200 protein-coding genes, 1 rRNA gene, 7 pseudogenes and 1 riboswitch (1 of these 209 cut by a window edge) are annotated in these 230,686 nt (G+C 62.9%); of the genes and pseudogenes, 104 read left to right on the top strand and 104 right to left on the bottom strand.

Annotated elements, in window-relative coordinates; all coding sequences use genetic code 11:
- Window positions 1-853, bottom strand: the 5' portion of a protein-coding gene (locus tag ASG84_RS05425; RefSeq protein WP_057475987.1) for a hypothetical protein. The gene continues 80 nt to the left of window position 1, outside the view; the window shows 853 of its 933 coding nt (coding positions 1-853); the start codon lies at window positions 851-853; its stop codon lies beyond the left edge, outside the window.
- Window positions 854-964: 111 nt separating this feature from the next.
- A complete protein-coding gene (locus ASG84_RS05420) occupies window positions 965-2,716 on the bottom strand; it encodes a pyruvate dehydrogenase (protein ID WP_057475986.1) in 1,752 nt (583 codons plus the stop codon).
- A 284-nt stretch (window positions 2,717-3,000) separates the two neighbouring features.
- On the opposite strand from ASG84_RS05420, the gene ASG84_RS05415 reads away from it, so the two are divergent.
- From ASG84_RS05415 to ASG84_RS05400, 4 genes are read left to right on the top strand one after another with little or no spacing between them, the layout of a single operon-like run.
- A complete protein-coding gene (locus ASG84_RS05415; protein WP_235581546.1) occupies window positions 3,001-3,738 on the top strand; it encodes a GntR family transcriptional regulator in 738 nt (245 codons plus the stop codon).
- Between the two features lie 35 nt (window positions 3,739-3,773).
- Complete coding sequence (locus tag ASG84_RS05410) at window positions 3,774-4,775, top strand: ADP-ribosylglycohydrolase family protein (protein WP_057475985.1); 1,002 nt, start codon at window positions 3,774-3,776, stop codon at window positions 4,773-4,775.
- Between the two features lie 30 nt (window positions 4,776-4,805).
- Entirely contained in the window at window positions 4,806-6,272 is a 1,467-nt protein-coding gene (locus ASG84_RS05405) for a purine-cytosine permease family protein (RefSeq protein WP_057475984.1), read from the top strand.
- Window positions 6,269-7,207, top strand: a complete 939-nt coding sequence (locus tag ASG84_RS05400; RefSeq protein WP_235581545.1) for a PfkB family carbohydrate kinase — start codon at window positions 6,269-6,271, stop codon at window positions 7,205-7,207. The genes ASG84_RS05405 and ASG84_RS05400 overlap by 4 nt, the downstream gene beginning before the upstream one ends.
- Here the strand turns inward: ASG84_RS05400 and ASG84_RS05395 are convergent.
- A complete protein-coding gene (locus ASG84_RS05395) occupies window positions 7,163-8,242 on the bottom strand; it encodes a LacI family DNA-binding transcriptional regulator (RefSeq protein WP_082520805.1) in 1,080 nt (359 codons plus the stop codon). The two genes, ASG84_RS05400 and ASG84_RS05395, sit on opposite strands and share 45 nt — an antisense overlap.
- 112 nt (window positions 8,243-8,354) lie before the next feature.
- Between ASG84_RS05395 and ASG84_RS05390 the strand changes: the two genes are divergently transcribed.
- The 11 genes from ASG84_RS05390 (at window position 8,355) to ASG84_RS05340 (ending at window position 20,312) form a co-directional block, all read left to right on the top strand.
- Complete coding sequence (locus ASG84_RS05390; protein WP_057475983.1) at window positions 8,355-9,389, top strand: formamidase; 1,035 nt, start codon at window positions 8,355-8,357, stop codon at window positions 9,387-9,389.
- Window positions 9,390-9,548: 159 nt separating this feature from the next.
- Window positions 9,549-10,181, top strand: coding sequence for a flavin reductase family protein (locus ASG84_RS05385; protein WP_057475982.1), 633 nt, complete (start codon window positions 9,549-9,551; stop codon window positions 10,179-10,181).
- Entirely contained in the window at window positions 10,178-11,071 is an 894-nt protein-coding gene (locus tag ASG84_RS05380) for a carbon-nitrogen hydrolase family protein (RefSeq protein WP_057475981.1), read from the top strand. The genes ASG84_RS05385 and ASG84_RS05380 overlap by 4 nt, the downstream gene beginning before the upstream one ends.
- Window positions 11,049-12,080, top strand: a complete 1,032-nt coding sequence (locus ASG84_RS05375) for a hypothetical protein (protein ID WP_057475980.1) — start codon at window positions 11,049-11,051, stop codon at window positions 12,078-12,080. Before ASG84_RS05380 ends, ASG84_RS05375 begins: the two co-directional genes overlap by 23 nt.
- A 1-nt stretch (window position 12,081) precedes the next feature.
- Complete coding sequence (locus ASG84_RS05370) at window positions 12,082-13,341, top strand: FAD-dependent monooxygenase (protein WP_057475979.1); 1,260 nt, start codon at window positions 12,082-12,084, stop codon at window positions 13,339-13,341.
- Entirely contained in the window at window positions 13,338-14,768 is a 1,431-nt protein-coding gene (locus ASG84_RS05365; RefSeq protein WP_235581544.1) for an MFS transporter, read from the top strand. The genes ASG84_RS05370 and ASG84_RS05365 overlap by 4 nt, the downstream gene beginning before the upstream one ends.
- Entirely contained in the window at window positions 14,768-15,619 is an 852-nt protein-coding gene (locus ASG84_RS05360) for an FAD binding domain-containing protein (protein ID WP_057475978.1), read from the top strand. The genes ASG84_RS05365 and ASG84_RS05360 overlap by 1 nt, the downstream gene beginning before the upstream one ends.
- Entirely contained in the window at window positions 15,616-17,982 is a 2,367-nt protein-coding gene (locus ASG84_RS05355) for a xanthine dehydrogenase family protein molybdopterin-binding subunit (protein ID WP_057475977.1), read from the top strand. The genes ASG84_RS05360 and ASG84_RS05355 overlap by 4 nt, the downstream gene beginning before the upstream one ends.
- Window positions 17,979-18,482 carry a (2Fe-2S)-binding protein gene (locus tag ASG84_RS05350; RefSeq protein ID WP_057475976.1) on the top strand — a complete coding sequence of 168 codons (504 nt, stop codon included), beginning with the start codon at window positions 17,979-17,981 and terminating at the stop codon, window positions 18,480-18,482. Before ASG84_RS05355 ends, ASG84_RS05350 begins: the two co-directional genes overlap by 4 nt.
- On the top strand, window positions 18,479-19,105 hold the full coding sequence (locus tag ASG84_RS05345) for an SRPBCC family protein (protein ID WP_057475975.1): 627 nt from the start codon (window positions 18,479-18,481) through the stop codon (window positions 19,103-19,105). The genes ASG84_RS05350 and ASG84_RS05345 overlap by 4 nt, the downstream gene beginning before the upstream one ends.
- A 7-nt stretch (window positions 19,106-19,112) precedes the next feature.
- Window positions 19,113-20,312, top strand: coding sequence for an XdhC family protein (locus ASG84_RS05340; RefSeq protein WP_082520803.1), 1,200 nt, complete (start codon window positions 19,113-19,115; stop codon window positions 20,310-20,312).
- Here the strand turns inward: ASG84_RS05340 and ASG84_RS05335 are convergent.
- Window positions 20,222-21,340, bottom strand: coding sequence for a YbfB/YjiJ family MFS transporter (locus ASG84_RS05335; protein WP_057475974.1), 1,119 nt, complete (start codon window positions 21,338-21,340; stop codon window positions 20,222-20,224). The genes ASG84_RS05340 and ASG84_RS05335 overlap by 91 nt on opposite strands.
- Window positions 21,341-21,471: 131 nt before the next feature.
- On the opposite strand from ASG84_RS05335, the gene ASG84_RS05330 reads away from it, so the two are divergent.
- From ASG84_RS05330 to ASG84_RS05310, 5 genes are all read left to right on the top strand, one after another.
- Window positions 21,472-22,335, top strand: coding sequence for a hypothetical protein (locus ASG84_RS05330; protein WP_057475973.1), 864 nt, complete (start codon window positions 21,472-21,474; stop codon window positions 22,333-22,335).
- A gap of 91 nt (window positions 22,336-22,426) precedes the next feature.
- Complete coding sequence (locus ASG84_RS05325) at window positions 22,427-22,726, top strand: type VII secretion target (protein ID WP_057475972.1); 300 nt, start codon at window positions 22,427-22,429, stop codon at window positions 22,724-22,726.
- Window positions 22,723-23,706 carry a hypothetical protein gene (locus ASG84_RS05320; protein WP_057475971.1) on the top strand — a complete coding sequence of 328 codons (984 nt, stop codon included), beginning with the start codon at window positions 22,723-22,725 and terminating at the stop codon, window positions 23,704-23,706. Before ASG84_RS05325 ends, ASG84_RS05320 begins: the two co-directional genes overlap by 4 nt.
- A gap of 164 nt (window positions 23,707-23,870) precedes the next feature.
- A complete protein-coding gene (locus ASG84_RS27725) occupies window positions 23,871-24,647 on the top strand; it encodes a hypothetical protein (RefSeq protein WP_162248316.1) in 777 nt (258 codons plus the stop codon).
- Between the two features lie 17 nt (window positions 24,648-24,664).
- Window positions 24,665-25,174: an LpqN/LpqT family lipoprotein gene (locus ASG84_RS05310; protein ID WP_057475969.1), complete on the top strand. Its 510-nt coding sequence runs from the start codon at window positions 24,665-24,667 to the stop codon at window positions 25,172-25,174.
- Window position 25,175: 1 nt separating this feature from the next.
- On the opposite strand, the gene ASG84_RS05305 is transcribed toward ASG84_RS05310, so the two are convergent.
- Window positions 25,176-26,099: an ABC transporter substrate-binding protein gene (locus ASG84_RS05305; RefSeq protein ID WP_057475968.1), complete on the bottom strand. Its 924-nt coding sequence runs from the start codon at window positions 26,097-26,099 to the stop codon at window positions 25,176-25,178.
- Window positions 26,100-26,172: 73 nt separating this feature from the next.
- Window positions 26,173-28,476: an ATP-binding cassette domain-containing protein gene (locus ASG84_RS05300; RefSeq protein WP_235581543.1), complete on the bottom strand. Its 2,304-nt coding sequence runs from the start codon at window positions 28,474-28,476 to the stop codon at window positions 26,173-26,175.
- 173 nt (window positions 28,477-28,649) lie between these two features.
- Here ASG84_RS05300 and ASG84_RS28100 point away from each other — a divergent pair, with 173 nt between their 5' ends.
- Window positions 28,650-29,111 (top strand): PASTA domain-containing protein, encoded by a 462-nt coding sequence (locus tag ASG84_RS28100; RefSeq protein WP_235581542.1) that lies wholly within the window; start codon window positions 28,650-28,652, stop codon window positions 29,109-29,111.
- A 33-nt stretch (window positions 29,112-29,144) separates the two neighbouring features.
- Here ASG84_RS28100 and ASG84_RS05290 read toward each other — a convergent pair whose 3' ends face one another.
- Window positions 29,145-29,657, bottom strand: coding sequence for a DUF2231 domain-containing protein (locus tag ASG84_RS05290; protein WP_057475966.1), 513 nt, complete (start codon window positions 29,655-29,657; stop codon window positions 29,145-29,147).
- Between the two features lie 89 nt (window positions 29,658-29,746).
- On the opposite strand from ASG84_RS05290, the gene ASG84_RS05285 reads away from it, so the two are divergent.
- Window positions 29,747-31,243: an acyl-CoA synthetase gene (locus tag ASG84_RS05285; RefSeq protein ID WP_057475965.1), complete on the top strand. Its 1,497-nt coding sequence runs from the start codon at window positions 29,747-29,749 to the stop codon at window positions 31,241-31,243.
- 7 nt (window positions 31,244-31,250) lie between these two features.
- Here the strand turns inward: ASG84_RS05285 and ASG84_RS05280 are convergent, their stop codons facing one another.
- The 4 genes and pseudogenes from ASG84_RS05280 to ASG84_RS28085 form a co-directional block, all read right to left on the bottom strand.
- On the bottom strand, window positions 31,251-31,454 hold the full coding sequence (locus ASG84_RS05280) for an HNH endonuclease (protein ID WP_057475964.1): 204 nt from the start codon (window positions 31,452-31,454) through the stop codon (window positions 31,251-31,253).
- Between the two features lie 3 nt (window positions 31,455-31,457).
- Window positions 31,458-32,830, bottom strand: a 1,373-nt coding sequence (locus tag ASG84_RS28095; RefSeq protein WP_442970906.1) for an HNH endonuclease signature motif containing protein, incomplete at its 3' end; no start/stop codon positions are given.
- A 364-nt stretch (window positions 32,831-33,194) separates the two neighbouring features.
- Window positions 33,195-33,446, bottom strand: coding sequence for a DUF3253 domain-containing protein (locus ASG84_RS28090; RefSeq protein ID WP_235581548.1), 252 nt, complete (start codon window positions 33,444-33,446; stop codon window positions 33,195-33,197).
- Window positions 33,447-33,461: 15 nt separating this feature from the next.
- Window positions 33,462-33,590, bottom strand: a pseudogene (locus ASG84_RS28085) (DUF2256 domain-containing protein); the annotation flags it as partial.
- 37 nt (window positions 33,591-33,627) lie between these two features.
- Between ASG84_RS28085 and ASG84_RS05265 the strand changes: the two are divergent.
- A pseudogene (locus ASG84_RS05265) lies at window positions 33,628-34,193 on the top strand (peptide deformylase).
- A gap of 104 nt (window positions 34,194-34,297) precedes the next feature.
- Here ASG84_RS05265 and ASG84_RS05260 read toward each other — a convergent pair.
- The gene (locus ASG84_RS05260) at window positions 34,298-34,648 is read right to left on the bottom strand and encodes a hypothetical protein (RefSeq protein ID WP_235581541.1); all 351 of its coding nucleotides are present in this window, start codon (window positions 34,646-34,648) and stop codon (window positions 34,298-34,300) included.
- 84 nt (window positions 34,649-34,732) lie between these two features.
- Between ASG84_RS05260 and ASG84_RS05255 the strand changes: the two genes are divergently transcribed.
- Together ASG84_RS05255 and ASG84_RS05250 are read left to right on the top strand one after the other, a co-directional pair.
- Window positions 34,733-35,146, top strand: coding sequence for a DUF6992 family protein (locus ASG84_RS05255; RefSeq protein WP_057475961.1), 414 nt, complete (start codon window positions 34,733-34,735; stop codon window positions 35,144-35,146).
- Window positions 35,147-35,288: 142 nt separating this feature from the next.
- Entirely contained in the window at window positions 35,289-36,557 is a 1,269-nt protein-coding gene (locus tag ASG84_RS05250) for a DUF4185 domain-containing protein (protein WP_057476012.1), read from the top strand.
- On the opposite strand, the gene ASG84_RS05245 is transcribed toward ASG84_RS05250, so the two are convergent.
- Together ASG84_RS05245 and ASG84_RS28080 are read right to left on the bottom strand one after the other, a co-directional pair.
- Complete coding sequence (locus tag ASG84_RS05245; RefSeq protein WP_057475960.1) at window positions 36,490-37,152, bottom strand: hypothetical protein; 663 nt, start codon at window positions 37,150-37,152, stop codon at window positions 36,490-36,492. The genes ASG84_RS05250 and ASG84_RS05245 overlap by 68 nt on opposite strands.
- Window positions 37,149-38,105 (bottom strand): hypothetical protein, encoded by a 957-nt coding sequence (locus ASG84_RS28080; RefSeq protein WP_235581540.1) that lies wholly within the window; start codon window positions 38,103-38,105, stop codon window positions 37,149-37,151. Before ASG84_RS28080 ends, ASG84_RS05245 begins: the two co-directional genes overlap by 4 nt.
- A gap of 320 nt (window positions 38,106-38,425) precedes the next feature.
- Between ASG84_RS28080 and ASG84_RS05235 the strand changes: the two genes are divergently transcribed.
- The 6 genes from ASG84_RS05235 (at window position 38,426) to ASG84_RS05210 (ending at window position 46,073) form a co-directional block, all read left to right on the top strand.
- Entirely contained in the window at window positions 38,426-39,406 is a 981-nt protein-coding gene (locus ASG84_RS05235; RefSeq protein WP_057475959.1) for an ABC transporter permease, read from the top strand.
- Window positions 39,407-39,438: 32 nt separating this feature from the next.
- Window positions 39,439-40,359, top strand: coding sequence for an ABC transporter permease (locus ASG84_RS05230; RefSeq protein ID WP_057475958.1), 921 nt, complete (start codon window positions 39,439-39,441; stop codon window positions 40,357-40,359).
- Complete coding sequence (locus ASG84_RS05225) at window positions 40,316-42,253, top strand: ABC transporter ATP-binding protein (RefSeq protein WP_057475957.1); 1,938 nt, start codon at window positions 40,316-40,318, stop codon at window positions 42,251-42,253. Before ASG84_RS05230 ends, ASG84_RS05225 begins: the two co-directional genes overlap by 44 nt.
- Window positions 42,254-42,288: 35 nt before the next feature.
- Entirely contained in the window at window positions 42,289-43,977 is a 1,689-nt protein-coding gene (locus ASG84_RS05220; RefSeq protein WP_162248314.1) for an ABC transporter family substrate-binding protein, read from the top strand.
- Window positions 43,978-44,168: 191 nt separating this feature from the next.
- Window positions 44,169-44,627 (top strand): hypothetical protein, encoded by a 459-nt coding sequence (locus tag ASG84_RS05215; protein ID WP_156399396.1) that lies wholly within the window; start codon window positions 44,169-44,171, stop codon window positions 44,625-44,627.
- An 81-nt stretch (window positions 44,628-44,708) separates the two neighbouring features.
- On the top strand, window positions 44,709-46,073 hold the full coding sequence (locus ASG84_RS05210; protein ID WP_057475954.1) for an acetamidase/formamidase family protein: 1,365 nt from the start codon (window positions 44,709-44,711) through the stop codon (window positions 46,071-46,073).
- 15 nt (window positions 46,074-46,088) lie between these two features.
- Here the strand turns inward: ASG84_RS05210 and ASG84_RS05205 are convergent, their stop codons facing one another.
- On the bottom strand, window positions 46,089-46,682 hold the full coding sequence (locus ASG84_RS05205; protein WP_057475953.1) for a TetR/AcrR family transcriptional regulator: 594 nt from the start codon (window positions 46,680-46,682) through the stop codon (window positions 46,089-46,091).
- A gap of 143 nt (window positions 46,683-46,825) precedes the next feature.
- Here ASG84_RS05205 and ASG84_RS05200 point away from each other — a divergent pair, with 143 nt between their 5' ends.
- Window positions 46,826-47,890, top strand: a complete 1,065-nt coding sequence (locus ASG84_RS05200; RefSeq protein ID WP_057476010.1) for an aldo/keto reductase — start codon at window positions 46,826-46,828, stop codon at window positions 47,888-47,890.
- 8 nt (window positions 47,891-47,898) lie between these two features.
- On the opposite strand, the gene ASG84_RS05195 is transcribed toward ASG84_RS05200, so the two are convergent.
- Window positions 47,899-48,516: a TetR/AcrR family transcriptional regulator gene (locus tag ASG84_RS05195; RefSeq protein WP_200936501.1), complete on the bottom strand. Its 618-nt coding sequence runs from the start codon at window positions 48,514-48,516 to the stop codon at window positions 47,899-47,901.
- Window positions 48,517-48,600: 84 nt separating this feature from the next.
- On the opposite strand from ASG84_RS05195, the gene ASG84_RS05190 reads away from it, so the two are divergent.
- A complete protein-coding gene (locus ASG84_RS05190) occupies window positions 48,601-49,953 on the top strand; it encodes a cytochrome P450 (RefSeq protein ID WP_057475952.1) in 1,353 nt (450 codons plus the stop codon).
- A gap of 2 nt (window positions 49,954-49,955) precedes the next feature.
- Here ASG84_RS05190 and ASG84_RS05185 read toward each other — a convergent pair whose 3' ends face one another.
- From ASG84_RS05185 to ASG84_RS05175, 3 genes are all read right to left on the bottom strand, one after another.
- Window positions 49,956-50,819 (bottom strand): alpha/beta fold hydrolase, encoded by an 864-nt coding sequence (locus ASG84_RS05185; RefSeq protein WP_057475951.1) that lies wholly within the window; start codon window positions 50,817-50,819, stop codon window positions 49,956-49,958.
- 43 nt (window positions 50,820-50,862) lie between these two features.
- Complete coding sequence (locus tag ASG84_RS05180) at window positions 50,863-51,159, bottom strand: antibiotic biosynthesis monooxygenase family protein (RefSeq protein WP_057475950.1); 297 nt, start codon at window positions 51,157-51,159, stop codon at window positions 50,863-50,865.
- Between the two features lie 68 nt (window positions 51,160-51,227).
- Complete coding sequence (locus ASG84_RS05175) at window positions 51,228-52,604, bottom strand: NAD-dependent succinate-semialdehyde dehydrogenase (protein ID WP_057475949.1); 1,377 nt, start codon at window positions 52,602-52,604, stop codon at window positions 51,228-51,230.
- A 240-nt stretch (window positions 52,605-52,844) separates the two neighbouring features.
- On the opposite strand from ASG84_RS05175, the gene ASG84_RS05170 reads away from it, so the two are divergent.
- Window positions 52,845-55,082 (top strand): NADP-dependent isocitrate dehydrogenase, encoded by a 2,238-nt coding sequence (locus ASG84_RS05170; protein WP_057475948.1) that lies wholly within the window; start codon window positions 52,845-52,847, stop codon window positions 55,080-55,082.
- Window positions 55,083-55,256: 174 nt separating this feature from the next.
- On the opposite strand, the gene ASG84_RS05165 is transcribed toward ASG84_RS05170, so the two are convergent.
- Complete coding sequence (locus ASG84_RS05165) at window positions 55,257-56,150, bottom strand: LysR family transcriptional regulator (RefSeq protein WP_057475947.1); 894 nt, start codon at window positions 56,148-56,150, stop codon at window positions 55,257-55,259.
- An 82-nt stretch (window positions 56,151-56,232) separates the two neighbouring features.
- On the opposite strand from ASG84_RS05165, the gene ASG84_RS05160 reads away from it, so the two are divergent.
- From ASG84_RS05160 to ASG84_RS05150, 3 genes are read left to right on the top strand one after another with little or no spacing between them, the layout of a single operon-like run.
- Window positions 56,233-57,645: a CitMHS family transporter gene (locus ASG84_RS05160; RefSeq protein WP_057475946.1), complete on the top strand. Its 1,413-nt coding sequence runs from the start codon at window positions 56,233-56,235 to the stop codon at window positions 57,643-57,645.
- Window positions 57,642-58,994 (top strand): acyclic terpene utilization AtuA family protein, encoded by a 1,353-nt coding sequence (locus ASG84_RS05155; protein ID WP_235581538.1) that lies wholly within the window; start codon window positions 57,642-57,644, stop codon window positions 58,992-58,994. The genes ASG84_RS05160 and ASG84_RS05155 overlap by 4 nt, the downstream gene beginning before the upstream one ends.
- Entirely contained in the window at window positions 58,991-59,305 is a 315-nt protein-coding gene (locus tag ASG84_RS05150) for an AtuA-related protein (protein WP_057475944.1), read from the top strand. Before ASG84_RS05155 ends, ASG84_RS05150 begins: the two co-directional genes overlap by 4 nt.
- Here the strand turns inward: ASG84_RS05150 and ASG84_RS05145 are convergent.
- Window positions 59,302-60,135, bottom strand: a complete 834-nt coding sequence (locus ASG84_RS05145; RefSeq protein WP_057475943.1) for an adenylate/guanylate cyclase domain-containing protein — start codon at window positions 60,133-60,135, stop codon at window positions 59,302-59,304. The two genes, ASG84_RS05150 and ASG84_RS05145, sit on opposite strands and share 4 nt — an antisense overlap.
- Complete coding sequence (locus tag ASG84_RS05140) at window positions 60,132-61,112, bottom strand: GlxA family transcriptional regulator (RefSeq protein WP_057475942.1); 981 nt, start codon at window positions 61,110-61,112, stop codon at window positions 60,132-60,134. Before ASG84_RS05140 ends, ASG84_RS05145 begins: the two co-directional genes overlap by 4 nt.
- A gap of 125 nt (window positions 61,113-61,237) precedes the next feature.
- Here ASG84_RS05140 and ASG84_RS05135 point away from each other — a divergent pair, with 125 nt between their 5' ends.
- Genes ASG84_RS05135 through ASG84_RS05120 form a run of 4 tightly spaced genes read left to right on the top strand, consistent with a single transcriptional unit; the run spans window position 61,238 to window position 63,973 of the window.
- Window positions 61,238-61,870: an isochorismatase family protein gene (locus ASG84_RS05135; protein ID WP_057475941.1), complete on the top strand. Its 633-nt coding sequence runs from the start codon at window positions 61,238-61,240 to the stop codon at window positions 61,868-61,870.
- A gap of 20 nt (window positions 61,871-61,890) precedes the next feature.
- Window positions 61,891-62,310, top strand: a complete 420-nt coding sequence (locus tag ASG84_RS05130; protein ID WP_235581537.1) for an EVE domain-containing protein — start codon at window positions 61,891-61,893, stop codon at window positions 62,308-62,310.
- Between the two features lie 12 nt (window positions 62,311-62,322).
- Window positions 62,323-63,309, top strand: coding sequence for an alpha/beta fold hydrolase (locus ASG84_RS05125; protein WP_057475940.1), 987 nt, complete (start codon window positions 62,323-62,325; stop codon window positions 63,307-63,309).
- Between the two features lie 7 nt (window positions 63,310-63,316).
- Window positions 63,317-63,973: a nitroreductase family protein gene (locus tag ASG84_RS05120; RefSeq protein ID WP_057476007.1), complete on the top strand. Its 657-nt coding sequence runs from the start codon at window positions 63,317-63,319 to the stop codon at window positions 63,971-63,973.
- 22 nt (window positions 63,974-63,995) lie between these two features.
- On the opposite strand, the gene ASG84_RS05115 is transcribed toward ASG84_RS05120, so the two are convergent.
- The 3 genes from ASG84_RS05115 to ASG84_RS05105 all read right to left on the bottom strand — a co-directional run bounded on the left by ASG84_RS05115 (window position 63,996) and on the right by ASG84_RS05105 (window position 66,206).
- Window positions 63,996-64,286 carry a hypothetical protein gene (locus ASG84_RS05115; RefSeq protein WP_057475939.1) on the bottom strand — a complete coding sequence of 97 codons (291 nt, stop codon included), beginning with the start codon at window positions 64,284-64,286 and terminating at the stop codon, window positions 63,996-63,998.
- Window positions 64,287-64,350: 64 nt separating this feature from the next.
- Window positions 64,351-64,995 carry a response regulator gene (locus ASG84_RS05110; protein ID WP_057475938.1) on the bottom strand — a complete coding sequence of 215 codons (645 nt, stop codon included), beginning with the start codon at window positions 64,993-64,995 and terminating at the stop codon, window positions 64,351-64,353.
- A complete protein-coding gene (locus tag ASG84_RS05105; RefSeq protein ID WP_082520799.1) occupies window positions 64,986-66,206 on the bottom strand; it encodes a sensor histidine kinase in 1,221 nt (406 codons plus the stop codon). The genes ASG84_RS05110 and ASG84_RS05105 overlap by 10 nt, the downstream gene beginning before the upstream one ends.
- A 171-nt stretch (window positions 66,207-66,377) precedes the next feature.
- On the opposite strand from ASG84_RS05105, the gene ASG84_RS05100 reads away from it, so the two are divergent.
- Window positions 66,378-67,034, top strand: a complete 657-nt coding sequence (locus ASG84_RS05100; protein WP_057475937.1) for a DedA family protein — start codon at window positions 66,378-66,380, stop codon at window positions 67,032-67,034.
- Window positions 67,035-67,062: 28 nt separating this feature from the next.
- On the opposite strand, the gene ASG84_RS05095 is transcribed toward ASG84_RS05100, so the two are convergent.
- Complete coding sequence (locus ASG84_RS05095) at window positions 67,063-68,130, bottom strand: ParB/Srx family N-terminal domain-containing protein (protein WP_057475936.1); 1,068 nt, start codon at window positions 68,128-68,130, stop codon at window positions 67,063-67,065.
- Window positions 68,131-68,246: 116 nt separating this feature from the next.
- Window positions 68,247-68,777 carry a GNAT family N-acetyltransferase gene (locus ASG84_RS05090; protein ID WP_057475935.1) on the bottom strand — a complete coding sequence of 177 codons (531 nt, stop codon included), beginning with the start codon at window positions 68,775-68,777 and terminating at the stop codon, window positions 68,247-68,249.
- 116 nt (window positions 68,778-68,893) lie between these two features.
- On the opposite strand from ASG84_RS05090, the gene ASG84_RS05085 reads away from it, so the two are divergent.
- From ASG84_RS05085 to ASG84_RS05065, 5 genes are all read left to right on the top strand, one after another.
- Complete coding sequence (locus ASG84_RS05085; protein WP_082520798.1) at window positions 68,894-69,751, top strand: ABC transporter permease; 858 nt, start codon at window positions 68,894-68,896, stop codon at window positions 69,749-69,751.
- Entirely contained in the window at window positions 69,748-70,467 is a 720-nt protein-coding gene (locus ASG84_RS05080) for an ABC transporter ATP-binding protein (RefSeq protein ID WP_057475934.1), read from the top strand. Before ASG84_RS05085 ends, ASG84_RS05080 begins: the two co-directional genes overlap by 4 nt.
- A gap of 28 nt (window positions 70,468-70,495) precedes the next feature.
- On the top strand, window positions 70,496-71,542 hold the full coding sequence (locus ASG84_RS05075; RefSeq protein ID WP_057475933.1) for an ABC transporter substrate-binding protein: 1,047 nt from the start codon (window positions 70,496-70,498) through the stop codon (window positions 71,540-71,542).
- 28 nt (window positions 71,543-71,570) lie between these two features.
- The gene (locus ASG84_RS05070; protein WP_057475932.1) at window positions 71,571-72,674 is read left to right on the top strand and encodes an LLM class flavin-dependent oxidoreductase; all 1,104 of its coding nucleotides are present in this window, start codon (window positions 71,571-71,573) and stop codon (window positions 72,672-72,674) included.
- Window positions 72,675-72,796: 122 nt separating this feature from the next.
- The gene (locus tag ASG84_RS05065) at window positions 72,797-73,828 is read left to right on the top strand and encodes a zinc-binding dehydrogenase (RefSeq protein WP_057475931.1); all 1,032 of its coding nucleotides are present in this window, start codon (window positions 72,797-72,799) and stop codon (window positions 73,826-73,828) included.
- Between the two features lie 66 nt (window positions 73,829-73,894).
- Here ASG84_RS05065 and ASG84_RS05060 read toward each other — a convergent pair whose 3' ends face one another.
- From ASG84_RS05060 to ASG84_RS05045, 4 genes are read right to left on the bottom strand one after another with little or no spacing between them, the layout of a single operon-like run.
- On the bottom strand, window positions 73,895-75,028 hold the full coding sequence (locus tag ASG84_RS05060; RefSeq protein ID WP_057475930.1) for a serine hydrolase domain-containing protein: 1,134 nt from the start codon (window positions 75,026-75,028) through the stop codon (window positions 73,895-73,897).
- Window positions 75,018-75,644: a TetR/AcrR family transcriptional regulator gene (locus ASG84_RS05055; RefSeq protein WP_057475929.1), complete on the bottom strand. Its 627-nt coding sequence runs from the start codon at window positions 75,642-75,644 to the stop codon at window positions 75,018-75,020. Before ASG84_RS05055 ends, ASG84_RS05060 begins: the two co-directional genes overlap by 11 nt.
- A complete protein-coding gene (locus ASG84_RS05050; RefSeq protein ID WP_057475928.1) occupies window positions 75,641-77,203 on the bottom strand; it encodes a class I adenylate-forming enzyme family protein in 1,563 nt (520 codons plus the stop codon). The genes ASG84_RS05055 and ASG84_RS05050 overlap by 4 nt, the downstream gene beginning before the upstream one ends.
- Window positions 77,204-77,228: 25 nt before the next feature.
- Window positions 77,229-77,891: a nitroreductase family protein gene (locus ASG84_RS05045; RefSeq protein WP_057475927.1), complete on the bottom strand. Its 663-nt coding sequence runs from the start codon at window positions 77,889-77,891 to the stop codon at window positions 77,229-77,231.
- A 183-nt stretch (window positions 77,892-78,074) separates the two neighbouring features.
- Between ASG84_RS05045 and ASG84_RS05040 the strand changes: the two genes are divergently transcribed.
- The gene (locus tag ASG84_RS05040; protein ID WP_235581536.1) at window positions 78,075-80,000 is read left to right on the top strand and encodes a flavin-containing monooxygenase; all 1,926 of its coding nucleotides are present in this window, start codon (window positions 78,075-78,077) and stop codon (window positions 79,998-80,000) included.
- Here the strand turns inward: ASG84_RS05040 and ASG84_RS05035 are convergent, their stop codons facing one another.
- From ASG84_RS05035 to ASG84_RS05025, 3 genes are read right to left on the bottom strand one after another with little or no spacing between them, the layout of a single operon-like run.
- Window positions 80,001-80,627, bottom strand: coding sequence for a hypothetical protein (locus ASG84_RS05035; RefSeq protein ID WP_057475925.1), 627 nt, complete (start codon window positions 80,625-80,627; stop codon window positions 80,001-80,003).
- Window positions 80,627-81,262, bottom strand: a complete 636-nt coding sequence (locus ASG84_RS05030; protein WP_156399393.1) for a hypothetical protein — start codon at window positions 81,260-81,262, stop codon at window positions 80,627-80,629. The genes ASG84_RS05035 and ASG84_RS05030 overlap by 1 nt, the downstream gene beginning before the upstream one ends.
- A 14-nt stretch (window positions 81,263-81,276) precedes the next feature.
- Complete coding sequence (locus ASG84_RS05025) at window positions 81,277-81,981, bottom strand: hypothetical protein (protein WP_057475923.1); 705 nt, start codon at window positions 81,979-81,981, stop codon at window positions 81,277-81,279.
- Between the two features lie 229 nt (window positions 81,982-82,210).
- Between ASG84_RS05025 and ASG84_RS05020 the strand changes: the two genes are divergently transcribed.
- Window positions 82,211-82,738, top strand: a complete 528-nt coding sequence (locus ASG84_RS05020; RefSeq protein ID WP_057475922.1) for a hypothetical protein — start codon at window positions 82,211-82,213, stop codon at window positions 82,736-82,738.
- Between the two features lie 12 nt (window positions 82,739-82,750).
- On the opposite strand, the gene ASG84_RS05015 is transcribed toward ASG84_RS05020, so the two are convergent.
- Both ASG84_RS05015 and ASG84_RS05010 read right to left on the bottom strand, forming a co-directional pair.
- The gene (locus tag ASG84_RS05015) at window positions 82,751-83,224 is read right to left on the bottom strand and encodes an ArsR/SmtB family transcription factor (RefSeq protein WP_057475921.1); all 474 of its coding nucleotides are present in this window, start codon (window positions 83,222-83,224) and stop codon (window positions 82,751-82,753) included.
- Entirely contained in the window at window positions 83,221-84,324 is a 1,104-nt protein-coding gene (locus tag ASG84_RS05010) for a serine hydrolase (RefSeq protein ID WP_057475920.1), read from the bottom strand. Before ASG84_RS05010 ends, ASG84_RS05015 begins: the two co-directional genes overlap by 4 nt.
- Before the next feature lie 159 nt (window positions 84,325-84,483).
- Between ASG84_RS05010 and ASG84_RS05005 the strand changes: the two genes are divergently transcribed.
- Together ASG84_RS05005 and ASG84_RS05000 are read left to right on the top strand one after the other, a co-directional pair.
- Window positions 84,484-85,086 carry a TetR/AcrR family transcriptional regulator gene (locus ASG84_RS05005; protein ID WP_057475919.1) on the top strand — a complete coding sequence of 201 codons (603 nt, stop codon included), beginning with the start codon at window positions 84,484-84,486 and terminating at the stop codon, window positions 85,084-85,086.
- Window positions 85,087-85,118: 32 nt separating this feature from the next.
- Window positions 85,119-85,550 carry a GNAT family N-acetyltransferase gene (locus ASG84_RS05000; RefSeq protein ID WP_057475918.1) on the top strand — a complete coding sequence of 144 codons (432 nt, stop codon included), beginning with the start codon at window positions 85,119-85,121 and terminating at the stop codon, window positions 85,548-85,550.
- Between the two features lie 56 nt (window positions 85,551-85,606).
- Here ASG84_RS05000 and ASG84_RS04995 read toward each other — a convergent pair whose 3' ends face one another.
- Both ASG84_RS04995 and ASG84_RS04990 read right to left on the bottom strand, forming a co-directional pair.
- Window positions 85,607-86,380: an 8-oxoguanine DNA glycosylase OGG fold protein gene (locus ASG84_RS04995; RefSeq protein ID WP_057475917.1), complete on the bottom strand. Its 774-nt coding sequence runs from the start codon at window positions 86,378-86,380 to the stop codon at window positions 85,607-85,609.
- A gap of 57 nt (window positions 86,381-86,437) precedes the next feature.
- Window positions 86,438-87,313, bottom strand: a complete 876-nt coding sequence (locus ASG84_RS04990; protein ID WP_057475916.1) for a helix-turn-helix transcriptional regulator — start codon at window positions 87,311-87,313, stop codon at window positions 86,438-86,440.
- A gap of 86 nt (window positions 87,314-87,399) precedes the next feature.
- Here ASG84_RS04990 and ASG84_RS04985 point away from each other — a divergent pair, with 86 nt between their 5' ends.
- Window positions 87,400-88,185 (top strand): SDR family NAD(P)-dependent oxidoreductase, encoded by a 786-nt coding sequence (locus tag ASG84_RS04985; protein ID WP_057475915.1) that lies wholly within the window; start codon window positions 87,400-87,402, stop codon window positions 88,183-88,185.
- Window positions 88,186-88,260: 75 nt separating this feature from the next.
- Here the strand turns inward: ASG84_RS04985 and ASG84_RS04980 are convergent, their stop codons facing one another.
- The gene (locus ASG84_RS04980) at window positions 88,261-88,875 is read right to left on the bottom strand and encodes a uracil-DNA glycosylase (RefSeq protein ID WP_032379749.1); all 615 of its coding nucleotides are present in this window, start codon (window positions 88,873-88,875) and stop codon (window positions 88,261-88,263) included.
- A gap of 194 nt (window positions 88,876-89,069) precedes the next feature.
- On the opposite strand from ASG84_RS04980, the gene ASG84_RS04975 reads away from it, so the two are divergent.
- From ASG84_RS04975 to ASG84_RS27900, 5 genes are all read left to right on the top strand, one after another.
- The gene (locus ASG84_RS04975; protein ID WP_057475914.1) at window positions 89,070-90,371 is read left to right on the top strand and encodes a hypothetical protein; all 1,302 of its coding nucleotides are present in this window, start codon (window positions 89,070-89,072) and stop codon (window positions 90,369-90,371) included.
- Between the two features lie 261 nt (window positions 90,372-90,632).
- Entirely contained in the window at window positions 90,633-91,019 is a 387-nt protein-coding gene (locus ASG84_RS04970; RefSeq protein WP_032369011.1) for a hypothetical protein, read from the top strand.
- Window positions 91,019-91,348 (top strand): hypothetical protein, encoded by a 330-nt coding sequence (locus ASG84_RS04965; RefSeq protein ID WP_057475913.1) that lies wholly within the window; start codon window positions 91,019-91,021, stop codon window positions 91,346-91,348. Before ASG84_RS04970 ends, ASG84_RS04965 begins: the two co-directional genes overlap by 1 nt.
- Window positions 91,345-92,007, top strand: a complete 663-nt coding sequence (locus tag ASG84_RS04960; protein WP_032369009.1) for an ankyrin repeat domain-containing protein — start codon at window positions 91,345-91,347, stop codon at window positions 92,005-92,007. The genes ASG84_RS04965 and ASG84_RS04960 overlap by 4 nt, the downstream gene beginning before the upstream one ends.
- 58 nt (window positions 92,008-92,065) lie before the next feature.
- The gene (locus tag ASG84_RS27900; protein ID WP_196248900.1) at window positions 92,066-92,743 is read left to right on the top strand and encodes a hypothetical protein; all 678 of its coding nucleotides are present in this window, start codon (window positions 92,066-92,068) and stop codon (window positions 92,741-92,743) included.
- Window positions 92,744-92,764: 21 nt separating this feature from the next.
- Here the strand turns inward: ASG84_RS27900 and ASG84_RS04950 are convergent, their stop codons facing one another.
- From ASG84_RS04950 to ASG84_RS04925, 6 genes are all read right to left on the bottom strand, one after another.
- Complete coding sequence (locus ASG84_RS04950; RefSeq protein WP_057475912.1) at window positions 92,765-94,930, bottom strand: DEAD/DEAH box helicase; 2,166 nt, start codon at window positions 94,928-94,930, stop codon at window positions 92,765-92,767.
- On the bottom strand, window positions 94,927-96,219 hold the full coding sequence (gene brxD / locus ASG84_RS04945; RefSeq protein ID WP_057475911.1) for a BREX system ATP-binding protein BrxD: 1,293 nt from the start codon (window positions 96,217-96,219) through the stop codon (window positions 94,927-94,929). The genes ASG84_RS04950 and brxD overlap by 4 nt, the downstream gene beginning before the upstream one ends.
- Window positions 96,216-98,927 carry a BREX-2 system phosphatase PglZ gene (gene pglZ / locus ASG84_RS04940; RefSeq protein WP_235581535.1) on the bottom strand — a complete coding sequence of 904 codons (2,712 nt, stop codon included), beginning with the start codon at window positions 98,925-98,927 and terminating at the stop codon, window positions 96,216-96,218. Before pglZ ends, brxD begins: the two co-directional genes overlap by 4 nt.
- Before the next feature lie 86 nt (window positions 98,928-99,013).
- Entirely contained in the window at window positions 99,014-102,721 is a 3,708-nt protein-coding gene (locus ASG84_RS04935; RefSeq protein WP_156399392.1) for a DUF6079 family protein, read from the bottom strand.
- A gap of 35 nt (window positions 102,722-102,756) precedes the next feature.
- Window positions 102,757-106,365, bottom strand: coding sequence for a BREX-2 system adenine-specific DNA-methyltransferase PglX (pglX, locus tag ASG84_RS04930; protein ID WP_057475908.1), 3,609 nt, complete (start codon window positions 106,363-106,365; stop codon window positions 102,757-102,759).
- On the bottom strand, window positions 106,362-110,426 hold the full coding sequence (locus ASG84_RS04925) for a protein kinase domain-containing protein (RefSeq protein WP_082520810.1): 4,065 nt from the start codon (window positions 110,424-110,426) through the stop codon (window positions 106,362-106,364). Before ASG84_RS04925 ends, pglX begins: the two co-directional genes overlap by 4 nt.
- A 761-nt stretch (window positions 110,427-111,187) precedes the next feature.
- Between ASG84_RS04925 and ASG84_RS04920 the strand changes: the two genes are divergently transcribed.
- The 3 genes from ASG84_RS04920 to ASG84_RS04910 are packed head-to-tail and all read left to right on the top strand — an operon-like array spanning window position 111,188 to window position 116,695.
- On the top strand, window positions 111,188-112,774 hold the full coding sequence (locus ASG84_RS04920) for an ATP-binding protein (RefSeq protein WP_235581534.1): 1,587 nt from the start codon (window positions 111,188-111,190) through the stop codon (window positions 112,772-112,774).
- The gene (locus ASG84_RS04915) at window positions 112,767-113,753 is read left to right on the top strand and encodes a PD-(D/E)XK motif protein (protein ID WP_057475905.1); all 987 of its coding nucleotides are present in this window, start codon (window positions 112,767-112,769) and stop codon (window positions 113,751-113,753) included. Before ASG84_RS04920 ends, ASG84_RS04915 begins: the two co-directional genes overlap by 8 nt.
- Entirely contained in the window at window positions 113,753-116,695 is a 2,943-nt protein-coding gene (locus ASG84_RS04910; RefSeq protein WP_057475904.1) for a Z1 domain-containing protein, read from the top strand. The genes ASG84_RS04915 and ASG84_RS04910 overlap by 1 nt, the downstream gene beginning before the upstream one ends.
- Before the next feature lie 640 nt (window positions 116,696-117,335).
- On the opposite strand, the gene ASG84_RS28510 is transcribed toward ASG84_RS04910, so the two are convergent.
- The 3 genes and pseudogenes from ASG84_RS28510 to ASG84_RS04900 form a co-directional block, all read right to left on the bottom strand.
- Window positions 117,336-117,635: a toll/interleukin-1 receptor domain-containing protein gene (locus ASG84_RS28510; RefSeq protein WP_268793483.1), complete on the bottom strand. Its 300-nt coding sequence runs from the start codon at window positions 117,633-117,635 to the stop codon at window positions 117,336-117,338.
- Between the two features lie 95 nt (window positions 117,636-117,730).
- Window positions 117,731-118,573 (bottom strand): IS21-like element helper ATPase IstB, encoded by an 843-nt coding sequence (istB, locus tag ASG84_RS04905; RefSeq protein WP_032370665.1) that lies wholly within the window; start codon window positions 118,571-118,573, stop codon window positions 117,731-117,733.
- Window positions 118,573-119,903, bottom strand: a pseudogene (locus ASG84_RS04900) (Mu transposase domain-containing protein). The gene istB (ASG84_RS04905) and the pseudogene ASG84_RS04900 overlap by 1 nt, the downstream one beginning before the upstream one ends.
- 474 nt (window positions 119,904-120,377) lie before the next feature.
- Here ASG84_RS04900 and ASG84_RS28070 point away from each other — a divergent pair.
- A pseudogene (locus ASG84_RS28070) lies at window positions 120,378-121,292 on the top strand (DUF3825 domain-containing protein).
- Between the two features lie 463 nt (window positions 121,293-121,755).
- Here ASG84_RS28070 and ASG84_RS04880 read toward each other — a convergent pair.
- A pseudogene (locus ASG84_RS04880) lies at window positions 121,756-121,965 on the bottom strand (ATP-binding protein); the annotation flags it as partial.
- Window positions 121,966-122,103: 138 nt separating this feature from the next.
- Here ASG84_RS04880 and ASG84_RS04875 point away from each other — a divergent pair.
- Both ASG84_RS04875 and istB (ASG84_RS26835) read left to right on the top strand, forming a co-directional pair.
- Window positions 122,104-123,252 (top strand): annotated as a pseudogene (locus ASG84_RS04875) (Mu transposase domain-containing protein); the annotation flags it as partial.
- A pseudogene (gene istB, locus ASG84_RS26835) lies at window positions 123,249-124,042 on the top strand (IS21-like element helper ATPase IstB); the annotation flags it as partial. The pseudogenes ASG84_RS04875 and istB (ASG84_RS26835), both read left to right, overlap by 4 nt.
- A gap of 84 nt (window positions 124,043-124,126) precedes the next feature.
- On the opposite strand, the gene ASG84_RS04860 reads toward istB (ASG84_RS26835), so the two are convergent.
- The 3 genes from ASG84_RS04860 to ASG84_RS04850 all read right to left on the bottom strand — a co-directional run bounded on the left by ASG84_RS04860 (window position 124,127) and on the right by ASG84_RS04850 (window position 126,872).
- Window positions 124,127-124,369: a helix-turn-helix domain-containing protein gene (locus tag ASG84_RS04860; protein WP_057475898.1), complete on the bottom strand. Its 243-nt coding sequence runs from the start codon at window positions 124,367-124,369 to the stop codon at window positions 124,127-124,129.
- A gap of 274 nt (window positions 124,370-124,643) precedes the next feature.
- Window positions 124,644-125,915 carry a DNA sulfur modification protein DndB gene (locus tag ASG84_RS04855; protein ID WP_082520793.1) on the bottom strand — a complete coding sequence of 424 codons (1,272 nt, stop codon included), beginning with the start codon at window positions 125,913-125,915 and terminating at the stop codon, window positions 124,644-124,646.
- Window positions 125,916-126,179: 264 nt separating this feature from the next.
- Complete coding sequence (locus ASG84_RS04850) at window positions 126,180-126,872, bottom strand: SDR family oxidoreductase (protein WP_235581532.1); 693 nt, start codon at window positions 126,870-126,872, stop codon at window positions 126,180-126,182.
- A 90-nt stretch (window positions 126,873-126,962) separates the two neighbouring features.
- Here ASG84_RS04850 and ASG84_RS04845 point away from each other — a divergent pair, with 90 nt between their 5' ends.
- Window positions 126,963-127,796: a LysR family transcriptional regulator gene (locus tag ASG84_RS04845; RefSeq protein WP_057475897.1), complete on the top strand. Its 834-nt coding sequence runs from the start codon at window positions 126,963-126,965 to the stop codon at window positions 127,794-127,796.
- 39 nt (window positions 127,797-127,835) lie between these two features.
- Here the strand turns inward: ASG84_RS04845 and ASG84_RS04840 are convergent, their stop codons facing one another.
- The 7 genes from ASG84_RS04840 to ASG84_RS04810 all read right to left on the bottom strand — a co-directional run bounded on the left by ASG84_RS04840 (window position 127,836) and on the right by ASG84_RS04810 (window position 136,611).
- Window positions 127,836-128,657 (bottom strand): ABC transporter permease, encoded by an 822-nt coding sequence (locus tag ASG84_RS04840; RefSeq protein WP_057475896.1) that lies wholly within the window; start codon window positions 128,655-128,657, stop codon window positions 127,836-127,838.
- Window positions 128,657-129,481, bottom strand: coding sequence for an ABC transporter permease (locus ASG84_RS04835; RefSeq protein WP_057475895.1), 825 nt, complete (start codon window positions 129,479-129,481; stop codon window positions 128,657-128,659). The genes ASG84_RS04840 and ASG84_RS04835 overlap by 1 nt, the downstream gene beginning before the upstream one ends.
- Window positions 129,478-130,242, bottom strand: coding sequence for an ABC transporter ATP-binding protein (locus ASG84_RS04830; RefSeq protein WP_052070879.1), 765 nt, complete (start codon window positions 130,240-130,242; stop codon window positions 129,478-129,480). The genes ASG84_RS04835 and ASG84_RS04830 overlap by 4 nt, the downstream gene beginning before the upstream one ends.
- A gap of 76 nt (window positions 130,243-130,318) precedes the next feature.
- On the bottom strand, window positions 130,319-131,335 hold the full coding sequence (locus ASG84_RS04825; RefSeq protein ID WP_057475894.1) for an ABC transporter substrate-binding protein: 1,017 nt from the start codon (window positions 131,333-131,335) through the stop codon (window positions 130,319-130,321).
- Window positions 131,336-131,510: 175 nt separating this feature from the next.
- On the bottom strand, window positions 131,511-132,770 hold the full coding sequence (locus ASG84_RS04820; protein ID WP_235581531.1) for an amidase: 1,260 nt from the start codon (window positions 132,768-132,770) through the stop codon (window positions 131,511-131,513).
- Entirely contained in the window at window positions 132,716-134,533 is a 1,818-nt protein-coding gene (locus ASG84_RS04815; protein ID WP_082520792.1) for a hydantoinase B/oxoprolinase family protein, read from the bottom strand. Before ASG84_RS04815 ends, ASG84_RS04820 begins: the two co-directional genes overlap by 55 nt.
- On the bottom strand, window positions 134,530-136,611 hold the full coding sequence (locus tag ASG84_RS04810; protein ID WP_057475893.1) for a hydantoinase/oxoprolinase family protein: 2,082 nt from the start codon (window positions 136,609-136,611) through the stop codon (window positions 134,530-134,532). The genes ASG84_RS04815 and ASG84_RS04810 overlap by 4 nt, the downstream gene beginning before the upstream one ends.
- Window positions 136,612-136,916: 305 nt before the next feature.
- Between ASG84_RS04810 and ASG84_RS04805 the strand changes: the two genes are divergently transcribed.
- From ASG84_RS04805 to ASG84_RS04780, 6 genes are all read left to right on the top strand, one after another.
- The gene (locus tag ASG84_RS04805; protein WP_032364336.1) at window positions 136,917-137,651 is read left to right on the top strand and encodes a FadR/GntR family transcriptional regulator; all 735 of its coding nucleotides are present in this window, start codon (window positions 136,917-136,919) and stop codon (window positions 137,649-137,651) included.
- 131 nt (window positions 137,652-137,782) lie between these two features.
- Window positions 137,783-138,331, top strand: coding sequence for a MaoC family dehydratase (locus tag ASG84_RS04800; RefSeq protein WP_057475892.1), 549 nt, complete (start codon window positions 137,783-137,785; stop codon window positions 138,329-138,331).
- A complete protein-coding gene (locus ASG84_RS04795; RefSeq protein ID WP_057475891.1) occupies window positions 138,328-139,545 on the top strand; it encodes a CaiB/BaiF CoA transferase family protein in 1,218 nt (405 codons plus the stop codon). Before ASG84_RS04800 ends, ASG84_RS04795 begins: the two co-directional genes overlap by 4 nt.
- Entirely contained in the window at window positions 139,542-140,912 is a 1,371-nt protein-coding gene (locus ASG84_RS04790; protein WP_057475890.1) for an MmgE/PrpD family protein, read from the top strand. Before ASG84_RS04795 ends, ASG84_RS04790 begins: the two co-directional genes overlap by 4 nt.
- A 24-nt stretch (window positions 140,913-140,936) precedes the next feature.
- Window positions 140,937-142,100 carry an acyl-CoA dehydrogenase family protein gene (locus tag ASG84_RS04785; protein WP_057475889.1) on the top strand — a complete coding sequence of 388 codons (1,164 nt, stop codon included), beginning with the start codon at window positions 140,937-140,939 and terminating at the stop codon, window positions 142,098-142,100.
- Complete coding sequence (locus ASG84_RS04780) at window positions 142,097-142,930, top strand: HpcH/HpaI aldolase/citrate lyase family protein (RefSeq protein ID WP_057475888.1); 834 nt, start codon at window positions 142,097-142,099, stop codon at window positions 142,928-142,930. The genes ASG84_RS04785 and ASG84_RS04780 overlap by 4 nt, the downstream gene beginning before the upstream one ends.
- 107 nt (window positions 142,931-143,037) lie before the next feature.
- On the opposite strand, the gene ASG84_RS04775 is transcribed toward ASG84_RS04780, so the two are convergent.
- Window positions 143,038-144,225, bottom strand: a complete 1,188-nt coding sequence (locus tag ASG84_RS04775; RefSeq protein ID WP_057475887.1) for a Fic family protein — start codon at window positions 144,223-144,225, stop codon at window positions 143,038-143,040.
- 248 nt (window positions 144,226-144,473) lie between these two features.
- A complete protein-coding gene (locus tag ASG84_RS04770; RefSeq protein WP_057475886.1) occupies window positions 144,474-145,127 on the bottom strand; it encodes a hypothetical protein in 654 nt (217 codons plus the stop codon).
- Window positions 145,128-145,331: 204 nt separating this feature from the next.
- Window positions 145,332-145,451, top strand: a riboswitch (SAM riboswitch).
- Window positions 145,452-145,479: 28 nt separating this feature from the next.
- On the opposite strand from ASG84_RS04770, the gene ASG84_RS04765 reads away from it, so the two are divergent.
- Window positions 145,480-145,908 carry a hypothetical protein gene (locus tag ASG84_RS04765; RefSeq protein WP_057475885.1) on the top strand — a complete coding sequence of 143 codons (429 nt, stop codon included), beginning with the start codon at window positions 145,480-145,482 and terminating at the stop codon, window positions 145,906-145,908.
- A 194-nt stretch (window positions 145,909-146,102) separates the two neighbouring features.
- Here ASG84_RS04765 and ASG84_RS04760 read toward each other — a convergent pair whose 3' ends face one another.
- Entirely contained in the window at window positions 146,103-146,480 is a 378-nt protein-coding gene (locus ASG84_RS04760; protein WP_032384867.1) for a DUF6941 family protein, read from the bottom strand.
- The gene (locus ASG84_RS04755) at window positions 146,477-147,295 is read right to left on the bottom strand and encodes a hypothetical protein (protein ID WP_057475884.1); all 819 of its coding nucleotides are present in this window, start codon (window positions 147,293-147,295) and stop codon (window positions 146,477-146,479) included. The genes ASG84_RS04760 and ASG84_RS04755 overlap by 4 nt, the downstream gene beginning before the upstream one ends.
- A gap of 74 nt (window positions 147,296-147,369) precedes the next feature.
- On the opposite strand from ASG84_RS04755, the gene ASG84_RS04750 reads away from it, so the two are divergent.
- Entirely contained in the window at window positions 147,370-149,826 is a 2,457-nt protein-coding gene (locus ASG84_RS04750; protein ID WP_162248312.1) for an SEC-C metal-binding domain-containing protein, read from the top strand.
- Between the two features lie 296 nt (window positions 149,827-150,122).
- Here the strand turns inward: ASG84_RS04750 and ASG84_RS04745 are convergent, their stop codons facing one another.
- The 3 genes from ASG84_RS04745 to aztA form a co-directional block, all read right to left on the bottom strand.
- Window positions 150,123-150,707, bottom strand: coding sequence for an AAA family ATPase (locus tag ASG84_RS04745; RefSeq protein WP_057475882.1), 585 nt, complete (start codon window positions 150,705-150,707; stop codon window positions 150,123-150,125).
- 22 nt (window positions 150,708-150,729) lie between these two features.
- Entirely contained in the window at window positions 150,730-151,083 is a 354-nt protein-coding gene (locus ASG84_RS04740; protein ID WP_057475881.1) for a TA system antitoxin ParD family protein, read from the bottom strand.
- Window positions 151,084-151,155: 72 nt separating this feature from the next.
- Complete coding sequence (gene aztA, locus ASG84_RS04735; protein ID WP_057475880.1) at window positions 151,156-151,803, bottom strand: zinc ABC transporter ATP-binding protein AztA; 648 nt, start codon at window positions 151,801-151,803, stop codon at window positions 151,156-151,158.
- 21 nt (window positions 151,804-151,824) lie between these two features.
- Between aztA and aztB the strand changes: the two genes are divergently transcribed.
- From aztB to aztD, 4 genes are all read left to right on the top strand, one after another.
- Window positions 151,825-152,691, top strand: coding sequence for a zinc ABC transporter permease AztB (aztB, locus tag ASG84_RS04730; protein WP_057475879.1), 867 nt, complete (start codon window positions 151,825-151,827; stop codon window positions 152,689-152,691).
- Window positions 152,692-152,711: 20 nt separating this feature from the next.
- Complete coding sequence (locus ASG84_RS28065) at window positions 152,712-153,935, top strand: hypothetical protein (RefSeq protein ID WP_235581530.1); 1,224 nt, start codon at window positions 152,712-152,714, stop codon at window positions 153,933-153,935.
- Window positions 153,932-154,828, top strand: a complete 897-nt coding sequence (gene aztC / locus ASG84_RS04720) for a zinc ABC transporter substrate-binding protein AztC (RefSeq protein WP_057475878.1) — start codon at window positions 153,932-153,934, stop codon at window positions 154,826-154,828. The genes ASG84_RS28065 and aztC overlap by 4 nt, the downstream gene beginning before the upstream one ends.
- 82 nt (window positions 154,829-154,910) lie before the next feature.
- Window positions 154,911-156,143, top strand: a complete 1,233-nt coding sequence (aztD, locus tag ASG84_RS04715) for a zinc metallochaperone AztD (RefSeq protein WP_057475877.1) — start codon at window positions 154,911-154,913, stop codon at window positions 156,141-156,143.
- Window positions 156,144-156,208: 65 nt separating this feature from the next.
- On the opposite strand, the gene ASG84_RS04710 is transcribed toward aztD, so the two are convergent.
- The 5 genes from ASG84_RS04710 to ASG84_RS04690 all read right to left on the bottom strand — a co-directional run bounded on the left by ASG84_RS04710 (window position 156,209) and on the right by ASG84_RS04690 (window position 162,379).
- Entirely contained in the window at window positions 156,209-157,834 is a 1,626-nt protein-coding gene (locus tag ASG84_RS04710; RefSeq protein WP_057475876.1) for a long-chain fatty acid--CoA ligase, read from the bottom strand.
- A gap of 68 nt (window positions 157,835-157,902) precedes the next feature.
- Window positions 157,903-158,982 carry an alpha/beta hydrolase gene (locus ASG84_RS04705; RefSeq protein ID WP_082520789.1) on the bottom strand — a complete coding sequence of 360 codons (1,080 nt, stop codon included), beginning with the start codon at window positions 158,980-158,982 and terminating at the stop codon, window positions 157,903-157,905.
- A 71-nt stretch (window positions 158,983-159,053) separates the two neighbouring features.
- The gene (locus ASG84_RS04700; RefSeq protein ID WP_057475875.1) at window positions 159,054-159,938 is read right to left on the bottom strand and encodes a tagatose-bisphosphate aldolase; all 885 of its coding nucleotides are present in this window, start codon (window positions 159,936-159,938) and stop codon (window positions 159,054-159,056) included.
- A 70-nt stretch (window positions 159,939-160,008) separates the two neighbouring features.
- Window positions 160,009-161,364 (bottom strand): FGGY-family carbohydrate kinase, encoded by a 1,356-nt coding sequence (locus ASG84_RS04695; protein WP_057475997.1) that lies wholly within the window; start codon window positions 161,362-161,364, stop codon window positions 160,009-160,011.
- Window positions 161,365-161,374: 10 nt separating this feature from the next.
- A complete protein-coding gene (locus ASG84_RS04690; RefSeq protein ID WP_057475874.1) occupies window positions 161,375-162,379 on the bottom strand; it encodes a LacI family DNA-binding transcriptional regulator in 1,005 nt (334 codons plus the stop codon).
- 74 nt (window positions 162,380-162,453) lie between these two features.
- Here ASG84_RS04690 and ASG84_RS04685 point away from each other — a divergent pair, with 74 nt between their 5' ends.
- Window positions 162,454-163,035 (top strand): AAA family ATPase, encoded by a 582-nt coding sequence (locus ASG84_RS04685; RefSeq protein WP_057475873.1) that lies wholly within the window; start codon window positions 162,454-162,456, stop codon window positions 163,033-163,035.
- Here ASG84_RS04685 and ASG84_RS04680 read toward each other — a convergent pair.
- Window positions 163,020-164,027 (bottom strand): LacI family DNA-binding transcriptional regulator, encoded by a 1,008-nt coding sequence (locus ASG84_RS04680; protein ID WP_057475872.1) that lies wholly within the window; start codon window positions 164,025-164,027, stop codon window positions 163,020-163,022. The genes ASG84_RS04685 and ASG84_RS04680 overlap by 16 nt on opposite strands.
- A 31-nt stretch (window positions 164,028-164,058) precedes the next feature.
- Window positions 164,059-164,784, bottom strand: a complete 726-nt coding sequence (locus tag ASG84_RS04675; RefSeq protein ID WP_032379701.1) for an SDR family oxidoreductase — start codon at window positions 164,782-164,784, stop codon at window positions 164,059-164,061.
- Window positions 164,785-165,188: 404 nt separating this feature from the next.
- On the opposite strand from ASG84_RS04675, the gene ASG84_RS04670 reads away from it, so the two are divergent.
- The 4 genes from ASG84_RS04670 (at window position 165,189) to ASG84_RS04655 (ending at window position 169,668) form a co-directional block, all read left to right on the top strand.
- Window positions 165,189-165,968, top strand: a complete 780-nt coding sequence (locus tag ASG84_RS04670; protein ID WP_057475871.1) for an ATP-binding cassette domain-containing protein — start codon at window positions 165,189-165,191, stop codon at window positions 165,966-165,968.
- Window positions 165,965-167,062, top strand: a complete 1,098-nt coding sequence (locus ASG84_RS04665; protein ID WP_082520785.1) for an ABC transporter permease — start codon at window positions 165,965-165,967, stop codon at window positions 167,060-167,062. The genes ASG84_RS04670 and ASG84_RS04665 overlap by 4 nt, the downstream gene beginning before the upstream one ends.
- 53 nt (window positions 167,063-167,115) lie before the next feature.
- On the top strand, window positions 167,116-168,087 hold the full coding sequence (locus ASG84_RS04660; RefSeq protein WP_057475870.1) for an ABC transporter substrate-binding protein: 972 nt from the start codon (window positions 167,116-167,118) through the stop codon (window positions 168,085-168,087).
- A 102-nt stretch (window positions 168,088-168,189) separates the two neighbouring features.
- A complete protein-coding gene (locus ASG84_RS04655; protein WP_057475869.1) occupies window positions 168,190-169,668 on the top strand; it encodes a mannitol dehydrogenase family protein in 1,479 nt (492 codons plus the stop codon).
- Here ASG84_RS04655 and ASG84_RS04650 read toward each other — a convergent pair.
- From ASG84_RS04650 to ASG84_RS04640, 3 genes are all read right to left on the bottom strand, one after another.
- On the bottom strand, window positions 169,656-170,447 hold the full coding sequence (locus tag ASG84_RS04650) for an acyl-CoA thioesterase (protein ID WP_082520784.1): 792 nt from the start codon (window positions 170,445-170,447) through the stop codon (window positions 169,656-169,658). The two genes, ASG84_RS04655 and ASG84_RS04650, sit on opposite strands and share 13 nt — an antisense overlap.
- A 56-nt stretch (window positions 170,448-170,503) precedes the next feature.
- Window positions 170,504-171,793 carry an MFS transporter gene (locus ASG84_RS04645; protein WP_057475995.1) on the bottom strand — a complete coding sequence of 430 codons (1,290 nt, stop codon included), beginning with the start codon at window positions 171,791-171,793 and terminating at the stop codon, window positions 170,504-170,506.
- An 81-nt stretch (window positions 171,794-171,874) separates the two neighbouring features.
- Window positions 171,875-172,921: an SDR family oxidoreductase gene (locus ASG84_RS04640; protein ID WP_057475867.1), complete on the bottom strand. Its 1,047-nt coding sequence runs from the start codon at window positions 172,919-172,921 to the stop codon at window positions 171,875-171,877.
- Between the two features lie 167 nt (window positions 172,922-173,088).
- Between ASG84_RS04640 and ASG84_RS04635 the strand changes: the two genes are divergently transcribed.
- Window positions 173,089-173,331: an ArsR/SmtB family transcription factor gene (locus tag ASG84_RS04635; RefSeq protein WP_370878793.1), complete on the top strand. Its 243-nt coding sequence runs from the start codon at window positions 173,089-173,091 to the stop codon at window positions 173,329-173,331.
- Here ASG84_RS04635 and ASG84_RS04630 read toward each other — a convergent pair.
- Window positions 173,315-174,796 carry a modification methylase NspV gene (locus ASG84_RS04630; protein ID WP_057475865.1) on the bottom strand — a complete coding sequence of 494 codons (1,482 nt, stop codon included), beginning with the start codon at window positions 174,794-174,796 and terminating at the stop codon, window positions 173,315-173,317. The genes ASG84_RS04635 and ASG84_RS04630 overlap by 17 nt on opposite strands.
- Window positions 174,797-174,912: 116 nt before the next feature.
- Here ASG84_RS04630 and ASG84_RS04625 point away from each other — a divergent pair, with 116 nt between their 5' ends.
- Both ASG84_RS04625 and ASG84_RS04620 read left to right on the top strand, forming a co-directional pair.
- Window positions 174,913-175,416, top strand: coding sequence for a hypothetical protein (locus tag ASG84_RS04625; protein WP_057475864.1), 504 nt, complete (start codon window positions 174,913-174,915; stop codon window positions 175,414-175,416).
- A gap of 83 nt (window positions 175,417-175,499) precedes the next feature.
- Window positions 175,500-176,705, top strand: coding sequence for a Fic family protein (locus ASG84_RS04620; RefSeq protein WP_057475863.1), 1,206 nt, complete (start codon window positions 175,500-175,502; stop codon window positions 176,703-176,705).
- 4 nt (window positions 176,706-176,709) lie between these two features.
- On the opposite strand, the gene ASG84_RS04615 is transcribed toward ASG84_RS04620, so the two are convergent.
- The 3 genes from ASG84_RS04615 to ASG84_RS04605 are packed head-to-tail and all read right to left on the bottom strand — an operon-like array spanning window position 176,710 to window position 182,333.
- Entirely contained in the window at window positions 176,710-177,687 is a 978-nt protein-coding gene (locus tag ASG84_RS04615; RefSeq protein WP_057475862.1) for an ERCC4 domain-containing protein, read from the bottom strand.
- Window positions 177,688-177,729: 42 nt separating this feature from the next.
- Complete coding sequence (locus ASG84_RS04610) at window positions 177,730-181,029, bottom strand: DEAD/DEAH box helicase (protein ID WP_156399391.1); 3,300 nt, start codon at window positions 181,027-181,029, stop codon at window positions 177,730-177,732.
- Window positions 181,030-181,085: 56 nt separating this feature from the next.
- Window positions 181,086-182,333, bottom strand: a complete 1,248-nt coding sequence (locus ASG84_RS04605) for a TetR family transcriptional regulator C-terminal domain-containing protein (protein ID WP_057475994.1) — start codon at window positions 182,331-182,333, stop codon at window positions 181,086-181,088.
- 174 nt (window positions 182,334-182,507) lie between these two features.
- On the opposite strand from ASG84_RS04605, the gene ASG84_RS04600 reads away from it, so the two are divergent.
- Window positions 182,508-182,768: a LuxR C-terminal-related transcriptional regulator gene (locus ASG84_RS04600; RefSeq protein ID WP_057475860.1), complete on the top strand. Its 261-nt coding sequence runs from the start codon at window positions 182,508-182,510 to the stop codon at window positions 182,766-182,768.
- A gap of 4 nt (window positions 182,769-182,772) precedes the next feature.
- On the opposite strand, the gene ASG84_RS04595 is transcribed toward ASG84_RS04600, so the two are convergent.
- A complete protein-coding gene (locus tag ASG84_RS04595; RefSeq protein WP_057475859.1) occupies window positions 182,773-183,426 on the bottom strand; it encodes a DedA family protein in 654 nt (217 codons plus the stop codon).
- Window positions 183,427-183,513: 87 nt separating this feature from the next.
- On the opposite strand from ASG84_RS04595, the gene ASG84_RS04590 reads away from it, so the two are divergent.
- A complete protein-coding gene (locus ASG84_RS04590) occupies window positions 183,514-184,554 on the top strand; it encodes an SMP-30/gluconolactonase/LRE family protein (RefSeq protein WP_057475858.1) in 1,041 nt (346 codons plus the stop codon).
- A gap of 36 nt (window positions 184,555-184,590) precedes the next feature.
- Window positions 184,591-185,226: a hypothetical protein gene (locus ASG84_RS04585; RefSeq protein ID WP_057475857.1), complete on the top strand. Its 636-nt coding sequence runs from the start codon at window positions 184,591-184,593 to the stop codon at window positions 185,224-185,226.
- A 60-nt stretch (window positions 185,227-185,286) separates the two neighbouring features.
- On the opposite strand, the gene ASG84_RS04580 is transcribed toward ASG84_RS04585, so the two are convergent.
- Together ASG84_RS04580 and ASG84_RS04575 are read right to left on the bottom strand one after the other, a co-directional pair.
- Window positions 185,287-185,772, bottom strand: a complete 486-nt coding sequence (locus ASG84_RS04580; protein WP_057475856.1) for an SRPBCC family protein — start codon at window positions 185,770-185,772, stop codon at window positions 185,287-185,289.
- Window positions 185,773-185,776: 4 nt separating this feature from the next.
- Window positions 185,777-186,118 (bottom strand): ArsR/SmtB family transcription factor, encoded by a 342-nt coding sequence (locus ASG84_RS04575; RefSeq protein ID WP_057475855.1) that lies wholly within the window; start codon window positions 186,116-186,118, stop codon window positions 185,777-185,779.
- Between the two features lie 108 nt (window positions 186,119-186,226).
- Here ASG84_RS04575 and ASG84_RS04570 point away from each other — a divergent pair, with 108 nt between their 5' ends.
- The 3 genes from ASG84_RS04570 (at window position 186,227) to ASG84_RS04555 (ending at window position 187,961) form a co-directional block, all read left to right on the top strand.
- Window positions 186,227-186,916 (top strand): DUF998 domain-containing protein, encoded by a 690-nt coding sequence (locus ASG84_RS04570; protein WP_082520808.1) that lies wholly within the window; start codon window positions 186,227-186,229, stop codon window positions 186,914-186,916.
- Window positions 186,917-186,980: 64 nt separating this feature from the next.
- Window positions 186,981-187,553, top strand: coding sequence for a DUF3558 domain-containing protein (locus ASG84_RS28710; RefSeq protein WP_082520783.1), 573 nt, complete (start codon window positions 186,981-186,983; stop codon window positions 187,551-187,553).
- Window positions 187,554-187,586: 33 nt separating this feature from the next.
- Window positions 187,587-187,961, top strand: a complete 375-nt coding sequence (locus ASG84_RS04555) for a hypothetical protein (protein ID WP_156399390.1) — start codon at window positions 187,587-187,589, stop codon at window positions 187,959-187,961.
- 60 nt (window positions 187,962-188,021) lie between these two features.
- On the opposite strand, the gene ASG84_RS04550 is transcribed toward ASG84_RS04555, so the two are convergent.
- Window positions 188,022-189,395 carry a dicarboxylate/amino acid:cation symporter gene (locus ASG84_RS04550; protein WP_057475850.1) on the bottom strand — a complete coding sequence of 458 codons (1,374 nt, stop codon included), beginning with the start codon at window positions 189,393-189,395 and terminating at the stop codon, window positions 188,022-188,024.
- A 318-nt stretch (window positions 189,396-189,713) separates the two neighbouring features.
- Between ASG84_RS04550 and ASG84_RS04545 the strand changes: the two genes are divergently transcribed.
- Together ASG84_RS04545 and ASG84_RS04540 are read left to right on the top strand one after the other, a co-directional pair.
- Entirely contained in the window at window positions 189,714-190,391 is a 678-nt protein-coding gene (locus ASG84_RS04545) for a SanA/YdcF family protein (protein WP_057475849.1), read from the top strand.
- 119 nt (window positions 190,392-190,510) lie between these two features.
- Window positions 190,511-192,106 carry an ABC-F family ATP-binding cassette domain-containing protein gene (locus tag ASG84_RS04540; RefSeq protein WP_057475848.1) on the top strand — a complete coding sequence of 532 codons (1,596 nt, stop codon included), beginning with the start codon at window positions 190,511-190,513 and terminating at the stop codon, window positions 192,104-192,106.
- 9 nt (window positions 192,107-192,115) lie between these two features.
- Here the strand turns inward: ASG84_RS04540 and ASG84_RS04535 are convergent, their stop codons facing one another.
- The 8 genes from ASG84_RS04535 to ASG84_RS04500 form a co-directional block, all read right to left on the bottom strand.
- Window positions 192,116-193,732: an AMP-binding protein gene (locus tag ASG84_RS04535; RefSeq protein ID WP_057475993.1), complete on the bottom strand. Its 1,617-nt coding sequence runs from the start codon at window positions 193,730-193,732 to the stop codon at window positions 192,116-192,118.
- Between the two features lie 20 nt (window positions 193,733-193,752).
- Window positions 193,753-195,054 carry a DUF2786 domain-containing protein gene (locus ASG84_RS04530; protein WP_156399389.1) on the bottom strand — a complete coding sequence of 434 codons (1,302 nt, stop codon included), beginning with the start codon at window positions 195,052-195,054 and terminating at the stop codon, window positions 193,753-193,755.
- Window positions 195,055-195,144: 90 nt separating this feature from the next.
- Complete coding sequence (locus ASG84_RS04525; RefSeq protein ID WP_057475846.1) at window positions 195,145-195,954, bottom strand: hypothetical protein; 810 nt, start codon at window positions 195,952-195,954, stop codon at window positions 195,145-195,147.
- Between the two features lie 184 nt (window positions 195,955-196,138).
- A complete protein-coding gene (locus ASG84_RS04520; protein WP_156399388.1) occupies window positions 196,139-197,737 on the bottom strand; it encodes an FAD-dependent oxidoreductase in 1,599 nt (532 codons plus the stop codon).
- Window positions 197,738-197,797: 60 nt separating this feature from the next.
- The gene (locus ASG84_RS04515) at window positions 197,798-198,817 is read right to left on the bottom strand and encodes an AurF N-oxygenase family protein (protein WP_057475844.1); all 1,020 of its coding nucleotides are present in this window, start codon (window positions 198,815-198,817) and stop codon (window positions 197,798-197,800) included.
- Window positions 198,818-198,909: 92 nt separating this feature from the next.
- Window positions 198,910-200,214 carry a T3SS (YopN, CesT) and YbjN peptide-binding chaperone 1 gene (locus ASG84_RS04510; RefSeq protein ID WP_057475843.1) on the bottom strand — a complete coding sequence of 435 codons (1,305 nt, stop codon included), beginning with the start codon at window positions 200,212-200,214 and terminating at the stop codon, window positions 198,910-198,912.
- A 91-nt stretch (window positions 200,215-200,305) separates the two neighbouring features.
- Window positions 200,306-201,475 carry a hypothetical protein gene (locus tag ASG84_RS04505; protein WP_057475842.1) on the bottom strand — a complete coding sequence of 390 codons (1,170 nt, stop codon included), beginning with the start codon at window positions 201,473-201,475 and terminating at the stop codon, window positions 200,306-200,308.
- Window positions 201,476-201,522: 47 nt separating this feature from the next.
- A complete protein-coding gene (locus tag ASG84_RS04500; RefSeq protein ID WP_156399387.1) occupies window positions 201,523-202,197 on the bottom strand; it encodes an NUDIX hydrolase in 675 nt (224 codons plus the stop codon).
- A gap of 62 nt (window positions 202,198-202,259) precedes the next feature.
- Between ASG84_RS04500 and ASG84_RS04495 the strand changes: the two genes are divergently transcribed.
- Together ASG84_RS04495 and ASG84_RS04490 are read left to right on the top strand one after the other, a co-directional pair.
- Window positions 202,260-203,186 (top strand): ADP-ribosylglycohydrolase family protein, encoded by a 927-nt coding sequence (locus ASG84_RS04495; RefSeq protein ID WP_057475840.1) that lies wholly within the window; start codon window positions 202,260-202,262, stop codon window positions 203,184-203,186.
- The gene (locus tag ASG84_RS04490; RefSeq protein WP_057475839.1) at window positions 203,183-203,692 is read left to right on the top strand and encodes an O-acetyl-ADP-ribose deacetylase; all 510 of its coding nucleotides are present in this window, start codon (window positions 203,183-203,185) and stop codon (window positions 203,690-203,692) included. The genes ASG84_RS04495 and ASG84_RS04490 overlap by 4 nt, the downstream gene beginning before the upstream one ends.
- Here the strand turns inward: ASG84_RS04490 and ASG84_RS28060 are convergent.
- Window positions 203,689-204,372, bottom strand: coding sequence for an excalibur calcium-binding domain-containing protein (locus tag ASG84_RS28060; protein ID WP_082520806.1), 684 nt, complete (start codon window positions 204,370-204,372; stop codon window positions 203,689-203,691). The genes ASG84_RS04490 and ASG84_RS28060 overlap by 4 nt on opposite strands.
- Before the next feature lie 169 nt (window positions 204,373-204,541).
- Window positions 204,542-204,892 (bottom strand): VOC family protein, encoded by a 351-nt coding sequence (locus ASG84_RS04480; RefSeq protein WP_057475837.1) that lies wholly within the window; start codon window positions 204,890-204,892, stop codon window positions 204,542-204,544.
- 151 nt (window positions 204,893-205,043) lie between these two features.
- On the opposite strand from ASG84_RS04480, the gene recC reads away from it, so the two are divergent.
- Genes recC through recD form a run of 3 tightly spaced genes read left to right on the top strand, consistent with a single transcriptional unit; the run spans window position 205,044 to window position 213,516 of the window.
- Window positions 205,044-208,325: an exodeoxyribonuclease V subunit gamma gene (gene recC, locus ASG84_RS04475; protein WP_057475836.1), complete on the top strand. Its 3,282-nt coding sequence runs from the start codon at window positions 205,044-205,046 to the stop codon at window positions 208,323-208,325.
- A complete protein-coding gene (locus ASG84_RS04470; RefSeq protein ID WP_057475835.1) occupies window positions 208,322-211,657 on the top strand; it encodes a UvrD-helicase domain-containing protein in 3,336 nt (1,111 codons plus the stop codon). Before recC ends, ASG84_RS04470 begins: the two co-directional genes overlap by 4 nt.
- A complete protein-coding gene (gene recD / locus ASG84_RS04465) occupies window positions 211,654-213,516 on the top strand; it encodes an exodeoxyribonuclease V subunit alpha (protein ID WP_057475834.1) in 1,863 nt (620 codons plus the stop codon). The genes ASG84_RS04470 and recD overlap by 4 nt, the downstream gene beginning before the upstream one ends.
- 6 nt (window positions 213,517-213,522) lie before the next feature.
- On the opposite strand, the gene ASG84_RS04460 is transcribed toward recD, so the two are convergent.
- The 4 genes from ASG84_RS04460 to ASG84_RS04445 form a co-directional block, all read right to left on the bottom strand.
- A complete protein-coding gene (locus ASG84_RS04460) occupies window positions 213,523-214,344 on the bottom strand; it encodes a TY-Chap domain-containing protein (RefSeq protein WP_057475833.1) in 822 nt (273 codons plus the stop codon).
- 80 nt (window positions 214,345-214,424) lie between these two features.
- Entirely contained in the window at window positions 214,425-215,630 is a 1,206-nt protein-coding gene (locus ASG84_RS04455) for a sulfite reductase subunit alpha (protein ID WP_235581529.1), read from the bottom strand.
- Between the two features lie 36 nt (window positions 215,631-215,666).
- Window positions 215,667-217,130 carry a DUF2079 domain-containing protein gene (locus ASG84_RS04450; RefSeq protein WP_057475831.1) on the bottom strand — a complete coding sequence of 488 codons (1,464 nt, stop codon included), beginning with the start codon at window positions 217,128-217,130 and terminating at the stop codon, window positions 215,667-215,669.
- A 50-nt stretch (window positions 217,131-217,180) separates the two neighbouring features.
- Complete coding sequence (locus tag ASG84_RS04445; RefSeq protein WP_057475830.1) at window positions 217,181-218,161, bottom strand: GTP pyrophosphokinase; 981 nt, start codon at window positions 218,159-218,161, stop codon at window positions 217,181-217,183.
- 91 nt (window positions 218,162-218,252) lie between these two features.
- Here ASG84_RS04445 and ASG84_RS04440 point away from each other — a divergent pair, with 91 nt between their 5' ends.
- Window positions 218,253-219,227, top strand: coding sequence for a sigma-70 family RNA polymerase sigma factor (locus tag ASG84_RS04440; RefSeq protein ID WP_057475829.1), 975 nt, complete (start codon window positions 218,253-218,255; stop codon window positions 219,225-219,227).
- Window positions 219,228-219,238: 11 nt separating this feature from the next.
- On the opposite strand, the gene ASG84_RS04435 is transcribed toward ASG84_RS04440, so the two are convergent.
- Together ASG84_RS04435 and ASG84_RS04430 are read right to left on the bottom strand one after the other, a co-directional pair.
- Complete coding sequence (locus ASG84_RS04435; protein WP_057475828.1) at window positions 219,239-219,646, bottom strand: VOC family protein; 408 nt, start codon at window positions 219,644-219,646, stop codon at window positions 219,239-219,241.
- 176 nt (window positions 219,647-219,822) lie between these two features.
- The gene (locus ASG84_RS04430; protein WP_057475827.1) at window positions 219,823-220,092 is read right to left on the bottom strand and encodes a hypothetical protein; all 270 of its coding nucleotides are present in this window, start codon (window positions 220,090-220,092) and stop codon (window positions 219,823-219,825) included.
- Window positions 220,093-220,362: 270 nt separating this feature from the next.
- On the opposite strand from ASG84_RS04430, the gene ASG84_RS04425 reads away from it, so the two are divergent.
- Both ASG84_RS04425 and ASG84_RS04420 read left to right on the top strand, forming a co-directional pair.
- Window positions 220,363-221,544 (top strand): NAD(P)/FAD-dependent oxidoreductase, encoded by a 1,182-nt coding sequence (locus tag ASG84_RS04425; RefSeq protein WP_057475826.1) that lies wholly within the window; start codon window positions 220,363-220,365, stop codon window positions 221,542-221,544.
- 61 nt (window positions 221,545-221,605) lie between these two features.
- Window positions 221,606-222,715, top strand: coding sequence for a hypothetical protein (locus tag ASG84_RS04420; protein ID WP_057475825.1), 1,110 nt, complete (start codon window positions 221,606-221,608; stop codon window positions 222,713-222,715).
- Between the two features lie 34 nt (window positions 222,716-222,749).
- Here the strand turns inward: ASG84_RS04420 and ASG84_RS04415 are convergent, their stop codons facing one another.
- From ASG84_RS04415 to ASG84_RS04400, 4 genes are read right to left on the bottom strand one after another with little or no spacing between them, the layout of a single operon-like run.
- Window positions 222,750-224,189, bottom strand: a complete 1,440-nt coding sequence (locus tag ASG84_RS04415) for a GntP family permease (protein WP_057475824.1) — start codon at window positions 224,187-224,189, stop codon at window positions 222,750-222,752.
- Complete coding sequence (locus tag ASG84_RS04410) at window positions 224,186-224,824, bottom strand: bifunctional 4-hydroxy-2-oxoglutarate aldolase/2-dehydro-3-deoxy-phosphogluconate aldolase (protein WP_057475823.1); 639 nt, start codon at window positions 224,822-224,824, stop codon at window positions 224,186-224,188. The genes ASG84_RS04415 and ASG84_RS04410 overlap by 4 nt, the downstream gene beginning before the upstream one ends.
- Window positions 224,821-226,434, bottom strand: a complete 1,614-nt coding sequence (locus tag ASG84_RS04405; RefSeq protein ID WP_057475822.1) for an N-acyl-D-amino-acid deacylase family protein — start codon at window positions 226,432-226,434, stop codon at window positions 224,821-224,823. The genes ASG84_RS04410 and ASG84_RS04405 overlap by 4 nt, the downstream gene beginning before the upstream one ends.
- Before the next feature lie 14 nt (window positions 226,435-226,448).
- On the bottom strand, window positions 226,449-227,771 hold the full coding sequence (locus ASG84_RS04400) for an alanine racemase (protein ID WP_057475821.1): 1,323 nt from the start codon (window positions 227,769-227,771) through the stop codon (window positions 226,449-226,451).
- Between the two features lie 87 nt (window positions 227,772-227,858).
- On the opposite strand from ASG84_RS04400, the gene ASG84_RS04395 reads away from it, so the two are divergent.
- The 4 genes from ASG84_RS04395 to ASG84_RS27885 form a co-directional block, all read left to right on the top strand.
- Complete coding sequence (locus tag ASG84_RS04395; RefSeq protein ID WP_235581528.1) at window positions 227,859-228,881, top strand: sugar kinase; 1,023 nt, start codon at window positions 227,859-227,861, stop codon at window positions 228,879-228,881.
- Window positions 228,878-229,675 carry an IclR family transcriptional regulator gene (locus ASG84_RS04390; protein ID WP_057475819.1) on the top strand — a complete coding sequence of 266 codons (798 nt, stop codon included), beginning with the start codon at window positions 228,878-228,880 and terminating at the stop codon, window positions 229,673-229,675. Before ASG84_RS04395 ends, ASG84_RS04390 begins: the two co-directional genes overlap by 4 nt.
- Window positions 229,672-230,073, top strand: coding sequence for a RidA family protein (locus tag ASG84_RS04385; protein WP_057475818.1), 402 nt, complete (start codon window positions 229,672-229,674; stop codon window positions 230,071-230,073). Before ASG84_RS04390 ends, ASG84_RS04385 begins: the two co-directional genes overlap by 4 nt.
- Before the next feature lie 486 nt (window positions 230,074-230,559).
- Window positions 230,560-230,686: ribosomal RNA gene (locus ASG84_RS27885) — 16S ribosomal RNA — on the top strand; the annotation flags it as partial.

The raw sequence follows: 230,686 nt of genomic DNA, 5'->3' as shown, positions 1-230,686 counted from the left end.
CGCCGTGTGCGGTGCCCTGATCTTTCACCGACTTCGTGTTCGCGAGCTCGGCCGATCCGCGGCGTGCTCCGGCGAAGTCGTTGTACCAGAGGAACCACGGCAATCCGGCCCGCGTGTAATCCGCGGCCGAGGGCGGCATGGTCGGCGGCACCTCGCCGGTCGAGTGTTGCCACTCATCGCTGTTGGCGATATCGACGGTGAACTCGATTCCGTGGTCCAGATCCCAGTCGTCGTGGTGGCGAAGGGGCGATGCGATGGTCTGCCGGATCGAACCTCCGCCGCCGAGACCCATGTCCGATGCCGGCGCGGCGCAGACGATGAAGTCCGGCAGTGGGGGGCTGGGTGGCCGGGCATCCCACACGGTTGCCTTCAGCGGGTAGGCGGCGACGCGTATGCCGCCGATGGCGGGCTCGGTCGAGAGTTGTTCTTCCACCGTGTACCCGGCACCGAGTGGCATTGCGACGAACTGCCGCACCGTGCCCTCACCGACGTTGAACCCGTCCAGCCACGGCTGCTCGGGGACCTCGAAGTAGTCCTCCTCCTCGAAGTTCGGTCGCGCGGACCACGGGGAGCCGGTGACCACGTTGATCGATCCCGCTGCGACCGTGACCAGGAATGGGTAGTTCCCGGAGAAATCGATCCAACACGCTTCGGACTGCCACATCGGCAGCAGAGCGCCGTCGGCAGAATCGTTCTGCCGCAGGGGAAACGAGCCCAATCCAGGCGGCAAGTTGTACTCCGTGCCGTCGTCGGGCACGCGCAGGGTTCGCTGAAACGTCATACGCATGGTCGCCTCGTGATGGACCTCGGGGCAGGCGATGGACAGGGTGTCGTGTTCGACGAATGCTGGCATGGACGTCTCCTCGGTGCCGGTTGATCGTCGAAGGGTAGATCGAGGTACCGACAAGAATATCGGCGCGACGGGTCGATCCCGCCGCGCCGATGTTCTGGGCTGCAATCCGATCTACGGGCGCGGCACGTTACGCAGATTCGACTTCGCCATCCGAACGGCTTCGCCGACGCCGCCGTTGAGTACGACCTTGCTCATCGCCAGCGCAAAGCCCTTGATCTGCTCCCCGGTGATGGTGGGCGGTACGGACAGCGCCAGCGGATCGGTGATCAGTTGGACCAAGGCCGGACCGTCGACAGCAAAGGCGGCTTCGAGTGCGCCGCGAATGTCCTCGGGCTGGTCGACGCGTTGTGCATGGATACCCGCGGCGGTGGCGATGCCGGTGTAATCGACCGGGGGCACGTCGACGCCGAAGTCGGGCAGGCCGTCGACGAGCATTTCGGCCTTGACCATGCCCAACGTCGAATTGTCGAACAGCACGATCTTGACCGGCAGCTTGTACATCGCGACGGTCAAGAGTTCGGAGAGCAGCATCGAGAAGCCGCCGTCGCCGGAGATCGAGACCACCTGGCGACCCGGGTTGGCGAACTGCGCACCGATGGCGTGCGGCAACGCGTTGGCCATGGAGCCGTGCAGCATCGACGCGACGAAAGCCCTTTTGCCGGTGGGGTTGATGTAGCGCGCGGTCCACACGTTGCACATGCCGGTGTCGGTAGTGAACACGGCATCGTCGTCGGCGAGGTCGTCGAGTACCGACGCGGCGTACTCGGGATGGATTGGGACGAGCTTCTCAGCGTTGCGGGTGTACGCGCCGACGGTCTTGCCCATCAGGTCGTTGTGCTTGTCCACCCACTTCTCCACGTAGCGGCGGTCGGTCTTACGAGTCACCAACGGCTGCAGCGCATTCAGCGTCGCACGAACATCTCCGTGAATCGGGTACTGCACCGACGTCCGGCGCCCGAGCTTGGTCGGATCGATGTCGATCTGCGCGGTCGTGACGTTCTCCGGCAAGAACTGCTGATACGGAAAGTCCGTGCCGAGCAGGATGAGCAGATCGGCGTCGTGGATTCCGGCATGCGCAGCCCCGTAGCCGAGCAGCCCCGTCATGCCGACGTCGTACGGGTTGTCGTACTGGATGAATTCCTTGCCGCGCAACGAATGTCCGACGGGAGCGCCGATGGTGTCGGCGAAGGCCACTACCTCGTCGTGAGCGCCCTTGACGCCGTAGCCCGCGAAGATGGCAACCTTCTCGGCACTGTTGATGGCGTCCGCCAATTTCTGGATGTCCGCCGCGGGCGGTGTGACGACCGGTACCGAGGGAATAGCGATCGGGTCCATCGATCCGGCGGCCGACAGCTCGGCGATGTCGCCGGGAATGGTCAGCACCGACACCCCGCCGCCGGTGACGGCGGCATTGATTGCCGCGCGGAACACCCGAGGTGCCTGCTCGGCGGTGGAGACGAACTCGTTGTAGAGCGAGCATTCGCCGAAGAGCCGATCGGGGTGCGTCTCCTGGAAGTAACCCGAGCCGATCTCACTGCTGGGAATGTGCGACGCGATCGCCAGAACCGGTGCGCCGGAACGGTGTGCGTCGTATAAGCCGTTGATCAGATGCAGATTTCCGGGTCCGCACGAACCCGCACATACGGCCAGCGTGCCGGTGGTCTGCGCGTCGGCCGATGCTGCGAACGCCGCGGCTTCCTCGTGCCGTACGTGAATCCAGTCGATACCGCCCTTGGCCGATCCGCCGGTGCGACGCACAGCGTCGACCACCGGATTGAGACTGTCGCCGACGATGCCGTAGATGCGCTGTACGCCGGCGTCGACGAGTCCTCGAACGAGCTGATCGGCCACGGTGGTGGACATGTGCAATTCTCCTCGGATGTAGTGGCGCGTTCGGATCGATGTGCCTCACGTGCGCCGGTTGGACGCCTTCCCTGTGCCGAGGGCGTATCAAACATAGAAGTGCAGCGCGATCCGTACCGCAAGGGGAAAGCCCAGGTAGAGGCCCGGCGCGATCTCCGTCACGTGGCGATATTCCTGCCAGCACCCATCGAAGACTGGGGCTGTCCCGATATGCGCTCCAGCGGAGAGGTCGGCAAATTGAACAGGCTCTGTACAGGTTCGGTTTCTGGATGTACGGTATCGACATGAACGAGCCCGCTATGACTCAGCGCACATCGGAGCGTGCTCGCCACAAGCGTCATCAGGTGCTCGCGTCGTTGAAGAGCACCATCGAGTCCGGTGACATCCCCTCCGGCTCGTTCTTGCCGGGCGAGAACGAACTCGCCCGCGAGTTCTCGGTCAGCCGCGGAACCATTCGTTCTGCGCTCAGCGAGCTGGAAGAGCAAAAACTGATCCAAAAGCGAAGCGGTATCGGATCGCTCGTCACCTTCGACGGCCACCAGATCGAGACCGCCGAAGGTTGGGCGCGGGCGCTGTCGTCTGCAGGTGTGGAGATGCACACCCGCACTCTGCGCATCGAGCGCATCGTGGATCCGGAACTCGCTGCCGAGGCTGGAACTCCGACCCTGAACTTCGTTGCCGTCGATCGAGTGCGACATGTGGTCGACGGTCGTCCGGTGTCGTTGGAGCGCAGCCGCATTCCGGCGTTCGGGCCGCTCGCAGAACTGCCCGAGACCGGATTGGTCCGGGAGTCGCTCACGGCAACTCTCGAATCGGCCGGGCTGACTGCTGCGTCCGGTGAGCAATGGGTGTCGGTGGTTCCGGTGGACTCGGCCGATGCGGCTGTCCTCGAAGTGCCGGTAGGCACCCCGTACCTGCACAGCATCCGGGTCAGTCGGGACGCATCGGGTCGATTCGTCGAGAAGGTTGTCAGCCTCCTTGCGCCCGAACGCTTTCGGCTCCATCTCACCTTCAATTCCTGATCTGTCTCACCGCTGCACCGGCAAGGATTGTGTATATGTTCACTTCACGTGATCGCGCCCTCGGGGCCTTCTACGGATTGGCGCTGGGTGATGCCTTGGGAATGCCGACGCAATCGATGCGCCGGGAGGACATCGTCGAGGACTACGGACAGTTGCGCGGCTTCGTCGCCGCCGGTCCCCGTCAGCTCATCGCGCACGGTATGTCGGCAGGCTCGATCACCGACGACACCGAGCAGGCGATCATGTTGGCCCAGTTGATCATCGACGGCGACGGCGTGGTCGATCCCTCCGCATTCGCCCGCGCCTTGATCGCGTGGGAGTCGGAGATGTCCGCGCGCGGATCGCTGGATCTGCTAGGACCGTCGACGAAGCGAGCTGTGGAACGGATACTCGACGGCTCGGACCCCAACGAGGCGGGCAAGTTCGGCAGCACCAACGGTGCGGCCATGCGCATCACACCTGCGGCAATCGCGGCATCGTTGGACGGCGGAATCGCGCCGTTCGTCGACGCCATCTACAGTTGCAGCTTCGTCACCCACAACACCTCTCTCGGAATCGCCTCCGCCGCAGCGGTTGCCGGAGCCATCAGCGCCGGGATCGCCGGTGCGGACTTGCACGAGGCGGTCGACATCGGTGTCGCCGCCGCCACCGAGGGGGCCACCCGTGGATATTGGGTCGCCGGCGGAAACATCGCAGCCCGTATTCGTTGGGCGGTCGACCTGGTCGGCACATCCGCCGACAGACAGATTACTGACACAGTGGCAGACGTCATCGGTACTTCCGTCGCGTCACAGGAATCAGTGGTAGCGGCCTTTGCTTTGGCCGTTGCGTACGACGACCCTTGGGACGTCGTACTGGCAGCCGCCACCATCGGCGGCGACACCGACACGATCGCAGCAATAGCCGGCGCAGTCCGAGGTGCCGTCGGCGGCCTGGCAGCGTGGCCCGGCGAAGCGATACGAATGGTCACCGACGTGAACAAACTCGATCTGGAGCCCCTCGTCGATCGACTTCTCGCTCTCCGTAATACGAACTGACACAGTTCGACTCACCTTTGGAGCACAACCATGACCTTTTCCGCTTCCACGTCTGCATCGGACACGGCAGTCGACGCACTGTCGCTGGAAACTCGGGGGATCGAACCCGTCCCGGACGACGAGCGCAACGGTAACCCGTTGCAGTTGTTCTGGGTGTGGTTCGCCGCGAACATCTCCATCCTCGGTCTACCGCTCGGGGCAACCTTGGTGGTCTTCACCGGTCTGAACATCTGGCAAGCGTTGATCGTTGCGTTGGTGGGCGCGGCGGGTTCGTTCGCCATCGTCGGAATCGTGTCGATTGCCGGTAAACGTGGCGGGGCCCCCAGTCTCACGTTGTCGCGGGCCACCTTCGGGGTTCGCGGAAACATCGGCCCCACGCTGGTCTCGCTGATGTCGCGGCTCGGCTGGGAAACTGTCAACACCACTACCGCGGCATTCGTGTTGCTGTCGATCTTCACACTGATCTTCGGTGGATCCGGCGTCGCGAAGGATCACGCCGTCGTCACGATCGTCTCCATCGTCGTCTTCATCGTGCTGACACTGGTGGTCAGCGGCCTGGGGCATGCGGCCATCCTCGTCATCCAACGCTGGTCGACGTGGATCTTCGGCGCGCTGAACATCTTTGTCGCGATCTTTCTGATCGCCACCGTCGACTGGACTGCAGTGACCAGTACCCCGGCCGGTTCCATCAGTGCGATGGTCATCGGTGTCGGAACCATCGCTGCAGGAACAGGTATCGGTTGGGCAAATGCCGGAGCCGACATGTCGCGATATCAGCGGAAGAGTGTGGGAGCCGGCTCGCTGGTGCTCTCCAGCGCTGCCGGCGCCGGAATCCCGCTCGTTCTGCTGATCGGGCTCGGCGCGCTGCTCTCGGCAGGTGACAACAGCCTCGCGTCCGCATCGGATCCGGTTGCGGCAATCCGAGAAATTCTTCCGGCCTGGATGGCTGTTCCTTACCTGATCACCGCATTCGGCGGATTGTTGCTGTCCAACCACCTTTCGGTCTATTCGGCCAGTCTCACCACGTTGACCCTCGGCTTCCGGATCAAGCGGGTCTATGCGGTCGGAGTCGACGTCTTCGTCACGTTCGTCGGTGCCATCTACTTCATGCTGATCTCCGACGGCTTCTATGGGCCGTTCATCACGTTCATCTCGGTTCTCGCGGTACCACTGACGGCGTGGCTCGGTGTGTTCATGTCCGACATGATCAAACGAAAGACGTACGATTCGGCCTCGATCATGAACGTGGGCAACAGCAGTCGCTACTGGTACACCGGCGGAGTCAATTGGTATGCCTTCGTGAGCTGGGCAGCGGGCATCGTCGTGGGGTTCCTGTTCACTGCCATCGCCGTGGATGGCGACGTCATCTACACCGGGCCGCTGTCGGGCAGCTGGATCGGTGACAACGGTCTCGGCTGGGTGGCGTCGTTCGTGGTTGCCGCAGGTCTGTATCTCGCCACCGGGGGAGCCCGCCGGACCGAGACCGCAGCGCGGTGAGTCCGCGACTGATCCACACCGGCCAGGTCATCGTCGACGTTGTGATGGCCGTTCCCGAGGTCCCGCAACCGGGTGGAGACGTCGTGGCAACGTCACTGAACGAGACCGCGGGCGGTGGACTCAATGTGATGGTCGCCGCGATTCGTGACGATCTTCCGGTGATCTTCGCCGGCAGACACGGCTCCGGCCACTACGGTTCGATCGTCCGCGAAGCTCTGTCTTCCAGCGGTGCGCTCATCGTCAATACCGCACCAGCGGAACGGGACTCGGGATTCTGCATCGCCCTCGTCGATGCGAACACCGAGCGTACGTTCGTCACCTACCCGGGGGCCGAGGCGGAACTGAGAATCGGGGACCTCGAGGCGGCAGGGGTGCGGAGTGCAGACTTGGTGTACGTCACCGGATACGGGTTGGCGCACGAGAGCAACGCTGCGGCGCTGACCACGTGGCTACCGACGCTGCCCTCGGATACCACGGTGTTGTTCGATCCGTCCCCTTTGATCGCCACGCTCGAACGCGACGTGGTGGACGTCGTTCTCGCCCGTGCCGACATCGTGAGCGTCAATCTGCGCGAGGGCATGCTCATGACGGGTGAGGTCGACATCGACTCCATCGCAGCCGAATTGGTGAGACGACTGCGGCCCGATGCCTCGGTGGTACTGCGTACCGGTCCGGACGGTTGTCGGATCGCGGGCGGTGAACGAACGCCGCAGTCGGTGCCCGGGTTCGAGGTGCACGCGGTGGACTCGAACGGTGCGGGCGATGCTCACGCCGGGGTGTTGTTGGCGGGACTCTCCCGTGGACTCGGTCTGTACGACGCGGCGCTGCGGGCCAATGCTGCTGCAGCACTTGCGGTGACCGAGCGGGGACCTGCGACGGCTCCGTCTCGGTCACGTACCGATGCGTTGATCCGTGGTCGTCCTCTCGATGGGTGAGGGGCGAGCGTGTGCGGTTCGCCCCGGAACCGTCGAGTCGCGTACGACGAGTGTCGGTGTCAATGCCATCGAGGATGCCGGAAGTCCGTGGGTGACGGCCAGCAGCATTTCTGCTGCACGGGTGCCGATTTCGCGGTGTGGGCTGTGGATCGTGGTCAGGGGAACGGTCAGCTCGCTGCAGATCGAGATGTCGTTGTAGCCGACGACGGCGACGTCGCGTCCTGGCTGCAGCCCCGATTCACGCAGCACGCCGAGTACTCCGATTGCGCTGAAGTCGTTGGTGGCGAAGATGGCCGTCGGGGGAGTCGGCAGTGCCAGCAGGGCGCTCGCCCCGCGCCTTCCGGCGTCGGGATCGAATCCCTCTTCTCGGACGTACTCGTCCGGAACGTCGATGCCTGCATCACGGAGGGCGGCTCGGCAGCCCTCCAATCGGTCGATTCCGGTACTGGCCCACGCCGGGCCGGACACGATCCCCACTCGGGTGTGGCCGAGTCCGGCCAAGTGCTCACCGGCGAGGTAGCCGCCCCGATGGTCGTCGCACGTCACCGAGGTCATCCCCGGGTACCGACGGCTGATGAGCACGAACTTGATGCCTCGGCGTTGGAGGTTGTCGAGGTTGTCGCTGTCGAGGCGAGCGTCCCCGAAGATGAGGCCATCGACGTTGCGGCCGAGCAGGAGGTCGATACGTCGACGCTGCTGAATCGGGTCGTCGTGGGTGTTGGCGACGAAGGTCTCGTAGCCTGCCCGGTTTGCTGTTTCCTCGATGGCGTCGTACATCGCCGAGAGCACCACATCGGTCAATCGCGGGACCAGTACTCCGAACGCGGTGGACTTCTTGGTGGTCAAGCTTGCCGCGTTGGGGTTGGGGACGTAGTCCATCTCGCGGGCCAGCTCGAACAATCGCAGATCTCCGTCGCTGGCGCCGGCCGGGTCGAGTGCAACGCGTCGAAGAGCTCGGGAGACGGTCGAGACATGCACTCCTGCAGCAGTTGCGACCGTTTTGAGCGTGACGCTTCCCGACGTAGTGCTGTCCACTGGCGGTTCCCCTCGATTCTCCGTCGGCGCTGCCCCGACCCCTGATGACCCCTAAGCTAGCACCGTGCGCAATCGTTTGCGCAACAAGTTGCCCTCGAGGAACGGACATTCGATGACAGGTTTGGGTGGTCTCAATCCGTCGCCGACGTCGCTCACGCTCGGCCTGGTTCAGCAGCAGGTTCCGCTGATCACGAGCATGGACGATGTGGACGCGACGACCGATCGCGTATGCAGACAGTTGCGCGAGGCGAAGGCCGGGTTCGGGGCGCTCGACCTCGTGGTGTTTCCGGAGTACTCGCTGCACGGTCTACGCAAGTCGTCGTGGGCGTCGGACGAGGTGATGTGCGACATCGACGGTCCGCAGGTGGAGCGATTGCGGGACGCGTGCCGTGAGTCGACGGTGTGGGGCTGCTTCAGCATCATGGAACGCAATCCCGGTGGAGCGCCGTTCAACTCCGGAATCATCGTCGACGACAAGGGCGACATAGTCCTGTATGTCCGCAAACTTCACCCCTGGACGCCCAAGGAGCCATGGGAACCGGGCGACATCGGTCTGCCGGTCTGCCCGGGGCCCAAGGGCTCGGTGCTGTCACTGTTGATCTGCCACGACGGAATGTTCCCCGAGATGGCGCGTGAGGCGAGCTACCGCGGTGCCAACGTATTGCTGCGGACGGCCGGGTACAAGTTTCCGCTGCAGCAGTCCTGGCGTATCACCAACGAAGCCAATGCCTTTCACAATCTGGCGTACACGGCGTCGGTGTGCCTGGCGGGGGAGGACGGCAACGGCATCCCGTCCATGGGTGAGGCGATGGTGTGCGACTACGAAGGAACGATCATCGAGCGCGGCGATTCCACACCCGATCGGGTGGTGACCGTGTCGATCGAGCCCGCGAGGGCCGATGCGGCACGTCGCGAGTGGGGAGTGGAGAACAACATCTATCAACTGGGTCACCGTGGGTACACCGCGCTCGACGGAGGGGCGCGCGATTGCCCGTACACCTACGTCCGTGATCTCGCCGACGGCACCTACCGGGTGCCGTGGGAGGACGAGGTTCGCATCGTCGACGGGACTTCGGAGGGGTACGGACCCCCGCGTCGGCCCGGCAGTGCCACCGATTCTGCGCGGGCCGGTCTGCGCGGCGAGTAAGGCGGAGGTTACGCGGCCGGTGCCCGTGTAACGGTGCCATTAATTGGTTCCGGATTTGTCGCCCAAAGCTCGACATCGTCCGAGAAACCCCTCTATCGTCAGAGCAACGCAATCGGTTGCACGACCGGTTGCACAGCAAGCGAAAGAAGGCTCGTTTCGATGACTTCCCAGGTAGGCGACTCTCTGGAGCTCACGGATCGCACCCGCCACGACATCGATTCGATGTCGCCGGGGGATGTGTACAAACTGCTGTCCTGCGCGGTGCAGCCTCGTCCGATCGCCTGGATCTCGACCGTCTCCGGCGACGGCGTCCGTAACCTGGCTCCGTTCAGCTTCTTCAATGTTGCGTCGCGGAACCCGGCGACGCTGATGATCTCCATCGGTGAACGCATCGGTTTCCCCGGAGAGTTCAAGGACACACTGGTCAACATCCGCAACACCGGCGAATTCGTCGTCAACATTCCGTCGGCGGACACCGTGGATGCAGTGACCGCGAGCTTCGCCACCGTCGACGCCGATGTCGACGAGTTCGAGCTCTCGCACATGACCGCAGTGCCGTCTGTGTCGGTCGCGGCCCCGTCGGTGCTCGAATCCCTGGTGTCTCTCGAATGCCGCACGATGCAGGAAATTGCACTCGGCACGGACACCCTGGTGTTGGGGACCGTGACGGCGGTGACCAGCAGGCCTGGCCTGCTCACCGCCGACCTGCACGTCGATACTCTCGAACACCGTTTCCTCGGCAGACTGGCGGGCCCGTTCTACACCACCGACATGAATCGGGTGGCGCAGTGACCGCCTCGGCCCGTCTGCGCGATGTCGACACCGAGTCGGTTGTCGATACCTTCGACATCGCTGTGGTGCAGACCGGTTCGCGGGTCGGAGCGTGGCAGCAGAACATCGACGCGGTGCGCTCGGAGGTGCAGGCTCTCGCCGCGGGCGGATCGAAGGTGATCGTTCTACCCGAATTGTTCGCCAGTGGTTACGATCTCGACAGTATCGAGACGATGGCCGAGTCGGTTCCCGGTCGAACGTCGACCGCGCTCGGAGCGCTCGCCGCCGAGACCGATACGGTTCTGGTGACGGCCATCGTGTTTCGTGATGCCGACGGAGTCATCTTCGACAGCTCGCTCGTGGTAGGGCCGGACGGTCTGATCGCGTTGGGCCACAAGCGGTTTCTGTGGGACCGAGAGAAATCGGTGTTCACTCCCGCAGCGGAGAGCGGTCTGCTGGTGAGCACACCGTTCGGAACCATCGGCGTCGTGATCTGCTACGAGGCAGGGTTCCCCGAGACGGTCCGCGATCTCGTCCAGCGAGGAGCCGATGTGATCGCCGTACCGTCGGCCTTCGGACACGTCCGTTTGCACGTGTGGAAGCTGCTCACCCGCTCCCGCGCACTCGAGAACGGCGTCGTCGTCGCGGCCGCCGGACTCACCGGACAGACCGGCGACGGCCCACGGTTCGCGGGCCACAGCGTCATCGTCGGACCGCAGGGGCGCACCATCGTCGAGATGGACGAGAGCGTCGGATCGGTATCGGCAACGGTGACTCGCCGCGAGTTGCTCGATGCACGTGACGAAGTGCCTTATCTGAAAGACCTTGCCCGCCTGGGCGGAATCACCGACAACGATTCAACCGAGAACCCTCACGAGAGGAACCGAGATGTTCGATCTGCGATCAGCTGATCTCCTGCGCGCGTTCACCCGTCAGCTCGAGCTGTGCAAAGTACAGCCAGGAGAGCAGGTGGTGATACTCGCGGAGCCGTCGAGCCGCGGGGATTACGTCTCGGCTGCGTTCGGGGCGGCTCAGAGTCTGGGCGCACAGGTACTCTCGGCCACCGTTCCCGGCGGCAGTCCGGCACCGATGCCGAGCACCCACACCGGTGCGGGGCCCGGTCTGGTGTCGGTCATGAACAGTTCGGTCGCTCAAGACCTGCTCAAGGGAGCCGATCTTGTGGTCGATCTGACCAGCGAGGGCTTCATCCACGCCCCCATCCAGCAGGAGATCCTGGCCGCCGGAACGCGCATCATCTTCGTGTGCGACGCCCCGGACGTGCTCATCAGGAACATGCCGCAGGACGGAGACAAGGAACGGGTCCAGGCAGGCGTCGATCTGATCCGCAACGGTTCGACCATGCGCATCACCAACGAGGCCGGCACCGATCTCACCGTGCAACTGAGCAATTCGCAGCCCGAGTTCCAGGTGGGCTTCGCCGACGACAAGGGACGCTGGGATCACTGGCCGTCCACCATGGTGCTGTGTTGGCCGGAGATCTCGAATGGCAAGATCGTGCTGTCCGAAGGCGATATCTTGTTGCCGTTCAAGGAATACGTCCGGGACGAAACCACGCTGACGGTTACCAACGGCCACATCGACGAGGTGACCGGCGGCGGTGAAGCAGCACTGCTCAACATGTTCTTCGCCGACTCCAACGACAAGTGGGCGCGCTACCTGTCCCACATGGGCTGGGGATTGATGAAGACCGGCGACTGGTTCGCGGCCGCGATGTACGGCAAGGACGACATCATGGGCATGGACGCCCGCGCGTTCGCCGGCAGCTTCCTGTGGTCCACCGGCCCGCACCCCGTCCTCGGCCGAGACTCCTACGCACACCTCGACATCGGAATGCGCGCCTGCACCGTATCCATCGACGGCATCGATGTCGTCACCGAAGGCCGATTGGTGGAGAACTGACATGGCACCGATCGAAGTAGTCATCGCGGGCGGCGGTCTGGGCGGGTTGACCGCGGCGCTCTCGTTGCGGCACAGAGGTATTCAGGTGACGGTGCTCGAAGCCGCAGCCGAACTGGGCGAGGTCGGTGCAGGAATTCAGACTGCTCCCAATGCAAGCCGGATCCTCATCGCCCTCGGGATGCGGGACACGCTCGAAGCGATCAAGACCGAGCCGATGGATCAGGTGCGCAGGCGGTGGGAGAACGGCAAGGTCATCGCGCTCACCGCCCTCGGCGAGTACTGCAAGAAGACGTTCAACGCGCCGTACTGGCACTACCACCGCGCGGATCTGCATTCGGCCATTCATGCGCAGTGCCTCGACCCCGATGGTCCGGGCCCGATGGTGGTGTTCGAGACCGACGCGAAGGTCGTCGAGGTCGACCGCACCGACCCGATGCGGCCTGTCGCGGTCACCGGAACCGGACAACGCTACGAGTCGGATCTGCTCATCGGAGCCGACGGTATTCGGTCGACTGTGCGCGATCTCATCGGCCTACCCGATACGCTGGTGTTCTCCGGTGAAATGGCCTACCGCGCTTTGATTCCGGGCGATCGCATCGTCAAGGACCCGGCTACCCGCTGGCTCGTCGACCGATACCAGAGCACCATCTGGTACGGACCCGACCGACACCTGGTGCATTACATGATCCGTAACGGTGAATACCTCAATGTCGTTGCGCTGGCACCGTGTACCGACGAGGTTCGCGACGGTGGACCACGGCTCGTCGGGCCCGAGGAACTGATGGCGACGTTCCCGGACTGGGACGACCGCGCCCACGCGATGCTGTCCAAGGCCGACGAGAACGTACTGTGCCAGGCGCTCTACTACCGCAGGCCCGACCCGCGGTGGACCGACGGCCGCGTTGCATTGCTGGGCGATGCCTGCCACGCCATGCTGCCGTACCAGGCGCAGGGCGCTTCGCAGGCCATGGAGGACGCAGCCGTGCTCGCGGAGGAACTCGCGAAGGTGACCGCGAGCGGAATCGACGACGCGTTGGCGCGCTACGTATTTCGTCGAGCCCGGCACGCACGGATGGTGCAGGACGCGAGCCTGCAGAACAAAACCTTCTACCACATACCCGATGGACCCGAGCAGCAGAAGCGGGACGCGACACTGGCGTCGTTCGATGGGGAGTCCGACATCTCGTACGACTGGCTGTGGAGCGGTACACCGCTCGACGACAGCGACGACGAGAAATTCCATTACTCGTTCGTCCGATGACGACCTCGGACCACAACACCGCGCCGGAGGCTGCGATGAAGACTGGTGATCAGGTAGTACAGGAACTCCCCTGGAAATGGGGTGTGCAGGGCAAGATCTTCATCATCGGCGGGCTGGGTTACATGTTCGATGCCTGGGACGTGGCGCTGAACGGCTTCTTGACGCCGCTGCTCGGAAGTTACTGGGATCTCTCCCAAGCCGAGCGCGGTCTCGTCGCCACCGGCAACCTGATCGGCATGGCCGTCGGAGCCGTCGTGTGGGGCACGATCGCCGACCGCGTCGGTCGAAAGCGCGCATTCTCGTTGACGCTGTTGATCTTTGCGCTGTTCTCGGTCCTCGGTGCTTTCGCGCCCAGCTTCGAGATCTTCATCGTGCTGCGGTTCCTCGCAGGGTTCGGCCTCGGCGGCTGCATCCCGGTGGACTACGCGTTGGTCAGCGAATTCTCGCCACGTCGCATTCGCGGCAAGATCTTGTCGGCGATGGACGTCTGGTGGCCGATCGGTGCCACCATCTGCGGTGTCGTCGCAACACTGCTCGTCCCGATCGATGGTGACGTTCGCTGGCGCTACATGCTGCTGTTCATGGTTCTGCCTGCGCTGCTGCTGTTCTGGGTCCGGCGCGGCATTCCGGAATCACCCATCTACCTCGCCAAGGTCGGTCGAGAAGACGAGGCCCGCGCCGTCATCGACGACATGGTGACCCGTACCGGATCCGACGCCGTCGACTACGTCATCGTCGCCGATACGGCCCCCAAGGGACCCGGCGGAATGAAAGCGGCTCTGACACAGCTGAAATCGGTGTGGCGCTACAGTCCACGCATCACCGCTGCAGCGTGGATGCTGTTCGTGTCCATCATGCTGCTGTACTACGCAGCACTGAGCTGGATGCCGTCCATCCTCCGCGCCGAGGGCTACGGAGAATTCGCAGCGTTCGCCGGTACGACGCTCATGACCGGCGTCGGTATCGTCGGAGTGCTCACCTCCGCGTTCATCGTCGAGATCTTCGGCCGCAAATGGGTAATCGGACTGTCCGGCCCGATCGCCGGCAGTGCCCTGGTCATGTTCGCCGTCATGCTCGACATCCAGTCTGCGGCGCTGATCTGGCTCGGCATCTTCGGGTTCGTCATCCAGCTGACCATCCCGGTGCTGTACTGCTACGTCTCCGAGCTGTATCCCACCAACATCCGGGCCTCGGGATTCGGCTACGCGTCCTCGGTCAGTCGGGTGGCTACGGGCTTTGCGCCACTGCTCTTCGGCTCCGTCATGTGGCCGATCCTGGGCCTGCCGTTGACCTTCGGCATCGTCACCGCGTTCGTGTTGTTCGCGGTGATCTGGATGGCCTACTTCGCACCCGAGACCAAGGGGCGCGAACTCGACACCCTGGTCGACGAACCCACCGAGGTAGTCGCAGGCGAGGCTCGGGTCTGATGAAGCCCGCACAGTTCGACTACCACCGGGCGCGCGATGTCTCGGGTGCAGTGCGTCTGCTGGCCGAGCTGGGCGAGGACGCGAAGATCATCGCCGGAGGCCAGTCACTGGTCGCCATGATGAACTTCCGTCTCGCTCGGCCCGGGCACCTGGTCGACGTGGGTGGGTTGAATGCTCTGAGCTACATTCGCCGAGAATCCGACGGCCTGCACATCGGAGCGCTCACCACCCACCACGACGTCGAATCCGGCGATGTGGGAACGGACTTCGCGGTTCTGCGTGATGCCATGCGGTGGGTGGGGCACTACCCGATCCGTACCCGCGGCACCGTCGGGGGCAGCATCGCCCACGCGGACGCCACCGCCGAATGGTGCTTGCTCGCCATCCTGCTGGACGCCCGTATCGTTGTCGAGAGCGTGCGGGGGCGGCGAACCGTCGACGCAGATTCGTTCTTCTTCGGGTACTACTCCACCGATCTCGCGTTCGACGAGATGATCGTGGAGATCGTGTTCCCGAACCCGGCCCCGCATGCCGCAGTCACCGAATATGCCGAGCGGCAGGGGGATTTCGCGATCGTGGGCGCAGCAGTGTCTCTCGATCTCGACGGCGTGGCCGTGGTCGGTGGACGCGTCGCCCTCGCCGGGGTCGGCGCGACCCCGATGCGATCGCCGGCAGCAGAGGCCGCGCTGGCCGGGGGTGGAACGTTCGCCGACTGCGCGGACGCCGCAACCGAAACACTGGAACTGGAGGACGAGGGCATGTTCACCGCCGAGTACCGCCGCACCCTGGTGCGCACGTTGGTCGCCGAAGCCTGCAGCGACGCACTGGTATCGCAGGGGGTGCCCACGTGAGCGTCGATCAGGTTCTCACGCCGAAATTCGTCGGCACCTCGGTCGCGCGCCGGGAAGATCCGCGGTTGCTCGCCGGCCGCGGCAGATTCGTCGACGACATCGCGATGCCGGGAATGTTGCACGCTCAGTTCGTCCGCAGCACCGTCGCGGCCGGAGCGATCACCGCACTCGACGTCGGTGGTGTCGCCGCAGTCGAGGGAGTGCGCAGTGTCTTCACCGCGGGGGACCTGAGCCTGCGGCCGATCCGCGCCGAATTGTCCCGTCCGCTGAGCGAATTCGTGCCCACCGACATGCCGGTGCTGGCGCACGACGTCGTGCGCTACGTCGGTGAGCCGCTGGCCATCGTCGTCGCCGCCGATGCCTACAGCGTCGAGGACGGGCTCGAAGCGGCACGAGTGTCGTACCGGACCGTCACGGCCGTCACTTCCGCAGATCAGGCAATGTGCGAAGGCGTTCCTCTGGTTCACGATTCGGTTCCGAACAACACCGTCGTCGACGTGCAGATGTTTGCGACAGACGGCATCGACGAGATATTCGACGACGCGCACACCGTGGTGTCCGTGCAGTCCAGAACCGGACGTCAGAACGCACTGCCCCTCGAGACCCGCGGATGCATCGCGTACTGGGACGACCGCGACGAGCAGTTGATCATCCACATCTGCACGCAGGTCCCGCACCAGGTGCGTACCGTCACCGCGCAGTGCCTCGGTCTGGACGAACGTCAGGTACGAGTCGTCGTGCCTGATATGGGCGGCGGGTTCGGGCAGAAGTGCGTCGTTGGCCGCGAGGAGATCGCGGTTGCTGCGGCTGCCCTGAAACTCGGCCGTCCGGTCAAGTGGATCGAGGACCGCAAGGACGCGCTGACGGCCTCGTTCCTGGCGCGCGAGCAGCAGTACGACGTGCGGGCCGCCTTCGACTCCGAGGGACACATACTGGGCCTCGACGCGGATGTCGTGTGCGACATGGGCGCATACTCCTGCTACCCGTTCACCGCGGGTATAGAGCCCCTGATGGCATCGGCGGAAATGCCGGGGGTGTACCAGGTTCCGGCGTACCGGGTACGTGGACGATCGGTGTTCAGCAATAAGGCTCCGACCGCGCCGTACCGAGGGGTGTCACGCCCGCAGTACGTCATGGTGATGGAAAGATTGTTCGAGCGCGCAGCCCGCGAACTGGCCCTCGATGCAGTGGAGATCCGGCGCCGCAACGTCATCACTGCCTTCCCGTACACCGGCGTCAACAACATCACCTACGACCCCGGCTCGTACCTCGAGGCTCTGAACCTGTGCGAGCAGACGCTGCGGGACGGCGGTTGGTACGACCTTCAGGATCGGGCTACTGCCTCCGGCCGACACATCGGCATCGGGTATTCGTGCTTCAGCGAGCGGACGGGCTACGGCAGCAGCGCCTTTGCGGCCCGCAAGATGAACGTGGTCCCGGGATTCGACATCTCGGAGGTCAGGATGGACACCTCCGGAACCGTCGTCGTGACCACCGGAACGATGAGCCACGGGCAGAGTCACGAGACCACCATGGCGCAGATCGTCGCAGATCGACTCGGCATCGGCGTCGAACAGGTGAAGATCGTGCAGGGCGACACCGACCGGATCACGTACGGATTCGGATCGTTTGCGTCTCGCTCCATCACCATCGGCGGCAGCGCGGTGGCGTTGGCGTCGAACAAGCTGGGAGACAAACTGTGTGAAGTCGCAGCGCACTTGATGGAGACCCGCGACGACAACGTCGAGCTGGCCTCGGGTCGCGTTCGCCAGCGCGACGACCACTCGAAGTACGTCACCTACCGGGACATCGCCGACGTCGCGTATCTGAAGGCACAGTTGCTGCCCAAGGGGGTCGAGCCGGGATTGTCCGCGACGGCGAGTTTCGACGTGTTCAACGACGGCACCTTCTCCAACGCCACCCACGGCGTCGTCGTCGAATTGCACGAGGGCACCGGGCAAGTGGAGATCCTGAAGTACGTGTGTGTCGAGGATTGCGGGGTCGCGATCAATCCGAAGATTGTCGAGGGCCAGTGCCGCGGCGGGATCGCCCAGGGGATCGCGGGCGCGTTGTTCGAGGAGGTGTCGTACGACGACCACGGAAACCCGTTGTGTGCCAGCTTCATCGACTACAAGGTACCCACCGCGTGCGAGATCCCCGATATCGAGATCCATCACCTCGAGACTCCCTGCCTGTTCACCGAATCCGGTGCCAAAGGGGCCGGTGAGGGTGGAACCATCGGTGCACCGGCCGCGGTGCTCAATGCAGTCAACGACGGATTGCGTTCCACCGGAGTGGAACTGAACGACACGCCCATCACTCCCGTCGCAGTACAAGCGGCACTGGCGAAGGGAAAGCCATGAGCAACAAGCAACTGATCGAACTGACCGTCAACGGTACCGAGCACGAAGTGATCAGCGAACCACGCCGCACCCTGGTCGACGTATTACGCCACGACCTGCAATTGACCGGAACCCATGTGGGTTGCGAGCACGGCGTGTGCGGGGCCTGCACTGTCCTGATCGACGGTAAGCCGGCGCGTGCCTGCTTGACGTTTGCCGCGCAGGTGGAGAACTCGGAGATTCGGACCGTCGAATCACTCGGCACCGACGGCGAATTGAACGATCTGCAACGGGCGTTCGCAGACCACCACGGACTGCAGTGCGGATTCTGCACGCCAGGGTTTCTGATGCTGGCCGAGGGATACCTCGCCGACAATCCCGATGCCACCAAGGAGCAGATCCGCGAAGTGGTGGCCTCGAACTATTGCCGCTGCACCGGATACCAGACCATCGTCGAGGCCATCGACTCGTGCGCCGAACAGCGTCGCTGCGTCGGCTGCGCGAAAGGAGTTTCCCAGTGATACTGACCAATACCCTCGACATCGACGCGTCCGCGGACGACGTCTTCAGGCTGATCAACGACGTCGAGAAAGTGGCGACCTGTGTACCCGGGGCCGCTATCACCGGCAAGGACGGTGAGACGTTCCTCGGTGGAGTCAAGGTCAAGGTCGGGCCGATCAGCGCGGCTTACGCCGGCACGATTCGGTTCCTCGAGGTCGACGCCGAGACCCGCACGCTCACCCTCGAAGCCAAGGGCGCGGACTCGCACGGTAACGGCGATGCCGAGGCCCAGGTCGATCTTGCGGTCGAGGCGATAGGCGACCGTTCGCGGTTGACCTTGAACACGGACCTGGTGATCAGCGGCAAGATTGTCTCGTTCGGCAAGGGCGCGATCGTCGCGGTCTCGAACAAGGTGCTGCAGCAGTTCGCTGTCAATCTCGGTGCGCTGCTGAGCGGTTCGACCACGGCCGATCCCACCGCGCCGGCAGCTGCGAGAACAGCTGTTGCGAGCCCGATGGGCGGCGAACTGAACGCGATGTCTCTGCTTCCGGACCCGATGCGCAAGTATGCGCCGGTCGCGGGGATCTTTCTCGCTGGAATGGTCGAGGGCTGGCTGGTGTCCAGAGCCTTCGGGCGTCGGTAGGTCCACGATGCTCGACTTTGCTGCCACACTGCACGATTGGTTCATCGACGGACGACCGTTCGGTGTGGCCACTGTGGTGGCCACCTCTGGCAGCGCGGTCCGCGACGTCGGTGCCGTCATGGCCGTCGACGCCGGTGGTACCGCTCTCGGCGGCGTATCCGGCGGATGCGTCGAAGGTGCAGTGTTCGACGCTGCAATGGCGGCGGCGGAGGGTGGACTCGTCGACCGCCTGAGGTTCGGCGTTGCGGCCGACGACCCGTTCGTCATCGGTCTCACGTGCGGCGGGACGGTCGACGTTGTGGTCGACCGAGTCGATCGGGACACCCGCCCGCACTATGAAAAGCTCTTGGCCCGAATCACATCGCGATCGCCGGTTGCCGAGGTGACCGTCGCCTCCGGTGCCGCGGCTGGGCACCTCGTGGTGAGTGCCGACGACTCGTCCGGCTCCATCGGCAACCCGACGCTCGATGCCGGAGCTGCAGGTGTCGCTCGGGTCATGTTGGCGCACGGCGCAAGTGGACTGCGGGAAATCGAAGTAGACGACGGTGTCATCGAGGTCTTCGTACGATCGTTTCCGGCCCCGCCGCTGCTGATCGTCTTCGGCGCACTGGACTTGGCCGACGCCGTAGCTCACGCAGCAACCATCGTGGGGTACCGCACCGTGGTGTGTGATGCTCGGCCGATATTCGCCACGGCGGAGCGCTTTCCACACGCCGACGAGGTGGTGGTTGCCTGGCCGCACGAGTACCTGACGTCCCAGTGGGACAGGGGTCTGATCGACAGCACCACCGCCCTGTGCGTGCTCACGCACGATGCGAAGTTCGATGTCCCGTTGCTCGACGTCGCAGTGCGCACCCCCGCCGGCTACATCGGCGTGCTGGGCAGCCGTCGAACGCACGAGGACCGACGTGAACGTCTTGTGGACAGAGGGGTCGGAGAGGACTCGCTCGCGCGGTTGTCGTCGCCTGTCGGTCTCGACATCGGCGGACACACCCCCGGGGAGACTGCACTGTCGATCGTCGCCGAAATGGTTGCGGTGTCCAATGGACGATCCGGCGGGCGTTTGCGTGACGGCACCGGTCCGTTGCACGGCAGAACGGACCGCGGCAGCGGGGCTCAGAGTGGCGAGGTCAACTGCGATACGCGCACTGCGCCCGCAGTTCCGAGTATCAGCACGCCGGTCGCGATTGCGAAGGCGATCGAGTAGGAGTCGCCGATCGCGGATGCCACAATCAGTGGACCCACCACCTGTCCGACGCCGTAGACCGCAGTCAACGTCGCCGCGGTACGGCCGACGGGAAGAGTCTGCGCGGTGGTCATCGTCAGCATCGTGATGCCCATGAACGTTCCGCCGAACAGCAGTGCCGAAAATACCGCCGCGATGGTGTTGTCGGTCAGGGCCGGCAGCACTGCGGCGACGGACTGTAAGGCGAACGCGGCCACCAGAGCGCTGCGCAGGCTGGTTCTGCGGGCCACGCCCTGCCACAGCACAGTGGCCGGTACCGCGGCGAATCCGACGACGATCCACACCACCGGACCCACCGACGTGCTGCCGTGGCCACCGACCGCCGCGACGAGAAACGTGCCGACGATGATGTAGCCGAGGCCCTCGAGGAAGTACGCGACGAGCAATGTCTGCCACACTGCCCGGGTCCGGACGTTCACCTCGCCTGCCTCGGACCGCCCTGCAGGTTCGGGGTGCACCCGAAGCGTCCACGCCGGGGCGACGAGCACCGCAGTCAGTATCGCCGAGCACAGCCACAGTGCCTGCCACGACAGATGCGGCCCGACGAGCAACGTGAGTATGCCCGACGCTGCGATACCTGCACCGACGCCGCCGAACGCGATGCCGGGTGACGCACCGTCGACCCTGTGCTCGGTCACGGTGCTCGCGCAGGCGATGAACACCGCGGCACTGGCCAGGCCGGCCAGGAACCTCAGTGCCGAGAATGCTGCGGTGGAATGTACTGCTGCCATGGCCAATTCGCTGGCGATGAGCACGAGCGTCCACAGCCTGAACGACGCCGTCGTGTTGATCGACGGGCGCACCGACAACACGATCGCGCCGACGAGGTAGCCGGCGTAGTTCGCGGTTGCGATGACGGCACCGCTGCTCGGGGTCACCTCCGCGGCATCGACCATGATCGGTAGCAGCGGCGTGAACACGAATCGCCCGACGCCCATCGCGGCCGCGAGTCCGGCCGCGGCAGCGAACGATAGTCGACGGCCGTTCATTGCGGTTACCCTCCTAAGTCATTAGCCGCGCCAACGGTACTCGTCGCATTCGCGTCGCCGGAATCGGACCGGAGGGAACCGATCGCACCACCGGTGCGTCCAACACCTGATACCGACTGTGGGGGGGACGCATGAGTGAGACGAAGTACACCGACGCAGAACGACCTATCTGGGCGCCGTACTGGCCGAACACGTTAAGCCGACTGTGGCAGGCCGTCATCGCGATTGTCGCGGTGGTAGCCATTGCGATCTATCGCGGACGGCTCGAGGTGCACGGAAGCGACAATGGGTACACGATCGGATCGATCGCTCTACTTGCCTTCATGGCCTTTGTCTGGATCGGCATCAACGACAACGTGATTCGATGGGGAATCCCCGTCCGATTCGTTCGGCGCGTCGAGGACCACGTGCTCGGTGGCGGCGTCTCCATTCCGCCCCGGACCGCCAAGCTCTGGTTGATCACGGTCGCGTCCATCTTGGTGTCAGGAATGGGGGTCGCCCTGTCGAAGAGTGACGTGTTCGGCGCGGCCGGTATACCGATTGCTGGAATTGCCATCGTTGTACTGGTGGCGACGCTCGGCTTCCGCAGCAGCGTCGAACTGCGTTTGTTCGCGGATGGATTTGTCAGACGCAGACGGTCGTGCATGTTCTTCTTTCCGCGCACTCACGACATCCTCGTGCGCTGGGACGATGTGGAGCAGTACGAGGCCTCGACGTACCGAACGTCAGAGAAGCGGGGGAGTGGATTCACCGAGCCCGTTCTGTACATCCGGGCCGCTGGGCTCGGCATCGAACGTCCTCGCGACCGGCTCGATCAACCGGACCGGATGGCGATTCGCATCCATTTGCTCGCCGCCGAGCCGAATGCCGTTCTGGCATTGATGAAGTGGTGCACGGACGGCCCGGTCAATCGGATTCGCATGACCGGCTACGACTCACCAGACCTGCTGGTGCCACCACCGCTTCGGGAGCGACTGGAACTGTCGCGGTCCTAGCTTCGGCACGGAACCGATCACGGGCTCGCTGCGTCAAACCCGATGACGTCGATCGACCGGGCGTCGATTCGGTACGACTCGGGGGAGCGTCATGACAGTGAATGTGGATCCAGTGATCCTGCGGCAGTTCTCGACTGTGCTGAGGGGAACGGGGGAGGCTATTGCCGAGTTGGATGCCCTCGACCCGTTCCGCAAATCCGAGAATGCGCTGCAGGGCACAGACTTCGGCGCAGCATGTGCGGCAGCCGCCGCTGCGGCGGCGGGAGCTGTTGCAGCACTGGCCGGCCGGGCCGAATGCGTCGCGGACATCGCTCGTGGTGTCGCACAGAACTACGAGATCGCCGACGACGAACTCGCCCGCCGCCTCGCTGCGATGGACCAGCCGAAGTGACCCCGACCGTGCCGCACGTCGCGGGCTGGGAGCCGGAGTCGATGCGCAAGACGATGATCGAACTGGCCGAGATCGTCGAGCGTGTCAACGGCCAGCGCACCGGAGTGCTGGAGGAGCAGGACGTGCTGGCCGAGACGTGGACCGGCGACGCAGCAGTCGCAGCGGCCGAACGCGTGGTGACCGAATGCTCCCGGATGAGCTCGGTGTGCGGTGAGATCGATTCGCTCGGTGCGGCATTCGAGACCGCAGCAGGAATGGTCGACGCCGCGAAGGCGCATCTGCAGGCGCAGGTGTCGGCAGCGACGGTCAGTGGGTTTGCCGTCGCAAGTGACGGTGTGGTCAACCCCGACGGGATGATTGCGCTGATACCGGACAGCCTGGGCGAGGAAAAGGTGCGACAGGCCGACGAACTACGCTCTGCTGCAGCGCAGTTGACCCGGGACATTCAGGGTGCTCTGAAACAGGCCGAGGAGGCTGCGCTCGACGCTGCCGAGCAGTTGGCCGGACCCACGAAGCTGTTGACCGAGCTGGCGCTCACCAGTCCGACCGGGAAATTCGTCGAGAACCCCGACGGATCGTTCTCATGGATGCCCGACTGGCCGACGACCATAGCGTCGACAGTGATCGGAGGCATGGCCGACGTGACGAGTCGAGCACTCGAGTTGCCGGGTGTCGATTCTGTGGACGACGTTGCCAGGAACATCGGTCGGGGATTGGGAGCGTTCGGTGCCGTGGCCGGAGCGATCCCCGGAATCGCCGGCAATATCGATGACGGGATGGACCCGGCCAAGGCCGTCATCGTCGAGGCAGCACCCATCGCTGCGGGGGCCGCCACGACATGGGTGTTCGGTGCCATCGGCAGCGTGGCGGGTTCGATCGTTCCGGGACCCGGCACGGTGGCCGGCGCGGCGATCGGTATTGCTCTCGGAGGTGCCGTCAATTACGGCGTGTCCAAGCTGTTCGAGGCGAAGTGGAAATGAGCCGAGACGAAGACAACCGCGCCATCTCGAAGCAAGCCGTCTGTTCGCTGCGTAAAAGCACTGCAGGGCAGCAGAAACCATTGTGGGTGCGAACCTGTCGCAGTGTGCATGTTGGGTGGCTCACAGCGTTCGTCGGTCTCGCTGGGGCATCCGTAGCGATTCTTGTGACCCTCGTCCTTCTGTTCGAGCCCCTTACCCCGGATGTGCTCATGGGCGTGTTGTGGCTCGCGTTTCTGGTGATCGTGGCACTCGGACAGTCTGTGGTGATGTCCGGCGTAGGGTCTGCGCGGCTGTCGCGTTTCGTGCGACCGATCGAGGTGGCTGCGGCGGGACGTGGTTTGTCCGTGCCCGGGCGCGGAGACTTCCTGATCCGGAGCTTCATCTTCGCCTTCGCGGTTCTGCTCGGCTTTTCATACTTCTATTGGAGGGACGACGAACCTGGACGTCGTCAGTTCAGGGCGGAGATCTCGACGCTCGTCGGAGCCCCGGTGGGCCTTCTGTGGTTCATTCTGGGATTCGTCATCGTCAACCGGACGAGAATTTCACTGCATCCCGACGGCATAGTGCAGGAGATCTATCGACGTCGGGTATGGAAGGTGACGAGCGATGTCACAGTTGTTCCGTGGGACGGGATTGTCGGCCTGCAGCCGCAGACACATCCGAATCCGGCGGTGCCCCATCCGCATCAGTACCCCACTGTCCGCGTTGTGTATCGCGAAGTCGACAGTGAATTGGATCAGGAACTGACGCTGATGGTGTGCGAGAAGAAGGTCGAGCCCAACGCGTTGCTTGCTCTGTTGCAATGGTGTCGCGACAATCCATGGGCGCGCGAACAGCTCGCTCACGACGACGCACGGGAATTGCTTCGCCCGCCCCGGTTCCTCGATCGCATCGAAGCAGACCGAGCGGCGTCGATGTCGGGTCGACGGGACGTCCAGTGACTACTCGGGAACGGTCGATGCAGAGCTTCTTGCAGCAGCAGGGTGTCGAGCTCGTGGCCGTACACCGCAGTGAATGCAACAGGTTCGGTCTCGAGCTACCCGCGCTGCCGGGGTGGGACGTGGTTCCCGAGCACCTGTTCCCGCATGCCACCGCGGTGCTGTGTTCACCGGTGAACGCCGTCGATGGGTTCGTGCCGAACGCCGTGACGCTGGTAGGAAAGCTATCGCGATCGGTGGATCCGATGGTGTTGCTGGAGTCCGGGTTCGGAGACTCACGGGCGTTGCCGGGCTGGGTCGAGGTCAGCCACGACCGAGACCCGCTGCGCGGACTACCGTCGGTCTCGATCGCCGGTCGGTACGAGTGGGATGGGCATCTGCTCTTCGCCAGGACCCGTTACGTGGTCGTCCACCACATCGTCGATCAGTACCTCGTGCAGCTGACGGTCACCGTGCCTGACGCGAGTAGGGCTCGATCGGGTTGGGTAGCAGACGAATTCGTGGACGAGGTGCGGATCGGGTACGAGTGACTCACGCCGGAATCTGCTGCACTACGGCGGCGACGGCCTCGACCTGGTCTGCGATGCGGGGTCCCCATCGACTCGACAGGTCCTCGTCCATCGGGAAGATTCGGCCGTCTCGCACCGCGGTCATCGAACTCCAACCTGGTCTGGCTGCAACGGATTGGGCTGTCACGCCGCAGCATTGGGCGTCGGCGAGAAACACCACGTCCGGGTCCGTGGTGATCACCGTCTCGGCGGACAGCTGCGGGTAGTCGCCGGCATCGGAGCCGTCGGCGATGCTCTGCAGACCGAACAGGCCGTAGATCTGGCCGACGAAGCTCTGGCTGGACACGGTGTACAGCGTGTCGTCGAGTTCGTGGAAGTACGTCAGCGGCTCTGCGCGCGTCGGCACGCTCGCGACGGCGGCGTCGATCCGGTCCCGCATCTGCGCGACCACCGCGTCGCCTTCGGCGTCGTGACCGGTCGCGTCGGCCACTTGTTCGATCTGCGAATACGCGTCGTCGAGGCTCGTCGCGGCCGGCAGCAACAGCGTCGGGACCCCCGCCTCGGCCAGGGTGGAGGTCACGATGCCGAGGTCGGTGGAGGTGATCACCAGATCGGGGTCGTAGGCGACGATCGCTTCGAGGCTCGGCGTGAATGCCGACAGGCCGGTCTTGGGTGCATCGGCCGGATAGTCCGACTGATCATCGACGGCCGCAACCTGATCACCCGCGCCGACGGCGAACAGGGTCTCCGTCGCCGTCGGGCTGAGCGAGACGATCGTGCGGGGCATCGCGTCGAGGGTGATGGTCCCGCCGTCCGAGCCCGACGCGATCGACTTGGGAAACTCCCCGTTCGACGCCGCGGACGGGGTGGCGGGCGGTGCGTCGGTCGTCGCGCTGCCGCACCCGGCTGCAACGAGCGCGACGACCGCGAACCCTGTTGAGATCATTCGTGCCGATCGACGCTGCACTGCCACTCCTGTGTCCGATGTCCCTGGAGCGCCAACACTATCGGGTCTCAGGTCACCGTCTCAGGCTGCGTGCCAGGTAACGCCCGGTGTGGGTGTCCGAGGTGAGCAGTCCGTTTACTGTTCCGGTGAACGTGATGAGGCCGCCGTTGTGTCCGCCGTCGGGGCCGAGGTCGATGACCCAATCGGCCGCGGCGACGACATCCAGGTTGTGTTCTATGACGATCACCGATCTGCCCTCGTCGACCATCCCGGACAACAACGCGATCAGATTCGACACGTCCGACGGATGCAGGCCGGTCGTCGGCTCGTCGAGTACCAACACCGGTGATGATCCGACCAGCTCGGTGGCGAGCTTGAGGCGTTGGCGCTCGCCACCGGACAACGACGAGAGGTTCTGGCCCAGTGAGAGGTAGCCGAGTCCGACGTCCCGGCAGCGCCGCAGAATGTCGCGGATCTTCTTGACGTCGAAGAAGTCCTGAGCGTCCTCGACGGACATCTCGAAGATGTCGGCGATGCTGATGCCGTCGACGGTGTGCCGGATCGCGCCCGACCGGAATCTCCTGCCCTGGCACGTCTCGCACGTGCTGGTCACGGGGTCGGTGAAACCGAGGTCGGTGAAGATGACCCCACTGCCCTGGCAGTCGGGGCATGCGCCGTCGGAGTTGGGTGAGAACAGCGACGGCGGCTGCCCGGTCTTCTTGGCGAAGTACGCGCGGATCGGGTCGAGTAGTCCGGTGTACGTCGCGGGGGACGAGCGGCGCGAGCCACGGATGGGGGCCTGGTCGATGATGACGGCGTCCGGAGCGGCCTCGCGGAGGTGTCCGTGGATGAGCGAGGACTTGCCGGAACCGGCGACCCCGGTGACGGCCGTCAGCACTCCCAGCGGAACGTCGACGCTGACGTCGCGCAGATTGTGGGTGCGCGCTCCGGTGATGCTGAGCCAACCGGAAGGGTTACGGGGAGTCCGCAATTCGATGTTCTCGCGCCGCAGTGCGGCACCGGTCCGGGTGTCGGCGTTGCGCAGCTCGTCGTAGGTTCCCTCGAACACGACTGTGCCGCCCGACTTTCCGGCACCGGGCCCGATCTCGACGATGCGGTCGGCGATGGCCATGACCTCGGGGTCGTGCTCGACGACGAGGACGGTGTTGCCCTTGTCGCGCAGGGCGAGCAGCATGTCGTCGAGGCGGTGCACATCGCGGGGGTGCAACCCGGTGGTCGGCTCGTCGAAGACGTAGAGCATGTCGTTGAGTGTGGCTCCCAGGTGCCGGACCATCTTGATGCGCTGCGATTCACCGCCGGAGAGCGACGACGTAGCGCGGTTCAAGCTGAGGTATCCCAGCCCGAGATCGACGAGTCTGCGCAGCTGCGTGACGATTTCGTTCGTGAAGGTGCCCAGGCCCGTGATCTGCCAGCCGTCGATGCGATCGGCGAGTTCGGATACCTGCATGGCGAACGCGTCGGGCAGGGAGAGTCCTTCGAGGGTGGCGCCTCTGACGGTCTCGTTGTAGCGGGAGCCGCCGCAGGCCTCGCATGTTCCTCGGGTGACGATGCGCTCGAATGCGATTTTCGCTTTGCCCTTGAGCGCATCGGCGTCCTTCGCCAGGTAGCTGCGTCGGAAACGAGAGACGATGCCCTCGTAGCTCTTCATCACGGCATCGGGGTTCATCACCTCGACCTCGCCGGGCTTGGCGTCGAAGAAGACGTGGCGCTCGCGGGCCGAGTACTGCTCGATCGGTACGTCCAGGTCGAACAGACCCGAGTCTGCGAACACTCGGTACGGCCATTTGCCGACCTCGAAGTCCGGGTGCTTGAACGGCCCCTCTCGCAACGACTTCGACTCGTCCACTAGTTCACCCAGGTCGACGATCTTTGCTTCGCCGAGCCCCTCGCATTCGGGGCACATGCCGACGGGGTCGTTGAACGAGAATGCGTTGGCGTACCCGATCGATGGCGTGACGGCCCGTGACCAGAGCATGCGGAGCCAGTCACCGATGTCGGTGATCGTGCCGACCGTCGAACGCGGGCCGCCGAAGAGTCGCTTCTGATCGACGATGACGACGGCCGACAGGTTGGCGATCAGATCCGCGTCGGGGCGACCGTAGGACGGAAGTAACGTCTGCGCGAAGGCAGTGAACGTGGAATTGATCTGCCGCTGAGCTTCGGCGGCGATGGTGTCGAACACCAGGGAAGACTTACCGGACCCGGAGACGCCCGCGAACACGACGAGCGAACGTTTGGGCAGGTCGAGGCTGACATTACGGAGATTGTTCTCGCGAGCGCCGCGAACGATGATGGTGGACAGATCGTGGGCAGGTGTCGCTGGAGGGGTGGACATCATCGGCTGGGCTGGAGTCATTGCGCGGAGTCGCCTTTCGCCGCCCCCGACGCTGGTTCGTCCGGGGCCGCTGCAGTCTACCGTACGGTGTACGGAAATGCTCGAAGAGCGATCGTCGTAACAGACTTACCGGTCTGACGATCTCACGGGGGTGCCGGTTGCATCAGGCTGTCGGTCGTCCTCGAGAGGTATTCATGACGCGTAGTAGTCGTGTCCGTGTGCGATCGGTCATCGCGCTCGCTCTGCCCGTCATCGTCCTCGCGGGCTGCGGATCGACGGACTCCGCCGAACCCGAAGTTGGAACCGAAGTGCGGACAGTGACCGTGGAGGCGACCACGACCACGACCCCGATCGCGCCGACATCGGTCCCACGGATTGTCCTACCGGACAGCGCCGTCTCCGAGACTCCCGCACCGGAGCCCGTCCTCGTCTCGATGCCTGCGGTCGTGTGTATGAATTTGCAGTCCGCGCAGAACGCGATCCAGGCAGCCGGCGTCTTCTACTCCAGGAGCGCCGATGCGTCGGGCGAGGGTCGGATGCAGGTCAACGACTCGAACTGGATTGTCGTAGCACAGGATCCACCCGCTGGGACGCTCATCGGTGAGGGGGATGCACTGCTGTCCGCGGTGAAGATCGGGGAGCCGAGCAACTGTTGAGGGTGCTCAGGTCGGTAGTCGGTGCCGATCTTTCTACTCCGCGTCGCTGCCGGTCGAGCTGTAGGCGAGGTGACCGCCGATGAGTCCACCCACGCTGGCGGAAGCGAGACCGGCCGCGGCGAGGGCCTTGGCGACACCGTCGGTGTGCTTGCGGCGTCGTAGGTAGGAGCCCAGGAACAGGAAGACGCCGGTCGCGTTCGAGGCCGCGTGGATCATCCCGACACGCCGCTGGCGAGTATTCATCGTCGACCAGTCGGCCCAACCGGTGGCGATAGCTGCGGGTGCGGACGCCAGCCCGACGGAGATGACCAGCTTGCTCGCCCGGGACTGGTGATTCAGCAGGTCCAGAACCACTGCGCTCGTCCAACTGCCGATCGTCACATTGACCAGCGCTGGGTGAATGGGGTGTCCGATCCACCGTCCGCGGAGCGCGGAACCGACGGCGCTGTCATCGAGCGCGGGCTCGAGGACGCCATTGATGGCATTGCTGGGTCCGTCCAGGAACGAGGCCGATTCGAGGTTGTCGAGTGCTTGTTTCCGTGTCATACGTCACCGGATGCCCCGTCTGCGTTCGACGAACCCTCGTTGCGTCAGAACCCGCGACGGAACGCTTGGACGTCCTATAACGTCGGGTGATGAGCAGCGGAACACGAGTGAACACCGTCGACGGCGTCCTGCGACGGTCGGCAGCAAAATTCCCCAACCGTCTCGCCGTGACTTTCGAGGGACGTAGTCACAGCTACAGGGAACTCGATACCGCTGTCACCCGAGCCGCCCGACGACTGATCGCGTTGGGATTGAACAAGGGTGACCGTGTCGCGGCGTACGGCGTGAACTCGGACGCGTACGTCGTTGCGTTCCTTGCCTGTGCGCGAGCCGGATTGGTGCACGTTCCGATCAACTACGCGCTCGTGGGCGAGGAACTGCAGTACCTGCTGGAACAGTCGGGCTCACGCGCGGTGCTGGTCGACCCGGCTTTGGTGGACACCCTCGACTCGGTTCGCGGAAAGCTGACAATCGAGCACGTGCTCGCCCTTCCCGACGTACTGAGCACGGACGGAGACGGATCCGAACTCGAGCCTGCCGCCGATTCGAGCGACCTCGCTCAGTTGCTCTACACCTCGGGAACGACGTCGAAACCCAAGGGCGCGATGATGTCTCACGGCGCGCTGGTTGCCGAGTACGTGTCGTGTGTCATTGCCCTCGGGTTCACTCAGGACGACGATCCGCTGCTCGTGATGCCGATGTACCACTCGGCGGGGATGCACGTGTTCATGCTGCCGTACCTGTCGGTGGGTGCCACTGTGCGACTGATGCGGAGGCCCGACGTCCCGGAAATACTGCGCCGCATCGAAGAAGAGAAGATCAAGTCGTTGTTCCTGGCCCCGACTGTGTGGGTTCCATTGGCCAATCACCCCGACCTCGAGACGCGCGATCTCTCGTCGTTGAAGAAGGCGCAGTACGGGTCGTCGATCATGCCGGTCACCGTGCTCACTCGGCTGCGTGAGCGGTATCCGGACATCGAGTTCTACAACTGTTTCGGGCAGTCCGAAATAGGTCCGCTGGCAACGGTATTGCAGCCCGCCGAGCACGAAGCGAGGCCGGCGTCGTGCGGCCGCGCGGTGTTCTTCGTCGAGACCCGCGTCGTCGACGCCGACGGCAACGATGTGCCGGACGGCGAGCCCGGTGAAATCCTCTACCGTTCCCCTCAGTTGTGCGACGGCTACTGGGACAAGCCGGAGGCGACGGCAGATGCGTTCTTGGACGGGTGGTTTCACTCCGGCGATCTGGTGACCCGCGATGCCGAAGGGTTCATCACCGTGGTCGACCGGATCAAGGACGTGATCAACACCGGCGGCATTCTTGTCGCGTCACGCGAAGTGGAGGATGCGATCTACACGCATTCGTCGGTTGCCGAGGTCGCGGTGATCGGGACCCCGGACGACCGGTGGATCGAGGCGGTGACGGCTGTCGTCGTGCTGAAGGACGGGCAGCGCTTGTCGGCAGAGGAGTTGATCGACCACGTCAAGGGGCGCATCGCGCCGTTCAAGGTGCCCAAGACCGTCACGTTCGTCGACGAGTTGCCGCGCAACCAGAGCGGAAAGCTGCTCAAGCGAGAGTTGCGCGGTTGACCTGTGCTCAGGCTGCGCGCCGTTTTCGTCGGTGGTAGCTGGGGATGGGTTGCCTCGAGGGATCAATGGATTCGGGCGGGATGACGTAGGGGTGTCCGTCGTCGCCCATGATCATCTGCCAGTCGCCGTGGTGGACGAGGCGGTGGCATTCCCCGCAGACCAGCGCGAGGTTGTTCAGATCGGTGTGGCCGCCGTCTTCCCAGAATTTCACGTNGCCCGTCGAGGGGAGACCACCTGCCAGTCGCCGTGGTGGACGAGGCGGTGGCATTCCCCGCAGACCAGCGCGAGGTTGTTCAGATCGGTGTGGCCGCCGTCTTCCCAGAATTTCACGTGGTGGGCTTGGCACCACTGTGCGGGTCGGCCGCACATCACGCAGCAGGTATCGCGGATGGTCAGCGCGATGCGTTGGTCGTCGCTGGCGAGTCTGGTGGTCCGTCCGAGCGCGAGCGGGACACCGTTGTCGTCGACGATGACGGGTGTCAGGTCTGCGTCGCAGGTGAGAAGTTCGGCAAGTGAGCGACTGATCGGGCCGGTCCAGTCGAGGTGGAACGGCCAGTCGACGTCGCCCGGCTCGGGCGCACACTTCGGCCCAGCAACATGATCATTGGCACCATCACCGCCCGCAGCTTTTTCGCCGCGAGCATCTGCGTCGCCCGGCACTGGCACAGTCTTCTGCCCGGCACCATAACCACCACCACCCGGCTCGGGCACAGACTTCGGCCCGACACCACCACCAGCATCTACTGTGCCGCGAGCGTCACTATCGCCTGGGGCAGCGCCAACAGGACGCGCGCCAGTGCCACCGCTGGTGTCGTTGTTTTCGTGACGCTCAGCGTCGCCGCCAGAACCGGCACCGTGACGATCGGTGCCGCGACTCGAAGTACTGTCGGCAGCCGCATCGGTTCCACCCGACGTCTTTGTTGCGCTTGGTTTTTGGCTCCTTCCACCGTTGGCGAGCAAGTCTCGCAGTGGAACGATCAGGTGCACCGATGCGCGAGACCCGCCCGCCGACCCGCGGCTACCCCCTCGCAGGTGTCGGTCGAGAATGTGATCGAGTGCATCGGCGCGGCGCTTCGACGGGCTACGCGGATCGCGCTCACCACCGGGACCGGGCCGAGGCGCCGTCAACGCCGACAAGGCGGTCAGCAGCTTCTCGGCCAGCAACCGGTCGGCGTTGCCACCGAACTGATAACGACCATTGGCCAGAGGATGAAGATCGAACCGGTTCAAGTCCGGGTTCTCCGACACCGGTGGCGGTGGAACAGGCTCGGGCTGAGGAGGTTCCGGTCCGGGGTTACCGCCGGCAGCACCCGACTCTGCACCTTCGCCCTCCGGATCGTCGTCCGAATCCGCACGGTCATTCGTATCGGCACCCGAGGCCTCGGCATCGGCTCGGCTCGCCTGTTCCTGCTCGCGGTGTTCCTGCTCTGCCCTCTCGTGTCGGGCGCGGGCGTCCTCGGCCGCGGAGTACGCCAGTGCCTGTGCGCGTGAGGTGACCTGACCGGCGGTGCGCTGCAGAGCCGTGTCGAGTAGCTCGGCGACCACAGCGTCGCGATGGTTCTCGTCCAAGGTCGGATCGGCCACCATCACGGTGGCGTAGCCGTCGGCGATCGCCGAAGCGTGCGCGGCATGGATGTCACCACCGGCGAGGGCGTCGAGCACGCTCGGCCACTGAGTGAGCCACTGCCCGACTTCCATCTGGTGGCCGGCGGATCCGTCGGTGATCCGGACCGATCTCGCGTACCAGCGGGTGACGGACGAGTGCCCGAGTTTCATCGCCAAGCCGCGTCGGTCGATCTCGGCGAGCAGTGTCAATCTGGTTGCCGCGAGAGCATTTTCGAGGGAGGTCACGTCGGCGAGCTCGGAGACCAATTCCTGGTCGCCGAGCCCGAACACATCCCCCCATGTCTTCACACCACGAAAGCTATACCCACCCACCGACAGGTTTTAGTCAGCGCTTCCAGCGAATGCGGATCGGGCCCTTCGCGGTCGAAGGATCGACGGCCGAACCCTTCTGCGTGATCTCGACTTCTCCCGCGTCGACCATGCGGCGAGCAGCGCGGCGGACCGGCTCCATCAAGTCGCGCCATCCGTCGTCGGACAGTGCTCGTGCGACGTCGGAGGGGCAGATCGTGGCGTCGCGGGATCGGGCGTCGAGCAGGTCGCGGATTTTGTCTTCGAGTTCCTTGTCGGTGGTGCTCACCTTGTGTCTCCGGCATGCGTCGCTGCAGTACTTGATGTCATCCCAGTTCTTCTCCCACTTCTTGCGCCATTCGATTCGCCGCCCGCACGATGCACAGACCTTGTCCGCGGGGTGCGAAGTGAGGGAGCGACGGGAGTGAGCCATGCCTCGACAGTAACCTCGCCGCAAGTAACCTCGCCGCATGGCGATTCGATCCATCCTCATTGCCGGCGACCCGCGTCTGACGACCCGAGCCACTCCCGTCACCGAGTTCGATTCGGAACTGGCTGCGTTCGTGGACGACCTGTTCGAGACGAACACCGCGGCACACGGGGCCGGCCTCGCCGCCAATCAAGTCGGTGATCCACGTTCGGTTTTCGTCTACGACTTACGAGACGGCGGAGTTCGGCACCGCGGCCACTGGTGAACCCCATGCTCGAGACGTCGCCGATCCCCGAGACGATGCCCGGCCCGGAGGACACCGAAGGATGCCTGTCGGTTCCGGGGGAGCGGTATCCCACGGGGCGCGCCGAGTGGGCCCGCGTCACCGGTGTCGATGTTCGGGGCGATCCGGTGGCGGTCGAGGGCGAGGGCTACATGGCTCGGTGTCTGCAGCACGAGTGTGACCATGTGGCCGGTCATCTGTATCTCGACCGTCTGATCGGCCGCAATCAGCGGGCAGCGAAGAAGATGATCAAAGCCCATGGGTGGTTGGTCCAAGGCAACAGCTGGCTGCCCGGGGCGGACTCGAATCCGTTCGGTCGGTGATCGGCAGGCCTCGACTGTGGGGGTGATGCGAGGTTCGGGTTGTGTTGCAGAGCAACCGGTCAGCGCAAGCAGCGTCAGTCCGCAGATTACTCGACCGACGACCATCAGAAGGGGTTGTAGATGTACAGCATGCGGTAGTCCCATTCCGAAGACCCTGCTGGGATTCGTACCTGGGTCAGTACCCGGCCGTTTTGCGTGCACCAGCTCTGGCCATGGAACGACGAGCAGTCGATCTGCTGACCGGTGCCGAACGGGCTGACGATCAACGACTTGTCGCTTCCATACGCCGCAGGATCGAATGCGCTGACGAAGGACGCCGTCGAATCCTTGGGGCCGAACGGGTTGTCGTCCGGGGCGGCCGATGCAGTCGGCGCGAGGAGCAGTGCGCCGCCCATCGTCAGCGCAAGTCCGGTGAGAATTTTCTTCAGCATGGTGGCTCCGTCGGTTTCGAGCACGAAAACTCGGTCTCCACTGGATCGACCGCAACCGACCCGTCGTTACGAAACTGCGCTGCCGTCGAACACGGCACACTGGAAACCATGACCCGAATCGAAGCTCCCATCGTTGCCGAGCGACTCGGCCGTCGCCTGACGTTCTGGGGCGGTGGAAGTGTGCTCGCCGGAACGGTGTTGGCGCTGCGTGGCTCGTCGCCCGCCTGGCGGGCGTTCGGTCAGCAGACGGCCGGGTGGGGCGCGATCGATGTGGCGATCGCCGGGGCTGGGGCGCTGAACTCCTCGGTCCCGACGTCCAAGAGTTTGAGCAAGCTGCTGTGGATCAATGCCGGTCTCGACGTCCTCTACGTCGCGGCCGGTGCACACATCGCTGTCAGGAGGCCTCGATTCGGCCGCCGGATCACCGCCGACCAGGCGTTGGGTCACGGAACGGCAGTGGTAATCCAAGGCGCGGCGTTGCTGGTTCTGGACACGACGCACGCCCGCATGATCGCCGACTAATCACACGAGTGTCATTCCCGCAGTAGGCGGTTTGTCAAGCACCGACACGCCCCATTTGTTGCGCGATCAGTAGATTTGCGTAACACTCGTCCCATCAGTCACATCAGTATCGTGGGTCACACGGGAAACGGTGGGTTCGTCCATGCGTGTACGTAGTCGGCAGATCGCTGTCGGGGCTGTCCTGGCACTGGCAGTGAGCGGGCTCAGCGCTCTGACCGCGCCTACCGTCTCGGCCGAGCCGTGTGGCGGGCTGGGCGGGCCGGGCTCGTCGCCGCTGTTCGGGTCCTCGGGAAGCGCAGGGATGTCGGGGAAGAACCCCCAGGGACCGCAGGGGCCGCTGCCCCGGATCACCGGCAACACCCAGAGCATCGCCTGGGTCACCGGCCCGCAGAGCGCGAACGACACCTACAACGATCTGGCGATGTCGGGAACCGACCTGGGCATCAGTTGGGACAATGGCTCCGGCCAGATTCTGATGGCGTTCGGCGATACGTTCGGTGATTGCTCCTCCGGAAATGCGCAGTGGCGCAGCAACGCGCTGTTCCGTTCGGACAAAGCGTCGACCGACCTCTCCCAAGGCGTCAAGATCGGCCCCGCCGACCCCGCGAACACCACCTCGGGCGCGGTTGTCAGAGCGAACAATCCGCGCTACGCCGCCGAGATCATCTCGAGTGCGAAGCTGCCGAGCATCGAGGACACGACAATCCCCACTGCGGCTATTGCAATCGGCGGCACGCAGTACATCAACTTCATGTCGGTGCAGAGCTGGGGCGCACCCGGTCGCTGGATCACGAACTACTCCGCGACGGCCAAATCGACCGACAACGGCCAGAATTGGACGACGGATCCCAAGACGATCCGGGTCAACAAGGGCGTCACGATCCCGGGCTTCAGCAACGTCCACGAGAGCCAGGGCAAATTCCAGCAGAGCGCCTATACGTTGGGTCGAGACGGTAAGTACCTGTACCAGTTCGGCACTCCCAACGGACGATTCGGCGACGCGTTCGTATCTCGGGTCGCACCCGATCAGATCGAGAATCTCGACGCGTACGAGTACTCGACGCAGGATCCTGATCCGGCCAAGCAGTGGTCCAAGAACATCGGCGATACCGTTGCCATCGTCAAGGGCCCGGTCAGCGAAATGTCGGTGGCGTGGAACGACTACCTCGGCCGCTACGTGATGATGTACGGGGACGAGAACTCACGCACGCTGGTTGCGCGAACCGCGGAGAATCCCGAGGGGCCGTGGAGTGCGCCGAAGACCATCCTCGACGCCAACCAGACGGCCGGCGGCATCTACGCACCGTTCATTCATCCGATGTCCAGCGGAAAAGACATGTACTTCACCGCATCTCGGTGGTCGGACTACAACGTTCTGCTGCTGAAGACGAATCTCGATGCGCTGAAGTGATCTCCACCGATCGTTCGACGGCCGCGTCGAGGTAGGCGTCGACGTCCAGATCGAGGTCGGCGGAGAGCAGCCCGCGGCGAATCGTCGAAAGATACCTGCTCGACGGTTCGCCGAGCTCTCGTACGACCGAACTGGTCAGGGTGAAGGCCGGCCTTCCGTCGATGTCCGGAAGCCTCAGCAGTGCATCGTATTTTCCGCGGAAGCTCTCGCCTTCGCGATCCACTGCCAACCGGGTCCACTGTCCGATGCCGAGCGTCTCCGTCGCTCCGACGTCGATGGCTGCGACGACGTTCTCGACCGCGGCCAGATGAGCGAACTGAACTCGATCGATCAGGTAGCCATGCCCTACAGAACGATTGGCGGAATCGACCGTCGTCGACACGAAGGCGGCTGCTCCCGTCCAGCGCTGGGACACTCCCGCGAAATACAGCGCATGATCGATCCACAGCCAGCGTTGTTCTGCAGGAGAAGCCGTCGAGGGTGCCGGCGGATGCGCGCCGAATTCCGAGTGCTCGTCGGATCCGGTCACGTAGGTAAGGAACCTCTCGCGCAGCAGGTTGGACCCGTACGAGACGTACCACAGCCGATCGCTCATTCGGCCTCGAACAGCTGCCGGTACGCCTCGGCGAGTAGGTCGGCCGCGAGATCGTGGTTGTGTGCCGTTGCGCCCGTTGAGTTTCCGGACCGCATCAGTCGCGCGTTGAGGCCGTAGGCGAGGTCGTCGAACGTGTCGTCGTCGATACCCAGGTCGACGTCCACGTCCTCTTCCAGCAGTGCGCCGAGGTCGATCGACCACGACCACACGCGCTCGTCCCGGTACGGTCCGCGTCCAGCGCTGACGGTCTCGTTTGAGATCTCGAGCTGCTCGTCGGTTCGGTCGCGCGGAACGTTGGTGTTGATGCGCAGGTCCAGTTCGATCGCATCGTCGTCGTGCATGATTTCGTCGACGCGCAGGGTTTCGAAGCCGCCGCACGTCAGCGTCAGCAAACGTCGCGGTCCGGCGTCGTCCTGTGCGTCGGCCAGAGCGCTGATCTGCCACAGATACTTCTCGGTGTTCGCCGGGTCCGGTATCGAGGAGTTGATGTAGTCGGCCACGATGCTGCGGATGGCGGGGTAGGCAATATGGTCGGACAGTTCCCAGAACTGTCGGCGAGGCTGACCGACGGCAGCGTCCAGCAGCGTTGCCCGCTTGGCGCGTTCCTTCGGCAGCGCGGTCTTGGCGCTCGGGGCATCGCCGATCGCGATCGGCTCGGCCGGACGCTCACGCAGGTTTTTCAGTTGCGAGACCGACGCTGCCAACTGCTCGAGCTTGTCCTCGGTCCCGGGGCTGAAGTCGAGCGTCTCGATGTCGGCCCAGATGTGCCGGTCGGCAGCGAATTGGGCTGCCACGGAGTCGGAGTATCCGACGATCGCCTCGTCGTTCGTGAAGTGCAGGATGTACAGCCCGGATCGGTGATCCTTGGCCGCGAATATGGTGGCGATGGATCCGGCGTCGGTGACGTCGAATCGCTCGAAGGCGAACCCGTCGGGTGTGGAGGCTGTCGGCATGATCGTGAATCTACCGAGGTGAGCTGTAAGCACCTATTTTCGGGCTTGTCCGCAATGTCGGGAATTCATTCCACAAACAAACGATTTAGGTGAACCTTCGTAAACGCGACGTTCAGACTTGTTCTGGCACCGACTGTTCCGCATTGTCCGATGTACCGGAAGTGCTTCCGCTACCGTGAACGAAAAGCGAATTCGTGGTGCTATCTTGTGGAATGTCTGTTTCCACCGCTAACGAAACAAGCAGGTAACACGCGGTGTGAACAATGCCGAGAGCAGTGCCATCGGGCACGGCCGTGGTGCTCGATGGAAGGTGGTTGCGCGTGGGCGGTTATCTTGCGCGGAGGTTGCTGAACTACGTCGTCCTACTGCTCATCGCGACGTTTCTGACCTACCTTCTGGCCTCGCTCACGTTCGATCCGCTGTCCAATCTGCTCAGTCGCAATCCGCCGCCGTCGAGCGCGGTTCTCGACGCCAAGCGCGCAGCACTGCATCTCGACGACAACCCCGTGCTGCGCTATCTGAAGTGGCTGTGGGCAGTGCTTCATGGTGACTTCGGTCAGACCATCGCGGCCGGCTCCGTCAACGACGAACTGTGGCGACGCATCCTCGTCTCGCTCCGGTTGGTAGTACTCGGCACAGTCCTCGGCGCGGTACTGGGAACACTCGTCGGTGCCTACGGTGCCGTCCGGCAGTACAAGATCTTCGATCACGTCGCAACGGTCGTGACGTTCATCCTCATCAGCACCCCGATCCTGGTTCTGGCCCCGGTGCTCAAATACCTTGCTGTGCAGGTCAATCAGAGCACCGGCAGTCAGTTCTTCCAGTACACCGGCGAAACGTCGACCACGCTCGCCCCCGGTCTGATGAACGAAATTGTCGACCGCGCACAGCATTTGCTGTTGCCGACCGTCGTCCTGATGTTGTTCACCATCGGTGGCTACAGCCGCTACATGCGCAGTTCCATGCTCGACGAGCTCAACATGGACTACATCCGCACAGCCCGCGGCAAAGGGCTCACTCGTGGGCGCGCGATCTTCAAGCACGGTTTCCGTACTGCTCTGATCCCGATGGCGACGCTGTTCGCGTTCGGGATGGGCGCGGTGATCACCGGCGCGACGTTCACCGAGCGTGTCTTCGGTTGGTACGGCATGGGGGATTGGCTGATCTACGGCATCACCAGTCAGGACATCAATATCACGCTTGCGGTGTCACTGTTCACGGCACTGTCGGTGCTGGTCTCCGGCATGTTGACCGACATCTTCACTGCCGCTCTCGACCCGCGCGTTCGCTACGCGGACTGACCCACCACCTCGGACGAAAGAAAGGACTGGCGATGGCGACACCCGTGGTTCCCGAGATCGCTGCGGTGGACGGCCCGAGCGACTCGACGGCTCCGATCACCCGCAGGCGCTTGGTGCTGCGCCGGTTCCTGCGCAACCGGCCGGCGTTGGTGGGCATCGTGGTACTCGTCGCGATGTTCGTCGGCGCATTCGTGCTCCCGCATTTCATCCCGTTCACGTACGAGGAGCTCGACGCGTACGCGCTCAATTCGCCGCCCACCACGCGGCATTGGTTCGGTACCAACCAGATCGGGCAGGATGTCCTGGCTCAGACGTTGCGCGGTCTGCAGAAGTCGCTGATCATCGGCATGCTCGTCGCGCTGATCTCCACGGTGCTCGCCGGCGTCGTCGGTGCCGTCGCGGGGTATTTCGGTGGCTGGACCGATCGCGCGCTGATGTGGGTCGCCGATGTGCTGCTCGTCGTCCCCAGTTTCCTGGTCATCGCGATCTGCTCTCCGCTGTTTCGCGACAAGAGTTTCTTCATTCTGGTGCTGTTGCTCGCGGCGTTCGCGTGGATGATCACCTCACGCATCATCCGGGCGCTGACCCGATCGCTGCGAGAGCGCGAATTCATCCGCGCCGCAAAGTACATGGGCGCAACACCGGGCAGTGTGATCGGCAAGCACGTGCTGCCGTCGATGGCCTCGATTCTCATCGTCGACGTCACGCTCAACGTGGGTATCGCCATCATCGGTGAGGCGTCGCTGAGCTACTTCGGCTTCGGTGTCCAGCGGCCCGACGTCTCTCTCGGCACTCTGATCGCGGACGGTACGTCGTCCGCGTTGACCTATCCGTGGCTGTTCGCGTTCTGCTGTGGCGCACTGGTATTGATCGTGCTGGCGACGAACTTCGTCGGCGACGGCCTGCGCGATGCATTCGATCCGAACTCGACGAGGGGACAGGCACGTGGCTGAGACTGTGCCGGTGTTGAAGGTCAGCGGACTCGAGGTCAGCTTCCCGAGTGAGGAGGGCCGCGTCACCGCGGTCCGCGGCTTGGACTATCAGGTCGACAAGGGCGAGGTCATGGCCATCGTCGGCGAATCCGGCTCGGGCAAGTCGGTGTCGTCGCTGGCCGTCATGGGATTGCTTCCGCAGACCGCCCGAGTAACCGGGTCCATCGAGCTGAACGGCCGTCAACTACTCGGACTGTCCGACCGCGAAATGTCCCGTGAGCGAGGGCGTTCGGTTGCGATGATTTCGCAGGACCCGCTGACGGCGCTGACTCCTATCTACCGCATCGGGGATCAGATCGCCGAGGCGATCTCGGTGCACAATCCGTCGCTGACCAAGGCGAAGGTCCAGGAACGAACCCTGGAGTTGCTCGATCTGGTCGGCATCGTCGATCCGAAAACACGGGCGAAGTCCTACCCGCACGAGTTCTCCGGCGGAATGCGCCAACGCGTCGTCATCGCGATGGCCATTGCCAACGATCCCGATCTCATCATCGCCGACGAGCCCACGACCGCTCTCGACGTGACGATTCAGGCGCAGATCCTCGATCTCCTGCGTACTGCGCGCGACGTGACCGGCGCAGGCGTCGTGTTCATCACGCACGACCTGGGAGTCGTTGCCGGCGTGGCCGATCGGGCCATGGTCATGTACGCGGGCTGCGCGGTCGAGACAGCTCCGGTCGACGAGCTGTATGCGCACCCGTCGATGCCCTACACCGTCGGCTTGCTCGGATCCGTTCCTCGTCCGGATCGTCCCGCGCAGGAGCGGTTGGTGCCCATCGAGGGCACGCCGCCCGCTCTGGTGAATCTCCCGACGGGTTGTCCGTTCGGACCCCGGTGTCCGTTGCACACGGATGCCTGCGACAAGGGCGAACCGCCGTTGATTCAGGTGGCACCGAATCACAGTGCGGCCTGCATCCGCATCGACGCGGCGACAGCCGAATCGGTGGAAGCGGAGTTCGAGGGTGCACCGCGATCGGAGGCCCCGGCGGAGCTGGCGGTGACGATATCGAAGGATGCTCCCGTGCTGTCGGTGACCGATCTGCACAAGAGCTACCCGGTCTTCAAGGGCTCTGTGCTTCGTCGTCGGGCCGGGGAAGTACCTGCGGTGCAGGGCATCAGCTTCGACGTGCACGCCGGATCCACCCTGGCCATCGTCGGCGAGTCGGGTTGTGGCAAGTCGACGACCCTGCTCGAGATCATGGAATTCGTGAAGCCGCAGCAAGGCTCGATCCAGATCAACGGCGTCGAGCCATACAGTCTGAGTAGGGCAGAGCAACGAAAGCTGCGCGCGCACATCCAGATCGTGTTCCAGGACCCGATGGGCTCCCTCGACCCGCGTATGCCGGTGGGGGAGATCATCGCCGAGCCGTTGAAGATCAACGGAGTCCCGGTCGACGAGCGCACCCGCCGGGTTCGGGAACTGATGGACACCGTCGGAATGCGTCCCGAGCTCGCGGATCGGTATCCCACCCAGTTCTCCGGCGGGCAGCGTCAACGTGTCGGCATTGCACGGGCTTTGGCGCTGAAGCCCTCGATTCTGGTGCTCGACGAGCCGGTGTCCGCACTCGACGTGTCGATCCAAGCGGGCGTGCTGAACCTGCTGCAGGATCTGCAGGAGGAGCTCGGTCTGGCGTACCTGTTCGTCTCCCACGACTTGTCAGTGGTGCGTCACCTCGCCGACGAAGTAGCGGTGATGCGCAATGGAGTGTTCGTGGAGAAGGGCCCGACGGCGCAGATCTTCGACGCACCCCAGGACCCGTACACACGGGCACTTCTGAAAGCCATTCCCATCCCCGATCCCGTGCTCCAACGAGCCCGAATCGCCGAGGCCGCAAAACTGGCCGACGCCATATGACCCGCAAGATACGGCACACTGAGAAAGGTGAACTGATGAGAGCCAAGCTATTTCGGGCACTGGTCCCGATCGCGGTGGCCGTGACCACTGTGGGACTGGTGGCGGGGTGCAGCTCCGGTGATACCGGGCCGAACGCCGATGCGCCCGCGTCCTTCGATAGCGGAGCGCAGATCAATCCGCATCCAATCAGCGATCTGCAGCAGGGCGGGAACATGAACTTCCCGCTGTCGCAGGTGCCGACCAACTACAACTACTACCAAATCGACGGCACCACAGTCGATGCCGCTCGGTACTACCTCGCCTTGATGCCGAGAGCATTCACCGCGGCGGCCGATGCGAGCCTGACCACTGCGTCGGACTACTTCACCGACATCACCGAATCGGAGGTCGACGGTAAACAGGTCATCACCTACAACATCAACCCGAAAGCCAAGTGGAGCACCGGTCGGTCGCTGGATTACACCGACCTCGTCGCGACGTGGACCGCGAACAGCGGCAAGGACCCGGCCTACGAGGCGTCGTCCACCGCAGGTTACGACAAGGTCGAATCGGTGGTTCGGGGTGAGAACGACCAGCAGGTGATCTTGACCTTCAGCGAGAAGTTCGGTGACTGGCGTTCGCTGTTCGTGCCCTTGATGCCTGCAGAGTCGGTGAACACCGTCGAGGCGTTCAACACCGGTTCGGTGAGCACGATGCCCGCTACCGCAGGCCCGTTCCGTGTTCGCAACATCGAGCCCGGCGGAAAGCGCATCGTCGTCGAGAGGAACCCGGATTGGTGGGGTGAGAACCCAGCGGTTCTCGACACCATCACCTACCTGCCGCTCGATTCGACGGCCTCTGTCGGAGCATTGCAGAGCGGCGAGCTCGATTACTACGAATTGGGTAGCAGTGCTGATGCATTCAAGGTGGCGCGGGGTATCCCGAATGTCGACCTTCGGCAGAGCCTGGGTCCGCAATACCGCCACTTCGATTTCAACGGTGCGTCGGGTCGCATCACGTCGGACAAGGCCGTCCGGCTGGCTCTGATGAAAGCGATAGACCGCGACTACCTGGCCACGTCCCAGCTCGGCCAGATCACGTCGAGCCCGACGGTGCTGAACAGCCATATCTACGTCGACGGTCAGAAGGGCTACCAGGCCAACAACGGTGATATCACCTTCGATCCCGAGAAGGCGAAGTCCGAGCTCGACGCGGCCGGTTGGACTATGAACGGTGAGTTCCGCTCGAAGGACGGCCAGCAACTCGATCTGCACGACATCATTCCGGCCGACACTCCGAATGCGACGCAGGAAGCGCAGATCATTCAGCAGAACCTCAAGGCCGTCGGTGCCAACCTCATCATCGATGCGGTGCCGTCGGACGACTTCTTCGAGAAGTACATCTTGGTGGGTGCCTTCGATGTCACCCACTTCACCTGGGAGGGAACGCCGTACACGTCCAGTAGTGACGGCATCTTCCGCCTGACGCCCGGCAGCACGTTGCAGAACTACGGCCAGGTCGGTTCCGAGGAGATCAACGGTCTGCTCGACAAGGCGGCCGGTGAGCTCGACGACGATGCGCGTATCGCCGACTACAACGAGGCGGACAAGGCGATCTGGGCGGAGGGCCACAGCCTCACGATGTTCCAGCGCCCGTCGACGTATGCGACGAAGTCGAATCTCGCGAACTTCGGAGCTCCGGGATTCGGCGACATCGACATGTCGAAGGTCGGGTTCCTGAAATAAAGAACGGGCTCGGATATCCGGTCGGTGTCGCGGCAGTCACTTTGATTGTCGCGGCATCGACCGCTTTCGTCACTCCACTCGGCCTGTTGGTTGTGCTCGTCGTGCTCATCTGGACGGGTTGGTCCGCCGGGTGTGCTCTGCTCGCCGCTCGATTCGCGATGCGCTCCTCTGGTCGAACCACTGTGCGGCGCGTGCGGTTTCAACACCGGATGCGCTCGCGTGGATACCTGGAGGTTCACGAGAACGGAAGGCGGGCCTGGTACCCCGTCTACTTCCACACCGGGCTGCTGGCAATCGTTCCCGACGCCGATGCCCGCATCAGTAGGTCGATTCTCGGACGTCGCGCCTTCGTCGTCGAACCGGGGATCGTTGCCGTGCCGTCGGGGCGGCGTCGCACGTCCTTACCGCCGGGCATCCCGCTCGACGCACCTCGCCTCAACGAATCCGATCTACGCACGCGCAGTGACAGATTCGGCTCGCTACGTCGCCGGATCATGCTCGACGCCCCCGCCGCGGTGGCCGGCCCGTTCATCGGCCTGCTGTGGCTGATCGTCGACGGTGGCGGGTTCGCTCAGTTCGTTGCAGTGAGTCTGCTGGCCGCTGTCACCGCGATCTGGTGGTCGGCGATCGCCGGGAGCGATCCCAGCTGAGCAATTGGGGCGACGCGCGATCGTAACTGCTGAGAAACACCCCTGATCTACGTTCGAGATTCGGACAATTCAGGAGGCATCATGGCGCGGTCGATGGCGGAGCAGGCAGCAGAGACGATCAGCAAGGGGATCGGTCGTCGCGGATTCATCCAGGCAGTGGCCGCTCTGGGAGCGGGCGTCGGAATTGCCGGAACGGCAGCGTGTTCGACGTCTTCCTCGAACACCGCCGCTGCGAGTTCTTCCGCACCGGCACCTACGGCTGGTCAGATCCTGCAGCCCGGAACCGGCGACATCTCCGGCGATCACTACCTGAGCTCAGAGGTCGACAAGGTTCTGTGGGGCTACGTCCCGACGGTCGAGTCCGAATCGGTGCTGCAGATGAAGTCCGGCGAGACGGTGACGATCGACGCGCTGAGCCACGAGGGAATCCTCGAAGATCAGGGCCGCGATCCCGTCGAATTCTTCGGTGGCAAGGGTGTTTCCGAGTCCGACGTTCTTCAGGACGCGATCGACATCGCCGGCGGGTACGACCGGACGGTACGCAACTTCGACGTCGACGGACCGCACGTGGTGACGGGCCCGGTGTTCGTCGAAGGCGCGCAGCGCGGTGATGTACTCAAGATCGAGACGCTCGAGGCGATTCCACGCGTTCCGTACGGCGTGGTGTCGAGCAGGCACGGCAAGGGTGCTCTTGCGGTCACTGCGTCCGGTGAAGCACCTGCGGGTATCGGCCTCGACGAGGTCATGCCGCCGATCGGGGGCGACGGCAGGAAGTCGGGTAATCCGACGCAGTACGGCAACGTCTCCACGTTCTCCGCAGTCGAGGAGGGGCAGGGTGTGATGCGGTACGGCGATGCGGCCGTGCGCTTTCCGCTGCGACCGTTCATGGGAATGATGGGCGTTGCGTTCGCCAGCGATCCGGGTCTGACGTCGCCCAACGCCAATTCGATTCCCCCGACGCTGGGTGGCGGCAACATCGACGTGGGTCTGCTCGGCGTCGGATCGACGTTCTACCTCCCGGTGTTCGCGGAAGGTGCGTTGTTCTACGTCGGTGATCCACACATGGCGATGGGTGACGGCGAGGTGGCGCTCACCGCGATGGAAGGATCGCTGCGCGGCACGTTCCGCCTCACGGTCTGCAAGGCGGGCAGCGGTGATGCTCCGTCCGTTGCGTACTCGTATCCCTTTGCCGAGAACCAGGACTCGTGGATCCCGATCGGGTTGTCCGATCCGGACGGTGCCGTCGGCGGCCAGAGCTCGGACCTGAACGCCGCAATGCGTCGTGCTGTGGTCAATGCTCTGGACTTCCTCGAGACGGATCTCGGCATGGATCGCGCGACGGCGTATGCGTACCTGTCCGCGGCCGCGAACTTCACCGTCTCGCAGGTGGTCGACAAAACGGTCGGAGTGCACGGCCAGATCTCGAAGGCGCACTTCGATCGGTAGGTCACCTGGATCGAACTACGACGGCTGGGCATCGAAACCTACTGCTCTGTCGATCAATTCGCGAGCAATCCCGGCAGCGACCGGTAGCATTTCGATGCCCAGGGCTCTGGTTCTGATGGATGCCCCGTCGAGCAGAAGCGCAAGTTGCTGCCCGAGTACATCCGGGTCGTGAGCCCCAGCCATGCGCGCAAGTTCCGAAAAGTGCTGCGCAACCGACAGCTTGTACGTGCGAACGACCTCTCGTGCGGGGTGTTCCGGGTCCGCAATTTCTACGGCGGCTCGGATGAACGGGCACATCGGTGTCGGGTCACCAGAGCTCGTCGGGTTCGGCTCGAATGCAGCCAGAATATGCTCGCGAGGCGAGAGGTCGGTACGGGCGAACACGCCGGGTTCGGACTGCAGGTCCTGCGTGCGTAGGCACTCGGCGACGACTTCGTCCTTGCTGCCGAAATGTTGATAGATCGTTCGCTTGGACACCTGGGCTTCCGCGCTGAGCATGTCCATGCCGGTGGTGTTGATCCCGCGTTCTTGGAACAGTTCTCGGGCGCTGTTCAGGAGTCGCTCCCGCGCTCCACGGCCACGGCGCGCGCCGGTCGGACCTGTATCCATCTGCTGCCCTCGCTCTTTCCTGCTGGTAACGATCAGTGTACTTAGCTTGCCGGGGCGCGCAATCGTTGTTATGTTGAAAACTGATCGGTGTACTTAAGGTGTGGCAGCACCGTTCGCACGGCACCATCGATGAGGAGAAGACGATGACTTCAGGTCTCGACACCTACCGGACGCTGGGGCGGTCCGGATTGCGTGTCTCGCGGCTCGCCTTGGGCACAGCAACTTTCGGCACCGACTGGGGATGGGGTGCCGAGCACTCCGTGGCCCGACAACTGTTCGACACGTATGTGGAGAGAGGAGGAAACTTCATCGACACTGCCCCGACCTACACCGATGGAACTTCGGAGAAGATGCTCGGCGAGTTCAGTCGCGACAATCGGGACGCGCTCGTGCTGGCGACGAAGTACACCACGCTTCGTCGCCCCGGAGATCCCAACTCCGGTGGCAGTAATCGAAAGAACCTCCTCGCCTCGGTTCACGACAGTCTGCGCCGGTTGGGCACCGACTACATCGATTTGCTGTACCTGCACGTCTGGGACGACACGACCCCCATCGACGAGATCTTGCAGGGACTCGATGATCTCGTCCGACGTGGAACCGTGCTCTACGTCGCGATCTCGACGGCGCCGGCATGGCAGGTTGCCCGGATGCAGACCTTGGCCGACCTCCGTGGCTGGGCACCGTTGGTAGCACTGCAGATCGAGTACAACCTGATCGAGCGGGGTGGCGAGCGCGATCTGATCCCTATGGCGCATCAGCTGGGTCTGGGTGTCGTCCCGTTCTCGCCGTTGGCGGGCGGGGTTCTGTCGGGGAAGTACGCCCGGGCCGACTTGAGTGGCGGCGATTCGGAAAGCAGCCCTGGGACCCGACGAAACTTCAACATCGCCATGGGTTCGCTCACGGAGCGCAACCTCGCCATCGTCGACGTGGTGAGTGAAGTAGCGAGCGAACTGGGCTGCACGCCTTCGCAAATCGGCCTGGCATGGAACCTGCAGAGTCCGCACGTCACCGCCCCGATCATCGGTGCGCGAACGCTGATGCAGTTGGAGGAAAATCTCGGTGCACTGGAGATCGAGTTGAGCGCCCAACATCTAGCGCGGCTCGACCAGGCCAGTGCGATCGACCCCGGCTTCCCGCACGCAATGCTGGCAAGCGATCACATCCGAAGGCAAACGCGTGGCGACATGAACATCGACGCCAGGGTCTGACCCCCACCTCAGCGATGCGCGGTGGCGATGAACTGACGGGTTGCGGCGTCGACGATGTCCGAAGGGTTGATGTCTATTTCGTCGTTCAGCCAGGCGATCACGAGTTCAGCGAGTCCACCGATGAACAGCAGGCCGTTGATCTCCGACTGCGGTTGAGGGAAGGCCTGTTCACCGTAGAGTTCGCGTGATTGTTCGGCGACAAGATGGGCGAAAGCGCGCATGGACTTTCGTCGGTACGTCCGGAGTGAGTCGACGGCCAGCGATTCGATCATCGCGACGCGGCCCTTGCGCGGGTCCTCGGTGAGCACATCGACGAACGCGGCGATGGCGTTGTGTGCCTGTTGCTCGACCGTGGGTGCGGGGGAGTGCAGTGCGTCCAGGGCCTTGGCTCGAATCTCGTCGGATATCGAATCCACTACCTTTTCGAGGAGATCGTCTCTGCTGCTGAAGTTTTCGTAGAAATACCGCTCGGTAAGCTTGGCGTGCGCGCAGATGGCGGTCATGGTTGCGCCCTTGGCTCCAGCTGCTGCGAACACCTCGAGCCCGGCATCGAGCAGACGGGCACGACGGTCGGCAAGGCGATCGTCTGCGCTCATGCCGTTGTAGCGGCGCGTGGTGGATGCCATGGATAGATCTTGACAGAATCACGGGTGTGACGCAGACTACATTTCATCTGACAGGACGCCCTGTCAGATTGATGGAGGTCGACAATGTCTCGTGCTCTTGCTGCTCCGCCTGCTGATTCGACGCTGCAACCGGTGTTCGGCGATGGAGGTCTGCCTGTTGTCGGCCACACCCTCGAATACATTCGGAACCCTCTGAAGCTGCTGGGGAGTCGGTGGGAGAAGTACGGCGAGGTGTCCTGGCTGACCATGGCCGGCCAGAAGTGGATCACCGTTCTCGGTCCGGACGCGTGCCAGCAGGTGCTGCAGAACGCGGACAAAGCATTCGTCAACGGTGACGGATGGTCCCTGCTGATCGGACCGTTCTTCCACGGCGGGCTGATGCTGCTCGACTCGGAGGAGCATCTCCGGCACCGCCGAATCATGCAGCAGGCGTTCACTCGTGATCGGCTCACCAAATCCGTCGACGCATTGAATCCCGTTACAGCAACAGGATTGGACGCGTGGCAGAGCGGACGCGACGTCCAGGTATATCCGGCGCTCAAGGCTCTCACGCTCGAGGTTGCGACGAGCATCTTCATGGGCGGTGCGGAGGGAACGACCGACGCCGACATTGCCGAGATCAACGCGAGTTTCATTGCCTGCGTGCAGGCCGCCACGTCGATCGTGCGCTACCGCGTTCCGGGTACTCGGTGGAAGCGAGGGTTGGACGGCAGGGCTGTGCTCGACGACTTCTTCCGCCGCTACTTACCGGCTCGGCGTGCCACCGAGACCGACGATCTCTTCTCCGTCCTTTGCCATATCGAGGGGGATCATGGCGAACGTTTCTCGGACGACGAAGTGATCGACCACATGATCTTTCTGCTGATGGCGGCCCACGACACGTCGACCATCACGCTGTCCACGATGATGCAGTACCTCGGGCAGCATCCGCAGTGGCAGGACAAGTGTCGCGCCGAGTCGGAGGCCCTCGGCACCGATGCGCCGACGCTCGCTCAACTCGACGAACTCCCCAGCGTCGATCTGGTCATGAAGGAATGTCTGCGATTGGTCTCGCCGACCCCGGTGGTTGCCCGCCGCGCGATCAAAGATACCGAGGTGCAGGGCAAGTTCGTTCCCGCCGGAACGTATGCGTCGGTGGCACCGCACTTCACACACCACATGGAGCAGTATTGGCCCAACCCTGAGCAATTCGATCCCGGCCGATTCGCCGCCGACCGACGCGAGGACAAGGTCCATCGCTATGCGTGGGAGCCGTTCGGCGGCGGCGTGCACAAATGCATCGGCATGTTTTTCGCCGGCGCTGAGATCAAGACGATCATGCACCACCTGCTGCTGCGGTTCGACTGGTCGGTCGACCGCGATTACGTTGCACCACTGAACTTCACGTCGCTGCCCTTCCCGGAGGACGGGCAGCCCGTGCAGCTGCGGCGGCGGTAGACCTAGCCGGCGCGGTCGGTGAGCCAGCCGATGATGTTTGCGGTGACCTCGTCGCGGTTGGTCTCGTTGAGGATTTCGTGGCGGGCACCGGGGTAGAGGGTGACCGTCACGTCGCTCATACCGGCCTCTCGGTAGCGAGAGGCCAGCGTCTCGATCAGCTGGCCACCGCCGGCCAGTGGATCGTCGGTTCCCGAGGTGATGAGCAGCGGAAGGTCGGATCGGATCTGCTCGAGGTTGTGTGGATCGGCGAGCTTCTCGGCTTCACCGAACAGTGCAGGAACCGTCGACTCCGGCAGGTCGAAGCCGCAAAGCGGGTCGGCGACGTACGCGTCCACTTCGGCCTCGTCGCGCGAGAGCCACTCGTATCCGGTGCGGTGCTCGAAGGCGGCGTTGAACACGCTCAGGTCGCCGGCGGGGGCGTCGGCCATTCCGGCGGCGAGGATGTTCAGCGTGGTCGAGCCCGACAGCACCACGCCCTCGTACAGATCGGATCGCTCGATCAGAACATGCTGCGCGGCAAACGAACCCATCGAGTGAGCGAACAAGAACAGCGGCAGATCCGCGTACTCGCTGAGCAACGATTCGCCGAGCTGCTCGATGTCGGCCCACAGGCCGGCGAATGCGGCAGCCCCGAAGTCACCCGGTGTGTCGACGATCGACTCTCCGTGGCCGCGATGATCGGAGGCGACGACATGGAATCCGGCATCGTTCAGCGCGGCGGCGAAGCGGGCGTAGCGGCTGCCGTGCTCGGCAAGTCCGTGCGCGATCTGCACGACGCCCCGAGCCGGGTCGGCCGAGGTAGCCCAGGTATAGGTGCTGATTTCGATGTCGTCCTGCTTGGATACGAACGACGAAGCGTTGGCCACGAAAATCTCCTCGGAGCGGCGATGGGGATTTCGAACTTATCTCCTAGGCCGTCGATATCGATTCGAAATGCTCGACGACGGGGAACGGCTCGTAGAAGTGATGCAGGAGCGTCTTCCATTCCTGATACTTCTCGGATTGTCGGAAGCCCTCGGTGTGGTCCTCGAGGCGTTCCCACGTCACCAGCAGTAGGTAGACATCGGGCTGCTCGAGGCCACGCGAGAGTGTCAGATTTACGAACCCCGGCATCGAGGCGATGATCGACTTCGCCTCGGCGAAGGCGGCCTCGAACTCGTCGGTTCGACCAGGGGCGACGTGCAACAGGGCGTGTTCGACGATCATCGAGACAGTATGACCGCGACACGACGATGCTCCCCGGGCATCTGCCAGGGGAGCATCGTCGAACAGTGCTACTTCGCGGAGACGCGCACGAGCTTCTTGTTCACGAACTCGTCCATGCCCCAGGGGCCCAGCTCGCGGCCGACGCCGGAGCGCTTGACTCCGCCGAAGGGCAGGCCGGGCAGCGTGGTGCCGTGTTCGTTGACGAAGGCCATGCCCACTTCGAGCTGCTCGGCCACGTCCCGGGCCTTGTCGAGGTCGGCGCTCCACACCGAGCCGCTCAGGCCGTAGGGCGAGGAGTTCGCCAATTCGATTGCCTGCTGCGGGCTTTCGACCTTGTAGATCACGCCGGCCGGCCCGAACAGCTCTTCGCTGTACGCGCGCATGTCCGGGGTGACGTCGGTCAGCAGCGTCGGCTGCACGTATGCACCCGGGCCGTCGATCTTCTTGCCGCCGGTCAGTAGCGTCGCGCCCTTCGCGACGGCGTCGTCGATCTGCTCGATCAGCGTGTCGGCGGCGGTCTGCGACGACAGGGGTCCGAGAGTCGTCTTCGCATCCAGCGGGTCGCCGGTCTGCACGGCCTCGAACGACGCGACGAGCTTGGTGACGAAGTCGTCGTAGACGTCCTCGGCCACGAGGATGCGCTTGGCGGCGTTGCAGGCCTGGCCCGCGTTGGACAGCCGCGCCCGGGTTGCGGACTCGACCGTTGCATCCATGTCGTCGGAGTCGAGCAGGATGAACACGTCCGATCCGCCGAGCTCGAGGACGACCTTCTTGAGGTTGCGTCCTGCAGTCTCGGCGACAGATGTTCCGGCCCGCTCGCTACCGGTGAGCGAGACACCTTGCACGCGAGAATCGGCGATCATGTCCGCGATCTGGTCGTTGGTCGCGAAGATGTTGATGTACGCGTCCCGGGGGAGTCCGGCCTGCTGGAAGATCTCCTCCATCAGCAGCGCCGACTGCGGGCAGTTGGGCGCATGCTTGAGCAGAATCGTGTTGCCCACCATCAGGTTCGGGCCGGCGAACCGCGCAACCTGGTAGTACGGGAAGTTCCACGGCATGACTCCGACGAGTGCGCCCACCGGCTTGCGCTGCAGCACAGTGTCTTCCGCGCCGGGGACGTCGAGCTTCTCGTCCTCGAGCAGCGCGGGGCCGTGGTCGGCGTAGTAGCGGTAGATGTTCGACGACAGCTCCACCTCGCCCTGGGATTCGGTGAGGGGCTTGCCCATTTCGAGCGAGATCGTGCGAGCCAATTCATCGGAACGCTCGGTGTAGAGATCGGCGACCTTGTGCAGGATTTCCGCGCGGTGCTTCGGTGAGGTCTTGCGCCAGGTCTGGAAACCGGCGTGTGCATCGGCGAGTGCGCGCTCGACGCCGGCATCGTCGAGAGTCTCGAATTCCTTGACAGTTGTGCCGTCGGCAGGATTGACAGTCTTGTAGGTCGTCATGCTTCGGTCAACGCTCGGGAAGGGCGTCATTGTTCCGATCCGGGCAAAACGGATGCTCCGATGGTGGTCAGAGGCGGGCCGGGGCGGGGTCGCGAAATCCTTTGAGCGCCCTACTGGTCGGTAACTTGGAACCGTTGACGGAGTGATACCCCACTGCCCCGCACATCGGCGGGTTCAAAGATTAAAGTCGACGGTGGACGCATCCAAAAGACGACGTTGAAACTGAGGCAAAGGCGAAACATGACTGCGAAGAAGCCGACCATTATCTATACCTTGACCGACGAGGCGCCCATGCTGGCGACTCACGCGTTTCTGCCGGTCATACGTTCTTTCGCCAGCGCGGCCGAGATCAACGTCGAGTCGAGTGACATCTCCGTTGCCAACCGCATCCTCGCCGAGTTCCCCGATTACCTGAACGAAGACCAGCGAGTGACCGACAACCTCGCCGAGCTGGGCAAGCTGACGCAGCTGCCCGAGACCAACATCATCAAGCTGCCGAACATCAGCGCGTCGGTGCCGCAGTTGCTCGCGGCCGTCAAGGAACTTCAGGACAAGGGCTACGCGATCCCGGACTTCCCCGGCAACCCGAAGACCGACGAAGAGCGCGAGATCCGCGACCGGTACACCAAGTGCCTCGGCAGCGCGGTCAATCCTGTTCTGCGTGAGGGTAACTCGGACCGCCGCGCGCCGAAGGCCGTCAAGGAGTTCGCGCGCAAGCACCCGCACAGCATGACCGAGTGGTCGATGGCGTCGCGCACCCATGTCGCGCATATGCGCGAGGGCGATTTCTACCACGGTGAGAAGTCGACGGTTGTCGACGGCGACCGTGAGGTCAAGATGGAGCTCATTCCGGCCGACGGCGAGCCGATCGTGCTCAAGGAGAAGGTCTCGCTCACCGACGGTGACGTCATCGACTCGATGTTCATGAGCAAGAAGGCGCTTCTCGATTTCTACGAGGCCGAGATGCAGGACGCCTACGAGACCGGCGTCATGCTGTCGCTGCACGTCAAGGCGACGATGATGCGGGTCTCGCACCCGATCGTCTTCGGCCATGCCGTCCGCGTGTTCTACAAGGACGCGTTCGCCAAGCACAACGAGATCTTCGAAGAGCTCGGTGTCAACGTCAACAACGGTTTGTCGGATCTCTACACCAAGATCGAGACGCTCCCGGCATCGAAGCGTGACGAGATCATCGAAGACCTGCACAAGTGTCACGAGACCCGTCCGGAGCTCGCGATGGTCGACTCCGCTCGCGGAATCTCGAACTTCCACTCGCCCAGCGACGTCATCGTCGACGCATCTATGCCCGCGATGATTCGCGCCGGCGGCAAGATGTGGGGAGCGGACGGGCGTCCCAAGGACACCAAGGCTGTGAACCCGGAGTCGACCTTCTCCCGGATCTACCAGGAGATGGTGAACTTCTGCAAGACCAACGGCCAGTTCGACCCGACGACGATGGGCACCGTTCCCAACGTCGGCCTGATGGCGCAGAAGGCCGAGGAGTACGGCTCGCACGACAAGACGTTCGAGGCACCGAAGGCCGGTACTGCCAACATCACCGACATCGCCACCGGCGAGGTGCTGCTGACGCAGACCGTCGAAGAAGGCGATATCTGGCGTCTGTGCATCGTCAAGGACGCTCCGATCCAGGACTGGGTCGCGCTCGCCGTACGCCGCGCTCGTGAGTCGGGAATGCCGGTCGTCTTCTGGCTCGACCCGTACCGCCCGCACGAGAACGAGCTCATCGGCAAGGTGCGCAAGTACCTGAAGGATCACGACACCGAGGGCCTCGACATTCAGATCATGTCGCAGGTGCGCGCCATCCGGTACACGATGGAGCGTCTGGTCCGCGGACTCGACACCATCTCCGCAACGGGCAACATCCTGCGCGACTACCTCACCGACCTTTTCCCGATCCTCGAACTCGGCACCAGCGCCAAGATGCTCTCCATCGTTCCCCTGATGGCCGGCGGCGGACTGTACGAGACGGGTGCGGGTGGTTCGGCTCCCAAGCACGTCAAGCAGCTCATCGAGGAGAACCACCTGCGTTGGGACTCGCTCGGCGAGTTCTTGGCACTGGCCGTGAGCCTCGAGGATCTGGGTATCAAGACCGGCGACGTCAAGGCGACCATCCTCGCCAAGGCACTCGACGCCGCGACCGGCAAGCTGCTCGAGAACAGCAAGGGCCCGTCGCGCTCGACCGGTGAACTCGACAACCGTGGCAGCCAGTTCTACCTCGCGCTGTACTGGGCGCAGGAACTCGCTGAGCAGACCGAGGACACCGAGCTGGCCAAGCACTTCGCGGCGCTGGCGAAGACGCTGTCGGACAACGAAGACAAAATCGTCGCCGAGCTCAACGAGGTCCAGGGCAAGGCAGTCGACATCGGCGGCTACTACTACCCCGACCCCGAAGCCACCGCTGCAGTGATGCGTCCGTCGAAGACGTTCAACGAGGCGCTGGAGTCGGCGAAACAGTAGTTCGTTTCTGCCTGACCTCCCCATCGAATGAATGGTCCATTCACGCGCTCAGACGTTGTGAATGGGCCATTCATTCGTTCCAGGGCGGCACCAGATTTCGGTCCACAGCCCGCCCGCCCCTCCCATTTGGGATCAATGCGCCTTTCAGTCGCTCAGATGAACTGAATGCGACATTCATCCGTTCGGGGGCGGCACCAGAACACTCAGGAACGCCGAACAGCTTGCACTCTGCCGTCGCCCCGGCAACTGGACTACTGAGATGGTCCGGTGGATCGTCGGCTCGATCGGCAGGTAGACCAGGTTCGCGAACGACATCATCGGCACCACCAGCTCCGGGATGACGGTGATGCCCAAGCCGGCAGCGGTCAGGCCCGCGACGGCGGCCACGTTGTGCGCTTGAACCGATGGTCCGACGTCGACTCCCGCGCTTTCCAGGGCCGATCGTACGTGCGACGAGATGCTCGATTCGGGACCGAATGCGATGAACGGCTCGTCGGCGAGGTCGGTCCACAACAGGCTCTTGCGTTGTGCAAGAGCATGATTCGGCGGTAGCGCGCAGACGAATGCATCTGCGCTGATCGTCGTGCGCATCAAATCGTTCGCTCGTCCCGAAGCCGCCACCACTGCGAAGTCGACCGAACCGTCGCGGACGGAGGCCACCACGTCGTCGCGCAGACCATCCTTGATGTGCACCGAGACGTCGGGGTGGGTGCGACGAAACTCGACGATGTACGGGGGTAAGAAGATCGCCGCGATCGACGGCAAGCATGCGATCGTCACGGTTCCGCGGTCGCCCGAGACGAAGCGTCCGATCTGCTCCAGGCCGTCATCGAACTCGAGCAATACCCGACGGGCATAGGCCGTCACTTCGTGGCCGTCACCGGTGAGGTCGACGCTGCGGGTGGTGCGCACGAACAGCCGCACGCCCAGACGGCGTTCCGCCTCGGCGACGGTACGGCTCAGGTTCGGTTGAGAGACCTGCAGCCACGCCGCCGCCGCGGTGAAGCTCGCATGATCGGCGAGTGCGACGACGGCACGCAGATGTGCAATGCCCAGGTTTATGCCCACAGTGCATGAATGTATACCCAACTGATGTTGGACGGCGTAAGTGATCTGGACAACACTCGTCGTATTCGATGAAGGAGATCACATGCTGTCACTGCTCGGCTTCGGGACGATTGCCATCATTCTGCTGCTGTTGTTCACCCAACGCGTCGCGGCCATCGTTGCGCTTGCGGGTGTCCCGCTCGCCGCGGCGTTCCTGGCCGGCAACTCGCCGTCCGAGGTAGCAGGTTTCGTCAAGGACGGGCTCGGCGGCGTGGTCGGCGTTGCGGCCATGTTCCTGTTCGCGATCGTCTTCTTCGGGATCATGCGCGACGCAGGTCTGTTCGATCCCCTCATCGCGCGCATCGTGAAGTGGGCAGGCAGCGCGCCGCCCACCGTCGCCGTGGCCACGACGGCTCTCGCGTTGGTCGCCCATCTCGACGGTGCGGGTGCGGTCACGTTCCTCATCGCCGTTCCTGCGATGCTGCCGATCTACGAGCGCCTCGGCATGAGCCGGCTGGTGCTGGCCACCTGTGTCGGACTCGGTGCGGGCGTGATGAACATCGTTCCCTGGGGCGGGCCGACGGCGCGAGCGGCAGCAACATTGGGCGTCGACGCCAACGAGCTGTGGGTTCCGCTGATTCCGGCGCAGATCGCCGGTGTGGTGTTCGCGTTGGCCATCGCGTACTACCTCGGACGCCGAGAGCGGACACGGTTGGCGAAGGTCGCAGCAGGTGATGTCAAGGCCGAGGTGGAGGAGTCGACAGCACGCGTCGGACAACGAATCCCGGTACCCGCTACCGGCGGAGCAGACGAGCCGGCCTCAGCCGGCTCGGGCGGTGACGAGACCCCAGGAGAGCTCGACAAGCCCGACGAGCCCAGCCTGCTACGTCCGAAATTGTTCTGGGTCAACGTCGTTCTCGTTGTCGCGACACTCGCCGCACTGATCGCAGCCGTCGCGCCTCCGGAGACCTGCTTCATCATCGCGACCATCGTTGCGCTCCTGATCAATTACCCGGGCATGAAGGCGCAGTCCGCACGCATCGAGGCGCATGCCGTCGGCGCGATGCTGATGGTCGGCACGTTGCTCGCCGCCGGTGTCCTGCTCGGTGTGCTCGACGGCAGCGGCATGATCGAATCGATGGCCGTCAGCGCCGCCAACGTAATTCCAGACTGGATGGCACCGGCACTTCCGCTCATCGTCGGGGTGTTCGCGGTACCGATGAGTTTGATCTTCGGCCCCGATGCGTACTACTTCGGTGTGCTGCCGGTGCTCATCGAGGTCGGCGACCAGTTCGGTATCAGCGCAATCGATCTCGCTCAGGCGTCGATCATCGGTGAAGAGACCGTCGGCTTCCCGATCAGTCCGATGACTGGCGCGTTCTACCTTCTCGTCGGTCTCGCAAAGGTCGACATCGGCAGGCACATCCGGCATACCTTGGGGTGGGCATGGCTGGTCAGCCTCGGCATGCTCGGCGTCGCCTTCGCGACAGGCGTCATCCCGGTGTGGGTATCGTGAGCGCCCCGGGAACCGTCCGATTGGGCGCGGGCGCAGGGTTTGCCGGCGACCGTATAGACCCCGCCCAAATCTTGGCCGAGCGCGGCGAGCTCGACTATCTGATCTTCGAGTGCCTCGGAGAGCGGACGGTTGCGACCGGGCAGGCGCGAAAGCTGCTCGATCCCGCGGTGGGCTACGACCCGCTCCTGGCAGCGCGCATGCGCGCAGTACTCGGCGCGACCACTGAGCAGGGCATCACCGTTGTCACCAACTCCGGAGCCGCGAATCCTGTTGCGGCAGCGGCCGTCGTCGCGCAGGTGTCAGAGCAGGTGTGCTCGCGTCCTGTGCGCATCGCTGCCGTCACCGGCGACGACGTGCTCGACGCGGTGCGCCGCATCGATCCGGTGGTGTGGGAGACCGGACGCCCGCTGTCGGAGCATTCCGAGGAACTGGTCTCGGCCAACGCCTACATCGGGGCCGACGCGGTATTGCCCGCACTCGACGTCGGGGCCGATGTGATCGTCACCGGCCGTCTTGCCGATCCAGCCCTGTATCTCGCGCCCCTGATGCACGAGTTCGGTTGGGCCGGGCATGATTGGGAGACACTCGGCGCAGGGACGGCCGTCGGACATCTACTCGAGTGCGCAGGCCAACTGACCGGTGGCTACTTCGCGGACCCGGTCACCAAGCCTGTGCAGGGTCTGGCGAATCTGGGCTTCCCGTTCGGGGACGTACATGCCGACGGCACAGCCGAATTCGGGAAGGTTACCGGCACCGGCGGCGAACTGACGGTGCGCACGTGCGCCGAGCAACTGCTCTACGAGGTCGGCGATCCCGCCGGATACCTGACGCCGGACGTGACGGCAGATTTCACCGGAGTCTCTTTCGAAACCATCGGGCCCGATCGGGTGGCGGTGTCCGGGGCGACAGGCAGGACACGGCCTGAGGAGCTGAAGGTGACCCTCGGATTTCGCGGCGGTTGGCTCGGTGAGGGTCAGATCAGCTACTCCGGGCCACGCGCCCTGCAGCGCGCGCAGCTCGCCGGAGAGATTGTGCAACAACGACTGTGGGAGGTGCACGGCATTCCGGCGGAGAACGTGGGCATCGAGTACATCGGAGCGGGCGCAGCATTCCGCGGGCTTGCTGCCCACACCGATGTACCCGAAGTGCGACTGCGCGTCACTGCAAAGGTGTCCGACGCGGAGACAGCGGCGTTGGTGGGGTGGGAAGTCGAGAGTCTGTACACCAACGGCCCGGCCGGCGGAGGTGGTTCACGGAGCAGCAGCAGTGAGGTTCTCGCGATCAGATCATGTTTGATTCCACGAGCACAGGTCACGACCGCCGTACACACCACGGAGGTGACGGTATGAGGACTGTCGATGATCTCGCCGACGTGCGAACCGGGGACAAGGGCGACACCCTCATTCTTGCGGTGTTCCCGCGGACCGAAGAAGACTACGAATTACTGTCCCGCGAACTGACCGTCGATGCTGTTACCACGCACTTCGAACCGCTGGTCACCGGCGAGGTCCGCCGCACTGCAATGCCTCTGGTCTCCGGGTTGGTGTTCGAGCTACCCGGCGTGCTCGGTGGGGGAGTGACGGGGAGCCCGGTTCTCGACGGGCATGGCAAGTGCCTGAGCTACCACTTGCTGAGTATGCCTGTGGCCGAGCAGCTCTAGTCGAGCTGCTTTACCTCGGTGTTGGGCAGCACCGGTAGCGCAATCGGATACAACTGGAAGCTTCCGCTCATTCCTTTCAATTCGACTTCACGGGGCAGGCCTAGGGGCAGATCGGCGGCCGTGCTGATGGCATTGCGCACCGGTTCGCTGATCAGAATCTCACCGCCCTCGGCCTGCCCCGCAACCCGTGCCGCCATGGCCACGTTGAGGCCGAACAGGTCGTCTCCTCGACGCACCGAGCTGCCGACATGCACGCCCATACGCACGCGGATCCGGTCCCACCGATCGGGATTGTTCAGTAGTGCTTCTTGCACTTTCACTCCGCAGCGCACAGCTTGGCCGGGGTCGGAGAAGGCGAGCATGTAGCCGTCGCCTTGGCTCTTCACCACATGTCCGCCGTGATCCGCGACGTGCTTGCAGATCAGTTTATTGTGCTTTTCGAGCAGCTTTACCCAGCCACGATCGCCCAGTTCCTCGTTGCGTGCGGTGGACCCCTCGATGTCGGAGAACATCACCACGATGTCGCCGTCGGCGGTCATGCGTGCCAGATCGGGGCGTTCTACCTTCGCCCAGCCGGCGAGATCCTCGACGGAGTTGCGCACTGTTGCGCCGAAGCCCTTGTTGATGAGTAAGTCCGTGGTGTGGAAGGCAGTTCTGATCGCAAAGGGCACCAAGCCGCGTCGCTTACGGCGCTGCTGTGATTCGAGAGCGCGGTCGAGTGCTCGACGCGTGTGCTTCAGCTTGCGACGCGACGCGATCAACACCACGCCGAGGGCGATGATGGCGGCGAGCTCTACTCCGGCAACTATCCACAGGATCACGTCGCTCATCCTTGCCTGTCCAAGGCCTCTGCGGGCGCACAACCGACGGCGAATTGCCGTCGATAGGCCGTCGGTGTCACCGCGAATGCCGAGCGGAAGTTCTGACGCAGAGTGACAGCGCTGCCGAATCCGCACAGGGCGGCAATGTTCTCGATGCTCCGATCGGTTGTTTCGAGCAGGCTTCGAGCTTCCTCGAGGCGTTTGTCCAGCACCCAACGAGCCGGGGTGGACCCTGTCTCGAGCTGAAACTGACGGATGAAGCTGCGTCGGCTCATGCGCGCATGCTCGGCCAGTCGTTCGATGGGTAGCGGCTCGGCCAGTCGTTCGAGTGCCCAGCTCTGTGCGTCGGCGATCGCAGTATCTCCGGACGCCTCGATGACCGGCCGTTCGATGTATTGCGCTTGACCGCCGTCACGATGCGGTGCGACCACCAGACTGCGCGCCACCCGCGTCGCTGCCGCCGAACCGAGGTGTTTGCGCACGATGTGCAGGCAGGAATCGATCGACGACGCGGTTCCCGCGGAAGTCATCACGTCTCCGTGATCGATGTAGAGAACCGACTCGTCGACGCCTGCGTGTGCGTTTCGCTCCCGCAGCTCGGTCATCTTGGTCCAGTGTGTGACGGCGGGGCGGCCTGCGAGCAGCCCGGTGTCTGCGACGGCAAACGAACCGAGACACAGACCCGCGATCTCTGCGCCTCGCGCATGTGCTCCGCGGAGTGCGCTCGAGAAGTCAGTTCCTATGTGCGGCAACGACTCCGGCCATGATGTCACGATGACGATGTCGGCCCAGTCGACAGTGCTGGGACCCGCGATCTCACCGATGGGAAACCCTTCCTCGGTGCGGATCGCGCCTGGTTCGTCGGACCATACTCGCGTCTCCCAATCCGGTGCGAGGCCGAGTCGGGTCACCTCGCCGAACACCATCAGCGGCGCGGCGAGGTGAAACATCGTGATGCCGTCGAACACGTAGAGCGCTATTCGCATGGCCGGCTCCGATCTCGAACGTTGGCGCAAATCAATCGAAAGTATGCATCCGTGCCACTCGTGAACGCAAGATCAGCACCGGAGTATGAGTATCGACCGAGAACGCCACTTGAAGGAGAACGCCCATGACTGCACCGCGTAGAGCCCTCATCGTCATCGATGTCCAGCAGGAGTACTTCGAGGGAGTGCTGAAGATCCAGTACCCGCCTCGCGACGAGTCGTTGGCCAACATCGTCCGCGCTATCGAAGCCGCTGCGGCGCACGATGTTCCCGTTGCCATCGTGCAGCACGAAATGCCGGAAGGTGCGCCCGCTTTCGTCAAAGGCACTCCGACATACGAACTGCACCCGGACATTCAAGCCGTCGTGCAGCCGTCTTTCGAGCGGGTCGAGAAGAAGTACAGCAGCGTGTTCGCCGGGACCGGAGTCGCGAAGTGGCTGCAGAGCAACAACATCGACACCGTCACGATCGTCGGCTACATGACCAACAACTGCGACCTCGCCTCCAGCGCCGACGCCGAGGCGCTGGATCTGACCGTCGAGATTCTGTCCGACGCCACCGGTGCCATCAACCTCTCCAACGAGGCAGGCACGGTCTCGGCCGAGCAGCTGCACAAGGCATTGATGGTGCTCTACCAGTCGAACTTCGCAGCGGTGGCAACGACGGACCAGTGGGTCGACGCGGTCAAGAACGGAAACGAGCTGACCGCAAGCAATCTGGTGGTCTCGGCAGCTCAGGGCAACGACGCGGTGGCCTGACGCTCGGTACGCTGGCTGCGGTGACGGCACGCGCGATTACCGACCAAACGCTCGGTGCATGGGTGATCAAGTGCAATCCACACACGACCGATCTTGCACCGATGGTCGACGCCCGACGTGCGCACGAGAACTGGTGCGTCGCCGACAACTACCGAACGCGTTTGATGAAACCCGGGCAACCCGTGCTGTTCTGGGTCAGTAGCCATCCACGACGCGGGATCTGGGGTGTGGGTCGGTTGACCGGCACCCCGGTCCCCGGCCCACAGTGGAAGGTCTCGACGAACATCACGCTGTTCGATGAGCCGATCCCCGCGTCGGATATTCGGTCCATAGAGGAGCTGTCGATGCTGGAGGTGCTTCGATCGCCGCAGCAATCCAACCCCTCGTGGGTCGACGCCTCCGCGTGGGCAGTGATCCGCCAGATGCTGCCTCTCGAATGATGTGATGGCGTCATGACACTGGAGGACGAGCCGACACTGCACGGAATGTTGGATGTAGGGGATGGTCAGCGCATCTACTGGGAGCAATGGGGCTCGTCCGACGGCGTCCCGGCGGTCTATCTGCACGGCGGACCAGGCGGGACCCTGAACGCCAGTCAGTTTCGTCGCCACTTCGACCTGTCCCGTGTTCGGGCCGTCGGATTCGAGCAACGGGGGTGTGGACGGTCCACCCCACACGCGTCGGACTCCTCGACGTCGTTGGCCACCAATACAACCGCTCACCTGATTGCCGATATCGAAGCCTTGCGTGAGCACCTCGGCGTCGAGGCGTGGATCGTCAACGGCGCGTCCTGGGGATCCACCCTCGCTCTTGCCTACGCCCTCGCCCATCCGGCGAGGGTTCTCGGCATCGTGCTCGCGTCGGTCACGACGACCAGCCGCGCCGAAGTCGACTGGATCACCGAGGGCGTGGGTGCGGTCTTCCCGGAAGCATGGGATCGTTTCGCTACCTTCGCCGAGCAGGCCGGTGTCGGCTATCGACGGGGTGAGGGCCGTTTAGTCGACGCGTACGACCGTCTGTTCAACTCACCCGATCTGCAGTTGCGGGACAGCGCATCTCGGGAATGGGCACTGTGGGAGGACGTCCACATCTCGATCGGCACGGATGGCGTTCGGCGTAATCCTCGGTGGGACGACGACCGGTTCCGATTGGCCTTCGTGCGGCTCACCGCGCACTACTGGTCGCACGACGGGTTCTGCGATCCTCCTCTGCTCGATCGTGCCGGTGGTCTGGTCGATATTCCGGGCGTCATGATTCATGGTCGAAAAGACATCTCGGGACCCGCTGTCACTCCGTGGCATCTACACCGGAAATGGGCAGGGTCGACACTCGTCGTCGATGAGGGGGACGGGCATGGAGGCATGTCCATGGCGGCGCGCTGGGATGCAGCGAACGAAGAACTGGTCGATCGGGCCCGGAGCAGAGCGAATGGTGCATGATCGAGAGGTGACTTCTTTCCCGATTGTCGACCTGACTGCCGACGAACTGCTGACCACGACGCGCACCGTCCGCAAGCGTCTCGACCTGACGCGGCCGGTTCCGATGGAACTGATCAAGGAATGTCTCGAGATCGCGCTGCAGGCCCCGTCCGGGTCGAACAAGCAGGGTTGGCAGTGGATCGTCGTCACCGATCCTGATCTTCGTGCCCGCATCGGCGCCATCTATGGCGAGCTGTTCGCCGCATATCAGGCGTCGAAGCATTCCGCGTCCGCTTTGTTCGCCGACGATCCGGAACGCGCATCGGTGCAGAAGCGCGTCGGCGACAGTGCCGGATGGCTCGGCGAGCACATGGGTGAGGTTCCGGTGCTGTTGATCCCGTGCATCCAGGCAGGTAAGACGCTTCCGGCCGGCAATCAGGCCGGTTTGTGGGGCTCGCTGTTGCCCGCGGTGTGGAACTACGCCCTGGCCGCGCGCGCCCGTGGGCTCGGGACGGCATGGACCACAATCCATCTCGCTCGCGAGCGGGAGATATCCGAGCTACTCGGCATCCCCGAGGACTTCCATCAGGGCGCGCTCATTCCGACGGCGTACTACACGGGCGAGACGTTCAAGGTCGCTCCGCGCGATCCGATCGAGACAGTGCTGCACGTCGATCGCTGGTAGGCGCATCGGCCAGGCGCAGCCATCAGACGAGCGTCTCCACGTGGATTAATTCGGTTCTCGCCACTACCCGGCGATGCACGTCGGCAAGCGCAAGGCGCTCGGGGTCCTCCATGTAGGCCTGCAAGGCCGAATCATCCGGTAGGTGGATGACCTGGACCTCGAGTGGTCCGTCTCCCGGGTCGATGCGTCGAACCCTGCTCACCACTTCGCCGCCGTACTTCGGAATCAGGTTCAGCACCGTGTCCTCGTAGCGGGTGAGCGCGTCTTCTTGTCCCTCCGACGCCCACAGCAGCACACACAGCTTCAGGTTCATGACGCGAGACGGTACCGGACGCCAAGACGCGAACCTGGTCGATCACGCATGCCCCCGCTCGACATCACGTGCGCAAGTAGGCCACCACAGCCATCACCCGGCGGCTCAGACCGGTCGAGTTCGCCAATCCGAGTTTGTCGAACACGGAGTTGATGTGCTTTTCGACCGAGCTCACCGAGATGAACAGATCGGCTGCGATTCGAGCGTTCGTGAGACCTTGTGCCATCAGCTCGAGAACATCGCGCTCGCGCGGCGTGAGTCGTTCGAGCGGATTCGACCGAGTCGTGCGAGACAACAGCTGCCGCACCACCTCTGGGTCGAAGGCAGTCCCGCCGCCGGCAACCCTGTCGAGGGCGTCCAGGAACTCGTCGACTTGCGCGACTCGGTCCTTGAGCAGGTAGCCGATCTTGCCGGCGGATCCGCTGATCAGCTCTGCTGCGTAACGGTTTTCGACGTACTGGGAGAGCATGAGTACCGCCACCTCCGGCCATCGATCGCGAATGGTCAGTGCTGCTCGCAGTCCCTCGTCGCTGTGGCCCGGAGGCATGCGGACGTCGGTGACGACGATGTCGGGACGATCCTGTCCCACCGCGGCGAGGAGCGCGTCGGCGTCGCCCACGGACGCGATCACGTCGTGGCCTTCGTCGACGAGCAGACGCACCAGACCCTCACGCAGCAATGTCGAGTCCTCCGCGACGATCACGCGCACGGGACGCTCGCAGTCACGACCGTGGGGCCGCCGGCCGGGCTGTCCACGGTGAGGGTGCCGTCCGTGGCAGCGACGCGGCGGGACAGTCCGGACAAGCCGTTGCCGGACGGGTCGGCGCCACCGGGCCCGTCGTCGGTGATGATTGCCAGTACCCGATCGAATTTCTGGTGAGTGACGCTGACCTGCAACGATTTCGGTGAGGCGTGCTTGGTTGCGTTGGTCACCGCCTCCGAGACGACGAAGTAGACGACTGTTTCCACAGCGGGGCGCAACCTCTCTGTCAGTTCGTACGAGAGTCGGACTGGAACACTGGCCCGCTCGGCCAGCGCCTCCAGAGCTGCGCGCAGGCCGTCCTTGTCGAGCGCGATGGGATACACCCGGTTGGCAACCTCGCGCAGCTCGTCGATCGCTCCCTGCGATGCGACCTGAGCTTGGTTGAGGAGTTCGTGCACCCTCTCTGGATCTTCAGCACGACGAGCCCGGCCGACGAGCATTCCCAGAGCAACCAGGTGCTGCTGCACTCCGTCATGCAGGTCGCGCTCGATGCGGCGGCGTTCGTCGTCGATGGCGTCGACCACGTGATCGCGGCTGCTCGTCAGCTCGGCCACCCGCTGTTGCAACAGTCGCTCGGACTGCCGTCCGAGCACCTGAACGGCAAACCAGCGGTCCAACGATCCCACCCCTGCCACACCGACTGCGGCGACGAAGATCAACAGGATCCCGGGCAGCGCGGCCATCGCGACGAGTCCGCCGCCGACGCGGTCGGACTCTTCGATCAGGCCCCAGTCGCCGCTGAAAATCCATGCCGAGACCATCGAGCCGGCGACGACGAGACACAACGTCAAAAGAAGGACCACGCCGAGCCCGAGTATTCCGATCGTCCACCGAATACCGAGATACCAGCAACAGCGCGAAGGTGTCAGTGCGTCCGTTGGCGGTCTGCCGTGGAAGCGGGTGATGCGTCGAATCTCGAACTCCGAGAACGACAATGCACTGACGGCTACTGCCCTCTGCACAGGCGCTCCCCAGCGACCGAGGATGCGCGCGAGCACGAGGGCGAGTGACGCCACCACAGAGAACAGCAGCGCTGCCACCGCGGTGATGCTACCGAGCACAACTCCGGACAGTGCCGTGAGCCAACGCCGTAGCAGTGAGCCGATCGACGCGCGATCCGCCTGCCCGGTGGGGTACACGCCACGGTTAGCCAGCACTCCAGCAGCGTAACCGCACAAATGCCCCCAGATGCTGCGGTAAACCACAAGATTTCCATGCAGAGAACCCCGTGACAGGCGACGGCTTTCCTCGATGTTCCGCGTCCACGAAGTTCGTAGCGTTTTCAGCGTCCTTCACGACAGGAAACACCGACGAACAGGGGAATTACCATGTCCGACATATTGATTACCGCAGCAGCAGAAACCGAGACTCTCGACGGGCTGGCCGGCTGGGCGGTGGGCGTCATGGATGCACTCGGCGGCCCCGGCGCAGCCGTGGTCGTCGGTGCCGACAATCTGTTCCCGCCGATTCCGAGTGAGCTCGTTCTCCCACTTGCCGGGTTCTCGGCCAGTCAGGGAGTGTTCTCCTTCGGTGCCGCGCTCTTCTGGACGACTCTCGGCTCGGTGCTGGGCGCGGTGATCGTCTACGCGGTCGGTGCGCTCATCGGACGCGAGCGCACCCGGGCATTGGTAGCGCGAATGCCACTGATCAAGTCCAGCGACTTCGACCGCTCGGAGGCGTGGTTCACCAGGCACGGCTCGAAGGCAGTGCTGCTCGGCCGAATGATCCCACTGTTTCGTAGCTTCATCTCGCTACCGGCCGGAATCGAGCGAATGGGAATGATGAAGTTCCTGGTACTCACCACCATCGGAAGTCTGATCTGGAACACCATCTTCGTTACCGCGGGATATCAGCTGGGCGAGAACTGGCACCTGGTCGACGCGTATGCCGAAATCTTGCAGAAGGTCGTCGTCGCGACGGTCGCCGCTGCCTTCCTTGTTTTCGTGGCCGTGAGGTTGAGGTCTCGCCGCCGGGCCGGCTTGTGACAAGCCGGCCCAGCGACCTGACCCCCACCTACCGGGGCAGTCCCGACTTGTACTGCAAGGCGTAGGCCAGTTTGCCGGGCTTGGCGTCCGAGTACGGTGCCGAGAGCTTTCCGAACTCACCCTTGCCGGCTGCCTTGCCGTCGTTCCACGCGTCCAGAGCGCCGAGTTCCGCTGCGGTGCGGCCACTGTCGATCACCGCGTCTTTCGGGGCCGCGCCCTGCGCGCGCGACACCGACTCGACGGTGCTGAGGTAGCTCGCGAGATTGTTGCTGTCCCATCCGCTGATGTCGACTTCCGCCGAGTCGCGAACCCATGCACCCCAATAGAATTCCTGGAAGGGGATGGTGCCGGGAGTGAAGCCGATGTCGCGGGCGAAGTACATCAGGCTGCGGTACTTGTCGTTCTGGAACTTGGCGAGACCGACTCCCGACGGAAGCTGTTCTACCGGAACCTCGTTGCCGTCGACGTCGTAGTTCCAGACCCACTTCTCGGCCTTCATCCGAGCCCAGAAGTCGGCTGTGCTCAGGTCACTGAGATTCGCGACCACCCGCAGACGAAGGTGCAGATTTGGCCCACCGTCGGCTGTTTCGTAGAACGAGGTGAGTGTGTGGTGTCCGTCGGTCAGGTACGGCACGCCGCCCGGACCGATGACAACAGTCTTCATGGGCGCGATGGTGTCGGGCGTTTCCTGCCCGACGGGAACGGTGCAGGTGAACGACGACGGATTGTCCAGTCGCGCACCGGGCGATGCCGAGGCGGCCTCTTCCTGGCCGTTGGCCTCGCACCAGTCGTCGAACTTCTTGTTGATCTCGTCTTTGCTGAGCGTGTAGCGACCGAGCTTGTAGTACACCTCGTCGTATCCGAGTGAGGGTTGCGTCGCGCGGACCTCACCGATCGGGAGATCGAGGAGCTCACCCGCCTCGGCACATTGGTAACCGAGGCCCGACGACGATCCGCTGGGGAGCAGGTCTGCGACCTGGCACAACGGCGACGCGGTCCGTGCCGGCGCAGCAGTGGCAACGCTGCCCATCGACGTAGTCGCGACGGAAATCAGTGCGAGCGTGCCGAGCAGGGCTGCTCTACGAAACGAGGCCATCGGTGAAACTCCCAGGAGTCGAGAAGTGAAGTGTCCCGAGACTGTCGCACGACGGTCACCGGCTGATGGCGCGGAACGGAACCGAAGATGTTCGAGAGGTGAACGCAGTACGTCGGTCAGCGATCCTCGCGCAACATCGCGTAGACGAGGGTGTCGGTCCATTCACCCTTGCACCACCAGTTCTGGCGGAAGTGCGCTTCCTGACGCATCCCGACCCGCGCGGCCAACCGGGCCGACGCGTCGTTGCGTCCGTCCAGCTGTGCGCTGATTCGGTGGATCTGGGGTAGCGAGAACACGTGCTCGATCAACGCGTTCACGGCCTCGGTCGCGTAACCACGGCCGGCCACGGTGGGGGAGAACGTCCAGCCGAGCTCGACGAGTGCCGGGGATCCGTCCACCAACCATGCCTCGACGTTGCCCACCACAGTGCCTTGATGTTCGACGACCATCGCCAATGCCTGGGTGTGCAGCCCGCTTCGCTTCATCCGTTTGCCCACCGCCGCAACAGCATCGGCGTGCGTCCACGCCTCGTGCAGGAGGTAGCGGCACACTTCCGGGTCGCTGTAGTAGGCGAGAATCCGGTCTGCGTCGTCGGGTTCGTACAGACGAAGCGTCAGGCGTTCGGTGTGAATGGGCTCGACGTTCATGACAGCGATTCTGCCCGACCTAGATTCACGCTGATTCGAACCCTGTTCTCGGACCCGCATCGTGACGGAGGGTGGTGAATCGAACCTGCTCGTCATCAACCGGAAGGCACGTGAACATGGTCGTCACGTCGTACGCCCCACCCGCTGGGCCCGTGCACCTGCGCGTCAGCGACGCCGGCCCCGCACCCGCGTCACCGAAGCGGTCGGTGTGGCAGCGGTATCGATGGACCGTCGTACGCAGTCTGTCGCCCCTCGCGCTCCTCGTTCTGTGGCAGATCGCCAGCGCTGCTGGAGTTCTCTCCGAGCGGGTGCTGCCCGCACCATCCTTGGTCTTCGACGCGGGCGTGCAGTTGTTACGCAACGGTCAGCTGGTCGAGGCACTCGCCGTCTCCGGAACCCGCGTTGTTCAGGGACTCGTGCTGGGCGGGGTGATCGGAGTGGCGCTCGGAGCGCTCGTCGGACTGTCGAAGCTCGCTGAAGCAACCGTCGATCCGCCGCTGCAGATGCTGCGCGCGCTCCCGCATCTCGGACTCATCCCGCTGTTCATTCTCTGGTTCGGTATCGGCGAGACTCCCAAAATCCTGCTCATCGCTCTGGGAGTTGCATTTCCGCTGTACCTCAACACGTACTCGGCCATCCGTCAGATCGATCGCGACTTCCTCGACACCGCCGTCGTACTCGGTTTCTCGTGGCGTCAACGCTTCACCACGATCATCCTGCCCAGCATCGCTCCACAGCTGCTGGTGGGACTGCGCCAGTCGTTGGCTATCGCCTGGTTGTCGTTGATCGTGGCCGAGCAGATCAACGCCGAATCCGGACTGGGCCACATCATCAACGATGCCCGAGACTTCCTGCGCTTGGACACCATCATCTTCGGACTCGTCGTTTACGCGCTGATGGGGATCGCCACCGACGGCATCGTTCGAATCCTTGAAAAGCGTGCCCTCCGTTACCGATTGGATGCCCGATCATGACCTCGACGACGACCTCCGTCGCCACCTTGCACGGCATCGACAAGTTCTACGGGTCCAGTCACGTGCTGAAAGGCGTCGACCTGTCCATCGAGCGAGGCGAAATCGTGTCTCTGGTCGGACGATCCGGCTCCGGCAAGTCCACGATCCTGCGCGTCCTGGCCGGACTGTCCACGGACCACACCGGAGAGCGGCACGTAGCCGGGAATCCCGCAGTGGCGTTCCAGGAACCACGCCTGTTTCCGTGGCGGTCGGTTCGCCAGAACGTGGCTTACGGTCTGAACACCGCAGGCGTCACGGGCAACGCGGCACTTGCTGCTGCAGATACCACCCTGGACGAGGTGGGGTTGGCCGAGAAGCGGGATGCATGGCCACTCACGTTGTCCGGTGGGCAAGCCCAGCGCGCCGCGCTGGCACGAGCGTTGGTGGGGGAACCCGAACTGCTGCTGCTCGACGAACCGTTCGGAGCGCTCGACGCACTCACACGATTGACCATGCAGTCGCTTCTACTCGATCTGTGGGGACGGCACGGCTTCGGCATCTTGCTGGTCACCCACGACGTCGATGAGGCAATTGCGTTGGGCGACAGGGTAGTGGTGCTCGACGGGGGTGCCGTGGCGGAGACCGTCCACGTCGACCTGCCTCGTCCCCGCGACCGGGGAACCGCCGGCTTCTCCCGCATTCGCACCCACTTGCTCGGTGCCCTCGGCGTCCACTGATTTCACTGATACGAAGGATCTTTCACCCATGTCGTCACACGCTCGACCACGCTCTGTTCGCGCCCTAGGCACTATCGCCGCCCTGTCCTTGACGCTCGCCGGCCTGACGGGTTGCGTCTCTCGTGGCAGCGATACCGCGACCACCGAAGCTCCCGCGCTGGTGTCCAACGATCAGCTCGCCACGGTCACCCTCGACGTCGGCGACCAGAAGGGTGGCACCGAGGCGCTGCTTCGTGCGTCGGGTGAGCTCGACTCTGCACCTTACGATGTCGCGTTCTCCACCTTCACCTCCGGCCCGCCTCAGGTGGAGGCCGCAACGGCCGGCCAGATCGACTTCGCGGTCACGGGCAACACGCCGCCGGTGTTCGGCGTTGCAGCCAACGCGCGCATCAAGGTCGTCTCCGCCTACACCAACGACGCGAGTGGCGATCAGATTCTCGTGCCGCCGGATTCGACTTTTGGGTCGTTCGCCGACCTGCGGGGCAAGAAGATCGCAGTGGGCAAGGGAAGTTCGGCGCACGGTCATGTGCTGCTGCAGTTGCAGAAGGCCGGGTTGACCACCGACGACGTTCAGTTGGTGTTCCTTCAACCTGCCGATGCGCTGACTGCATTCACCTCGGGTCAGGTCGATGCCTGGGCGATCTGGGATCCCTTCACCGCGATCGCGCAGGTGCAGAACGGCTCGAAGACGCTGACCACGGCCGAAGGCGTGGCCAACGGTTACGGCTTCGGTATCGCGTCGCAGCAGGCGCTGGACGATCCCGCAACAAACACCGCTCTGCAGGACTTCGTGGTTCGCCTGGCCAAGGCGTCTGCATGGGCCGAGAAGAATCCGGCCGAGTGGGCGGCGGCGTACTCCACTGCCGTCGGAATCGACCCGGCCGCGGGTGAATTGGCACAGGGACGAAGCCAGCGACCGGCAATTACGTTGGATGACAACGTTATCGAGTCGGAACAGGCACTGTTCGATGCGTTCGTCGAGAGCGGAAGCATCCCTGGCGGCAACACGTTCGCGGACTTCGTCGACACGCGTTACAACGACGCCATCGCCGACGCGACCGCCCCCACCAACTGATCACCCACCACGTCGTAGGAGTTCACTCGTGACCGCACGCATCTTCTGGTTCCTCCCCACCGCAGGCGACGGCCGCTCCATCGTCGGCGCGTCCCACGCCTCGGGCAACCTCCGCGAACCCGCTGGGTTCCGTCGTCCGTCGCTGCGCTACCTCACCGAGGTGGCGCAGGCAGCGGACCGCCTCGGCTACGAAGGGGTGTTGACTCCGACCGGAACATGGTGCGAGGACGCGTGGTTGACGACGGCCGCTTTACTTCAGAGCACCCGACGGCTCAAGTTCCTCGTTGCCTTCCGACCCGGCCTCACGCCGCCGACGTTGGCGGCGCAGCAGGCCGCGACGTTGCAGCGGTTCTCGGAAGGGCGGGTGTTGTTCAACATCGTCACCGGGGGCGACGACGTCGAACAGCGTCGTTTCGGGGATTGGATCGACCACGATCGGCGCTACGCCCGCACCGACGAATTCCTCGGACTCGTCCACCGGATCTGGACCGAGTCGGCAGTCGATCACGAAGGCGAGTTCTTCAAGGTCGCCGACGCGCGGGTATCCGAAGCTCCGGATCCGTTGCCCGAGTTCTGGTTCGGCGGTTCGTCGGATCCCGCACTCGCCGTCGCTGCGAAGCACGTCCAGACGTATCTGACGTGGGGCGAGCCGCCGGCCGACGCTCGCGCGAAGATCGAGAAGGTGCAGGCGCTAGCGGACGCCGAGGGGCGCAAGCTCACTTATGGCATTCGCCTGCACACCATCAGCCGTGATACGTCCGAAGAGGCCTGGGCCGTCGCGCAGAAGCTCCTCGACGAGCTTCCCGAGGAGCAGGTCGCCCAGGCACACGCACTGCATTCGTCCTCGCAGTCCGAGGGGCAGCGCAGGATGGCGGCGCTGCACGGGGGCAGCAAGGACTCGCTCGAGATCTACCCGAACCTGTGGGCCGGCGTCGGCCTGGTGCGCGGCGGCGCGGGTACGGCTCTGGTCGGTTCGCACGAGGAGGTCGCGAACCTGATCGGGGAGTACCACGACGCAGGATTCGACGAGTTCATTCTGTCCGGCTACCCGCATTTGGAGGAGTCGTATCACTTCGCCGAGGGTGTACGCCCAATCCTCGACGCGCGAGGAATCACCGTTCCTGCCAGATAGGTTGCGCGGCATCACCTCCTGAATCGACAGTGCGACCTCAGAGACCCGCCACCACCGTTGCCCCGAATATGCCGGTGGCCCTCCCGTACGCTGAACACTCGCACTACGAGAGACGAAGTGGCATGAAAGCACTGGTATTCCGCGAGTACGGCGGCCCCGAGGTCCTGAAGATCGAAGAGCTTCCGGATCCGATTCCGGGATTCGGCGAAGTGGTGGTCGATCTGAAGGCGACCGCGCTCAACCACGTCGACATCGATGTGCGCGAGGGCGTCTCGCGCTTCGACTTCGCGATGCCGCACACCTTGGGCCTGGAAGGTGCCGGCATCATCTCCTCTGTCGGTGACGGTGTGGACCCCGCTCGGATCGGTGAGCGCGTGGCCGTCTCCTACATCCGTACCTGCGGCCACTGCGAGTGGTGTCAACGGGGCATGGAGAACATCTGCGTCAACCGCAAATTGCTCGGCGAGCACATACCGGGCACATACGCGCAGAAGATCTCGACACCCGCCGACCATTGCCTGACGCTTCCCGACAACGTCGACTTCGGTGAGGCGGCAGCCGCACTCAGCGCATTCGGCACCGCCTGGCACGCGCTCATGATCCGCGCCGAGTTGAAGCTGGGAGAGACCGTGCTGATCCATTCGATCGGAGGTGGCGTCGCATCAGCAGCTCTCCAGATCTGCAAGGCTGCCGGCGCGACCGTGATCGGTACAGCCAGCCGAGACGACAAGTTGGCTCAGGCGACCGCGGACGGTGCAGATCACGTCATCAATTACATGACAACCAACGTGCGCACCGCCGTCGACGAGATCACCGGAGGCCGCGGGGTCGAGCTGGTCTTCGACGGCGTAGGAGGGACCGCCTTCACCGAGTCGATGTTCATGCTGCGCCCGTACGGCCGTCTGGTGTCGATCGGCGCGCACGCGGGGGAGGTCGTCGAGTTCGACATCATCGAGTTCTTCCGCCGCCAGATCTCGTACATCTCGTCGCATACTCAGACGCGTGACGAGATGCGTACTGTGCTCGATCTTGTCGGCAAGGGTGTGCTGCGCCCGCGCATCAACTCGCGTTATCCCTTGGATCGCGCAGGGGAGGCTCACGAAGAGTTGGCTGCGCACACCGCCTACGGGAAGATCATCCTCGACATCGATTGAGGAGAGCGTGGTGGACGCGATGCCGTCTCACCTCCAGCAGACACGCCCTGGACCCGTTGAGTGCAGTCAGGCGATCGCCTCGTACACAGCGCGCACGTAGTGCTCGGCTCGCTCCGAACCGATGATGCCGGGACCCATTCGGTTCATCACGTACGAGATGGTCAGCTTCGAATCCGGGTGCAGAATCGTCAGCGATCCGCCCCAGCCTCCCCAGAAGCAGATTTTGCCGTCGGGGATGTAGGGCATCGATTCCTGTTGTGGCAGAGCGAAACCCAGTCCGAAGCGCAACGGAATGCCCAGCGCCAGATCGACTCCGTTGGATTGCTCCTCGAAGATCGAGCTGATCGTCTCCGGGCTCAGCAGACGTACGCCGTCGACGGTTCCGCCTCGGGAGATGACCGAGAGGATTCTCGCGACCGAGCGTGCGTTGCCATGCCCGTTCAGCGCACCCATGTCCGCGTCGCGCCACGCCGCGGTGTTCGCGGACGAGGCCTGCACCAACGGTCCGAGAAACGTTCTGCGACGCACCATCGTCGGATCGGGCACGGCATCGTCGGTCGGTGGGGGCGGTGGAACCACATCGGCGATTCGATTCCAGTCGGCCTCGGCGGCACCGATCTGGAAGTCGGCACCGAGAGGACCAGTAATCTCATCGGCGACGAACTGCCGCAACGGCTTTCCGGTGACGCGCCGAACCACTTCGCCGATCAGGTGCCCCTGACTGACTGCGTGATACCCCGATGTGGTGCGCGAATCCCACCACGGAGCTTGCTCAGCCAGACGTGAGGTCGAGAGGTCCCAGTCGTAGAGGTCCTCTTCGCTGAACGGCCTGTCCCATCCCGACACTCCGGAGGTGTGCGACAGCAGGTTCCGGACCGCGATGTCCTGCTTGCCTGCGGCCGCGAACTCGGGCCAGTATGTCGCGACCGGTGCATTGGGATCGAGCACTCCGCGGTCGATCAGCATCAACGCCGCCAGGCACGTCACCATCTTGGTCGTCGACCACACATTGGTGATCGTGTCCGACTCCCACGGCAGGCTGCGCTCGGTGTCGCGATACCCGCCCCACAAGTCGACGGCGGTGTGGCCGTCGATGTCGACCACGATGGACGCGCCGAGTTCCTCGCCGCTGTCGAGGTTGGCCGCCAACTTCTCTCGCACGCCCGAGAAGCGCGGGTCGCAGTGACCGTCAATTGCCATGTGATGCCCCCAGGACGCGGTGAACGGCCAATTCGACGTAGTTGTCGGCGACGTCCTCGATGCTCAGCTCGCCCCCGTCGTGGAACCAGTTGCTGATGCCGTTGAGCATGTCGGTCAGAGCAAACGACGCCAGCCGCGCATCCGGGACGGTGAATTCACCACTGCGCATTCCGGCGGTGATCACGTCGCGGACGCGTCGTTGGTACTGGCGGCGATAGTCCTCGACAACACTGCGGTGCTCGGGAGTGAGCGAGGCGAGCTCGTGCAGGCCCACGATGTACTCCACCCGTCGCCGATTCAGATGCACCAGGTGCGCACGCACCAGGGACGACAGGCGTTCGGTAGGCGTTCCGGCCGCGTCGAGTAGCGGCAGGTTCTCCTCGGCCGGTTCCTGCGTGACCGTCAGACAGATCGCGAAGAGGATGTCTTCCTTGGACGGGAAGTGGTGGTAGAGGCTGGCACCCTTGATGCCGACGGCGTCGGCGATATCGCGCATCCCCACGTTCGAGTAGCCCTCACGCGCAAAGATATTCGCGGCATTGGCGACGATGTCCTCTCGCCGCTGTCGGGTCCGAACCTGACGGGGCAGGGGACTCACTTCAGCCGGCTGCGTCATACGGTCTCCTCCACCGCCGCCAGCAGTCGCAGTTCACGCTTGAGGATCTTCCCCTGCGGGTCGACGGGCAGTTCGGCCACGATGTGTACCGATTTCGGTGCCTTGTACGACGCCAACTCGGTGCGGCAGTACTCGATGATCGCGGCCGGGTCGGCGGTCACCCCGTCGCGGGCGATGACGAAGGCCGTTACAGCCTCGGACCAGTACGGGTCGGGCACTCCGACAACGGCGGCACGCAGCACGTCCGGGTGCGTGTGGATGGTGCGTTCCACTTCCTGCGACGACACGTTCATCCCTCCCGACTTGATCATGTCCTTCATCCGATCGTAGAAGAACAAGTTGCCATCGGCGTCGATGCGCACCATGTCGCCGGTGTGCACCCACCCGTCGTGGAACACCTCGGCGGTGCGCTCGGGGTCCTTGAAGTAGCCGAGCATCACCGATGGAGTGCGACAGAGCAATTCACCGATCTCACTCTCGTTCCCCGCAGGGTCGACGACCTTGATCTCGAGGTGGGTGACGGGCTTGCCGATCCACGACGCGTCGCCGTCGGGAATGTCGTCGAGTGTCGAGAACCAGCCGACCGAGCCGAGCTGCGAGAGTTCCGACTGTCCCCAGTAGGTGCCCCAGATGGCCTCGGGTGCCGCGGCGGCCCAGGCGCTGATCGTGTGCGGTGACACCTGGCCACCGTAGGTGAGGCAGCGCCGCACCTGGCTCACGGCCTCGGGCCCGAACTGCGCATCACGAGCCAGGGCCAGATAGAACGTCGGCGTCTGCGCGATCACGGAGATCTTCTCGGCGGCGATGATGCGCAGCGATTGAGCCGGGTCGACCGTCGCGGGCAGCACGAGGGTGGCACCCATCAGCGTGAGGGTCGTCATCGAGCCGAGTCCGGCGATGGTGTGGAAGGGCATGACGAACAGCCAGGTGTCCTCCGGTCCGGACCGCAGGCCCCAACTCCACGCGGGCGCGGTGGAGATGAGGAAGTTGCGGTGCGGAATCATCACGCCCTTGGGAGCTGCTTCGGTTCCCGATGTGTAGATGACCATCGCGACGTCGTTCTCGTCCATCTCGACGTCGGGTTCGGTGGACGGGGTGTTTGCCGTCAGTGCGGCGTATTCGGTACCGAACGTCACCAGGGTGGTGGTGTCCGGCTTCACCGAGGAGATGATCTCGGCGTAGGCCGGATCGGCCACCACCACGGTCGGTTCCGCGTGTTCGAGTTGGTGCTTCACCTCGGCCGCGCGGTACATCACGTTGATGCCGGTGAAGGCCGCTCCGGCTTTGAGCGTTCCGTAGTACGCCACCACCACCTCGACGCTGTTACGTGCCATCGATGCGACGCGGTCGCCCGAAGTTACTCCGAGATCGACCAGCAGGTTGGCGAACTGGTTTGCGCGCGAGTCCAGTTCGCCGTACGTGGTGACCTCGCGGGTGCCGTCCGCCGCGTAGCTGATGAACGCGACCTTGTTCGGCTGAGTCCGCGCATGGCGACGAAGCTGATCGCCGATGGTGGCGCGGCCGATGGGGGAGCGGTGGTGGATGGCGGTACCGGGCACGGCGGACTCCTCGAGGTGCGAGCTGTTAAAGGGCAGTGGAGAGGGCAGCAGAGTCGAACATCGGCTGCGAGAACGTCTCTGCCGCAACGATCTGCTCCACCGGATCGCGAGTGAGCTTGCGTGGGAACGACTTCTCCGGATACCCGACGGCGATGTGCGCGGCGGTGATGTAGTCGTCCGGGATGCCGAGCAGCTCGCGAATGGCGGGCTCCTCGTGGCACAGCAATGTCGTCACCGCGGTCGCGACGCCCTGATCGCGCAGGCTCAGGCACAGGTTCTGCACAGTCGGGTAGATGGACGCGCCGCCGACGACGGAGAGTCGGCCGAGTTCGTGGTCGGTGGGGTGCAGTCCGTCCAGCGCGGCGCAGACCACCACGATGGCGGGCACCTCGGCGAGGTGGCGAGCGAAGTAGTCGGCGTCCTGCACGGTCTTGGGCAATGCGCCGACGGCGACGGTTCCGCCGGTGATGCCGGCGAAATAGGCGTCCCACATCGGGAGGTAGAGATCGGCGAGGGCCTGCTTGCGGGCAGCGTCGCGCACGACGATCCATCGCACGGGCTGACGGTTGCCGCCCTGCGGGCCGAAGCGGGCGACGTCGAACGCGGCCTTGAACACCTCGTCGGGAACAGGATCGCTGAGGTACCGCCTGCAGGTGCCGGTGGTACGCATCGCCTCGGTGAGTTCCATGGGTGTGTCCCTTCGCCTGTCCGCTGTTAGGTAGTGCCATGAAGCATCGTGTGGCGTGAGCCACATTGTCAAGGGTTGATTTGCTGCGAATCTGAGGATCGCGAAACTCTTGCGCAGAATTGCCTAACCATGGTTAGTTGAGCTGTCGGAGTCGGATGGAGCAGCTCGCAACAGGAGGTACCGGTGTCCACAGACGCAGTAACGGCAGCGGAAACCGTGGGTGGAGTCGATCGGGATCGGCTCTCGCGGGCTCTCACCGCGGCCAACCTGCCCACGCTGGTGGCGGTGCTCTATCAGTTGACCGGCGACCGCACCTGGCTTGCCGATCCGTATCGCCCCACCCGTAGTCGGGGCATGGACAACAACGACACGGGCGGATTCGACGACGCAGTTGCCGCCCATATCCGTGCCGCAGCACTCGACGCAATCTGTGCGTTCCATGAAGGCACGCCCATGGCGGTGCCCTCACCCGACTCGGAGCATCTCGTCGAGATGATCAGCGTGGCTGTCGGTGAACAGGTTCCTCCCGAGTTCGGCGTCATGGTTGCCGAGGACGTGGGCTTCACTGCCTCGGACACTCCGGTGGCGGCTCCGAACGATCTGTCGGTCATCGTGATCGGTGCCGGTGTCTCCGGGATGCTCGCGGCCATCAAGTTGCACGAGGCGGGCATCAGTCACACAGTGCTCGAGAAGAACTCCGACGTGGGCGGTGGCTGGTTCGAGAACACCTACCCCGGTGCCGGCGTTGACACCCCCAGTCACCTGTACTCCTACTCATTCGCGCCGCGGGCCTGGAGCACCCACTTCGGCAAGCGCGACGAGGTGTGGGAGTACCTCAGCGATGTCGCGTCCGAACACGATCTGCGGCAACGCATTCGATTCGACACCGAGGTGGCGACCGCCGAGTACGACGCCCAGCGGCAGGGCTGGACCGTCACGACGGTGGACGGCGAGATCCTGACCGCCGATGTGGTGATCACCGCTACCGGTCAGCTCAATCGGCCGCAGGTGCCCCACATTCCCGGGCTCGAGTCGTTCGACGGACCGATCTTCCACACCGCGAACTGGCCGACCGATCTGGATCTGGCCGGCAAGCGCGTCGCCATCGTCGGCACCGGGGCCAGCGCCATGCAGGTGCTGCCGGCCATCGCGTCGACGGTGGGGCATGCGACGGTCTTTCAGCGTTCGCCTCAGTGGGTGTCGTCGAGTGACGTGTATTTCACCGAGATGGGCGACGATGCCAACTACCTGATGGATGTCGTTCCGCTGTACCGGCTTTGGTACCGAACCCGGCTGGCCTGGAACTTCAACGACCGCGTGCACAGCTCGCTGCAGGTCGATCCCGAATGGGAGCATCCGCAGCGCTCGATCAACCCGGTGAACGACGCCCATCGACGGGTCTTCACTCGCTACATCGAAGCCGAGCTGGATGGCCGACCGGACCTGATCGAGAAGTCACTTCCCGATTACCCACCCTTCGGCAAGCGGATGTTGCTCGACAACGGCTGGTACGCAGCGCTCAAGCGCGACAACGTCACCCTCATCGCCGATGCCGTGTCATCGATCACCGCGAACTCGGTTGTTGCGCGAAATGGTTCGGAGACCGAGGTCGATGTGGTGATCCTCGCGACGGGGTTCGAGACCCACAAGCTGCTGACGCCGATCGATGTGCGCGGACGATCGGGGGAGTCCATCCGCGATATCTGGGGTCCGGAGGATGCGCACGCGTATCTCGGTATCACCGTCCCGGACTTCCCGAACCTCTTCATCACCTGCGGTCCCGGAACCGTGCTGGGCCACGGGGGCAGCTACATCACCATCGCCGAATGTCAGGTCCGCTACATCGTCGATGTGTTGATCGACATGGTGGACAAGCGAATCGGAGCCATCGAGTGCAAGGCCGACGTGGAAGCGGAGTACGTCCGCAAGCACGACGAGGCGCACGGGAAGATGATCTGGTCGCACGGCGGCATGGACAACTGGTACCGCAACGATGCCGGACGCGTGGTCTCGACGTTGCCGTGGCGCATCGTCGACTACTGGGAGATGACGCGACGGGCTGATCTGGACGACTTCGTCATGGAGCCTCGACGGGAAGAGGCTCGCTGATCAGTTGGAGGTCGCCTGCTGCATCGACAACACGAATCCGTGCCCGCTGCCCGCGTCGCAGACCATCGCGTCGACGCGGGAGTAGCAGGTGTAGCCGTTGAACGCGATCGATGTGTTGTACTCCAACGGCCGAGCGTTCTCGACCCCAAAAGCGCCTTGGTTGAAGCACATCGGGGTGACCTTGCCCGGGTCCAGGAAGAAGCCTTTGCTCATCTCGTCGGCAGAAAACGGTGGCTTGTCGCAGTCCGCGCCGTCGGGCACGGGTGCGTCCGTGGCCTGGCAGCCTGAAGAAAACTCAGTGGAGCCGAGCTTGCAATAGATGTTGCCCGACGGTGACTTCCACCCGACCTCGTTGTTGATCGCGGTGTATCGGGCCGGGTCGACGGGGGTGATCGGTGCCGAGTCGACCGATGGTGTTGCGGGAGAATCGGGTTCACTGTTGCTCGGTTGCGGAGCCACCGTGACCTGCGGTGCTGCCGCGGTCGAGGTCGCTGACACACCCGCGACCACGGTGGGGATGACCGACGGCATTGCGGTCGTCGGGTCGTCCGAACTGCTGCACCCCGTCAGGGCAAAGCCAGTACACGTAATGGCGACGACGACCGTGCGCCTGCTCAGCCCGGTCATCAGTTGGACGTCGCTTGCTGCATCGACAACACGAAGCCATGCCCGCCGCCCGCGTCGCAGATCATCGCTTCGACGCGGGAGAAACAGGTCATCCCGTTGAACGTAATGGAGGTGTTGTATTCCAACGTCTGCGCGTTCTCGACTCCGAATTCACCTTGGTTGAAGCAGGTCGGCGTCACCTTGCCCGGCGTCATGTAGAAGCCTTTGCTCAGTTGGTCGATCGTGAACGACGGGTTGACGCAATTCGCGCCGTCCGGTACCGGAGCATCTCCAGACTGGCAACCGGACGAGAACTCGAAAGCGCCGATCTTGCAATAGATCTTGCCCGAGGGGGACTTCCAACCGACCTGGTCGCCGTACGCGGTGTAGCGGGCCGGGTCGACGGGTGTGATCGGTGCGGTGTTGTTCACGGGGTTCGCGGGGTTCTGCGCTGGATCGGTGGACTCCGGTGCGGTGGCGGTGTCCGTGATGTCGACCGGAGGGTTTGCAATGGTCACTTGCGGTGGAGCAGGAAATGCTGATGCGGCGTTGGAGGCTGGGGTCGGTGCAGCCGCGGGGGCCTCCTCGCCGCCGCAGGCGGTCAGCGCGAAGGCGAGGGCAGCAGTGGACGCGAGTAGAGCACTTCTTCGGATCATTCGGAGCTCCTTCATCAGAAAGCGATGTTGACGTCGCGGGAGATCATGAAGCCTCTGTCGCCGTCGTAGCAGGTAATGCCGGCTTCGGTGGACCGGCAGAAGTTGCCTGTGACTCCGATGACCTGGCCGTATTCGAGAACTCGTGGGCCGGGATTCCCGCCGAAAAAGATTCCCTGGTTGGTGCAGATCTGTTCGACGGTGCCGTCCTGTGTGATCTGCACGCCGTAGGTGTTGTTCTCGGTGTTGAGGCACTCGCGCCCGGTGTTGCCCGGTACCGAGTAGCGGACCTGGCAGCCCACGATCGTTCCGCGTGCGTTGGACGAATTGAATGCGCAGAAGACATTTCCACTGGGGGATTGGAAGAAGTACTGGCCACCGTCTACCTCGAAGTCGCGTGCGTCGACGTTGACGTCGTCGCGGTTGGGGGCGGGTGGCACGGCAGCAGGTCCCGCTTCAGTGGGCTGCTCCAGCGCCGGAGTCACGACCTCGGGAGCCTCGACGGCCGGTCCGTCCGTACCGGTGCCACTACCTGTGTCGGGAGTGCCACCCGCGGACGGAGCGGTAGCGGCGCTGGTGACTGGCGCTGCATCGGTGCTGGTCGGTCCCTCGGACCCGCAGGCCGTAAGAGTCAGGGTGCTAGCAGCGACCAGGGCACACATGGCCACGATGTTGCGGACTTGCCTCGTTCGTTCGTCCTCACCGGTGGCTGCAGAGTGCATCACCTCTGAACTATGAATCGAACAGGCCAGATGGTCTGTTAACGTCGTTCGTGTCACGACCCCGTCACGAATCGGTATACGGCTGGAACAACGGACATTTCGCCTGAGAGGGTGAAGAGAAGAAACACTCAACGGCCAGTTGATGTTTCAGCTTCAACCTGAAGCGATGGATGACGATTCTGGAGCGACTCGGAATTCCATTGCGCGACATCGACGAAAGGCATGAGGTATGCGAAAGTCATTGCGGCGAGCGGCAGTAGCAACAGCCCTGACTGTGCCCCTGGTGTTCGGGATCGGAGTGGGTACGGCAGCGGCCGCCCCGCAGGTGACGAACCTTCAGGTGCCCATCGTGACCGGTTTCCAGATCGCTCCCGGTGCCGTCCCCGGCGGCTTCTTCCAGACCATTCCGATGAAGGCCACCGTGGGTGAGGACCCCGGTGTCGCTCGCTTCTCGGCTGCGAACATTGCCCCGTTCGCCGACCAATATCCCTACCGGTATCTGAACCTGAACTGGCGAAACCTCGCGACAGGTGCGACGGGTGCCGCCGATCTACGGCATTGGCAGGACGATCCGACGCCACCGGCGGACAACTCTTTCAGTAAGCAGTACCTTCCACTCGAGGTGGTGGCGAACACCGGTTCGGGGCCTGTTGTGGTGACGGTGACGCATTCTCGCGACTACTCGTACGGTGCCGAGTGGGGCTCGCCGTACCTCGACACTCTTCTCCCCGGTGCCGGCGTGGTGCTGGTTCCCTGATCGGGTAAGGCCTCAGCTGCCGAGGTCTCCCGCTATGTCGGCGGCGGTGAGCATCGATACCAGGAGCGGCACAACTCGTTTGGCGGCAATTCGATAATCACCGCGGCCCTGTTGTTCGACGATGTTCGCCGTGCTCAGCGTCTTGAGGTGGTGGTAGATCTGGCCGGAGGAGCCGACTCCCACTGCGGTGTGTAGATCCGCGGCGTTCGCCGGACCGCGCAGCAAACTTCGGACGATCTGCAACCTGACAGGATGGCCCAGTGCAGCAAGCACTTCCGACATCGAGGCAATGGGCAGGTCGACGATGGCGTCGGGGGAGTAGCTGATGTCCCAGCGGACCGTTCCGTTCAGATGCACGTCGCCCTGGTAGGCGACGATGCCGCCCGTCGACGGGGCGGCATCGACCTGCTCGGGAGCGTCGCGTCGTTCCAGCTCGGCGACGCGGGCTTCCAGCTCTGCCAGTCTCGACTCGAACTCTGCGCTCACACCACGCAGGCTATCCGGTCGAGAACGTCCGGCGATTGCATCGCCTCGAGGATGAGTTGCTGCTGGACTCCGATGCCGGCCATGGCTTGATCGAATTTGTCCCCTGGGATGCCGTCGATCAGCCACACTGCGGTAGCGACAGTTCCGTCGGTGCGGCGTAACTCGAACCCCTGGGTCAGCACACCAGGGAGGCTGCCGCCTTTAAAACCGACACCGAGAACGCTGTCACCTGCGGGTTGCCATTCCAGTTGGCGCAGAATGGTTTCGGACGCAGTACCGTACGTCCCGTCCGTGAAAGCGCGATACAGTCCATTGAGTTGTTCCGCCGAGGCACCGCGAAAGTTGTTCTGCACGCGGGTGGCCTGGTCTTCGTAAGTCGGTAGTTGCACGGCTGCGTCGACCTGGGTCCGAAACTCTGGGTCGAATGCCCACTTCCGCGCAGTCTCCCAGCGGTCCTCGTCAGCGAGTGTTGGGTCGAACATCGACAGGATGTCGGCCACCAGGCTGGGAACCTCGAAGTTCTCCCACCCTCCGGTGGCGGCTGCGTCGATGATGGCTTGGTCGCCGAGTCGGTATCGGAGAAAGTCGGGGACGGAGTTGTCGCTTTCCTGGATCATGGCCGTGACGATGTCCTCGATGCGGACCGTGGCATTGGGGTCGGTTGCGTTGGTGCCGGTGTTTGCAATTCCCAAGCGATTCAGGGCGTTGGGATGCGCGCCGCCGTCGGTGTTGGGTACGTACCACCGCTCCCAATCCGAGAGCGACACTTGCTCGTTCGGGTCGATGCTGCCGATCGCGACGGCTTGGGCGTAGGCGGCGAGATGCACCACCTTGATCGCGGATGCGAGTACCTGCTCCTGATCGGCTCGGTGTTCGACGGTGCGGCCGCGTCCGTCGTCGATGACAAGGCTCACGGTGTCTGGGGCCTGATCGATCAGTCCGATCCACCCGTCTTCGGTGGCGAGGTCGGTCGAGGTGACGGGTGCACAGTTCTCCGGTGTCGGAGTGGCGGCCTCGGCGGTCTCCGAGCCGGTGGAGGCGCATCCGCTCATCAACAGGACCGTCGCGCAGGCTGCCGAAACCAGGGTGAGGCGTCGCATCTCGAGCTCCTTGGTTGTTATTCCGTAATTACGGAATAACAGTAAAACGGATTGTGCGTCTCGGCAACCCCTTCGTGTGGCGTTCGGGGGATGGCTCGCCGTAACACCTGTTACCCTCGTCCGTAACAAGTGTTACGGCGAGAGGGGAGGTGGGAGCGAGTGACTTTCGAAGCGGACGATCCGCGGCATCGCATTTCGCAGGCCGTGTGGGACACGATCGCGGAGTTGGGAATCGAGGCGACGACGGTGCGCGCGGTCGCGACTCGGGCGGGCTGCACCACCGGTCTGATCATGCACCGCTTCGGCTCCCGGTCTGCGATGTTGGTGCATGCGCGACAGACCCTGTTCGAGCGCACGGCAGCGCGGGCCGACGAGGCCGGTGCCGGTGGCACGCAGTCCGCGGCGGAGCGGCTGTATTCCGTTGTCTGCTCAGTACTTCCGCTCGACGACGAGCGCACCGTCGAAGCCCGAATCTTCACGGGCTTCGCGGCGGCGGCGATCGCGGACGCCGAGCTGCGGAACCCGCACGTGACCCACACGCGTCAGTGGCTCACTCGCATAGCCGGTCTCGTTGCCGAGCTCGGCTCTCACATCACCGATGCCGAGGCCGCGGAGTGCGCCCAGCAAATCGCCACCGCGGTGGAGGGCATCGTGGTCCTGGCGGTACTCGATCGCGAGACGTATCCGCCGGCGACGCAGAAACGACTGGCACAGCGCACGATCGCCACCGTGGTCGACCGCAATACCGCAACCGACCGGTGACCTTGTCCCTACCTTCGACAGAACGGACCCCCATGCCTACGCTCCATCACGCCCCACTGGCACGCGTGAACCAGAACACCCTGTATCGCATCATGGCGCTTCGGGTCGCGGTATTCGTGCACGAGCAAGGAATCGTCGACGACATCGAACTCGATGGCGCGGACCTGCTTCCGACGACGGAGTTGTTCTGGATGCAGGACGACGACGGTGAGGTGCTGGCGACCATTCGAGTCCTGGTCGACGACACCGTTCACATCGGCCGAGTCGCGACCGCCGCCAGTGCGCGGGGTCGGGGCTACGCCGGCGAACTCGTGAAAGCGGCACAGAAGGCGTATCCCGGGGTGGTCGAACTCTCCGCGCAGGCGCACCTCGAAGAGTGGTACGGCCGCTTCGGGTTCGTTCGTGTGGGGGAGAACTACCTGGACGCTGGAATTCCCCATGTGCGCATGGTGACGAACGGATGATGAACCCTCTTCTGTTCTGACCAATGCCGTTGGGCTGCGATGATATTTCGAGCGTTTCAGAACAACGTGGGTGCGGTGTAGCGGCCGTTCCGTGCTTCGTTCAGTCGGGCACTCCAGCGCTGCACGAGCCACATCTCGACGAGTTCGGGGCTGGTGCCGATGTCGGTGGCCCATGCGGTGATGAGTTCGACGTAGCGGTCGTAGCGGCGACGAGTGAAGCCGGTGACGGACGGGTCTTCGAGCCATCCTTCGTGGATGAGGGTCGAGACTCCGTATTGGTCGATCAGCTGCGCAGGCCCGCCGTAGACCGACGCCTTCACCGCCCAGAGGAACGTGGCCATCAGGGACATTCCGACGCCGGGTGCATCGGGCCATCCGGACCAGGTCGAGTTCGGGTGGTCGGGCACTGCACGGTTGCGTACGCAGCTGTCCAACACGGCGAGTGTCTTGGCGACGGGGTTCTCGTCGGGACGGTTCAGGTGCGGGTTCATGACGTCGGGGAATCGCCGCATCGCTCTGCGATGCCGGTGACTGCCCTGCCAGGCTGCGCAGAGAAACAAGAGGCCGAGCGAATCATGTTCGCCTACAGCCAGATCGGTGCCGATTCGTAGATCGTTTCGCTGCACGGTGGCACCGCCGTACTCGACGATTTCTCCGTCGAGGTTGCGGCCCCGCAGCCGAAGATCGTGGCCTGCGCGGTCGAGGTGGCCGTTCCACCAATCCAGGTCCACCTCGACACCGTCGTCGAGGACGTGTAGGTCGTAGCTGCGGTGCTGACACCACTGGACACAGGCCGTGGGCGGCGGGAACCCCTCGTCGAGTCGTGACATACCGCCATCGAAGCATCGGGTACCGACAGATCGAAGGCTGCTGTCACTCGGCGCGGGTCACTCGGTACGGGTCCCGGCTGGTTTGTCGTAGTGATCAGTTTCCTGATGTCCGATCATTGCGAGCAGCGCCAACTTGTCGGCATCGGGGCTGCCGAGAGCGGCGGTATACAGGATCAGGTGCTGGTCGAGTTCGATAAGTTTCAGCGAATCGCAGTCCACCGTGATCTCTCCAACGGGGGTGTTCCGAAAGGTCTTTCGCAGGGCGGGGGAGACTGCGACGTCGTGTCGTTCCCACAGTCGAGCGAAGTCGGGGCTGCCCTCGCGCAGTTCGGTGACGAGGTTGCTCACAATCTCGTCCGTGGGATAGCGGGTGAGTGCGGTGCGGAGTTCGTTGACCACGCTGTGGCGAAAGTGAACGTCGTCGGAGATGCCGTAGAGCCGCTCGCTCGGCTGCTCGGTGCCGAGGAAAGCTTTGCGGGCAAGGTTGCGATCACGAGGGGTCAGGGCACCAAAATCTTCCATGAGCGCTGCGGCGAGATCGTTCCAGGCGAGAACCTCGAACGCGGCCGACATGACGATGCCGGCGGTCTGCGGTAACCGTTCCAGGAGTGTGAGAATGCTGGGCCGAACATCGCGCCGGTGCCCACCTGATTTCGCGGGTGCGGTGCCGGCCAGCGCGTGCAGATGGTCGGACTCGGTGTCGCCGAGGCACAGGGCAGCCGCGATGCCCGCCAGCACTTCTGCCGACGGGCGTGGTGCGCGGCCCTGTTCGAGGCGCACGTAGTACTCCGTCGAAATATGCGCGAGCACGGCTACTTCTTCACGCCGAAGACCCGGGGTCCGGCGGCGAGGGCCGGACGGAAGACCCACATCCTGCGGTTGAAGCTTTTCGCGGCGGCTGCGGAGAAACGCCCCGAGTTCCTGCTTGTCCATGAGTTCGATTGTGCCCCGAGTTGATCGTCGGACCCTAGTACCGTTTGTGCCTGTATCCGGTGTTGATGCGCCCTGATGCTTGCATCATGACCATCGAAACAGCTTCCAGTACAGCCGGCCTTCTGGCCGGAAAGATCGTGTTCATCACCGGTGCCAGTCGAGGAATCGGTGCCGCTGCGGCTCAACTTTTCTCGGCTGAGGGGGCTGCTGTTGTGCTCGCCGCCCGCAACGTCGACGCGCTCGATCAGCTCGTGACGACAATCCGAACGGCCGGGGGTACCGCCGACGCGGTCTCCATGGACCTTGCCGACTCCGACAGCATCCGTGCCGCCGTCGCCCGCGTCGAGCAGCTGCACGGACAACTCGACGGCGCGTTCAACAACGGTGGCGTCAATCAGCAGCAGATAGGTCCCCTCGACACCACCACCGAAGCCGACCTCGACGAGCAGTTCACCGTCAACTTCCGCGCTCACTGGACCGCGATGAATGCCGAAGCCGCCCTTATGCGTCGGAGTGGAGGCGGTGCCATCGTGAACACCTCGAGCATCGGCAGCCGCCGTGCCGTTCCGCCGCTTCCGGCGTACGGGGCGATGAAGCGGGCGCTCAACAGCATCACCGAAACCGCTGCGGTCACCTGGGCCCCCGAGGGTATTCGTGTCAACGGTCTGATGCCCGGAGGCACTGCAACAGAAATGATGGACGAATGGGAGGCAAAGACGCCAGGCGTTATCGCGGCCAGTAGCGCTGCGTCACCGATGGGCCGCATGGCGGAGGCCCGCGAAGTTGCCGAGGCCGCCGCGTGGCTGCTGAGTGACAGGGCTTCCGCGGTGACCGGGGCGATCGTGCCCGTCGACTGCGGGTCGGGGGCCTGAACCTGATTGCCACTCTCCGCTGCCGACCGGCCAGTTCGAACGGTAGATGCATCCGCGAGCGCGATCAGTTGTCGTCTATCGAAGCATCTCCGCAACCTGTGCGATAGCGGACTCAAAACGCTCCCGCCCGCCGCCCGTGTTCAACCCCCGTGCTGAACAATGAGGAATCTTCCCCGGGACGACATAGAAATTCCGGTCGATTGCTAAACGCGCCCAACCGTCACGAGCTGCGGCACCGAGCAGGAGAACGATCTCTATCCGTGGGCACAACTCGACGAAAGCCTTTGTCCATTGCACAGATCGAGTTCGCTCGGCAGGGGTGGAACCGCCATTCTTGATGCCTGCGACGGGGAAGGGAACTACGTTCCAGTGGACCACGTCGGCATGTGAGACACCGTGGCGTTCGTACGCTTCACGGCAATTGCGAGCCGTGCGGTCGTTGTTGTCCAGGCTCAGCAGGCCCGATCCGGTGCCGCTCTCAGCTTTGGTCGAAGGGTTGTCGAGGAGCACCAACATACGAGCACCGATACCACCCTGGTCTGGATCGACGTAGGGAACGTGGCCGTGCGGGAGACCGACGGAATCTGCGATGACGTCAGCTAGTGAGTTCAGCGGCCGGACGTGCGGGTCTCTGATGCGAGCAATTTTTTCGGCCACCACATCAGGGTCGGCGTTGCGTCCGTTCGGCATGCGGTAAGGATTGCACGCGCTTCCGACACGAGAGCTGTTCTTCGGTGGTGACTCCACACAGCCGACCGGCCTAGACGACTAATTCTCGCGTGAATTGCACGGACAGCGTCAGCTGGCCGCCGGCGTCCGGCACATCCAGACGAACCGGTCGGTGTGTTCGGTTATGGTGTGCAACAACGCGAGGAAGGCGACCAATGTTAGATAGCAAGTCAGAGATTCCGTTCTGGACACTAGCGACGAAAGAAGCCGTGGCACCGCTCGTCACAACAGAGGACTCGATGACGACGGCGCGTCTGAACGAGTTGCGCACAGTACTGGCCGCATTGGTCGATGCGCCTCTCGCGACACTGGAAGCGCATCCGATGCCGAAGTCCTCCGACCTGTCAGGCGGCGTGCATCTCGAGAGTGCGAGTCCGCTCGCGACTCACCTCTCCCAGTTGATCAGCCAAACTGCCAAGTCAGGTGGCAGTGGCCTCGCGGATACAGGTGGGGAGGCGCTGTATCGCATGGTCGTGCCGGCGAAGGTGGCCGCCCAGTTTGGTAGCGGAGTCGTCAAATCCATGACATCCAAAGCCGCGACAGGCGGAGTCCACAGCGCTCTCGTGGGTTCGTCCGGCATAGCAGCCCAGGCGACGTTTGTTCCTGTAGCCGGTTCGGCTGCTGCTGGTGCTGTAGGTGGGTCGGCTGCTACTGCCGGCGCAGCTGTCGTCGGCGCAAGTGCTCTTACCGTCGCGGCGCCGTTGGTGCTCATGGCGGTAGCAGTCGGGCTCAACGCTCGCGCCGAGCGCAATCGCCAGCAGGCTCTCGACACGATTACGGAGATGCTCGGTGAGTTGAAGGACAACGCACTCACGGGCGAACGATCTGCGCTGAATGCGTGCATCCCGATTATCGACTCCGCCTCGGCGGTTCTTCTCGACGAAGGACGAATCGGGGCATCACTCGGTCTGGACACGGCGGTCTTTCACATCAATGTTGGGCTTGCGAATGCTGAAACACGGCTCGCTGCTTGGGAATCGGCTTTCGCGGGCTTCAAGGACGGCCGCGTCGAAATTCCTGAGCTCGAGAAGGCATTCAAAGGGATCGGCGGGCAAGGTGGAGAATTTCGTACTCACCTTGAACTGGCTAAGCTCTCGATCGATCTGAAGCAGCGGGTGACTGTTCTTCAAGCTGTCGAACACGCACAATCGGATCCGTTGAACTTATTCGAGAGTTTCACTCGCGCGCTAAAGCTCCACGACCAACGCGTCATTGCTTTGCAGCATCGTTTGTCGCGGCTTCTGCAGGGGTTGTCCAGTCTTGAAGTCGACCGATCGCATGGTGTACGCGACGTCGTGTTCAAGTCCAGCGCCGTGGATGCACTCCTGAGGACTTCACGCCGAGTACGCGAACTGCAGAACTCGATCGAGCATCCCGGCGTACAGCCGGATGTCGCCATTGAGATTGCGCGTCAACGAGATGGTTCAATCGTCGTTCTGCCGGCGCATTCGGCTTGATCGAACTCGACGAGGTGGCGGTTCCATCAATCCAGGTCCACCTCCACACCGTTGTCGAGGACGTGTACGTCGCAGCCGCGGTGCTGAAACCACTACACACAGGCCGTGAGAGGCGGGAACCCCCCGCCGAGTCGTGACATACCGCCATCGAAGCATCAGGCACCGACACATTGCGTCGCGTTCTCGATGTCCCTGCGGACTGTCGGTCCCATATGTAACTGTGGGGTCTGGTTAGCGAAAAGAACGAACAGGGGAGTGCCGGTGACCGTTGCCGACAATGCTGTCGACAGACCGTTGGTCGATGCCGTGCTGGAAGCCAACGACGCCGACGAGAAGCTGTCCGACGACGTCAAGTATCTCGTTCGTGCGGCTCTCGAGGGCCCGAGTGCGTTGCAACAATTGCTCGACGGGATCTCGACCCCGCAGGCTCGGGAGGTATCGGATGCATTGGGCGAAGAGCCGGTCTGCGCATTTCTGAAACAGATTACCGTGGCTGGGTTCAGCGGCATCGGGCCGAAAGCAACGTCGGCTCTGCATCCCGCACCGGGCATCACCATCGTCACCGGTCGTAACGGGTCGGGCGAGTCGAGTTTTGCAGAGGCTCTCGAATTCGCTGTCACAGGTTCGCGTTACCGGAGGGAGAACTGATGCACGTGGCGTCAGTGCTGTCGGAATCGACGAAGAAGAACGTCGGCATCGGAGTCACGACAGCGGCCAGGCATGGAATCGGTGTCATCACCTTCGCCGAGCCCGACGACTACGAATCGTGGAAGACGCGCGTCGATGCGGTACGCGTCGATTCGCCAGCCGAACAGGTCAATTCGTTCGTGCAGAGCAGCATCTCGTTGGACGGTCAGCGACTCGTTGCGGATGCGGTGAAGCGTCTACGCCGTGGAGATTCATTGCTCCAGGCTGCGGAGGTTGAATCATCGGACGATGACGTGCTCAGCTCATCGCCTAAAGAGTTCAGACTGTGAACCGCGATCGAAGCACCACCGAATGGTGGGACGGCATCCTGGACGTCAAAGACGTAACTCCCTCGGACGCAAGAGCGAAAATCTCTGATTTTGCATACCGGGGTGACTGGCCAGCCCTGTTCGAAGTCCTCGACAGCATGGACAGCTACGAGCCGCTCGCGAACGTAAATTCGACCAGATCAGGCGGAAAGTCCCACTTCACCCCGCTGCACCAGGCTGCATGGAGTGGAGATGCACACGGTATCCACGGGCTCATCAATCGAGGAGCGTGGCGTTCAGTCCGCGACGCAGACGGTAATCGACCGGTGGACATCTATACAATGCAAGGCCACACGACCTACACGACATCGCTCGAACCGAAACCGGTGCATAGACTGGGTGAAACTCTCGTTGAGTCGCTGCAACTCAGGCTCAACTTCCTATTGGACGCAGAGCTTCTTCGTTGGCGCAGGTCACCGCTACGTTATCCCCAGGTCGAGGTGCTGACTGAGATCGAATCGGGAGAACTGTGGTTCGGGGTTCCTGGAAAGTATGGCGGGTATCGACTCACTCTCGACGGTAGTGCGCTCCATGTGGATTCTTCGTCGCGGATGGGCGGCTCCGAGTTGTATCGAGTGACAAGCGATTCAATCGAATTTCTCGGCCACGAGGGTTATTGAGCGGTGAGATCGTCAGCTCCGAACTACCGCACCGCCTATTGCAACGTTAGGAAGTCTGATGGCAAAGATCCGATCGATATCGCCGAGCACACAGCGAGTGAAATCTGCTCCGACAGAGGTCGATTGTCAGTTTGCGGTCTTTCACGACAAGGACGAGAACAAGATCCTTCACTTGTCGACCTTCGGATCTGACAACCGTGTTTCTGCGCCCAAGAGCAGTCAGTCGATACAGCTTGATCTTCCGATGGCAGAGCAGCTGGTCGAGTTGTTGATCGACACATTTCAGCTGTCACCAGGCGGTTCGTCCGATATCGTGTGGAGCCGCCCAGGCTCAGCCATCACCTTAGGACGCGCCGAGACTTCAATGCCGAGCTCCGGCTCAAATACTGTGCCGATCCAGGGATCGGTAGGGGTTGGGCGACCGGACTCTAAGATGAACGACAAGGTCGAACAATTGGTCGAAGGTGAGCAGTTCAGAAGGCAATACGACCGATTCAGGCCACGTTTTTCACCGCTGTCGATCGGAATGATGCTGAGCGAGCTGATCGAAGCGAACGGACAGGCCTCGTTTGGCGAGGTCGCCGAAGTTCTCGGCATTCGGCCTGGCAGGGTCCGGCAGAGCGTCGCTGTCCTGAGCCAGGTGATCAACGAAGACAGCGCGAACATATTGTCCGAGAACGGCACCGAAGTACGTTTGAACCCAGCGCTCCTGTTCGAGCAGTTTCGAGTGAACTGACGGATCATCGAGGTGAAACGTTTACCCGTGCGCTCGAACTGACGTCTTGTTGCCCAACGTGGCTTGCGCGCCATCTGTATCCACGAGTCGCGCCGCCAATGTCAGCACGGCGAGCTTTTCTGGAAGTGCAGCCGAAAACTTCAATCCGCTTAACGCTTTCGGATTGACGAATGGCAACGGCTTCGGCGCACCAGGGCTTCGTGCCTCTGCTAACGCCGCACCGATCTCTCGGGGACCGATGTCTGGGTATAGGCGGATCGAATCCCCACGTGTGAGCTGTCGCGGCGGCACTACTGACGGGAGCCAAGCGGACAGAGTTCTGTTCGCGCGGGTGCCAGCCCAGGTCCACCATCGCCAATCGCCGTTCTCCTCGCGTGTCACGACAAGTACTTGGTCTGCGACGGTTGTACTTCTATCGGTACGGAGCCCCTCGATCGCAGAGGTCGCGCGTCTTGTGAGCGTGACGCCCGCTGGCATTGTGCCCAGCAATGCTGCACGCATTCCGCGGCTGATCCTGAAGGACGCGCCCTCCCCAGCAGAGCCCCACTTCGCGCGCCCGGTGATGGTGGTTGTCTCGACGTAGCAAATGCGTCGATTCCAGTCGATGTGCGTGACCATCCACGATCGTCCGCCGAGCAATAGAACGCGTGGACCTTCGACTGCTTCGGTGAGGACTTCAGTTTCGACAAACCCAATGTCGTTGCGACCAGCCATGACCGTGAACTGCGGCGCAGCGGTAAAAACTGCGAGTAGTTCCATGAAGTGCCGGTGTCCAAATCGCTTCTCTGCCTCGGGACCCATGAATGCGATACCGCCGTCTTGCTGCAGGAAGCCCTCGGCCAATAGATACTCGAAACTCTCGTCGGCGGTAGAATCGAAGAGCGGAAGCGTGCCCCATTGATTCTTCCAATTGGACAGTGGAACTCGGTGGTTCTGCAATGCGAGAGCCAGAATTTGTTGTGCGGCAATGTGACGCGGCGCAATGGGTGGTGTGACTGGTTCGACCCAACCCTGGCTCCAGCAGTTCAGCATTCCCAACGTCGCCAGCAAGTTGTCGTTGTCGAGTGCGAGAAACAGGCAGTTCCGTGTAGTACCGGCCCGTCGGCCCGTTCGGCCAAGTCGCTGCAAGAAAGACGAGACAGTGCGCGGTGCGTTGATCTGTATGACCCGATCAAGGTCGCCTACGTCGATTCCCAGTTCGAGTGTCGAGGTTGAGACGATGACGCAGTCGCGGGCGTCGGCGAATGCTTCCTCTGACCTGCGTCGCTCGGCCGCCGACAAGGACGAATGTGAGATGAAGACAGTGACGCCCGCTTCGTGAAGCCCTTCGCCGAGTTCCTCTGCGAGCCTGCGAGAGTCGACGAAAACCAGACGCTTTTCACCTTGGTGTAGCGCCGCAATCACCTTGACTGCGTTCTCCACGCCGCCGACGTAGTCGACTGTTACATCGGTCAGAGTCCCACCTGCAGGCGCTGGCTGTGCCGAAGCGACGGTGAGAGATGACCCTACGACGGCGACTGCGTTTCCGGGGACTTCCGGGGCGATGACACGGCCGATTCTTGCGGAGTCAGCAGATTGCAGCCAATTCAAGAGTTCGTCGGGATTGCCGACAGTCGCAGACATTCCGACACGCTGCAACGGCCGACCGAGCAGGCTTTCAATTCGAGCGAGAACCGCCAAAAGATGCCACCCGCGGTCGTCGCCCGCGAACGCGTGGACCTCGTCGATCACAACCGCCCGTAGGTTCGCGAAGAGTTGACCGGCATCTACGCTCTCGGACACCAGCATGGATTCCAGTGACTCTGGAGTAGTCAGAAGAATGTCTGGTTGTTCACGCTTGATTCGAGTCCGAGCCGAGCTAGACACATCGCCATGCCAAGTAAGCGCCTCGCGCCCTACCCAGGCGGTGTACGACTCAATGCGTGGTTGCAGATTGTTCAACAGAGCTTTCAGCGGACACAGGTACAGAACCGAGAGGCCCTGCCAGTTCTCGTCCGCCATCCTGCTCAGCAGTGGAAAGCATGCCGCTTCGGTCTTACCACCTGCCGTGGGCGCAAGAAGGATTGCGTCCTCCCCGCCCATAATCGGGACGATGGCATCTTCCTGCAGTGGCCGAAGGCCTTGCCATCCGAGGCTGTTGACGATGTGGTGTTGGACTACTGGGTTCAACCGGTCGAATCCAGTCACAACTCGACCTCATCCGCGGAGACCGCGTGGCGTTCGGTGTCAGTCATCTCTTCGGAACTCAGTGTTAGCGAGTAGTTCTGACGAGGATCGAACTCCGGAAACTGATCCACCTTGTCCAATACATCGAGAACGAGCTTCTTCAGAAATAGTCTCGGCGAGATTCCGACCTGACCGCCGAGTTTGCCGGCGACGGCGCGTGCGAGATCGGCGATGTAGTCATCATCGACCATCGAGGCAATCCGTTCGGGCACCGCGGACCCGTCTCGGAAGACGTCGCGCACACGGATCCCGACTTCGACCAATCTGTCGATGTCGAATCCCGCAAGGCGAATTTGAGGCGCACGGGGGTTGTCGAATCTGGCGTCCCCCGAGAAGTCGGTATGCAGTCGTTGCGCCAAGGGTGGGAGGGACTGGACGCCCATCCGCCCGTCGAAGAATGCGGGCGTACCAGTGATGAGTAGGTACAGGCCGGGGTAGCGGCCCGAGTCGAGTTCGTCAATCCATTGGCGAAGCGCATTCAGTGCTTTGGCTCGCGCGTCGGACCGCATGCGCTGTAGCGTTTCGACTTCGTCGATCACTAGCAGCAGGCCGGGGTGGCGAGCGCCCTTCAACACTGCAAGTAAGCCTTGAAGGAAACCCATGGCCAGGAAGTGATCGACGTCTTGACGGACTCCGGCTGCGCGCTTAGCTGCGGCACCGACATGCGGTTGCCCGCCGAGCCAGGCGACCAGTGCATCAGCGGTGGCTACATCGTCGCGCTCGAGCGCAGCTCTGTACGCGCGCAAAACCATTGGATACACCGGGGTCGCTGATGCAACGGCGGCGAGCCGCGTCTCCAGCAACGCGTCGACCTGTTCAGGCGATGCTTCATCTGTGCCTGCTGCGGCTGCGGCGTCCTCCTCGATCCCGTAAAGCCACGCGTCGAGGACGCTGCGGAAGGCAGAGGGGGCGAATGCGGAAGTACGCAGTGATTCCGTGGTGCGGCGGTAGACAGTTTCGAGTTTGTGGAGCGGGGTCTCCAGTTCGCTGATTTGGACCTCTGCTACTGCCAAACCGCGTTTCATGGCTTGTTGCTGCAGCCAGCGTGCGTAAAATGTTTTGCCGGAGCCGTACTCACCTCTCACTGCTTTGAAGACAGCTCCACCGGAAGCGACCGCCTCGAGATCCTCTCCGACCGTGTTGGCGAACTTGTCTATGCCCACTGCCAAGACATCGAGGTTGCCGGACGGCACAGTGCCTTGTCGGAGTGCCTGAAGAATTTCTCGACGCCGAACGGGGGACAGACTCATGGCTTCACCTCGTATTGTTCGAACATCAGGCTCGCTGCGAGCTCTACTTCGATTCCATTCTCGCTCAGCGCTACCACTCCGTCCGCATTGATCACTTGGCTGAGCGCGGCGATCGTTCTCTTCGCTCGACCTGCTTGGACGCCGAGAATCTCAGCGGCCTGGGCGAGGGGTAGCCGGCCGTTTCCGTTGATCAGTCCTTGGATGAACAGTCCGATAACAGGTTTGGTGATTCGTGGAGGAAACGCGTTGTACTGCTGTGTGAAGAGTGGGCTCGCAATCAATTCCGCGACGAGATCTCGACCACCGGCCGGCGTGGGCGTGGCCGAAGGGGCGGCCGGCTCGGCCACGTCGAACAGCGAGTCCGGCTGCGGTGCAGGTTTGACGACAGGCTTCCGTTTGGGTACAGCGCGCACGAGTTCCGTCGCTACAGTCGGGGCAACGACGGTGGTCCGCTGCGGATCCCACCAGACAGGTACTGGATTAGGGCGTAGCACCAAACCTAGGTGTGGGGGAACAGCACCGTTGACCAATATCGATACGGGGATGACTGTCTCGGATAGCGTGGCACCACCGTGATATCCGGCCTTGAGTCCGGTGTAGCGCACCTGCTCATCCACTGCGAGGATCGCGCGGTGGTCGTCGGTTCGGACTCTCTCACCCTCGACCAGGATCTCGTCGGCCGGCAAGGACGTCGGGTCGACTCCGGCGGCAGACCGATAGCGTGCTGATTCCCTGACTCCACGTTGAACACTGGGCTGTTCACGGCGTTCGACGACATGGCCGTGGTCGCTTGTCAGGACGACCGTACGGCCCACTGCGGCGGCCGCAGCTAGGAGCGCGTCGAGGTGCTTGAAACTCGATGTCGACCAGGTCGATCCGATGGGATCGGAACGATCCAACGCGTCATCGATGTCGTTGAGGACACAGGCAACGACGGGGCGATTACCGGTGTCTTCTAGTGCAATGCGGACATCGAACGCAAGGGCGTGGCCCCGAGACACCGCATCCATGTCAGCCTTGTGAAAGAGAACCTGGCCGGTTGCAGGCAGTGCGTTGCTCTGTAGCCAGGAAGCAAAGCCGCTGCGCTCACGGTCCTGGGTTCCGGTGGCAAGTGCTCCGGTCAGCAGTGAACAACGCGAGAACTTCGTCACTGTCGGAAGTACAGCAAGTGCCGCCTGCAGATCGTTGACGTCTTCCAACACACACTCTTGCCACTGAGGTCGGTAGCGCCGGAGCGCATCGGCGACGGTTTCGTTCGCGACAGTCGCACTCATCCCATCGGCGACGATCAGGAGTACGGGGGAGGGTTTGACGGGATTGGATGAACCGGTGGCACCCGGCTGCGGCACCGTGAGAGGGCGAACGACGCGGTCGAGGAGATCCTCTATCAGCAAGGGCATTCCGGCGGCTGCGCTTCGATGAACGCCGTTGGCTGCAAGGAGCGAAGCGAACTGCCGATCGGCCTTCGCCCGTCGCTGACGAACAAGGTCGATGATGCGGTGGGCCGCCGATGCGAGCGCAGTGTTGTCTGCGCCGGTGAAGGCCGCATTGACTGCACCGTCCACCCAGGACAGATCCGATCGATGTTCCGCAAGCCATGACGCCAATGTCGAGGGTTGGGCCGCGGGACGTTGTAGCCAACGGAGTAGACGTAGTGCGGCCGAGCCGACACGAACATCACGAGGAGCGTCGTTGGTGTCCATCCGCGCTGAACGGTGAGAAATGACGTTGGCCCACGCATTCTCGACCGTAGCGAGGCTGCCGGTTTGCGTCGACTCGATCAACGCGGCGGCGAACTGCCCGATACGCGGTGTCATAGCGGACGGCAGCACATCTGATCGGGCGATCAATGAATCAGCCTGTAGAGAAGTCACAAGATCTTCGCCGCGCCGGAGAATGTCAGCTGACACTTCGGTACCGGAGACAGCGAGGGCTGCTGTGTTACCCCACGCGATCAGCTGTTGTTCGGTGAGACCTGCTGTGCCGCCGAGGTGGACTTCCAACAGTGTTCGGACCTTGATGGATGTCTCGAGCGCAGCAGGGAATGCCGTCGAGATCGCCGTGCCGTTGTCGAGCAACGCTGCTACCAACCCGAGGGGCACCAGTTCGGTTGGGCCGGTGGTTCGGAGCACTGTTGTGAACGGGCTTCCGAGGGGTCCGAGGCGTCCGCTGATCCAGCTCAGAAATTCATCGAACAATTGTGGGTCGGTGCGCGAGCGCCAGCCGTCGAACCGCAGTGCATCCTCGCGGTTCATGGACCACATGGCGATGCTGTGAGGGGTGAATTCTGCTGGCTTCAAGCCGAATCGGTCGCGCGCGAGCGAGGTGAACAGGTGTTCGTTGGTGAGCACTCCACCTGGAGCCGGCACCATCTGTTGACCGTCCAACTCTCGTAGTACAGCCCGGGCAGACTCATTTTTCAGTGAGAGCAAATTGAACTCTTGCTTCGATGCACTGAACATTTCGCGTAGCACAGGCCACGGGTCGAGATTCGAGAGACGGCCCGCAGCAAGGTGTTCGAGGATGCCGACGGGTAGTTCCGTTGCGGTGCGGTCGGTCAGGATCACTACCCAGTCGACGCGACTGCGTTCGGTCAGCGCGTCCCGGATCGCCAGGACGCTCGGTGCTGTGCGGACGTTGACGGTTTGCCCGTCGAAGGTGAATTCCGCGTCGCCCGCCCACTCAGGTGCTGCGGATACCGCGATCACTCCATGGTTGTGTCGCGACAGCCTCGAGTTCGATATCAAATTCCGAACGCTGGCCAAATCTGCTTTCGGAAGGTTCGTGGACATAGTCATCGATCGATCCGAGAAATGGTGACGGTGTATCGCACGCCTGGGTTCTCCGCCATCAGCGCCTTGAGGCGCTCTTCGACGATTGAGTAATTCTGAGGACCGTCAACCGTGAACTCGTAGAGCGATTCGGGAACTGGCGGAACTGGCGGAACTGGCGGAACCGGTGGCTCTGGGGGCGGCGGTGGCGGATGCCCAATTCCTCCTTCCAGCCACTTATCGCGGTCCTGAGTAGCTTTGTCCAACGCAGCGCTGAGTGGATGAACGAGTTCATGACCGGAAAGTGCAACGACTATCGAGTCAACTATGGCAGCTGCAGTGCGCCCGCGATCGTCCTCGGTCAAAGCAGCGTTGCTTAGCACGTTCAAGCGGTCCAACGAGAATCCATCCACTGTGTTCGCAACAGCGCCGGCCGTTGTCATCGAACGCCCAGCTTCGAGATCTGTGCCATGAAGGTCTGCGCCGGCTAGTGCGTCGACCAATGCAATGTTGTCCAAGTGTGGAATTCGATTGTCTAGGAGTTCGCAGAGGTCCTGGGCGAGAGCCAGTCGCGCGTTGTCATGCGGAATTGCAAGGTGGCTGTCAGCCCTCGTCAGCGTGCTCACTAGACGCAGGCGGTCTGCGCGTCCGGTGGCAGCGAACTCCTGCACCGTGCGTGCGAAGACCGCGACATTGGTTGCAGTGAGGAAATCGTTCACATTCTGGCCGGTAAGCACATTCCACCGGCGGCAGGCGTCGATCCACGGTTGGCGTTCGGGCAAGGGTTCGAGGCGCATTGTGGTGCCACGGCGGAAGTCTCCGATGAGCGGTTCGGCGATGGGGGACGAGTGTAGGAACCATGAGCGCTTCGTCTGAGCGGTCCATGCACCCGCAACGAGGTCGATCATGTCGTCGGTAAGTCCGCGTCTGGTCCCGCTGGCCGCGATGGCCGTCCGAAGGACCTCTATTGCGACGTCGGTGTCCTCATCGATCGAGGATCTCGACAGCTCTTGGGTAATCCGGCTCCGCCACGTCGCGAAGTGCTCCGGTCCGAACAGCAGATGCGTCTCGTTGGTCTTGGCGAGGGCCAAGGGTTCCACGACTCGACGGGCGATATCGCGCTCGGAACGCTCGAGTGGGATACGGCCGTCCACCTGAGATTGAGCTTCTCGTAGTCGTTTGAGGACCACGTTCAGTTCACCGCGGCTTATGAGCTTGTCCGGCGGGGTGAAATCGGGGTGGTCCGGGTACAGCGCGTCGAACGCGTCGCCGATGAGCCGATTGACGGCCTCGCCCAGCGTATTTCCGATGGGTGGCTGTACGACAAAGCCGGCGTGGAGGGACCGAAGCGGCGGTTGGCCTTCCGCGAAGGAAGCTCCTGCGGCTACGCCATAGGAGACCTGGACAGCATTGTTCAGCTGGCCGCGTACCTGAGCTTGCTGCTGTTGGAGTATCGAGCGTGCGGCAGCCCGGTCTGCTTCGGACAGTTCGTTGGCATAGCTGGCCCACCTATCGCCGGCCAAAACGTAGTTCAGAATGACGAGGCGCCCCAGCTGGCGGGTTACCTTCTCCGGGAAGAAGCTGGGGAGCCAGACGACGGTGAATCGGTCTTGGCTGGTTCGCCGTAATTGTTCGACGCGGTCGTGGTCCTCGGCGGTCGTATGTCCCGCGTCATCGAATGGTAGATCGACCACAAGCCTCAACGCACCGTCAACGGATGGACGGAAAGTCTCATCCGGGAGGTAGCCATGGTCTCGAACATTGCCAAAGACGACTTCAACCTGCCGGTGCGTAGCACGCCAGGTGATCGAACGCAGCAGAGCGTTGTCGACAGTGTGTTGAGCCCCGATGACTCCTAGGTGCTCGGCGAGCAGATCACGCATCAGCTCCCGACGACGGCCATCGGTATCTTCCGCTTGTGCACGCGCGATGATGCGCTCGTAGTCTACGGATTCGAGCGTCACAGAGATGATCGGGTTTGCATCGTTGGTGACGGACAGCTCCGGTATCTCCGCTGCCCACTGTTTCACCTTGTTGGTGATCTGACCGATCTGGTCCCCGGGAATGAGACTAATGACGCTGCCGTGATTGAGCGATGCCAGCCTTGACGCGTCAATCTGCTTGAGTGCAGGCACGTTCGGCGCAACAGCGGACATCAGCAATGTCTTGGCGATCCGGACGTCGGCGCGCAGTCCGGCCGGAACGTCCTTGTCTGCTGTCGTTTCAAGAACGCCCGCGTTCTTGAAGAGCAATGGACGTAATTTGTCGGTCCACAGCGTTCTGGCAGTCTTGAACGTTTGTGCTGCAGCGTCGTTCATCGGTGTCGCGTTGGCGCTGTCGATGATGTAGTCGAAGGCCTCGCCAACCGGAATGACGTTGTCGATGGTGAGGCGGTCTGCGTTGTCGGCAAGTATTTGTTGCATCACCTTGAGCGCAGTGCGCTCGCGTTGCATCTGACCGGAGAGCGACCGCAGGGTATCGATGAGCGCGGGCGAGAACGGGTAGGTGAGCTTGAACGCGTCGGAGTCGGACCCTCGGTGTTGATCGTCGGTGTTGACTCCGTCGAGCAATACATCCCAGACCTTGGGGCTGCGATCGAGGCGAGCGAACGCGGTGTCGAGTGCGGCGACCGCTTCCGCGTCCGCTGGTTGAAGCAGCCGCTTGTTCGCGATGTAGGGCAGGTTCTCGTCACCGAGTCGGACGCTGCCGAACCGCCCGGCCTGATGGGCGAATGCTTGCTCCAGGGCCTGCTGAGTCGCACCGGACTCGGGCCCGGTGGTCAGCCAGCGGCTGAGGTCATGCTGACGCGCGATGAACGACGCGATGGGAACTGCGAGGTGTCCGCGACTGGTTTCGACGAGCTTGGTGATCTTCTGGACCTCGACATTGAACTTCTCGCGCGCGGTGATCATGAACGTCAGCCATAGGACCAGCTCATCGAGCATCAGTACGACGCCGTCATAACCGAGCGACTTGGCGTGGTCGGCGATTACGGCGAGACCGTCTTCCAGCGGTAGCCAATCAGTATTGCGTGAGTAGCTGGTGAAGTATGTGGCAATCAGAGCCTGCTGCAGTTTCGCACGCACCTCGGGGTCCGCATTGGGCGCGCTAGCGGACGCATAAGTATCCGCAGTCCAGGTGCTGCTTCCCTGCCCCAACGCGCCCCAGTCAACTGTTGTGGTCCGTTGGGTGTGTGCGCCGTTTAGTGCTGCGAAGAAGGTGTCGTCACCGACCTCGCGGCGTCGGTTGTCCGCGTCTACGAACAGTCCGCCGGCCGAATGCAGCACCGGAGGTAAGGCAGTGGGGTGCAGAGCCGCAATTTGACGCAGGTATTGATCGAACAGTGCCGATTCCACGCTGTGTGCGTCCAGGAAGTGGAACGTCAGGCGCAACAGGTTCGCGTGTCCAATCGCCGGATGTTTCGCGATCACCGGTTGAAGTTCGGGAGTGGACAGTGCTGCGGGCGAGTGCCCGAGGACCGCGTGCAGAACTGCCATGAAGTGCGACTTGCCCGAGCCGAAGGATCCCTCGAGGTACGCGGCCTTGTTCTGCTTGGTGCGCAGTGCTTCGTCGACGACGGACAACGCAGTGTCGAAGGCTTCGACGAGTGCCGGCGTGACCACGTACGTATTGATGGTTGCTGCGATGCTGTTCTCTTCGACTGAATCCGAGAGGCGTAGCACGTAATCATTGGTGCCGTGCGACTCCGGGATCGCAAACGTCTCTCGCAAAGTCCGAGCTGGAGCGGCGGATGAACCGGAGAAGGTCACTGTTGAACTGCCTTTCGTGCGGTAGCTTTGCGTGCTCGGGTGGTCTTGACGGGCCGCCACTTGTTGAGATCGTCCACGGGCACGTTCACTGCTGCTGATTTCTCGGCCAGCTGGCCGGTGAGGTACTCGGCCAAATCGAGACCGATATTGGCGTCGACGCCGGCGTGCCATTGCTTGACCCAGGGCAGTATCTCGGCAATGCCAGCAACGACCGGTACGAGTTCAACGAGATCGATGCCCTCGGATTCGCGCCAGGCGTAGATCGTCGCAAGGGCGATGCCCTGCTGGGCATGGTTCCAACCCGCCCAACCCAGCATCGGAGTCGGATCGGTTTCTCGTCCCGCGCCGGGGTAGGAAATAAATCGTTCTTTGGGGACATCGAGTTTGCCGCGGTGCGACCAGTAGGACTGTTTGACGAAGTCAGCGCCGGTGTACTTCGGAGGTACCGGAATGTCGGTTGCCGCCATCAGGCCAGCATCCTCATCTCGTTGCATATCCCAGACGCGTTCCCACTCCGCACGTTTGCGCAATCCGGAGTCCTTGTAGCGCATGGCAGCAAGATAGGGAACACCCTCATCTGCCAGGAGTTTGATGAGCGTGGCGGTAACGGGCGCGTCTTTCTGACCTGCCCATAGATCGAGCGCATCGATGAATTCTGTGCTGGTCTCGACGTGGCCGGCGAGCTCACCAATCGAGCGCGGCTGTGGCGTGCCCTGCGGCGTGAACCAGAGCGACTGGTCCTCCAGTCTGTCGAGAAGCCAGTCTTTCAGAGCACTCTGGAGTTTGGTGTCCCATGATTCTCCGGCCCACCGGCGCTTGTACTCCGGTGTCTCAAGCAGGCGAACGAAGGGATTGGATTCGATTGCCGCGATTCGCTTCTCGATGAGTACGCGGTAGTCGCTCGGCCACTGCGTGGGAACCGTTGTGATCGGTGTGGCGTTGTGACGGGCAAACCATGCTGTCTCTAATTCACCGGATGCGACTTTTTGGGCGAGCACGATTTCGAATGTGCGCTCGCCAAGCACGATTTCGGGCGCCTCGGCAACCGGAACAGTGAGGTCATCGTCGATGAGGCCGTAGTTTCGGTAGACCTCCCAGTCGAGTTCTTCCTGTTCGGCAACCATCGCTGCGTGGATGCACGCGTGCTCGGTCCGTGCGGCATCGATGGTGGCGCGGCTTGCGCCGTATGTCTCTATCGCGGCGGCAGGCTCCTGCGCGGACAGCTGTTGTGACAATATGTCAATTCGACGTGCACGGTCCAGCGGCGCAGCTACAGGTAGCGGGAAGTTCTTGAGAGTGGTTCCGTTGAACTGATAGAAATTCTCCCACGCAGACAGGGTTGTCCGAGCTCCACTCTGATCAACCGTGCTGCCTTTGTTGTGGCAATTTTGTTTCAGCCAGAAGCATGCTGTGGAGCTATTGAGTGACCCGAGTATTCGCAGGTGATCGTCTTCAGTCGCGTCCTTCGGCAGCTTGATCACGGGTGCAGTTTGTTTGAACACCTTGCCGCCACGGTCGAGGACGAAGTGATTGTGCGTCGCGACTTCGGCGAAGGTGATTGTGAAGGTGTCAGGGTCGTCGCCTCGCGGTACCTGGTGCCACTCGTACCAAGGTCGACCTTCCACGAAATACGACACTTTGTTGAAGGTGGCCCTGTTTCCGAGCTCGGTCCTATTTGGCCAAAGATATCTCTCAAAATTTGGATACTCACTAACTGGTACTAGTTTGATCTCGTCTGAATATGGAAACCAAACAGAATTCCCTGAACTAATTCGGTGGTCTCTTACCTGGTCACCCAGGACCAGTCTTTGGAGTGCTGTCGATTCCAAGCTGAACCGCGAGCAGGTTGCAGTGTCAATGATCATTGCGGGATCGCAATTGGTCATCCCGAAGACGCCGATTCGTTTCGCTGCTTGGTGGAGCTGGGAGCTGGCGTGCATCTCGATCGCTGCTAGTACATCGGCGGCGCCACCGCCAGTAAGGCTCCATGGGTGGTTTGAGAGCTTGTTGCGGGCAAGATCTGTCACTGATATGAAAGGGTTTTCGAAGCCTGGCTCGTTGACGTGTTCAGTGATGGACGTCCAAACTTTACCCTTAGCAGAATCTTTGGGCGCGCCTGGCTCGCCCTGTACTCCTAGCACCGCGCGAACGAAATCGCGCTTGATGCCCTGGTTGCGACCTACCACGATTACAGTCGGAGTGCCGTGGCCCGGAATGTAAGCCCCCGAGGTATCGGCAACCAGTAGCAAGTCTTTCTTTGCCAGAAATTCTTCAATCAAAGGTACCCCAAATTCTCGCTTCATAAAAGAGTTTGAGGTAATCTGCCCTGTGAATCCTGGCCGCGCACCGTGCTTCGCAAGCTTGAAAAAGAGCTCCATAAATGGAACGGTAAGGGCGTATTTCCCTTTGCAGAAAGGATATAGCTCTCGGTAGCGAATATTGAGCGCTTTGTCATTGACGACAATGTAGGGAGGATTTCCAACTACTACATCGTAAGTCCCAGGGGTGAGAATCGGACGGAGGATGGCTGCATCTTCGGTGCTGTAGTTGAATCCCGCAGCGACGAAGTCTTTGTTTAGTTCTGCTTCACCATAATCAAACGCGTCCGTACCGTCTGCTTCGGGCCCGTGAAGCAGTGAATCGCCAGCGGCGAGGTTTAGTGTAAATTTCGGTGCATTGATCAACGAGCTTTCGCCGCAGGCTTTGAGTGCAGCGACGATCAGGCGGAACTTGGCGATAGCCACGGCAAATGGATTGAGGTCTACGCCGTAGATCGAAGCGAGGGCGTTGTCCACGCGCGTCCGCAGCTCAAGACCCGGTGCCTCTTGGTGCCAGCGTTCGGTGAGCCGCGCGAACGCACCGAGCAGGAAGTGCCCGCTACCGCATGTGGGGTCGATCAACTTGAAGCCTTCGAGCGGGCGGTCTTGCAGAGCTGGTGTAAGCGTTCTGTCGAGGATGAACTCCTCGACAAATTCAGGCGTCTGCAGCAGTGCGTACTTCTTCTTCGCAAATTCAGAGAGGTCTTGGTAGAGGTCGCCCAGGAATCGAGTGGACAGGTTGCTGTCGGCGAATGACCAGATCAGCTCTCCGTCATCACCGGTCCGTCGCCAGAATGACAGAAGTTGTTGCACAGCATCGGAAGACGGTGAAGCGATGTTGAGTGCTGCGTGGTCGTCGACCAGAGCCTGGGTGGCGGGGCAGTCGCGCAGCGCCGCGAATGACACCTTGAGCCACTCACGGTAAGACAGATCCTGGTTCCGTCGGTAGAAGTCGTTCTCCGCATCTTCCGCGCGCTGCCGCAAACCGCGGTCTGGCCCAGCAATCCAGACAGCAGAGTCGCCCAGCAGCATATTGTCTTCGCAGTAACGCACGAAGACCGAAGTCAATAGCCAACCGACTGCCGCCTGCGTGATCTGGTCTTCCGACCAGTCGGTCCACGAGCCAGCAGTGCGCTGTTCCTCGATCGCTTGACGATGGGTCGCTTGCCAGCGCCCCAACTCTTCGCCGTCGTGTTCGAGTCGATCTCGGATGTCGTCGACCAGCAGTGCCAGCTGCGGCTTCAACGCAGCCGTGAGCTGAGGGCCTGCCGTGGTGGCCGACGTCATCGGATGTTCTCCTCGATACGGTTGTCATGTTGCTGTGGTTGCGTGTGTGCGAGCAAAGCTGCTACTTCCTCGGCGGCAACTTGAATGAACTGTTCCGGGCTGTTGAGGGGTAGCGCAGTCCCGTCGACGCTCGCACCAGGTAAACCACCGGACTCTTGCCGTTGCGGCACCAAGACCCAGACGGCATGCTTTGGCGGCGATGCGAGGTCAGCCCATGAGTGCAAAACTCCTAGCTGCCCGTACGCTGCAAGTGTCGAGAGATCAGTCAAGACGACCGGCGAATCTGCCCTGGAAATGGCGTCTTTGAGTATCGGGATGGCCTGTGAAACAAAACCTTTGAGATTCTCTCGATCTGCCACTGCGCCTGCATCAGCGGCGAGAATGTCGCTCCAGCTGATACCTGCTTGAGTCGCCCGACTGCGCAGCTCGTTAAGGAGTAGGTCCGTCACGTCGATATGGCGAGCACCGAAACGGTTAGCGAGCCCAGTCGCGATAATGTCCGACGCGCCTAGCGGAATCCCCAGTGCCCGAAAATTATGTTCGCGCACACTTGACTCGAGCGCGAATTCGATTTCGGTAGAGCCGGTTTCGCGGTGGTGGCTCGGAGCAGTGCGCGTATGCCGCGTCGGCACATGTGAAGCAGGGTTGATCGAATGCTCGAATGCGAACCGGTTCGCGGTCTCGTCCCACTTCATGTCCGGCAGGAGCCTGGACACGATGTCGTCCAGCTCGGGTCGGCGAGGGAGAGTGTGAACCAGTGCGGGGAAGCGGGCGAGAAGTCTGGATTCGAGTTCCGCTCGGCTGAACGAATCTGACGTCGATAGTCCCCGCAACAGAATTCGAAGGGACTCGACTATCGGGAGCGCTCGCGAATGCAGCTCATCGCGCGCCGAGAGAGCTACGTCCTTCGAACCCACGGCAGCGATACGCAGCAAGACATGACCCGGGATTTCGACTTCGTTCGGCGCGACATCCAAAACTGTCGCTGCCGATTCGCGTAGCGGAATCTCCGCTTCAATGGGAGAAACGAGTAAGGACCCCTGGGAAACGGACCCCGCCACAAGTCTTTCGGCATCGATCGCGAGAACAGCGGGGAGTCGGCGCGAAACCGCTGCCGTGGAGATCATGGCTACTGTTCCAGAACCTTGGCGTCGCACCATGTGTAGCGACGTGTCCACGCCAGATTCGAGGTCATCGTTCACAGATGACGGCAGCCGAGACCCCATCAGGATGCGAAGCACACCCAGAGCAGAGCGTTGGGGGTTCGCAAGGCCATGGGATTGCAGTTCGCCGAGCAGCTCACGCGCCAACAGATCTGGCGTACTAGCTCCGCCGGACTTCTCCAGCAGAATTTGCAGGCGACCGTGGAGATCGAGGACGGTGGATGCGAGTTGAGAGTGTTTGTCCCACAGCTGCGAGAACTCGCCGAAGATCTGGGCGATCCGACCTGAGGTGACGTTCGCCAGGGGCGACAGAACTTGGTAGGTGACGAAGGGGTCTTCGGGGGAACGGGAGTGTGTGCCGAGGACGAGCTCAACGACCTGACGTCGGATTGTGGTTGGTTTTGAGCCTGCCGCGCGCGCGAACTCCGCAACAAGGATGTCCAGCGATGTGATTGTTGGAACGATCGACGTGGGTGTCGTGTCGGCAGTGGCGACCAGCGCTGGTTCTCGCACGGTCGGTGGAGACACAGGTTCTATGGTGTTGCGGGTTTTGAAGACCGTGCTCCACGCGCTTCGCATCGACGATGCCGTGTCGAAACGGTCTTTGGCGTTGCGCGCGAGCGCGGTTCGGAAGAACTCGACCAGTGCCTCGGCTCGGCTGCGACTCAAGCCTCCGGCCGTGAAGTCTTCTGGGCCGACAGTTACCTCATCCTTGAGAACGCCGGGGTCGCTCATTCCGTCGCCGTACTCGGGCGTCGACGCTGTTGCCATCTCGAACAGCACCACTCCGACCGAATAGCGTTCTGCTGCAGAGTCGAAGAAAGTGCGCAGCCCAGTACCAAGGAACGGATCACGGTAAGGAGGGGTACCCGCATCCAACTGATCGACAGGCGCACGTGACAGCGAAAAGTCGAACAAGGCTAGTCGAGCCTTGGCAGAACGGGTCTTTCCCTCTGGTCGGGAGAGCCCGAGGTTGGCGGGTTTGATATCGCGGTGGGTGATGCCGGCGGCATCGAGCGCCACCACAGCGTCGAGCAGCTCGAGGCCCCATGCCTTGAGTTGGCCCTCACCCAGCGGGGTGTAACGCACGACGTCGGCGAGCGTTTGCTCACCGCCGTTACTGAGCAACAGTGCTGTGCGGTTGAAGGCCAGATCGAGCGGGCCTTCGATCAGCTCGACGACCCCTGGAACCGGTGGCTGTCGCGCGCCGATCTGAGTGAGAACTGCCGCTTCGTCGCGAAGTCGCACATCTGCACTGTCATCGAGGCCCACCTTGAGAACGCGAAGGAGGTCGTCATGCTCACGGTCGTGGACCAGGACGCCGCGCGCAGTGGAACCTGAACCGAGAACTCGGACTACCTCGAAACGATCACTCAGCAACGCCCCTGGCGCGGGATTGAGGGGATCTGCCTGCTGTTCGATTGGTGCGAGTTGTTTGTGTCGATAGTTCGCGAGCTCGGTTGCGAACTGTTGTGCTCCGAATCCGGGCTGACCGGTCTTCTTGTCGGTCTGAACTCGCTTGGTAACAGACGGCTGGGTGGCACGGAGCACTAAGGCTCGGAGGGTTTCGTCGACGAACCGTCCGCCGGATGCTGCGAGATCCAGGCCCTCTTCCTGCCGCAGACGCTCGAGGAGCGCGGCGCGATCCCGGGCGGGTGCCTGGCCGCCTGACAGCAAGAAATAGGCGAGGGCACCGAGGGAGAAGACATCGAGAGCGAGGCGGTCCCCATCCGTCGCCCAGCGGTCTTCTGGAGCTTGATAGACGTCATCGGTAGGCGATGTTCCCGACGTGACTGATGTACCAAGCATCGTCCCCGAACGTGTTTCCGGGCTATGGACCCGGCCCGCCCACGACCAGTCCGCGAGCCGGATCTTGACCTTGCCTGCATCGAGTTCTGTGGTCTGGACCAGAACTGTGGAGGGCCCAAGTCCTCGGTGGGCTACGGAGTTGCGGTGAGCGTAGCCAACTGCTTCAGCAATCTGAGTCAGGATCAGCAACTGCTGCTCGGCGGTCAGGGTCCGGGTCGCCAGCGCGAGGTCGAGTGGCTCGTATCCGGGGGTTTCCGGGTAGACGATGACAGTGTTGCCGTCGTCGTCCTGCACCAAGTCACGCGGGGCAACGATGCTCTCATGGCGAAGTGAGCTGAGCAACGAGTACTCGCGGTCGATCTTGCGGTACGCGGCTGACCGAGCGTTCGCGGGCGTTCCTCGGCGGAATGAGACGATGCGGGCTCGGCCGGCCTCCTTGGTGACCTTCTGAGTAGCCGACCACTCTTGCCAGTCCTCGCCGCTCGCGAGAGGGGTGCCAGTGATGGTCCATGAACCTGCGTCACGCTCCGTGCGGCGGCTGATGCCGAGGTTCTTCAGAGCGAGGGCAATGATGACGCTGAGGTCTTCGTCGACCCTCCTATTGTCTGTTGGAGGTTCCAGCAGTCGATCCGAGATTCCTGGGAGCCCGGTGTCTTTCTCTTGGCCGTCGGGGCCAAAGAGGCTCGACTTCGCCAGGTCAGGTAGATCCGTCCTGAACGGGGATCCATGCAGGAACACTGACTCCTGGACGAAAGGGAGAGCCCGCCGCACCTTTTCGGGATTGAGGCCTGTCTCCAGCGCGACTTTTCGAGCTTCTTCCTCGATCCGGCTGGCCAGACGCTGTGCTTTGCGCCGGGTGACCAGGAGTGGCGAGCGCTGTGTAAGCGTCTTACCACCCATCGTGGTGCGGACCCAACTGGTCTCCGTGCCTTGTAGAACACCGGCGTAGCTTTTCAGCTCGACCAGGTGGAGGCGTCGGCGACCGAGGACCAGGGCGTCAATCTCGTGCCACTGGCCGTGGTTGTCCATGAACTCGAAGTTCGTCCATGCGCGATAGGGGGCGGAGGCAGGTAATAGGTCGCGAATCATCTCAAGACCAGCGGTTTCATGGGTGAACGCAGACTTGGAAACCTCGACCCACCGGTCGTTACCTTGCGCCACGCCACCGCCTAGATCTCAGAGCACGTTGACGGCCCCGTGGCGACCGCCCAAAACTTTGTCGACCTTAGCAACCCGGACAATCGTGCGTTGGCGTTGATGCCGGCGACGAGGTCGAACCCGTGCGGCGAGATTGGAGCGGCATCCACGCCAAAGTCGCAAAGAGCCGACCTACTATGGCGGACTCAATACTGTACTACCACTGACGAAGGCGTTGCTGGAGGCCAGTAGACAACTGCCGCAATGCCTTCGCGTGTCGATCGATAGTCGGCGAGACTGGCGCGGTCTGTCACTGTCGATTTACACGCCCCAAAATCCTCGCTGACTGCTGGCACAACTCGACGCGTCGCGGCGGCACGAAGGATCGGACCCAAGGAGAACGTGTTCGCACTACATCGGCGCCCGGTTCAGCCCCTCAGGCTGCAATAAGCGACTACGCCGTCCTGTAGAACACGAGACGATCAAGGATCTAGGGCCAGAGTCTCTGTTCGAGACACTTCGTCTAACTTCCTCTCGCTAAGCAACAATCACGGTAGTGTCGCCACCATGTGCTCCGCAAACTATCGCCCTACGGTCTTTACGGCACGTTACAGCCAAAGTCTGTGCACTGGGCGAACATCTGGGAACTGGGATGTTGTCCCGGAGGGGGATCGCGCGAGCGCGGATCAATTCCAAACTAAGGCGAAGCCGCTGTGCAACGGACGTTCCAATCGCCTGCCAAGCGTTCGAATTCCGCTGAAGAGCTACGCGTTTTGAGTGCGGTTCCGCCTCTCGGCCCAGCCAGCGATGTCGACGTTGTTGACACCATCCGACTTGAGCCGGACGCTAGGCTGGTAAAGACCCTTGGCGCGCACCATACATTTGAGTCTGCGATCGCAGACCTGGTTGATAACTGCGTCGATGCCCACGCCTCCCAGATCGTCATCCGGCTGTTGTCGAGGGCGGATCGTCTTCACCGTGTCGAAGTCATCGACAACGGAGATGGCATGGATTCGTCCACTGCGGACCACGCTATGACGCTGGGACATCAACGAACCTATGGATCCAACGACCTCGGTCACTTCGGCGTCGGGCTCAAGTCGGCATCATTCGGCCACAGTGACGAACTGTCGGTCTGGTCGTCAATGGAGGGCGAGCGACCCGTCGGCCGACGCATAAAACGACTCGACTTTTCTAGAGATTTTTCCTGTGATGTGCTGTCGGACCGATCGGCCGCCGCGGCTCAGCAAAAACGAGCTCAGCTTGTGGGGGTCGTCAGAGGAACGACGGTCGTGTGGACTGCACTTCGAAGCACGTACCGCGGCGCGAACGCCGATGAAGCCCGCACGTGGATGTCGGAGCTCGAGCGCAAGCTTCGTGGCCATCTCGGCATTACATTCCATCGTCTGATCGACACCCAACGACTATCGATTAGATTGGTCGTCGGCGAAGTCGAGCAGATCGACGAATCACTTGAAATCGCCGTCAGGCCAATCGATCCTTTTGCCTACGCACAATCCGGCAGACCGGGGTACCCCAAGGCGATAGCGACCGACCATGCCGGGCAACCGATCACGCTCAACTGTCACATCTGGCCGGCAAAGACGGATACGACTTCGTTTCGCCTGTATGGAAAGCCAGGCGAGAACTTCCAAGGGTTCTTCGTATATCGGAACGACCGGCTTCTCCAGCTGGGCGGTTGGTCGGACGTTGCCAACTCAACTCCTCATCGCCAGCTTGCGCGAGTCGTCATCGAATATTCGGGCGCGATTGACTCCGTTCTGACCATGAACTCCGAAAAGTCCGGCCTTCGAGCCGAACCGGCTTTTCGAGATGCCTTGGTGAAGGCAATCGCGGAAGATGGTACGACATTCGACCAATACTTGCTTGACGCGGAGGACACCTACCGAACTGCGGCCAAGAGAACGTCGCGCAGGCATCCGGTTATCATGCCCACCCGGGGTTTTGCGCCGTTAGTCCGCAAGCGAGTAAGTTCCGAAGTGGGTTTCAAGGCGGGGGAAAAGGTCGACTTCCGATGGACGAAGCTGCCAGCCGGAGAGCTATTTCGAGTCGACTTCGCCAACACCGAGCTGCTTCTGAATAGCCGCTATCGCGATCTCTTCGCTCCACAAGGCGGCAGTCTCAATGACGCACCGGTTTTGAAGTCGTTGATGTTTCTCCTGACGCATCAAATCTTCGAAAGCACTAACTTGGGCCCGAAGGACAAGGACAACCTTGCGCTATGGGGCGCGATTCTTGGCTCGGCTGTCGAGACGGAGCGAGAGATGCGGCGTGGTTGAAAATCAGATCGACGATCGGCATTACTCCTACGAAAACGTCAATGCGATGTGGGCGCAGGGTAATCCGTTCGCCTTGCCGGTGCATGGCGAACCGCAATGCACTCTGCATTTCGACCCCAAGTCTCAAGTACTCAGGTTGCAATCGCCGTTTTCGCCACCTCAGCCAGACCTTGCGCGGCTGCGGAACATTAACTTCACTCAACATACTTCCGGTAAACTAACGACCGGGAGCTTGTCGGTAGCGGTAGATGCCAATCTGCATGGCGTCTACAGTCTCATGGCAACAATTGTGGACCAGTTGCAGATGGCGGGAGAAACATTCGCTGTCGCCGTGGAGGTGGCGCTCGACAAGCATCGTAATGTGATCTTGAACCGAGCCGGTATGTCGACGGAGAAGGAAATAGGCCTACTCGGCGAATTGCTGGTATTGGAAAAGCTAGTCGATATCTGCGGAACAAGATCCGCGATAGAGTCTTGGAAAGGACCACAAGCCGGAGAGCATGACTTCGTCTTCGACGACATTCATTTTGAGGTGAAGACCACTGCGAGCGAGCAGCGACGACATATGATGCATGGCTTTACTCAACTTGTTCCAAACGGATCGACCCCGTTGACACTTCTGTCGCTTCAGCTCACCCGGAGCACTCCAGATGCGGGTAGGAGTTTGACGAGCGTCGTTGATGATGTCCGATCCGCTGTCAGCGGATATCGAGTTCGATTAGATCAAGCGCTGACGGCGTCGGGATGGTCTGACGCGGACAGTGATCTTTACAATTCGTATTGGGATTTGCGGTCACCCGTTGCAGCGTATTCGGTTGACGAAAGCTTTCCCGCGGTCACGATTGCGCGGCTCAAATCCAGCGTCCCATCTTGGCAGACCATTAGCGATCTTTCTTACCGCGTCGATGTCACTTCGCTCAATACTCAAGCACTCCCTATGCGCTACGCTGCGATTGTTGAACCACGAAAGGCAGTCTAATGGCTGACGGCAGTTACGAATTGACTACCCCCCTCCACAGCGCTTTCACCGGCTTGGCGGTGCAGGGTCCGCGGCCGATTTTGGATTTGCTGACACTCTTCAACGGCAGTCGGGTCGAGGAGAGCGATCTTGTTACCTTCATCCAGAGCGCCGGGCCGAACGACAGCGGAATGATCCAACTTCGATTGACGCTGGCGAAATGGGATGCCGATGATAATTTGGTCGTATTGGACGAGGGTGGCAACCCGACATCCGCGCGAAGCGAGGAGCGCCGATCTGCGTTAGGTCGCGCACTGGGATTATCGGCTGATGCAGAAGCAAAAATACGCTTGGTGATCCCGATCTATGAGGATCGAATTACCGTAATCACAAGAGAGTTCGAGCCCTGGTATGACGAGGCCAGAGGAAAACGAAGCAATCTGTACTGGGAAGACTACGAAAAATATCTTGCCCATGTCAAGGGCTGGCCAGCCGCGTCGATAAATAACCTCGATCAAAGTACATCTGCCGTCGTCGAGCGTTTGTCAGACCCTACTCGCGGGGAAATAAAGCCTACGCGTGGACTAGTTGTTGGATATGTGCAGAGTGGCAAGACGGCAAACTTCACTGGCGTGATAGCGAAAGCGATCGACGCGGGCTACCGCCTCGTAATTGTTATGACCGGCACCATCGAAATCTTGCGGTCTCAGACTCAACGGCGTATCGACATGGAGCTGATGGGAGTTGAGAACGTACTTTCCGGCCAGGATCCGACCGACCCCGAGGTGGCGAAAGGTTTGGATTACCAGCAAGACGAGGATTGGCTTGCTAGCAAGTTCGTAAAACATACAGATTTGGCATTGGATCAACCAGGTGTTTCGAGAATCCGTCGAGTCACGACGCATCACAGCGACTATAAAAGTCTGCCTCAAGGCATGTCTCAACTACGCTATGAACGGCAGGATCGGCAAAAGCCGCTTCATGCTGAAGCGAATTTATTTCAGACCGACACATATGTGGTGGTGATCAAGAAAAACCCAGCACCTTTGAGAAAACTCATTAAAGACTTGAGGCCACTTCAAGATATGCTTTACGAGTTACCAGCCTTGATCATTGACGACGAATCAGACGTTGCTTCGGTCAATACGAGGGATCCCAAAAAGTCGGCTTCTCGCACGGCGATCAATAAGTTAATTACCGAACTCGTCAAAATAGTTCCTCGATCGCAATATGTGGGCTACACGGCGACGCCTTTCGCAAATGTATTCATAGATCCAGACGACGAAGAGGATCTTTTTCCTGCAGACTTCGTTCTTTCTTTGCCTCGTCCTGAAGGATACATGGGTGTTCAAGAGTTTCATGATGTTGAGATGGACTGGGAAAATACGCCCAAGAATATCTCTAACTCGAATGAGCTAGCGTATATTCGCCCGGTCGAAGGCGACGGCATCTCCGACCCCGAGACTCGCAAGAAGGAACTCGCCACTGCACTTGATGCGTGGGTGCTGAGCGGTGCAATTAAGAAGTACCGCGAAACGCACTCGAACTACCAATTCCGGCATCACACCATGCTTGTGCATGAAGAGATGGGCACCGCGGGGCATTCCGATGCGGCGACGGTGGTCAGAGCACTGTGGAATACCGGAAACTTCACCGCGGATCGGGGTTTGCGGAGGCTGCAGAAACTTTTCGAGTCGGACTTCGCTGATGTCATGGCGGCCCGCGCTGGAGACGCGCCTGTCCCGGAGAATTTCGAGACCCTCAAGCCGTATTTGGCAGAAGCGATCGAAGAGATGACGAAGGGTGGCAGCGATCCTGTTCTCATAGTAAATTCTGATAAGAGCATTCAAGATCAGCAGGAGTCGCTGGATTTCGACAAAGGCAAAGTATGGCGAGTCTTGGTCGGAGGGGCCAAGCTGAGCCGGGGATTTACGGTCGAAGGTTTGACGGTCTCATACTTTCGCCGAAAGTCCGGCCAGGCTGACACATTGATGCAGGCGGGTCGCTGGTTTGGTTTCCGGTCCGGCTATCAAGATCTGGTACGCCTGTATATTCGGCGCGATAAAGTGGCTGATCTTTACGAGGCGTTCGAGTCTCTGCTGATGGATGAGGATGCCTTCCGTTCGGAGCTGGAGAAGTACGCCGGGCTGGACGAGGACGGCAAGCCTCTAGTCGAGCCACGGCAGATACCGCCCCTCGTCAGTCAACACTTGCCGTGGCTGAAGCCAACAGCACGGAACAAGATGTTCAACGCGGTGGTGAAGGCGCGAGCTAATGTCGGTGCATTTCACCAGCTTTCGTCAGTTCCAGAGAGGAATGAATCCGCCTTGCATGCCTATAATCTGACGAACTGTGTTTTACCACTGTTGGTGAGAGCTGTTAATAACGTCCAGCTTCCCTACCGTGACGAAAACGCCAATCGCGATCGCATGCAGTCCGCAAAGCTGGGGTTAATCTCGGCGGAAGAGTTTCTGGACGTGCTTGATAAGCATGTGTGGCATCCTGACTACTACAAGGTTGTTGATCCGCTGAGAACTTTCATTGGTACATCCACGGCTGAGGGTAAAATAAAGGACTGGGCGATTGTCTGGCCGCAAGCCGCGAGCGGCGGTAGGGTGTCACAATTTGCTGAGTTGAGCTGTGTGGTACCGATCTGGAAGAGACTTCGTCGTGCTTATCCTCGTATCGACTTCACGGGCGAGAATAAGAGAAATATTCTGTCGGCTAGTCCTGTAGCTGCTGGCAAAGAAGTCCCGATTCTGGGGAAAAGTGATACGCGTGGAGTTATTGTAGTTTCTGTGGTTGCTGATGTGGCAGACGACGATGGGTCAGTTGCGGTCGATCGAGAGAACCTTGTTGGGTTGATATCACTTCGGGTTCCGGACAAGTCGATACAGAGTAAAAAGCAACTAATACAATATGGTGTTGTCGTTTCGCAGAGGGCAAACGATGTCGCGGTGTAGCCGATCTAGCGATCGCGGCACTCTTCGACTTGCTCTGGTGAGGTTCGTGCGGGGACTGATCTAGCAGTTCTAGGGCGTTTTGGACTAATGTGTCTGGTCTACCTGCGAGTAGGAGGCGCTGTGAGGAACGGAGTCCGTAAGTGAGTCGAGCTAACTATAGAGCCTAATGATATGAATCTTTCGAGCAATTTGAGGTGCAGCATTCACGTAGAAAATATTGTTAACCGCGGTTGTGGCCGTGCTTCACGTTGCGAGGTGTATAATGCACGATATATTGTCTTTGTTGGCGAATGCGGCAACGGCCGGCGGGATAATTTTTGCTTGCGTTGCGCTGTGGACACAGCGGGGCCAACGCCGTTTCGAGCTCTCACAACAGTATGTAGCCCGGTTCTGGTCACTTGACGATGACCTCCGTGTTGCACGCTCCCGGGGCGAATCCGTTTGCATTCACGAGGAGCGGTATCTCCGTCTGTGTGAAGACGAGTTCGAGATTGCACGCATGCGAGGAATTAGCAAGAAGACTTGGTCGGTCTGGCACACTGCGATTCGGCAGCAGATTTCAGGGCGAGTAATTGGTGGAGGAGACGGTGAGTTTCTACTTCTGAAAATGTGTAATTCTTATGGGGATGAGGCTCATTCGTCAAAAGTCTGCCCTGCTATTCGACGAAGAAAAGGCGGGGTTATTCAAGGTCAATGACCTTTCTCGGGCGTCCGAACGAGCAACAAATGGCAGGTCACCGATACGAAGTTCCGTCTTGTCTAACCACACAGTCACTCCTCGACCCGTCAGTGCATCACGTAACGGCACCGCGATTGAAGCCTTGTCCTCAGAGGCATGCGATAAGAAGACGTCCCAAGTCTGGCCCCCGAGGGTGCTGCCCTGCGGCTTAACGGGATCGCGGACTTCGACGTCACGGACCGGACTGTCTTGCTGCCGCAGCGTCGGCAGATTCCCGCGTGGCGGCGGCTCTACTGACGAGGCTCAGTGAAATTCCCCAACCGCGCTCACCGAAATTCCCCACTCGTGAGCGGTCTTCACTGTAGTGGTTGGCGGGTTCCGGTGGTGGCTTTGCGGAGCTTCTCCGATCGGGCGTTGTGGTCTCGCAGCCGGTAGGAATCGCCGTCGAGGTTGAGCACGACGGAGCGATGCAGGAGCCGGTCGAGCATGGCCGCGGCGACGGTGTTGTCACCGAGCACTTCACCCCACGATCCGACACCACGGTTCGTGGTCATCACGATCGATGTCTTCATATACCGTTGCGAGACAACCTGAAACAGCGCAGACGCAGCCTCACCGGGCAGCGGTAGGTAGCCGAGCTCGTCGATCACCAGCAGCGTCGGGCCGGCATAGAAACGCATCGTCGTCGCCCACCGCCCCTCCAGCGCAGCTCGATGGCAGCGAGCAGCGAGATCAGCGGCGGTAGTGAAATACGTCCGATACCCGGCATGCGCGGCAGCCCTCGCGAGCCCGACCGACAGATGCGTCTTGCCCACACCGGGCGGGCCGATGAGCAGCACATTCGTCGCGGTCTCCAAGTATCGGCAGGTCGCGAGCTCGTCGATGAGCTTGCGGTCGACACCGGCTGCGGCGTCGTAGTCGAAGTCCTCGAGCGACGCCGGCGTCGGCAGGCATGCGAACCGCAGCCTGCCGGTCAACCGGCGTGCCTCGGTGGCCTCGACTTCGATCGACAGCAACCGATCCAACGCCGCGGTCATCGACAGCTCCTCGGCCGCTGCTTGGTCGAGGACCGAGGGCAACGCTTCGGCGGCGTCGTGGAGTTTGAGGACCGCGAGATGCCCACGCAGACGCTGATAAAGACTCGCTGCTTCGGCCGTGTTCGGTGCCGGCATCCGGTCGCCTGTCTTCTTGTCGGCCATCAGAGGGTGTTCCTTCCGCGGGAGGCCCGTTCGTAGACCGACAGGTCGTAGACGACCGCGCCGGTATCAGCGGATTCGTTTGCATGACTGCCGCTTTCGCGTTGACCATCTCTGGAGGACAGTGCCGATTCGGCCGACGCTCGAAGTTTCTCGGCGGCAGCGAGAGCGTCGGGTCCGGGTGGGATCCGTTCTTTACGGCGGTGCGGACGGCCGGTGTTCGCGCCCGCCATCGCTACTTGCTCGAGCGCGTAGATGTGTCCGTGGTCGCGGACCATCGCCCCGGTCCCATCCGCAGCCAACCGGTGCCGGGCGACGGTGATCCCGGAGGAGGTGACGATATCGATGACATCGGCGCCCAGAACGTGCGTCACTGTCACTGCGGCACTGGCGAGTTCGGGTGGAACCGAATACCGGTTACCGCGATAGGACACCAACGCTTGGCGCGAGGCGACCCGGTCGGTGCTCAAGATCGCCGGATACGCAGCCGCCGGCATCGGATGCAACCCCTCGGTGGTGGCGATCGTCGCCACCGACGCCTTCCCGTCTTTCGTCGGACAGAGTCGGGTGTCGCCGCGCAGACTGCAGAACCGGTCGAGGCTTGCTTGGGCTTGTTCGACGGTCAGATCATCGGCGAGGGTCCGCCACCACCGCTGCGCTGCAGTGTGATTGGACTTCTCCACCGCGCCTTTGCGGTTGCCACGGCGGGGCGGGCAGATCGCGACGGAGACACCGTAATATTTCGCGACGCCGGCGAAGCTGGCCGTGATGCGGCCGGAGTCGGGGTGGCAGACTGTCGCCATCCGATCGAACCGCCACACGCGGCTGACTCCGCCGAGGCCTCGGCAGATGCGGTCGAGGCCGTCGACGACATGCGGTTGGGTCAAGTTGGGGGCGAGGACCCCGCGCCATTTGCCCGAGCACGCCAAGTTCCGACGAACAGATGTGCCATCGAGCCCCATCCCCAGGAGTCGGGTGGGTTCGGTAGATCGACCCAATCCCATTGGGTCTCTTCACCGGGCGGGTGATCGATGACTGCGTTCGGTCTTTCGATCGCGGTCAGGCACGCTTGGCAGATCGGACGGAGTTTCAACTCGCGGATCTTGCGGTGCAGCGTTTGATACGACATCGAATATCCGAGGTCTTCGAGCTCGTCGCACAGGGTGCGGACCCACAGGTGCGGGTCCTCGGACAGGCGCGCGATGACGTAGGCCAGGAACACCTCGAAGGGGTCCGGGATGGAGCGTTTACGCACTCCGGGTGTGGTGGTTCCGTTGAGGTAGGACCTGATGGTCTTGCGGTCGCGGCCGGTGTGCCGTGCGATGTCGGCGATCTTTCAGCCTCGTTGATGCAGGGCGTGTATTTCCACGTCTTCCTCCCGTGTAAGCATGAGGAGCGGGTCTCCTTCGGGTAGCTGGTGAGTGGTCAGAGACCATCAGCATCCGGGGAGACCCGCCCTCGTTGGCGGTGCCACACGGGTGGGGAATTTCAGTGAGCGTCAGTGGGGAATTTCGATGAGCGCCGTCATTGCTTGCTGACACCATCCATGGCTGACCTTGCGAAGGTCCGGACTAGTGTCTGATCTTCGTGAGGCTGCTTCGCCGCGCGTAGAGGCCGCGCGTCGGGCCGAGCGCGGTGTTGCCTGTCTCGCTGCGCCCTGGTTAGCGTTTGGTTTACGGCCTGGGCGAGTTAACCCGAATTTCGGGGTACGTTTCACTGTGCCACCTCAAGTGGCTTGCTAGGACGAATTAACAAGCTGAAATCGATTCCTGCGCTAGGGGTGCCGGAGTACAGATAGGATCGTGGTATGGACAGCATTCCGACGCCCACGCAGGTCGCGCAGAGGAGGACGGTCGGCATTGGGCCTGTTAGCGAAGGCCATGCGGATTCTCTGCGGTCATTCGCCTTCTTCCCGTATAGGGGTCCGGCTCAGATCGACCGCTCCGAGTTGGGCCCCCGGGCCTGGGCGGATGTATTGACTTCTTTAGCGGAGCTAGCGGAGACCGAGAACTGGACCGGGGCCGCAAATGCGGAGCGGTCGCTACCTATCCTCGATAGCTTTCTCCGGTACACGCACAAGCGTCTCGTAATGGAGGATAAAATTGTCGTGACGCCTGACGGTGAGTTCGCGGCAACAAACACGGGATTGCTGACTCCGCATGCCGAAGAAATCTTCGGGCTTTTCCAGCGCAATCGACACGATGGTGCTCAAGGTTGGTACTTCTTGCGATGGGTGGCCGAGTCGGACAGAGACCTGCTCAAGAATTTCCCTGAGCCACCGCAGATGGCAGAGTACGTGACCTGAGCCTCCGAGTTAGTGTACGACTGGCGACGTGAACTAAAACTCGCGTATGACCACATCATTGGCGATAATATCGAGCGATTTCCGGCGGAGATGGCTACTCAGACGCTGCGGGCTAGGCAGGCGCTAGACGCCGCAGTTAATCTCACCCTGCGTCGCGTGCGCCGAAACCACAAGTTAGTAATCCCGCAGTGGTATCCAAAGCTCGGAGATTCTGGCGCGCAGTTTCTGATGCCACTTGACCTGACCGGCGACGGGGCCGCGGATTTGGCCTTAGTCGTTTCGGCCGTTGGAGACCGGGCATATCGCGGACACACTGTGCTCACACTCGACATGGCCTATACCAATGCCAGGCTTGTTGCTCGTCCCGATAGCGAATGGTTGAAACCCGAGGCTGCTCCGCAACCTGCGGCGATATAGTCGGGTGCTTTCGTACCATCGCGTTTCAGCGGTGTGGTTGAGGAAGCTTCCGGTCATCGCCGAAAGCTTTTTCGACTGGTTCGCTTGTTGCAGGTAAGTAGAAATTACAGATATTCCTGGCAGGGTGTTGACCGCTACTTGGCCTAGGTCGCGGCTGCCCACGGCGGGTCACAGGACGAGGACGTGTAAAAGACCTATTGCTCGAAACGCGGTATTGTCGTCGACCTCCGCCTGGCTTGACTACAAAGTGGCTGATGAACCTGCGCCGATCGCGGAATCTACCGGCCACCGTATTTCGAGGTTATGCGAGTTTCCAACCACTGCGGGGCGATGGTGGGTGGCAGTGCCATCACGAGTATCGGCACAACTGTGCCCGTAGTGTGCTCCATGCGCACCAGGCTGACGTTGCGCAGGAGTTCGTATCCGATGCCACTGGACGACCAGAGCATCTCGGCGAGAAGTTTCACTGTAGTGGTTGGCGGGTTCCGGTGGTGGCTTTGCGGAGCTTCTCTGATCTGGCGTTGTGGTCCCGTAGTCGGTAGGAATCGCCGTCGAGGTTGAGCACGACAGAGCGATGCAGGAGCCGGTCGCGTATGGCTGCGGCGACCGTGTTGTCACCGAGCACTTCACACCACGATTTGACACCGCGGTTTGTGGTCATCACGACCGATGTTGTCCGTGGCCATGGAGAAAGTACCCACTGGTGGCCAGGTCGAGGTCCCCACTGGTGGCCAACTGAAAGTCTCCACCCCGTGTTCGTCGTGTCGATCAGGAACTTCTGGCCCGAGCGGTGACGGTGAAGGTGCCAACCACGCCGGGTGACTGCCTGATCATCGACTGGGCCACTGTCGGCGGACTGCACCTGTTCTGCGCCGTCATGGCGTATTCGCGGTGGCGTTTTGCTGCATTCGCCACGGACGAGAAAGCAACCACCACAATGGCATTGATCGCCGAAGCACTTGCCGCTGTCGGTGGTGTCCCGCGCAAGGTCCTCGCCGACCGCATGGCATGCCTCAAAGGCGGGGTCGTCGCGAACGTCGTCATCCCCGCCCCGGACTACGTCCGGTTCGCTGCTCATTACGGGTTCGCACCGGACTTCTGCCACGCGAACGACCCACAATCGAAAGGCGTCGTGGAGAACCTCGTCGGATACGCCCAACGCGATCTCGCTGTCCCGTTGCTCACCGAATCAGCCATCGCCGGCACCACCGTCGATGTCCACGCAGCCAACGCCGCCGCCAGGGTGTGGTGCACGGAAGTCAACGCCAGGGTGTATTCGGAGATATGCGCGATCCCGAACGACAAACTCGACGAAGAGCGAGAGTTGTTGTCGCCGTTGCCATCGCTCCGACTGGAGATCGGTCTACCGCCGGTGACCTGCAAAGTCGACCGCTTGTCCTGCGTGCGGTTCGCGTCCGCGCGCTACTCCGTGCCGGTCCGGTTGATCGGCGCGACCGTCACCCTCGTCCAGACCGAGGGACGGTTGGTGGTTGTCGAGCCGGCCACCGGTGAGGTGGTCGCCGAACACGACCTGGGCCAGCCGGGGACCGCGTCGGTCCTCGACGAGCTTTACGGCGGTGCCCGCCCCGCACCCCATCGCGGTCCTAGGCCGAGAACAACTGTCGAGCAACAGTTCTGCGCACTCGGACCCGAAGCAGAAGCATTCCTCGTCGGTGCTGCCGCGATCGGCAACACCAGGCTCGGATCCGAGCTCGAGATCCTGCTGGCACTCGGTGCGGCACATGGCACCGAACTGTTGGTGGCGGCGTTGACTCGGGCGGTGGCGTTCCGTCGATTCCGGGCCGCGGACGTCCGATCGATTCTCGCTGCCGGGGCCGGAGCGCCGCAGCCCAGGCCGGCCAGGGACGCGTTGATTCGGGACCTGCCGACCGCACCGACACGCTCCCTCGATGCCTACGTCATCCGGACCCCTGCCGCCGATACGCAGGTGCCGTCATGACCGACACCACCACTGCACACTCTCCGAAGACTGCTACGCCCCAGCATGTTCCCGAGCTCGCTGCTGATCTCGACGCTGGATTGCGGCGCCTGAAACTGGCTGCGATCCGCCGGACCGCACCGGAGGTGTTGATCACTGCGAAGACGCAACGCTGGACCCCGGAAGAAGTGCTGCGGACTCTCATCGAGTCCGAACTCGCCGCACGTGATGCCTCCAACATCGTCAACCGGCTCAAAGCTGCCGCGTTCCCGGTGACGAAAACGTTGGAGTCCTTCGACGTCGCCGCATCGTCGATCCAGCCGAACGTGTTCGACTACCTCTCCAGCCTGGAATGGGTTCGGGCACAGTCGAACCTGGCGATGATCGACCTGCCGGGACAGGCAAGTCGCATACCTTGATCGGACTCGGTGTCGCCGCAGTCCACGCTGGACACAAGGTCCGCTACTTCACTGCCGCCGATCTCGTCGAAACCCTGTATCGCGGATTGGCCGACAATACCGTCGGCAAGATCATCGAATCACTGCTGCGGGTCGACCTGATCATCATCGACGAAATGGGCTTCGCCCCACTCGACGACACCGGCACCCAGTTGCTGTTCCGTCTCGTCGCCGGTGCCTAGGAACGCTGCTCGTTGTCGATCGGATCGCACTGGCCGTTCGAGCAAGGGGGGCGGTTCCTGCCCGAGCACACCATCGCCGCCTCGATCCCTGACCGATTGCTTCACCACGCCATCATCGTCGTCACCGACGGCGAGTCCTACCGCATGAAAGACGCACAACACCGAAAGGACCGCCGGGAACATCAATACGGGGTGGGGACTTTCACCTGGGCACTAGGCGGGATTTCAACTTGGCCGTTGACATACGGTTCGGGCTCACATGCGGTCGTCTCGACGAGTCGACGAGTCGATGAGTCCGTCGAGACCGGAGTTTTCGTATCGTTTGCGCCACGCTGTGACGGTCTGTCTGGACACGCCGAATCGTTCGGCGACGTCGCTGACCGGTGAGCCGTCGTCGACCTCGGTAATTGCTTCGAAGCGGACCTGGACAGTGAGTCGTTTGGCAATGTTGGCATCGGATTCGAGAGGCTGAGGGGAAGCACGCCCAACGATCAGCAAAGCTGGTGAAGCGTCAGATATGTGCCGATGACGTTCCGTCAAAGATGTGTTGAACCTTCACACGTCAGCCGGTGGGCGGTGGTGCTGTTGAATACGCCGTTCACTGAGAATTTCCCATCTCAGTGTGCCTACCAATACCTCCATTGCGGTTGCCCTTTCGCCGCGTTCGGCTCCCATGATCCGTATGTGGGTAGTCGAAATTCCAGGCTCAAGAGCGATTGTCCAACTCGGGAAAGGGTGCCCCAGTTTTGGCGGCACCCTTTCGCGGCAGGATTTACAGAGAGGCCGGTGGCTTCTTGTACCAAGCAGTAATAACGCCCACCAGGTGAACAATGTTCTGTGTCCTCATGATCGGTGCGCTAGCGTTTGGCTCGAAGTCACTGTTCGCATCGGTAGTACGCCAGATGCTCGTCTCCTCAACCGGAGCGGGCATGTGGCGGTCGAGCCGCTTGAAGAACTCGGTGATGTCGTCCAGTTCTACCGGGTTATCACCCTCGCGTAGCTCACGGAACACGCCAGCCAGTACCCTCAGCATGCCCACGGATCCGAGCAGTGAGCCGCGCCGCAACTTCTGGGACATCGAGAGTTCGTCGGCCTTGAGGTCGGCCTCTGGATCGTCCTCAGTTACCGCGGCTAGTCCAACAAAGGCGGTGGATATTACGTCGAGAAAGTCCTTGACTTGCTCGATCACCTCGCCGTCAGTAAGGCTCTGCTCTGCCTTCTTGCTTATTCGACCGCCAGCACCGGCGATTACCGCCCGGGTGATGTCTGCGACGTGTTTTGCCCCCATCAAGTTGCGATTCTTGAGCGTCATCCGGTCCTGCTCTGCGTCCACTCGACCCTTAAGGAGCGGGTGGTCTATCACATCAGACAAGGTGCGGTTGGCGACCTTATAACTATCGAATCGGGCGCGAACGGCGCTGCTAATGCCTTTAGCGTTGTCAGCGACGTCAACGAACATCTGCTGACCCTTGATCGGATCGGCCTCAACGTAGATGTCTAGACCCACATACTCGTTCTTGAGTCGCTCCATTTGGTCGACCAGGGACTTACGTTCCTCGGCCAGCTTCGCGGCCTTCTCTGGGCTAACTTTTCGCGCCATCTCGCGATCATTGGTGGCGACGGCGTCTGTGATCCGTTGTTTCTCGATCGATACACCTAAGACTCGGTGCTGTCCATCGATGGTTTTGAGTGTTGAAATCCCACCAATCGCCCACGGGACGGAGAGATAGCCAACTGCTCCGTATTCATCGACCTTTTCGAAAACGCAGCCTCCAGTGTCGCGGGCAAGCAGAGCCGGAGCAACCCAGTCCTTCTTGGCATCGAGATACTGCCCGAATTGCTTGGCGTGTAGTCGGTCAACCTTACGGTTGTCCTTGTCAACGTTAGTCGGGTCCGGCACTGGGAGAATCGTAGGCAAATCCAGCAGCGGTACACGCACGCTGTACACGTCGCGTCCGCCTTGCTGCGTGCGGATGGCGAGGTATGTGCTTGAGTCCTGCGGCTTGGACAAGCGCAGCGGGTCGACCGATATAGACGTGGTCACTAGTCCTCCTGGGTGATTAGCATGTTGTCTGACGCTGATAGGAGCAAACCGTAGCTGCAAGAACCCTACTGTGTCAATAAGAACTTATTTTTGATGGCAATATTTTCAAGTGGACCGAGCATCGGAAGCGAACGGCGGTAACGATGCGTGTTTGGCATCGGCCTTCACCCCGGAGGATCGCAGACGAGCGAGAGGGGAGTAGGAGAGGGCGGTCTACTCCGTTTCCCCTCGACACCGGCGGTGGTCAGCTCGGCACCGAGAGTCTCACCAGGCCACCGATCCGGCGTCGTCGAAGAATCCGCCCCGCGGGCCGTCGTCGGGCAGGGTGGCGAGCTTCAGTGCGATCTGCGCACCCTCCTCCGGTGTGCGTGTGGATGCGAATGCGGTGAAATCCGTTGCCACGTAACCCGGGCAGCATGCGTTCACGATTACCGCAGTGTCCGCGAGCTGTCGTGCGTACTGCACGGTCATCGCATTCACCATGGTCTTGGATGGAGCGTATGCCGCCATTATCGGGCCGGTCTGTAGCGCGAGCGAGCCCATGTTGCTCGAGACATTGACAATGCGTGGCGAGGCAGACCGGAGAAGGGTCGGAAGCAATGCGTTCGTCACTCTGATGACCCCGAATACGTTGGTATCCAATGTAGTCCGCAATACGTCGATATCCAGCGTCGTCGGATTCTGTTGGTCGCCGCCGGAGATGCCCGCGTTGTTCACCAGTATGTCCAGGTCGTGGATCGAGCAGGCGGCGGCGGCAACGCTGTCGTCGGAGGTGACATCAAGCGGGACTCCGAACGCATCGATGCCCGCAGCACGAAGCTTGTCGACCGCCTCCTGACGTCGTGCATCGTTGCGCGCCCCGATTCCTACTCTGATTCCCTGCAGTCCGAGTCCGTGTGCGATAGCAAAGCCGATCCCTTTGTTGGCACCGGTGATCAGCGCGGTCTTCGTCGTCATGCGGTCCATGGTCGGCGTCGAGCGCAGGTGCGTCCAATACCGATCGACCAACCAGTGATACTCGACGGGTATCACAGCTACGCTGACGTAGTGGACGATCTCGAAACACGCGAACTCCGGTACTTCATCGCCGTTGCCGAGGAGCTGCACTTCGGGCGCGCAGCGCAACGCTTGGGGATCGCCCAGCCACCACTCTCGCGAGCGATCAGCAGGATGGAGCGCCGACTCGGCGTCGCCCTCCTGGATCGGAATCGTCGCGGAGTCGCCCTCACTGCTGCCGGTGCGGTGCTTCTGAGGGACGCTGCGACGGCGCTCGACGCCGTCGCAGCGGCAGCGCAGCGAGCACGAGCCGCCGGTGCCAGAGTCAAGCTGGTAACCAAAGCCGGTGCGTCCCATGAGCTCCTACGCCGCGTTCTCGAAGCGTACCCCGCTGACCTGGATGTCATGTTGTGTGAAGTCGGTGAGCAGGCCGCATATCTTCGCCGCGGTGATGCCGACGTGGCGTTGATGCATCGCCCCGTCGATGACCTCGTCGGGTTCGACTCCGAGGACCTTTTCGCCGAGGGGCAGGTCGCGATCGTTCCGCGCGATCACCCCTTGGCCTCGAAAGACGAACTGATCATGGACGATATCCGTGACGTCCCGGATCTGCCGATGGCCCGGTGGCCGCAGCTCGACGGCACCTATCCGAAGGGGCCGGGACCTGAGGTGCGGGCTCAATCGCAGATTGCCCAACTGGTCGCGCTGGGTCAGGCGCTGCTGGTGATCCCGGCGTCGAGTCGCGCGTGGCAGTGGCCCGAGCATGTGGCCGTGCCTGTTGTTGATGCGCCGATGATCACGACGGTCATCGCATGGCCGGCCGGAGTCCGATCGCCGGCAGTATCGGCATTGGTTCGGACGGCCGTAGGTGCGGCGTTCGAGTGATGGACCGCCGCCCTCTCGGCGTGCGCCGATCTACTGCGGTTACCGTCCGCCGTATTTCGAGGTGATTTGGGTTTCCAACCATTGCAACGCAATCGTGGGCGGCAATGCCATCACGAGGATCAGCACAACAGTGCCCATGATGTTCTCCATCCGTACCAGGCTGACGTTGCGCAGAAGTTCGTATCCGATGCCACTGGACGACGAGAACATCTCGGCGAGAAGCAGTCCGAGGAAGGCCAGGCCAAAGGTCATGCGCATACCCGTCGCCAATGCTGGCAGCACCGCGGGGATGACGATCTGACGGATCAGACGAGGCCAGCTCACCCGCAATGATGCGGCCATCTTGAGATGGATTCTCTGGACCGACGCCGTGGCCTCGACGGCGACGAGGAACATCGGGATGAAGGCGGCGTAGAACGAGAACCCGAATCGGCTCAGTGCGCCGATTCCGAGGAACGACAGGAAGATCGGATACAGCACGATCTTCGGAATGCTGTTGATCGCGTACACGATCGGAGCGATGGTTCGGGTCCAGAACGGGCTCAGACCCAGCGTCAGGCCCAGAAGTGAACCCACGACCGTGCTGGCCAGAAACGCGAGCACGAGGATGCGCAGTGAGTCGTAGACGTTGGCTCGGAAGTCGGCGGTACTAAGGTCCGCAGCAAGCGAACGCATGGCCTCGGCGGGGGTCGGGAAGATGAGACTATCGACCAAAATGGCCGCGATCCACCAGATCACAACCGCGACGACGGCCACGACCAGAGGAGGGAGGAACCGTCGGGCGTTGGTGCGGCCCGCGGACGAGGCGGCTTTCGGGGGAGCGGTGGGGGCGGTGGCTACTCTGTCCAAGGTGCTGCTCATCAGCGGCGCCTCCAATCGAATCGGTTGAGCGCGAGCGAGATCAGCGAGGTCGAGAGCAGAGCGATCAACGCCACGATGAGGATCCCGGCGTACATGTCGGCGATATCGAACCCGTCGTAGGCAATGGAGATGAAGTGCCCCAAACCTTGGGTGGAGAGGATGAACTCACTGGCCAACACCGAAATGACGGCGTACGAGAGCCCCAGTTTGAGTCCGGTGACGATGCTCGGCAGCGCATACGGCAGCAGCACCGATCGGAAGTACTGCCACCGCGTGAGCATCAGTGTGGTGCCGAGCTTGGTGACGATCGGCGATACCGAGTTGAAGCCGGTGCGTGCGTTCAACGCCACCACACCGAAGGCGAAGATGGTGGACAGAATCGCGATCGGAGCCACGCCGGCACCGAACAGCACCACCATGATCGGGTACAGCGCGAACGTCGGAACCGCGTAGTAGACGTTGAGATACGGCTGAAACGCTCTGTCCCACAACTCGTACCGCCACAGCACGTACGCGGCGGCGACACCGAGTACGGAGCTGAGCACGAACGCGAGGACTATGATGCCCAGCGTTCGGCCCAACTCGTCGATCAGGAAGTCCGGATCGGTCAACAGGCCCAGTGACGTCGAGATCATGTCGGTCACCGGAACGATGTCCAGGGGTGAGGCGAAGAACCGTGCCGAGATGTCGATGGCCACCAGTGCCGCGACGAGGATGAGCACGGTCCAGCCCCATGCGGGGAGACCGAGTTGTCGGGAGGGGGCAGGCCGGATGTATCCGGGGACCACGGATGCGCGCGTGCTCTCGCGCGTGGGGGCACTCATGGTTCGATGCTCATCGTCTTCTTGGCCTCGTCCCGCAGCCGCGACCAGATACGTTCGTGCAGAGCGACAGCGTCGGGACTGGCCAGTACGTCCTCGGATCGCGGGCGCGGCAGATCGATGTCCACCTCGTCGATGAAGCGGCCGGGCCGCGCACTCATCACCAGCACCCGATCGGACAGCAGTACCGCCTCCTGGATGCTGTGAGTGATGAACAGGACTCCGCACGTGAGCTTTTCGACGATCTTCAGTAGCTCGTACGACATCACCAGCCGCGTCTGCTCGTCGAGTGCACCGAACGGCTCGTCCGCGAGAATCAGGTCGGGCTCCATGGACAGGCATCGTGCGATGGCCACACGCTGGCGCATACCGCCGGACAGCTGGGTGGGGTAGTGGTCGCCGAACTTGCTCAGCCCCACTGTGTTCAGCAGCTCGTCGGCGCGGGCGCGTCTGTCGCGCTTGCCGACACCCCGGACTTCGAGGGCGAACGCAACGTTGTCGCGGACGGTACGCCAGGGCAGCGTCGCCGATTCCTGGAAGATGACTGCTGTCTTGGACCGAGGGCCGGTGAGCGGTTGGCCGTCGACCTGCACGGTGCCGCCGTCGTGATCCTGGAGCCCGGCGAAGACTTCGAGCAGAGTGGACTTGCCGCAGCCACTGGGCCCGACGACGGAGACGAATTCGCCCCTACCGATGGATAAGTCGATCTCGTGGAGGGCGGTGACATCACCGAAGTGCCGCGAGACCGACGAGGCGACGGCGATGGCGGAGGTGGTGTCGGGGCGGGGTCGAGTCGCTGCGTGAGTCACGTCGCTACCTTCTGGTGGTGGGAAATTGCGGTCAGGAGTCGCAGTCGCCGGGAACATCGTTCTCGACTCCCGCGGCGAGGAAGTCCGGGTCGAACAGGGTGCAGAAGTTGGGTACTCGATCGCTACCGGACGCTTCCACGCCGTCCTGGGCGGATTCGACCGACGCGGCGTCGAAGCCGCCACCCCAGGTGTCGACCGAGGATGCGCGCTCGACCACCGCGGTCGCCGACTCCACATCGAATCCGGTGTAATCCGCGTAGATCTGCGCTGCCGCAACAGGATCGGCCTTGATCGACGCCACCGCCTCGGTGTAACCGGCATTGATGGCGCGCACAACGCCGGGATTACTCGCGGCGTAATCCTTGGTCGTGGTGATCGTCGACTGCAGGAATCGCGACATGTAGTCGGGGCTGCTGACGATCAGCTTGAAATCCTCCGGCCGCTGTTCGGCGACGATGGAGGGAACGAGTGCGATATCGACGTTGCCGGCTTCGAGTAGTGCGAAGCCCTCGCCGATACCGCCGGAGGCAACCCGCTCGATCCGGCTCGGGTCGACGCCTGCCACGGAGGGAAGCAGACGCGTCAGAGCATCGGACGCCGAGTTGGGTCGCGTGTAGGCCCAACGGCGCACGTCCTCGATGGAATTGATGTTGGGATTCGAGGCGAGCGCGTAGAAGTTCATCGGGTACGGCCCCTGCGTGCCGCCGCCGACGATGCGCAGTTCGGAGCCGGCCGCGTCCGCCTGCACGATCGAAGGGTAGCTGACCTCACCGATAGGGATGTTGCCGTCGAGCAGCGTGCGCATGGTCGCGCTGCCGCCCTTGCCCGGCACGATGTTCTCCACGATCACACCGTGATTCTCGAACAGTCCCTGCTTCTGCGCGACAAGCCAAGGGATGCTGTAGATTTCGGCCGCTGCCGAGACGGTGACATCGATCGTGACCGGATTGGCAGGGTCCGCGTCGGGGCCGGGATCCGATCCGCACGCCACCAGCGCGCCGGACAGCGCCACTGCTGTCATGATCGAGGTGATTCGGCGTAAATGCATCTGCGTCCTCGCTTGCTGATCGGCGTGACGGTGCCGAAGTGGGAGTGTCGGCTGTTTCAGGCCCACCCGTAGTGAGACGTACGTAACAGCTGCTGACCACTTAAACATAAGATGTTTTAGGCGTCAAGGTGAGGTAAATCCGGACAAAGCCCATTGATTGACCACACGGCACGAGTTAAAGATCAGATGTATGTGGTGGCGTGGCTCGATGCCAGTCCGTTACCGACTGATAGCGCTCGCCCACGCCGAACAGCGCGCCCTCACGGTGCGCAGCAGCGGTGAGCTGCGCACCCACCGGCATGCCCGAGGACGGGTGGAACCCGACCGGCAGAGCCAGCGTCGGGCCGTCGTGCAACGACCACGGGTACGTGAATTGTCCCATCCGGCGCGAGAGGGCAACAACGTCGTCGCCCCCGTCCCTCGGGGGAACATCGACGGGCATGGCCTGGGTCAGCACCGCATCGACACTCTCGAACGTGGCGGTCATGGCCTGACGGAACCGATCGCGGCCGGCGAATGCACGGTCACGGTCGGACTCGGAGATGCTCAGGCCCAACGCTATTCGCTCGTACGTCGCGGGCTGGAAACGTGAGGGGTCGGTGACGAGCCGGTGCCGATGGCGGCGAGCGAGGTCGCTGTAGACAATCGTGTAGACGATGTCCTGGGCATCGGCGGCATGCCCCAGTTCGACGGGGACGATCTCGTACCCCAGCTCGGCGAACGTGCGCACCGCAGCTGCGACGGTCTGCGCGACGCCCGGATCCACGTCCGCGGTGAGGAAGACGCTGGGGACACCGATTCGTGTCACGGCTGATGGTTCGGACGGAATGGGGGACAAGACATCAAACAGAGCCTTCACCTCTGCGACCGACCGTGCCATCGGGCCGACGGTGTCGAATTGCTCGCTCACCGGGAAAACGCCGTCGTTGCTGATCGATCCCCAACTGGGGCGTAGACCGGTGATCCCGCACGCCGCGGCGGGAAGGCGCACCGACCCGCCGGTGTCGGTGCCCAGGGATGCGTCGACCAGTCCGGCGGCGACGGCAATCCCCGAACCGCCGCTCGATCCGCCGGGCACCCGAGCGGTATTCCACGGGTTGTACGACGGTCCTGCAGCCGAGTTCTGGGAGGTGACGCCGACGGCGAACTCGGCCATGTTCAGTTTCGCGACCACCGACCCACCTGCGTCACGTAGGCGGGTGACGACTTCGGCATCAGCGTCGGCGACGTTGTGCTCGAAGAACTCCGACGCGCAGGTGGTTTCGACGCCGGCCACGTCGATGTTGTCCTTGACGCCGATGCTCAGGCCGGACAGGGGCCCCGGGGTGTCGTTCCGGTCGTCGATCCACCGGACGACACCGCCGAAGGTCCCGTCCTCGATCAGGCCGCGCTCCGGGCGCGCAGCTCGGCCGTCGCGTCCTCGTCTACCGTCCACGAATCGGTGTTCACGACCACACCGTAGTCGCGCCGAGCATCGTCCTCGGTGAGGTACTCGTCCCAGACGTCGCTGAGCACCTGGAACGGATCACGCTCGAACGGGTTGCCGAAGCCACCGCCCGAGGGGAGCTTGATCTCCAGCGTCTCACCGGAGCGAATCGTCTCCTGAGTGACCTTGGAGTACAGCACTTCCTCGCGGTCTGTCCCGGCGTTCCTGGTGAACGAGCCGGACACACCGTTGTGTCCACCGAGAGCACCGGCCGGCGGATCCGATCGGTTGTCGGCCTCGGAACCGAGGAACGTATCGGTCTCCATCAACCACTTACGCACACTGCCGATACCGCCGCGCCACTTCCCTGGTGCAGGAGCCTCGTCGCGCAGCTCGTAGCGCAACGCGCGCATGGCGTGGTTGAGCTCGAGCTCCTCGATGGGGTTGTTGCGGGTGTTGGCCATCAGGGCGTCGACGGCGTCCATACCGTCCTTGCCGTTGCGGCCGCCGTACGAGCCCTCGTTGATTTCGATGTAGACCCAATAGGATTCACCGTCCGGCGCGATACCGGAATAGGCGATGGCGCACAGAGCGGCGGACGATCCTGCGATCGCGTGATCGGGAAGCACCGGGGCCAGCGCCAGGTTGATCGAGTCGAACACCCGGTTCACCTGCGAGAACCGCGCGAAGCACGACGCGGGGAAGTCCGGGTTGAAGATCGTGCCCTCGGGGGCATAGGCCTTTACCGGTCGGAAGCACCCGTCGTTCTGGGGAACGAATTCCTCGGTCAGGTCCTCGTCGAGCAGAATCGTGCGAATGGCCGAGACGGCCACCGGCAGAACCGAACCCTCGAACGGGACGTTGAACGCGGTGGGCACCTGGCTGTTCGAGCCGGTGAGGTCGATGAGAATGTCCTCGCCCTCGACCTGTACCCGCACAGCCACCTTCAGCGGTTCGCCGCGGTTCTTACCGTCGTCGTCGAGATACCCGATGGGTGCGGTGTAGCTGCCGTCGGGAATCTCGCGAATCTTCCTGCGCAGCATGGATTCGGAGTAGTCCATCCAGCGTTCGCCCGCGCTCATCACGGTGTCGAGGCCGTACTTCTCGAGCAGCTCGGTGAATCGCTTCTCGCCGATGCGAGAGCACGCGATCAGTGCTTCGAGGTCGCCGCGGTTCTGCTCCGGGGTACGGACGTTGTCGAGGATGTGCTGAATCAGGTAGTCGTTGCGGACCCCGGCCTCGTAGATCTTCATCGAGTCCATCAGCTTGCCCTCGGCCCACACATCGACGACGTCCATGCACAGGCCGGGGAAGTTACCGCCGACGTCGGACACGTGCCCGGTACATCCGGCGAAGCCGATGTGCTCGCCCTGCCAGAAGATCGGAATGATCACGCCATAATCGGGGGAGTGGGCCGCACCGTGGTACGGATGATTGTGCAGCACCACGTCTCCGGGCTTGTATGTTCCGGCGAGGCGACGGTTGACGCCCTTGATGTAGGCGGGAATCGAACCACAGTGCATCGGAGTCGAATCCGATTCGCACAGTTCGCGTCCGTTGATGTCGAAGATGCCCGCGCCGAGGTCCTCGGACTCGCGGATGAGCGACGAGTACGCCATGCGGTAGAGCACCTGGGCCATCTCTTTGGCCATGGACTGCAGGGCTCCGCCGATGACGCGCAGGGTGATGGGATCGACCTCGACGTCGTTCCAGGTTCGAGTGGATTCGCCCGCCAGTGACACTCCGGTGGTGGGCATCAGCGCCTTGCTCATGCGGGGTTCCTCTCGATGATGATGTGGCCGACGGCGTCGACGGTGGCGTGCTGATTCATGCCGATGATCGTGGTGGAATCGAACTGCTCGACGATCGCCGGACCGTCGATCTCGTTGTTCGCCAACAGGAGCGACCGCTCGTAGACTGGGGTGTCCACCCACTGCGGCGCGGACGTCTCGTCCTGCCAGAACAGCGCCTGGGTGGTCGTTTTGATCGCGGCCGAGGAGTCGGCGGAGCCCACGGCGATGTCGGCGATCTGCACGTGCGGGACAGCGCCGACGCCGGTGACACGGACGTTGATCAGCTGCACGGGCTTGTCGTCGAACCGCTGAGAGTAAGTCCGTCCGTGAACCTCGTGGAATGCCTCGGCAACGGTCTTGACCCACACGTCGTCGATGTCGCCGTCCGGCGCGGCGACGCGCAATTCGTAGCCCTGGCCGACGTAACGGCAGTCGACGCTGCGTTCGAGCGAAATGTTCTCGGCTGCAACGCCGTCCTTCTCGAGCTGCGCGACGGCGAGGGCAGACAGACGTTCGACCTGCTCCTGCAGCAGTTCGATGTTCGGGTCTGCAGACGACGTCCACACCGTCGTCGGCTCCTCGTAGCGGATGTCGGTAGTGAGCAGGCCGACGGCGGAGGTGATGCCGGGGTGACCGGGCACGATGACGCGTGGAATACCGAGCTGGTCGGCGATCTGCCACGCGAACAGCGGACCGGCTCCACCCTCGGCGATCAGTGAGAAGTCTCTTGGGTCATAGCCTTTGCGCACCGAGTGCAGGCTGATCGCCTCGGTCATGGAATGGGCGAGGATCTTGAAGATGCCCATCGCGGCGTCGTCGAGCGGGGTGTCGAGCTTGTCGGCGATGTGAGTCTGAATCGCTTCGCGCGCCAGCTCGGGCTTGACCTCCATGGTTCCGGACAGGAAGCTCTTCTCGCGCAGCCATCCCATCATCACCATGGCATCGGTGGAGGTCGGTTCGGTGCCGCCGTGTCCGTAGCAGGCGGGACCGGGAACGGCACCCGCACTGCGTGGTCCGACGCGGAACATGCCCCCGTCGTCGACCACGGCGATGGAACCGCCGCCGGCACCGATGGTGTCGACCTCGGCCATCGGCACCATCGCGTGGTAGTCGCCGATTCGGGTGTCGAGCAGATGCTTCATCCGTAGGGCGCCGTCCGGGGCCACGCCGACATCCGCGGAGGTGCCACCGACATCGAGGGTGATGACGCTGGGGTAGCCGGACGCCTTGCCGATGGCGCAGCCGCCGAGCAGGCCGGCGACGACACCGCTGGTCAGAAGTGAGACCGGGATTTCGCTGGCGCTGCGCGAGGTGACGAGTCCGCCGGCCGAGGTCATGAGGTGCACGTCCTCGCCGACCTGCGCCGCCTTGGCCTTGCCGGCCAGGTTCTCGATGTACTTCGAGGTCTTGGGCCCGATGAAGGCGTTGAGCGCTGCGGTCGAAAAGCGTTCGTACTCGCGGTATTGCGGAGCCACCTCGCTGGAGAGGGAGATGAAGACGCCCGGGAACTCTTCTTCCATGATGGCTCTGACGCGCTGCTCGTGGGTCGGGTTGCGGTACGCGTGCAGGAATGCGACGGCGATGGCCTGTACGCCTCGCTCACGCAGCAGTCGAACCTGTTCGCGCACAGCATCTTCGTCGAGCGGGGTCAGAATATTTCCTGCGGCATCGATGCGTTCGGGGACCACCCGACGGTTGCGTCGCGGCACGAGCTGCCACTTCTGCCACGGAAGATCCTGGTAGTTGGAGTAATTGAGAGGACGCTTCTTGCGCGCGATGTGCAGCAGGTCGCGGAAGCCCTCGGTGGTGATCATGCCGACGTCGCAGCCGTTGTGCTCGAGCACGATGTTGGTAGCCACGGTGGTGCCGTGGAAGAACATGTCGATTTCGGACGGGTCGATCCCGGCACGTTCGGCGAGAACCTTGATGCCGTCCATCGTGCCGATGGAGGGGTCGTGATTGGTGGACGGGGTCTTGTGCACGACGACCGTGCCGTCGTCGTCCCACAGGACGAGGTCGGTGAACGTGCCGCCGACGTCGACTCCAATGCGTTTCATGCTGCGTCCGTTCTGTCGGTGCCCGAGGGGAGCGGGAAGTCGTGCTCCGCGTGTCCTACGAAGTCGTGGGGTCACTGCTGAGGTGACATGAGTCATAGTGCTGATGATCGACGGGAAAAGCAATACCTCTGATGTATTGCGTCGGCTTTGTCCAGATATCGGCCTGGATTCGCGTCGGTATGCGTGGTTTCTTGCTAAAGAGCGGATGTATCGGGGGTTGCGATCTCCGCATCTCGGGGCATCGGTCACGCTAAGCTCGAGCCGACCGGTCAGTAGAAACAGTCGAGCGACATCAGGGGGAAGACGTGGCCCAATCGGCTCCGCTCAAGGCGACCGCCAAGAGTGTCCCCGCGTATGCGGTTCTCGCCGGCCATCTTCGGAGCCGCATCCTCTCCGGTGAGCTGCAGCCAGGGGAGCGGCTGCCCGGCGAAGCCGAGCTCACCGCCGAATTCGGCGTCGGGCGTAGCACTATTCGTGAAGCCCTCCGGTCCCTGGCCAGTCAGAACCTGATCGAGACGACCAGGGGAGTGACCGGGGGAAGCTTCGTCGCCGTCCCCAGCGTCGGACATATCAGTGAACACCTGGAAACCGGTGTCGCTCTGATGGCCGCCGCGGAGACTGTAACCGTCGACCAGCTCATGGAAGTGCGCAACCTGATGGAGGTCCCGGCCGCGGGCATCGCGGCGTTCCGCCGCACCGACGAGCATCTCGAGCAGCTCAACGCGACTATCTTCGACCCCAACCAAGTGCAGGGACCCGAGACCTTCGCCAAGAACCAGGAATTCCACCTCGTCTTGCTGCGCGCAGCCCACAACCCCCTGCTCGAGCTCATCACCGCACCCGTCTTCCGTGTCCTGTCCGGTCGATTCGGTCGTGACCATGCGCCCGAGGGCTTCTGGCAGTGCGTCGACAGCGACCATCGGGGACTGCTCGACGTGGTGGAGGCCGGTGACTCGATGGCCGCCATGGATCTGATGCGTAAGCATCTCGACCACCTCGGTGACTCGTACCGACAGATGGATCGACTCCGTAACCCGTAAACATCTGCTCTTTTCCGAGTCGATTCACGTGAAGATTGCTGATTACCGGTTTTCTCGAACCCTTGACGCCATAAACATCTGATGTTTATGGTTTAGGTAAGGCACTCGCCAAACCGACACGAGGAGACACGGTGGCAATCCATCCGGCCGTTCTGGGGCGCTTCTTCGACGACTACGCCGTGGGGGACGTCTACCAACATCCCTTCGGGCGGACGATCTCGGAGACCGACAACACGTGGATCACGCTGCTGTCGCTCAACACCAATCAGAACCATTTCAACGCGCACCTGGCATCTCAGAACCCCATCACCGATGGGAAGGTCATCGTCAACTCCGGCTTCACAGTCTCTGTGGTGCTGGGACTTTCGGTGATCGACATGAGCCAGAACGCCATCTCCAACCTCGCCTTCACCGACATCAAGATGTCCCACCCGGTCTACGCAGGCGACACCCTGTACGCCGAAAGCATCTGCACCGGGCTGCGCAAATCCGAGTCACGCCCCTACGCCGGCATTATCTCGATGATCACCCGCGGCCTCAATCAAGATGGCGTCGAGGTCATTTCGTGGAAGCGCTCGGTCATGGTCGCTACCCGCGACAGTGGCATCGGGCAGAACTACTTCCCCGAAGCGCAGAACGGACCGCTCGAACTTCCCCAGACTAAGGATTCCGACGCATGAGGCCACTCGAAGACGTCCGTATCATCTCCCTCGAGCAGTACGGCGCAGGCCCGTTCGGTAGCTTGCACTTGGCCGACCTCGGCGCGGATGTCATCAAGATCGAGGACCCCAGCGTCGGCGGCGACGTCGGCCGCTATGTCCCGCCCTACAACGAGGGTGAAGACTCGCTGTTCTTCGAGAGCTTCAATCGCAACAAACGCTCACTCTCCCTTGACCTCTCGACCCCGAGTGGCCGAGCGGTGTTCGAGGACCTCGTCCGCACCAGCGACGCCGTCTACTCCAACCTTCGTGGTGACGTGCCGGAGAAGATCGGCATCACCTACGACCAGCTCAAGCATCTCAATCCCGCAATCGTGTGCTGCAGCCTCACCGGGTTCGGTATGACCGGACCGCGCTCGAAGGAGCCTGGTTACGACTACATTCTGCAGGGCCTCGCCGGCTGGATGAGCGTCACCGGCGACCCGGACGGCCCGCCCACCAAATCCGGTCTGTCGCTGGTCGATTACTCCGGTGGATTCGTCGCCGCGATCTCGCTGCTGTCGGGACTGCACGCTGCCAAGCGCGACGGCATCGGCGGTGACTGCGACGTCTCGCTGTATGACACGGCGATGTCGCTCCTCACGTATCCCGCGACATGGCATCTCAACGCCGGCTTCGAGCCGATCCGCACGAAGAATTCCGCTCACCCGTCCCTGGTGCCGTTCCAGGCCTTCGAGGCAACGGACGGCTGGCTCATCGTCGGCTGTGCGAAGGAGAAGTTCTGGGACCGGCTCGTCGTGGCCATCGATCGCCCGGATCTCGGTGCCGATCCGCGGTTCACCAACTTCTCGCTGCGTGGCAAGAACCAGGACGTGCTCCTGCCGATCCTGGAAGAGGTGTTCGCTACCAACACCGTCGAGCACTGGCTCTCGAAGCTCGGCCCGGCCGGGGTGCCTACCGGGCCGATCAACGACGTCGAGCACGCACTGACCGAACCGCACACGCTCGCACGCAATCTCGTGGTCGAGACCGAGCACCCGGTGTACAACACCGTGCGTCAGGTCGCCTCCCCGGTGAACTTCGGATCCGAGGCCAAGCAGTACCGCCGAGCGCCGCAGCGCAACGAGCACTTCGACGACATCGTGCGCGACCAACTGGGTTACGACGACGAACGAATCGCGACACTGAAGGCGGAGGGAGCCTTCGGTACGGCGAAGGACGAGGTGCGGGCGTGACCTCGACGATCCTGGCGGAGTGGGCAGCGGGTGTCACCGTCGCCGATCTGTCCGAGGACGTCCGGCACGCGGCCGCGCGTCACCTACTCGACGGCGTCGGCAATACCGTTGCGGCCCAACGTCTCGGCTATGGCCGACCGGGCTGGACAGTGGCCGACGCCCTCGGCGGCCCACCGGAGGCGCGGCCTCTCACCGGAACCCGCGGGCTGTCTGCACCGGCAGCCGCCTTCGCGACCGGGGTGATGCTGCACTCTCTGGACTTCGACGACACCCATGCGGGCGCTCTGGTGCACGCGACGGCGGTATCGCTTCCCGCGGCGTTCGCCGTTGGGCAGCAGGTATCGGCCTCGGGTGCCGATGTGCTGACCGCCGCAGCCCTGGGTCTCGAAACCGCCTGCCGCCTCGGTGAAGTCAGTCCGCACGGATTCCACGCTCGCGGCGTGCATGCCACGGCAGCGGTAGGACCGTTGACAGCCGCACTCGTCGCCGGGCACCTCTCGAAGTTCGACACCGAGACGTTGGTCAACGCCCTCGGCATCGCCGGGTCGTCCAGTTCGGGGCTGCTCGAGTTCCTCGACACCGACGCCGACACCAAGGCCCTGCATCCGGGATCAGCGAGCATGAACGGTGTGCTAGCGGCCCGGCTCGCGGCCGCCGGTGCGACCGGCCCGTCGTCGGTTCTCGAAGGTCGACGCGGAATCTACGCTGCGCTGACCGATCGGCCCACGAATTTTGCTGCGTTGACCGACGGACTCGGCACGCGGTGGGAAGCAACCCGGATCGGCATCAAGCCGTATCCCAGTTGCCAACTGATGCACGTGACGCTCGATGCGGTGTCGGAAGCGCTCGGCGACAATGCAGTTCAGGCCAGTGATGTCGACGACATCGAGGTGTTCGTTCACCCCGACTCGAGTCCGTTCGTCTGCGGCCCCAACACCGGGGTCGCCTCACCGCGCAGCACCTACGACGGCAAGTTCGATCTGCCGTGGAGTGTGGCGGCACTACTGCACGACGGAGCCATCACCGTCTCGACCTACACCGACGAATCCATCGCACGCGAGGACGTCCTCGGCTCCGCCCGCAAGGTGCGGGTGACGAACCTGCCGTCCGAGTTACCCGCGGCGGCCGCGTCGGGCAGGGCGGTTCTCACCCTCACCGACGGACGCGTGCTCGACGCCTCCGTCGGCGGCAGCCAAGGATCCGCCGGATTCCCGCTGAGCGACGACCGCCTGCTCGAGAAGTTTCTCGCCAACTGCGGCAACGACTCTCGTGCCCACGAGCTGGCCGACCGCATCCTCGGGTTAATCGACGAAACCGACTTGACCGCCATCCTCGACCTCGCCGCAGCCATCGCGCCGGCACCCTGACACTTCAACCGACAGGACATCATCATGGACTTCACCTACGACGAGCAGCAGACGGCCTTCCGTAAAGCATTGCGCACCTTCGTCGACAAGGAAATCATCCCGGTCGCCAACGAGTGGGAGAAGACGGGCCGGTACCCCACCGAGATCGTCGAGCACATGAAGGCCATGGGTCTGTTCGGCATCACGACGCCGGAGGAGTACGGCGGCCTCGACCTCGACAAGGTCTCGTTCACCCTGGTGTACGAGGAGCTGGCCCGCGGATGGATGGGCGTCGCCGGCATTCTCGGCAGCCACAACCTGTCGTGCTGGATGATTGGCAAGCACGGCACCGAGGAGCAGAAGAAGACTCTGCTGCCCAAGCTTGCGTCCGGTGAATGGCGAACGGGCGTCGGTCTCACCGAGCCCGGTGCCGGCACCGACCTGCAGGGCATCAAGACCACCGCCAAGCGCGACGGCGACCACTACGTCGTCAACGGCGCGAAGACGTGGATCACCAACGCACGGCACGCGAATGTGCTTCCGGTACTGGCGAAGACCGACACCACCACGACGCCCGCGCACAAGGGAATGTCGCTGCTGCTGATCGACACCATGACCGACGGGTTCGAGGTGCAGCGCGACATGGGCAAGCTCGGCTACAAGGGCACCGAATCGTGTGAGATCACCTTCACCGATGTGCGGGTTCCCGTCGACGCAGTGCTCGGTGGGGTGGAAGGTCGAGGTCTGCAGCAGGCGCTGTCCGGTCTGGAGATCGGTCGCCTCAACATTGCCGGACGCAGCGTCGGAATCGCGCAGGCTGCCTACGACGCGGCGCTCGAATACGCGAAGCAGCGCACCGCATTCGGTCAGCCCATCGCCGAGTTCCAGGCGATCCAGCTCAAGATTGCCGACATCGCGACCCAGCTGCAGGCTGCACGTCTGATGACGTACTGGGCTGCATCGCAGGCCGATTCAGGCAAGCGGGTGGACATGGAAGCCGGCATGGCCAAGTACTTCGCCTCCGAAGCCGCCATCACCGCCAGCCTCGAAGCCATGCGCATCCACGGTGGCTATGGCTACTCCACCGAGTTCGTCGTCGAGCGCCTCTACCGCGACGCCCCGCTGATGGCCATCGGTGAGGGCACCAACGACATCATGCGCACCGTCATTGCCAAGTCCCTCGTCGCGGGTACGGGAGTCATTGGATGAGGTCCGCTCTGACGTACCTCTACGTCCCCGGGGACGTGCCGGAGCGCTTCGACAAAGCATTGGCGTCGGGCACGGACGCGGTGGTGCTGGATCTGGAGGACGCCGTCACCGCGGCGAACAAGGATCGCGCCCGCGCGACGGTAGCCGAGTGGGTTGCTGCCTGCGAACCGGGTGAGGTGCAGATCTGGGTGCGAGTGAATCCGGGATCGTTGCAGGAGGACGATATTCGCGCGGTCCTGCACCCGAACCTGACAGGTATCTGGCTTCCGAAGGTCTCCTCTGCTCGGGAGATCGAACAGGCCGACGCTCTACTGAGTGGCAGTGACGCGGTGGTCTCGCCTCTCATCGAGACTGCCGCGGGAGTGTTCGCGGCCCTCGAGATTGCCCGTGCTCCTCGGGTCAAGTTCCTTCAGATCGGTGAGGTGGACCTCGCCGCAGATCTGGGCGTCGACGGTTCTGCGGAGTCACTGTCGTTCGTGCGTGCCCAGGTGGTCGCGGCCAGCGTGGCGGCCGGAATCGATCCGCCGCCGGCCGCGGTGTCGCGAAACTTCCGCGATGCCGATGCGTTCGAGACCGACACACGCACTCTGGCCGGTCTCGGTTTTGTCGGGCGCGCATGTATTCATCCGGCTCAACTCGGGCCTGTGCGAACGGTGTTCGTGCCCTCGGAGGACGAGGTACGAGAAGCCGAGGAACTGTTGGCCGACTTGGAACGTGCGGAGTCCGGTGTGGCGGTGGACTGCAAGGGATTTCTGATCGACGAGGCCGTTGCCCGAACCGCTCGACGAGTGGTGGAGCGAGGAGCCGCGCGGGAGACGATCAACAATTGATGTCAGCCGACGGCGATGCGAATCCTGACGTAGCCCTACAGGCGGTCAGGATGAAGTTGCGCGCCTAACCGCCGAACCATTGTTCCGACCTCCGCCAGCGCTCGAGTTCAAGGACTGAGCGTCCGTTTGCCGATCGCGGCGCTCAGTGCGTCGAGCTCGGCCAGGACGTCGGTCGCCGCCCATATCTGGTTTCGCTTGCTCGTGGAAATCAACTCCAAGATGCCTGCCTCGGTCAGTCGACCAAGTGCGCGATACGCGCTGACATCGGTTGTTCCGGTGATCTCTGTCGCCATGTCTGCGTTGAGGATCGGCACCTCCAGCAGTCGGGCCAGCAGCGCTTCGTCAGCAGAATTGGCGCGAGGTTTTGCTACGTGTTTCCACGCCCCCGGCAGCTCCGAGAGAGCGTGCGCCGACTCGGCTGACGCTTCGCTTGCGTGCACAGCCGCCGACGCCAGATAGTGGACGAACTCGTCCGCCTGTCCACTGCGGTACCCCGTCAAGAAGGAGAAGTATCGAGTCGTGTCGGCGAGCATCGCCAAGGCCAACGGAACGGTGATTCGACGAGTCAGGCCGCGCCGGCGGAAAATCGCGCTGATCAATGCACGTCCGATTCGGCCATTGCCGTCGGTGAACGGGTGGATGGACTCGAACTGTGCGTGAGCGATCGCGGCCTGAGCGATGATCGGCATGTCCGTGCGGTTCGCGAACACCAGCAAGTCGTCCATCAGTTCGGGGACGAGATCCGGCGGCGGTGGAACGTACAGCGCATTGATAGGTGTGTAGTCGCTGCCACCGATCCAATTCTGCACATCACGCAGTGCGCCACTGTCTTTCGCAGTGTAGAAATCGGGAGCCATGAGAAGTCGATGTGCGTCGAGAAGGGTGTCGAGCGACACCGGTCCACGGCCCGCCGCGTCGATCATCGTGCTCAGCGCGTGTACTGCAGCGAGTTGAGATTTGGCATCGACGCTCGCCTTGCCCCCGGCCAGTGCGCGACCGAACGCGTGCCAACCGGCGTCGACACTCTCGATTTTGGATGATGCCACGGATTCGCTTCGGAGCAAGAAATCTGCGAGGGGCGCGAGGTGCTCGCCAAATCCCGCTTCGAGACGAGCCACCGCGATGATCGCAGCTTCCTGCGCCTGAGCGGTCTTGTTGGACGGCGAAAAGACAAGGTCTTTGATCGCAGGAGGGATCGACACCTCGATTCGATCGAGCGTGCGGTCTGCCTTCGAGCCTTGACGATGTCGAGGCTGCCAATCCTTGGTTGTTCGGGCGTGTGGCGGCCACGACATACCGACGCCTCCCTCGCAAAAATACGGCAACGACCATCTTAATGTACTTTGATGCACTTAAGTGTAGTTAAGCCCAGCATTGTTTACGCGGGAATCGGTGCGCTACGGAGTCCGCATTCTGGTCGCCCTGTGTCAGCCGTATGCGATACGAAATGCGACGCTCGCTGTGGCCCCACGGGCGCTGAGGGTGTGTTCGCCATACACATCGAGGGTGGTGGGATAGTCCCGCGCCCGACGATCCTCAGTTCCTACGCTGTCGTGCGCAAGGCCCGTGCCCGCGCGAGCGCAAAGGTTGCCACGAGAACGCACAGCACCGCGACGATCACGGCGACGAAGGTGGATGCTGACGTCGAGAAGCCGAGAACCCACGCAGTCCCCATTCCGACGAGGGTGGCGAGGACACCTCCAATCGGGAGAAAGGCAGCCACAATCTTGGTGGTTCGGGTCGACTGGCGATCGTGAATTAGTTTGAGCAGCAGGTGAACCGAGATGGTTCCAAGAACATATGCCAAGATTCCGGTGCCTGCGTAGATCGGCAGTAGGTATTCGGTCGACACGCTCGAACTGAGGCCGGAAAGGCTCGTTCCGACCAGAATCGGCACGGGCGTCATCCCCAGCGTCACGCCGACCAGACCGGCAACAACGACCAGCCCCACTCGCCGAGAGGGGTCGACGGCGAATCGAAAGCCGCACAGGTGCAGTACGAGGCCGGCGAGCATGCCGACCACTGCGCCGACTACAGCGGCGACAGCGGGCCGCACCCACGGTCCTAACGCGGTATCCGGGCCGTAGAACGAGCCGCCGGAGACGTACGCCGAGTACCCCGAATTTCCGGTCACCGACTGACCCAGCACTGCAATCACCGCGCCGAGCACAGCAAAACCGATTGCCTGTTTGATCACGCGTCAATGATGACGGATGTCCGGTCTGTGTACGGAAGATCCGGCCGGAGTGTTGCGCGGTGACCTAGGTGCCAAACCTCGATGTCGATGGCGGCATCAGAACGCTCCGGGCCCAGAGGCCCGATCACAGTGCGGAACTCGTTTAGCTGCTCCGCCGATCCAAAGGATTGTTCACGCCGTACCCCTCGGCTATTGTCGGGGAAGGTTCAAGAGCGATAGCCGTAGGTACCTGGCCGGCTGTCCGGCAACCCCGTCTCCATCGACAGGGGTGCCCCAGGGGAAGAACCGGCGCGTCCCGCAACCGCAGGCGCGCAAGTCGATGGAGGGTTGCACCTTCAGGACGAGGTGAATCATGTCTGCTAGTGACGAACTCGAAGCGGCACAAGCCAAATGGGAACCCATTCCGCCGGAACGCCGTCGTGCGTGGTGCCAGACGCTGCTGAGCTATCCACCGATATGGTTCGGGGCATTTCCTATGCTCGAGACCCGAAGGCTGGTGCTCGAGGGTGGATATGCGAACAGTGATGCCTGGATCGACCTGGCGAAACGCGCTGAAACAGTGGGTTTTACACCGCGCACGTGGTTGATCTTTCGGCAGAGCCTCGAGCCGGCTTATTTGAAAGATCGGTTCCCATCTCATCCCGAGAACATGCCCAAGCGGCGTGGGAACGGTGGCGTCGAGACCGTGGTGGTCGATCCCGAGGACTTCTCCGAGTGGCCGTGGCTGTTCGAGGCGGGATATCGCGCGGGCGAGGCGACCTGGCAGGCGCTGTCTCGCTGAGATACCTGAGCACAGAAAGGAAGGTTTCGGCGGCACAGCTTATGCGTCCTCTCCGATGTCCTCGAACCACAGGTTCGGGCGCTCAGCGAGCATGCGCTCCATCAGCTGCACGCATTCGGCGTTATCGACGAGTCGGCCTGCTCGCTCGGTGCAGTCGGTTTCGCCGTGACGGATTGCGCTGTTCGTCTGAACCCTCAACCGAAGGCGATGCGAAGCCCGACGCTCGCCGTTGCCCCGCCGGCGCTCAGGATGAAGTTGTGCCGTCCTTCGTCGCGGAAGACCATCTGCATCGGCAGGAACCAGAATCGATTCTCGCCGGTGAATCCGGCACCAGGGATTTGTAGGCCTCGCTGATTGACGATGTGCTCGCCGTTCGCGTCGAGCACTTCCAGTGTGGCGGGAAAGTCCTTACCGATGTCGTCGGGTCCTGTTTGCAACAGTGCGACCAGTCGGCATTCGAGCATGCGGGTGTCGCGTGGAACCGTGCAGGTATCCCAGACGCCGCCGAGGATGTCGAGCATGTCTTCGCTGACTCGCGCGTACTCCGCGAAGAACAATCCGGTGATGATCATCGGCTGGTGTCATCCGTCTCGTAGTAGGGAAGAGAGTTCATCGCATCCAGAACAGCCGGGCGAAAAGGTTGCGGCACTGTGTACTTGCCCTCGCAGACCAGCCAACCGTCGGCAATGAATCGCTCCAGCATGCCGCGAAGGATCAACGCGTCGATGTGTTCGTACAGATCCCCGGTGGCAGTCGGGCCGACTGCCGGGAGCCGCGTCCGCGGAGTGCTCGTCATCGAGGCGAGAACGATCTGTCCGGCGATGACATCGACGGCCGGGGACGGACGGAGGGGGTCCTCGCTGAAGAAGTAACGACCGATGACGTGCGAGAGTGCCGTCCGGTGAGCAGCCAGGGAGCTGGCGCGTGAGTGGGCAAACTGTTGGGCATGCGGACCGGGAACGGCTGTAGTGGAGGTCAGCTCGATCAATCCGGCGGCCTTCGCCGCATCCCACAGTGTCATCAAGCTGGGGATCTCGAGCATCGATCTCGACCTCGAGGCACGCCCATCCAGCTCCACGCCGATGGCTCTGGCCAGCTCGCGAACCGACCCTGACCGCGGAACACCCGCGCCGGTGATCGGTCGTGACGTACCGAGCCAGCCGAGAAGCGAGCGAAGTTGCGCAATCGGCTTCGATGCGGTCAGCGCTGCCAACTCGTCCTCGGCGGCCGGCTTTTCGAGCTCGATGCCGTGGGGCGTCAACCGTTCGACCGGGGACTCGACTACCGGCTCGACGTCGTCGGCGAAGTCCCAGGAGGTGCGAGAGCCCCGACGACCGAACAGTGGAATTACTTCAGCGAGTTCGCGACCTGTGCGGTGGGGAGTCACACACACATCTTATGGAAGACGCGGGGCTCGCGCTGGTATACACCTTCCCGACTGTCACGTTTATGCTGGCCGCGATGGACGACAACGATGAATACGACGAGCTCGCTACCGCAGCTCTCGATGTTCTGCGGGAGCTCGGTCCGCTGAGCACCGAGGACTGGGCGATTGCCCTGTCTGACCGAGGCTTCGGGCATCGACACCAAATGTACGACCTCGTCGACACGATCGATTCGGTCGAGCTCGCGTTCCTGCCGGACATGCGCAACATCGCAGTCGACACCCTGCTGGATGGCCGTTTCCTCACTCACCGGCTCGACCTGCGGGAGGTGGCGTCGGACATCCTCGATTCGATGGACGACCTGTCGCCCATCACGACGCTCGTGCAGTTCGCCGAAGATCCCGCAGGCCTCCGCACGAAGTACCGAGGTATCGGTGACGACGAGATCTTCACCATTCGCGGAATCGATGACCCGCAGTGGCCGCCCAGCGAAGCGCTTGTGCTCCCGCCGGGCACGCTGAACAACTACGCACCAGGTGACCTCGTTTCGCTCGTCGTGGTGGGCAGTGTGATTCATGTTCGACCGGTCGACGGCCCGCTGGAGCAGATCGACGTCACCGCCGCCGTTCGCGAAATCGTGCCCGAAGGCGAGAGCGTCGATCGTGATGCTGTTGTCTACCAACTGATGCACGACCGTCCGGACCTGTTCACGAAACCGGGACCACCACTGTCCGAGCTCTTTGTCGATGCCGGCTTCGACCAGTCGGACGACAGTGTGGCCCGAACAGGATTCGACTTCGACGCCGAGGCGGCCACGACTCGAACGAACCTCGTCTCCAACACTTTCGGAGTCGATGCCGCCGACGCTCGGGCTCTGGTGCTGTTCGGCGACATCATGCGGGACATTCGCGGCGAGGCCCCCTACGACGCCCAACAGCGTGCCGAGGCGGCGGTCTCGGGAGGTGCAGATGAGCTCGCCCCACTTGCTCGATCCCAGGTTGCGGCACTGGCAGTGCGGAGACAGCTCGACGGCGACGGTGCTGCGGAAGCGCTGAAGCAGGTGGCCGACGCGCTCCTGAAAGCAGGATCTCGACAAGTGAAGGCAGCTGCGTACTGGTTCCTCGCTACCGCGCTGGACCGGCTCGGAGACGCAATCTCGGCCGAGAAAGCACTGGAGAAGGCGCTGGACGCTGACTCGCACTTCGAGCCTGCGGTGCTGTCTCTCGCCGAGTATGCGTCGACGCGGGGAAACGCGGTCCGTGGTCTGTCTCTACTCGGTCGTATCGATCCCGCCGCGGGCGCGGACCTGCGAGAAATGTTGGAGCCGTACGTTCCTCGGGATCGTCCCGATCTGGGGCGTAACGACCGCTGCTGGTGCGGTTCGGGGCGAAAGTACAAGGTGTGTCATCTCGGTAAGAACGTTCTCTCGCTCGAGGAGCGCGCACAGTGGCTGTACCAAAAGGCAGGCGGCTACGCGACCGCGGCGAATTCCGCGGAGCTCATCCTCACTCTGGCACGGATACGCACGGAGCATCTCGGGGGCGACGATGCGCTGGCTAAGGCCTTCGACGAACCGTTCGTCGGCGATGTGGTGTTGTTCGAGGGTGGGAAATTCGCCGAGTTCGTGACGTCTCACGGCCCGCTGCTGCCGGCCGACGAGTTGTTGCTGGCCCAGCAGTGGCTGCTGGTTGAACGATCGATTCACGAGATCGAATCGGTCAGCCCCGGAGAAGGTCTGTCGCTGAAGGACATTCGCACTGGCGATCGACACGACGTCACAGAGCGATCGGCCAGCCGACAGTTGTCTGCAGGGCAATTCATCTGCTCGCGTGTTGTACCCGTCGGCGAGAAGTTTCAGATCCTCGGCGGAATCGAACCTGTCGATGCGGCGCAGCGTACAGAGCTGATCGCGATCCTCGATGCGGATCCCGTCGATCCCGAAGATCTGGTGAGTTTCCTCAGCGCCCGGCTTGCTCCTAGGCGAATCGAAACGGCTGACGGCGAGCCGATGGTGTTGTGCGAGGCGGTCTTCGAACTCGGTGAAGTCGGTGGACTGCGGCGGAAGTTGAGCCGAAAATTCGGTGTAGCGGAGGGGAATCGTTGGCATTGGAAGCACGGGACGAGCATCCTCGGCGCACTGACCCTGGACGGTACTAACCTGACGCTGGAAGCGATGTCCGAACGCCGCATCGATACGTTGATCGATGACCTGATGACCCTCCACCCTGATGCGGATCAGATGAGCGAAAGACGCCTCTCGGCTGAGAAGGTGATGGCCGAAAGAGCCGACGTGCCGGCAGAACCCGCCGAGATGCCGCCTGAGTTGGCTGCAATTCTCGACGAGCAGGTTCGCGCGTACGAAATGAAGTGGATCGACGAGTCCATCTCCGCTCTCGAAGGGTGGACGCCACGCGATGCCGCCGCAGATCCGACTCGTCGCGACGATCTGATTCGTCTTCTCGAATCCTTCCCTTTCGAGGAACGAACGGGCGGGATGAGTGTGCAGCGATTGCGAGAGATGTTGGGTCTGTGAAAAACGGTTGGCGCGTGCGGGGATCGAAGTACATGGGGAATCAGAAGAAACTCGGCTGCGTCTGATCCGGTGAGTCGGCGTTCGTGCCGTGCCGGGGAGGACGTTCATGGTAGTTCCGGCAGATTTCCCACCAGTGGTTCTCGGTGCAGCGGCCGAAGAGCTGGCCTCGAAGCATGTTTCACTGCTGACGAAGCGCGCGGAGTTTCTCGCCGAGGAAGCCGCCAAGTATTTACGGCTGGCCCAGTCGGCACCGCCCGGAACCCCTGCTGCTCAGATCTACCGCGACGTCGACGCGGTTACGAAAGCAGGGCCGGGGACATCCAACTGGGCCATTCGGCCTGCCCCACGAGATGGCCGCGATCGAACCGGGCAATCGTGCGGAATGGTCGTCGCGCAGATGAATTGTCGTAAACCTGAGCGCGATCGACCATGTCGATCGCGGAGCGAAGAAGAGGCCAAAGCCTCTCGTACCGTTCGCGAACCTTCGCCTCTGGGACCGAATGGCCACCCTGATCGACGCGGTTTCGCACTCGGGCCACGGCCGTTTCGACGGGAATTGCGATGACGTGCAGTGTCACCACATAGCCCGCATCGACAGCGGACTGGACGAGTTCGACCTTCGATTCGTGTGAAAAGACGGTTTCGGTCACGAATGACGTTGTCTTCGATAGGTATTCGGTGCGCATCCTGGCAGCAGCCTGTGACGCATGGTAGGCATGCGCCGACTCGTCACCGGGCCAACGAGTGTGTGCGATCTCGTCGGCATTGATGAACGGAAGATGCATGACGGGCGACAGTACGCGCGCGTTGAACGTGCTTTTGCCGGCACCATTGGGTCCAGCGAGTAGGTGAAGTACGGGGTCGGAGTCCGGGGTTGTCACGATGATTTGTCTTTGGGGCGCTCTATCGACGTTCGCTCCACTGAACGGTGCCGTGCTCGTCGGACTCGACGTACGAGCGGCCTTCCGCGGTGAACTCACTCTCGAAATCGAGCGACTCCGTCATCGACTCGATCTGTTCGGTCCACTCCGCGCGAACGACGGCCTGCTTGTAGGGTGTGAGGTCGTCGTAGCGCGTCTTACCTGCGAGAACGTCGGCTATGTCGCGTACCGGGACGCGGTGTGAGAGTTCTATCTCTCGGCCGATCGACGCCCAGTGTGCAATTTGTTGCGCGGCACTCCGGCTTGCAGCAGATCCGGCCTTTTTTGCAGCATCGTAGAGGTCGTCGTCGATTCGTAGAGACGAGGTGGTGCCCATGATGGTGTCCTATCGCCGCAGCAGTACCGCCAGTGTAGCAATCTGCCACAGCAACCTGCGCGGTCTTGTGGCCTACCGAGTGATCGACAGGACCTCACCCCGTCCCAGGGTGATGGTCGTGTCGGCGCGGCCCGCACTCTCGGCGTCGTGTGTCGCGACCACCACGACTGCGCCCCGACCGACCTCGTCGTCGATCACACCGTCGATGATCTGTCGCGCCTCGGCATCGAGGCCGGTGGTGGGTTCGTCGAGTAGTACGAGTTCGCCGCTCTCGACGAGCGCTTGAGCGAGTAGCGCGCGTTGGCGTTGCCCGCCGGAGAGCGCCGAGAGTCGGCGTGAGCGCAATGCGGACAGTCCCAGTCGTTCGAGCGCACGCTCTACAGCTCGGCGGTCATCAGCGGACGCACGCCCGAGCAGACCGCGCCGAGGCCAGGTGCCCATGGCGACGACCTCGCCGACGCTGAGAGCCATCCGGTCGTCGACCTCGCTGCGTTGCGGTACGTATGTGACGCGTCGACTCCCGGTATGTACCGAACCTGTCGATGGCTTCACGATCCCGGCGAGAACCTGCAGCAAAGTCGACTTTCCTGAGCCGTTGTGCCCGACAAGAGTTGTGAGAGAACCGGGTTCGAAACGGGCGCTCACGTTGTGCAGTGCGGTCGTGTTTCGGTACCGAACGGAGAGAGATTGCACGGCTACTGATTCGGTCACGATAATCATTATCGCATAGGGTTCGATCTCGTGGATTGGCTACTGGACCCCTTCGCTGTCTCCTTCGTGCAACGCGCCCTTGTTGCGGGCATGCTCGTCTCGATTCTGAGCGCCCTCGTCGGAACCTGGGTTGTGTTGCGCGGCATGGCGTTTCTCAGCGAGGCTGTATCGCATGGCATGCTCCCCGGCGTTGCCGTCGCGTACCTTCTCAGTGCCAACCTCCTCGTCGGAGCCGCCATCAGTGCGGTGGCGATGATCGGGGGAGTGGCCTGGGTGACGCGCAATTCGCGATTGTCCGAGGACACCGGAATCGGTTTGCTGTTCGTCGGAATGTTGGCCCTCGGGGTGGTGATCGTCTCGCGGGCGCGATCGTTCGCCACCGACCTCACGTCCTTCCTGTTCGGCGATGTGCTGTCGGCGACCTATGCCGACCTCGCCTTCCTGGTCGTGGCGACGGCGGTAGCGCTTGTGGTCTCGGTGCTCGCGTATCGACCGTTCGTTGCTCTGGTGTTCGACGAGCGCAAAGCTCACACGTTCGGGTTCCGGCCTCGCCTCGCGCACGTCATGCTGCTGGCCCTGGTGGTGTTGGGCGTTGTTGCCTCCTTCCGCATCGTGGGGACGTTGCTGGTGTTCGGGCTACTGGTGGCCCCGTCCGCCACCGCGTATCTGTTCGGTCGATCTATCGCGGTGTCGATGACCATCGCGACGCTCTTCGGATGGTCGGCCACAGTGTTCGGCCTGCTCGTGTCCTGGAACGCCGACACCGCGGCCGGGGCGACAATCGCCGGTCTTGCAGTGCTGCAGTTCTTCGTCGTGGCAGCGGCTCGAGCGGCTCGGGAGTCGATTCGGACATATGCCCAACGATGGTCTAACGTGAACGACAATCGTTATCAATAGCTTGTTGGGAGTTCGTGCGCGTGCGTAGAAGTGTTCTCACCCTCGGAGTCGTCGGACTGGTCGTCACCGGATGCAGTAGTGCCGATACCGCCGAGGACGCGCCCGTCGAGGCGACCGGTTCCGCTGCGCCGGGCAGCGATCTCGCGGCCGAGGCCGGCTCCACCGAAGTGCAGGGTCCCGAGCCGAGGCTCGTTGTGGCCGATGCCGATTCCGGAAAGATCGACGTTCTCGATCTCGCTTCCGACGAGACCGTGCATTCGTTCGATGTCTCGAATGCATCGCGCCTGACGACGATCAACGGCCGCTACATCGTCGCGACCGACGACGACCGAGCACGTTTTCTCGACCCGGGATCGTGGACCATCGAGCACGGCGACCACTCGCACTCGTACACCAAGGATCCCGTCGATCTCGGTGCACTCGAGGGAGATCGTCCCGCCCACGTCGTCGCGGGAGATCGTAAGGTTGCAGTCTTCTTCGACGGTGCCGGTACGGCGGATATTGTCGATTTCGATTCTCTCGGTGCAGGTGACACGACGGTCGCAGCAACCGTCGACACCGATCCCCATCACGGCATTGCCGTCCCGTTGTCCGATCACGTCGTCGTCTCGACCGGCGGCACCGAGGACGATCTGCCCACCGGACTGGAGCTACGCGACTCGGCGGGCAATCCTGTTCGTGCGCTGGATGCTTCGTGCCCCGAGATGCACGGCGAAGCGGTGTTCTCGAGCTACTTCGTGGTGGCTTGCGCCGACGGCGTGGTCAAGGTGGATGCGGCGAACAACCAGTTCTCCACTGCGAAGTTCCCGTATCCGAACCCCGACGATCGCGCATTCACCTTCGCCGAAGGAACACGCGGCTCGCTGGTCGCGGCCCCGACCGAGACCGGCGTACTGATACTGGACACCAGAACCGGCGAATGGGTTCAGGCCCGCACCTCCGGGGAGTCGCTCTCGACGGGAGTGTCGAGCGATGGCAAAACCGTTCTGTCTCTGCAGGTCGACGGCACCTTTCGGGTGTTCGACGCCGTCACCGGGGCCGAACTGTCGTCGACGCCGGTGCTGTCGGCACCCTACGACGAGGCCGACCCGAAACCATCGCTTCAGGTGGCAGGTACCCGCGCCTACGTTGCAGACCCGGCGGGGAGCGCCGTGATCGAAATCGACTATCGAGACAGCGGCCGCGTGGCGCGCACCTTCGACTTCGACTTCACGCCAGCCTCGATCAGCGTGGTCGGATCGTGAGAAAGGTTCTGCTACTTGCCCTGCCCGCGTTTCTGATCTTCACCGCGTGCGCAGATTCCGACACCGCGGGAGCGCCGACGATCGTGGTGACCACCAATATCCTCGGCGACATCACGTCGAACATCGTCGGAGATCAGGCCGAGGTGATGGTGCTCATGCCGCCGAACTCCGACCCGCATTCGTTCGAGATCTCGGCCTCGGACGCCGCCCGTGTCTCTCGAGCGGATCTTCTGATAGCCAACGGGCTGGGGTTGGAAGAAGGCATCGTGTCGACGATCGATGCGGCCCGCGCGGAGGGCATCCCGATTGTGGAGGCGGGCCCGGCCGCAGACCCGATTCCGTATGTGAGCGGGCAATCGTCGGGCGCGCAGGACCCGCACATCTGGACCGACCCGCAGCGGATGCGCGACGTGGTCGCCCTGATCCGAGACGCGATCACGACCAACATCGAGGGCGTGGACGTCGATTCTGCTGCGAGCGAATACGATTCGCGACTGGTCGAACTCGACGCCCGAATGACCGAGCAGTTCGATGCGATCGCTCCCGAGAAACGTAGGCTCGTGACCAATCATCACGTGTTCGGTTACCTGGCGGACCGCTACGACTTCGAGGTGGTGGGGGCTGTGATCCCCAGCGGGACCACGCTTGCGTCACCTAGTGCCTCCGACCTGTCGGAGCTCGCCGACACCGTGCGGGAGGCGGGCGTTCGGACGATATTTGTCGACACCTCGCAACCGGATCGACTCGCGCAGGTGATGGCATCGGAGGCGGGGGTGCAGATCGACGTCGTCTCGCTGTTCACCGAATCACTGGGAAACGAAAATTCCGAGGCTCCGACATACATCGACATGATGGAGTTCAATACTGCGGCCATCACCACAGGTCTGTCCTGAGGTGAAAGATGTTGCGACACATGCACTCGTACGCATCACGCTCTTTGACAATGGTTTGCAAAAACCTGTACTTCTTTGGGTCATGAAGAACTATTCCACTCGACGAAATATCGGCGCAGTCATCGCGTTGGGCACCTCGGCCGCTCTCCTCGCGGCCTGCTCGTCCGACTCGACCACCGAACCAGAAGCCACCACCGCCGAAACCGCAGCAGCGCAAAGCGTCTCGGACGCGACGCCGCGTATTGCCACCAGCTACGACGGCGGCGTCCTGATTCTCGACGCCCGGACTCTCGACACCGTCGAAGACATCAGCGGTATCGAGGGATTCACCCGGCTCAACCCGGCCGGCGACGGACGCCATGTATTCGTCAGCGGCTCAGGCGCATTCACGGCGCTCGATGCCGGTACCTGGACCGACGGCTCGCAGCATTACACCGCGACCCCGGCCTTGACCGACATCGCGTTCGATGCCACCACTCCGGGTCACGTCGTTCGTCACGACGGCAAGACCGTCCTGTTCGACGACGGCACCGGCAAGGTCGAGATGTTCGATTCCGCTGCACTGCTCACGGGTAGCAAGCCCGAGACCGAGTCCTACACCACGCCCGAGGCGCATCACGGCGTGGCCGTGGAACTCTCGGACGGATCGTTGCTGACGACAGTGGGCAACGAGGACGAGCGCATCGGCATCGTCGTTCTCGACGCCGACCGCAAGGAGATCGCTCGCAACGAAGAGTGCCCCGGTGTGCACGGCGAAGCCGTGGCCGCCGACGAGACCGTCGTCGTCGGCTGCGAGGACGGATTGCTGATCTACCGCAACGGTGCCATCACCAAAGTGCAGAGCCCGGATGCGTACGGCCGCATCGGTAACCAGGCCGGCGACGAGGAGTCACCCATCCTCCTCGGCGACTACAAGGTCGATCCCGATGCGGAGCTCGAGCGTCCTACCCGCGTGTCGTTGACGAACACGGTCACCGGCGAATTGTCGCTCGTCGACCTCGGCACCAGCTACACGTTCCGCTCCCTCGAGCGCGGCCCGGCCGGTGAGGCCATCATTCTCGGTACCGATGGCGCCCTGCACGTGATCGACGTGAACACCAAGGCCGTCACGCGAACCATTCCGGTGGTCGACGCGTGGGAAGAGCCCACCGAATGGCAGGAGCCGCGGCCGGCTCTGTTCGTCCAGGACGGCACCGCCTATGTGTCCGATCCTGCCGAGAACGCAGTCCGCGCCGTGGACCTGGCGACCGGAAACGTCACGGCCACCGGCGAACTCGCGCACACACCCAACGAACTGACCGGTGTCACCGGGTAGTCCTGGACACAGAACAAGCCCGGTCGTTGCTGACAACACGCATCGACCGGGCTTGCCGTGTTTCGCTACACCAGTTCTATGACGTTCAACGCCCCGTCGGCATGGGAACTCCGCAGGCGTTTCTTGTCGTATTTGCCCACACTCGTTTTCGGGACCTCGTCGATGAAGGTCCAGCGTTCGGGCAACTGCCAATGCGCGATGCGACTGTCGAGGAACTCTTTCAGTTCTTCCGCCGTCACCGACGCACCGTCACGTAGGACGACAGCAACCAGAGGCCGTTCGTCCCACTTGGCGTCCGGCACACCGATGACAGCAGCCTCACGAACAGCCGGGTGACCCATCACCTGGTTCTCGAGTTCCACCGACGAGATCCACTCGCCACCGGACTTGATGATGTCCTTGGAGCGATCGGTGAGCCGGAGATAGCCGCTTTCGGAGATGGTGCCCACGTCGCCGGTCCGCAGCCAGCCGTCGTCGAACTTGTCGTCTGCATCGGCGCGGTAGTAGCTGCCGGTGATCCACGGGCCACGGACCTCGAGTTCGCCGACGGTCTTGCCGTCCCACGGCAGCACGTCACCGGCGTCGCCGACAAGTCGTGCTCGCACTCCGGCGACGAATCGTCCTTGTGTGCAACGCAAGTCGAACTCGTCCTCGGGAGACAGGCCGGCGTCGGGCCTGCCCGAGGTGCCCAGTGGTGAGGTTTCGGTCATGCCCCACGCCTGCGAGATGTGCACGCCGTACTTCTCGTGGAATGCCTTCATCAGACTCGGCGGGCACGCGGCACCGCCGACCACCACGTCGCGCAGACTCGACAGATCCGCCGGGTGCTCGTCGAGGTGAGCGAGCAATGCCTGCCAGATCGTCGGGACCGCTGCAGCGGCGGTCGGCCGCAGCGTCGACATCATCTCGGCCAATGGGGCGGGCTGGAGGAACCTGTCGGGCATGATCAGGGACGCACCGACCATCAGCGCCGAATAGGGAAGTCCCCACGACATCGCGTGGAACATCGGCACGATGGCCAAGATCGTGTCGGACTGCGCGATTGCCAGTGCGTCGGTCATGCAGCCCTGCATCGAGTGCAGGTAGATCGATCGATGCGAATACACCACGCCCTTGGGGTCGCCGGTGGTGCCCGAGGTGTAACACATTGCGGCAGCGGATCGTTCGTCGAGCTCGGGCCAGTCGAACTCCTCTGGCTGATTCCTCAGCAGATCCTCGTAGCCCAGCACCTCGATGCCATCGGGTGCAGTGACCTGCGCAGGATCGGCCCCGACGACGATGAGATGACGCACGGTCTCGAACGTCGGCAGCAGCGGCGTCAGCAGGGGGAGCAGGCTCGCGTCGGCGATGATCACCTGATCCTCGGCGTGATTGACGATGTAGGTGAGCTGCTCGGGGAAGAGTCGAATGTTCAGCGTGTGCAGCACCGCGCCCATCGCGGGAATTGCCATGTACGCCTCCATGTGCGGGGCGTTGTTCCACATGAAGGTGCCGACGCGCTGGTCGTCGTCGACGCCGATCGACCGTAGACCGTGCGCCAATTGCGCTGCCCGCCTTCCCAACTTCCCGAACGTCACCGTGGTGGGTCCGCTGTCTGTCCAGGTGGTGATCTCGGCCGAGGAGTGAATGGACGTCCCGAATCGAACCAGCTGGCCGATGGACAGTGGGGTGTCCTGCATGGTGCTCTTCATCGATCTCGCTCCTGAAGTCTCGGCATGCACATCGGTGTGCTGCGCGTCACACCATGCACGATACGGACTTACTCGGACGCGTGGTCGCGGGTACCTCGGATTCGGGCATCGACCTCGCGAACAAGGTCCTGATAGATCTCCGATGTGGGATCGACGACGGCGAAGTGGCCACCCGGTCCCTCGATGTAGTCGACCGAATCCGGGCCTGACGCCGCGGCGGCGTAGTACGCCCGACTGATCTCGAGCAAGTTGGGGTCGTCCGATACCGCACTCACCACCAGATGCGGGACACCGAGTGGAAGCCTCGAGATCGGAGACGCCGCCTCGTAGGTCTCCTGCGCACCGGCGAATCGCGCACCGATCGCATTCGACACCGCGCCCTCGCCGAGCCAGCGCTCATCGCCGACCCGCAGATCGAGAACACCGGCCAGGCTGACCGCAAGGGCAGGGGAGACCGGCTGTCCGACGGAATCGGCCGCGACGCGCAGTGCGAGTTGACCGCCCGCCGAATGTCCGAACAGGACTACGCGAGATAGATCCAGATCACCGGGCGCCGTCTCCAGCGCGGCGAGCGCGGCCGCGACATCTCCGGTTGTCGCATCCCACTCGTGTTCGTCGGGGCGACGGTATTCGACGTTCCACGTCGCGTAACCGCGCTTCGTCAGATCGACGGCCATCGCGTCCATCAAGTCGAATTCCCAGCGCGAACGCCAGTACCCACCGTGAATGAGCACGGCAACGGGAAAGGGGCCATCACCGACCGGCACGCGCAGTTCGGCGCGCTGCTCCGGGTGATCCCCGTACGACACGATCGTGCCGGAATGGACGCGGTGGAAAAATACACTGTCGATCGCGAATCGCAGCCCGTCGAGCCCGCGGCCGCGAATGTGAGCGCGGATGCCCGGGGATCGGTCCGGTGCGCACTGCCCCAGGTCGACTCGAACGACACTGCTGTACGGCGACGTATCGACGGGGATTCTGTCGCCGGGAACAACGATGACTTCATCGGATCCGGTTGCAGCGTCGACGATTCCGCCGGACAACCCGCGTGCGGCGAGGGCCCTGGCTGCCAGTTCTTGCGCGGTGGCGAGATCGGCGAACACCCCAGGCGCGGCGATGATGTCGATGTGCTTCGAGACGTCGTTCATGGGATTCACGCTACCCACCTGGCGTCGACCGAGCCCGAACGGAGCGTTCGAGCTCGGTCGAAGGACGCGAATCAGGCGTCGACAGCCTCGTTCAGCTCACGCAGACGGGGCAGTGCGCGGTTGGTGAGCAGGTCCTCGCGGGTCTCGGCGGAGACGGCCATGCTGTCCTTCCACAAGGAACGGCCTGCCATCGCTCCGCGGGCACCGTTGGCGACGGCAATGCGGACCTGCTCGATGAACGTCTCGTGGTCGACGCCCGCAGACAGCACGGCCCACGGAACGCCCTGTGCCGCTTCGGTTACGGCAGCACACGCTTCGGCGGAACCGGGGTAGGGGAGCTTGAGCACCTTGGCACCGCACTCGACCGAGATCCGCGTGGAGTCGGCAATGATCTTGCCGAAGCCGGCCTTGTACGCCTCGTCCGACTCGCCCTCGAGCTGGTAGGTCAAGATCTCGACGATGAGCAGCAGACCCTCGGCGGAGCAGGCCTTGACGAGGTCGCGGATCTCCTCGGCCACGCGGGAATCGACGCCCTGCTGCTCGGGGCGCATGTAGAACAGCATCTTGGCGACGTCGCCGCCGAGATCACGCACGACGCGCGGGGTGACGCCGTCGACGAAGCGGGTGTAGCGCAGACCGTCGGTCTCCTCGAAGCCCGACGCATCCATACCGACCACCAGCGCGGTGTTACGCGAGAGGACACCGTCGTCGACGATCTTCGGCAGCGCCACCTCCGGGTCCAGCAGGATGGCCGGTGCGTGATTGCCCAGGTAGCGAACCAGATCGGCCTTGGCCTCGGCCAGCTCCTCGACGGTGATCGAGCCCGGTCCGTCGGTGGCGTCCTTCATGACGGCCTTCATGCCGTTGCGCTGATCTCCGGCGACGATGAGCATGTTGCCGTCCGCGGTGGAGATGGCAGCCATTCCGCGACGTTCGAGGGTGGTGAGTTCGTTCATCTTCTTCTCCTGGTGTGTGTTGGGGTCGAGCGCAGCTGAGACAACGTTGTCTCACTGCAGAACTGTGGGCTCAGATTTCTATGAGCGTCAGTAGTCGGGCAGCGAACAGTGCTGCGCCGTAGGCCGTGTCCTGCGAGCGGGTCGACACCGAAACGCCGGGCAGTACCTGAGCTCGTGCGTCTCGCACGCTGGCCATCCCGGCCCAGCCGCCGGTGAGCAAGGTCGTCCTGGCGGGCGGCACCTCGGCGTCGAGTGCCTCGATGAGTCGAGCCACTTCGTCGTTGCCGTGCAACAGAATCGAACGGAACAGCTCGGCCGAATCGATCCCATCGGTGCGGACCGTGATGGAAAGAACCCCGTCGTCGTTACGGGCACCCGCGATGTCGAGACCGCCGTCGGTGAACGGCCCACCCGCAGGCAGAGCGCATACTCGCTGATCGAGTAGATCGCGTCCGGCTCGATCGTTGATGTCGCACAGCTGCAACGCCCGTCGCATCAGCAAGCCGGTCTTGACTCCGGCGACGAGGACGTGTTGACCCGGCACCACATGGCGTACCGAGTTGATGAGATGGTCGGCGAGCCTGCTCCGCGCGGCGGTGGTCAACGGAGTATCGAGTACCCGCAGTAGAACCTCGGCGGTGCCCATCGACACGTGGTAGCGGTCGTGAGGGATCGCTCCGCCGGACACCGCGGACACAAGATGGTCGTGACCGGCGACAGTGAGGCGAGCGCCGTTGATTGACTCGGGAAGAGTTGCCGCGTCGGCGATTCCGAGGTCCGTTCCTGCATCGACCAAGGGCGGAATGAAGTCTGCTCCGACGCCCAAGTGCGCCAACATCTCCGACCAGGGTTCGCCGCTGTCCTGATCGAGCAGTCCGGTGCGCGAACTCAGCGAGTAATCGGCCACGGCGCGGCCGCCGAGGGACAGTACGACGAACTCCGGCAGGTTGAACCAGCGAAGTCCGTTCAAGCTCAGTCCGTTGTCGCGAAGATGCGCGATCTTGACCACCGAGACCTGCACGCCGACGGGAAGTCCGGTCTTGCCGGCGAACCGATCGCGCAGATCCTGGGGCAGCGCATCCACCTGCTCCTGACCACGTGGATCGAACCACGCGAAGGCCGGCGCACGGACAACGTTGTCTTCATCGAGAAGGAAGCCCGTCTCGCCCATCCCGGACACCGCGATGGCGTCGATCCGGGCTGCTGGATCACCGGTTGCCTCGGGTAGTCGACGAGCGACGGCGTCGAGCAACTGTCCGATGGTGGCCAGCAAGTCCTCGGCGGCCAGGTCGGTGGTTCCGCCCGGGCCGTGCCGCCACGGTGTGGGACTCTGCTCGATGAGTAGTTCGGTGCCGGCATCGTCGGTGACGAGCACTTTGACACCGGTGCTCCCGAGGTCCAGTCCCGCAACAAGTCTGGGGTTCACGGAGTTGGTCTCATTTCTGTACGGGTAGGGGGAGTGCATGCGAAAGTCGTTCCACCAGAGTGGTCGGTGCTATTTGTTGCTCGGGTTCGAGATAGGGATCGTCGAATCGCTGCACCAGGCGATCGAACGCGAGGGTGCCGATGCGGTAGGGGTCTTGGTCTATGCAGGTCACCGACGGGCTGACGGCATCGGCGAGCGAGAAGTTGCCGAACGACACCATTGCCACGTCGGTGCGGTCGATTTCGTGCAGCACCGACACCACGGCCGTGGCATGTCGTGCGTTGGCGACGAAGAAGGCGGTCGGTGGGTTGCGCAGTGCCAGTAGCTTCTTGACGACCGGCCGCACCGAGTCTGCGGCGTGGGACACCGGGGGAGCGAGAGCGGCATCCGGCTCTTGGCCGAGATCCGCGAGAACATCGAGGTACGCCTGCCGGCGCAACTGCGCCGTCTGCAGCCGATCGTCGAAGCCGAGCAACGCAATTCGGGTGTGACCGCCCGCTACCAACTTCTCGACGGCGCGCTTGGCAGCGCCGTAATCGTCCACGATGACCGAATCGAATCCCTCGATCGAACGGTCGATGGTCACCGTGGGAAGTGTTCGACGACGCGGGACGAGGAAGTCGCTGTGATCGCCGACCGGCGCAAGAATGATCCCGCGGACGTGCTGGCCGGCGAGCAACGCCAGTTGGTCACGTTCGCGCTGGGCGTCGAACCCGGTGCTGCCGACGATGACCGCGAGACCGTGTTCGAGTGCGCGATCCTCGACGGCACTGACCAGGGACGCGAAGAACACGTCGTCGATGGAGTCGACGATGATGCCGATCGTGTTGCCGGACCCGGACTTCAGTGACCGAGCAGCAGAGTTGGGAACGTAGTTGAGCGTCTGGACCGCAGCCTCGACGCGCTCACGCAGCTCCGGCAAGACCGTATCCACGCCGTTGACGACGCGTGAGACGGTCTTGAAGCTGACGCCCGCCAATGCGGCGACGTCCTTGATGCTTGCGCGCTCGGTCACGTGAACTCTCGGTAGAAGGGATCGTGTCCGCAGTAGCAGGATGCGAGACAACGTTGTCTTGTATGATTGCCGCTATGCATCGTGTCTGTCAAGACGTCTCCGGGATCGAACGAGAATCGCTACCGGTTCTGCTGGTGGCCGGTGCCGCGGGAAGTGGCAAGACGACTCTCGGTCGTGAGCTGGCGAGACGGTTCGGTACCGCTCTGCTCGACCTGGATACCCTCACCAATCCGCTTCTCGACGAACTGGATTCGATGTTGGACGGCCCACACTGGAACAGTGCAGGCCCGCACTCGGAACGCATTCGAGCCGGCCGATATGCCGTACTGCTCGCTACTGCGCGGGACCTCGTGGAGATCGGTCAGCGCCCCGTCCTGGTCGCGCCCTTCACGCGCGAACTGACCGCGGGCGCGGAGTGGCACCGACTGGTCTCCTACGTAGCCCCGGCTGCAACGTTGGTCGTGCACGTCGACGGGTCGCCGGAGCTGTTGGCGCACAGGCGCGCTGCACGTGGGGCAGAGCGCGATGCCCATCGGCCGGTGGATGCCCCGGCGGCAAAACCACTCGTTCCGCATCTGCGGGTCGATGCCGAACTCCCGACCCCACTGCAGGTCGATCTCGTCGCGCACGCGCTCGAGGATCAATCGCAGCGGTGATCGCTTCCGGGCGTGCAGGATCGACGCTCGATCAGCTCGACGCCGAGGATGTTACGGCGCTTGTAGCGCTTGCCCGGATTCTCGATCCGTCCCAGTAGTCGCTCGATGGCCAACCGGCCGAGGCGAGCCGGATTCTGATCGATCACCGTCACCGGTGGCATCACTGCATCGGCAAGCGGGAAGTCGCCGAATCCGACGAACGCCAGATGCAGCAAATTCATCTGCTGCAGAACAGGCACGCATGCCATCGCCACTCGCGCGTTCGACAGAAACAGTGCGGTAGGGGGACTTTCGAGGGCGGTCAGGTCGGTCAACGCCACCCGGGCATCCTCGCGGTCCAACACACCCAGAGCGACGAGAGTGTCGTCGAAGTCGATTCCGTGCGCCTGCAACGACTCCCGATACCCCTCGAGCCGGTTTCGGCTGGTCGGGATGCCGGCGCTGTCACCGATGACCGCGATGCGGGTATGTCCCAGGTCGAGGAGGTGGTCGGTGGCCAATACCGCCCCGCCGTGATCGTCGTCGACGAAGCTGTCTGCCTTGAGGCCGTCGGGAGCCCGATCGACGAACACCGTGGGGGTCTTGTCGATCCACCGCTCCAGGTAGGAGTGGTGCGCACCGGTCGGCGCGATGATCAAGCCACTCAGCTGCCTACGCAGCAATGACTCCACCAGAGCCTGCTCCTGATCGCCGTCGTGACCGAGGCTGGTGACCAGAACGGCCATGTCGTCCTGTCGCGCTCGCTCCTCCACCGCACGTGCGATGGAGGAGAAGAACGGATCGTCGATATCGGGGACGGCAACTCCGATGGCTGCCGCCTGACCGTTGCGGAACGACGTGGCCATCGTATTGGGCACGTAATTCAGCGAATTCAAGGCCTCGGTGACGCGGGCACGGGTATCGGGGTCGACGTGAGGGTCGTTGTTGTACACCCGTGAGACGGTCTTGGCACTGACCTTGGCCAGCGCCGCGACGTCTTGCATGGTGGTCATGATCTACCCCCGTCTGCTCGTCATCGTCTCGTCAGCGACTGGTGTAGCCGCCATCGACCGGCAACGACACTCCAGTCACCATGGAAGCATCATCGCTCAGTAGGAAGGCAATCGGCGCGGCAATCTCGTCTTCGGTGGCCCACCGTCCCAGCGGCATCTGAGCCAGGAACGGCTCCTCGATTTCGGGGCGACCCCAGTAGAACGCAGACATCTCGGTCATCACGACCGTCGGATTGACACCGTTGACTCGAATTCCGTGTCGGCCGAGCTCGAGTGCAGAGACGCGAGTGATGTTGTCCAGAGCCGCTTTCGAGGATCCGTACGAAATGTGGCCGGTGAGGGCGACGAGGCTGGCCTGGCTCGAGACGTTGACGATGGCACCGGCACCGGCGGCGATCATGGCCGGGACGGTGTACTTGATGACCAACAGTGCGCCGCGGGCATTGATGGCGATGACCTTGTCGAAGATCGAGATGTCGGTGTCCTGAGGCGTGGCGATCTCGCCACCGAATCCCGCGCAGTTCACCACGCCGTACAGCTCGAGGCCTTCGACAGCCTCGCGCACGCTGTCCTCGGAGGTCAGATCGAAGGCCAGGGGCGTTGCGCCGGTCTCGTCGGCCAGCTTGTTCAGTGCGTCGACCGACTGGCCGGCCGCGACGACGTCGGCGCCGTCGGCCACCAACCGTCGCACAGTCGCCGAGCCGATGCCTCCGCTGGCACCTGTCACCAAAATCTTTCTGCCGTCGAACTTCGCCATGGGGTCTACCTTCACTGTCTCCGAATGGTCATGTCATCGATGTCATCGGCTCCATTGAGTCCACATATGTCATCGGTGTCATGGACGGTACCTCAGCGCGATTGTGTCAGCATCGAAAACGGCCGAATTGCGTATCGACGCACTTCAGAGACGGTACCCGCCGGTCCGATATGAGCCTCTCGCAGGCGTGGCATCGCAGGTGCCGCGCACGTCCATGTCACCGGTGACATGAATTTTCGCAAAACACGTGACAAAGGGAGTTGTGTGGGTCACACTCGTTTACACAGCGAGCCCCGAAGGGAGCTCGACCTGCTTCGCAGACCACGTCCTCGGACCGTGCTGCGGGCGCCGGTGGGGGTGTCCATCCCGCACTCGAAGCTTCTCGATTCGACCTAGGAGTATCCATGGCCAGCGTTGCACCTGTTGCGACACCGATCCTCGAAGCGAGGGGATTGTCGAGGAGCTTCGGAAACGTGCGCGCCCTCGACGAAGCCGACTTCGACATCTACCCGGGTGAGGTCGTCGCCCTCATCGGCGACAACGGCGCAGGCAAGTCGACGATGGTCAAGGCGCTCTCGGGCAGCCTGGCCGTCGACACCGGTGAGATCCTGTTCGACGGCACCGCGGTGGATCTCGACAGCCCCACCGTCGCAGCAGAACTCGGCATCGAGACGGTGTTCCAGGATCTTGCCCTCGCACCGCACCTGAACGCGCAGCAGAACATGTTTCTCGGACGCGAACTGCCGGCGAAGGGGCTGCTCGGCCACCTCGGCTTCCTCGACGTCTCCACGATGCGCAAGCAGTCGCAGGACGCGTTGAACGAACTCGGAGCCACCGTGCGTAGCCTGACCGTTCCGGTCGGAGCGATGTCCGGTGGGCAGCAACAGGCCATTGCCATCGCGCGTGCCGTGGCCTGGGCCAAGGGCGTCGTCTTTCTCGACGAGCCGACGGCAGCGCTCGGCGTCGTACAGACGCGCAACGTGCTCGACACCATTCGCCGCGTGGCGGACAGGGGAGTGGCGGTGGTGTTCATCAGCCACTCCATGCCGCACGTGATGGAAGTTGCCGATCGAGTTCAGGTGCTGCGCATGGGCAAGCGCGTGGCCACTCTCGACGCCAAGAACACGACCATGGAAGAACTCGTCGGCGCGATGACCGGCGCAACCACCGGAGCCACACGATGACCAACCAGACCATCAGCCCCTCCCTCGAGCCGATGCCGCCCGGCGACAAGCCGTCTCGCCACTCCTTCGATTTCGTCGAAGCGCTCGGTAAGTTGGCCCGGGTTCAGGTGTTCCAGATCGTGCTCGTCCTGGCTGCGATCTGCATCGTGTTCTCGATCATGGCTCCCGGCAGCTTCCCCGAGTGGGGCAACATCCGCCAGATCATTCAGAACGTCTCCATCCTGGCCGTTCTCGGAATCGGCATGACGTTCGTGATCGTCACCAGTGGCATCGATCTCTCGGTCGGCTCCGTTCTCGTCTTCTCCGGCGTCGTCTCGGCCAAGACCATGGCCGCGATCGGCGGCGACGGATGGGGAGTCGCCGCTGTCGGAATCGTCGTGGCACTGGGGTGTGGCCTCTGCTGGGGATTGCTCAACGGTTTCCTGATCGGTAAGGCCAACGTGCCTCCGCTGATCGTGACTCTCGGGACCCTGGGTGGCGCTCTGGGACTCTCGCAGGTCATCACCGGGGGTGTCGACATCCGCGACGTACCACCGGTTCTGGTCGACACCATCGGCTACGGCAACTTCCCGGCCACCACCATTCCCCTGATCTCGAGCATCGCTTTGGTGCTCGTGGTGATCTTCGGAATCGTGCTGCATCGCACCAAGTTCGGCCTCTACACCTTTGCCGTCGGCTCCAAGGAGCAGTCTGCTCGACGCGTCGGCATCAAGGTGGACATGCACCTGGTCAAGGTCTACGCACTCTCCGGAACCCTCGCCGGGCTTGCGGGCATTCTGTCTCTGTCCCAGTACGGCACCACCGCTATCGCCGGTCAGTCGCAGACCAACCTCAATGTCATTGCGGCAGTGGTCATCGGTGGAACGAGCCTGTTCGGCGGCATCGGCACCATGTTCGGCACCGTCGTCGGACTGTTCATCCCTGCCGTGTTGCAGAACGGTTTCGTCATCGTCGGAGTCCAGCCGTTCTGGCAGCAGGTCGCCGTCGGTGCTGTCCTCATCGCGGCGGTCTACTTCGATCAGCGTCGACGCGACGCGGCGAGCCGAGGTCAATCGCCCAGCTCCCTCAAGAAACTCTGGTCCCGAAGTCCCTAGCTCCGGCCAGCTCCGAACTCCCTTCATCACAACCCTTTAGAAGAAAGTCGACCATGATCACATCACGCACCGCCGTCGTTGCACTGAGTGTCGCTTCGGTCTCCGCCATGTTCCTGGCGGGTTGTTCGTCCGACTCCGGAAGCGGTGGCGGCAGCGGCAACATCGCCTTCATCCAGGGCGTCAGCGGCGACGAGTTCTACATCAGCATGCAGTGCGGAATCGAGGCTGCGGCGAAGGATGCCGGCGTCACCGTCGACACCCAGGGGCCGGTCAAGTTCGATCCGACCCTGCAGAAGCCGATCGTGGATTCGGTTGTCGCATCGCGGCCGTCGGCGATCCTCATCGCTCCCACCGACGTCGCTGCCATGCAGGCACCCCTCGAAGCAGCGTCCAAAGCGGGCATCAAAGTCGTCCTCGTCGACACCACCCTGGAAGACCCGTCCATCGCCGTCTCCTCCATCTCGTCCGACAACAAGGGCGGTGGGGCAGAAGCATTCAACGCGATCGAGCGGCTCAGCCCGGCCGGCGGCAAGGTGCTCGTCATCTCCACCGATCCCGGTGTGTCCACAGCCGACGCCCGAGTAGAGGGCTTCGAGGAAGCCGTCGGCGCCAACTCGGCCTTCGACTACCTCGGTGTGCAGTACAGCCACAACGACCCGGCCGAAGCCGCTCGACTGGTCTCGGCCGCCCTGGCCAAGGACCCCGACATCACCGGCATCTTCGCCGCGAACACGTTCGCAGCCGAGGGCACCGCGACCGGAGTTCGGCAGGCCGGCAAGCAGGATCAGGTCAAGATCATCGGCTTCGACGCAGGCCCCGCACAGGTGAAGCAGCTTCGTGAGGGAACGGTGCAGGCGCTGATCGCGCAGCAGCCCGACACCATCGGCACCGACGGCGTCGCGCAGGCCATGGCCGCCATCAACGACGAGCCGGTCACCGCCGAGATCTCGACCGGCTTCCACGTCATCACCGCCGACAACATCGACGGCGAGGGTGCGCAGTACGTCTACAAGTCGTCCTGCTGATTCCTGACGTGTAACCCCCTGAACTGCGGTGGTGCTCCTGATGGCAGAACATGCCCGGGAGCGCCACCGCTCACCACGTTCGTCCGACCCCGAGGACCCGTCATGATCGAGCTTCGTCGCACCACATCGAAGGATCTGCCTGCGGGCGTTGCGAAGCCCGAGTACGACGCGGACGAACTGCACTGCGGAGTGGTGCATTTCGGGGTCGGCGCGTTTCACCGCGCACACCAGGCCGTGTACTTCGATCGCCTTCTCGCTGCCGGTCACCTCGACTGGGCGCTGTGCGGAGTGGGAGTTCTGCCGGGAGACAGGCGAATCGGGGAAGTCCTCGACGCTCAGGATCATCTCTACACAGTCGTCACCGTGGACCCCGATGGCCGACGCGAGGCGCGGGTTGTCGGTTCGGTCGCGGACTTCGTCTTCGCACCCGACGATCCGCAAGCAGTGCTCGACGTGCTCAGCTCACCGGCCACGATGATCGTCTCGCTCACCATCACCGAGGCCGGCTACGGCGTGAACGATGTGACCGGAGTGTTCGAGCCGACCGATCCCGCGGTGCTCGCCGACCTCGAGGATCTCACCACGCCGTCGAGTGTCTTCGGTTTCCTCACCGTTGCACTCGCCACCCGCCGATTCCACGGAATTCCCCCGTTCACGGTGATGTCCTGCGACAACATCGTCCACAACGGAACGGTCTCCCGCACCGCGCTGACGTCCTTCGCGCGCCACCACGACAGCGACCTGGCCGACTGGATCGACGCCACGGTCGCGTTCCCCAATTCGATGGTCGACCGCATCACCCCGGCCACTACGCCCACCGTCGTCGACGACCTGCGACGTGACTTCGGCATCGACGACCGCTGGCCGGTGCAGTCGGAATCGTTCTCGCAGTGGGTACTCGAAGATTCGTTCTCGTTCGGGCGACCGCCCTTCGCCGACGTCGGCGTGCAACTGGTGAGCGACGTCGCCCCCTACGAGCACATGAAACTGCGCTTGCTCAACGGTTCCCATCAAGCCATGAGCTACCTCGGTATCCTCGCCGGGTACACCCATGTGCACGACGTCATGGCCAGTCCTGAACTACGCGAATTCGTCGCGTCGTATATGCGTGCCGAGGCTGCCCCGACGCTCGCGCCGGTACCGGGAATCGACCTCGATTCCTATATCGAGCAACTGCTGGAACGTTTTTCGAGTCTGGCGGTTCGCGACACTCTCGAACGTCAGATCGTCGACGCATCGGCCCGAATCCCGAAATTCGTGCTGCCGGTGATCCGCGACCGACTTGCCGAGGATCGATCCGTCGATCATGCCGCGCTGGTGCTCGCCGCCTGGTGTGCAGTGTACGAGCGCGGGGACGTTCCGATGATCGACGCCGATGCCGAACGCCTGCAAAGGCTCTCGTGGGAAGACCACGACAACCCGGGAGCGTTTCTGACCAACCGGGCGGTCTTCGGGGATCTTGCGGGCAGCCCGAGACTACGAGGCGCGTACCAGCGAGCCAAGCGTTCGCTGCAGGACAGCGGTGCGCGTGGTGCGGTGCGTCGGGTGCTGGAGCAGTCGTCGGCTGTTCATACCTTGTAGTAGACCACCTGATGGCTGGTGGCCAGCAGACTCCCGCCCTCGGTCCACAATTCCGCTGTCTGGTCGAAGTAGCCCTGGTGGAAGCGGCGTGCTCGTGCGGTGCCGAGGATGTAGCCGTCGGCGTGCTGCTCGAGATCCTCGGGCGTCGCGAAGTAGTGGGTCGTCAACGAGATGGTGCCCGCCGGAACGTACGTGCCCAACCGCTGAAAGATTCGTGGATAGAACACATCGCTGAGCGAGGTCAAGGCCGCAAAGTCCAGCGGCCGGGGCGGCGTGTCGCGGATCCAGAGAGTTTCGGTCGAGTCTGCGGACGCCTGGTCGCTCAGTGCGCCTGCCACGAAACGCATCTCGTAGTTCTTGGCCCACGCGATGGCGTCGGGGAGACCGCCTTGCTTCGTATCGGCGGGGGAGGGAGCGTCAGGGACCGTTGCCTCGATGTTGTCCCAAGTGTCACGCCGTGTCCCGAACACCGCGGTTGCGGTTGTGGCCACCGCACCGTTCTGCGTCAGTTCCAGATACCAGTGCTGATTGCTTCGATTGGTTCGCACCGGGCGGGCGGAGATCGCGAAATCGCCCTCGGCAACCGGTCCGGCGAAATTCACCGTCAGCGAGACCGGCGTTCCCAGGCGTTCCGGATGCAGCTCGATGGCCCGAACAAAGGTCGCTGCGGTCATGCCACCGAAGGGGCCGACCATGTTGTTGTACGGCGCTGACGTCTTTCCGCTGTAGGTGCCGTCGCCGACTACCTCGAGCGCGACTGCCTCGTCGAACGGATGCATGGTTCTCCTACTGCCTCGGACGGTACGTGCCATCCGATCGTAGTGTCGCTCGGCATTCAGTCCAGGTCCTGGCCGCGCTTTTCCGGCATCCACACCATCGTGAGGAACGAGATCACTGCGGCGGCAGCAAGATAGTAGAAGAACCAGTCGGCGTGGCCTGCGTCGGACAAGGCGTTGACCAGTAGGGGAGCGGTGCCCCCGAAGAGCGCAACGGTGAGGTTGTACCAAGCCCCGATGCCGACACCTCGAAGCTCTGCCGGGAAGGCTTCGGCCAAGACCGCAGGAATGATGGCCGAGCACATCGCGAACAGCAGCAGGCCGACGCAGAAGACGATCAGCAGTTTGACGAACGACGGCCCGATCAGCTTCGAGAGCGGGATGATCAGAATCGCGAACAGCGCCGCGTAAGTGAGCAATTGCGGTTTGCGACCGATACGGTCCGCCAGAGCGCCCATGGGGTACTGCAACGCGACGAACATCGCAGTCGCGATCGACAACGCCACGAACACGTCGTTGGCGTCCGCTCCGCGCTGCTTGACGGCGTAGGGCGTCATCGCGGAGAAGAACGTGTAGTAGGCGAGAGTGGCGAGGAGAACGAAGCCCACGACCTGCAGAACGGCACGAGGATGATGCTTCACGGTCATCCACAACGGGTTTCGTACAGACTTCGCCTTGACGGCGTTGCGCTCCTGATTGTCGGCCTCGGCCATGCCGCGGCGCATCCAGAGCCCCACCACTCCGAGCAGTCCACCGATGAGGAACGGTACGCGCCAGCCCCACGAGTTCAGTTGCGCGTCGTCGAGTGCGAAGGTGAGATACGCGCCGAGCAATGAAGCGATGAGAATGGCTGTGCCGGTGGAGATGTAGTAGAAGGACGAGTAGCGGGCCCGTCTGTCGTTCGGGGCGATCTCGGCGAGGTAGGCCGACGCATTGGAGACCTCACCGCCCATCGACATGCCCTGCACGATCCGGGCCAGCAACAGCAGAATCGGAGCGAGCCAGCCTGCGACAGCGAAGGTGGGCAGAATGGCAATCGCGAACGACCCGCCGGACATCATCGCGATCGTCAGGATCATCGCCTGGCGTCGCCCCTTGAGATCGGAGAAGCGTCCGATCAGCAATCCGCCGAGTGGCCGGAAGAAGAACGCCACCGAGTACGTGGCCAACGTGCTCAGCAGCGCCAGAGCCGGGTTGTCGCCGGAGAAGATCTGAGTGGCGAAGTAGATGGAGAACGTAGCGTAGACAGTCCAGTCGTACCACTCCACCGCGTTGCCGATACTGACTGCGAGCAGTTGCTTCTTGGGCATCACGTGCCGGGTGGACGTCGATTCGGACTTCACTGACATGGCGATCTCCTCATCCCGTACCGACACTGGCAGCCTATGCGGCCGATACCCTCCGGGTGCGGAATCAGGACCGGCGTGTATTCACGGGATGATGCGTTGCCTCCTCAGATCGGCGACGATGTCGGCGAACATTTCCTCGGTGTCCACGAAACGATGGAAGCCCATGCGACGTGCCTTGGAACCGTCGGAGATGACGTCGTAGTCCCAGGAGAATACGAAATCGCCGAATCCCCAGGAAGATACATCGCGGTAGGGAGTGGGCTTCAGATCGTGCTCGGCAACGATCGAATCCCACAGCAGCTCCTTGTCGGCCATCACGTCGGCCAACGACATCGGCAGTGGGGTTGCGGTGTCCACACCGAAGAGGTCCGCGATGCGCGGCCACATGTCGTTCCAGCGGAACAGGTCTCCATTGGTGATGTTGAACGCCTGGTTCGCGCACTCGGGAGTGGTTGCAGCCCATACCGTCGCTTCGGCGAGCAACGACGCATCGGTCATCTCCAGCAGTGATCCGAAGGCACCGGGCTTGCCCGGGAAACGCATCGGTACGCCCAGCTTCGTGCACATGGTTGCGTAGACAGCGATGACGGTGGCCAGATTCATCGGGTTACCGAGCGCCACACCGCACACCACCGATGGCCGGATAGCCGACCAGGTCCACCTCTTGCCTATCTGACGGGTTTCCAGGAAGTGCTGTTGGTCGACGTTGAACTCGGGCGGCATGTGTGGTGGATCGGATTCGCGGGCAGGGGTTTTGAACGGGCCCAGATGCGCGCCGTACACCTTGTATCCCTGCATCAGGCTGACGTGTTCCAGATGCGGGGAACTGTCCTCGATCACTGTGACCACGTTGACGACCATCTCCAGATTGGGAGGCACCAGCTCGGCCCACGTAGGGCGGTCCTGATACGCGGCGTAGAAGACGTGAGTGACCTCCGTCAGGTGCGAGAGTGTGCGTCGAGTTTCCTCGCGGTCGAGGAGATCCACCGCAATGTGCCGGACGCGTTCGCTGTCCCCTCCTCCTCGGCGTGAGAGCCCGATGATGTCCCAATCCCCACTGTGCTGCAGGTGGGCGAGAAGATTTCCGCCGATCACCCCGTTGGCCCCTACGACGACTGCTCGCTGCATCAGCTGCTCCTTATCTAGATATCGCGATATTGCGATGTCTGGATAAGTAGACCACAGATCGGGATATTGCGATATTGGAGTACGCTTCGACGGTGGCTGACGAACTGGACCCCGCGGAGCTAGCGGCAGTGTTCGGTGCCCTCAGTAACCCGGCACGATTGGCGATCATGCAATGGCTCAAGGACCCGAGCGATTTCCCACCGCAGCTCGAACCGGCCGAACAGGTAGGGGTGTGCCTCAAGCACATTCAATCCAGAGCGGGCGTGTCCCAATCGACTGCCTCGCAATACATGGCGGTGCTACAGCGCGCCCACCTGGTGACGAGCACCAAAATCGGGCCCTGGGTGCACTACAAACGCAACGCCGACTATCTCGATCGACTGGCCGAGACGATCAAGACCGACCTGTGAAGCTTTCGATGGCCTGATGTACTGCGCTGCGGTTCGCATGTACAGCCAGAGCCCGATTTAGTAGTGTCTCGTGGTCGGCTTCCCGCGCAATAGCTGCGAGATCGATGCGTTGCAGGAGCTTCTTGGTCACCGGTCTCTTGCTGTCCCAGAATGCCAGAGCCGCAATGAGATCAGTGGCTTCCGGTCCGGTCAACAGCGCGTGGGCGACTGCGCATGCTGCGGGATCCTCGAAAGGGAGCAGGTAGGTGGCGTCGTCGAACACCGCTGGTCTGCCGTCGTAGGGGCCGATCATTCTGAACTGCGGAATCTTGTGGAACCCGGAGATCGCAACCTTGTACGGCGCGAAGGTGTACGGGCCGACGCCGAAGATGCAGAAGCGTGCCCTCTTCCGGTAGATCGACGACTTCCGCCCGTCGAGCGCAGCGGCGTTGTCGGTCAGGTACTTCCACAGCTTCGGTGCAGTCGACGCAAGTAGCTCGGTGTCGTCACCGGTATGCGACTGCGGCACGATCATCCACCTGGACACAGAATCCAGCTTGTCGCGGTAGACGTCGGTGCACTTGAACAGCGGGAACAGGTACTCGGGTTCTATGTCCACGCTGCTTCCCAGTTTGGTTCGTGGACCATCGTTTGCGATCAACTCCATCACCGCGGTGGCATCGTGCTTGATGCCCTGCCGCCAGGTGAGTGGGCTGGCACCGTCGAATTGCTTGCTCCGCTCGTACGCGGCGACGTTCGCAACGAGTTGGCCGCCGACGACGCCGATTCTGTTGTCCGGTTGTGACGCGTCGATGCTCGGAAATGTCGGTGCGGTGTAGTCGGTCTTGCCCGGCCCGAGTTCGACGGTGAACCAGCAGGCGTCGACCCCTGCGTCGAACCACTTCTTCGCATCGATCATCCGCAGGCTCGAACCGGTCACCGGGAGCTGTTGCTCCGCGCTGTGCAGCAGAACATTGCGCGCGACCTGGGTCTTGCAGATCATCGCGATGGTCACCGGTCTATCTCCGAACTCGGTGATGAGCTTGATCCAAATGTATTCTGCGATATCGAAATTCGAGCTACCGGTGATGGCGTCGATTCCGCGGGCGTTCTTGGTGTTCGTGCGGGACGGGCGATTGACGGAATCGAGTACCGACAGTTGCGAGTTGGTCACCCACGGTGGGTTACCGGTGACGAGGGTCGGGCCGGGTCCCGATGTCCAGTCGACATCTCGGGCCAGGTCGAAGTCGAAAATCGACGCAGTGATGATCCTGCCGAATTGTGCTGCAGTCGAGGCATACTCGGGCTGTACCTCGATCCCGACACGTTCGGCGACTGGGTGACTCTGCGCCATCACCGACAGGAAATTTCCGACTCCGCACGTAGGTTCGAGGACCCGGGTCCACTCTCGACGCGGCAGGGTGTCCACCAACGCGCGCGCCAACTCGATCGGGGTCTGGAAGTCCCCGAACTCGTTGTTGGGCATTGCGTGCCTCCGGCAGTGGTGCGGCTAGGTGCCTTCTGTGGCACAGGAGCATAGCCTGCCGAGCGACCCAGAGGCTCAGCATCACACCACTGCCGGAGGCATTAAAGTGAACTGCGATGAAGTACTCGCGCGCCGCACTATTGCTGTCCACCCTCGTGTTCATCGGTGCCATGGTGTGGGTCGCCGTGACTGCCGGTGACGAGTTACCGGCGCATTTCACCGGCTCCGGTCGAGTCGACCGCGTGGAGTCCAAGACATCGTTCCTGTTGACCATTGGAGGCATCGGGTTCGCACTGATCGGCTTCTTCGCCACCATCGGGTGGTGGTTGCCGAAAGTTCCGGCCCAGCTGGTAAACCTGCCGAGTCGGCCAATGCACGAGTATTGGACTTCGCCCAAGAACAGGCCCGAACTGAACCGCAAGATGGCCGAGGATCTCGAGTGGATCGGATCAGCGACTGCGCTGTTGTTCGCCTGGATAGTGATCGTCTCGGGCAGGGCCACAGGAGATTCGGTGAGCGTCTGGGTTCTGGCAGTGCCGACAGCTATCTACCTTCTTGGGGTTCTGGGCTACGTGGTGTTCATGATCAGGGGTGCCAGGTACCGGATCCCGACGGAGTGACCCGAGCGCAGGAGCGTCAGCTCCGGTGGGGGATTCAGGGCCATGCCAAACCTTAAGGGGTTAAGGTTTGGTATGGTTGGTCGATGAGAAACAATCCGGAGGCGTGGCCTGCGGTCGAGTTCGAGGATCGGCCGTGGAGTGTGGCGAATACCTACGCTTCGCGCGCTCAACGCCGGCTGCACCACGGCGACTACAGAGCGGCAGTGCCGCCTCGCATCGCTCACGCGAATCTCGACGTGCCTGCGCAGTTGCTCGCAGAATCGGAAGACGCTCTCCGCGAAATTGTCCGGTTCGACCAGTACGCCTCGCTGCAGCTGGGGCCGTCAGCGGAACTCGCACCGATGAGTTCGATCCTGCTTCGGACGGAAAGCTCAGCGTCCTCGCAGATCGAGAACCTGACCGTCGGAGCCAGGGCGCTCGCGCTCGCCGAATTGGGTTCGCCCACAACGCGGAATGCCTCGATCGTCTCGGCGAACGTTCGCGCGATGGAAGCTGCCCTCGACGTCGGATCATCGATCGACGCGTCGAGTGTCCTGGCTATGCATCACGCGTTGATGGAGCCCGGCGGCGGTTCGCAGCCTGGTCGATGGCGCACCGAGCAGGTGTGGATCGGTGGATCCGATATCGGCCCGCATCGTGCTGCATTCGTACCGCCGCATCACGAACGGTTGCCGGACGCGCTGGACGATCTCTTCGAATTCGCGGCTCGCTCGGACGTTCCGGTGTTACCGCACGTAGCTGTCACACATGCGCAATTCGAGACGCTCCACCCGTTCACGGACGGAAACGGTCGGACCGGCCGGGCGATCATCCACGGAATGCTTCGACGTTCCGAGGTGACCGAGCGAGTGACGGTTCCGCTGTCGGCCGGATTGCTGACCGATACCGCCGCCTATTTTGCGAGCCTCGACGCCTATCGGCTAGGAGATGTGGAAGCAATTGTTCGTAGTCTTACCGCAGCGACCTTTCATGCCGTCACCGGTGGACGACGGTTGGTCGACGATCTGGCCGCCGCTCGGGCCGAATACATCGAGCGCATCGTGGCTCGCAGCGATTCGGTCGTCTGGAAGCTCGTCGACGCACTGGTGGCGCAACCGGTTATCGACAACGTCTACGTGCGAAAAACATTCGGAGTCAGTGAGATCGCGGCTCAGCGAGCGATCGACAAGCTGGCAGAGGCGGGAGTGCTGCATCAGACATCGAAGGGTCGACGAAATCGGGTCTGGCAGGCGGATGAGGTTCTTGCTGCACTCGACCAGTTCGCGGAAGGAATCCGGAGGGTCCGATGAGACGTCACACCGGGGTGCCGTCAGAGGGTTGGGCCTGGGCGTAGCTCTCCCGAACCTCTCGCGAGATTGCGCCGCGATCGGCCACCTCGTAGCCGTTCTTTCGAGCCCACTGGCGGATCTCGGTGTTCGACGGTCCTGACTTCACCGATTGCTTCGCCGGAATTGTCCGTGCCGCGCTCATCGCATCTGCATCGCCGGCGATCCAGGTCAGAGCAGCGGCGAGATAGCGGAAGGTCCACTCCTCGGCCAGCTTCCGTGTCTGCGCGAACACGATCGGCACCGACGGGTATCGAACCGGCAATTCGGCCAGCCCTTCGGCAGCGTCCTTGGCCGATACGAATGTCGACGACAGGGCCGCCGAATACTGATCCTCGACAACCACCGCAGCACGCGGCAGGGAGGCGAGATCTGCCATGGCGTAGCGGAGTCGCCCCGAGGTCATACTGGACAGCAGATCGTTCATCGACTTCCGCTCCACGGATGCGATGATCTTCCCGTCCGCCATCACCGCGTAGTCCCCGCACGGCAGCGTCCGCTTTTCGATCCGAACACGCTGCTGCGCAAACCTGTACGCGTACCGCTCGTGAGAGTCGACGACGATCTCCAGCTCGGCGATTCCCGAGGCCTTCGATCGCGACGGGGTGGCCTTGGGCCTCGACTGCTTGCGTGTTCGGGGTGACTGCCAGAACACCATGTCGCGTCCGCGTGCCTTGGTGAAGACGATCTGCGAGCGGTTCTCTCGGCTGCGACTGGCGACGATGTCGATCGCTGCGCCGCGCCTCTCGCACACCCGCAGATCGATGCGCTCGACGATGTCCGGGTTCTCATGCCAGTCGCTGTCGGCAACGGGATGGCAATAAATCGCGTTCGTTCGCGGCCAGACGTCGCGTGCCCGGAGAATCGGGACACCGGCCAGAGGGAGACGGAGGAGGTAGGGCAGCGATGAATCCGGATCGGGGTTCTTGGCGATCAGCAACTCCACAGGCACGATCCTGCCAGTTGAGGTCGCCTACTGTGCGGAGGTCTAGTCGATGAGCGCGCGAATGTCGTCCGCGGTGAGACCTCCGTCGAAAGCGTCGCCGTCATCCATGACGCCGGAGATCAGCGCAGACTTGCGCTTCTTGAGGTCCATCACTTTCTCCTCGATGGTGCCCCGGGAGACGTAGCGATTGACGAATACGGTCTTCTTCTGGCCTATCCGGTGCGCTCGGTCGACGGCCTGCATTTCGGTGGCGGGATTCCACCACGGGTCGAGTACGAAGCAGTAGTCTGCCTCGGTCAGTGTCAGACCTACCCCGCCGGCCTTGAGACTGATCAGAAACACCGGTGCGGCCCCGGACCGAAATCGTTCGACTACGTCTGCCCGCTTGCGCGTCTTGCCGTCCAGGTACTCGAATTCTATTCCGGCATTCTGTAAGCGACTGCGTACTCGGCCCAGGTACTGAGTGAACTGGCTGAAGACCAGCGCGCGGTGACCGCCCGCGGCGACTTCGGTGAGCTGGCCAATGAGCTCGTCGGTTTTGGCGCTCGGAATGGCTGCATATTCGGGGTCGATCAAGGACGCGTCCAGGCTGAGCTGGCGGAGGAGCGTCAGCGATTTCAAGATGGTGAACCGATTCTTGTCGAGGTCGTCGATCAACCCCAGTATCTTCTGGCGTTCGCGGTTGAGCGTGGTGTCGTAGAGCCGCCGATGTCGAGGATGCAGATCGACCTCGACCGTCTGCTCCTGTTTGGGAGGCAGCTCGACGGCGACCAGCTCCTTCGTCCTTCGTAGTACCAAGGGCCGGATGCGCCGCCGGAGTTGCTTCAAGACGTCGGTGTCGCCGCCGTTTTCGATGGGTTTGCGGTACAGCTCGGTGAACTTCTTCGGCGAGGGGAAGAGCCCGGGTGCGGTGATCGACAACAGTGCCCAGAGTTCCATGACGTTGTTCTCCATCGGGGTACCGGTGATGGCGAGCTTGAACGGCGTGGTCAGGCGTCGCGCGCACTGATGCGACTTCCCTTGATGGTTCTTCACGAACTGCGCTTCGTCCAGGACGAGACCCGACCAGGTCGAGGCGTCGAACTCGTCGAAATTCAGCCGGAAGATGGTGTACGACGTGATCAGCACATCGGCACCGGCAGCGAGCTGGGCAACGGTCGAGCCCCGTCTCGAGGTCGTTTCGGCGGCCGTTGCGATCGTGAGGGTCGGCGTGAACTGCGCAGCCTCGCGAGCCCAGTTGTGCACCACGCTCGACGGCGCGATGATCAGAAACGGCGCGTCGATACCGGACCTTTCCTGCACACGAGCGATCAGCGCAAGCGTCTGAATGGTTTTGCCCAGTCCCATGTCGTCGGCGAGGATCCCGCCGAGACCGTGGTCGTGGAGAAAGCTGAGCCAGGTCAGGCCATCGTTCTGGTAGGACCGCAAGGTCGCCTGCAGAGTCGATGGGGGCTGAATGGGTTGGACGCGATCGAGTGCCAACAAGTCGGATACTTGTGCGCGCCAGGCCTTTGCCTGTCGGGTGACGACTCCGAGTTCGACCAACTCCTCCCACAATGTGGCCTGGTATCTGCTCAATCGGAGCGGGCCGTCCGGCGAATCCTGAAGTGAACGTGCTTCTTCGACCAGTTCTCGCAGGCGGGACAGAGTGGGTGATTCCAGATCGACGTAGCGCCCGTCGGAGAGCAGAATGTGCGATTCGCCCTGAGCGACTGCGGTGATGATGTCCGCGAGCGCGATGGTGCCATCGTCCACTGCCACAACGATTCCCAGATCGAACCAGTCGTTGGTTCCGCTGACGGAGCGAGTGCTGAGAGACACGGTGACGGTGTCCGTTGCGTCGGCGAAGTCTGGGGGATCTCCGGTGATCCGCACCTCGACGCGATCGACCGCGCGCAGCAATGGCACCGTCGTCTTTAGGTAGTGCGCGGCTCGAATACCGGTGACAGCGAAGGGCGGGAGTACCGAGTGCACAACCCGCCCATCGCCGAGCACTTCCCGAACGGAGTCCAGAACGGATTGTTCACGGGCCGGTTCGCGGGTTCCGTCCTGCACGATCGGACGACCGGCGTCGATCAGGATCTCTACCTCGTCGATCGAATAATGCCACTCCGCCCGCGTTGCTACCGTGTGCAGCACGCCGCCGCCGACTTCGCGAACGGCGGTGTACTCCACGGTGATCTGCAACTCGGGGCCGACGATCACGGGTTGCCGATACGAATCATCGGACGAGACGACAGTTGCGTCCATTCGCAACGCCGGCAGGTAGTCGGAGGTGAACGTGGCGCGCTGGTAGTGGGGAACGATCAGCGGTTGGTCCGAGGTCGCGAGACCGTGCAGCGATGCGAGGACCGGAGTCTCGAGGCGCGCAAGTCCGAAACTGCGCTGTGACACGTCCTCCGGTGCACCCGCGTCCCAGTGGACCAACCCCGTGCCGTCCGGACCGAGAAATCCGAACCGACTGCCATCGAGGAGCGTGTCACCCACGACCGTCCGTCCCACCACCGACAGGTCACCGGACGACAGAACCGTGATGTCGACATCGAATCCGGCGGTTGTCGAGATTGCAACGTGCCCGAGAGTCTTGATCGAGTTCACCAGCGCGACATCGTGTTCGGCTGCTTCGGCGAGAATGTCCCAGAGTATCCGGCCGGAGATCTCCGATAGGTCGATCGTGGCGCTCTGGTTGTAGTAGTAGGAGTTGCGCGATTTCGCGCGATACGCAGAATAGAGTTCGTCGAGAAGTCGAATCTGGTCATTGGAATCCGAGCTGTAGCTGTACGGGAGTCGGTCCCAGGAGATGCCCGTCGTCACCCATGCTCCACGCGCACTCACCGTCACTGGACGAGCAAGGAGCCTCAGGTAGCCCGAGCGTTGCGTCGACCACGACAGCGCGAGTTGGATCCCGTATTTCGGGCTCGATGGTTCGATCGCGGGAGCGTGCCGCGAGGTGCGGAGGCCGGACAACGCTTGTGCCCAATCCGGTGCTGCCGGCGTGATCTGACCGGGTAAGAGCTTCGCCGACGTGAGGTGCACAGCCTGGGTCAGAACAGCGAACACGTGCTTGCAGTCGTAGCCGACGGGGCAGGAGCATTGGCCGAATTCGAGATCTACCGGACGGCCGTCTCGCATGACCATCTGCAGAACAGTCACGTAGTCGACTCTTCGACTACCGGAGACCGACGCAACGAGTAGTTGTTCCTCCTCCTGCCAGCGCAGCGGACCGACTCTGCCCGCATGGAAGTACTCACTTCCACGCTCGGTGGTGGACCTGCCGAGGCGCGCCCGGACAGCGAGCAGGTTGACACGATCCATGGGCGGAATCTCGGAGGTCGACGGCACGGGGAGATGCTAGGTGAAGTATCCGACAGGTGCGGGCGGGCGGTGTGTCGACGCGGTCAGGGGGTGTGCAGGCCATGAAGAAGCAGATCGCCGACGAAAACCGCGTTGTCCTGCGGGCTGTTCTGTCGTCGTGTGAAGCATCGCATCAACAAAGTATTGGTGATGCCTGCGGCGAGATCGACTGGGCTCGAGCCCTTTCGGAAGAGTCCGCTGTCCTGCCCCCGTGCGATGACCGGGGCAATGATCGCCGGCAGGTTGAGCTTCTCCTTGATCGAGATCAATCCCTCCGGCTCACCATAGGTGTCGTGTGCGACGGCGACGAGGAGCGCATCCATGAATTCGATTTCGTCCGAAGCGAGTTGCGCGCACCGCAGCATGTGATTGCGCAAAATCGTGAGCTCGTCGAGGCCCAGCAACTGGTCGTCGGCTACCGACTCGCGAAGACGATCGACTCGATTCTGCAGCGCTGCCACGATGACGGACGGCTTGGTCGGGAAGAGCGTCTTGCATGCCGCCCTCGGCACTCCTGCGATATCGGCGACGTCATCCATGCGCGTCATGAAGTAGCCACGCTTACCGAACTCGTCGCGCGCAGCGGTGACGATCGCAGCACGTGGATCGCGAGGAAGTGGGCGGTCCTCGACCGGAGCGCCCACTTCCCCCACGACGTCGTCGAGGTGCTGATGATGTCCAGACGTGTCGACGACGGCCCCGAGGAAGGCAAGGACCGCGTCGGACATCACATCGGGCGATACGGATGTTGCGTCCACCTGACTGCGGAGGCGAAAGCCGTCGATGATGGCGTTGATCGTCACGGCGAACGATCGGGCTGTGAAGGGACGGCGGAAGGCCCCACCGTCGGGATCGAACAGTGCTTCGAATGCGTCCAGTACGGCTTCGTCTCGGACGCGGTAAGCGCCGGCGAGTGCGGGAGAAGAGGGACCGCTGAAAACGTGGTCGAGAAGTGACTCGGTGATGCCGTTCCGGTCGACGAGTGCCGGAAAGTGACGCGCAACGAGCGCCGACACCGTTGCGCGAATCGATGCACCGTTGGCCGTCGCCTGGGTCCGGACAGTCTCGTGAACTTCGGTGGGCAGTGGCGTGCGGGACAGATGCTCGACCACCTTGTCGAGAAAGTCGGCTTTGGTGCTGAACTTTCGGAAGAACGTCGCCGTCGACGAGTCGGATGCGTAGACGACGTCCTCGACGCGCACACCGCGTTCGAGAATCCTTCGAGGATCCGCGACCAACAACGTGACAGCTGACTCGACGAAGTGGGCGGCAGTCGCATCGAGTTGGTTCATGGCGACGGACATTACCCAGCTGAGACGCACAGCGGTGGTGCCGGTGACAGTGTTCACTCTCGCGTGAGAGCAACCTTCGTCATTCGTCGGAGTGACGCAACGGAGCTTGTGCGGTGTCATTGGCCGTGATCGCACCGCCGGGACAGCTGTGGTGCCCGAAATTCAAGGATCCTCATGACAGTTCTCGACATCCGCATCGGCGACGCTCCCGATCCACGGCTCAGTGCTCGTGAAATCGAAGTACTCACCGCCTGGCTCATCTCGGACTCGAAAGCGGAGGCATCGCGCTCGCTCTACCTGGCGATGGGAACCGTGAACACCCACCTGACCCGCATTCGAGCGAAATATTCCGCGGTCGGACGCAGCGCACCCACCAAAGCGACGTTGCTCGCGAGGGCTCTGCAGGACGGCTTCATCGACATCGACCAACTGTGAGGGTCTACTGAGCCTCGACGCGCCTGGACTTCATTTTCTTCACCACGAACCACGCGATCAACGCCACAACGATGCCGATGACGATGTACTGGAACACCGAGGCGTAGTTCTCCACGTAGTGCCAGTTCTCGCCGAGGAAGTAACCGGCGAGCACGAAGATCGAGTTCCAGATCAGGCTGCCCAGCGTCGTGTACAGCATGAACTGCAGGATCGGCATTCGGGACACTCCGGCCGGAATCGAGATACCCGAGCGCACCACCGGGATCATGCGGCCGAAGAACACCGCCGACCGACCGTGACGGGTGAACCAATCCTCGGCCTTGGTCAGATCCTCGGTACCTACGAACGGCATCTTCTCGACGATGGAGTACATCCGGTCGCGACCGAGTTTGATGCCCAGCCAGTACAGAACCAACGCACCCAGTACCGAGCCGGCCGTCGTCCAGAACAGCGCACCGAAGAGAGTCATCCCGCCCTGCGATGCGGTGAACCCGGCAAGGGGCAGGATGATCTCGCTGGGTAGCGGCGGGAAAAAGTTCTCGGCGGCCACCGCGATTCCGGCGCCGGGGCCACCGATGGCCTCCATCAAGCTGACCGCCCAACCGGCGATTCCGCCGAGTTCGGTACTGGTCGCGGCAAGGGTGGAGGGGTCACTCATGACAACGACTGTACGAAATGTGTCGACCGAAAATCTGCTCACCAGGACAAATGCCCGGAAATTGAGACATATGGAACACTCGAACGTGTGAACCGAGTCTCTCGAGTAGTCCCTGTTGTCGCCGTCGCCACACTAGTGCTGAGTGCCTGCGGGTCCTCGGATTCGGCGGAACCCGCACCGAGCACCACGACCGATTCGACCTCGTCGTCGGCGTCGTCGTCGGCGTCGTCGTCGGCGTCGCAAAGTTCGAGCACCGCGACGATCTACAACCTGCCGGGCACAGGAGTGTTCCCCGAAGGCATCACCGCAGCGGACGACACGTTCTACGTAACGTCCACGTCCGATGGCGCAGTGTTCCGCGGAACCGTCGGCTCCCCGGACGTGTCGGTGTTTCTGCCCGGCGGCGCGGATGGACGCACGGGTGCGGCCGGACTCGACGTGCTGGATGACGACGATCGGCCCGACTACTTGGTGATCGCCGGAGGGGCGACAGGCAAGGTGTGGGTGTACGACGCCGGCTCCGGTGATCTGGTGGCCACGTTCACCAACGGTCTCGGCACCGACGCGACGTTCCTCAACGACGTTGCGATTGCCGACAACGGCGATGCCTTCGTGACGGATTCACGCAGCCCGGCGCTGTACCGCATTCCCTTCGACCAAATCGTGGCCGGGACGCAGGACGCTCCTTTGGAAACGTTCGTGAACTTCGACGGCAGCCCGTTCGTCTACGGAGAGGGCTTCAACGCCAACGGCATCGTCGAGAACGACGACGAGTCGGCGCTGATCGTTGTGCAGTCCAGCACAGGAAATCTGTACCGGATCGACAAGACCTCGAAAGAGGTCACCCAGGTCGACCTCGGTGGGGCGACGCTCATGAACGGCGATGGGATGGAAACGGACGATGACACGCTGTATGTCGTTCGCAATCGAGACGGTTTGATCGCAAAGGTCGATCTCGACGATGACGGCCGACGTGGAACGGTCACCGGCGAGGTCACCGATGCGTCGTTCGCCTACCCCACAACCGTTGCCGCAGTGGATGATCGGCTGCTCGTGGTAAACAGTCAGTTCGACAAGCGTGGGGGAGAGCCCGTCGAGCCGTTCACCGTCAGCTCTGTTCCGGAGTAGAGCGGCTTCGCCGCACGTGCACGGAAATTCGTAGCAGTGACCGAAGTTCCGTGCACCACGATCGGTCGGCGAGAACCGCTGTACTCGTGGTGGAACTGTGCGACGGTAGGCCACATGAAACCCGGCGCACGCATGGCTCCCGAAAAGATCGGCTCGATCATCGGAGCCGTTTTCGGACTGGTCTTTGTTTTCGTCAATTCGGATACGTTTCCGACGATCTTGACCGTCGGACTGCGCGTTGTTGCAGTGGTGGCGTTGGTTGCTGTGCTTCTCGCGGTGTGGCGAGTCCCGCCGGCCCCCGCTCCGGAAGGCGGAGGTCGCGGCGGCTTCGGCCGCGGTTACTGGGTTGTGGTCGCCGTCGAGGTGGTTGCAATCTTCGGCGGTCTCGCGATCATCAACGGTCCACTCGATGCACCGCAGGCTGCGGTCGCGTGGATTTCGACTGTGGTGGGCCTGCACTTCGTCGCACTCGCGCTGGTGTGGAAGTTACGTTTCTTCACCGGACTCGGCGTGGCGTTGACCGCGCTCGGTGTACTTGCTCTGATCCTCGCCGCTGCGGGTGCCGCCGATAGCTCTGTCGACGCTATCGGTGCAGTCCTGCCCGGCTACCTGTTGCTCGGCTTTGCCTTGTGGGGGAGCAGCCGAGCGCTGGTCGGCAACACCTACCGATGAGCGGCTGCGCCGCATGTGCACGGAAATTCGGTGCAGAGACCGAGTTTCCGTGCACCACGATCAGTCGGCGACAATCGCGTCGATCTGGCCGAGCGCCAGAGCCATACCCTCGTCCATGCCCATCTCGACGAGTTGTTCGAGTTCCTCGAGGGAGTCGAATCGCGACCTGATGGTCATACGTGTTCTGCCGTCGACATCCTCGAGCGTGGCGACCGCGTGAGTGACCGGCAATGTCGCCGACGGATTGCCGGTGTCGTCGGCGAATCCGTCGTCGAACGAGAGCGTCGTCGGCGCGGAGATCTCGGTGAACAGCCACCAGCCGGCAGCCTTCTCGCCGTCCGGTCCGGTCATGTAGTAAGACGCCTTACCGCCGGGAACGAAGTCATGGCTCTCGAAAGTCGCGGGCCACGTCGGTGGTCCCCACCATCGTTCGAGTTGGCGCGGGTCCTCCCAGATTTGCCAGACGCGTTCGACTTTCGCGTCGAACTCGGCGACCACGGTCATGGTCAAATTCTCAGCGTCCTTGTGTGAGCTGATGAACGGCATGGTGTTACCCCTTCTTGTCCTCACCGAGAATGTCGTCGATCCGGTCGACACGGTGTCGCCAGATCTCCTCGTAGGCTCCGAGCAACGAGCGTGCGTGTGCGATGGTGTCCAATCGAACTCGCACGATCTGCTCCCTGCCACGCTTGTGCTTCGTGATCACGGCGGCGCGTTCGAGAACCGCGACGTGTTTCTGTACGGCGGCAAAGCTCATGGCGTAGTGAGATGCCAACTCCGACACGGACTGTTCGCCGACGGTGACCTTCGTGACGATGTCACGACGGGTCGTATCCGCGAATGCCTGGAACAGGCGATCGACCTCTTCGTTGCTCAACTGATCTGCAACCATGTGGTTGTACGTTATTCGTGGCTCGGTCCTTCGTCAAGGGGGCACATCGATTTGTCGGGCAACATGGAGTGTGGACGGCGACCCTCGTCGTCCGAGAGGAGTGCCAACGTGCAGATTCGACCGGCAAAGATCGGCGCTCTGTCGATCGTGTTGGGAGCGCTGGTGGTGCTGGTTCTCGATCTCTACACCGCGTGGCAGACGCCCTCGCATCTGCGGCGCACGATCAGCGAATACGGACTCGGCGCACAGCAGTGGGTGTTCTCGATCGGGGTTGTCCTGCTCGCGTTCGGCTCGGCACTCACTCTTGCGTCCGCGCTTCGGCATCGCCTCACTCGGCCCGCATCGGCCGCGTCGATCTGCTTGACGCTCTGGACAGTAGGGCTCGTGGCTGTCGTCGCAGTGCCGAAGCAGGATTGGTCGAACAACGCCTCGCTCAGTCTCGGCGGGTCGATCCACCGGCTCGGTGCCGCCGTGGCGTTCGTCAGCATTCCGATCGCAGTCTTCGCATTCTCGCGGCCCTGGATTCGCGACGGCCTGTGGGTAGCCCGGGCGCGAATCACCCTGGGCCTGAGCATGCTGTCGGTCGTGACGCTATTGCCCATCGTGTACGCACTCGCGGTCGGTGCCACCGGCTCGCGACCCTGGTATCGGGTGGTCACCCTCGGCTATGTAGAACGAGTGCTCGTCGTCGCCGAAGTGATCGCGTTGATCTCCCTGGCCGTGTGGGTGTGGGCAGCCGAACGTAGGAGTCTTGATTCTGTCGAGTCGGAGGAGATCAAGGCCTCGCAGCCCGTCTAGGGAACCGATCGGGCTCGTGTTGCGTCCAACCATCGAGTGATGTCGGTGGCGAGAGGGCGAACGTATGCGGTCAACGGGTAGGCATCTGCTTGCAGCAGCCTGCGCTTCGGCTCTGGTGCTGACGGGATGCGCTGCCTCGACGCAGGGGAGTCCTGTCGCGAGTGGGGATTCTTCGACGGAGCAGACAACGGTGGCGCCGGTCCCCGGGGAACCGTTCGATCCATGCACGATCCCGAAGTCTGCGGTGACGGCAAGTGGGTTGGACGTGAGTACCGAGCGGGCGGACTTCGCGGGAATTACGACGTACCCCGGCTGGAAGAATTGCACGTGGGACGGCCTGGGCATGGACTCGTGGTACTACGTGTCAGTCATGTCGTCTATCAACTCGATGGCCGAGTACCTGCGTAGTCCACAGAACGATCGACATGTTCCGGTGATGGTTGGGTCTCGTAACGCAGTTCAAATGCATGCGACATACCAAGGTGATCCACCTGACGGATGCGCCATAGCGATAGACGCAAGTGGAAATCTACTGCTCATCGTGCTGGACACAATTGGATCAGAAGAAACGATGGGCGATCCGTGTCAGGCGGTCAACAAGCATGCCGACGAGCTAGAGCCTTTTCTGCCGAAATGATAGGAGGGTAATTTGTCCGGAAAATCTGCTGACTTGGCGGCCAATTTGGCTTACTGGCAATCTTTGCAAGGACAAGCAGCTGCTGGAGAACTGCACGTCGAGGCGGAAGTCGCTTCGGAATGCGACAAGGTGTGTGCAACGTATATCGCCGACCTGAACAAGATGCTCGAGATGACCAAGACTCTTTCGTTTCCCGAGGCCTTCGGCGACTTGCCGTCAGCCCAGATGCTCGGTGCGAAATTCCATCGGCTTGCAGTCGGCGAACAAGGCTCGGCCCGCTTTGCGATCAAGCAGCAGATCGAGATCATCAAAACGATGCGCGAATTCTTTCAACATTATTTCGCGAGTGTCGACGCCGCGGACAGTGCCACCGCGGCATCGGTCGAAGCGTTGTCGCCACCTCGATAGACGACGATTCCCGACGACCCACGTGCTCGGTCGTCGGGAATCGCGTATCCAAATGCTCTGTCAGCGAGCGAGTTCCACTTCCGCTTCCTCGTCGACGAAGGGATCGCCGTTCCGCGGAGCGTTGTAGCGCTCGAGGTCGAGGATTCCCTCGCGCTTGGCCACGATGGTCGGCACGAGAGCCTGACCGGTCACGTTGACTGCGGTGCGACCCATGTCGACGATCGGCTCCACCGCGAGCAGCAGACCGACACCGGCGAGAGGCAACCCGAGTGTCGACAGGGTGAGGGTGAGCATCACTGTCGCGCCTGTTGTTCCTGCTGTGGCCGCAGAACCGATCACAGACACAACGATGATCAGCAGGTAATCGGTGATGGTGAGATCGATGCCGTAGAACTGAGCCACGAAGAGGGCCGCGATCGCGGGATAGATTGCCGCGCAACCGTCCATCTTCGTCGTCGCTCCGAGCGGCACGGCGAACGATGCGTACTCACGCGGCACGCCGAGGTTGCGTTCGGTCACACGCTCGGTGAGCGGCAGAGTTCCGATCGACGAGCGAGAGACGAAGCCGAGCTGCGTGGCCGGCCACACACCCGAATAGAAGTTGCGCACCGAAAGGCCATGGGCGCGAACGATCAACGGGTACACCACGAAGAACACGACCGCCAGGCCGAGGTAGATCGACACGGTGAACACGCCCAGCGAACCGATCGCGTCCCAGCCGTAGGTGGCCACGGCGTTACCGATCAGAGCAGCAGTGCCGATCGGTGCCAGGCGGATGATCCACCACAGCACTTTCTGGACGATGGCCAGCAGCGAGGCGTTGAACGCGAGGAATGGCTCGGCCTTCTTGCCGACCTTGAGCGCAGCAATTCCGATTGCTGCGGCGATGACCAGCAGCTGCAGAATGTTGAAGCTCAACGACGTGGTCGCGGTACCGCTCTCGGCCACCGTGGTCTTCGCGCCGAGCGCGAGGAAGTTGTTCGGCACCAGACCGGTGAGGAACGACCACCAGGACCCGACGCTGGACGGATCTCCGGCCGACTCCGCTCCTGCACTGGTCCGGGAGCCGGGCTGCGCGACCAGCCCGATGACGATGCCGATGATGACGGCGATGAACGCCGTGATGGCGAACCACCACAGCGTCTGAATGGCGAGGCGGGCGGCATTCGTGACTTCACGGAGGTTGGCGATGGAGCTGACGATTGCCGTGAAAACCAGCGGAATCACCGCAACGGTGAGCAGCTTGACGTAGCTCGAACCGATGGTCGACAGAGTGCCGACCAACCAGTTTTCGTTGCCGTCGGCAGCATCGGGCATCGATCGGGCGATCAGCCCGAATACGACACCGAGAATCAGGCCGGCAACGATCTGTGGGCCGAACGCGGTTGCCCAGGTAGGGACACGGCGCGTACGGGTAGCGCTGGGCGCAGACATGGTTATGCCTTTCGAAAACGAAGAGGTGCCGACATCAGGTGTGCGGCAGAATGCTCGTCGGGCCGACATGCCCGACGGAGAGATTGAGGTCTAGAGGACCGTCAACAGGTAGCGCTGGCTTGCAGACGCAAGTCGACGTAGCGTCGAGAGGTCAGCAGCGGATTCACTGATATGACGGTACTCGTCGGACATTCGGGGCAGCGGGGCAGGGGTTCTTCTGAGGGTTCATTGTGGAATCGATGTGGGTGTACCGCGGTACCGATGATGCGCCGCTTCGATCGGATACGTTGAGTTCTCTGCCGCCGACGAAACGAGATCATGACTACGAAAGCAACACCCCGAGGACTGGTCCGGCGACTTCTACAAGCAGTGTCCGCCCTCGTTGCAGCGTTGGTAGCGGTCGTCCTGGCATCGGCCGGTTGGGTTGCGTATACGACTGCGGGCAAGGTCTACGACGTCGACGATGCACCGGACGCGCCCGTCGCGATCGTTCTCGGTGCCCAGGTGCGCGACGGTAAGCCGATGCGGTTTCTCGCGGGACGCCTCGACGCTGCGATCACGTTGATGCACACCGGAAAAATCAAAGCGATCCTGGTCTCGGGTGACGCAGATGGCAAGTCGGGCAACGAAATTCAGGCCATGATTGACTATCTGATCGAGCACGGCATCGACCCTGCCGTAATCATCGGCGACGATCACGGCATCGACACCTACGACACATGCGCTCGGGCCAAAGAGACGTTCGGCGTCGAACGTGGCCTCATCATCAGCCAACCCCTTCACGTCTCACGAGCCGTCGCCTTGTGCGAGGACATGGATCTGGATGTCGACGGCGTGACTGCCGACTGCATCGACTGCAACACGCTCGCTGTGGTGCGCAACTACGCGCGAGAGTTGTTGGCGCGTCCCAAAGCGGTGCTGGATCTGTGGTCGGGTCGCGATCCCGTGGTGGTATCCCCGCCGGTCGATTCGCTCGCGACCATCACCGGCAAGTGAATGTTCCGAGCGCGCGATCAGAACGCTCGACGTGAAAGGCGCAGGCCGAAGCGCGGCTAGAGTGAGCGAGCCCCCGGTTCGACGACTCAGCGGACCCGTGTTTCAGGAGAAGTGAACGCTTGAGCTGGATCCGCTTGAACGACGTCGCCAAAGGATACGACCAGAAGGTGATGCTGCGCGAGGTGTTCTTTCGTCTCGCGGACGGCGATCGCGTCGGTCTGATCGGTCGGAACGGAACGGGCAAGACCACGCTCCTGCAGCTTCTTCTGGGGCGTGAGACACCCGATTCCGGAACGGTCGATGTCACCGAGGGCGCTCGAATCGGGTACTTCTCGCAGTTCTCCGAACTCGATGGCGACCGCAGCATTCAATCCGAGCTCGAATCGCTGTTCGGTACCGTTCACGAAATCGAGACCGAATTGGCCGAGGTCGAGGCCGCCTTGGGCGGTGACCTGGACGAAAAGCAGATGTACAAGCTCGTCGACCGCCAGGCCGAACTGCTCGACGCCATGGAGAACAGCGGTGGTTGGACCTACCATCAGCAGATCGACACTGTGCTGTCGATGCTCGGATTCAACGCCGAACGACGTGAGCTTCCCGTCGATCGACTGTCCGGTGGGTGGCGCAACCGCGCAGCGTTGGCCAAGATCCTCATCGAGGCCCCGGACGTCCTGCTGCTCGACGAGCCGACGAACTTCCTCGATGTTGCCGGAATCGCCTGGCTCGAACGGTGGCTGCGAGATTTCCGCGGTGCGCTTCTGGTCGTCTCGCACGACCGCGCGTTCCTCGAGCAGGTCGTCACCAGCATCGTCGAGATCGAGAATCATCACCTGCAGACGTACGACGGTAGCTACTCGGAATATGTACAGCAGAAGCAGTTTCGACTCAAGAACCTCGAACGTGAATTCAGCAACGAACAACAGCTGCTGGCCTACGAGCAAGAGGCGATCAGCGATCGCAAGGAAGCAGTGAAGAACCCCAGTGGCGTGCTCAAGCGCAGACTGGCGAACATCAAGAAGAGCAAGAGCCCCCGCCCGGTCGACACGGTTGTCACCGCCATCTACGGCGGATTGCACGTACACGACAACCTCGCGGAGATCACGGGAATCTCGAAAAGCTATGGCGAGCAACGACTGTTCGAGAACATCTCGTTCACCGTCCATCGTGGTGATCGGATTGCGATCACCGGGCCGAACGGCTGCGGAAAGACAACGCTCGTCGACATCCTCGTCGGTGCCGAGCAACCCGACAGCGGCAAGATCAAATGGAAGACCAAAGCGCCGTCGTTCATCTACTACAACCAGGTGCTTGCGGATCTCGACCTGGACGACACCGTCTCGCACTCGGTCAACGCGATGCCGGGCAGCCTTGCGCTCACGGCAACCAAGAAGGAAGTACACCGCTTCCTCACGTTGCTGCAGTTCTCCGAGCTCGACCTCAAGACCAAGATCGGCGTCCTGTCGGGTGGACAGAAGGCGCGTGTGGCGCTGGCACAGTGTCTGTTGTTCGGAGCCGGAGTGATCGTGCTCGACGAGCCCACCAACCACCTCGACCTGCAGAGCACTCAGGTTCTCGAACGTGCCTTGATGGCGTTTCCCGGCGCGGTGATTCTGGTGAGCCACGACAGGTTTTTCGTCGAAAAAGTCGCGTTCAGACAGCTGTCGTTCGACGGCAAGGGCGGCGTTACCGAAATTGCCGGTGTGCAGATGGCGTGACCGCGTGGGCTACCCGTTGATCTTCGACGCGGACGTGCCCCACTCGGCGTCGCGCAGCTCCTTCTTCCTGATCTTGCCGGTCGATGTCTTCGGCAGCTCGACGATGAATTCCACGGTGCGCGGGGCTTTGTACGACGCGATGGCAGATTTCACGTGCGCCACGAGCTCGGCTTCCGAGGTGTCCGCACCGGGTGTCAGCACCACGAATGCTTTCGGCCGCTCGCCCCACTTGTCGTCGGGAACCCCGATGACTGCAACATCGGCGACTGCTGGATGGCTCGCCAATGCCTGCTCCACCTCGATGGTCGAGATGTTCTCGCCGCCGGAGATGACAACGTCCTTGGCGCGATCGAGTAGCTGCACGTAGCCGTCGGGATGCATCACGCCGAGGTCACCGGAATGGAACCATCCACCCGCGAAAGCCTGTGTCGTTCCGGCGGTGTCGTTGTAGTAACCCTTCATGACGTTGTTGCCGCGCATGACGATCTCGCCCATTTCGGCACCGTCGGGTTCGACATCGATCAACACTCCACCGGGACCAGGCTTGTCGCGGACAACGCGCAAACGGTCAGCAGTGAGCATGCCGACTCCCTGCCGAGCCAAGCGACGAGCCTGTTCGTCGGCGTCCAGTTCGAGCCATTCCTGCTTCGCCTCGCACACCGAATAGGGACCGTAGGTTTCGGTGAGTCCGTAGACGTGTACGAGCGTCGCACCCAGTGCGCGAATCTTCGTGATGATCGTCGGGCTGGGAGGAGCTCCCGCTGTGACGATGGTCAGCGGTCGATCGAGTGAATGTGCCTCCTCAGCAGTGGCAAGAGTGGTCAGCACGGTCGGCGCACCGGCAAGGTGATCCACACCGTTGTCGATGGCCGACCAGATGGCATCGCCTCGTACTCCTCGAAGGCACACGTGCGTGCCTGACGCGGCCGTGACCGCCCACGTGGTGCACCACCCGTTGCAGTGGAACATCGGCAGAGTCCATAGATAGCGCGTGTCGACGCCGAATCCCTGGTGGTGCAGTTCTCCCAGAGAATTGAGGTACGCCCCGCGGTGGGTGTACATCACGCCCTTGGGTCGGCCGGTGGTGCCCGAGGTGTAATTGATCGTGATGGTCGACGTCTCGTCGTCGACCTCCCATTCCATCGGGTCGTCCGTGCCCCGTTCGAGGAATGCGTCGTATCTCGTGGTGTGCGGCAGCTTGTCGTACGTGCCGTCCACCGAGGGAGTCTCGACGATCTCGGTGACCGAATCTGCGATGGGATCTGTTCCGAGCCCGGCCAGCAGTGCCGAATCACCTACTAGCAGTACCGAACCGGAGTGATCGCAGATGTAGCGAACTTCGTCCGGTGAGAGCCTGGTGTTGATCGCGACCAGAACGGCACCGGCCAGTGGCACCGCGTAATGCGCGAACAGCAGCTCCGCCGAGTTCGACGCAATGTAGGCCACTCGATCGCCGTGGCCGACCCCCGACGCGCGCAGTGCATGCGCGAGACGGGTGACGGCAGCGGCAAACTGTTCGTAGGTGAAGGTGCGCGGACCATCCTCCACGGCGGTCTTGTGGGGATGGACCTCCGCAGCGCGTTCGAGGAAGCGAAGTGGCGTCAGCGGAGTATCCAGACCGGTCATGTCAGCCAATGTAGCGCGCACTACGAGGCCAAACCGGATTTGTCGATACGTTCGCGCCCACCGGTCAGGTCGGCGCGTTCGGCGGCGGCGCGGCCGGCAAGCCACCCCTGAGTATTGCCGCTGCCGAACGTAATCGTTTTCGTCGACGGGTACCGGGCAGCGTAGGCACGGTCCACGGCATCGGATCGCTCAGCCATGATCGGCACCAGGGCCGATCCGTGTTGTTGCGTTGCGGCTGCAGTAGCTCGGGTGCGCGCGTCGTGCAATCGTTCGCCGACTCGGTGGGCGTATGCGATCAAGAATGCGTGACGGAAGCTGCGAGTCCGCGAGGTCGGCGATTCGCCGACCTCGTCGAGTGCGCGGGCCGATTGGACCAGTAACGAGGTGTACAGCAGCTCGCACAGGTCGAGATCGACGGGAAGACCGATCATGGTGGCCAACAAGTACTTCTTTTTCCACACTGTTCTGGCACCGTTGGCCGTGCATACGCTGTGCAGCAGAAGCAACTTGCCCTTCGAGTATGGATTGCTCACCATGATGCGACGACTGATGACATCGTCGATCAAGCTGCGGGGGTTCTCCGCATCGAGAAGCGCGCTGTCGATCGCATAGCGCGTCATCAGGTCCTGGGCCTTGGCCGATAATGCCTCGGCTTCAGCGGGGAATTGCGTCGACTCGGCCTTGGCCAGTAGTCCCCGTATTTTTCCGAGCATCTTCGAGTCCGCCGCCTGCCGCTGACCGGCAGGCGTGGTGCGTGATGTCCATTCAGCCGGAGGGGGCAGGAGGCTTTCGATGGGCAACAGCCATGTCGCACAGCCGAGTACGAGCAACAGGGTGTACCACGATTGCGCTGACGATCGTCGGTTGTACGAACGCCATCGCCGAAGACGGTCAGCGGTGGTGCCGCCTGCAGATTCGACGTTCAGCTCGGACAACTGATCTCGCCAGGAATCCGGAGCAAGGCTGTCGGCAGAACTTCGCGCCGCGTGAGCGCCGATGGCCTCGATCATGACCACCGCGCCGTCGCCTCCGGCGCTCTGACGCGTCACGTGTACCAGTTCGGCAGGCTGCCAGCCCTTCTCGAAGGCCACGTCGAGAGCGTCGTCGAGTATTTTCGCTGCGCGATTGTGCACCGAACTTGCTCGGTCCGTATCGTCCGCAGCGGACAGGCGTTCCGCGATCAGCTGGGTCATGTCCTTCGCCGACGACCCCAACTGGGCGAAACCGATTCCGCTGTCCAGCAATTCGTTCGGATCAGCACCGTCCCGCACATTGGTTGCGCGCGAATACTTGAAAAAGCTGTCCAGATCGATACGACTCATCGTCGTCCCCTCCACGTCCCCCGGTGTGGTCCCCGAACTTTTCGGTGAATCGCAGAGTAGGGGAGGGGTACGACAGACTATTCGAACGTGTCAGCGAGGGGCGAGCATCTGGAGCAGTTCTTCGACGGTCGGCAGGCCTGGAATCACGGGAAGGTCGGGAACAGGAGCGGGGGCGGGCGGTGCCGTCAACTCGACATCGCCGAGCGTGGCCAGGACATCGTCGGTATTGGAGCGGGTCGGTCCGTATGTATTGGATGCAACGACGAAATCAGTGCCGATCGACGCCGATGCAACCACACTCGATCGGTCGTCGGCCCATCCCCACTTGCTTCCGATCACGCCCGGCAACAGCGAGGTACCCCAGTTCTGGGCAAACCCGTCCCGTGCCACGGGAGCGGCCGTGGTCATCCAAGCCAGAACGGGGCTGGCGGGATCGGTGCGCTTCTTGGCTGCCAGGAATCGCACGGTGTCGGCTGTGCTGGTGTACGAACTGCCCCAGAAGCCGCCCCGCGAGGTGGAGGTGAGCCCGAACTCCGCCGCAGTTGCATCGATGGCCTGGGGGTACTTGTTGTCGAGTACGGAGGCGGCGCTGTCGTCGCTGACCTGGACCATACGAGCGGCCAGATCCCGATCACGTGGGGAGCCGTCGCCGCGTCGTACGACGTAATCGGCCATGTACAGCTTGACCGTCGACAACCCCGGACGGGCGGAGTTGTCCTCTGGACTACCGACGTACGTCCCGGTCGGCACGTGTTCGTACGAGATCGAGGTTCGGGACGGCACGTCGGCGAGGTCAGCGGGTGTCGGCAGAGCTTGCGCGGGTGCAGCGCAGGTCAGAGCCATGGCAATACCGACAATTGGGACAGCTGCTCTGCCGATTGCGCGACGTAGGCCCGGCATCTCGGTCTCCTCGAGGTGTAGGCCCGCCGCTGTTCGGTGGCCGATGGGTGAAGCTACCCCGATGGTAGACGGTTCAACCTCGCGCCGCCTTTTCGAGTTCTGAGGCCCTCGTCACCTGAATGAATGTGGCTTTGTTGCAGTTGGAGTGACTGGTGGGCGCATTGATCCCAACGGGGGTGAGCAGTCAGGACCGGCGCAACGTCGACAGCATCTCTCGCGAGCGTCGCAGTGGCCCTCTGTTCGACTCGCCGGGCCAAGAGCTGGGCGATTGGATCGGGTCGGTCAGGCGACCCGAGTTGAAGTCGTCGACCAGATGTCCGACGGTTTCCTGGGCGCAAGACTTGTTGGTGCCGATGAACCCCGAGGGCCCGCGCTTGATCCAGCCGGTGACATAGCTGCCGATCGATGTCTGCCCACCGGATTCCTGCAATACCCGGCCGCCGGTGTTCGGAATGATGCCGGCGCGATCGTCGAAGGGAACTCCGGGCAGCGCAACTCCGCGGTAGCCGATGGAGGTGAGCACGAGTCCGGCGTCGAGGGTGTCGAATTCACCGGTCGCAATGCTGCGCACAACGTCGTCGCCGTCGGCGGTCAGACCCATCCGCTCGAACTCGATGCCCGTCACTCGATCGGTACCCACGATGCGGGTGGGAGAGAGCAGGTATCGCAGCGTGATGCGCTTCCGGCCGTCGCTGTGCTCGGGGGATTCGTCGACGTGGCGGAGAAGTTGAAGCTTCTGGGCCACAGCGTGAGGTAGGTCGTCGGTCGCGGCGAGGCGCACCGTCACCGGGTCGAGTGCGAGTTCGCTACGGTCGATGGCCAGATCGATATCGGGGACAGTGAGAAGTCCGGCGAACTCGGGAACGGTGAATGCGGACTGGGCTACGCCTCGCCGGCCGACGACGACGACCTCGCGAATGGAGCTGTGGCGCAGGGCGTCCAGGGCGTGGGGTGCGATGTCGGTCTGGGCGAGCGCTTCGGGATCCATCGTCAGGATGCGGGCGACGTCCAGTGCCACGTTGCCGTTGCCGATGACGACGGCGCGTTCGTGCGAGAGATCGAATGTGCGGTGCGCATGATCGGGGTGGCCGTTGTACCAGGCGACGAAATCGGTTGCCGAACTGCGGCCCGGCAATTCGGCACCGGGAATGCGGAGTTCCCGATCCGACGATGCCCCCACTGCGTAGATGACGGCGTGGTGGGTGTCCATCAATTCGTCGTGGGTGATGTCCTTGCCGACCTCCACACCGAGGTGGAAGGTGAATCCCTCTTGCGCGGAGATGGTCTCGAACAGGCGCGATACCTGACGGGTCTTCTGGTGGTCGGGTGCGACACCGAGACGGGCGAGGCCGTGTGGTTGCGGGAGTCTGTCGTAGACATCGACTTTCACGCCCGGCTGGGTGAGTAGCTCGTCCGCCGCGTACATTGCCGACGGTCCGGATCCGACGATCGCGACTCGGAGGGGCTGACGATCACGCGAGACCGATGCAGCCGGTGTGACCGGTGCCAGGATCGGCCGAGGCGGCCGTTCCTGCTTGTAGAAGTCTGCGTTGATCGTCAGGAACGGCAGTTGCGCCTCGGTCAGTTTCGCTTGCGGCACAATGGCGTCGACCGGGCAGGCCGAGACGCATGCGCCGCAGTCGACACACGATTGCGGGTCGATGTGCAGCATCTCCGCCGTCAGGAAGTCCGGCTCGTCGGGGGTGGGATGAATGCAGTTGACGGGACACGCAAAGACGCACGACGCGTCGCTGCAACATGATTGGGTGACGACGTGGGGCATGAGGGTTCCTGACGGCGGGCGCTGCTGTACGGATAACTGGCGCGTGGGGTGTCGAGAGGGCTATGCGGCGAACTGGCTCGAGCTGCGATCGGGCTCGCTGCGGAAACGTGAGGCCTTGCCGTCGATTCCGCACATCTTCCACATCAGACGAGCCGCACGATTCATCATGCCGGTGTCGGTGGCCAGCATGCGAACATCGCCGAAGTAGTCCTGCAGCGCGTGCTGCGATTCCGGGGTACCCCAGAACAGATCCTTCTTCACCTGCTTCGGGATGTCGAACTTCGTCCAGAACTTCTTCGGCGGAATGACGATGACGTCGCACAGGATGCGCATCGTGATCGGGAATGCCAGTGAGAGCAAGAACCGCCCCACCTTGGACATCTTGGGGACTCGTCGACGTAGCAGTTGGTGCGCGAACGAGATGTGTCGCGCTTCCTCGGCCACGTGAATGGCCATGACGCTCTGCATGATCGGGTGGATGTCGTCACCGGACCGCAGAACCGATTTCTGAATGTGGTCGATCGGTTCTTCGCCTGCGAGAACGCCGACGAAGAACAGTTCCGGCAGCAGCGTGGCGAACAGCGGAACGAACGGAGACAGCATCTTCATCGGCCTGCTCATGCCGGGTGCATCGGAACCGACGCGGTTGACCATCTCCTGGAACATCAGGGTGTGGTTGCACTCTTCGATCGATTCGTGGGTGCAGTAGCGCGCCTCAGCGGAGCCGTTGGGCAGCGAAAATACGTACTGCATCATGCCGCGGATCAGAATGTTCTCGAACTGCAGACCGACCTTCGCGACATTGGCCTGACGCCACATACCGATCTCGATCTGCCTGTCGAGTGGAAGCGCCTGGTACCAGGCGTGGCCGCCGATCGGATCGGTTTTGGCCGGCAGTACCCACCGTGGATCGTTCGCTGGTACAGCGAACTTCTCGGACTCCCAGTCGATGTCCACGTAGGGATCGAAATGCTTGTGCACCGAACCCTCGGACAGCAACGTGAGCGTCTCGACGTACTGCTGCTCGTCCGCAGTGTCGGCATCGACCGAAACGGACGCATTGCTTGTCGTCAGTGTCATGGCTTCTCCAAACGAAGTGCGAACATGGGGTTAATGTAACCCTAGTTAACACAAAAGGGAAGCGTGTCGAGGAGACTCCGATCGGCGGTGGTCTATTGGTCGTCCGAACGCTCTTCGGACACCTCGGCCACTTCGTCGGTCTCGAACAGCTGGAGCTGAATCGCCGACGGATCGACCACCGGCGTGACCTGCTCGGGAGTGCTGCGCAGCACGTCGCGGAGGGCGGCGACGGCCCGGGCCCAGTTGGCCGCTTCCCGATCTGCTTCGTCGACGTCGCAGTGCTCGTCGCCCAGATCCGCGGCCACCGCCATCCCACGCCATGACGCTTCTTGTTCTGCGCTGATTCGGAGATACGACACGACGACATCGCGATCGGACGAGCAACACTCGAGAACTACATGGAGGTCGAGCGCTTCGTCCTCGGAGCGGGCGAGTAGGTCGACGAGTTCGAGTAGACCGTCGGGGAAGTCCTCCGCCTCGACCGGGGGTGGCGTCGGCTCCCCGAGTACGCCTCCGAAATCCTCGGCGAACTTGTCGTCGACCTGCTCCCACACGTGGCTTAGCATGCGCACCGCCCACAGCAGGTGGTCGGCAACGAAGGGTGACCCGCTGACGCGTACCTGAGCGACGATGCAGTCCTGAACCAGGTGCAGCATCACATCCGGAAGTTGCAGGTTCAGGTCGACCAACAGTTCCGCCGCGCGCGTGCGACCGGTCACGGCATGGACGAGCGTCGAGTTGATCTCGACCACCGGCTCGGTGGGTTTGACCGATACGTACGCGGTGCCGCCCACGAACCGCAGCGGAATGTCGCCGTCGGGGTCATGGTCCGGCGGGAAGCCGAACCAAGGCTCGAGAGCGCGGTCGACGAGCTGCTGCAGGTGCTCTTTGCCTTTGGGCTGCACGCACAGCGGAACGACGGTGGTATCCGGCTCGGAGGTCGAAGGGTCGAAGCTGGGCACGTCGTATCGGCCGGTGGCGCGTGAGCTCAGGAACGACGGGTGTGGCAGGCCCCAGATGTCACGAAACACCGCAACGGTCTTCTTCGCCAGATCGTCGGACCACGATCTATTGCGATCCACATGCGGGGCAGTCGGACCGGAATCGAAGGAGGTACGAAAACCCAATGCATTCAACGCTTTTCGCTGCTCGCCGGTGATGGCCCGGCTGCTGTGCAGGTGTTCGTTCGCTGGGATCTCGCAGCGAACCCGATCGAGATCCCAGGCGTAGAACTGCACACAGGCGGCGGTGTCGGGGATGCCGTCGGTGGTGTCGTATCGCGATTCGATCACCAATGCATCGCCGTCGCGCATGGCGCTGACGTAGTCGCCGAGCGTGCGCTGGAACTGCATCCAGGCGGCATCGACGTCGAAGTCGAACTCGAGTGAATCGCTCATGTCGGCTCCTTACCCAGATCGCGCTGACGTAACGCGGACACGATCACGCTAGCGGCGACCACCGACACGATCTCGGCGCTCGCGGGGGCGATCACGACGATGCCGAATCCTCGGGCGATCGCTCCAGTGGGTCGTCGAGAGAATCGTCGTCGATCGCACCGAATGGCTGCGCCTCGGCCACGCCGTCCAACACCGCCGGACGTAGAGCGTGCGGAACGGCCAGTACTTCCTCGATCCTGACAAGAATGCCCTGGTCGATCAGCGATCGAACTCGGTGATCGATCAACTGTGCCGTACGCAGATCCTCGCCTTCCAGATCGGCGTAGTCCTCGCCCTCGTTGTTGACCGGGAGCTCGTCGGTCATGGCGGCGAGCAGGGTCTGCACCGCAAACGTGTTGGCCAGGGAACGCGACACGTCGGGGTCGTCGGCATCTCCCGACAGCTGCACCCGCACATGTTCGGCAACCAGTTCGTGCACGGTCTCCGCGCCGCGACCGGCCAGTGAATGCGCATTGTCGCCCGGCCTCGCGGTGTCACCGTCGATGCGAATCAACTCTGTCGCGATGGCCGTCGACCAGTAGTCGACCGCGGCGACGCCCGAGCCCACTTCGGTGGGATCGAACGGAGCCGAACCGGCTGCGCGCTGAAGATCGGCATCGTCCGAGACCGACAGCCCATCGGCGACCCGAGCGACTATGTCGTCCAGTGCCGGCAGCAGTGGAAGCGCCGAGATGGCCGCCAGTTCCTGTTCGAGCGACACGTCGGGAAGGTCGATGTCGTCGGCGTCGAGCATGTCGGGCTCGTCGCCCTCCAGGAAGTCCGAAAGATCTTCCATGCAGTGCGCGTAGTCCTCGGGCGTTCCGTCCCAGAGGTCGGTCTCGTCGAGGAAAGTCAGGTACTGCAGGGAGGTGAGTACGAGGTTAATCGCGGTGTCCTCGGCCGTCTCGGACTCCTCCTGCAGGATGCGTTCCGCGGCGTCCACCAGCAGGTGTGCGTCGGCGGGCAGCCAGGCGCTGGGGGAGAATCCGTTCCGTGCTCCGGAGAGTTGGGTGAGCGTCGACGAGACGAGCCGTGAGATCGCCTCCGACTGTTCCGACATCTCGCTGTCGTCGAGCCACTCCACGAACCCGTCGATCAGGTCGGCGATCCGTTCGCCGGCGGCCCCGGACGGAGCCGGCCGAGATTGCTGATGACGCCGTTGCCGGGCCTTGGTCTTTTCTGCACGCTTCTGTCCGCGGTTGGCAGGCCGCTTCGATCCCATGACTGGCAGCCTATCTGCTGGGATGTCCAGTTTCGTCGGTCCATGCGTCAGTCGAGCAGGAACGCGCCGGCCGAAGGGGGAAGCGTCGGTCTCGGAAGACGGCGATACAGTTCCGCCGGCCGGCCACCGCCCGCGGCCGACGTGGTGCCCGTTCCCTCGAGAGAGCCCAGGACATGGCGTCGAAACGTGTCTTTCGGGAGCGGGCGATCGAACACGATCTCGTAGAGCTCACGCAGTTCGAGAAGCGTGAATTCCTCGTCGATCAGCAACGCAGGATCTACCTCACGTGCGTAGCGTTCACGCAGTTCGAGAACGGCTTCGGTCACCATCTCGCTGTGGTCGAAGGCGAGCGGTGACGCCGGTTCTCCGTTGGCGATCAGAACGAATTCATGAGTCGCAGAGAGTAATCGGGTCGAGACCGCGGCGCTGTGTGCCATCGACAGAACCCATCCACGGTCGTCCCGATGTGGGGCGTCGAACATTCTCAGTTGGTGAAATGTGAGATCGACGATGCCGGCCTTGGTGCGCAGCGCTCGGTCTGCTGCGTCGGCGAGATTCTCCTCGGGTCGCAGGAACGTGCCCGGTAGAGCGTGGCCCCGTTCGGTCGGGACCACGACCACGTGCAATCGATTGTCGCGGACGGTCAGTACGGCCACGTCGACAGCCACGGAGGGGCGGGGGTAGTCGGTCAGAGCATTGCCGTCTTGGTCTCGCCAGGTCATGTGTTGCATCTTAGCGTGAATGTGATCTAAGCTTAGATCAACATCGAGCTAAGGGGTACAGAATGCATTTGTCCGACATTCAGTCCGATCGAGCGAGGGGCGTGCTGCTCGGAACCGCAGTAGGAGACGCGCTGGGCGCGGGTTACGAGTTCGGTTATCCCTCTCCGGAGGCCGAGATCGACATGATCGGGGGCGGGTCGTTCGACTGGGCACCAGGGGAATGGACCGACGACACCTCGATGGCGGTGTGCGTCGCGCGAGCACTGGAAACCGGCGGAGACGTCGACGACATTGCCGAGAACTTTCGCGCATGGTTCGCGCAGGACCCTCCCGACGTAGGAAATCAAACACGGTCCGTGCTCTCGCAGACCACACGCACCGGCGCCGAGATGACGGCGGTGGCAGCGTCGCTGCCGGGCAGAACCGGTGGCAACGGATCGCTGATGCGTACCGCGCCCGTCGCGCTGGCCTACCTCGACGGCGCAGCGGGCTGTCTGGCGGCGGCCTCGCGAATCAGTGCCCTGACCCATTCCGACCCACGGGCCGGTGACGCGTGTCAATTGTGGAGTCACGCAATCCGATACGCAGTTCTGCACGGTACGTACGACGGCATTGCCGAGTTCCTCGACGAGGCTGCCGCCGAGGTGCGGGACTACTGGCGGCCGCTGGTTCTCCAGGCGCAGGTGGGAGAGCCTGCCGGCTTTTCCCACAACGGCTGGGTGGTGCACGCACTGCAGACTGCGTGGTGGGCAATTCACCGCAGCGTCGACGCCGAACGGCCATTGTCTGCCGCTCTGGAATTGTGCGTTCGTGCGGGCGGCGACACCGACACCACAGCGGCCATTGCCGGAGGACTCCTCGGAGCGCGCTGGGGAGCCTCGGCCGTACCGAGCGAATGGCGCAACATCGTCCACGGTTACCCCGGGCTTCGCGCCGACGATCTGGACCGAATCACCTCCAAGATCATTGCAGTGAAGGGACTTTCATGACCATCATCGACGTCGTTCAGGGTGACATCACGGACGTGGCGGCCAACGCGATCGTGAACGCCGCCAATGCACGTCTGCTCGGCGGCGGTGGGGTCGACGGTGCTATCCACCGCGCCGGCGGGCCGACGATCCTCTCGGAATGCAAGGCACTGCGGGCCACCACGCTGCCGCACGGTCTCGACGTCGGCGCGGCCGTCGCGACCACCGCCGGCAGATTGCGAGCCGACTGTGTCATCCACACCGTCGGTCCGCGGTACTCCCAGCACGAGGACAGATCGGAGTTGCTGCGCTCGTGCTACGCCCGAAGTCTGGCCCTCGCTGCGTCGATGAATCTGAAGTCGATCGCATTTCCCTTGATATCCGGCGGATCCTTCGGATGGCCGATGCACGACGCGGTGACCCAGCAAGTGGTGGCCGTGAAGGCGGCGCGGCCGTCGGTCGAACTGATCATGCTGGTCGCGTACTCGAGGGCAAGCGCTGACCTGACGCGACGATTGGTGGGTTAGCTTTCGCAGGCAACGCCGTCGCTGTTGCCGTCGAGCTTCGGCCGGTAGCCGGGCTCACCGATTCGAATATTGCTGGCTCCCGCAGCTTTCGCCGCCTTGCAATTCTCGTAGTACACGCTCTCGGGAACCGTAACCAGCGGCGCGGGAGCGGTGTAGACGGGCTCCGGTGTGTAGACCGGCTCGGGGATGTACACGGGCTCAGGATCGGGCAGCGGGATGTACTCGGTTGTCGTCGGCACCTCGATGATGGCGGCTACTGCTTCGGTCGTCGGGGCCACGGTGGTCGTTGTGGTCGGTGCAGGGGTCGTCGTCGACGGCGGGGCGGACGTCGTCGTGACGGTCGGCAAGGCGGGCACGGCAGCGACGGGGGCGGCGGCGGGGGTCTCGGGTTCGGTGGTGGTCAATCCCATGAGGATCAAAGCGGGGAGGACTGCGATGGCCGGTACCGCCCACCCTCGGCGGCCTCGACTGGGCGACAGAAGCAGATACGCGACGCCCGCTCCGACCATCAGTGCCCCCACGAGTAGTGCACCGAATTCGAACGACACTAGTGCGCCGATCGAAAAGATCGCGCCGAAAACGATTGCAAACCAAGCGAACACCTTCCCGAACAGCGGGCGACGTGGAGTCTCGGGCTCGGGTGCGGGGCGCTGGAAGGGGGGTGGGTACACGCTGGTCATGTTGTTCGTCCTCGGGTCGCGAAGGGTGTCGATGCCGCGGAAACGATGTGCCGCGAGACCGGAAGCAACCACCCGAGTCCGTCCGAACCGGTCGGTCGCATTTCCGTTCACCGTGTCGCATTCGCGGCGTTCGGCGTTACACCCGGCCCGGTAACGGCAACCGCGTCGATCAGTAGTGTTCGCGAAAGCCGCCGATCGCGGTGATCGAATTGCCGTCGGGATCGACAACGGTGCTCAGGCGAACGCCCTTGTTCGCGTCGACGATGTCGCCGAACTCGACTCCACGTGAGCGCGCCGACGCGACGAACGATTCGAGATCGTCGACGGCGACGTTGAATTGCGACGCGCCTGCTCGCTCGGGATCGACGGTGACCTGCACCCATGCAGCGGGGGCGGCCTGCCACTCCACCAGACTCGGCATCGGGTTGTTGTCTGCGGGCCGATCGAACAGCCGCCGGTACCAGTCGGCGGCCGAACCGATATCGCGTACCGCGATCACTGCAAATACATGCTCGAACATGTCGTTCTCCTTCGCTTCGGCAAGGGGTTCACGGATACTGACCGGGATCGGCGGCCGGACTCATCGCGCAGAACCTGTCGCCAGGCTCGAGTAGGGTCGTCACGAGTCCGAAATCGGGCTTTCCGCTACGAACAGGCAGGGGATCGCAACGGTGTTGACGCTCCACCGCGCAGAGCGTGCAGGAACCCTTGCCGACGCGCTGGCCGATGTTCTGTCCCTGCCGTTGGACGACTCCTTCACACCCGAGATCGTGTCGGTTCCGGCGAAGGGTGTCGAGCGGTGGCTCACCCAACGACTCTCGAGCACCTTGGGCAGTGGGGACGGTGACGGCATCGCCGCGAACATCGATTTTCCGAGCCCGGCCAGGTTGGTCGCACGTGCGGTCGGTGCGGTCGACGACATCGACCCCGACGACGATCCGTGGGCACCGGGCCGAGTGCTCTGGACTGCTCTGAGTGTCATCGACGAGTGCCGCACCGAACCGTGGGCGGCGGTGCTGTTCGAGCATCTGGGTGCGGGGTCCGAGGACCACCGTGTGGGGCGTCGCTGGTCGACGGCGTCTCACGTGGCAGAGCTGTTCCGTGCGTACGGTTCTCAACGACCTGCAATGATTCGTGATTGGTTCGCCGGACGATTCACCGACGGCCTCGGCGGCGATCTCGACGACGACCTGCTGTGGCAACCGCGCGTGTGGAAACTGGTTCGGGAGCGGATCGGCAGTCCCAGCCCCGCCGAGCGGCTGCCCGAGACGTGCGCTCGGCTAAGGGATGCACCGGACACGGTGGACCTACCGAGTCGGTTGTCGGTCTTCGGTCCCACCCGATTGACGACCGACCAACTCGGCATACTGGGTGCGCTCTCGGAGCACCGCGACGTACACATCTGGGTTCCGCATCCCAGCCCGTCCATGTGGAAGGCGCTCGAGAACATTCCCGCGGTGACGCGGCGACGAGGCGACGTGACGGCCCTTGCCGTCGAGCATCCGCTGCTGGCCAGTCTGTCTCGAGACGTCCGGGAACTGCAGGCCACCACCGGATCGGTCGCGGGGCACTCCGTCCACCACGAGGGCCCCGAGATCGCGAACACCCTGCTCGGCCGGATTCAATCGGACATCGCTGCCGACGTATCGCCCACTGCTGCAACGGAATCCGGCGACCACGTGGTTGCTTCGGATGGCACGGTGCAGATCCACGCTTGTCACGGACCCGCCCGGCAGGTCGAAGTTCTACGAGAGTCGCTGCTGCATCTTTTCGCAGGTGATCCGACGCTCGAACCGCGGGACGTGCTGGTGATGTGCCCGGACGTCGAGACCTATGCGCCGTTGATTCGCGCCAACTTCGGGCAGGCAGCGCTGGTGCATCCGGGTCACCGCCTGCGTGTGCGACTCGCCGATCGGGGGTTGCGCCGCACCAACCCCGTGCTCGACGTCATTGCGACTCTTCTCGACTTCTCCGAAGGCCGGGTCACGGCGAGCGAGCTGCTCGACTTCGCCGCCAGCGGTCCGGTGCGTGAGAAGTTCTCGCTGAGCGACGACGACCTCGAACGGCTCCGCGAATGGGTGACGACTTCCGGTGCGCGCTGGGGTCTGACGGTGAGGCAACGAGAAGCATTCGGGTTGAACGGCTTTCGGCAGAACACGTTCAAATCGGCCCTCGACCGGATCCTCCTGGGCGTCGCCGCCGACGAGACCCACAACGAATACCTCGACCTAGCCCTGCCCCTGGACGATGTCGACAGCAACGACATCTCCCTCGCGGGCCGTTTCGCCGAGCTGGTCGATCGGCTCGCCTCGGTACTGCGAGCTCTTGCGGGCCCGGCGTCGGTGACCGAATGGACGCGGCAACTGGGCCGCGCGCTCGACCTGCTCGCCGACGTACCCACTGCCGACGAATGGCAACTGGCACAGGCGCATCGCGAGATCGCCGACGCCACCGAACACGGCGGGTCGGTGGAGCTGCGTCTGGCGGACGTGCGCGCCATGCTGGCGAGGAGACTGGCCGGACGACCCACGAGAGCGAACTTCCGTACTGGCGAGCTGACCGTATGCACCATGGTTCCGATGCGATCAGTACCGCACCGAGTGGTGGTGCTCCTCGGGCTCGACGACGAGGTGTTCCCGCGAGTGGGAAGTATCGACGGAGATGACATCCTCGCCCGCGATCCTGCACTCGGTGAACGAGACATTCGCAGCGAGGATCGGCAGCTGTTGCTCGACGCGGTGATGTCGGCCGAGGAGAAGCTCCTCCTGTTCTACACCGGTGCAGACCCCGTCGACGGTTCGGTCAAGCCGCCCGCGATCCCGCTGCGCGAACTCATGGATGTGCTCGAGGTGACCGCGGGTCGAAGCGTCGAACATCGGCATCCGTTGCAGCCGTTCGATCCTCACAATTTCGAGGCCGAACGTCCGTTCAGTTTCGACACCGTTGCACTGGACGGGGCGGTCTCGCAGCAACGCGCACCCCTGCCCGTACCGCCGTTTCTGCCCGCAGCGCTCCCGCCGGCAGAACGAGGCGATGTGGAACTCGCCGATGTGATCGCCTTCGTCGAGAACCCTGCACAGGCGTTTCTCCGCCAGCGGCTCGGCTTTCGCGTTCCCGAGCTCGAGGACGACCTGGCAGACAGTCTCGACATCGAGTTGGACCCGTTGTCTCGGTGGAACATCGGCGATCGGATGCTTGCCGCGGTGCTCGCGGGCGGAGACATCGGAGAATTCGCCGACGCCGAATGGCGCCGCGGGACTCTTCCGCCGTTTCATCAGGGCCGACGCGAGATGTCCGACATCAGGCAGATCGTCGGAATCATCGCCGACGCGGCCGCGCCTTTCCACCAAGGCCCGGCCGACACCACCGATGTTGCGGTCGATCTCGGCGATGGACGACGCCTGACCGGAACCGTCACCGGAATTCACGGCCATGTTCTGGCGCGTTCGTCCTACTCTCGCCTCGCGGCCAAACATCGACTGGCTGCGTGGGTGCGGTTGCTCGCGGTGTCCGCATCCGAGCCGGGGGACTGGAGCGCCGTCACCATCGGACGGGCCAGCGGCACGCGGCCTCCTCGTCGATCGCGACTGACGGCACCACACGACCCTGTTGCCATCCTGCGTGTGCTGGTGAATCTGCGCGATCGAGGATTGGCGTCGCCGCTGCCGATATCGACCGGCACGGCGTCGGCTTACGCGGAGAAGCGGTTCGGCGGCGGATCCATCGAGGACGGTTACGACTCGGCAGGCTGGTCATGGCGAGGGGACTTCGGCGACGGTAACGATCGCTCGTTGCGGTACATACACGGTCCGACCCTGTCGTTCCAGACACTCTTGGCCGCAACACCTCTCTTCGACGAAACCGAGCCGTCCAACGAAACGAGCCGCTTCGGTGTTCTCGCTCGCACGCTGTGGGACCCATTGCTGACAGCCGAGAACATGGGGAACGCATGACCGCCACCCACGGATTCGACCTACTCGGACCGATGCCGAACGGAACCACCGTGCTCGAGGCCAGCGCCGGTACCGGCAAGACCTACGCGATCGTCGGACTGGCCGCGCGCTACATCGCCGAAGGCATCGCGGAGATTTCCGACCTGCTTCTGGTGACGTTCAGCCGGGCGGCAACCCAGGAACTCCGTGATCGCACTCGCAGCAGATTCGCCTCGATCGCGCAGCATCTTGCAAACCCGGAAGCTGCTCGTGCAGAACGGGATCCACTGGTGGTGTTCCTGGCTTCGGCCGACGACGCCGAGGTGGACCGACGTCGCAGGAGACTGCGAAAGGCGCTGTCGGACTTCGATGCCGGGACCATCGTCACCACCCACAGCTTCTGTCAGCGCATGCTCGACGGGCTCGGGATCGCAGGGGAACGAGAACCGGAATCCACATTCGTCGAATCCGTCTCGGATCTACTCGAGCAGGTCGTGGACGATCTGTACCTGCAGATGTTCAGTGGCGACGATGAAGCGCCTGCATTCAGCAGGCGGGATGCGCACCAGCTGGCATCGTCTGCCGTCGGCGACCAACAGTCGATTCTGTACCCCGACATCGAGAATCTCGACGGTGACGACGGCAACCGCGAGCCTGCGCTGCGCGTACGGTTCGCGCGGGAGGCACGGCGAGAATTGGAACGTCGCAAACGGCTGCTCGGGGTGCGTGACTACAACGATCTGCTCGGACTTCTGCATTCGGTGTTGTCCGATCCCGTGCACGGTGAGGCGGCCTGTGCGCGAGTGCGAGACCGGTTCCGAGTGGTACTGATCGACGAGTTCCAGGACACGGACCCGATGCAATGGGACATTCTGCGACGGGCGTTTCACGGGTCGACGACGCTCATTCTCGTCGGCGACCCGAAGCAAGCGATCTACGCCTTCCGCGGGGCAGAGGTGCTCAGTTACCTCGATGCGGTGCAATCGGCGGACAATCTGTACGAGCTCACTGCCAACTGGCGCAGTGATTCCGGGCTACTCGATGCGCTGCACCATCTCTACGGCGGCGCAGCCCTCGGACACGACGACATCGTCGTTCATCGTGTCGAAGCTCGAAATCCACCATCGCGGATGGTCGGACATACTCCGATGCGGCTGCGCTATCTTCCGCGAACCGGAGCAGGACCCCTGAAACAGGGATTTCCGGCGGTCGATCGACTGCGTTCCAAGGTCGCGGCCGATGTCGCGGCAGACATCGTCGAGTTACTGTCCAGCGGTGCCACGATCGACCGACCGGACGGCCCCCGGGCGATCGAACCGCGAGACGTCGCGGTACTGACCCGAACTACCAAGCAGGTGGCGCTGATTCGAGATGCTCTGGATTCGGTCGGCGTCCCGTCGGTCGTCTCGAGCAGTACCAGCGTGTTCGGCACCGAGAGTGCCCGACACTGGTTGTGGCTGCTGCAGGCGATCGAGCAACCGCATCGCACCGACCGCGTTCGTCTTGCCGCTCTGACCCCGCTGCTCGGGTGGACTGCCGCCCAGCTCGACTCCGGAGCCGAGGACGCCCTGTCCCAGGTGAGCAGCCGACTGCGCGAGTATTCGATCCTCTTCGACGAGGCCGGGTTCGCCGCAGTATTCGAGCGGGTGTCGGCCCAGTCCGGACTCGACGCCCGGCTGCTCGCGGTCGACGCGGGCGAACGGACCATGACCGATCTGCGGCATATCGCCCAATTGCTCAATCGCGCAGCAGTATCCGAGTCGTTGGGAATCACCGCACTCACTCGCTGGCTGACCGACCGCATCAAGGAACCGGCGGCGGGCGGATCCACCGACCGCAGCCGTCGACTCGACAGCGATTCCGCCGCAGTGCAGATCATGACGACACACGGCAGCAAGGGGCTCGAATTCCCCGTCGTGTACCTGCCGTACGCCTGGGACACGTTGTTCTTCAGCAAGCCGTCGACGCTCCTGCTGCACGAGAACGGCGACCGGATTCGAGACGTCGGTGGGCCGTCGGGAGTGGGCTACGCGGCCAGGAAGATGATCAACGACCAGGAGGAAGCAGGAGAGGAACTGCGACTGCTGTACGTCGGTCTGACCCGAGCCGAAAGCCAGATCGTGCTGTGGTGGGCACCGGGCCGGAATACCGCGACGTCCTCGCTGCACCGAATGCTGTTCGGCCGCATACCCGGAATTCCGCAACCGGAGCCCACATACAAGGTTCTCGACGATGCGACTACCGCGAGTCGGCTTCAATCCTGGGTCGGCTCGGCAGCCGACCTCATCTCCATCGAACCGGTGGGGCCCGGTGCACCGTCCACGCAGCATTGGGCGCGGCCCGAGGAACCACTGCTCGATGTTGCCGCCGCGAGGTTCGATCGGAAGCTGGACCTGTTGTGGCGTCGAACGTCCTATTCCGCGTTGACAGCTCACGCTCACGATGCCGCACACCTTCAGCCGGAGGTGGGGGTGACGAGCGAGGCCGAGCATCCCGAGAAGACCGATGAGCCGGCCGAACCCCAATCCGACAGTGACTACCCCGAGGATCCGAGGTTGGAGGGAATCGAGTCACCGATGAATGGCATGCCTGCCGGTGCCGCATTCGGAACGCTCGTGCACGAGGCACTCGAACACGTGGACACCTCGGCCCCCGACTTGCGTGCCGAACTCGAGCTCCGTTGCAGTGCAGCGGTCGCATCGCGGATGGCCGAGGTCGATCCGGTGGCGTTGGCCGCAGCCCTGCTCCCGGTGATGCACACGCCGTTGGGCTTCGGAACACTTGCAGACATCGCGCCCTCCGACCATCTGGCCGAATTGGACTTCGAGCTTCCGCTGGTCGGCGGGGACGATCCGGTGGCAGCGACCGTCACTCTGAAATCCGTCGCGCGGCTCATGCGTCGGCACCTCGATGCGGCTGATCCGCTCGCGTCCTACCCCGATCTGCTCGACGATATCGACGAGACACCGCTGCGCGGCTTCCTCACCGGAAGTATCGACTCGGTTCTCCGAGTGCCGGGACCGCGTTACGTCGTGGTGGACTACAAGACCAACCGGCTCGCCCGAGGTGACCTGACTACAGGGAACTTCACTCGTGAGAAGATGGCGCAGGAAATGATGCGCTCGCACTATCCACTGCAGGCAATTCTGTATGCCGTTGCGCTGCATCGATATCTGCGGTGGCGCCAACCGGGTTACGAACCGCAGGAACACCTCGGCGGAGTCCGGTACCTGTTCGTGCGGGGCATGGTGGGACCACAGACTCCCACCGGGTGCGGGGTGTTCGACTGGAATCCGTCCGCGGCGCTGGTGGTCGAGCTCTCGGATCTGCTTGCCGGAAAGGCGAATCGATGACGAGCGTGACGACCGCACTGCGAGGCGGCGGCCTTCTGCGCACGTTCAACGACGCAGGTGTGCTCACTGCTGCCGACGTGCACGTGGCATTGCGTCTGGGTGCGCTTGCCGGAGAGGCGTCGGAGCATGTGCTGTTGGCCGCCGCGTTGACGGTGCGCGCTGTGCGATCGGGATCGGTGTGCCTCGATCTGCGACGACTGCGAGATGTGACGGTGGACGAGGACTCGGACATCGATCCGGCCGCGCTACCGTGGCCCGATCTCGCGGACGTCCTCGGCGCGTTGAGAGTCAGTCCTCTCGTTCTCGGCAGTGCGAACGGACCGCTGACACCGCTGAAACTGATCGACACCGCTGAGGGCGAACTTCTGTATCTCGACCGATATCACCTGCAGGAGAGCATAGTTCGTGACGTTCTCGACCGGCGGTCGCAGTCTCACCCGCAGTCCGATGCCGCCGAGATCAGCCGTGCGTTGACTCAGCTGTTCATCGACGAATCGGGTGTCCCCACTGTGGCTCCCGACCGTCAGCGGATAGCTGCGGCCCTGGCGGCGACTCAATGGACGACAGTCATCGCAGGCGGGCCGGGAACCGGTAAGACCCACACGGTGGCTCGGATTCTGGCGCTGCTCGTCCGGGAACACGGAAGCGACCTGCGGATCGGGTTGGCGGCACCCACCGGCAAGGCCGCCGCCCGATTGCAGGAGTCGGTGTCCGAACAAGCGGAGCTCCTCGGACTGCCGGTGGACCTGAAGGCGATGACACTGCACCGGCTGCTGGGCTGGAAGCCAGGCAGCAAGACGAGGTTTCGGCATGACGGTGAGAATCGCCTGCCCTACGACGTCATCGTCGTGGACGAAACCTCGATGGTGTCACTGACGATGATGTGCCGACTGCTCGAAGCCGTCCGCCACGAATCACGATTGATCCTGGTCGGCGACCCGGACCAATTGACGTCGGTCGATGCTGGGGCGGTGCTGGCAGACCTCGTGGCTCGGCCGGTCACCGGTATCGAGAACCCGGTCCTGGCACAGCTCGTCGACGAGGATTTCGCCGCCGCCGAGGATCCGGCCGAGGCTGCCCTGAGCCCGTTCGAGCGAGACCGACTGCGCGGGGGCGTCGTTCGGCTCAGTCGAGGCAGACGGTTCGGCGGGGCGATCGCCCAGTTGGCCGTGGCGGTGCGGGACGGCCGGGGCGATGATGTGATGGCACTGCTCGAGTCCGACGCAGAAGAAATCTCCTTCCACGGTCCCGACGACGTGGAGGCGCTGCGTTCGGACGTGATAGAAACCGCAGCCGAAGTCACTGCCGCCGCAGTAGCCGGAGATGCGCCGGCTGCACTTCTGGGTCTGGAGAAGCATCGCTTGCTTTGCGCGCACCGCGAGGGCCGATGGGGTGTTGCACGCTGGGATCGGCAGGCAATGGAGTGGGTGGGTGAGCACAGCGGAACGTTTCTCGATCCGTCACTGTGGTACCCCGGTCAGCCACTGTTGGTAACGGCAAACGATCACGAAGCGCGGATATACAACGGCGACACCGGAGTTGTGGTGTTGGGAGACAACGGAACCGCGATGGCCGCGTTCGCGCGCGGGCGCGGCCATGTGCTGATCCACCCGAACGTGCTCTCGTCGGTTCACACGGTGTACGCAATGACGATCCACCGCAGCCAGGGCAGTCAGTACGACACCGTGTCGGTTCTCCTCCCCGCCGAGGCATCGACACTGCTGACCCGAGAGTTGCTCTACACCGCCATCACTCGCGCGCGACAGCACGTGCGGGTGATCGGCACCGAGGATGCCATTCGAGCGGGCGTCGAGCGTCAGGTGTTGCGGGCAAGCGGTCTGCGACGAACGATCCTCTAGCTTCGGTCAGCGGCAGGCGTGCCGGGCCACAGTCATCGCGGCATCGATGCTTCGTGCGACCGACAGCCAGGTGCGGGCCAGATTGGCCAACGCAGCCACCGAGTCGTCTCGACCCGCGGCGGCCGATCGACGGGCCTGCCCGGCCGCCGAGCGATGGAGGGCAACGGCACGAGCTTTCAGTTCGTCGAGGTCACCGTCGGTGCAGACGGATCGAACGGTGTGTGGGTCGACCCGTCGACCGATCAACTGGCACAACGCTTGCAGCGAGCCCAGCTCGGCAGGAACCTCGGTGGGTGTCTCGGAACGGTCGAGCGGCATGGCGGTCTCGGGCGCAGGGGCGACGAGCCCCCGCTGCAGGTCCCGCGGACCGGATGACACGCCGTCGGCTGCGACACCCCAGACACTGAGGAACGAGGGGTGCGGAACGTTCCAGATCTCGCAGAACGCACGAGTGATCATCTCGGCCACGAGCGCGGTATCGGCTCGCGAGTCGGTTCGCGTGAGATCGATGACCGATCCGTCGGCGATCGGCTTACCGCGGTTCAACCATCCGAATCCCACCAACTGGACGTCCATGCTGGACGTCTCCGGGGCATCCGGGTAGAGCAGCGACGGAATTGCCGCCACGGTGATCAGTGCTCCGGTGTCCGTTGCTGCCACGTCGATGTACGGCCGCACACCACGTTCGCCGGGGCTGGCCTGAGCGGCAGTGACCGTGATGTAGTCACCTCTCGGCAGCGACCGAAGGCACGCGTGAAGATTCTCGGTGAACGTGGCCCACGCGAGCGCAGTAGTGGAGTCGAAATGGCCGTTCTGCAGTGCGTTCACGGTGCAAACCCTCTTCTCGGACGAGAACTGATGCCTGTGGGTTCAGACGGTAGCGAGGGGGTCCGACAAGAACGGGAATGTCAGTAGACGTCGCGCAGGTAGCGCTTGGTTTGCTTGAGTTCGTTGACGTAGTCCTCGGCGGCGTCGGGGGAGCGGCCGCCGTGCTCGGCGACGATCTCGTGCAGAGCTTCGTCGACGCCCTTCGACATACGAGCCGCGTCGCCGCAGACGTAGAAGTGCGCGCCCGCCTCTAGCCAGCCGTACAGCTGCTTGCCGGCCTCGAGCATGCGGTGCTGCACGTAGATCTTCTCGTGCTGATCGCGCGAGAACGCGACATCGAGTCGGCTCAGCAGACCGTCGCGCTCGAACTCGACGAGTTCGTCCTCGTAGAGAAAATCGCTCGCCCGATGCTGATCTCCGAAGAACAGCCAGTTGTCTCCGGTGGCACCTCGCGCGCGCCGCTCGTGCAGAAATGCTCGAAACGGTGCTACTCCGGTTCCGGGCCCGATCATGATGATCGGGGTGTCGTCGGCGGGCAGGCGGAACGACTTGTTGGCCGACAGGAATACACCTGCTTCGTTGCCATCGCCGACTCGATCGGCGAGGTACGTCGAACAGACGCCACCGCGGTCGCGCTCGGCCGACCGGTATCGGACGGTGGACACCGTCAGATGCACGGTGCCTTCGTGGGCGATCGGTGACGACGAAATCGAATAGACACGATGTTGCAGAGGACGCAGCAAGCCGAGGAATTCGGCGGGATCGAAGGCGGGCGACCGGTCGAGATCCAGAACGTCCACAACGTCACGTCCCCACGTCCACGCGTCGAACGATGCGCGGTCGCCGTTCTGCAGTATGTGATCGAGTTCGGCGTCGCCGGCATGTTCGGCCACGGCCTCGATCAGATCCATGGACGGGATGCCGATTTCGTACTCTGTCGTCAGCGCCTGCTCGAGTGTAATTTCACCGGACTTGGTGTGCACGGCGGTATCGGCGGGCACTCCGAGGCGGTCGACGACAGCCGCGACCAGTGCTGCGTCGTTGACAGGTTTGACGGCGAAACCATCGCCGGCTTGGTAGGCGATACCGCTGTCGCCCAGCGCGATCGCGAAGCCCCGAACTTCCTTCGCCGATGTGGGACCGGACAGGCGTCGATTGCCGATGATCTGTGCGCGATAGGGATTCTTCCGATTCCACGGTGACCGTTTGGATGCGGCCTTGGTGGTGCCGAGATCGCCGGTTGCAGCGTCGATGTCCTGTACCTGCCTTGCACTTGCCGTCGTCACTGTCTGTGACGGGTGGAGGGTCGAACCTATCGAACCCTAACGGGGACCGCTCGAGCTGCGGTGCAGGACCTCGATACCGTCGAGCGAGTAGGCGACGTCGTACCCGGTGGACAGTGCCCGGTCGATCGCCTGACGGTCGCCGGCCTCGTCCGTCGGCCAGCCCGCCGGCCGCGCCCGGTTGACGACGATCCAGTCCGGGACGGTCGAATCGGTTGCACGTTGAGGAAAGACCGAGACGTCGTGATCGGCGACGAGTTGGGCCACCAGATTGTTCGACGCCGAAACCCGATCATCGGCGGGAATCCATTCCGAGATCTCCCGGGCGGTAGCGGCCTGCGGATCGATCGTCCATTCCTGTGCGTGCACCATGCGTGCCATGGGGAGGAACGGCAACGCAACGACTGCGAAAGCGGCCACGAACGCGACGATGTAGTGACGGCCGCGTTCGGTGAGCTGACCGTGGCGGTGACTGCGTGCGAACGCGTCGAGCAGGGCAGCGAACACGATCACCATCAGGATCGCGTTGTAGTGGTAGATCGGCTTCCAGAAGTTGGTGTTGTCACTGAGAAAGCGCCAGGCGACCGTCGGGACGGCGATCAGCAGGAGCGGGGAGCGCAACGCGAAGAATCCGGTGACGGCGAGCAGCAGAAAGGCGGTGGCCGCCCGCGAATCGCCGGCAACCAAGCCGTGCGCGGTGTCGGCGATGCCTTCACCCAGTGGAGGCAGCTTGGAGCCCTGGTCGTACGAGTTGTCGGAGCTGAGCATCGGGATGATCACCTTGACGGCCAGGATCACCCAGGTCAGGCCCCATGCAGCTGTCAGTGCCCCGAGAATTCGAGTTCGGCCGCTCGTCCACAGCGCTACGAGTGCGCCGATCACGACGACCGTCAGACCCATGTCCTCCTTGACGAAGACCAGCGGCAGAGCCCAGGCCAGGGCAGGCAGCCAGCGCTGACGAACGAGGGCAACCATCGACATCGCCAGTAGAGGCATCGCGAATGCCACTTCGTGGAAGTCGAAATTCAGCGCGGCTTGAACGCCCCAGGACAGTCCGAACGCTGCCGAGATCGCGACACCGGTGGCGGCACCGAACTTGTGTGTTGCCAGCCTGCTGATGGGGATCACGGCCGACGCGAACAGCACGGCTTGGGCGATCAGCAAGGTCTCGGCGTGCGGAAACACCCGATAGACGGGTCCCAGCAGCGCGGTGATGGGCGAGAAGTGATCGCCGAGCGTGTTGTAGCCGGTACCCAGTAGATCGGAGGTCGGTGCACGAAACTGCGAATACGACGCGACCTGCTGGACGAAAATCCCCAGATCGAATCCGGACGTGCGGAGTTGACGATGACCGAGCACGGACATCGTCGCGTACAGAGGTGCCAACACGACGAATGCGAGCGCCGGCACCAATGTCTCGGCAGTACGGATCTTCCTACGCCAGTCGGCCACAGGGTCGACGCCGACGCAGGTGACGACCGTGGATTTCTCGGTAGTGGTCACGAGAACGGATGTCTACAGCACGGATGTGAGATGTTCCTGAGAACCGCAGGTCAGCGCTTACGCTTCTTCGCGGGTTTGCGACGCGGCGGTTGAGAGGTGAGGTGGTAGTACAGCGCGTCCTCGGAATCCTCGACCACCACATCGATGTAGTCGCCGACCTCCAGGTAATTGTCGACGGCGATGCGGTCGGTCGAGCCGATGACGGCTTTCACCGACCGGGCGGGTACCAGCCCTCGGCGTCCATCCGGGCCGACGGCCAGCGCGTACCGGGGGCCGGTGCGGGTGACCCGGGCACGAATGAAATCCGGATCCTTCGGGATCGGATCGGCCGAGAGGACACCGCCGTCCTTCGAGGCGGCGGTCAACGAGTCGAGCTGCGCCGCGAGATCGTCCGCCATCGCATCCACCTGGTCGAGCAGGTGGGCCATGTGCGCGGCGTAATCGGTGTGCTTCTTGGTGGGCTTGAGCGCCTCGCCGGGCTTGTACATGTCCTCGTGGGTCAGCTCGCCCCACGCGTCCTGCAGGCGCGTTTTGACCTGCACTTCCACCTTCACATCGAGGTCGCCCTGATGCGTTGCCACTCGAACGACCAGCACGGCGTGATAGGCGCGGTAACCGCTGGGTTTGGGGAAGGCGACATAGTCGGTGGGTGGTTGCGCGAACCGCACCGAACATTCCGGGTCGTTGCACGCACGCTCCAGCGCTGCGACGAACGTCAGTTGATCGCGCGGGGTCTTGCACAACACCTTGACGCCGACCAGATCGGGAAGGGCTTCGGCAACGGCGTCCGCGTCGGTCGGCTCGGTGATCCGGCCCTCGGAGACATAGCGGCGCAACTTGTCGGCGGATCGTCCAGGATCCTTGATGCGTGCCGTCTGTGCATTCAGTCGATCACGGTCGACGTCTTCGAGTATCTCGTCGGCGATGGTCTCGAGGAAGTTCTGCGCGGTGACGAGAGCGGCTTCCCACGCCCGACGCCGGTGCAGGTACAGCTCCTCGACCAAGTCGTCGATGCTCGTTGCCGATGTCACAAAGCCGAGGTTAACGCAGATATGTGGGCAAACCTTTGTGTGGCGCGCATTCGAGCTGTGGCGCGTCTGCCTCCGGTCTAAGCTGTGCGGCATGACCGTGGCCTCCGTGCAGCAGGACGACTTCGTGGCGCAGTTCGATCCGTTCCGTCGAGAGCTACTCGCGCACTGCTACCGCATGACCGGATCGATTCACGACGCCGAGGATCTGTTGCAGGAGACGTACATTCGCGCGTGGCGGGGGTACGCGAAATACGAGGGGCGCTCGTCCCTGCGTACCTGGCTGTATCGAATCGCCACCAACACGTGTCTCACTGCCCTGGACGGTCGGTCCAAGCGTCCGCTCCCGACCGGCTTGGGGGCACCGAGTTCCGGCCCTACCGACGAACTCGTACAGAACAACGAGGTTCCGTGGCTCGAACCGATCGCCGATTCGGATCTGGCCGATTCGAGCGATCCCGCCTCGATCGTGGTTGCGCGGGAATCGGTGCGCCTCGCCTTGGTCGCATCACTGCAACACCTGTCTCCCCGGCAGCGGGCTGTCTTGTTGATGCGCGAGGTACTGCAGTGGAAGGCGTCGGAGGTTGCCGAGGTTCTCGCCACGACGACAACCGCGGTCAACAGCTTGCTGCAGCGAGCCAGGGAGAGACTCGACGAGATTGCGCCCGAACTCGACGATGTCGAGCCCATCGGATCCGACGAGCTGCAGGAACTGCTGAAGCAGTATGTGGAGTGTTTCGAGAACTACGACATCGACCGCTTGGTGACTCTGTTCACCTCGGATGCGGTGTGGGAGATGCCGCCGTTCGTCGGGTGGTACCAGGGTGCCGAGACTATCGGATCACTCATCCGAAACAATTGCCCTGCCAACGGCGCGGGCGACATGCGGATGAGGCCTACGCGTGCCAACGGCCAACCCGCGTACGGGCTGTACATGCGGGGCGAGGACGGCGTGCATCGGCCGTTCCAGCTACACGTTCTCGACGTCGACGCCAGAGGGGTGGGGCACGTGGCCTGCTTCTTCGATCTGACTCTGTTCGATCGATTCGGCCTGCCCGACCGCCTCTGAACGCCTGCTCCTCAGCTCTCCGGAACGGCTGACGGGTCCATCCACATCACTTCCCAGACGTGGTTGTCGAGGTCCCGGAACGCTCGCCCGTACATGAACCTATGATCCTGGGGCTCCATCCACGTGGACCCGCCCGCAGCGATGGCTGCGTCGGTGAGTGAATCCACTTCGTCGCGGCTGTCGGCGGAGATGCACATCAGGACCTCGCGAGCCGAGCTCGTGTCGCAGATCGAATCGGAGATGAAGTCCTCGAAACGCGAGGTGGCCAGAAACATCACCGTGGCCTGATCGCTGACGATCATGGAGGCGGTGTTTTCGTCGCTGAAGATGTCGTTGAATGCGAACCCGAGCCCCTCGAAGAACGAACGGGTGGCGACGACGTCGCGAACGGGCATGTTGGCGAACAGCATGCGAGACATGGGTGCACCTTTTCTATGGGAACCAGCTTGCGGTGAACCGTCGAACAACGGTCTTGCTTCTACTGACAGCTGCCGATGCCGAAAATCACCGGTGACCCTTCCCGGACATGACGCGACCCCGCCGAGCACATGCTCGACGGGGTCGCGGACTGCGAAGCTGAAGGGGGTGTGAAGCGTTACCGGGCGATCTGAGCGAGGCGCGACAGCATCCGTGAGAACACGCGTCCGTCGTTGCCGAGATCGAGGAAAGTATCGGCAGCGGAATCCGACGCGCTGGCATCGGAAGTCGCCGCGGCGAGGGTGTGCGCCATGCGCGTGCGACGCTCGATGGCGTCGAGGATGGTGGCGTCGAGCGTTGCTACCTCGTCGAAGAGCTGGTCGACGTCGGTTGTTGCAATGTCGGCGGTATCGGTGCCAATTGCCAGCGAATCGATCTGAACAGTCACATCGTCTCCTTTTGTTCGCGTCCTGAGGTGTGAGTCGTTCTGCCGAACGGAACCGTTACAGCCCGACTCGAGTTAAAACGATGTTTCGTCGCCCAGTCCAAGATGCCCACTCGACCGGCCTGGGCCAACCTCTCGAGGGTGTGATGCTCGATACAGTCCGGTCGGTTCCCCCGGTTTGCAGGCAATTCCCCGGGGACTGCCGGCGGGATTGTGACTGCGTGGTTCCGGGTAACCCACGAGTCGAATCACGTAGAGAACGAGGAGCGAACGATGCAGTACGACTACCTGATCATCGGCGGAGGAATGGTGGCCGACAGTGCCGCCCGCGGAATACGCGAGCACGACACCGCCGGGTCCATCGGAATTCTCGGGGCGGATTCCGACGAGCCGTACACCCGGCCTGCGCTGTCGAAGAAGCTGTGGACGGACTCGGACTTCGGTCGCGATCAGGTTCCGCTGGACACCGCCTCCGACACCGACGCCAAGGTGTTCACCGGGACTCGGGTCACGTCGATCGACCGGGCGGGTTCCTCGGTGACGACGGACAACGGAGAGCGCTACGAGTACGGGACCTTGCTCTTGGCAACGGGAGCCGAACCGACGAAAATCGAACTCGCGCCCAGCCCGCGGGTGGTGTACTTCCGCACCTTCGCCGACTACCGGGCACTGCGCGAACTGACGAAAACCGCCGATCACATCGTCGTGGTCGGCGGCGGCTACATCGGCACCGAGATCGCCGCTGCCCTGTCTCTCCAAGGCGTCAAGGTCACTCTCGTGACGTCCGACGCCGTAGTCGGTGGCCACATGTTTCCGCCGAGCCTGGCTGCCGTCTTCGACAAGGGATTCGCCGATCACGGTGTGACCGTGCGCCGAGGAGCGAAAGTGACCTCCGGTGCGGAGGCGTCGGCTCGCGTACAGCTGCAACTCGACGACGGCACCGCAATCGAAGCGGACGGCGTCGTATTCGGTCTGGGGGTGCGGCCGAGCACCGAACTGGCCGACGCTGCCGGACTGACAGTGGACGACGGCATCGTCGTCGACGAGTTCTTGAGGACCGAGGACGACCACGTCTACGCCGCCGGTGACGTGGCGAGCTATCCCGACGCCATTCTCGGACGCAGGCGGGTCGAGCACGTGGACAACGCCACGGAGATGGGCAAGGCTGCCGGACGCAACATGGCCGGTGCCGCCGAGCCCTACTCGTACACCCCGTACTTCTACTCCGACATCTACGACGACGGATACCAGGCCATCGGCACGCTCTCCACATCGTTGAGCACCGTCGAGGATTGGAAGACGGTCGGTAAGGAAGGCGTCGTCTACTACCTCGACGACGAGGCCGTCGTGCGCGGCGTGCTGATGTGGAACGTCTGGGAAGGTCTGGACACCGCGCGCACGCTTCTCGCGGAGAAGAAGCCACACACCGAGCAATCGCTCCGCGGGCTGATCTGAACTTCTGGAACACTCGAAAGCGGACGGACCAGCGACCGTTGGGCGTGACCTAGGAGAAACGATGTCCGAGTTCGATGGCAGTGGGTCGGCCGAGCAGCGCGCCCGACTCGACGCCGAGGTGCACAGTCGCTGTGCCGACTGCCGGTTGCTCGGGCACTCCGAGCCGCTGTCCGACGCGGCCGCCATCGCTGTCGCAGCCGGGCGAGTGGACGAGCCCACCCGTGCGGTGCTGATCAATCGATGGCATTCCGGCCGCACACTGCCGTCGATCGGGGGGTTCGGCACACTGCGAAATCTGGTCGACGAGCGCGATCGATGGCTTGCCAAGGACACGACGAGCAAGCCAGGGTCGGCGCTCGTGTATCGCTTGCGGGTTGCCGAGTTGACCAAGCGCATCAACCATCAGCGCACCACCGTGGTCATGTCGAATCGGCACTACGCCACTGGGGTGCGAGCAGCACGCAAGGAGCGTCGAGAAGGTCTGCATCTCGATCTCGACCAGCGAGATGCGGTCTTCGACGCGTTGATGAAGACGCCTGCACCGCGCAGGTTCGGTCCAGTTGCGGAGCGCGGCTTGTCGTTGGTGGATGCGGCCGCGGACCGCGTGAGCACGCTTGCGCGCCGAACTCCTGTGGGTGACCGCGTCGAGTGGGCGACCGGCGTGGTCGATCAGTTCGTCGATCGCAAGGACGATCGGTTCGTCGATCGATACGACACTTTGCTTTTTCTTGCGGGCACATCGTTCGACCGTGTGCGTCGTTCGCCGGCATGGCAGTCCACGTATTTCGAGATTCAGCGCAATCAGCTCGACCTGTTCGTCGAGCTCACCGAGATCTCGGTCGACGCCACGTCGCTGCGTGCGGTAGCGACCGAGCTGAATCGGATCGGTGAGACGATGGTCGACGAGGAGACTGCCGCTCAGGTCGAATCACGGCGTGGCGCACTGGAAGTGGTGTGGTCGCAGTTGACCGGTCGGGTAGCTGCGCTGGTTCGTCTGGCGAATCTGGTCGAGTCGTCCGAAGGTGAGGCTCGAACGTCCGACGCAATGACCCGTGCCCACAGTCTGGACGATCGGATCGACGATCTGGTGGGCCGATCGGGTAGCCGGGAAATGTCCGCCGAGAACACACATTTCGTCGGTGATCAGGTGCGGACGCAGTGGCGCGATTAGGCACCGCCCGGGGCACATAACCGCGCGACTGGCTCTAGGCGATGATCGCGAAAAGTATTCCCGCGACGGCGAAGCTGACCACGGACAGAATCGTCTCGAGGACCGTCCACGTCTGGAGCGTCTGTTTCACGGTGAGATTGAAGAACTTGGAGATGATCCAGAATCCGCCGTCGTTTACGTGGCTGGCGATGATCGAGCCCGCTGCGATGGACATGGCAATCAACGCAACGGCCGGGGCGGAGTAGTCCTGAGCTGCCACCAGCGGTCCGACAATGCCGCCGGTGGTCACGATGGCCACGGTCGCCGACCCCTGGGCGACTCGGAGCGCACAGCTGATGATGTACGCCAACACGATGATGGGAAGACCTGCGGCCGCCATGGTGTCGGCCAGGGCCGTGCCGATACCCGTGGCGGAGATGACCTTTCCGAAGAACGCGCCTGCCCCGACGACGAGCAGCAACATGCCCACCGGACGTAGCGACTCTCCGGTCAGCTTGCTGAGTTCCTGGACCGTGGATCCGCGGCGAATGCCCAGTACGTAGAACGCGATGAGAACTGCGATGAGAAGCGCGACGGCCGGTGTGCCGAAGAACGTCAGTACTTCGAGAAGGTTTCCCGGATCGAGCAGGATGCTGCCGAACGTGGCACCGAGGATCAGGACCAGCGGAACGGCAATGATTGCTCCGATGGTTCCCACCGACGGCGGCGTCGTGATCACCGGACGCTTCGTTGCCACCGTGCCTGCACCGCCGCCCTCGGCGGTCGTGTCGTCTCCGTCATTGATGAAGTCCTCGGGAACGTCGACGATGATGCGCTTACCGATCCAGTTACCCCACACCAGGCCTGCCGCGACGAATCCTGGAATGCCGCAGATGAATCCGAACAGGATGAGCCATCCCAAGTTCACTTCGAGCAAGCCGCCGAGGGCAACAGGACCGGGATGCGGAGGAAGGAAGGCGTGTGTCATGGACAGACCTGCCAGCATCGGCAGCGCGTAGAGGACCAGCGACTTTCCGCCCTGCCGTGCCGCCACGTAGACCAGCGGTGCAAGCACGAAGATACCGATGTCGAAGAACACCGGAATGCCGAAGATCAAGCCCAGCAGGCCCATTGCTATGGGTGCACCGCGTTCTCCGAACACGCCCAGGAGCTTTGCGGTCAATGCCTGTGCTCCACCCGACTTTTCGAGGATCGCGCCCAGGACAGTACCCAGCCCGATGATCACCGCGATGTGCCCGAGAATTCCCCCGAACCCGGTTTCGAGTAACGACTCGTTGCTCTTGATCGCCGTGCCGACTATCTCGTTGACCGGCAGACCCGCGGCAAGAGCGAGCCCGAGACCGACGATGAGCAGCGCGATGAACGGTTCGAGCTTGACCTTGATGATCACCACCAGTAGCACGGCAATTGCGATGCCGCACAGTACGAGTAGACCGGGGGTGGAGGTTCTGAGCCAGTCGACCACAGAATTCATTTCGAGCCTTTCTTGATGTCTGCGCTGATAGCTGCCACGAACGCCTTCGCTCGTGCAGTGATGTCGTCCCACTGGGCTTCGGTGACCGACGCCGGTGAAACCACATCGGTGCCTGCGGTCACGGCCACGGCACCGGCCGCGAGAAATTGGGCGGCGTTTCCCGCGTTCACGCCGCCGGACGGAACGAGTCGGGCGTCCGGAAACGGCCCGAGCAGATCCTTGAAATACGCGGGCCCGACAGTGCGTGCAGGAAATATCTTGACTGCGTCCGCCCCGAGATCGAGGGCGGTCATCACCTCCGACGGGCTCAGCGCTCCCATCATCAGCGGAATCCCTGCGTCCGTGACCACTGCGGCGACCTCGGGTCGCAGCCCCGGCGTCACGACGAAGCGTGCACCCGCGTCGACCGCGGCCCGTGCCTGATCGGCCGTCAGAACCGTACCGGCTCCTACGACGGCACCGGCATCCGACGCGTCGCGGATCAGATCGAGGACTCCCGGAGTGGTGAAGGTCAGTTCGAGTGCGTGAATTCCCCCGCGCGCGAGCGCATCTGCCAATGCTGCGGGATCGGAGATGTGCGGGGCTCGGACCACCGCCAAGGCGCGGTCCTCGAGAATTGTCGACAGGGCGTTCATGACGTCTGCTTTCCGGTGGAATCCATGCGCAGGGCGTGGCCTGCCAGTGCGTGAGTGGGACGGCGATCGTCGATGGCGAATACGCCGTTCACCATGACGTGGCTGATTCCCTCGGCCTGTTGCTTCGGGTTCTCGAAGGTGGCCGTATCGCGGACTGTCGTCGGGTCGAACAGGACGAGATCGGCCGCATGGCCTTCGGCAATCGTGCCGCGCCCGTGCAGCCGTAGCCGAGCAGCCGGGCGTCCGGTCAGGTGGTTGATGCAGTCCTCCAACGAAAGAAGCTGCTCCTCGCGCACGTAGTGTCCGAGGTAGCGGGGGAAGGTTCCCCATGCGCGTGGGTGCGGTTTCTCGCCGACCAGGATCGCGTCGCTGCCACCCATGTGGTGTGGATGCGCCATGATCTCGCGCACGTTCTCCTCGTGACCGACGTGCTGCAAAATGGTCGTGGCCAGCGCATCCCGGCGAAGGAGGTCGAAGAACACGGTCACCGGTGAGCGTCCCTCGTCGGCCGCTATGTCGGCCATCGTGCGGCCCACGTAGCGATCGAGTTCGGGATTGGCCACACCACTGAGTTGGATGGTGTCCCACTCGACCGTGACTCCGTGGCAGCCGTCGGACCCGTTCACGTCGACATCACGCTCGATGCGTTGCCGCATGTCCGGATCGTCGAGCCGTTCCAGGGCTCGGTCCGGGCCACCGGACATTGCCCAACTCGGCAGTAGCGCAGACAGTGTGGTGGCTCCGGGCAAATAGGGGTAAGTGTCGAGGGTGACGTCGCATCCGTCTGCGATCGCCGAGTCGACGCGGTCGAGGAACTCACGTGCCCTTCCACGATTGACGCCGAAGTTCATCGTGGCGTGCGTCAGATGCAACGCGCATCCCGTCTCCCGGGACAGATCGAGCATTTCCTGGTATGCGTCGAGCGCACCGGCACCGTACGACCGAGTGTGCGGCGCGTAGAACCCACCGAAGTCGGCGACAACCTCACACAGTGCGCGCAATTCGCTTGTGCTCGCATACATTCCGGGCGTGTAGGTCAACCCGCTGGACATCCCGACGGCACCTTCTTGCAGGCCCTGCGCCAACAATTCCTGCATGTGGACGATCTCGGACGGCGTCGCCGGTCGCTGGTCCGCACCGACCGCGAGGTACCGCAATGTTCCCTGAGGGACGAGATACGCAGCGTTCGGGGTGATGCCCTGGTCCAGCCGAGCGAGGTACTCCGAAACCGACCGCCACGAGAAGTCGAGGTCGACGGGATTGCCGTTCCAGCCGGCGATCTGACGTCTCACCACGTCGAGTGTGGCGTCGTCGATCGGCGCGTAGGCGATGCCGTCCTGCCCGATGACCTCGGTGGTGACGCCTTGACTGATCTTCGGGAAATGATCGGGGTCGGTCAGCAATCGAAGGTCCGAATGGGCGTGCATATCGATGAACCCGGGGGAGAGGACGTGACCGGGCGAGGCGTCGACAATTCTGTCGGCCCCGGGGACAGTTCCGGGCTCGATGACCGACGCGATCACGCCGTCGCGTACGAGGACGTCGCGCCGCAGTCGCGGAGATCCGGTGCCGTCGATGACGTCGGCACCTCGAAAGAGAGTACTGGGCATAGGAGTTCGGCTCTCTAGAAGAATGTGTGAACGAGATCGACCACTCGTGGATCGTCGCTGTCCGCGTCGTCGATCACGGGAACGAGACGCCATTTGTCGAATGCGGTGCAGGGATGTGACAGACCCAGCCGAACGACCGATCCCACGGGCAGTGCCGCCGCGTCCTCGGCCGGTAGTCGTAGGAACGCATGTTGGTCGTTCAGAGCGGTCACCTCGGCTCCAGGGTCGAGCAGCTCGTTGCCTCTGATGTGTTGCGGCACGGGCATTCCCTCGTCGAACGGGAAGTCCCTCTTGCCTGCGTCCAGCAATGCGAGGCCCGGCTCGGGGCGGGAGACTGCGCGCGCCCATCCGTGCATGGCCGACGTCAGTGGGTCGTCGGTGCGGGCGGGGGTGAGCGGAGAGATCTGCGAGTAGAAGCCGTCGTCGTGCACCACGTAGGCACCCGAGCGAAGCACCACGTCGGTACGCACGCCATCTTCCTCGGTGAGCGAATGCAGACGCTCCACAACAAGATCTTGGTAGGCGCTGCCGCCCGCGGTCACCACGGCATGCTCGCCGTACAGCGATTCGGCGTCGAGCGCACGATGGAGATCTGCGACCTGGTCGAGATAGTGTCGGACGGCCTCGAGGCCGTCCTCGGAGCGGTCGTGGCTCAGTGCTCCCTCGTAGCCGCCGACGCCGGCAAGGGTCAGTCGCGACGACGCCGCGATCGCACGAGCAATCGACATTGCTTCCTCGATCGTGCGTGCGCCGGTTCGGCCGTGTGGACCACCGAGCTCGACGATCACCGGAATGGGGCGCTGCCCCTGCGTCGCCAGAATGCGGTCCATCTCGTGCACCGTCGCAACACTGTCTGCCCAGCAGTAGAACTCGAATGTTGGATGCGAATCCAGTTCGGCCGCAACCCACCGCAGCGCGACGGGGTCGATCTCGGCGTTGGCGAGGAGGATGCGATCGACCCCGAATGCGCGAGCCAGCTGAACTTGCCATCCGGTCGCGAGGGTGATCGCCCAGCTTCCGGCATCGAGTTGCTGTTTCCACAGTTGAGGGGCCATCGAGGTCTTGCCGTGGGGCGCGAGCAGCACCCCTGCGCGTGCCGTCCAGTCGGCCATGACCGAGATGTTCGACGCCATCCGCGCCCGATCGAGGGTGAGTACCGGGGTCGTGAACTCGGACAGCCGAGGAGATGTGGCGAGAAAGCTCTCGACGGTATGGCCCCACGAACGTGGGGGTAGCGACTTGTGCTCGGGCCCGAGGGTTCGTCGATTCAGTCCCTCGACGGCATCCGTGTCGATCACGTTAGGTCCTCCTGGTGAAAGATCTCGTTGGCGTTGCATATTATGCAACGGTAGTTGCGCAATATGTTTATGCTTTGTAGTCTGCAACGACATGCAGCGTTCCCGCAAGACTTCGAGGAGATCGACGTGACAACACCCAAAGCGGTGTGTGTAGGTGAAGGCCTCGTTGTTCTGGTTGCCGAAACGGGTCCACTGGAGAACTCGGAAACGTTTCACCGCAACTCCGGCGGTGCCGAAGCGAATGTCGCCAGGGTGTTCGCTCAGTTGGGTGTCGACGCCGCCTGGGTCTCTCGGGTGGGCAACGACGGCTTCGGCCGGTACCTGGTGAAACAATTGGCGGAAGCAGGCGTCGACACGTCGGGCGTGACGATCGATGACGAGCGTCCCACCGGCATGTACGTCAAAGAACGCGGCTCGGGTTCCGGCGACCGATACGACCTGGCGTCCGGCGAGAGCGCTATGACCTACTTCCGCGCTGGTTCCGCTGCGAGCGCACTGTCGCCCACCGAAATCGGTGAGTCGGCTACGGAATTGATATGTCGAGCCGACCTGATTCATTTCTCCGGAATCACAGTGGCCATCTCGGACAGTGCTGCCCAATTGACCAGTGCATTGATGGACCGATCCGCCATCGTCAGCTTCGATCTGAACTATCGGCCGGCGCTCTGGAAGTCCCGATCGGGCACAGCCGCGGACGTCCTCGGCCAGCATGTCCGCGGAAGCGATGTGGTCTCGATGGGGTCCGACGAAGCTGCGCTGGTGTTCGGTACGTCGGATCCTGCCGAATTGCGGCGGATGTTCCCGCAACCGGAGCATCTGGTGATCAAGAACGACGCGCACACGGTGACGGCATTCGAGGGCACAGCTCGAGTCGATGTACCGGCACTCCGGCTCGATGTTGTCGAAAAAATCGGTGCGGGAGATGCTTTCGCGGGTGGCTTCCTGACGGGGCTGCTGCTCGGTAGGAGTGCCGTCGAGCGTGTGAGGTTCGGACATCTGTGTGCGGCGGGTGCGCTCACCGGGCACGGCGATATCGCGTCTGTACTGCCCCTCGACGTGTTGATCAGACTGGCCCAACTGGACGACGCCGAATGGGCGACGCTGGACCACGCGGCCACCGTCGCCCGCTTGTCGGAGGTGTCGCGGTGAGTCAAAGTCTCTCGCGGGCGCTGACGATCCTCGGCCTGCTCGGTGACGGATCCAGATCGTTGGACGAGCTGGCGACGGTTCTCGACGTGCACAAGACCACCGTGTTGCGGTTGCTCCGCACCATGGAAAGCGACCGATTCGTTCAGCACGATGCCGATCACCGGTATCAACTCGGATCGAGATTGTTCGAGTTGGCGAACCACGCACTGGAACAGCGCGACATTCGAAGCATTGCCCGGCCGCACCTGGCCGAACTGAACACGATCACCGGCCAGACCATCCACTTGGCGACATACGAAGCGGGGGAGGTGATCTACATCGACAAATTCGACGCCAAACAGAGCGTGCGGATGTATTCGCGTGTCGGAAAGCCTGCGCCGTTGCACTGCACGGCCGTCGGGAAGATCTTGATCGCTGCACGCCCGCAGGTGGAGCGCGAGCAGATCGCGCAGCGCATCACCTACACGCCGTTCACCGAACGAACCATCACTACGCCGGAGCAATACCTGCGTGAGCTGGACCTAGTCCTCGCACAAGGATTCGCCGAGGACCGCGAGGAGCACGAGTCGTTCGTCAACTGCGTCGCCTCCGCGGTGCGCAACGGAACCGGCGACGTCGTGGCAGCCGTATCGATGTCGGTCCCCGACATGCTCCTCGACCATGAACAAGTGCTGGAGACGCTGCCCGCGGTGCAAAAAACTGCGGCCGTAATTTCCGAGGGACTGGGCTGGCAGCCGCAGGAACTCGAGGACCGTACGACAACCGACGAGAGCCCGATGGAAGGAAAGAAATGAGCGAGAAGATCGAAATTCGCACCACAGGAGCCCCGGCTCCCGCCCACACGTTCTCTCAGGGAGTGCGGAAGGGCCCGTTCGTGCAGGTATCCGGACAGGGCCCGGTGGATCCAGCTACCAGCGAATACCTGTATCCAGGCGATGTCGCTGCGCAGACCACTCGCACTCTCGAGAACGTCAAAGCCATCGTCGAGGCCGGCGGTGCGACGTTCGACGATGTCGTGATGCTGCGCGTGTACCTGACCAAGCGTGAGGACTTCTCGATCATGAACGACGCCTACGGCGCGTTCGTGTCCGCGAATACTTCCGGCGACGTACTGCCGAGTCGAACTACAGTGTTCACCGGACTGCCGAGAGAAGAGATGTTGGTCGAGATCGACGCCGTTGCGATCGTCTGACGGAGCCTGCGCAAGGTCGGCTGGTCAGATGTTCACATAGAAATTACATCTGACCAGGCGATTTGCGTAAGCGTTGGTCTTCGCGTAACTTTTGTCGAGTCAGAGCGACACGGACACCGACCCGGTCTTCACGGACAGGGACAACGAGGTTGTACGGAGTATGCACTGAACAACCCGGGCAAGGCTTGAAAGTAATGAGCCATGTCTGGGGTTCGAGCGTGTAAGCCCCGGCGTTACCGTCCAAACGGTGGCAATGGTGTGTGCGTGTTCTTTGAGAACTCAACAGTGTGTCGATGAATGTCAGTGCCGAAATTTTGTTTTGGTGAAAGCATTCGATGTATCAGCCATCCGCTTGTGGTGGTTGTTGTCGGGTGTTGTTTTGAAATGCTAGTTGAGTTTATTTGCTAGTGATTTGACTTGATGTCTTTGACTGATTCGCAATGTCTTGCCTCTTTTCTGGGGTGGGTGTTGTTGTTTCGCAGGTCTTTTACGGAGAGTTTGATCCTGGCTCAGGACGAACGCTGGCGGCGTGCTTAACACATGCAAGTCGAGCGGTAAGGCCTTTCGGAAATGTTTCGTGCGTTACCGGGAACGCTCGTCGTCCCGATCTTTC

It is taken from the genome of Rhodococcus sp. Leaf278 (genome assembly GCF_001426085.1).
Taxonomy (GTDB): domain Bacteria; phylum Actinomycetota; class Actinomycetes; order Mycobacteriales; family Mycobacteriaceae; genus Rhodococcoides.
The sequence above is the reverse complement of the archived record's forward strand: the minus strand, read 5'-3'. Positions and strand labels throughout refer to the sequence as shown.

What these genes read in the sequence shown, in the direction of transcription:
- ASG84_RS05335 (WP_057475974.1), bottom strand. Translation starts at nt 21,340, where the DNA reads ATGAACGGCCGTCGACTATCGTTCGCTGCCGCGGCCGGACTCGCGGCC.
- ASG84_RS04750 (WP_162248312.1), top strand. Translation starts at nt 147,370, where the DNA reads ATGGACGACAACGATGAATACGACGAGCTCGCTACCGCAGCTCTCGAT.
- ASG84_RS05370 (WP_057475979.1), top strand. Translation starts at nt 12,082, where the DNA reads ATGGCACCGATCGAAGTAGTCATCGCGGGCGGCGGTCTGGGCGGGTTG.
- ASG84_RS05420 (WP_057475986.1), bottom strand. Translation starts at nt 2,716, where the DNA reads ATGTCCACCACCGTGGCCGATCAGCTCGTTCGAGGACTCGTCGACGCC.
- ASG84_RS27900 (WP_196248900.1), top strand. Translation starts at nt 92,066, where the DNA reads ATGGCAAAGATCCGATCGATATCGCCGAGCACACAGCGAGTGAAATCT.
- ASG84_RS05045 (WP_057475927.1), bottom strand. Translation starts at nt 77,891, where the DNA reads ATGGAACTCACCGAGGCGATGCGTACCACCGGCACCTGCAGGCGGTAC.
- ASG84_RS05340 (WP_082520803.1), top strand. Translation starts at nt 19,113, where the DNA reads ATGCTCGACTTTGCTGCCACACTGCACGATTGGTTCATCGACGGACGA.
- ASG84_RS05135 (WP_057475941.1), top strand. Translation starts at nt 61,238, where the DNA reads ATGACTGCACCGCGTAGAGCCCTCATCGTCATCGATGTCCAGCAGGAG.
- ASG84_RS05075 (WP_057475933.1), top strand. Translation starts at nt 70,496, where the DNA reads ATGTCGTCACACGCTCGACCACGCTCTGTTCGCGCCCTAGGCACTATC.
- ASG84_RS04990 (WP_057475916.1), bottom strand. Translation starts at nt 87,313, where the DNA reads ATGGACAAGCAGGAACTCGGGGCGTTTCTCCGCAGCCGCCGCGAAAAG.
- ASG84_RS05390 (WP_057475983.1), top strand. Translation starts at nt 8,355, where the DNA reads ATGACAGGTTTGGGTGGTCTCAATCCGTCGCCGACGTCGCTCACGCTC.
- ASG84_RS04645 (WP_057475995.1), bottom strand. Translation starts at nt 171,793, where the DNA reads ATGTCAGTGAAGTCCGAATCGACGTCCACCCGGCACGTGATGCCCAAG.
- ASG84_RS04835 (WP_057475895.1), bottom strand. Translation starts at nt 129,481, where the DNA reads ATGAGTGCCCCCACGCGCGAGAGCACGCGCGCATCCGTGGTCCCCGGA.
- ASG84_RS05205 (WP_057475953.1), bottom strand. Translation starts at nt 46,682, where the DNA reads ATGGATACAGGTCCGACCGGCGCGCGCCGTGGCCGTGGAGCGCGGGAG.
- aztD (WP_057475877.1), top strand. Translation starts at nt 154,911, where the DNA reads ATGAAGAACTATTCCACTCGACGAAATATCGGCGCAGTCATCGCGTTG.
- ASG84_RS05100 (WP_057475937.1), top strand. Translation starts at nt 66,378, where the DNA reads ATGTCCGACATATTGATTACCGCAGCAGCAGAAACCGAGACTCTCGAC.
- ASG84_RS04435 (WP_057475828.1), bottom strand. Translation starts at nt 219,646, where the DNA reads ATGTCTCGCATGCTGTTCGCCAACATGCCCGTTCGCGACGTCGTCGCC.
- ASG84_RS04510 (WP_057475843.1), bottom strand. Translation starts at nt 200,214, where the DNA reads ATGAGCGATTCACTCGAGTTCGACTTCGACGTCGATGCCGCCTGGATG.
- ASG84_RS04975 (WP_057475914.1), top strand. Translation starts at nt 89,070, where the DNA reads ATGTTAGATAGCAAGTCAGAGATTCCGTTCTGGACACTAGCGACGAAA.
- ASG84_RS05350 (WP_057475976.1), top strand. Translation starts at nt 17,979, where the DNA reads ATGAGCAACAAGCAACTGATCGAACTGACCGTCAACGGTACCGAGCAC.
- ASG84_RS05365 (WP_235581544.1), top strand. Translation starts at nt 13,338, where the DNA reads ATGACGACCTCGGACCACAACACCGCGCCGGAGGCTGCGATGAAGACT.
- ASG84_RS05250 (WP_057476012.1), top strand. Translation starts at nt 35,289, where the DNA reads ATGCGTGTACGTAGTCGGCAGATCGCTGTCGGGGCTGTCCTGGCACTG.
- ASG84_RS04620 (WP_057475863.1), top strand. Translation starts at nt 175,500, where the DNA reads ATGAGAAACAATCCGGAGGCGTGGCCTGCGGTCGAGTTCGAGGATCGG.
- ASG84_RS04650 (WP_082520784.1), bottom strand. Translation starts at nt 170,447, where the DNA reads ATGCATCCGTTCGACGAGGCAGTCGCGCTCGAGGTAGTCGGCGACGGC.
- ASG84_RS05190 (WP_057475952.1), top strand. Translation starts at nt 48,601, where the DNA reads ATGTCTCGTGCTCTTGCTGCTCCGCCTGCTGATTCGACGCTGCAACCG.
- ASG84_RS04740 (WP_057475881.1), bottom strand. Translation starts at nt 151,083, where the DNA reads ATGGGCACCACCTCGTCTCTACGAATCGACGACGACCTCTACGATGCT.
- ASG84_RS05375 (WP_057475980.1), top strand. Translation starts at nt 11,049, where the DNA reads ATGTTCGATCTGCGATCAGCTGATCTCCTGCGCGCGTTCACCCGTCAG.
- ASG84_RS05060 (WP_057475930.1), bottom strand. Translation starts at nt 75,028, where the DNA reads ATGGCAATTGACGGTCACTGCGACCCGCGCTTCTCGGGCGTGCGAGAG.
- ASG84_RS04785 (WP_057475889.1), top strand. Translation starts at nt 140,937, where the DNA reads ATGGACTTCACCTACGACGAGCAGCAGACGGCCTTCCGTAAAGCATTG.
- ASG84_RS05305 (WP_057475968.1), bottom strand. Translation starts at nt 26,099, where the DNA reads ATGATCTCAACAGGGTTCGCGGTCGTCGCGCTCGTTGCAGCCGGGTGC.
- ASG84_RS04815 (WP_082520792.1), bottom strand. Translation starts at nt 134,533, where the DNA reads ATGAGCAAGGCGCTGATGCCCACCACCGGAGTGTCACTGGCGGGCGAA.
- aztA (WP_057475880.1), bottom strand. Translation starts at nt 151,803, where the DNA reads ATGATTATCGTGACCGAATCAGTAGCCGTGCAATCTCTCTCCGTTCGG.
- ASG84_RS04925 (WP_082520810.1), bottom strand. Translation starts at nt 110,426, where the DNA reads ATGATTCGCGACCTATTACCTGCCTCCGCCCCCTATCGCGCATGGACG.
- ASG84_RS05210 (WP_057475954.1), top strand. Translation starts at nt 44,709, where the DNA reads ATGGCGCGGTCGATGGCGGAGCAGGCAGCAGAGACGATCAGCAAGGGG.
- ASG84_RS04520 (WP_156399388.1), bottom strand. Translation starts at nt 197,737, where the DNA reads ATGCCCCACGTCGTCACCCAATCATGTTGCAGCGACGCGTCGTGCGTC.
- ASG84_RS04680 (WP_057475872.1), bottom strand. Translation starts at nt 164,027, where the DNA reads ATGACCACCATGCAAGACGTCGCGGCGCTGGCCAAGGTCAGTGCCAAG.
- ASG84_RS04625 (WP_057475864.1), top strand. Translation starts at nt 174,913, where the DNA reads ATGAAGTACTCGCGCGCCGCACTATTGCTGTCCACCCTCGTGTTCATC.
- ASG84_RS04780 (WP_057475888.1), top strand. Translation starts at nt 142,097, where the DNA reads ATGAGGTCCGCTCTGACGTACCTCTACGTCCCCGGGGACGTGCCGGAG.
- ASG84_RS05330 (WP_057475973.1), top strand. Translation starts at nt 21,472, where the DNA reads ATGAGTGAGACGAAGTACACCGACGCAGAACGACCTATCTGGGCGCCG.
- ASG84_RS04840 (WP_057475896.1), bottom strand. Translation starts at nt 128,657, where the DNA reads ATGAGCAGCACCTTGGACAGAGTAGCCACCGCCCCCACCGCTCCCCCG.
- ASG84_RS28060 (WP_082520806.1), bottom strand. Translation starts at nt 204,372, where the DNA reads ATGACCAGCGTGTACCCACCCCCCTTCCAGCGCCCCGCACCCGAGCCC.
- ASG84_RS04670 (WP_057475871.1), top strand. Translation starts at nt 165,189, where the DNA reads ATGGCCAGCGTTGCACCTGTTGCGACACCGATCCTCGAAGCGAGGGGA.
- ASG84_RS04420 (WP_057475825.1), top strand. Translation starts at nt 221,606, where the DNA reads ATGTCCGAGTTCGATGGCAGTGGGTCGGCCGAGCAGCGCGCCCGACTC.
- ASG84_RS04910 (WP_057475904.1), top strand. Translation starts at nt 113,753, where the DNA reads ATGGCTGACGGCAGTTACGAATTGACTACCCCCCTCCACAGCGCTTTC.
- ASG84_RS05180 (WP_057475950.1), bottom strand. Translation starts at nt 51,159, where the DNA reads ATGATCGTCGAACACGCCCTGTTGCACGTCGCCCCTGGTCGAACCGAC.
- ASG84_RS04825 (WP_057475894.1), bottom strand. Translation starts at nt 131,335, where the DNA reads ATGCATTTACGCCGAATCACCTCGATCATGACAGCAGTGGCGCTGTCC.
- ASG84_RS05080 (WP_057475934.1), top strand. Translation starts at nt 69,748, where the DNA reads ATGACCTCGACGACGACCTCCGTCGCCACCTTGCACGGCATCGACAAG.
- ASG84_RS04775 (WP_057475887.1), bottom strand. Translation starts at nt 144,225, where the DNA reads ATGTCGTGGCCGCCACACGCCCGAACAACCAAGGATTGGCAGCCTCGA.
- ASG84_RS05090 (WP_057475935.1), bottom strand. Translation starts at nt 68,777, where the DNA reads ATGAACGTCGAGCCCATTCACACCGAACGCCTGACGCTTCGTCTGTAC.
- ASG84_RS04705 (WP_082520789.1), bottom strand. Translation starts at nt 158,982, where the DNA reads ATGAACGACGTCTCGAAGCACATCGACATCATCGCCGCGCCTGGGGTG.
- ASG84_RS05020 (WP_057475922.1), top strand. Translation starts at nt 82,211, where the DNA reads ATGCGAAAGTCATTGCGGCGAGCGGCAGTAGCAACAGCCCTGACTGTG.
- ASG84_RS05220 (WP_162248314.1), top strand. Translation starts at nt 42,289, where the DNA reads ATGAGAGCCAAGCTATTTCGGGCACTGGTCCCGATCGCGGTGGCCGTG.
- ASG84_RS04795 (WP_057475891.1), top strand. Translation starts at nt 138,328, where the DNA reads ATGAGGCCACTCGAAGACGTCCGTATCATCTCCCTCGAGCAGTACGGC.
- ASG84_RS04530 (WP_156399389.1), bottom strand. Translation starts at nt 195,054, where the DNA reads ATGAGTCGTATCGATCTGGACAGCTTTTTCAAGTATTCGCGCGCAACC.
- ASG84_RS04550 (WP_057475850.1), bottom strand. Translation starts at nt 189,395, where the DNA reads ATGTCTGCGCCCAGCGCTACCCGTACGCGCCGTGTCCCTACCTGGGCA.
- ASG84_RS05035 (WP_057475925.1), bottom strand. Translation starts at nt 80,627, where the DNA reads ATGACCGGGCTGAGCAGGCGCACGGTCGTCGTCGCCATTACGTGTACT.
- pglX (WP_057475908.1), bottom strand. Translation starts at nt 106,365, where the DNA reads ATGACGTCGGCCACCACGGCAGGCCCTCAGCTCACGGCTGCGTTGAAG.
- ASG84_RS04480 (WP_057475837.1), bottom strand. Translation starts at nt 204,892, where the DNA reads ATGTTCGAGCATGTATTTGCAGTGATCGCGGTACGCGATATCGGTTCG.
- ASG84_RS05025 (WP_057475923.1), bottom strand. Translation starts at nt 81,981, where the DNA reads ATGCACTCTGCAGCCACCGGTGAGGACGAACGAACGAGGCAAGTCCGC.
- ASG84_RS05030 (WP_156399393.1), bottom strand. Translation starts at nt 81,262, where the DNA reads ATGATCCGAAGAAGTGCTCTACTCGCGTCCACTGCTGCCCTCGCCTTC.
- ASG84_RS04635 (WP_370878793.1), top strand. Translation starts at nt 173,089, where the DNA reads ATGCAATGGCTCAAGGACCCGAGCGATTTCCCACCGCAGCTCGAACCG.
- ASG84_RS04760 (WP_032384867.1), bottom strand. Translation starts at nt 146,480, where the DNA reads ATGATCATCACCGGATTGTTCTTCGCGGAGTACGCGCGAGTCAGCGAA.
- ASG84_RS28080 (WP_235581540.1), bottom strand. Translation starts at nt 38,105, where the DNA reads ATGCCGACAGCCTCCACACCCGACGGGTTCGCCTTCGAGCGATTCGAC.
- ASG84_RS05010 (WP_057475920.1), bottom strand. Translation starts at nt 84,324, where the DNA reads ATGCGACGCCTCACCCTGGTTTCGGCAGCCTGCGCGACGGTCCTGTTG.
- brxD (WP_057475911.1), bottom strand. Translation starts at nt 96,219, where the DNA reads ATGAGTCTGTCCCCCGTTCGGCGTCGAGAAATTCTTCAGGCACTCCGA.
- ASG84_RS04630 (WP_057475865.1), bottom strand. Translation starts at nt 174,796, where the DNA reads ATGCCCAACAACGAGTTCGGGGACTTCCAGACCCCGATCGAGTTGGCG.
- ASG84_RS04985 (WP_057475915.1), top strand. Translation starts at nt 87,400, where the DNA reads ATGACCATCGAAACAGCTTCCAGTACAGCCGGCCTTCTGGCCGGAAAG.
- ASG84_RS04655 (WP_057475869.1), top strand. Translation starts at nt 168,190, where the DNA reads ATGATCGAGCTTCGTCGCACCACATCGAAGGATCTGCCTGCGGGCGTT.
- ASG84_RS05415 (WP_235581546.1), top strand. Translation starts at nt 3,001, where the DNA reads ATGAACGAGCCCGCTATGACTCAGCGCACATCGGAGCGTGCTCGCCAC.
- ASG84_RS04710 (WP_057475876.1), bottom strand. Translation starts at nt 157,834, where the DNA reads ATGAAGAGCACCATGCAGGACACCCCACTGTCCATCGGCCAGCTGGTT.
- ASG84_RS05300 (WP_235581543.1), bottom strand. Translation starts at nt 28,476, where the DNA reads ATGACTCCAGCCCAGCCGATGATGTCCACCCCTCCAGCGACACCTGCC.
- ASG84_RS04535 (WP_057475993.1), bottom strand. Translation starts at nt 193,732, where the DNA reads ATGACCGGTCTGGATACTCCGCTGACGCCACTTCGCTTCCTCGAACGC.
- ASG84_RS04700 (WP_057475875.1), bottom strand. Translation starts at nt 159,938, where the DNA reads ATGAACGAACTCACCACCCTCGAACGTCGCGGAATGGCTGCCATCTCC.
- ASG84_RS04850 (WP_235581532.1), bottom strand. Translation starts at nt 126,872, where the DNA reads ATGACGACGAAGACCGCGCTGATCACCGGTGCCAACAAAGGGATCGGC.
- ASG84_RS04575 (WP_057475855.1), bottom strand. Translation starts at nt 186,118, where the DNA reads ATGGTTGCAGATCAGTTGAGCAACGAAGAGGTCGATCGCCTGTTCCAG.
- ASG84_RS28710 (WP_082520783.1), top strand. Translation starts at nt 186,981, where the DNA reads ATGCGGTCAACGGGTAGGCATCTGCTTGCAGCAGCCTGCGCTTCGGCT.
- ASG84_RS05325 (WP_057475972.1), top strand. Translation starts at nt 22,427, where the DNA reads ATGACAGTGAATGTGGATCCAGTGATCCTGCGGCAGTTCTCGACTGTG.
- ASG84_RS05225 (WP_057475957.1), top strand. Translation starts at nt 40,316, where the DNA reads ATGCATTCGATCCGAACTCGACGAGGGGACAGGCACGTGGCTGAGACT.
- ASG84_RS05065 (WP_057475931.1), top strand. Translation starts at nt 72,797, where the DNA reads ATGAAAGCACTGGTATTCCGCGAGTACGGCGGCCCCGAGGTCCTGAAG.
- ASG84_RS05140 (WP_057475942.1), bottom strand. Translation starts at nt 61,112, where the DNA reads ATGCGAATAGCGCTCTACGTGTTCGACGGCATCACGATGTTTCACCTC.
- ASG84_RS05285 (WP_057475965.1), top strand. Translation starts at nt 29,747, where the DNA reads ATGAGCAGCGGAACACGAGTGAACACCGTCGACGGCGTCCTGCGACGG.
- ASG84_RS04595 (WP_057475859.1), bottom strand. Translation starts at nt 183,426, where the DNA reads ATGAGTGACCCCTCCACCCTTGCCGCGACCAGTACCGAACTCGGCGGA.
- ASG84_RS04525 (WP_057475846.1), bottom strand. Translation starts at nt 195,954, where the DNA reads ATGCCGGGCCTACGTCGCGCAATCGGCAGAGCAGCTGTCCCAATTGTC.
- ASG84_RS05125 (WP_057475940.1), top strand. Translation starts at nt 62,323, where the DNA reads ATGACACTGGAGGACGAGCCGACACTGCACGGAATGTTGGATGTAGGG.
- ASG84_RS05230 (WP_057475958.1), top strand. Translation starts at nt 39,439, where the DNA reads ATGGCGACACCCGTGGTTCCCGAGATCGCTGCGGTGGACGGCCCGAGC.
- istB (WP_032370665.1), bottom strand. Translation starts at nt 118,573, where the DNA reads ATGGCCGACAAGAAGACAGGCGACCGGATGCCGGCACCGAACACGGCC.
- ASG84_RS28100 (WP_235581542.1), top strand. Translation starts at nt 28,650, where the DNA reads ATGACGCGTAGTAGTCGTGTCCGTGTGCGATCGGTCATCGCGCTCGCT.
- ASG84_RS04405 (WP_057475822.1), bottom strand. Translation starts at nt 226,434, where the DNA reads ATGCCCAGTACTCTCTTTCGAGGTGCCGACGTCATCGACGGCACCGGA.
- ASG84_RS05310 (WP_057475969.1), top strand. Translation starts at nt 24,665, where the DNA reads ATGCAGAGCTTCTTGCAGCAGCAGGGTGTCGAGCTCGTGGCCGTACAC.
- ASG84_RS05095 (WP_057475936.1), bottom strand. Translation starts at nt 68,130, where the DNA reads ATGGCCTCGTTTCGTAGAGCAGCCCTGCTCGGCACGCTCGCACTGATT.
- ASG84_RS04995 (WP_057475917.1), bottom strand. Translation starts at nt 86,380, where the DNA reads ATGTCACGACTCGACGAGGGGTTCCCGCCGCCCACGGCCTGTGTCCAG.
- ASG84_RS04495 (WP_057475840.1), top strand. Translation starts at nt 202,260, where the DNA reads ATGCATTTGTCCGACATTCAGTCCGATCGAGCGAGGGGCGTGCTGCTC.
- ASG84_RS05170 (WP_057475948.1), top strand. Translation starts at nt 52,845, where the DNA reads ATGACTGCGAAGAAGCCGACCATTATCTATACCTTGACCGACGAGGCG.
- ASG84_RS04385 (WP_057475818.1), top strand. Translation starts at nt 229,672, where the DNA reads ATGAGCGAGAAGATCGAAATTCGCACCACAGGAGCCCCGGCTCCCGCC.
- ASG84_RS05405 (WP_057475984.1), top strand. Translation starts at nt 4,806, where the DNA reads ATGACCTTTTCCGCTTCCACGTCTGCATCGGACACGGCAGTCGACGCA.
- ASG84_RS04810 (WP_057475893.1), bottom strand. Translation starts at nt 136,611, where the DNA reads ATGAAACGCATTGGAGTCGACGTCGGCGGCACGTTCACCGACCTCGTC.
- ASG84_RS04765 (WP_057475885.1), top strand. Translation starts at nt 145,480, where the DNA reads ATGTCTGCTAGTGACGAACTCGAAGCGGCACAAGCCAAATGGGAACCC.
- ASG84_RS05360 (WP_057475978.1), top strand. Translation starts at nt 14,768, where the DNA reads ATGAAGCCCGCACAGTTCGACTACCACCGGGCGCGCGATGTCTCGGGT.
- ASG84_RS05195 (WP_200936501.1), bottom strand. Translation starts at nt 48,516, where the DNA reads ATGGCATCCACCACGCGCCGCTACAACGGCATGAGCGCAGACGATCGC.
- recD (WP_057475834.1), top strand. Translation starts at nt 211,654, where the DNA reads ATGACGAGCGTGACGACCGCACTGCGAGGCGGCGGCCTTCTGCGCACG.
- ASG84_RS05255 (WP_057475961.1), top strand. Translation starts at nt 34,733, where the DNA reads ATGACCCGAATCGAAGCTCCCATCGTTGCCGAGCGACTCGGCCGTCGC.
- ASG84_RS04505 (WP_057475842.1), bottom strand. Translation starts at nt 201,475, where the DNA reads ATGGGATCGAAGCGGCCTGCCAACCGCGGACAGAAGCGTGCAGAAAAG.
- ASG84_RS04440 (WP_057475829.1), top strand. Translation starts at nt 218,253, where the DNA reads ATGACCGTGGCCTCCGTGCAGCAGGACGACTTCGTGGCGCAGTTCGAT.
- ASG84_RS04500 (WP_156399387.1), bottom strand. Translation starts at nt 202,197, where the DNA reads ATGACCTGGCGAGACCAAGACGGCAATGCTCTGACCGACTACCCCCGC.
- ASG84_RS04490 (WP_057475839.1), top strand. Translation starts at nt 203,183, where the DNA reads ATGACCATCATCGACGTCGTTCAGGGTGACATCACGGACGTGGCGGCC.
- ASG84_RS04600 (WP_057475860.1), top strand. Translation starts at nt 182,508, where the DNA reads ATGACAGTTCTCGACATCCGCATCGGCGACGCTCCCGATCCACGGCTC.
- ASG84_RS05085 (WP_082520798.1), top strand. Translation starts at nt 68,894, where the DNA reads ATGGTCGTCACGTCGTACGCCCCACCCGCTGGGCCCGTGCACCTGCGC.
- ASG84_RS04425 (WP_057475826.1), top strand. Translation starts at nt 220,363, where the DNA reads ATGCAGTACGACTACCTGATCATCGGCGGAGGAATGGTGGCCGACAGT.
- ASG84_RS05245 (WP_057475960.1), bottom strand. Translation starts at nt 37,152, where the DNA reads ATGAGCGATCGGCTGTGGTACGTCTCGTACGGGTCCAACCTGCTGCGC.
- ASG84_RS04470 (WP_057475835.1), top strand. Translation starts at nt 208,322, where the DNA reads ATGACCGCCACCCACGGATTCGACCTACTCGGACCGATGCCGAACGGA.
- ASG84_RS04665 (WP_082520785.1), top strand. Translation starts at nt 165,965, where the DNA reads ATGACCAACCAGACCATCAGCCCCTCCCTCGAGCCGATGCCGCCCGGC.
- ASG84_RS05055 (WP_057475929.1), bottom strand. Translation starts at nt 75,644, where the DNA reads ATGACGCAGCCGGCTGAAGTGAGTCCCCTGCCCCGTCAGGTTCGGACC.
- ASG84_RS05385 (WP_057475982.1), top strand. Translation starts at nt 9,549, where the DNA reads ATGACTTCCCAGGTAGGCGACTCTCTGGAGCTCACGGATCGCACCCGC.
- ASG84_RS04605 (WP_057475994.1), bottom strand. Translation starts at nt 182,333, where the DNA reads ATGAACCAACTCGATGCGACTGCCGCCCACTTCGTCGAGTCAGCTGTC.
- ASG84_RS05175 (WP_057475949.1), bottom strand. Translation starts at nt 52,604, where the DNA reads ATGACGACCTACAAGACTGTCAATCCTGCCGACGGCACAACTGTCAAG.
- ASG84_RS04415 (WP_057475824.1), bottom strand. Translation starts at nt 224,189, where the DNA reads ATGAATTCTGTGGTCGACTGGCTCAGAACCTCCACCCCCGGTCTACTC.
- ASG84_RS04660 (WP_057475870.1), top strand. Translation starts at nt 167,116, where the DNA reads ATGATCACATCACGCACCGCCGTCGTTGCACTGAGTGTCGCTTCGGTC.
- ASG84_RS05290 (WP_057475966.1), bottom strand. Translation starts at nt 29,657, where the DNA reads ATGACACGGAAACAAGCACTCGACAACCTCGAATCGGCCTCGTTCCTG.
- ASG84_RS04980 (WP_032379749.1), bottom strand. Translation starts at nt 88,875, where the DNA reads ATGCCGAACGGACGCAACGCCGACCCTGATGTGGTGGCCGAAAAAATT.
- ASG84_RS05160 (WP_057475946.1), top strand. Translation starts at nt 56,233, where the DNA reads ATGCTGTCACTGCTCGGCTTCGGGACGATTGCCATCATTCTGCTGCTG.
- ASG84_RS04640 (WP_057475867.1), bottom strand. Translation starts at nt 172,921, where the DNA reads ATGCAGCGAGCAGTCGTCGTAGGGGCCAACGGGGTGATCGGCGGAAAT.
- ASG84_RS05410 (WP_057475985.1), top strand. Translation starts at nt 3,774, where the DNA reads ATGTTCACTTCACGTGATCGCGCCCTCGGGGCCTTCTACGGATTGGCG.
- ASG84_RS04400 (WP_057475821.1), bottom strand. Translation starts at nt 227,771, where the DNA reads ATGCAACGCCAACGAGATCTTTCACCAGGAGGACCTAACGTGATCGAC.
- ASG84_RS05000 (WP_057475918.1), top strand. Translation starts at nt 85,119, where the DNA reads ATGCCTACGCTCCATCACGCCCCACTGGCACGCGTGAACCAGAACACC.
- ASG84_RS04545 (WP_057475849.1), top strand. Translation starts at nt 189,714, where the DNA reads ATGACTACGAAAGCAACACCCCGAGGACTGGTCCGGCGACTTCTACAA.
- ASG84_RS04580 (WP_057475856.1), bottom strand. Translation starts at nt 185,772, where the DNA reads ATGCCGTTCATCAGCTCACACAAGGACGCTGAGAATTTGACCATGACC.
- ASG84_RS05115 (WP_057475939.1), bottom strand. Translation starts at nt 64,286, where the DNA reads ATGAACCTGAAGCTGTGTGTGCTGCTGTGGGCGTCGGAGGGACAAGAA.
- ASG84_RS05150 (WP_057475944.1), top strand. Translation starts at nt 58,991, where the DNA reads ATGAGGACTGTCGATGATCTCGCCGACGTGCGAACCGGGGACAAGGGC.
- ASG84_RS04675 (WP_032379701.1), bottom strand. Translation starts at nt 164,784, where the DNA reads ATGGCGAAGTTCGACGGCAGAAAGATTTTGGTGACAGGTGCCAGCGGA.
- ASG84_RS04965 (WP_057475913.1), top strand. Translation starts at nt 91,019, where the DNA reads ATGCACGTGGCGTCAGTGCTGTCGGAATCGACGAAGAAGAACGTCGGC.
- ASG84_RS04515 (WP_057475844.1), bottom strand. Translation starts at nt 198,817, where the DNA reads ATGACACTGACGACAAGCAATGCGTCCGTTTCGGTCGATGCCGACACT.
- ASG84_RS04685 (WP_057475873.1), top strand. Translation starts at nt 162,454, where the DNA reads ATGCATCGTGTCTGTCAAGACGTCTCCGGGATCGAACGAGAATCGCTA.
- ASG84_RS05200 (WP_057476010.1), top strand. Translation starts at nt 46,826, where the DNA reads ATGACTTCAGGTCTCGACACCTACCGGACGCTGGGGCGGTCCGGATTG.
- ASG84_RS04410 (WP_057475823.1), bottom strand. Translation starts at nt 224,824, where the DNA reads ATGAACGCCCTGTCGACAATTCTCGAGGACCGCGCCTTGGCGGTGGTC.
- ASG84_RS05145 (WP_057475943.1), bottom strand. Translation starts at nt 60,135, where the DNA reads ATGAGCGACGTGATCCTGTGGATAGTTGCCGGAGTAGAGCTCGCCGCC.